The organism is Methylosinus sp. shoA (assembly GCF_059718125.1).
Map to the genome: position 1 here is coordinate 3,288,688 of NZ_AP046091.1, position 221,184 is coordinate 3,509,871.

At 65.5% G+C, this 221,184-nt stretch carries 220 protein-coding genes, 6 tRNA genes, 8 pseudogenes, 2 CRISPR repeat arrays and 2 riboswitches (2 of these 238 cut by a window edge); of the genes and pseudogenes, 149 read left to right on the plus strand and 85 right to left on the minus strand.

What is annotated here, in order from left to right; genetic code table 11:
- Window positions 1-58, plus strand: partial view of a hypothetical protein gene (locus AC6IW9_RS15070; RefSeq protein ID WP_497764763.1) — the 3' end only. Its footprint begins 98 nt before the window's first position; the window shows 58 of its 156 coding nt (coding positions 99-156); the start codon falls outside the window, past its left edge; the stop codon is at window positions 56-58.
- Between the two features lie 645 nt (window positions 59-703).
- Here AC6IW9_RS15070 and tnpC (AC6IW9_RS15075) read toward each other — a convergent pair.
- The 3 genes and pseudogenes from tnpC (AC6IW9_RS15075) to tnpA (AC6IW9_RS15085) all read right to left on the minus strand — a co-directional run bounded on the left by tnpC (AC6IW9_RS15075) (window position 704) and on the right by tnpA (AC6IW9_RS15085) (window position 3,147).
- Window positions 704-2,340: pseudogene (tnpC, locus tag AC6IW9_RS15075) on the minus strand (IS66 family transposase).
- 49 nt (window positions 2,341-2,389) lie between these two features.
- Window positions 2,390-2,743, minus strand: coding sequence for an IS66 family insertion sequence element accessory protein TnpB (gene tnpB / locus AC6IW9_RS15080; protein ID WP_497763765.1), 354 nt, complete (start codon window positions 2,741-2,743; stop codon window positions 2,390-2,392).
- Window positions 2,740-3,147: an IS66-like element accessory protein TnpA gene (gene tnpA, locus AC6IW9_RS15085; RefSeq protein WP_497763764.1), complete on the minus strand. Its 408-nt coding sequence runs from the start codon at window positions 3,145-3,147 to the stop codon at window positions 2,740-2,742. The genes tnpB (AC6IW9_RS15080) and tnpA (AC6IW9_RS15085) overlap by 4 nt, the downstream gene beginning before the upstream one ends.
- Before the next feature lie 241 nt (window positions 3,148-3,388).
- Between tnpA (AC6IW9_RS15085) and AC6IW9_RS15090 the strand changes: the two genes are divergently transcribed.
- Entirely contained in the window at window positions 3,389-3,712 is a 324-nt protein-coding gene (locus AC6IW9_RS15090) for a hypothetical protein (RefSeq protein WP_497764764.1), read from the plus strand.
- Window positions 3,713-4,297: 585 nt separating this feature from the next.
- Here AC6IW9_RS15090 and AC6IW9_RS15095 read toward each other — a convergent pair.
- The 5 genes and pseudogenes from AC6IW9_RS15095 to AC6IW9_RS15115 form a co-directional block, all read right to left on the minus strand.
- Window positions 4,298-4,600 carry a hypothetical protein gene (locus tag AC6IW9_RS15095; RefSeq protein WP_497764767.1) on the minus strand — a complete coding sequence of 101 codons (303 nt, stop codon included), beginning with the start codon at window positions 4,598-4,600 and terminating at the stop codon, window positions 4,298-4,300.
- A 99-nt stretch (window positions 4,601-4,699) separates the two neighbouring features.
- Window positions 4,700-5,035, minus strand: a pseudogene (locus AC6IW9_RS15100) (transposase); the annotation flags it as partial.
- A 17-nt stretch (window positions 5,036-5,052) separates the two neighbouring features.
- Window positions 5,053-5,349, minus strand: a pseudogene (locus AC6IW9_RS15105) (transposase); the annotation flags it as partial.
- Window positions 5,350-5,435: 86 nt separating this feature from the next.
- Window positions 5,436-5,789, minus strand: coding sequence for a single-stranded DNA-binding protein (locus AC6IW9_RS15110; protein WP_497764768.1), 354 nt, complete (start codon window positions 5,787-5,789; stop codon window positions 5,436-5,438).
- 315 nt (window positions 5,790-6,104) lie between these two features.
- Entirely contained in the window at window positions 6,105-6,968 is an 864-nt protein-coding gene (locus AC6IW9_RS15115) for a helix-turn-helix domain-containing protein (protein WP_497764770.1), read from the minus strand.
- Window positions 6,969-7,196: 228 nt separating this feature from the next.
- Between AC6IW9_RS15115 and AC6IW9_RS15120 the strand changes: the two genes are divergently transcribed.
- From AC6IW9_RS15120 to AC6IW9_RS15210, 19 genes are all read left to right on the plus strand, one after another.
- Window positions 7,197-7,436, plus strand: coding sequence for a hypothetical protein (locus AC6IW9_RS15120; RefSeq protein ID WP_497764773.1), 240 nt, complete (start codon window positions 7,197-7,199; stop codon window positions 7,434-7,436).
- Between the two features lie 7 nt (window positions 7,437-7,443).
- Entirely contained in the window at window positions 7,444-7,731 is a 288-nt protein-coding gene (locus AC6IW9_RS15125) for a hypothetical protein (protein ID WP_497764774.1), read from the plus strand.
- Between the two features lie 32 nt (window positions 7,732-7,763).
- On the plus strand, window positions 7,764-8,021 hold the full coding sequence (locus tag AC6IW9_RS15130; RefSeq protein WP_497764775.1) for a hypothetical protein: 258 nt from the start codon (window positions 7,764-7,766) through the stop codon (window positions 8,019-8,021).
- A gap of 34 nt (window positions 8,022-8,055) precedes the next feature.
- The gene (locus AC6IW9_RS15135) at window positions 8,056-8,361 is read left to right on the plus strand and encodes a hypothetical protein (RefSeq protein WP_497764777.1); all 306 of its coding nucleotides are present in this window, start codon (window positions 8,056-8,058) and stop codon (window positions 8,359-8,361) included.
- Window positions 8,348-8,704, plus strand: a complete 357-nt coding sequence (locus AC6IW9_RS15140) for a hypothetical protein (RefSeq protein WP_497764779.1) — start codon at window positions 8,348-8,350, stop codon at window positions 8,702-8,704. The genes AC6IW9_RS15135 and AC6IW9_RS15140 overlap by 14 nt, the downstream gene beginning before the upstream one ends.
- Window positions 8,705-8,717: 13 nt before the next feature.
- Window positions 8,718-9,179 carry a TrmH family RNA methyltransferase gene (locus AC6IW9_RS15145; RefSeq protein WP_497764781.1) on the plus strand — a complete coding sequence of 154 codons (462 nt, stop codon included), beginning with the start codon at window positions 8,718-8,720 and terminating at the stop codon, window positions 9,177-9,179.
- A gap of 4 nt (window positions 9,180-9,183) precedes the next feature.
- The gene (locus AC6IW9_RS15150; protein ID WP_497764782.1) at window positions 9,184-9,477 is read left to right on the plus strand and encodes a hypothetical protein; all 294 of its coding nucleotides are present in this window, start codon (window positions 9,184-9,186) and stop codon (window positions 9,475-9,477) included.
- Window positions 9,478-9,480: 3 nt separating this feature from the next.
- Complete coding sequence (locus AC6IW9_RS15155; RefSeq protein WP_497764784.1) at window positions 9,481-9,723, plus strand: hypothetical protein; 243 nt, start codon at window positions 9,481-9,483, stop codon at window positions 9,721-9,723.
- Window positions 9,720-10,040, plus strand: coding sequence for an XkdD/Y8K6 family phage-associated protein (locus AC6IW9_RS15160; protein WP_497764785.1), 321 nt, complete (start codon window positions 9,720-9,722; stop codon window positions 10,038-10,040). Before AC6IW9_RS15155 ends, AC6IW9_RS15160 begins: the two co-directional genes overlap by 4 nt.
- A 2-nt stretch (window positions 10,041-10,042) precedes the next feature.
- The gene (locus AC6IW9_RS15165) at window positions 10,043-10,357 is read left to right on the plus strand and encodes a hypothetical protein (protein ID WP_497764786.1); all 315 of its coding nucleotides are present in this window, start codon (window positions 10,043-10,045) and stop codon (window positions 10,355-10,357) included.
- The gene (locus tag AC6IW9_RS15170) at window positions 10,354-10,584 is read left to right on the plus strand and encodes a hypothetical protein (protein WP_497764789.1); all 231 of its coding nucleotides are present in this window, start codon (window positions 10,354-10,356) and stop codon (window positions 10,582-10,584) included. The genes AC6IW9_RS15165 and AC6IW9_RS15170 overlap by 4 nt, the downstream gene beginning before the upstream one ends.
- A gap of 22 nt (window positions 10,585-10,606) precedes the next feature.
- On the plus strand, window positions 10,607-10,987 hold the full coding sequence (locus tag AC6IW9_RS15175; protein WP_497764791.1) for a hypothetical protein: 381 nt from the start codon (window positions 10,607-10,609) through the stop codon (window positions 10,985-10,987).
- A 210-nt stretch (window positions 10,988-11,197) separates the two neighbouring features.
- Window positions 11,198-11,362: a hypothetical protein gene (locus AC6IW9_RS15180; protein ID WP_497764793.1), complete on the plus strand. Its 165-nt coding sequence runs from the start codon at window positions 11,198-11,200 to the stop codon at window positions 11,360-11,362.
- Window positions 11,359-11,490, plus strand: coding sequence for a hypothetical protein (locus AC6IW9_RS15185; protein WP_497764794.1), 132 nt, complete (start codon window positions 11,359-11,361; stop codon window positions 11,488-11,490). Before AC6IW9_RS15180 ends, AC6IW9_RS15185 begins: the two co-directional genes overlap by 4 nt.
- A 204-nt stretch (window positions 11,491-11,694) precedes the next feature.
- Window positions 11,695-12,201: a hypothetical protein gene (locus AC6IW9_RS15190; protein WP_497764795.1), complete on the plus strand. Its 507-nt coding sequence runs from the start codon at window positions 11,695-11,697 to the stop codon at window positions 12,199-12,201.
- A 31-nt stretch (window positions 12,202-12,232) separates the two neighbouring features.
- A complete protein-coding gene (locus tag AC6IW9_RS15195) occupies window positions 12,233-12,460 on the plus strand; it encodes a hypothetical protein (RefSeq protein ID WP_497764796.1) in 228 nt (75 codons plus the stop codon).
- A complete protein-coding gene (locus tag AC6IW9_RS15200; RefSeq protein WP_497764797.1) occupies window positions 12,457-13,443 on the plus strand; it encodes a PD-(D/E)XK nuclease-like domain-containing protein in 987 nt (328 codons plus the stop codon). The genes AC6IW9_RS15195 and AC6IW9_RS15200 overlap by 4 nt, the downstream gene beginning before the upstream one ends.
- 4 nt (window positions 13,444-13,447) lie before the next feature.
- Window positions 13,448-14,611 carry a hypothetical protein gene (locus AC6IW9_RS15205; RefSeq protein ID WP_497764798.1) on the plus strand — a complete coding sequence of 388 codons (1,164 nt, stop codon included), beginning with the start codon at window positions 13,448-13,450 and terminating at the stop codon, window positions 14,609-14,611.
- 17 nt (window positions 14,612-14,628) lie between these two features.
- Window positions 14,629-15,756, plus strand: a complete 1,128-nt coding sequence (locus tag AC6IW9_RS15210; RefSeq protein WP_497764800.1) for a hypothetical protein — start codon at window positions 14,629-14,631, stop codon at window positions 15,754-15,756.
- 196 nt (window positions 15,757-15,952) lie between these two features.
- Here the strand turns inward: AC6IW9_RS15210 and AC6IW9_RS15215 are convergent, their stop codons facing one another.
- A complete protein-coding gene (locus AC6IW9_RS15215) occupies window positions 15,953-16,228 on the minus strand; it encodes a hypothetical protein (RefSeq protein WP_497772597.1) in 276 nt (91 codons plus the stop codon).
- Here AC6IW9_RS15215 and AC6IW9_RS15220 point away from each other — a divergent pair.
- Window positions 16,115-17,107 carry an ATP-dependent DNA helicase gene (locus AC6IW9_RS15220; RefSeq protein ID WP_497772535.1) on the plus strand — a complete coding sequence of 331 codons (993 nt, stop codon included), beginning with the start codon at window positions 16,115-16,117 and terminating at the stop codon, window positions 17,105-17,107. The two genes, AC6IW9_RS15215 and AC6IW9_RS15220, sit on opposite strands and share 114 nt — an antisense overlap.
- Here AC6IW9_RS15220 and AC6IW9_RS15225 read toward each other — a convergent pair.
- A complete protein-coding gene (locus AC6IW9_RS15225; protein ID WP_497764801.1) occupies window positions 17,100-17,522 on the minus strand; it encodes a hypothetical protein in 423 nt (140 codons plus the stop codon). The two genes, AC6IW9_RS15220 and AC6IW9_RS15225, sit on opposite strands and share 8 nt — an antisense overlap.
- 610 nt (window positions 17,523-18,132) lie before the next feature.
- On the opposite strand from AC6IW9_RS15225, the gene AC6IW9_RS15230 reads away from it, so the two are divergent.
- The 19 genes from AC6IW9_RS15230 (at window position 18,133) to AC6IW9_RS15320 (ending at window position 29,268) form a co-directional block, all read left to right on the plus strand.
- Window positions 18,133-18,279, plus strand: a complete 147-nt coding sequence (locus AC6IW9_RS15230) for a hypothetical protein (protein ID WP_497764803.1) — start codon at window positions 18,133-18,135, stop codon at window positions 18,277-18,279.
- Window positions 18,273-20,072: a ParB/RepB/Spo0J family partition protein gene (locus tag AC6IW9_RS15235; RefSeq protein WP_497764805.1), complete on the plus strand. Its 1,800-nt coding sequence runs from the start codon at window positions 18,273-18,275 to the stop codon at window positions 20,070-20,072. The genes AC6IW9_RS15230 and AC6IW9_RS15235 overlap by 7 nt, the downstream gene beginning before the upstream one ends.
- A 5-nt stretch (window positions 20,073-20,077) precedes the next feature.
- Window positions 20,078-20,440: a hypothetical protein gene (locus tag AC6IW9_RS15240; RefSeq protein ID WP_497764806.1), complete on the plus strand. Its 363-nt coding sequence runs from the start codon at window positions 20,078-20,080 to the stop codon at window positions 20,438-20,440.
- A gap of 112 nt (window positions 20,441-20,552) precedes the next feature.
- Complete coding sequence (locus AC6IW9_RS15245) at window positions 20,553-22,022, plus strand: ATP-binding protein (RefSeq protein WP_497764808.1); 1,470 nt, start codon at window positions 20,553-20,555, stop codon at window positions 22,020-22,022.
- Window positions 22,022-22,864 carry a helix-turn-helix domain-containing protein gene (locus tag AC6IW9_RS15250; RefSeq protein ID WP_497764809.1) on the plus strand — a complete coding sequence of 281 codons (843 nt, stop codon included), beginning with the start codon at window positions 22,022-22,024 and terminating at the stop codon, window positions 22,862-22,864. Before AC6IW9_RS15245 ends, AC6IW9_RS15250 begins: the two co-directional genes overlap by 1 nt.
- The gene (locus AC6IW9_RS15255; protein WP_497764811.1) at window positions 22,861-23,076 is read left to right on the plus strand and encodes a hypothetical protein; all 216 of its coding nucleotides are present in this window, start codon (window positions 22,861-22,863) and stop codon (window positions 23,074-23,076) included. Before AC6IW9_RS15250 ends, AC6IW9_RS15255 begins: the two co-directional genes overlap by 4 nt.
- 2 nt (window positions 23,077-23,078) lie before the next feature.
- Window positions 23,079-23,207 (plus strand): hypothetical protein, encoded by a 129-nt coding sequence (locus AC6IW9_RS15260; RefSeq protein WP_497764812.1) that lies wholly within the window; start codon window positions 23,079-23,081, stop codon window positions 23,205-23,207.
- A gap of 285 nt (window positions 23,208-23,492) precedes the next feature.
- Window positions 23,493-25,100, plus strand: coding sequence for a hypothetical protein (locus AC6IW9_RS15265; protein ID WP_497764813.1), 1,608 nt, complete (start codon window positions 23,493-23,495; stop codon window positions 25,098-25,100).
- A gap of 195 nt (window positions 25,101-25,295) precedes the next feature.
- Window positions 25,296-25,481 carry a hypothetical protein gene (locus AC6IW9_RS15270; protein WP_497764814.1) on the plus strand — a complete coding sequence of 62 codons (186 nt, stop codon included), beginning with the start codon at window positions 25,296-25,298 and terminating at the stop codon, window positions 25,479-25,481.
- Window positions 25,474-25,887 carry an ASCH domain-containing protein gene (locus AC6IW9_RS15275; protein WP_497764816.1) on the plus strand — a complete coding sequence of 138 codons (414 nt, stop codon included), beginning with the start codon at window positions 25,474-25,476 and terminating at the stop codon, window positions 25,885-25,887. The genes AC6IW9_RS15270 and AC6IW9_RS15275 overlap by 8 nt, the downstream gene beginning before the upstream one ends.
- Before the next feature lie 109 nt (window positions 25,888-25,996).
- Complete coding sequence (locus AC6IW9_RS15280; RefSeq protein ID WP_497764819.1) at window positions 25,997-26,296, plus strand: DUF4326 domain-containing protein; 300 nt, start codon at window positions 25,997-25,999, stop codon at window positions 26,294-26,296.
- Window positions 26,293-26,574, plus strand: a complete 282-nt coding sequence (locus tag AC6IW9_RS15285) for a hypothetical protein (RefSeq protein ID WP_497764822.1) — start codon at window positions 26,293-26,295, stop codon at window positions 26,572-26,574. Before AC6IW9_RS15280 ends, AC6IW9_RS15285 begins: the two co-directional genes overlap by 4 nt.
- Window positions 26,571-26,846, plus strand: coding sequence for a hypothetical protein (locus AC6IW9_RS15290; RefSeq protein ID WP_497764824.1), 276 nt, complete (start codon window positions 26,571-26,573; stop codon window positions 26,844-26,846). The genes AC6IW9_RS15285 and AC6IW9_RS15290 overlap by 4 nt, the downstream gene beginning before the upstream one ends.
- 2 nt (window positions 26,847-26,848) lie before the next feature.
- Window positions 26,849-27,115 (plus strand): hypothetical protein, encoded by a 267-nt coding sequence (locus AC6IW9_RS15295; protein ID WP_497764825.1) that lies wholly within the window; start codon window positions 26,849-26,851, stop codon window positions 27,113-27,115.
- Window positions 27,116-27,144: 29 nt separating this feature from the next.
- Complete coding sequence (locus AC6IW9_RS15300) at window positions 27,145-27,375, plus strand: hypothetical protein (protein WP_497764827.1); 231 nt, start codon at window positions 27,145-27,147, stop codon at window positions 27,373-27,375.
- Complete coding sequence (locus AC6IW9_RS15305; RefSeq protein WP_497764829.1) at window positions 27,372-27,743, plus strand: hypothetical protein; 372 nt, start codon at window positions 27,372-27,374, stop codon at window positions 27,741-27,743. The genes AC6IW9_RS15300 and AC6IW9_RS15305 overlap by 4 nt, the downstream gene beginning before the upstream one ends.
- Window positions 27,740-28,114, plus strand: a complete 375-nt coding sequence (locus tag AC6IW9_RS15310) for a helix-turn-helix domain-containing protein (protein ID WP_497772536.1) — start codon at window positions 27,740-27,742, stop codon at window positions 28,112-28,114. Before AC6IW9_RS15305 ends, AC6IW9_RS15310 begins: the two co-directional genes overlap by 4 nt.
- 23 nt (window positions 28,115-28,137) lie before the next feature.
- A complete protein-coding gene (locus tag AC6IW9_RS15315; RefSeq protein ID WP_497764831.1) occupies window positions 28,138-29,058 on the plus strand; it encodes a tyrosine-type recombinase/integrase in 921 nt (306 codons plus the stop codon).
- 135 nt (window positions 29,059-29,193) lie between these two features.
- A tRNA-Gly gene (locus AC6IW9_RS15320) sits at window positions 29,194-29,268 on the plus strand.
- Between the two features lie 314 nt (window positions 29,269-29,582).
- On the opposite strand, the gene AC6IW9_RS15325 is transcribed toward AC6IW9_RS15320, so the two are convergent.
- The 4 genes and pseudogenes from AC6IW9_RS15325 to AC6IW9_RS15340 form a co-directional block, all read right to left on the minus strand.
- Window positions 29,583-30,083: a hypothetical protein gene (locus AC6IW9_RS15325; RefSeq protein WP_497764833.1), complete on the minus strand. Its 501-nt coding sequence runs from the start codon at window positions 30,081-30,083 to the stop codon at window positions 29,583-29,585.
- Entirely contained in the window at window positions 30,061-30,246 is a 186-nt protein-coding gene (locus tag AC6IW9_RS15330; RefSeq protein ID WP_497764835.1) for a hypothetical protein, read from the minus strand. The genes AC6IW9_RS15325 and AC6IW9_RS15330 overlap by 23 nt, the downstream gene beginning before the upstream one ends.
- 233 nt (window positions 30,247-30,479) lie before the next feature.
- Window positions 30,480-30,860: pseudogene (locus tag AC6IW9_RS15335) on the minus strand (IS5 family transposase); the annotation flags it as partial.
- Window positions 30,808-31,168 (minus strand): annotated as a pseudogene (locus tag AC6IW9_RS15340) (transposase); the annotation flags it as partial. The pseudogenes AC6IW9_RS15340 and AC6IW9_RS15335, both read right to left, overlap by 53 nt.
- A 251-nt stretch (window positions 31,169-31,419) precedes the next feature.
- Window positions 31,420-32,709: a CRISPR direct-repeat array (repeat unit 36 nt; unit sequence GTTGCGATTGGACCGCATCGTCCCCTTTGCTAGAAC).
- 191 nt (window positions 32,710-32,900) lie between these two features.
- Here AC6IW9_RS15340 and tnpA (AC6IW9_RS15345) point away from each other — a divergent pair.
- The 4 genes and pseudogenes from tnpA (AC6IW9_RS15345) (at window position 32,901) to AC6IW9_RS15360 (ending at window position 35,344) form a co-directional block, all read left to right on the plus strand.
- Window positions 32,901-33,308 carry an IS66-like element accessory protein TnpA gene (gene tnpA, locus AC6IW9_RS15345; RefSeq protein ID WP_497763764.1) on the plus strand — a complete coding sequence of 136 codons (408 nt, stop codon included), beginning with the start codon at window positions 32,901-32,903 and terminating at the stop codon, window positions 33,306-33,308.
- The gene (gene tnpB / locus AC6IW9_RS15350) at window positions 33,305-33,658 is read left to right on the plus strand and encodes an IS66 family insertion sequence element accessory protein TnpB (RefSeq protein ID WP_497763765.1); all 354 of its coding nucleotides are present in this window, start codon (window positions 33,305-33,307) and stop codon (window positions 33,656-33,658) included. The genes tnpA (AC6IW9_RS15345) and tnpB (AC6IW9_RS15350) overlap by 4 nt, the downstream gene beginning before the upstream one ends.
- A gap of 127 nt (window positions 33,659-33,785) precedes the next feature.
- Window positions 33,786-35,113, plus strand: a pseudogene (gene tnpC / locus AC6IW9_RS15355) (IS66 family transposase); the annotation flags it as partial.
- A 126-nt stretch (window positions 35,114-35,239) separates the two neighbouring features.
- Window positions 35,240-35,344, plus strand: a complete 105-nt coding sequence (locus AC6IW9_RS15360) for a transposase domain-containing protein (RefSeq protein WP_497772537.1) — start codon at window positions 35,240-35,242, stop codon at window positions 35,342-35,344.
- A gap of 136 nt (window positions 35,345-35,480) precedes the next feature.
- Window positions 35,481-38,359: a CRISPR direct-repeat array (repeat unit 36 nt; unit sequence GTTGCGATTGGACCGCATCGTCCCCTTTGCTAGAAC).
- Window positions 38,360-38,466: 107 nt separating this feature from the next.
- Here AC6IW9_RS15360 and cas2 read toward each other — a convergent pair.
- The 5 genes from cas2 to AC6IW9_RS15385 form a co-directional block, all read right to left on the minus strand.
- A complete protein-coding gene (gene cas2, locus AC6IW9_RS15365) occupies window positions 38,467-38,763 on the minus strand; it encodes a CRISPR-associated endonuclease Cas2 (protein ID WP_244613538.1) in 297 nt (98 codons plus the stop codon).
- Window positions 38,764-38,795: 32 nt separating this feature from the next.
- Complete coding sequence (gene cas1, locus AC6IW9_RS15370; RefSeq protein ID WP_497764838.1) at window positions 38,796-39,716, minus strand: type II CRISPR-associated endonuclease Cas1; 921 nt, start codon at window positions 39,714-39,716, stop codon at window positions 38,796-38,798.
- Between the two features lie 457 nt (window positions 39,717-40,173).
- Entirely contained in the window at window positions 40,174-43,422 is a 3,249-nt protein-coding gene (gene cas9, locus AC6IW9_RS15375; RefSeq protein WP_497764839.1) for a type II CRISPR RNA-guided endonuclease Cas9, read from the minus strand.
- Window positions 43,423-43,823: 401 nt separating this feature from the next.
- Window positions 43,824-43,896 (minus strand) — tRNA-Glu (locus tag AC6IW9_RS15380).
- A 60-nt stretch (window positions 43,897-43,956) separates the two neighbouring features.
- Window positions 43,957-44,265, minus strand: coding sequence for an integrase core domain-containing protein (locus tag AC6IW9_RS15385; RefSeq protein ID WP_497764841.1), 309 nt, complete (start codon window positions 44,263-44,265; stop codon window positions 43,957-43,959).
- Window positions 44,266-44,513: 248 nt separating this feature from the next.
- Here AC6IW9_RS15385 and AC6IW9_RS15390 point away from each other — a divergent pair, with 248 nt between their 5' ends.
- A complete protein-coding gene (locus tag AC6IW9_RS15390) occupies window positions 44,514-45,545 on the plus strand; it encodes an IS110 family RNA-guided transposase (RefSeq protein ID WP_497764843.1) in 1,032 nt (343 codons plus the stop codon).
- Window positions 45,546-45,891: 346 nt separating this feature from the next.
- Window positions 45,892-47,664, plus strand: a complete 1,773-nt coding sequence (locus tag AC6IW9_RS15395) for a symporter-like protein (protein WP_497764845.1) — start codon at window positions 45,892-45,894, stop codon at window positions 47,662-47,664.
- A 6-nt stretch (window positions 47,665-47,670) separates the two neighbouring features.
- On the opposite strand, the gene dgcA is transcribed toward AC6IW9_RS15395, so the two are convergent.
- Window positions 47,671-48,654: an N-acetyl-D-Glu racemase DgcA gene (gene dgcA, locus AC6IW9_RS15400; protein ID WP_497764846.1), complete on the minus strand. Its 984-nt coding sequence runs from the start codon at window positions 48,652-48,654 to the stop codon at window positions 47,671-47,673.
- 146 nt (window positions 48,655-48,800) lie between these two features.
- Here dgcA and AC6IW9_RS15405 point away from each other — a divergent pair, with 146 nt between their 5' ends.
- The 7 genes from AC6IW9_RS15405 to AC6IW9_RS15435 all read left to right on the plus strand — a co-directional run bounded on the left by AC6IW9_RS15405 (window position 48,801) and on the right by AC6IW9_RS15435 (window position 55,172).
- Window positions 48,801-49,946, plus strand: a complete 1,146-nt coding sequence (locus AC6IW9_RS15405; protein ID WP_497772538.1) for an MlaE family ABC transporter permease — start codon at window positions 48,801-48,803, stop codon at window positions 49,944-49,946.
- Window positions 49,947-49,955: 9 nt separating this feature from the next.
- Complete coding sequence (locus AC6IW9_RS15410) at window positions 49,956-50,840, plus strand: ABC transporter ATP-binding protein (RefSeq protein ID WP_497764847.1); 885 nt, start codon at window positions 49,956-49,958, stop codon at window positions 50,838-50,840.
- Window positions 50,813-51,697 (plus strand): MlaD family protein, encoded by an 885-nt coding sequence (locus AC6IW9_RS15415; RefSeq protein ID WP_497764849.1) that lies wholly within the window; start codon window positions 50,813-50,815, stop codon window positions 51,695-51,697. The genes AC6IW9_RS15410 and AC6IW9_RS15415 overlap by 28 nt, the downstream gene beginning before the upstream one ends.
- Before the next feature lie 282 nt (window positions 51,698-51,979).
- The gene (locus tag AC6IW9_RS15420; protein ID WP_497764850.1) at window positions 51,980-52,558 is read left to right on the plus strand and encodes an ABC-type transport auxiliary lipoprotein family protein; all 579 of its coding nucleotides are present in this window, start codon (window positions 51,980-51,982) and stop codon (window positions 52,556-52,558) included.
- Between the two features lie 118 nt (window positions 52,559-52,676).
- A complete protein-coding gene (locus AC6IW9_RS15425) occupies window positions 52,677-53,066 on the plus strand; it encodes a 2Fe-2S iron-sulfur cluster-binding protein (RefSeq protein ID WP_497764851.1) in 390 nt (129 codons plus the stop codon).
- Between the two features lie 365 nt (window positions 53,067-53,431).
- A complete protein-coding gene (locus tag AC6IW9_RS15430; RefSeq protein ID WP_497764852.1) occupies window positions 53,432-54,466 on the plus strand; it encodes an NAD(P)/FAD-dependent oxidoreductase in 1,035 nt (344 codons plus the stop codon).
- 40 nt (window positions 54,467-54,506) lie between these two features.
- The gene (locus AC6IW9_RS15435) at window positions 54,507-55,172 is read left to right on the plus strand and encodes an O-methyltransferase (RefSeq protein WP_497764854.1); all 666 of its coding nucleotides are present in this window, start codon (window positions 54,507-54,509) and stop codon (window positions 55,170-55,172) included.
- Between the two features lie 63 nt (window positions 55,173-55,235).
- On the opposite strand, the gene AC6IW9_RS15440 is transcribed toward AC6IW9_RS15435, so the two are convergent.
- Both AC6IW9_RS15440 and AC6IW9_RS15445 read right to left on the minus strand, forming a co-directional pair.
- Complete coding sequence (locus AC6IW9_RS15440; RefSeq protein WP_497764856.1) at window positions 55,236-55,613, minus strand: hypothetical protein; 378 nt, start codon at window positions 55,611-55,613, stop codon at window positions 55,236-55,238.
- 165 nt (window positions 55,614-55,778) lie between these two features.
- The gene (locus AC6IW9_RS15445; RefSeq protein ID WP_497764857.1) at window positions 55,779-56,171 is read right to left on the minus strand and encodes a DUF2946 family protein; all 393 of its coding nucleotides are present in this window, start codon (window positions 56,169-56,171) and stop codon (window positions 55,779-55,781) included.
- A gap of 528 nt (window positions 56,172-56,699) precedes the next feature.
- Here AC6IW9_RS15445 and AC6IW9_RS15450 point away from each other — a divergent pair.
- From AC6IW9_RS15450 to AC6IW9_RS15465, 4 genes are all read left to right on the plus strand, one after another.
- A complete protein-coding gene (locus AC6IW9_RS15450; RefSeq protein WP_497764858.1) occupies window positions 56,700-57,341 on the plus strand; it encodes a S24 family peptidase in 642 nt (213 codons plus the stop codon).
- Between the two features lie 98 nt (window positions 57,342-57,439).
- Entirely contained in the window at window positions 57,440-58,225 is a 786-nt protein-coding gene (locus AC6IW9_RS15455) for a 3-hydroxybutyrate dehydrogenase (protein WP_497764861.1), read from the plus strand.
- Window positions 58,225-59,232 carry a patatin-like phospholipase family protein gene (locus AC6IW9_RS15460; RefSeq protein ID WP_497764864.1) on the plus strand — a complete coding sequence of 336 codons (1,008 nt, stop codon included), beginning with the start codon at window positions 58,225-58,227 and terminating at the stop codon, window positions 59,230-59,232. The genes AC6IW9_RS15455 and AC6IW9_RS15460 overlap by 1 nt, the downstream gene beginning before the upstream one ends.
- A gap of 214 nt (window positions 59,233-59,446) precedes the next feature.
- Window positions 59,447-60,484 (plus strand): hypothetical protein, encoded by a 1,038-nt coding sequence (locus tag AC6IW9_RS15465; protein ID WP_497764867.1) that lies wholly within the window; start codon window positions 59,447-59,449, stop codon window positions 60,482-60,484.
- 73 nt (window positions 60,485-60,557) lie between these two features.
- On the opposite strand, the gene pqqE is transcribed toward AC6IW9_RS15465, so the two are convergent.
- The 3 genes from pqqE to pqqB are packed head-to-tail and all read right to left on the minus strand — an operon-like array spanning window position 60,558 to window position 63,728.
- Window positions 60,558-62,024 carry a pyrroloquinoline quinone biosynthesis protein PqqE gene (pqqE, locus tag AC6IW9_RS15470; RefSeq protein ID WP_497764869.1) on the minus strand — a complete coding sequence of 489 codons (1,467 nt, stop codon included), beginning with the start codon at window positions 62,022-62,024 and terminating at the stop codon, window positions 60,558-60,560.
- A 13-nt stretch (window positions 62,025-62,037) separates the two neighbouring features.
- A complete protein-coding gene (gene pqqC / locus AC6IW9_RS15475; protein WP_497764871.1) occupies window positions 62,038-62,802 on the minus strand; it encodes a pyrroloquinoline-quinone synthase PqqC in 765 nt (254 codons plus the stop codon).
- Window positions 62,799-63,728, minus strand: a complete 930-nt coding sequence (gene pqqB, locus AC6IW9_RS15480) for a pyrroloquinoline quinone biosynthesis protein PqqB (protein WP_497764873.1) — start codon at window positions 63,726-63,728, stop codon at window positions 62,799-62,801. The genes pqqC and pqqB overlap by 4 nt, the downstream gene beginning before the upstream one ends.
- Between pqqB and otsB the strand changes: the two genes are divergently transcribed.
- Together otsB and AC6IW9_RS15490 are read left to right on the plus strand one after the other, a co-directional pair.
- Window positions 63,721-64,887: a trehalose-phosphatase gene (gene otsB / locus AC6IW9_RS15485; RefSeq protein WP_497764875.1), complete on the plus strand. Its 1,167-nt coding sequence runs from the start codon at window positions 63,721-63,723 to the stop codon at window positions 64,885-64,887. The genes pqqB and otsB overlap by 8 nt on opposite strands.
- Entirely contained in the window at window positions 64,884-67,169 is a 2,286-nt protein-coding gene (locus AC6IW9_RS15490) for an alpha,alpha-trehalose-phosphate synthase (UDP-forming) (protein ID WP_497764877.1), read from the plus strand. Before otsB ends, AC6IW9_RS15490 begins: the two co-directional genes overlap by 4 nt.
- 82 nt (window positions 67,170-67,251) lie before the next feature.
- Here the strand turns inward: AC6IW9_RS15490 and pssA are convergent, their stop codons facing one another.
- Both pssA and AC6IW9_RS15500 read right to left on the minus strand, forming a co-directional pair.
- A complete protein-coding gene (pssA, locus tag AC6IW9_RS15495; protein WP_497764880.1) occupies window positions 67,252-68,082 on the minus strand; it encodes a CDP-diacylglycerol--serine O-phosphatidyltransferase in 831 nt (276 codons plus the stop codon).
- A gap of 15 nt (window positions 68,083-68,097) precedes the next feature.
- Window positions 68,098-68,796 (minus strand): phosphatidylserine decarboxylase, encoded by a 699-nt coding sequence (locus AC6IW9_RS15500; RefSeq protein WP_497764881.1) that lies wholly within the window; start codon window positions 68,794-68,796, stop codon window positions 68,098-68,100.
- A 536-nt stretch (window positions 68,797-69,332) separates the two neighbouring features.
- On the opposite strand from AC6IW9_RS15500, the gene AC6IW9_RS15505 reads away from it, so the two are divergent.
- Together AC6IW9_RS15505 and AC6IW9_RS15510 are read left to right on the plus strand one after the other, a co-directional pair.
- Window positions 69,333-70,166 (plus strand): outer membrane protein, encoded by an 834-nt coding sequence (locus AC6IW9_RS15505; protein ID WP_497764882.1) that lies wholly within the window; start codon window positions 69,333-69,335, stop codon window positions 70,164-70,166.
- 291 nt (window positions 70,167-70,457) lie between these two features.
- Entirely contained in the window at window positions 70,458-71,333 is an 876-nt protein-coding gene (locus tag AC6IW9_RS15510; protein ID WP_497764885.1) for an outer membrane protein, read from the plus strand.
- A 57-nt stretch (window positions 71,334-71,390) separates the two neighbouring features.
- Here the strand turns inward: AC6IW9_RS15510 and AC6IW9_RS15515 are convergent, their stop codons facing one another.
- Together AC6IW9_RS15515 and AC6IW9_RS15520 are read right to left on the minus strand one after the other, a co-directional pair.
- Complete coding sequence (locus AC6IW9_RS15515) at window positions 71,391-72,650, minus strand: glycosyltransferase family 4 protein (RefSeq protein ID WP_497764888.1); 1,260 nt, start codon at window positions 72,648-72,650, stop codon at window positions 71,391-71,393.
- 6 nt (window positions 72,651-72,656) lie between these two features.
- Entirely contained in the window at window positions 72,657-74,636 is a 1,980-nt protein-coding gene (locus AC6IW9_RS15520; protein ID WP_497764889.1) for a glycosyltransferase family 2 protein, read from the minus strand.
- Window positions 74,637-74,812: 176 nt separating this feature from the next.
- Here AC6IW9_RS15520 and AC6IW9_RS15525 point away from each other — a divergent pair, with 176 nt between their 5' ends.
- Window positions 74,813-77,431 (plus strand): plasma-membrane proton-efflux P-type ATPase, encoded by a 2,619-nt coding sequence (locus tag AC6IW9_RS15525; protein WP_497764891.1) that lies wholly within the window; start codon window positions 74,813-74,815, stop codon window positions 77,429-77,431.
- 11 nt (window positions 77,432-77,442) lie between these two features.
- Window positions 77,443-78,288: a polyphosphate kinase 2 family protein gene (locus AC6IW9_RS15530; RefSeq protein WP_497764893.1), complete on the plus strand. Its 846-nt coding sequence runs from the start codon at window positions 77,443-77,445 to the stop codon at window positions 78,286-78,288.
- Window positions 78,289-78,296: 8 nt separating this feature from the next.
- On the opposite strand, the gene AC6IW9_RS15535 is transcribed toward AC6IW9_RS15530, so the two are convergent.
- Window positions 78,297-78,575 (minus strand): hypothetical protein, encoded by a 279-nt coding sequence (locus tag AC6IW9_RS15535; protein WP_497764895.1) that lies wholly within the window; start codon window positions 78,573-78,575, stop codon window positions 78,297-78,299.
- Window positions 78,576-78,679: 104 nt separating this feature from the next.
- Entirely contained in the window at window positions 78,680-79,369 is a 690-nt protein-coding gene (locus tag AC6IW9_RS15540) for a hypothetical protein (protein WP_497764898.1), read from the minus strand.
- A 351-nt stretch (window positions 79,370-79,720) separates the two neighbouring features.
- On the opposite strand from AC6IW9_RS15540, the gene AC6IW9_RS15545 reads away from it, so the two are divergent.
- Complete coding sequence (locus AC6IW9_RS15545; protein ID WP_497764900.1) at window positions 79,721-79,954, plus strand: hypothetical protein; 234 nt, start codon at window positions 79,721-79,723, stop codon at window positions 79,952-79,954.
- A 58-nt stretch (window positions 79,955-80,012) separates the two neighbouring features.
- Here the strand turns inward: AC6IW9_RS15545 and AC6IW9_RS15550 are convergent, their stop codons facing one another.
- A complete protein-coding gene (locus AC6IW9_RS15550) occupies window positions 80,013-80,486 on the minus strand; it encodes a DUF1810 domain-containing protein (protein WP_497764902.1) in 474 nt (157 codons plus the stop codon).
- Between the two features lie 57 nt (window positions 80,487-80,543).
- On the opposite strand from AC6IW9_RS15550, the gene AC6IW9_RS15555 reads away from it, so the two are divergent.
- On the plus strand, window positions 80,544-80,747 hold the full coding sequence (locus tag AC6IW9_RS15555) for a DUF2905 domain-containing protein (RefSeq protein WP_497764904.1): 204 nt from the start codon (window positions 80,544-80,546) through the stop codon (window positions 80,745-80,747).
- 10 nt (window positions 80,748-80,757) lie between these two features.
- On the opposite strand, the gene AC6IW9_RS15560 is transcribed toward AC6IW9_RS15555, so the two are convergent.
- Window positions 80,758-82,413 carry a Na/Pi cotransporter family protein gene (locus AC6IW9_RS15560; RefSeq protein ID WP_497764905.1) on the minus strand — a complete coding sequence of 552 codons (1,656 nt, stop codon included), beginning with the start codon at window positions 82,411-82,413 and terminating at the stop codon, window positions 80,758-80,760.
- 184 nt (window positions 82,414-82,597) lie between these two features.
- Between AC6IW9_RS15560 and AC6IW9_RS15565 the strand changes: the two genes are divergently transcribed.
- Window positions 82,598-83,221: a nucleoside deaminase gene (locus tag AC6IW9_RS15565; RefSeq protein ID WP_497764907.1), complete on the plus strand. Its 624-nt coding sequence runs from the start codon at window positions 82,598-82,600 to the stop codon at window positions 83,219-83,221.
- Window positions 83,222-83,291: 70 nt separating this feature from the next.
- Here the strand turns inward: AC6IW9_RS15565 and AC6IW9_RS15570 are convergent, their stop codons facing one another.
- On the minus strand, window positions 83,292-84,641 hold the full coding sequence (locus AC6IW9_RS15570) for an FAD-dependent oxidoreductase (protein WP_497764909.1): 1,350 nt from the start codon (window positions 84,639-84,641) through the stop codon (window positions 83,292-83,294).
- 405 nt (window positions 84,642-85,046) lie between these two features.
- Between AC6IW9_RS15570 and AC6IW9_RS15575 the strand changes: the two genes are divergently transcribed.
- Window positions 85,047-85,619 carry a DUF6790 family protein gene (locus AC6IW9_RS15575; protein WP_497764911.1) on the plus strand — a complete coding sequence of 191 codons (573 nt, stop codon included), beginning with the start codon at window positions 85,047-85,049 and terminating at the stop codon, window positions 85,617-85,619.
- A gap of 98 nt (window positions 85,620-85,717) precedes the next feature.
- Here AC6IW9_RS15575 and AC6IW9_RS15580 read toward each other — a convergent pair.
- A tRNA-Trp gene (locus AC6IW9_RS15580) sits at window positions 85,718-85,794 on the minus strand.
- 67 nt (window positions 85,795-85,861) lie between these two features.
- Complete coding sequence (gene pal, locus AC6IW9_RS15585) at window positions 85,862-86,365, minus strand: peptidoglycan-associated lipoprotein Pal (protein WP_497764912.1); 504 nt, start codon at window positions 86,363-86,365, stop codon at window positions 85,862-85,864.
- A 296-nt stretch (window positions 86,366-86,661) separates the two neighbouring features.
- On the opposite strand from pal, the gene AC6IW9_RS15590 reads away from it, so the two are divergent.
- The 5 genes from AC6IW9_RS15590 (at window position 86,662) to hrpB (ending at window position 91,462) form a co-directional block, all read left to right on the plus strand.
- The gene (locus tag AC6IW9_RS15590) at window positions 86,662-87,303 is read left to right on the plus strand and encodes a hypothetical protein (protein ID WP_497764913.1); all 642 of its coding nucleotides are present in this window, start codon (window positions 86,662-86,664) and stop codon (window positions 87,301-87,303) included.
- A gap of 105 nt (window positions 87,304-87,408) precedes the next feature.
- Window positions 87,409-87,471: riboswitch (Fluoride riboswitch) on the plus strand.
- A gap of 60 nt (window positions 87,472-87,531) precedes the next feature.
- On the plus strand, window positions 87,532-87,978 hold the full coding sequence (locus tag AC6IW9_RS15595; RefSeq protein ID WP_497764915.1) for a hypothetical protein: 447 nt from the start codon (window positions 87,532-87,534) through the stop codon (window positions 87,976-87,978).
- Window positions 87,979-88,110: 132 nt separating this feature from the next.
- Window positions 88,111-88,560, plus strand: a complete 450-nt coding sequence (locus AC6IW9_RS15600; protein ID WP_497764917.1) for a hypothetical protein — start codon at window positions 88,111-88,113, stop codon at window positions 88,558-88,560.
- Window positions 88,561-88,627: 67 nt separating this feature from the next.
- Window positions 88,628-88,966 (plus strand): ComEA family DNA-binding protein, encoded by a 339-nt coding sequence (locus AC6IW9_RS15605; protein WP_497764918.1) that lies wholly within the window; start codon window positions 88,628-88,630, stop codon window positions 88,964-88,966.
- 18 nt (window positions 88,967-88,984) lie between these two features.
- Complete coding sequence (hrpB, locus tag AC6IW9_RS15610) at window positions 88,985-91,462, plus strand: ATP-dependent helicase HrpB (protein ID WP_497764919.1); 2,478 nt, start codon at window positions 88,985-88,987, stop codon at window positions 91,460-91,462.
- A gap of 18 nt (window positions 91,463-91,480) precedes the next feature.
- Here the strand turns inward: hrpB and AC6IW9_RS15615 are convergent, their stop codons facing one another.
- Together AC6IW9_RS15615 and AC6IW9_RS15620 are read right to left on the minus strand one after the other, a co-directional pair.
- Window positions 91,481-93,520, minus strand: a complete 2,040-nt coding sequence (locus AC6IW9_RS15615) for a thioredoxin domain-containing protein (RefSeq protein WP_497764920.1) — start codon at window positions 93,518-93,520, stop codon at window positions 91,481-91,483.
- A gap of 35 nt (window positions 93,521-93,555) precedes the next feature.
- Window positions 93,556-94,410 carry a nitroreductase family protein gene (locus tag AC6IW9_RS15620; RefSeq protein ID WP_497764922.1) on the minus strand — a complete coding sequence of 285 codons (855 nt, stop codon included), beginning with the start codon at window positions 94,408-94,410 and terminating at the stop codon, window positions 93,556-93,558.
- 283 nt (window positions 94,411-94,693) lie between these two features.
- On the opposite strand from AC6IW9_RS15620, the gene AC6IW9_RS15625 reads away from it, so the two are divergent.
- Together AC6IW9_RS15625 and glpX are read left to right on the plus strand one after the other, a co-directional pair.
- The gene (locus AC6IW9_RS15625; RefSeq protein WP_497764924.1) at window positions 94,694-96,001 is read left to right on the plus strand and encodes a homoserine dehydrogenase; all 1,308 of its coding nucleotides are present in this window, start codon (window positions 94,694-94,696) and stop codon (window positions 95,999-96,001) included.
- Window positions 96,002-96,023: 22 nt separating this feature from the next.
- On the plus strand, window positions 96,024-97,019 hold the full coding sequence (gene glpX / locus AC6IW9_RS15630) for a class II fructose-bisphosphatase (RefSeq protein WP_497764926.1): 996 nt from the start codon (window positions 96,024-96,026) through the stop codon (window positions 97,017-97,019).
- A gap of 160 nt (window positions 97,020-97,179) precedes the next feature.
- Here glpX and AC6IW9_RS15635 read toward each other — a convergent pair whose 3' ends face one another.
- Both AC6IW9_RS15635 and AC6IW9_RS15640 read right to left on the minus strand, forming a co-directional pair.
- Window positions 97,180-97,602 carry a type II toxin-antitoxin system VapC family toxin gene (locus AC6IW9_RS15635; RefSeq protein ID WP_497764927.1) on the minus strand — a complete coding sequence of 141 codons (423 nt, stop codon included), beginning with the start codon at window positions 97,600-97,602 and terminating at the stop codon, window positions 97,180-97,182.
- Window positions 97,599-97,879, minus strand: a pseudogene (locus AC6IW9_RS15640) (type II toxin-antitoxin system Phd/YefM family antitoxin). The gene AC6IW9_RS15635 and the pseudogene AC6IW9_RS15640 overlap by 4 nt, the downstream one beginning before the upstream one ends.
- Window positions 97,880-98,730: 851 nt before the next feature.
- Here AC6IW9_RS15640 and AC6IW9_RS15645 point away from each other — a divergent pair.
- The 3 genes from AC6IW9_RS15645 to AC6IW9_RS15655 all read left to right on the plus strand — a co-directional run bounded on the left by AC6IW9_RS15645 (window position 98,731) and on the right by AC6IW9_RS15655 (window position 101,721).
- Window positions 98,731-99,573 (plus strand): right-handed parallel beta-helix repeat-containing protein, encoded by an 843-nt coding sequence (locus AC6IW9_RS15645; protein ID WP_497764929.1) that lies wholly within the window; start codon window positions 98,731-98,733, stop codon window positions 99,571-99,573.
- 148 nt (window positions 99,574-99,721) lie between these two features.
- Window positions 99,722-100,588: a hypothetical protein gene (locus AC6IW9_RS15650; protein ID WP_497764931.1), complete on the plus strand. Its 867-nt coding sequence runs from the start codon at window positions 99,722-99,724 to the stop codon at window positions 100,586-100,588.
- Between the two features lie 257 nt (window positions 100,589-100,845).
- A complete protein-coding gene (locus AC6IW9_RS15655; RefSeq protein ID WP_497764932.1) occupies window positions 100,846-101,721 on the plus strand; it encodes a right-handed parallel beta-helix repeat-containing protein in 876 nt (291 codons plus the stop codon).
- 43 nt (window positions 101,722-101,764) lie between these two features.
- Here the strand turns inward: AC6IW9_RS15655 and AC6IW9_RS15660 are convergent, their stop codons facing one another.
- Window positions 101,765-101,905: a hypothetical protein gene (locus AC6IW9_RS15660; protein WP_497764936.1), complete on the minus strand. Its 141-nt coding sequence runs from the start codon at window positions 101,903-101,905 to the stop codon at window positions 101,765-101,767.
- A gap of 201 nt (window positions 101,906-102,106) precedes the next feature.
- On the opposite strand from AC6IW9_RS15660, the gene AC6IW9_RS15665 reads away from it, so the two are divergent.
- Both AC6IW9_RS15665 and AC6IW9_RS15670 read left to right on the plus strand, forming a co-directional pair.
- Window positions 102,107-103,399, plus strand: coding sequence for an RsmB/NOP family class I SAM-dependent RNA methyltransferase (locus AC6IW9_RS15665; protein ID WP_497764937.1), 1,293 nt, complete (start codon window positions 102,107-102,109; stop codon window positions 103,397-103,399).
- A gap of 85 nt (window positions 103,400-103,484) precedes the next feature.
- A tRNA-Arg gene (locus AC6IW9_RS15670) sits at window positions 103,485-103,561 on the plus strand.
- 228 nt (window positions 103,562-103,789) lie between these two features.
- On the opposite strand, the gene AC6IW9_RS15675 is transcribed toward AC6IW9_RS15670, so the two are convergent.
- The 3 genes from AC6IW9_RS15675 to metC form a co-directional block, all read right to left on the minus strand.
- Window positions 103,790-104,350 carry a coiled-coil domain-containing protein gene (locus AC6IW9_RS15675; RefSeq protein WP_497764938.1) on the minus strand — a complete coding sequence of 187 codons (561 nt, stop codon included), beginning with the start codon at window positions 104,348-104,350 and terminating at the stop codon, window positions 103,790-103,792.
- Window positions 104,351-104,492: 142 nt separating this feature from the next.
- Window positions 104,493-104,768 (minus strand): hypothetical protein, encoded by a 276-nt coding sequence (locus AC6IW9_RS15680; protein WP_497764941.1) that lies wholly within the window; start codon window positions 104,766-104,768, stop codon window positions 104,493-104,495.
- 118 nt (window positions 104,769-104,886) lie between these two features.
- Window positions 104,887-106,056: a cystathionine beta-lyase gene (gene metC, locus AC6IW9_RS15685; RefSeq protein ID WP_497764943.1), complete on the minus strand. Its 1,170-nt coding sequence runs from the start codon at window positions 106,054-106,056 to the stop codon at window positions 104,887-104,889.
- A 184-nt stretch (window positions 106,057-106,240) separates the two neighbouring features.
- Between metC and AC6IW9_RS15690 the strand changes: the two genes are divergently transcribed.
- Complete coding sequence (locus AC6IW9_RS15690) at window positions 106,241-107,281, plus strand: amino acid ABC transporter substrate-binding protein (RefSeq protein WP_497764946.1); 1,041 nt, start codon at window positions 106,241-106,243, stop codon at window positions 107,279-107,281.
- Window positions 107,282-107,290: 9 nt separating this feature from the next.
- Here the strand turns inward: AC6IW9_RS15690 and AC6IW9_RS15695 are convergent, their stop codons facing one another.
- Window positions 107,291-108,118, minus strand: coding sequence for an RNA methyltransferase (locus AC6IW9_RS15695; protein WP_497764949.1), 828 nt, complete (start codon window positions 108,116-108,118; stop codon window positions 107,291-107,293).
- A gap of 283 nt (window positions 108,119-108,401) precedes the next feature.
- On the opposite strand from AC6IW9_RS15695, the gene rpsU reads away from it, so the two are divergent.
- Complete coding sequence (gene rpsU / locus AC6IW9_RS15700; RefSeq protein WP_018267543.1) at window positions 108,402-108,641, plus strand: 30S ribosomal protein S21; 240 nt, start codon at window positions 108,402-108,404, stop codon at window positions 108,639-108,641.
- Window positions 108,642-108,706: 65 nt separating this feature from the next.
- Window positions 108,707-109,564 (plus strand): tetratricopeptide repeat protein, encoded by an 858-nt coding sequence (locus AC6IW9_RS15705; RefSeq protein WP_497764952.1) that lies wholly within the window; start codon window positions 108,707-108,709, stop codon window positions 109,562-109,564.
- 53 nt (window positions 109,565-109,617) lie between these two features.
- Here AC6IW9_RS15705 and AC6IW9_RS15710 read toward each other — a convergent pair whose 3' ends face one another.
- From AC6IW9_RS15710 to AC6IW9_RS15720, 3 genes are all read right to left on the minus strand, one after another.
- On the minus strand, window positions 109,618-110,445 hold the full coding sequence (locus tag AC6IW9_RS15710; RefSeq protein ID WP_497764953.1) for an alpha/beta hydrolase: 828 nt from the start codon (window positions 110,443-110,445) through the stop codon (window positions 109,618-109,620).
- Window positions 110,446-110,449: 4 nt separating this feature from the next.
- Window positions 110,450-111,151, minus strand: a complete 702-nt coding sequence (locus AC6IW9_RS15715; protein ID WP_497764956.1) for a TerC family protein — start codon at window positions 111,149-111,151, stop codon at window positions 110,450-110,452.
- A gap of 115 nt (window positions 111,152-111,266) precedes the next feature.
- A complete protein-coding gene (locus AC6IW9_RS15720; RefSeq protein WP_497764957.1) occupies window positions 111,267-111,965 on the minus strand; it encodes a GyrI-like domain-containing protein in 699 nt (232 codons plus the stop codon).
- A gap of 137 nt (window positions 111,966-112,102) precedes the next feature.
- Here AC6IW9_RS15720 and dapF point away from each other — a divergent pair, with 137 nt between their 5' ends.
- A complete protein-coding gene (gene dapF, locus AC6IW9_RS15725; protein WP_497764959.1) occupies window positions 112,103-112,969 on the plus strand; it encodes a diaminopimelate epimerase in 867 nt (288 codons plus the stop codon).
- Window positions 112,966-114,126 carry a MiaB/RimO family radical SAM methylthiotransferase gene (locus AC6IW9_RS15730; protein ID WP_497764962.1) on the plus strand — a complete coding sequence of 387 codons (1,161 nt, stop codon included), beginning with the start codon at window positions 112,966-112,968 and terminating at the stop codon, window positions 114,124-114,126. Before dapF ends, AC6IW9_RS15730 begins: the two co-directional genes overlap by 4 nt.
- A 66-nt stretch (window positions 114,127-114,192) precedes the next feature.
- Here AC6IW9_RS15730 and AC6IW9_RS15735 read toward each other — a convergent pair whose 3' ends face one another.
- Together AC6IW9_RS15735 and AC6IW9_RS15740 are read right to left on the minus strand one after the other, a co-directional pair.
- On the minus strand, window positions 114,193-114,909 hold the full coding sequence (locus AC6IW9_RS15735) for a hypothetical protein (RefSeq protein WP_497764963.1): 717 nt from the start codon (window positions 114,907-114,909) through the stop codon (window positions 114,193-114,195).
- Between the two features lie 48 nt (window positions 114,910-114,957).
- Window positions 114,958-115,782 carry a P-loop NTPase family protein gene (locus AC6IW9_RS15740; protein WP_497764964.1) on the minus strand — a complete coding sequence of 275 codons (825 nt, stop codon included), beginning with the start codon at window positions 115,780-115,782 and terminating at the stop codon, window positions 114,958-114,960.
- Window positions 115,783-116,035: 253 nt separating this feature from the next.
- Here AC6IW9_RS15740 and AC6IW9_RS15745 point away from each other — a divergent pair, with 253 nt between their 5' ends.
- The 7 genes from AC6IW9_RS15745 (at window position 116,036) to cysN (ending at window position 122,154) form a co-directional block, all read left to right on the plus strand.
- Window positions 116,036-116,350: a 2Fe-2S iron-sulfur cluster-binding family protein gene (locus tag AC6IW9_RS15745; RefSeq protein WP_497764965.1), complete on the plus strand. Its 315-nt coding sequence runs from the start codon at window positions 116,036-116,038 to the stop codon at window positions 116,348-116,350.
- Window positions 116,350-116,673 carry a DUF2849 domain-containing protein gene (locus AC6IW9_RS15750; RefSeq protein ID WP_497764967.1) on the plus strand — a complete coding sequence of 108 codons (324 nt, stop codon included), beginning with the start codon at window positions 116,350-116,352 and terminating at the stop codon, window positions 116,671-116,673. Before AC6IW9_RS15745 ends, AC6IW9_RS15750 begins: the two co-directional genes overlap by 1 nt.
- Window positions 116,670-118,394, plus strand: a complete 1,725-nt coding sequence (locus tag AC6IW9_RS15755; RefSeq protein WP_497764969.1) for a nitrite/sulfite reductase — start codon at window positions 116,670-116,672, stop codon at window positions 118,392-118,394. The genes AC6IW9_RS15750 and AC6IW9_RS15755 overlap by 4 nt, the downstream gene beginning before the upstream one ends.
- Window positions 118,378-118,878 (plus strand): DUF934 domain-containing protein, encoded by a 501-nt coding sequence (locus tag AC6IW9_RS15760; RefSeq protein WP_497764971.1) that lies wholly within the window; start codon window positions 118,378-118,380, stop codon window positions 118,876-118,878. The genes AC6IW9_RS15755 and AC6IW9_RS15760 overlap by 17 nt, the downstream gene beginning before the upstream one ends.
- Window positions 118,875-119,624 carry a phosphoadenylyl-sulfate reductase gene (locus AC6IW9_RS15765; protein WP_497764972.1) on the plus strand — a complete coding sequence of 250 codons (750 nt, stop codon included), beginning with the start codon at window positions 118,875-118,877 and terminating at the stop codon, window positions 119,622-119,624. Before AC6IW9_RS15760 ends, AC6IW9_RS15765 begins: the two co-directional genes overlap by 4 nt.
- Window positions 119,621-120,541, plus strand: coding sequence for a sulfate adenylyltransferase subunit CysD (gene cysD / locus AC6IW9_RS15770; RefSeq protein WP_497764973.1), 921 nt, complete (start codon window positions 119,621-119,623; stop codon window positions 120,539-120,541). The genes AC6IW9_RS15765 and cysD overlap by 4 nt, the downstream gene beginning before the upstream one ends.
- 68 nt (window positions 120,542-120,609) lie before the next feature.
- Window positions 120,610-122,154 carry a sulfate adenylyltransferase subunit CysN gene (gene cysN, locus AC6IW9_RS15775; protein WP_497764974.1) on the plus strand — a complete coding sequence of 515 codons (1,545 nt, stop codon included), beginning with the start codon at window positions 120,610-120,612 and terminating at the stop codon, window positions 122,152-122,154.
- 29 nt (window positions 122,155-122,183) lie between these two features.
- Here cysN and AC6IW9_RS15780 read toward each other — a convergent pair whose 3' ends face one another.
- Window positions 122,184-122,552 (minus strand): VOC family protein, encoded by a 369-nt coding sequence (locus AC6IW9_RS15780; protein WP_497764976.1) that lies wholly within the window; start codon window positions 122,550-122,552, stop codon window positions 122,184-122,186.
- Window positions 122,553-122,651: 99 nt separating this feature from the next.
- Between AC6IW9_RS15780 and AC6IW9_RS15785 the strand changes: the two genes are divergently transcribed.
- Window positions 122,652-124,103, plus strand: a complete 1,452-nt coding sequence (locus AC6IW9_RS15785; RefSeq protein WP_497764977.1) for an amino acid permease — start codon at window positions 122,652-122,654, stop codon at window positions 124,101-124,103.
- Between the two features lie 90 nt (window positions 124,104-124,193).
- Window positions 124,194-124,877, plus strand: a complete 684-nt coding sequence (locus AC6IW9_RS15790; RefSeq protein ID WP_497764979.1) for a sensor histidine kinase — start codon at window positions 124,194-124,196, stop codon at window positions 124,875-124,877.
- A gap of 3 nt (window positions 124,878-124,880) precedes the next feature.
- Here AC6IW9_RS15790 and AC6IW9_RS15795 read toward each other — a convergent pair whose 3' ends face one another.
- Genes AC6IW9_RS15795 through AC6IW9_RS15815 form a run of 5 tightly spaced genes read right to left on the minus strand, consistent with a single transcriptional unit; the run spans window position 124,881 to window position 130,622 of the window.
- On the minus strand, window positions 124,881-127,328 hold the full coding sequence (locus AC6IW9_RS15795) for a glycoside hydrolase family 2 protein (RefSeq protein ID WP_497764981.1): 2,448 nt from the start codon (window positions 127,326-127,328) through the stop codon (window positions 124,881-124,883).
- A 2-nt stretch (window positions 127,329-127,330) separates the two neighbouring features.
- Window positions 127,331-128,341 (minus strand): DUF1839 family protein, encoded by a 1,011-nt coding sequence (locus tag AC6IW9_RS15800; protein WP_497764982.1) that lies wholly within the window; start codon window positions 128,339-128,341, stop codon window positions 127,331-127,333.
- Window positions 128,301-129,212 carry an amino acid--[acyl-carrier-protein] ligase gene (locus AC6IW9_RS15805; protein ID WP_497764983.1) on the minus strand — a complete coding sequence of 304 codons (912 nt, stop codon included), beginning with the start codon at window positions 129,210-129,212 and terminating at the stop codon, window positions 128,301-128,303. Before AC6IW9_RS15805 ends, AC6IW9_RS15800 begins: the two co-directional genes overlap by 41 nt.
- A 4-nt stretch (window positions 129,213-129,216) precedes the next feature.
- Entirely contained in the window at window positions 129,217-130,374 is a 1,158-nt protein-coding gene (locus AC6IW9_RS15810; protein WP_497764984.1) for an acyl-CoA dehydrogenase family protein, read from the minus strand.
- On the minus strand, window positions 130,374-130,622 hold the full coding sequence (locus AC6IW9_RS15815) for an acyl carrier protein (protein ID WP_497764985.1): 249 nt from the start codon (window positions 130,620-130,622) through the stop codon (window positions 130,374-130,376). Before AC6IW9_RS15815 ends, AC6IW9_RS15810 begins: the two co-directional genes overlap by 1 nt.
- Window positions 130,623-131,042: 420 nt before the next feature.
- Between AC6IW9_RS15815 and AC6IW9_RS15820 the strand changes: the two genes are divergently transcribed.
- Both AC6IW9_RS15820 and AC6IW9_RS15825 read left to right on the plus strand, forming a co-directional pair.
- On the plus strand, window positions 131,043-132,584 hold the full coding sequence (locus AC6IW9_RS15820; RefSeq protein ID WP_497764987.1) for a GumC family protein: 1,542 nt from the start codon (window positions 131,043-131,045) through the stop codon (window positions 132,582-132,584).
- 22 nt (window positions 132,585-132,606) lie between these two features.
- The gene (locus tag AC6IW9_RS15825; protein WP_497764988.1) at window positions 132,607-133,761 is read left to right on the plus strand and encodes a glycosyltransferase; all 1,155 of its coding nucleotides are present in this window, start codon (window positions 132,607-132,609) and stop codon (window positions 133,759-133,761) included.
- Here the strand turns inward: AC6IW9_RS15825 and AC6IW9_RS15830 are convergent.
- Window positions 133,724-134,806 carry a polyamine ABC transporter substrate-binding protein gene (locus tag AC6IW9_RS15830; RefSeq protein ID WP_497764991.1) on the minus strand — a complete coding sequence of 361 codons (1,083 nt, stop codon included), beginning with the start codon at window positions 134,804-134,806 and terminating at the stop codon, window positions 133,724-133,726. The two genes, AC6IW9_RS15825 and AC6IW9_RS15830, sit on opposite strands and share 38 nt — an antisense overlap.
- A 107-nt stretch (window positions 134,807-134,913) precedes the next feature.
- On the opposite strand from AC6IW9_RS15830, the gene AC6IW9_RS15835 reads away from it, so the two are divergent.
- Window positions 134,914-135,378, plus strand: coding sequence for an MmcB family DNA repair protein (locus tag AC6IW9_RS15835; protein ID WP_497764993.1), 465 nt, complete (start codon window positions 134,914-134,916; stop codon window positions 135,376-135,378).
- A 17-nt stretch (window positions 135,379-135,395) separates the two neighbouring features.
- Here the strand turns inward: AC6IW9_RS15835 and AC6IW9_RS15840 are convergent, their stop codons facing one another.
- The 7 genes from AC6IW9_RS15840 to yajC all read right to left on the minus strand — a co-directional run bounded on the left by AC6IW9_RS15840 (window position 135,396) and on the right by yajC (window position 141,925).
- Window positions 135,396-135,977, minus strand: a complete 582-nt coding sequence (locus AC6IW9_RS15840) for an ActR/PrrA/RegA family redox response regulator transcription factor (protein ID WP_497764995.1) — start codon at window positions 135,975-135,977, stop codon at window positions 135,396-135,398.
- Window positions 135,978-136,014: 37 nt separating this feature from the next.
- Entirely contained in the window at window positions 136,015-137,385 is a 1,371-nt protein-coding gene (locus AC6IW9_RS15845) for an ActS/PrrB/RegB family redox-sensitive histidine kinase (RefSeq protein WP_497764997.1), read from the minus strand.
- A 104-nt stretch (window positions 137,386-137,489) separates the two neighbouring features.
- A complete protein-coding gene (locus AC6IW9_RS15850; protein ID WP_497764999.1) occupies window positions 137,490-138,383 on the minus strand; it encodes a phytoene/squalene synthase family protein in 894 nt (297 codons plus the stop codon).
- An 18-nt stretch (window positions 138,384-138,401) separates the two neighbouring features.
- The gene (locus AC6IW9_RS15855; RefSeq protein WP_497765002.1) at window positions 138,402-138,782 is read right to left on the minus strand and encodes an Mth938-like domain-containing protein; all 381 of its coding nucleotides are present in this window, start codon (window positions 138,780-138,782) and stop codon (window positions 138,402-138,404) included.
- 15 nt (window positions 138,783-138,797) lie between these two features.
- Window positions 138,798-139,781 (minus strand): protein translocase subunit SecF, encoded by a 984-nt coding sequence (secF, locus tag AC6IW9_RS15860; RefSeq protein ID WP_497772539.1) that lies wholly within the window; start codon window positions 139,779-139,781, stop codon window positions 138,798-138,800.
- An 11-nt stretch (window positions 139,782-139,792) separates the two neighbouring features.
- Entirely contained in the window at window positions 139,793-141,382 is a 1,590-nt protein-coding gene (gene secD, locus AC6IW9_RS15865; protein WP_497765003.1) for a protein translocase subunit SecD, read from the minus strand.
- 72 nt (window positions 141,383-141,454) lie between these two features.
- The gene (gene yajC / locus AC6IW9_RS15870; RefSeq protein ID WP_497765004.1) at window positions 141,455-141,925 is read right to left on the minus strand and encodes a preprotein translocase subunit YajC; all 471 of its coding nucleotides are present in this window, start codon (window positions 141,923-141,925) and stop codon (window positions 141,455-141,457) included.
- A gap of 258 nt (window positions 141,926-142,183) precedes the next feature.
- Here yajC and AC6IW9_RS15875 point away from each other — a divergent pair, with 258 nt between their 5' ends.
- Entirely contained in the window at window positions 142,184-142,522 is a 339-nt protein-coding gene (locus AC6IW9_RS15875) for a hypothetical protein (protein WP_497765007.1), read from the plus strand.
- A gap of 21 nt (window positions 142,523-142,543) precedes the next feature.
- Here AC6IW9_RS15875 and argE read toward each other — a convergent pair whose 3' ends face one another.
- Together argE and apaG are read right to left on the minus strand one after the other, a co-directional pair.
- Window positions 142,544-143,704: an acetylornithine deacetylase gene (gene argE / locus AC6IW9_RS15880; protein WP_497765008.1), complete on the minus strand. Its 1,161-nt coding sequence runs from the start codon at window positions 143,702-143,704 to the stop codon at window positions 142,544-142,546.
- Between the two features lie 10 nt (window positions 143,705-143,714).
- Window positions 143,715-144,107: a Co2+/Mg2+ efflux facilitator ApaG/CorD gene (apaG, locus tag AC6IW9_RS15885; RefSeq protein WP_497765010.1), complete on the minus strand. Its 393-nt coding sequence runs from the start codon at window positions 144,105-144,107 to the stop codon at window positions 143,715-143,717.
- 286 nt (window positions 144,108-144,393) lie between these two features.
- On the opposite strand from apaG, the gene AC6IW9_RS15890 reads away from it, so the two are divergent.
- Complete coding sequence (locus AC6IW9_RS15890) at window positions 144,394-144,765, plus strand: DUF2946 family protein (RefSeq protein WP_497765013.1); 372 nt, start codon at window positions 144,394-144,396, stop codon at window positions 144,763-144,765.
- 88 nt (window positions 144,766-144,853) lie between these two features.
- Entirely contained in the window at window positions 144,854-145,102 is a 249-nt protein-coding gene (locus AC6IW9_RS15895; protein WP_497765014.1) for a hypothetical protein, read from the plus strand.
- Between the two features lie 73 nt (window positions 145,103-145,175).
- Here the strand turns inward: AC6IW9_RS15895 and AC6IW9_RS15900 are convergent, their stop codons facing one another.
- Entirely contained in the window at window positions 145,176-146,375 is a 1,200-nt protein-coding gene (locus tag AC6IW9_RS15900) for an O-succinylhomoserine sulfhydrylase (protein ID WP_497765016.1), read from the minus strand.
- Between the two features lie 54 nt (window positions 146,376-146,429).
- A riboswitch (SAM riboswitch) is annotated at window positions 146,430-146,508 on the minus strand.
- Window positions 146,509-146,676: 168 nt separating this feature from the next.
- Between AC6IW9_RS15900 and AC6IW9_RS15905 the strand changes: the two genes are divergently transcribed.
- Window positions 146,677-148,116 (plus strand): MFS transporter, encoded by a 1,440-nt coding sequence (locus AC6IW9_RS15905; RefSeq protein WP_497765017.1) that lies wholly within the window; start codon window positions 146,677-146,679, stop codon window positions 148,114-148,116.
- Window positions 148,117-148,205: 89 nt separating this feature from the next.
- On the opposite strand, the pseudogene AC6IW9_RS15910 reads toward AC6IW9_RS15905, so the two are convergent.
- Window positions 148,206-149,327, minus strand: a pseudogene (locus tag AC6IW9_RS15910) (acyltransferase family protein); the annotation flags it as partial.
- A gap of 439 nt (window positions 149,328-149,766) precedes the next feature.
- Here AC6IW9_RS15910 and AC6IW9_RS15915 point away from each other — a divergent pair.
- Entirely contained in the window at window positions 149,767-150,921 is a 1,155-nt protein-coding gene (locus AC6IW9_RS15915; protein WP_497765021.1) for a PepSY-associated TM helix domain-containing protein, read from the plus strand.
- On the opposite strand, the gene AC6IW9_RS15920 is transcribed toward AC6IW9_RS15915, so the two are convergent.
- Both AC6IW9_RS15920 and AC6IW9_RS15925 read right to left on the minus strand, forming a co-directional pair.
- Complete coding sequence (locus tag AC6IW9_RS15920) at window positions 150,922-151,491, minus strand: hypothetical protein (RefSeq protein WP_497765023.1); 570 nt, start codon at window positions 151,489-151,491, stop codon at window positions 150,922-150,924. It abuts the gene before it with no gap.
- 88 nt (window positions 151,492-151,579) lie between these two features.
- Complete coding sequence (locus AC6IW9_RS15925; protein WP_497765025.1) at window positions 151,580-152,155, minus strand: copper resistance CopC family protein; 576 nt, start codon at window positions 152,153-152,155, stop codon at window positions 151,580-151,582.
- Between the two features lie 243 nt (window positions 152,156-152,398).
- Between AC6IW9_RS15925 and AC6IW9_RS15930 the strand changes: the two genes are divergently transcribed.
- The 8 genes from AC6IW9_RS15930 (at window position 152,399) to cyoD (ending at window position 161,401) form a co-directional block, all read left to right on the plus strand.
- Window positions 152,399-153,517: a HupE/UreJ family protein gene (locus tag AC6IW9_RS15930; RefSeq protein WP_497765027.1), complete on the plus strand. Its 1,119-nt coding sequence runs from the start codon at window positions 152,399-152,401 to the stop codon at window positions 153,515-153,517.
- A 199-nt stretch (window positions 153,518-153,716) separates the two neighbouring features.
- Window positions 153,717-154,229 carry a bifunctional adenosylcobinamide kinase/adenosylcobinamide-phosphate guanylyltransferase gene (gene cobU / locus AC6IW9_RS15935; RefSeq protein WP_497765028.1) on the plus strand — a complete coding sequence of 171 codons (513 nt, stop codon included), beginning with the start codon at window positions 153,717-153,719 and terminating at the stop codon, window positions 154,227-154,229.
- Window positions 154,230-154,327: 98 nt separating this feature from the next.
- Window positions 154,328-154,421 (plus strand) — tRNA-Ser (locus AC6IW9_RS15940).
- Between the two features lie 538 nt (window positions 154,422-154,959).
- The gene (locus AC6IW9_RS15945; RefSeq protein ID WP_497765030.1) at window positions 154,960-155,775 is read left to right on the plus strand and encodes a hypothetical protein; all 816 of its coding nucleotides are present in this window, start codon (window positions 154,960-154,962) and stop codon (window positions 155,773-155,775) included.
- An 889-nt stretch (window positions 155,776-156,664) separates the two neighbouring features.
- Window positions 156,665-157,591 carry a ubiquinol oxidase subunit II gene (cyoA, locus tag AC6IW9_RS15950; RefSeq protein ID WP_497765032.1) on the plus strand — a complete coding sequence of 309 codons (927 nt, stop codon included), beginning with the start codon at window positions 156,665-156,667 and terminating at the stop codon, window positions 157,589-157,591.
- Window positions 157,588-159,600, plus strand: a complete 2,013-nt coding sequence (locus tag AC6IW9_RS15955; RefSeq protein WP_497765035.1) for a cbb3-type cytochrome c oxidase subunit I — start codon at window positions 157,588-157,590, stop codon at window positions 159,598-159,600. The genes cyoA and AC6IW9_RS15955 overlap by 4 nt, the downstream gene beginning before the upstream one ends.
- A complete protein-coding gene (locus AC6IW9_RS15960) occupies window positions 159,597-160,262 on the plus strand; it encodes a cytochrome c oxidase subunit 3 (RefSeq protein WP_497765038.1) in 666 nt (221 codons plus the stop codon). The genes AC6IW9_RS15955 and AC6IW9_RS15960 overlap by 4 nt, the downstream gene beginning before the upstream one ends.
- The gene (gene cyoD, locus AC6IW9_RS15965) at window positions 160,259-161,401 is read left to right on the plus strand and encodes a cytochrome o ubiquinol oxidase subunit IV (protein WP_497765040.1); all 1,143 of its coding nucleotides are present in this window, start codon (window positions 160,259-160,261) and stop codon (window positions 161,399-161,401) included. The genes AC6IW9_RS15960 and cyoD overlap by 4 nt, the downstream gene beginning before the upstream one ends.
- 440 nt (window positions 161,402-161,841) lie before the next feature.
- On the opposite strand, the gene AC6IW9_RS15970 is transcribed toward cyoD, so the two are convergent.
- From AC6IW9_RS15970 to AC6IW9_RS15980, 3 genes are all read right to left on the minus strand, one after another.
- Entirely contained in the window at window positions 161,842-162,399 is a 558-nt protein-coding gene (locus AC6IW9_RS15970) for a hypothetical protein (RefSeq protein WP_497765042.1), read from the minus strand.
- Window positions 162,400-162,542: 143 nt separating this feature from the next.
- Window positions 162,543-163,379 carry a molybdate ABC transporter substrate-binding protein gene (gene modA, locus AC6IW9_RS15975; protein WP_497765044.1) on the minus strand — a complete coding sequence of 279 codons (837 nt, stop codon included), beginning with the start codon at window positions 163,377-163,379 and terminating at the stop codon, window positions 162,543-162,545.
- Between the two features lie 62 nt (window positions 163,380-163,441).
- Complete coding sequence (locus AC6IW9_RS15980) at window positions 163,442-164,257, minus strand: molybdate ABC transporter substrate-binding protein (RefSeq protein WP_497765047.1); 816 nt, start codon at window positions 164,255-164,257, stop codon at window positions 163,442-163,444.
- A 603-nt stretch (window positions 164,258-164,860) separates the two neighbouring features.
- On the opposite strand from AC6IW9_RS15980, the gene AC6IW9_RS15985 reads away from it, so the two are divergent.
- The 5 genes from AC6IW9_RS15985 to AC6IW9_RS16005 all read left to right on the plus strand — a co-directional run bounded on the left by AC6IW9_RS15985 (window position 164,861) and on the right by AC6IW9_RS16005 (window position 171,252).
- On the plus strand, window positions 164,861-167,911 hold the full coding sequence (locus AC6IW9_RS15985) for a two-partner secretion domain-containing protein (RefSeq protein ID WP_497772540.1): 3,051 nt from the start codon (window positions 164,861-164,863) through the stop codon (window positions 167,909-167,911).
- A 64-nt stretch (window positions 167,912-167,975) separates the two neighbouring features.
- Window positions 167,976-169,682: a ShlB/FhaC/HecB family hemolysin secretion/activation protein gene (locus tag AC6IW9_RS15990; protein ID WP_497765049.1), complete on the plus strand. Its 1,707-nt coding sequence runs from the start codon at window positions 167,976-167,978 to the stop codon at window positions 169,680-169,682.
- 27 nt (window positions 169,683-169,709) lie between these two features.
- Window positions 169,710-170,138, plus strand: coding sequence for a MotA/TolQ/ExbB proton channel family protein (locus AC6IW9_RS15995; protein WP_497772541.1), 429 nt, complete (start codon window positions 169,710-169,712; stop codon window positions 170,136-170,138).
- Window positions 170,131-170,514, plus strand: coding sequence for an ExbD/TolR family protein (locus AC6IW9_RS16000; RefSeq protein ID WP_497765052.1), 384 nt, complete (start codon window positions 170,131-170,133; stop codon window positions 170,512-170,514). Before AC6IW9_RS15995 ends, AC6IW9_RS16000 begins: the two co-directional genes overlap by 8 nt.
- Before the next feature lie 24 nt (window positions 170,515-170,538).
- Complete coding sequence (locus AC6IW9_RS16005; protein WP_497765055.1) at window positions 170,539-171,252, plus strand: TonB family protein; 714 nt, start codon at window positions 170,539-170,541, stop codon at window positions 171,250-171,252.
- A gap of 95 nt (window positions 171,253-171,347) precedes the next feature.
- On the opposite strand, the gene AC6IW9_RS16010 is transcribed toward AC6IW9_RS16005, so the two are convergent.
- Entirely contained in the window at window positions 171,348-174,578 is a 3,231-nt protein-coding gene (locus AC6IW9_RS16010; protein ID WP_497765058.1) for an alginate export family protein, read from the minus strand.
- Between the two features lie 474 nt (window positions 174,579-175,052).
- Here AC6IW9_RS16010 and AC6IW9_RS16015 point away from each other — a divergent pair, with 474 nt between their 5' ends.
- Window positions 175,053-175,508, plus strand: coding sequence for a hypothetical protein (locus AC6IW9_RS16015; RefSeq protein ID WP_497765060.1), 456 nt, complete (start codon window positions 175,053-175,055; stop codon window positions 175,506-175,508).
- Window positions 175,505-176,485, plus strand: a complete 981-nt coding sequence (locus tag AC6IW9_RS16020; protein ID WP_497765062.1) for an LLM class flavin-dependent oxidoreductase — start codon at window positions 175,505-175,507, stop codon at window positions 176,483-176,485. Before AC6IW9_RS16015 ends, AC6IW9_RS16020 begins: the two co-directional genes overlap by 4 nt.
- Window positions 176,486-176,702: 217 nt before the next feature.
- Here AC6IW9_RS16020 and modC read toward each other — a convergent pair whose 3' ends face one another.
- The 3 genes from modC to modA (AC6IW9_RS16035) are packed head-to-tail and all read right to left on the minus strand — an operon-like array spanning window position 176,703 to window position 179,252.
- Window positions 176,703-177,806 carry a molybdenum ABC transporter ATP-binding protein gene (gene modC / locus AC6IW9_RS16025; RefSeq protein ID WP_497765065.1) on the minus strand — a complete coding sequence of 368 codons (1,104 nt, stop codon included), beginning with the start codon at window positions 177,804-177,806 and terminating at the stop codon, window positions 176,703-176,705.
- On the minus strand, window positions 177,799-178,473 hold the full coding sequence (modB, locus tag AC6IW9_RS16030; RefSeq protein WP_497765067.1) for a molybdate ABC transporter permease subunit: 675 nt from the start codon (window positions 178,471-178,473) through the stop codon (window positions 177,799-177,801). Before modB ends, modC begins: the two co-directional genes overlap by 8 nt.
- 8 nt (window positions 178,474-178,481) lie before the next feature.
- Window positions 178,482-179,252, minus strand: coding sequence for a molybdate ABC transporter substrate-binding protein (gene modA / locus AC6IW9_RS16035; RefSeq protein ID WP_497765069.1), 771 nt, complete (start codon window positions 179,250-179,252; stop codon window positions 178,482-178,484).
- A gap of 365 nt (window positions 179,253-179,617) precedes the next feature.
- On the opposite strand from modA (AC6IW9_RS16035), the gene AC6IW9_RS16040 reads away from it, so the two are divergent.
- The 3 genes from AC6IW9_RS16040 (at window position 179,618) to AC6IW9_RS16050 (ending at window position 184,411) form a co-directional block, all read left to right on the plus strand.
- Window positions 179,618-182,140 (plus strand): alginate export family protein, encoded by a 2,523-nt coding sequence (locus AC6IW9_RS16040; protein WP_497765072.1) that lies wholly within the window; start codon window positions 179,618-179,620, stop codon window positions 182,138-182,140.
- Between the two features lie 205 nt (window positions 182,141-182,345).
- Window positions 182,346-182,669, plus strand: coding sequence for a YnfA family protein (locus AC6IW9_RS16045; RefSeq protein WP_497772542.1), 324 nt, complete (start codon window positions 182,346-182,348; stop codon window positions 182,667-182,669).
- A gap of 113 nt (window positions 182,670-182,782) precedes the next feature.
- Window positions 182,783-184,411 (plus strand): FMN-binding glutamate synthase family protein, encoded by a 1,629-nt coding sequence (locus tag AC6IW9_RS16050; protein WP_497765074.1) that lies wholly within the window; start codon window positions 182,783-182,785, stop codon window positions 184,409-184,411.
- A gap of 44 nt (window positions 184,412-184,455) precedes the next feature.
- Here the strand turns inward: AC6IW9_RS16050 and AC6IW9_RS16055 are convergent, their stop codons facing one another.
- Complete coding sequence (locus AC6IW9_RS16055; protein ID WP_497765077.1) at window positions 184,456-185,568, minus strand: hypothetical protein; 1,113 nt, start codon at window positions 185,566-185,568, stop codon at window positions 184,456-184,458.
- Window positions 185,569-185,818: 250 nt separating this feature from the next.
- Between AC6IW9_RS16055 and map the strand changes: the two genes are divergently transcribed.
- Together map and radC are read left to right on the plus strand one after the other, a co-directional pair.
- Window positions 185,819-186,655 (plus strand): type I methionyl aminopeptidase, encoded by an 837-nt coding sequence (map, locus tag AC6IW9_RS16060; RefSeq protein ID WP_497765079.1) that lies wholly within the window; start codon window positions 185,819-185,821, stop codon window positions 186,653-186,655.
- Window positions 186,652-187,377: a RadC family protein gene (radC, locus tag AC6IW9_RS16065; protein WP_497765082.1), complete on the plus strand. Its 726-nt coding sequence runs from the start codon at window positions 186,652-186,654 to the stop codon at window positions 187,375-187,377. The genes map and radC overlap by 4 nt, the downstream gene beginning before the upstream one ends.
- Here radC and AC6IW9_RS16070 read toward each other — a convergent pair.
- Both AC6IW9_RS16070 and AC6IW9_RS16075 read right to left on the minus strand, forming a co-directional pair.
- Window positions 187,370-187,882, minus strand: a complete 513-nt coding sequence (locus AC6IW9_RS16070; protein ID WP_497765085.1) for a GNAT family N-acetyltransferase — start codon at window positions 187,880-187,882, stop codon at window positions 187,370-187,372. The two genes, radC and AC6IW9_RS16070, sit on opposite strands and share 8 nt — an antisense overlap.
- Window positions 187,883-188,242: 360 nt before the next feature.
- A complete protein-coding gene (locus AC6IW9_RS16075) occupies window positions 188,243-188,845 on the minus strand; it encodes a pilus assembly protein PilZ (RefSeq protein ID WP_497765088.1) in 603 nt (200 codons plus the stop codon).
- 295 nt (window positions 188,846-189,140) lie between these two features.
- Between AC6IW9_RS16075 and crcB the strand changes: the two genes are divergently transcribed.
- The 27 genes from crcB to AC6IW9_RS16210 all read left to right on the plus strand — a co-directional run bounded on the left by crcB (window position 189,141) and on the right by AC6IW9_RS16210 (window position 212,758).
- Window positions 189,141-189,524 (plus strand): fluoride efflux transporter CrcB, encoded by a 384-nt coding sequence (crcB, locus tag AC6IW9_RS16080; RefSeq protein WP_497765089.1) that lies wholly within the window; start codon window positions 189,141-189,143, stop codon window positions 189,522-189,524.
- On the plus strand, window positions 189,521-190,615 hold the full coding sequence (locus AC6IW9_RS16085) for an RluA family pseudouridine synthase (protein ID WP_497765091.1): 1,095 nt from the start codon (window positions 189,521-189,523) through the stop codon (window positions 190,613-190,615). Before crcB ends, AC6IW9_RS16085 begins: the two co-directional genes overlap by 4 nt.
- A gap of 21 nt (window positions 190,616-190,636) precedes the next feature.
- Complete coding sequence (locus tag AC6IW9_RS16090) at window positions 190,637-191,452, plus strand: ATP12 family chaperone protein (protein WP_497765093.1); 816 nt, start codon at window positions 190,637-190,639, stop codon at window positions 191,450-191,452.
- A 199-nt stretch (window positions 191,453-191,651) separates the two neighbouring features.
- Complete coding sequence (locus tag AC6IW9_RS16095; RefSeq protein ID WP_497765095.1) at window positions 191,652-192,017, plus strand: NADH-quinone oxidoreductase subunit A; 366 nt, start codon at window positions 191,652-191,654, stop codon at window positions 192,015-192,017.
- Complete coding sequence (locus AC6IW9_RS16100) at window positions 192,008-192,592, plus strand: NuoB/complex I 20 kDa subunit family protein (RefSeq protein WP_018265967.1); 585 nt, start codon at window positions 192,008-192,010, stop codon at window positions 192,590-192,592. Before AC6IW9_RS16095 ends, AC6IW9_RS16100 begins: the two co-directional genes overlap by 10 nt.
- Window positions 192,593-192,690: 98 nt before the next feature.
- Window positions 192,691-193,293, plus strand: coding sequence for an NADH-quinone oxidoreductase subunit C (locus tag AC6IW9_RS16105; protein ID WP_497765098.1), 603 nt, complete (start codon window positions 192,691-192,693; stop codon window positions 193,291-193,293).
- Window positions 193,294-193,368: 75 nt separating this feature from the next.
- A complete protein-coding gene (locus tag AC6IW9_RS16110; protein WP_497765100.1) occupies window positions 193,369-194,559 on the plus strand; it encodes an NADH-quinone oxidoreductase subunit D in 1,191 nt (396 codons plus the stop codon).
- Window positions 194,560-195,186 (plus strand): NADH-quinone oxidoreductase subunit NuoE, encoded by a 627-nt coding sequence (nuoE, locus tag AC6IW9_RS16115; protein WP_497765102.1) that lies wholly within the window; start codon window positions 194,560-194,562, stop codon window positions 195,184-195,186. It begins immediately after the preceding gene.
- 7 nt (window positions 195,187-195,193) lie between these two features.
- A complete protein-coding gene (nuoF, locus tag AC6IW9_RS16120; RefSeq protein WP_497765104.1) occupies window positions 195,194-196,498 on the plus strand; it encodes an NADH-quinone oxidoreductase subunit NuoF in 1,305 nt (434 codons plus the stop codon).
- Window positions 196,499-196,504: 6 nt separating this feature from the next.
- Complete coding sequence (locus tag AC6IW9_RS16125) at window positions 196,505-196,816, plus strand: hypothetical protein (protein WP_497765106.1); 312 nt, start codon at window positions 196,505-196,507, stop codon at window positions 196,814-196,816.
- A complete protein-coding gene (gene nuoG / locus AC6IW9_RS16130) occupies window positions 196,813-198,876 on the plus strand; it encodes an NADH-quinone oxidoreductase subunit NuoG (protein ID WP_497765108.1) in 2,064 nt (687 codons plus the stop codon). Before AC6IW9_RS16125 ends, nuoG begins: the two co-directional genes overlap by 4 nt.
- Window positions 198,877-198,888: 12 nt before the next feature.
- The gene (gene nuoH / locus AC6IW9_RS16135) at window positions 198,889-199,908 is read left to right on the plus strand and encodes an NADH-quinone oxidoreductase subunit NuoH (protein ID WP_497765109.1); all 1,020 of its coding nucleotides are present in this window, start codon (window positions 198,889-198,891) and stop codon (window positions 199,906-199,908) included.
- 13 nt (window positions 199,909-199,921) lie between these two features.
- Window positions 199,922-200,410, plus strand: coding sequence for an NADH-quinone oxidoreductase subunit NuoI (nuoI, locus tag AC6IW9_RS16140; RefSeq protein ID WP_497765110.1), 489 nt, complete (start codon window positions 199,922-199,924; stop codon window positions 200,408-200,410).
- A 50-nt stretch (window positions 200,411-200,460) separates the two neighbouring features.
- Entirely contained in the window at window positions 200,461-201,063 is a 603-nt protein-coding gene (locus AC6IW9_RS16145; RefSeq protein ID WP_497765111.1) for an NADH-quinone oxidoreductase subunit J, read from the plus strand.
- A gap of 13 nt (window positions 201,064-201,076) precedes the next feature.
- Window positions 201,077-201,385, plus strand: a complete 309-nt coding sequence (gene nuoK, locus AC6IW9_RS16150) for an NADH-quinone oxidoreductase subunit NuoK (protein ID WP_497765112.1) — start codon at window positions 201,077-201,079, stop codon at window positions 201,383-201,385.
- Between the two features lie 6 nt (window positions 201,386-201,391).
- Window positions 201,392-203,428 carry an NADH-quinone oxidoreductase subunit L gene (nuoL, locus tag AC6IW9_RS16155; protein WP_497765113.1) on the plus strand — a complete coding sequence of 679 codons (2,037 nt, stop codon included), beginning with the start codon at window positions 201,392-201,394 and terminating at the stop codon, window positions 203,426-203,428.
- The gene (locus AC6IW9_RS16160; RefSeq protein ID WP_497765114.1) at window positions 203,428-204,939 is read left to right on the plus strand and encodes an NADH-quinone oxidoreductase subunit M; all 1,512 of its coding nucleotides are present in this window, start codon (window positions 203,428-203,430) and stop codon (window positions 204,937-204,939) included. The genes nuoL and AC6IW9_RS16160 overlap by 1 nt, the downstream gene beginning before the upstream one ends.
- Window positions 204,940-204,952: 13 nt before the next feature.
- Window positions 204,953-206,386, plus strand: coding sequence for an NADH-quinone oxidoreductase subunit NuoN (gene nuoN / locus AC6IW9_RS16165; RefSeq protein WP_497765115.1), 1,434 nt, complete (start codon window positions 204,953-204,955; stop codon window positions 206,384-206,386).
- A gap of 6 nt (window positions 206,387-206,392) precedes the next feature.
- Entirely contained in the window at window positions 206,393-207,199 is an 807-nt protein-coding gene (locus tag AC6IW9_RS16170) for a biotin--[acetyl-CoA-carboxylase] ligase (RefSeq protein ID WP_497765116.1), read from the plus strand.
- Window positions 207,196-208,866 (plus strand): ribonuclease J, encoded by a 1,671-nt coding sequence (locus AC6IW9_RS16175; RefSeq protein ID WP_497765117.1) that lies wholly within the window; start codon window positions 207,196-207,198, stop codon window positions 208,864-208,866. Before AC6IW9_RS16170 ends, AC6IW9_RS16175 begins: the two co-directional genes overlap by 4 nt.
- 141 nt (window positions 208,867-209,007) lie before the next feature.
- Entirely contained in the window at window positions 209,008-209,412 is a 405-nt protein-coding gene (gene mce / locus AC6IW9_RS16180) for a methylmalonyl-CoA epimerase (protein WP_497765118.1), read from the plus strand.
- A 40-nt stretch (window positions 209,413-209,452) separates the two neighbouring features.
- Window positions 209,453-209,686 carry a DUF1467 family protein gene (locus tag AC6IW9_RS16185; RefSeq protein ID WP_497765119.1) on the plus strand — a complete coding sequence of 78 codons (234 nt, stop codon included), beginning with the start codon at window positions 209,453-209,455 and terminating at the stop codon, window positions 209,684-209,686.
- Between the two features lie 113 nt (window positions 209,687-209,799).
- Window positions 209,800-209,875, plus strand: a tRNA-Lys gene (locus AC6IW9_RS16190).
- Between the two features lie 1,241 nt (window positions 209,876-211,116).
- Window positions 211,117-211,371: a type II toxin-antitoxin system HicA family toxin gene (locus tag AC6IW9_RS16195; RefSeq protein ID WP_497765120.1), complete on the plus strand. Its 255-nt coding sequence runs from the start codon at window positions 211,117-211,119 to the stop codon at window positions 211,369-211,371.
- Window positions 211,368-211,691: a type II toxin-antitoxin system HicB family antitoxin gene (locus tag AC6IW9_RS16200; RefSeq protein ID WP_497765121.1), complete on the plus strand. Its 324-nt coding sequence runs from the start codon at window positions 211,368-211,370 to the stop codon at window positions 211,689-211,691. The genes AC6IW9_RS16195 and AC6IW9_RS16200 overlap by 4 nt, the downstream gene beginning before the upstream one ends.
- Window positions 211,692-211,702: 11 nt before the next feature.
- The gene (locus AC6IW9_RS16205; RefSeq protein ID WP_497765122.1) at window positions 211,703-211,930 is read left to right on the plus strand and encodes a hypothetical protein; all 228 of its coding nucleotides are present in this window, start codon (window positions 211,703-211,705) and stop codon (window positions 211,928-211,930) included.
- 546 nt (window positions 211,931-212,476) lie between these two features.
- Window positions 212,477-212,758: a HigA family addiction module antitoxin gene (locus AC6IW9_RS16210; RefSeq protein ID WP_497765123.1), complete on the plus strand. Its 282-nt coding sequence runs from the start codon at window positions 212,477-212,479 to the stop codon at window positions 212,756-212,758.
- A 289-nt stretch (window positions 212,759-213,047) separates the two neighbouring features.
- Here AC6IW9_RS16210 and AC6IW9_RS16215 read toward each other — a convergent pair whose 3' ends face one another.
- The 5 genes from AC6IW9_RS16215 to AC6IW9_RS16235 all read right to left on the minus strand — a co-directional run.
- Window positions 213,048-217,430: a sialate O-acetylesterase gene (locus AC6IW9_RS16215; protein ID WP_497765124.1), complete on the minus strand. Its 4,383-nt coding sequence runs from the start codon at window positions 217,428-217,430 to the stop codon at window positions 213,048-213,050.
- Window positions 217,431-217,713: 283 nt separating this feature from the next.
- Window positions 217,714-218,670 carry a S49 family peptidase gene (locus AC6IW9_RS16220; RefSeq protein ID WP_497765125.1) on the minus strand — a complete coding sequence of 319 codons (957 nt, stop codon included), beginning with the start codon at window positions 218,668-218,670 and terminating at the stop codon, window positions 217,714-217,716.
- A 1-nt stretch (window position 218,671) separates the two neighbouring features.
- Window positions 218,672-218,968: a hypothetical protein gene (locus tag AC6IW9_RS16225; RefSeq protein WP_497765126.1), complete on the minus strand. Its 297-nt coding sequence runs from the start codon at window positions 218,966-218,968 to the stop codon at window positions 218,672-218,674.
- Window positions 218,965-219,582 (minus strand): hypothetical protein, encoded by a 618-nt coding sequence (locus AC6IW9_RS16230; RefSeq protein WP_497765127.1) that lies wholly within the window; start codon window positions 219,580-219,582, stop codon window positions 218,965-218,967. Before AC6IW9_RS16230 ends, AC6IW9_RS16225 begins: the two co-directional genes overlap by 4 nt.
- Window positions 219,583-220,907: 1,325 nt before the next feature.
- On the minus strand, window positions 220,908-221,184 hold the 3' portion of the coding sequence (locus AC6IW9_RS16235) for a hypothetical protein (protein WP_497765128.1). Its footprint extends 422 nt past the window's final position; only the last 277 of its 699 coding nucleotides appear in the window; its start codon lies beyond the right edge, outside the window; the stop codon is at window positions 220,908-220,910.

Consider the following 221,184-nt stretch of genomic DNA (forward strand, 5'->3'; position numbering starts at 1 on the left):
AATATGGGCCGTGACCTCTCTCCAATCGCCCAGGGCGGCGAAGGACTGCCAGATGTGAAAGGGCGTCGATGGGCTGGCGCGGGCAACATAATCGAGACGAGGACTTCGAGCGCGAATGGCGGCGGCGACCTCTTCGCGAGCGGTATGATTGGCGGGGCGCTGTCCTATGGCTCTCGCTGATCGCCGGCTGGGTCGCTGCTGCGCTCTTCCGATTTCTCTAAACTTTGAAAAGCAGATAGCTCAACAAGAGAGGAGCAGTTATTTCGCTGTGCTCTTCAGCAAGCCCGGCTACAAGGACCGGCAGATATCCGTGGTCGCTGAGACGCCCGCCGATGGCGGCGTCGCGCTTGCCCGGCATTATGTAGCAAGCGCACCTTAAGCTATCTATCTGAAGCACAACGGTTATGCGATAATTGCGCATGACCCGCTGCTTTCTCGCTATCGCTGCCATATCGACCGCGTTTCTGAGCGCCACCGACGCCCGCCAGCCTCGGAACGGTTATGCTCGCTCCGCCTTTCGCCGAGATCATCCATGCCCGTCCACGGGCCTCACGACTGGCCCTTGCCCTGGCTTCGTCGTAAGCGCCGTTGTCGTCCCATTGCCGCTGGAATGGAAGAATAGCTTGCAATTCGTTGCGACAAGGCATTGCAAGCCTTTGGCGCAAAGCTTTGTCAGCGATTGGTTCAGCGCAATGGTGAGCGATCAGGCGGCTGGCGTCGGCGACGAGGATTTGAAGGCCCAGGGCATCAGCTCGTCGATGCGCGACTGCGGATGGCCATCGGCGATCGCCTCGAGCGTCGCCTTCATCCAGGCATAGGGATCGACGCTGTTCAACTTGCATGTCGCAATGAGCGAAGCGAGACGTGACCAGGAACGTCCACCTTCATCGTGCCCCGCGAATAACGCATTCTTGCGCGTGAGAGTCAGCGGCCGAATCTGATTTTCGACGAGGTTGGTGTCCATCTCGACGCGTCCATCGTCGAGGAACAGGGTCAGCCCGGCCCAATGATTCAGAAGATAGGCGACCGCCTTGCCCATGTCGCTGCGGCCGGAGAGGCGAGCGGCCTGGCGCGCAAAAACTCTTCGAGCTCGACGACAAGAGGCCGCGACCGCTCGGCGCGAACGCTCTGCCGGATCGGCGCCTCTTTGCCCCGGATGTCCGCCTCGATCGCATAGAGCGCGGCGATGCGCGCCAGGATCGCCTCGGCGATGGGCGAGCCCGCTTTCGGCGTGGCGGCGATGATCTCGCGCCTGCCATGGCTCCAACACCAGGCGAGCCGCAGTGGGGCGCCACCTTTGCGCTCGGCGCGCGCCAGACGATGATAGCCGCCATAGCCGTCGACCTGGAGAACGCCGTCGAATCCTTCGAGCATCCGCTCGGCGTGCTCGCCGCTGCGACCCGGCGCGTAATGATAGACCACGATCGGCGGATCGGCGCCGCCGTGCCCGCGGTCGTCGCGCAGAACCGCCCAGAGATAGCCAGTTTTCGTCCGGCCGCGGCCGGGATCGAGAACCGGCGCCCGAGTCTCGTCCATGAATAGACGGCCGGACAGCTTCATCAGCGCGCTCATGCGCTCGACGATCGGCGCGAGGTGGAAGGCCGTCGTTCCCATCCAATCGGCCAGAACGGCGCGGTCGAGCATGATCCTGTGGCGCGCGAAGACCTGCGATTGACGGTAGAGCGGCATGTGCTCGCTGAACTTGGCGACCGCCACTTGCGCCAGCAGCGCCTCGGTGGGAACGCCGCCCTCGATCAGATGCGCAGGAGCCGGCGCCTGGGCGACGCCCGCGCATCCTGTCGGACAGGCGTAGCGGGGCCGCACGGTCTCGATGACGCGATATTGCGCCGGCGTCACGTCGAGGCGGCTGGAGCGGTCCTCGCCGATCCGAACCATCAGGCCGCAGCCGCAGGGACAGGCGAGGCTTTCTGGCTCGATCACGCGCTCGACGCGCGGCAGATGAGCAGGAAAGGCGCGCGCGGCGCGGGCGGCGCGCTCCCTGGTCGCCGGGCGCCCCGAGCGGCGCGCGCGATCGTCTTCCCGCTCCTGGACTTCGGCAATGGCGATCTCGATATCTTCCAGAACGAGCTGTAACTGATCGGGATCGAGTTTCTCCGAACGCTTGCCGAAACGCGCGCGTTCATATTCCTTGACGAGCAATTGCAGACGTTCGACCGTCTCCTTCGACGCTGCGAGCTCGCTCTCGGTGTGAAGGCGCGCGGCGAGCTCATGATCGGCGCGGATGCGTTCGGCTTCGAGCATGGCGCGCTGAGCTTCGAACAATGCGCGTAGTTCGGCAGGCAGCTCTGCGAGTCTGGAGGGATCGAAGCTCGGCGTCACGTCGGCGAATCTATCGCAAGCGAGGCGCCGAATGAAGCCGAAGTTGCGATCAGTTCGCCGCGGTCGGCGTCGCCACGATCCGCTCGCCGACGCGCTTCCAGTTGAGCCCGTCGAATAGAGCTTCGAATTGCACCCGGCTCAATTGCAGGACGCCGTCGCTGATCTGCGGCCAAGAAAAGCGGCTATCGCCGAGACGCTTGTAGACGAGCACGAGTCCGGTTCCGTCCCACAGCAAAATCTTCAAGCGATCCATTCGCTTCGAGCGGAACACGACGATGAGCCCGGAATGCGGATCGAGTCCGAGCTTGTTTTGCACGAGAGCGGCCAGCGCGTCATGCCCGCAGCGGAAATCGACGGGACGCACGGCGAGCACGATCCGCAACCCTTGCGACGGAATGATCACGCGCCGCGCTCCAGCGCCGTCATGATCTCGGCGATGCGCGTCGACGCGGTGTCCTGATCCAGCCGTAACACGACCTTGCCGACGACGATCTCGATCTTCGCATCGCTCTCGTTACGAACGGAGGGCTGCTCGAGCTCGATCTCCACGAACTCCGCGGGACCGTCGGTCACCAGCGCGAGCCGCCCGGTGCGCGCCTGGCGGCGCCACTGCGTCAATTGCTGCGCGCATATCCGATATTTGCGGGCCACGTCGGCGACGCGCGCTCCAGGCGCGAGACTCTCTCGTACGATCCGGCCCTTCAGCTCCTTCGACCACAGCCGATTGCCCGAACGTGAACGACGAAAATCCACACGTCCGACAAATCCTGCGCCAAAAGCCGTTTCGATCGTCGCATTCTCGTTCATCTTCGGATCCTTCCAGAGACATGGCTGTCCCTCAGAAGAATCTCACATCCGAAAATCCTTCCGAACCCGAAGAATCAATGGGGTCGCAACGGCGCTTACGCTTCGTCATCGATCATGACGAGCCGATATGCGCTGGCGGCCTGGACGCCCCAGAGAACATGCGCTGGCAAGAGGAGCGCGAAGCCGCAGAGAAGGACGCGCTGGAGCGCAACGTATGCCGGGCATTACGGGAGGGTCGACAATGAGCGTGGTCAAGCCCGCCCGAAGCGAGACCTTCGAACACATGATCTCCGGCTTGCTCGTCAAGCGCGCCGACCTCTTCAATGAAGCCGAGCGAATCAGGGATAGGCTCGCCGAGATCAAGAACGACATCGGCGCCATAGACCGGGTTCTTGGAACCCTCGGCTACTCAGGCGATCTCGACGCCGCAATGTCGCGCCAGAAGCGCCAAGTGCTCTTCGGGGGCGTGGGGAACTTATACCCGAGCCATCCTAGACGAACTGCGCACGGCCAAAGAGCCTCTTTCAAGCCGGGACATTGCCAGAGCCATCCTGAGCGTCAATGAGATGGATCCACGGGACAGGACGCTCCTAGGCGAGCATACAAAGCGGGTTTCAAAGGCGCTCCGCATCCTCAAAGGCGAGGGGCTGGTCCGCGGCACGGTCGGAGCGCGGGGGAATATCGTTTGGGCTCGCGCTGAAATATGAGCATATATACTAATGATATATATTATTAAGGTCTTCCCATCTTTGATAGGCTATTTTGAATGCCTTACGGTCGTGCGCCCTGTTCGCTTCTTCAGCCGTTTCGGATGCTATACCCCATACTGATAGGCATACGCCGCCAACAGCTATGCAGAATCCAACCCAGAACGCAGCGAAACACGCTGGCACACCTAAAGCGGCCAATGTCAATCCGCCCCATCGTATTATCTGTTTATTCTGATCCGGATCGTTCGCGGTCTTAGCCTGGATTCTATTTTCTTCCCACGCTCTGAAGAGGAGGAGATCACGCCAGTGATCGCGCTCAGCATCAATCTCCTCCATTGTCATTGAGCCAATCGGGTTGGCTATTGTGTATGCGGCAATTGCTTCGGCGCTTTTTAGATCAGGAATGTTACCCATGTTGCACTGATGTCTATGTGTGGGGATTACTGTTTAGGCTTTGATGAATTCCTGATATTCTTTTCTGCCTCAGCGACAAACTCAAGATAGTCGCGCCTATCTTTAGACCGCTTACGATCTAGTTGGGAGCCAAGCGCGGTGACAAAGGTAGCGATCACCACGGCGACGAGCGCCCCGAGGATAAGCGTTTGTGCATTGGGGCCGCCATTGCCGACAGAATACGAGACGGCGGCGCCTAAGGCTACGGCTATCACGCCGACGGCGATCACCATATAAGCAGCGGGAGGGAACCTCTTCCCGTCTGTTTCTAGCACGTTGATACTGCGCATAATATGACCCTCTTGGTGGGAAAGAGGACGGAACGGTGCCCGGCAAATATATGTTACAATTTTTAAATGTCAAGCGCGGCTGCTGGACAACACATTGATTCAATTCGCACAATTTGCACGTTGCCAATATCCTTTCCATTGTCGGGACACCGGATGAGCCAGGGCCGCCGACGTAATCATGAGATACTGCTCACCATTCGAAACGCGGCGGTGATCCTCGCGCCACGCCATCTCGCGCGAATAGCCAGCAACATACGGGCCAGCGATATGGTGGTGAGTGCCGATCTCGGCGCGACGGAGACGAGAGAAGAAGCTCCCCGCTTGATTCGTGCAAGCGCCATCCTCGGAATAGGCGTGCTCATGATTGATGCGCTTCGTCAGATAGAGCGCATGCCGCCAATCCCAATGAAGGGCCTCGTCAGCGTGAACGGTCGCGCTAGAGCGGAATCCGATCAAGCTGCATCATAGCCGGATGCGGCGAAGTAATTCGCGCATTCGCTCGGCGAGACGCTTTGCAGGGCGTGTGCGACCGCGGCGTCGAGCGCATCGACGGTGCGCGCCGCGATGCGCTGGAGAACCGACTTGATCTTCGAGAAAGATTTTTCGATCGGATTGAAGTCCGGCGAATAAGGCGGAAGATAAAGCACCTTCGCGCCTTTCGCTCCGATCGCCTCCCGCACGCCCGCGACCTTGTGGGTGCTCACATTGTCCAGCACCACGATCTCTCCTGCGCGGAGCGTCGGCGCCAGAACTCCAGAATCTGAGAGATCAGTACGCTGGTAGGCGCCAGGGCGGGCGCGTTAAGCGCGCCCGCGCGCCCTACGACCCTACTCGCCTATCCGGCATAGAGCGGCGATATGTCGGCGCCGCCGTCCTGCGCTCTGTCATGACGTCGTGCCCTACGCTTTCCTGGCCGGCGGAGCGCGACAAGCGCGCTCGCCATGATCGACAGCGAGAGCCGTGGTTCGCCCCCTCGGCCCTCGAAGATTTCGGCCTGCATTTCGCCTCGGACAGATACCGAATCGCCGTCGCCGAGGCCGTCCAGCTCGGTCTGGATCTCCTCCGGGAAGACGAACACGCGCCACCATCGTGTCGCGGTCCCGACTCGTTCTCGCACGGTCGCCGTGAGGTACGGGTTCCCGCTCTTGGAAATCGCCTTGCGGGGCTCACCGTAGAGATCGCCGGTCACCAGAACTGTTGCCATTGTCGAGGACTCGCGCGCCTGCCAACGTCGATAGCACTGTATGGCAGCCGGCGGGCTATTGGGAAGGCCTGCGGTGGCCGCTGACGCGATTCAGCCGCTCTGTGCTATCTGGGTAGCTGGCCTATCCAATAGGCGCGCGCCGCCCCGATATGATGGCCGGATTAACGGATCGTTCATTTACGAGGCCAGGGGGCGCTGAGGAGCTTTAGCGAGCTCTGCGCTACCACAAAGGGACAAAAGGGGTAGCTGAACACAGCGTAACCCCATTCAGCGGCCACCGTAGCTCGTCTGAGGGCAAGCTTACCGCCTGAGTGCGCGGCGTTGCGCCAATGCGGCGTCTCTCTCCTCCTCTCGGCGTTCTTTTTCGAGCTGGCGTTCCCGATCTTCGGGCGACAAGTCGTCCTGCTCGTCAGACAGATCGATTTCGAATGGCGCTGGAGTCCCGGAAGCTCTGTTGGCTTCAGCTTCTGGGTACGACGGCTCTCTGTCGCCCTCGTACGCTGGTCCAAGGTCCAGCGATTCGTGCCCGGTAGCTTCCGAGTCTGGGGAGGTTTCCTCTTCCGCCGGCGAGCGAGCCGGCAGGCGAGAGAGCGAGCCGGCGGATGAAGGGCGGGAATCGAACCGAGAGGGCGGTTTCTTCTCGTCGGCTTCTACTCCGAGTCTTTCCGCACCCGTGCCCTGCGACGGAGGGGCGGGCGCGCAAGCGCCCGCCTCGACGGCGCTCTCGTTAAAATGATCTCGGTACTGAATCTCGTTAGGCGGTCGTTTTTTACCGCTTCCACCGGTAATTTTTACCGGCTCTGCGGCGGTAAATTTTTCCCCTTGGTCAACCGGTATAATGCTGTAAATCTTTGAGTTATTGTGGCGCGCCCTCGACGAGATATAGCCGCAATCCTCCAGATCGCTCAACGCGCAGCGGACAGTCTTTTCCGTCAGGTGCGCTTCACGGGCGATGGTCTTCTGTTCTGGATAGGCTCCGCCGAGCGTCTTCCAGTCCACATAGGCCGTGAGGACATAAGCGACGCGAAATGCCGCAGGCTTCAATCTCCGGTCACGTGCCGCGCGATAAAGCCATGCGTCGAGCACCTTTCGGGTAGCGGCCAGTTCGTCTTTTGAGAGCCTTGCTCGCCGAGGGCGCGCACCGTTATCATCGTCACCAGCCACTCGTCCAAGCTCCTGTTGGTCGATAGGTAAGAGCCCCGCCGCGGTTGCGACCCGCGGCGGGGCTCGTTTTGTTTCTACGCCCGAATTTGATCGCGCGATATCCCGCACGCGCGCATTCCGCCCATCATAAGCTATTTTTAGCGCCTTCTGCTTGACGTGCGCTTTTTTTAGCGTAACACTCCCCTCCATCGGCCGAACGCGAGCCACTCGCCGGCGATGGAGAGGACGATGACGAAAGTCAGCTTCAACCGATCAGCGATCCTCGCCGAGGCTTGGGCCAATTACCGCGCGGCCCTGAAGCGCGGCTCCCCGCAAGCTTCCATCGCCGACGAAATGCGCCGCGCCTGGGCGAACGCGAAGTCCCATCGCTACTACGCCGAGCGGGGCTGGTGGGAGCGGTCGTGCCCGCTGCTCGTGTTTTCCGACGAAGAGACCACCACGCAAGTCTACGCCATTGCAGCGGAGTGAGGACGCCATGAAACCGAAGACTGTCTACGAAGCCGAAGACGGCAATCAGTTCGACACAGCGGAAGACTGCCGCGTCTACGAGATCGCGCTGAACTTCCGCTACGCGAGTCGCCTCTCGCCTGAGCAGGTCGATGACGTGCTGCGCGGGAACCATGAGGAACGCGCCGACGCGATCATCGCCTTTGCTGCGGAGATCGAGCGTCGAAGAGCAGAGCGCGCCGCGCTTCCGCAAGCCGAGAACGCTCACATCGAGCTCGAGACCGTCGCGAAGAAGATTCTCGACAAAGTGGCGTGAACAGCAGGGGCGCGCCCCGACGCGAACGGACAGTGGAGCGCCTGATGACCTCCCATCATCTCATCCAGGATTCGACCGTCTCGGCGATGGCGAAGACCCTGCGGCCTTTTCAAAACATCGACATTCCCGGCATCGCGAAACTCGCGGCGGTGCAGGCTGGCTTTTCGCCTCCGGAGATCGCTGCGCACTTGCCGGCCGCGATCATCTACGAGCGTCGGCGTCGTGACGCACTCGGCAACGCGATCACCGCCGTTGCGACAACAGCGCGATCGTTCACCGTGACGGCGTGACCGTTCGCACTCTGCGCTTTGCGGAGGATCAGGAATGAGCAGAGTGAAGGACGCGCTGGCGAGGTTCGATCGCCATCTCGCGACGATCGCGGACCATGCGGAGAGGGCGCGTGAGATCGAGAAGAACATCCGCGCTGTCGATCGCGCCGAGCGCCGGCTCTCGGATTGGGCGTCGTGCAACGGCAGCGATGCAACCCGCCCGACGCAGCTCTCGGCGTTCGAGCTTTCGGAACTCTCGATCGCTCTGAGCGCGAGGCTGGTCGAGGGGAGCGCGAAATGCTGCGAAGAGCGCGTCGAAGATGATGCAGGCCGCGGAGTAAACGACGATGCAATCACATGAGACATTTCGACAGCAGGTGGAACGCGAAACCGCCGAACTTGATGTCATCGATTTCCTGGCGCCCGGCCTTCCTGCCGAGATGGCGAAGGCCCGTCATAAGCTCGAGGCCGTCGTTGAGCAGTTTTACTCGACGATGCGGGAGTCGTTCTCGTGCATCGCACAGCAGCCGCAGCATCGCCTCGAGTGGGCGGCCCGCTGCGTCAATATCCCGGCTCCGATCATCAAGCGACTCGTCGCGGATCTGGGTTCGGACGACATCGAACGGTTGCTCGTCGATATCGAGCGCGGCGTCGCCGAGGTGCGCGCCGAGGCGCGCCAGGCGCTTCCTGACGCGGCGGAGTGAGAAGATGCCCGGCATGTGCGCGATCGGCTTGGTCCGCCCCAAAGACGCCGCGAATGTCGGCGGCGTCCTGCGCGCCGCGCACGCCTACGGCGCGTCGCTGGTCGCTATCGCCGGCGACCGGTGCACAGGCAAGATGATCCGTGCCGGCACGAACACGAGCAAGGCCCAGCGCATCATCCCTGTCATGCGCGGGGAGAACATGCGCGACCTTATCCCCTTCGACATGGGTCCCGTTGCTGTCGATCTCATCGATGGCGCGTGCGATCTGCGCGAATTCCCGCATCCGAAACGCGCCTTCTACGTCTTCGGCCCTGAGGACGGGACGCTGGGCCGTCCGATCACCGAATGGTGCTCGCACAGGGTCTACATCCCGACCGTGATCTGCATGAACCTCGCGGCCACGGTGAATGTCGTCCTTTACGATCGGATGGCCAAGGCGCGCCGGGGCGCTGTGGCTCAGCAGGCTGCGGAGTGACGCAATGTCTACGACAGCAGTCATTCTCGAATTCATGCCTCGCCGGCAGGTGCTGCTCGCCGCCGAAACAGAAGCGCGCGCCTATTACCATCTGTGCCGCTTCCTGTTCGACCGCGCTCTCGCCGATGGCGACCAGCGCGAAGTGATGACGGAGGTCGATGATGTGCTCGACTACCCGCTTCCGCCCTTCGCTGGCGCGCGGCTGCGAAAGGAGCGAGACGATCTTGTCGCTGTGATGGTCGGACTCGCGCATCGGCGATTCGTCTTGGCCGATCACGCCAAAGTCATGGGGGAATAGTCGATGTCGAGGCAGCACTGTCAGACTTGTCGCTACTGGTCGGAAATGATTGCCGAGGCCCGTGGCTCGGTCATCCACGCGATCTGCCTGAGTACGGAGAGCGAGCACAACGGCACGTTCTGCGTCGGCTCCAGGACATGCGCGGCATGGGCCGGCGGCGATCTCGGGTCGATCGATGATCCGTGCTGGGCGGGCGTCGAAGACGCGCTCGCCGCCTACGCGAAGTTCGATGGAGCGGCGCGATGAAGATGAAAGTGCGGCGAGCAAATTTTCCGACGCGCACGGACGGCGCGCTGCTCTGCTCGCACGTCGTATCGAACGAAGGGACCGCGATTGCGCAACTCGCGCATCACGATGACGAGATAATCCGTGCAAATGGCCTTCTGATCGCCGCGGCGCCGGAGCTTTATGAGGCGCTCGCCGAAGTTATCGAGGTTTTCAATCCGTTCACAAGCCGTCCGGTCGGCGCGCCCGGCAGCGCTGCACGCCTCGAACAGGAAGCGCAGATCGCGGCGCGCTTGAAGGCCCGCGCCGCGCTCGCGAAAGCCCGTGGGGAGGCATGACGATGGCGAAGAGCCTCATGCTGGAAAGCATCTACGCCGAGCGCGACGGTCGTCAAAGGATGCCGATCGTCGACCTCGGATACACCAAAGACGCCGCAACGAAAGAGCGCTTCGACACGCTGGTCGCGTCCGGATATCCGAAGAGAAATTTCAGGATTGAAGGATACGGGCGGCTGTTGATGTATGTGCCGCCGACGAAGCTCTGCAAGCTTCTAGCCGCGTTCCCGATCGTCGAAGGCGAGACATACTTCAGGGCGACTCACCATTGGAATGGATTGCGTCACGGAGAGGCACTTGCGAAGGCGATGGGAGAGTGACGATGTCGATGATTTGTGACCTCTGCGGCCGCGTCGGCATTCGCTGGATGGGGCCATTATCGAACCTCACCCATACCGAGTGCCCGCATTGCGGCGGGCGCAACTGCCAGCGCGTTGATCCGGTCGATGAAGAGGATGAAGCCGACGCGGAGCGTGCCGGGGAGATCGTCGAGGCTGAAAGCGTCGCGGCGAGCATCGAGCCGTTTCAGGATGATCTGATCGACTGACGCGAAGGCGAGAGGAGTAGCGATGATGTCGAATATTCAGAAGCTCGTTGAGGCCATGAAGCGGATCGGGGAGCTGACCGGGACGGATCATTATTCGCCGATCTCCAAGGCTCGCTCCTTACCGAACACCTATTCGGCCATAGCACGCAGTATCTCAGTTCCGACATCACCCTATTACACCGTGACAGACCAGCAGAAAGCACTCGCGGAGAAGCTGATCTCCAACATGGTAGATGATGAGCGCGCTCGCGGTGAGCGCGAGCGCGACGAACTTATCGCAGGATACGCCGCCGAACTTGAGGCCCTGCGCGCCATTCTGCCGGCGCTTGCCGCCTCTGCGAGCATCGAAATCGGCGTGCTTACTAGGGCGCTCGCCGCTGAGGCGAGCGATGGGAGGGCGTAACGCCATGGACATGCGCGAAGACGTAAGGGCGGCGATCGAAGCGGCGCGGACGTCGTGCCTCTCCGAACCCGGAATACACCGAGCCGAGCCGCAAAGACGGCGGAGCTTCGACAATGTGAGGGCCACCGTCCTCTCTGTCGTCCAGGAGCTGCCGTCGGAAATGACCATGCTCGAACTGGTCGACGAGCTCAATATCGCGAGTGCACAGAGATGACTCTCACCACCACCCAGCGCGCGGCGATCGCCGCCGCTGAAGCGGAGATCTTCCGCATCATCAGGACGCTCGAATCCGAGCATCGCGTCATCGTCGAGGAGATCGTCGTCGATCTCGGCTCGGTCCAGATCGATGCGGTCAATGAGGAGTGCGGGGAGTGATCGTCTGCCTCAACTTCATGGGCTTCGATTTCGTTGTCGACGTCGACTATCGCGTGGCGAGCTACGGCTCGCCCGCGCATATGGGCTCGCCGTCCTATCCTGGCGACCCCGGCGACCCGCCGGAATAGGAAATCGAGAGCATCGCGCTCTACCGCGATGTTTCGCCGCCGGAGTATCTATGCGGAATCACGTCACCGCCATTCGAAGCGACTGGCGCGCTGTTCGACTGCCTCGCGAACCTCGACGCGATCAATGACGCGATTTGCGAAGAGATCGACGCGAACGAGCCGCCGGAATTCGACGACAACTACTTCTGATCGAAAGGAACAACCATGAAAATCGAGGTCGACCTCAACGACATTCTTCGTGACGAATATGGCGATGGCGAAACGCTGGCGGAGTCCATCCGCCGCCAGATCGTCGACAAGCTTTCGAACGATCTTCACAAGCGACTGCACGATCGTCTTGATGGCGAACTCGGGCGCATCATGTCGGCTCAGATCAATAGCGTCATGGCAGAGAAAATGCCGACGCTGATCGACGACATCATGAACGCGACATTCACGCCAGTCTCGCCATACGGCCAGCGCAGCGAGCCGACGACGTTCCGCGCCGAGATCATCAAGGCTATTGCGGCGAATATGAAATATGAACCGAAGCAGTGGAGCAGCGACGAAAACGCCTTCACGCGCGCGGTGAGATCGATCGTCGAGAAGCAGACGGAAGCCGTGAAGGCGGAGATCACGAAGCAGGTCGACGAGAAGTTCAAGCAGGATGCTGTTGGCTACGCGGTGAGGCTACTCTCCGAACGGCTCGGGCTCGATAAGAAGGTTGCGTGAACGCGACGACGGCGATTTCTGAGGAGCAACCATGAGCAAGATCATCAAAGCAGTCTACGGACCGGAGCCAATGCGCGAGGGGGAAATCCCTTCGTGCGAGATCACCGGGCATAGCGGCGTGACGCACATCGAGCGTCGCGAGGAAAATCTCGGAACCTACGGCATCGTCTGGTTCGACGTGTTCAAAGGCGAGCTCCTATTCAAGAGCTACAACGCGCTCGCCGTCGCCGAAGTGATCTATGAGGAGCTGCGCTCATGACCATCTCGACCTTCTCGCAAACCTCACTGGGCTCCGCTGCGGCGGCCGTCGTCGACGGACTGGCGCCGAAGCGCGAGCCGTTCGCGCCCGGCATCTACTTCGGGCTCGACGAGGATGCCTACCATGCCGATCCGGCGCTGGGTTCGACCTCGATGAAGAAGCTCGCCGATTCGCCGCCGGACTATTGGTTCGACTCGCCACACAATACGATGCGGAAGGAGAAGCGCGACACGCCATCACGCATCTTCGGAAGCGCCGTTCACAAGTTCGTCCTCGAAGGCCGAGCGGCATTCGAGCGCGCCTATGCTGTGGCGGACTTCAACGGCTCGACGAAGGAGGGGAAGGCCGAATCCGCGCGCATCGAGGCCGCCGGCAAGATCCGCATCGTCCGCGCCGACTGGGATCGCATCATGCTCGCCGGCACGATCATTCGGGCGAACCCGACGATCGGCGAAGCGTTCTCCGGAGGCGCGCCGGAGGTCTCGATCTTCTGGGAGCGCGACGGTATGCGGCGTAAGGCGCGCTTCGACTATCTGAAGTCTCGCGCCGTCGTCGACCTCAAGAGCGACTCGAACTCTCGCGAGATCGCTTTTCCTGAGGCTTGCCGGCGCTCGATCGCACAGTACCGATACGACGTTCAGGCCGTCCATTACGACGAGGCCCGAGCCCTGATCCCGCAGCTCATTGCCGCTGGCGCGGTGCATGGCGATTACGACCCGGAATGGTTGCGCAAGGTGGCGGCAGCCACCGAGTGGGCCTTCGTCTGGATATTCTACCAATCTGAACGAGCGCCGCTGACCTGGGGGACGACGGTCTCGCACGGCAATGGGCTGTTCGATCTGGCGCGCGCGACGCTCGCGAAGGCGGAGGCGAATTACCGCGAGTTCTCGGCGCGCTTTGGATTCGACACCCCGTGGGTGCTGTCCGAGTCGCTTTCAGAGCTCGACGTGAACGACCTTCCGAATTGGGCCTTCAGGAGCTGACACCATGGACACTGCCGCCACCGAAATCGAAATCCTTCTGCCGACCGAATACGTCCGGTTCGAAGACGGGAGCGCCCTGGCGCTCACCGTCCCCGATGACCGCGCGCTCGCCTTCTTCACGACCGCCGGCGCGGTCGATCCGGTGCTCGCCGCGATCCGAACGGAGATCGACGGTTTCTCGGCCGACGTGAAGACGGTGAAGGGGCGCAAGGCGATCGCCGCGATGGCGCGCCGGGTATCGTCTTCGAAAACCTATCTCGAGGAGGTTGGAAAGGATCTGGCCGCGGCGCAGAAGGAAATCCCGAAAAAGATCGACGCCGCGCGAAAGATGATCCGCGACACGCTCGACGCTTGGCGGGACGAGGTGCGGGCTCCGCTGACGAAGTGGGAAGAGGCGGAAGAGGCGCGGGTCGCCAAACACAAGGACCGCATTGCTAAAATCGAGTCCATCGGCACATCGGCGCGTCACGATCAAAGCACCTTTGCTTCTGCGCTTCGGAAAGATTTGGAAGACGTTGAGGCCGTCGTCATCGGCCCGAGCTGCGAAGAATTCGCCGCCGAATATGCGACCGCGAAGGACGGCGCCCGCTCGCGCCTGACGGCCGCCATCGTCGCCGCTGAGAAGCGCGAGGCCGAACAGGCCGAACTAACGCGCCTGCGTCAGGAGGCGGCCGAACGCGAGGTCCGCGAACGTGACGAGCGCATTGCGCTCGAGGCTGCGGACCGCGCCCGGCAGGAAGCAGAGCACAAGGCGGCCGAAGAGATCGCGCACCGGGAAGCTGCGGCCCGCGCCGAGAAAGAGGCTATCGAGGCCAAGGCTCGCGCCGAGCGCGAAGAGGCGGCGCGCCGCGAGCGGGAGGCCGCGCTCAAAGCCGAAGAGGAGCGCCTCGCGGCCGAGCGCCGGGAGATCGCGCTGCGCCGGCAGGCCGAGGAGGCGGAGGAGCGCGCGAGAGCCGCCGGGCTATTCGCCAAGCAAGAGTTCGAAGAGAAGATGGCTCTGGCGAAGGCGGAGGTGGAAGCGCGCGAAGCCGACCGCGAGCACCGCGCCAAGATCAACAATGCCGCCCTGGACGCCTTCGTCGAGTTCGGCCTCTCGCCCGACGCTGCGAAGATGGCCGTGACGCTGATCGCCCAGCGCGTCATCCCGAACGTCCAGATCAACTATTGAATCTGAAAGGATTGCATATGAGCGATGTGACAATCACAGAGGACGGCGAGATCGTTCATGGTGGCCTTTCTGAAGGGATAGAGCCGAGCACTTCTCTGGCGGTGTCTCTTGCGCGCGCGGAGATAGACCAGCAGATCGCGACCTCACGCGCGCTCCCGAGATCAATTCAGAAGGCCGTTTCCAACATCACGACCTTGGCGACGCTCGACGAAGAGACCGCCGCCGAGTGCATCTATGCGCTGCCGCGTGGCGGCAAGACGATCCGTGGGCCGTCCATCCGCTTCGCGGAGATCATGGCAAGCCAGTGGGGGAATTGCCGCATCGGCGCGCGCGTGGTCCACGTCGATAAGGTTGAGCGCTACGTCGAAGCCGAGGGCGTCTTCCATGACCTCGAAACCAATGTCGCGCAGACAGCGCGCATCCGCCGCACGATCCAGGCGAAGCGAGGCAAGGGGATCGACGCCGATATGATCCAGCTCGCCGGCGCAGCCGCATGTTCGATCGCGCGCCGCAACGCAATCCTCGCGGGAATTCCGAAGGGTGTCGCCCGCAAGGGCTATCTCGCCGTCGAAAATGTCATTCGGGGCGACGTGAAGACTCTTGTTCAACGGCGCGATGCCGCAATCAAAGCCTTTGCCCATTACGACGTAACGCCCGACAAAGTGTTCTCCGCTCTCGGGATCGCAGGGCTTGACGATATCACGCTGGACCATCTTGCCACGCTCACAGGAATGCGCTCGGCCATCAAGAACGGCGAGTCGACCGTCGAGGAGATGTTCGGCAAGCCGGAGTCCGATCACAAGATCGTGAAAAATCCGCTGGCCGATGAGTCGGCGGACGAAACGAAGCCGGGGACGCAGGCGAGCTCCGCGCAGACGCAGCAGAACGCCGAGACCGACGCCGGAAAAGGTGGCCCGGCGCCGCAGGCCGCAGAGGAGGGGAGGGCGAATGTTGTGGGCGCCGGAACCGACTCTGCGGCCGATCCGATCTCGGAGAATCCATGGTTCGGCGTAGGCGCGAAGGCGGCGCGCGACGGCATGAGTCGAAAGGCTTTGCCGCCTGAACTGCGCGCGGTCGATCGCGCCGACGACGCCGCGGCGTGGTTCGACGGATTCGACTCCGTGAAGAACGGGGGCGCCGCGTGAACGCCGAGGAAGAGGCTCTGAGAAGTGTAGAGCGCGCGACGATCGCCGATCTGCTCGAGAAAGGGTTCCTCCATGTCCAAACCTTCACGGGAAGGGACGGCGGGGAGCGCTTGAGTAATGCCGGACGCCTCAAGTGTCAGCTCGAGGTCGATGGCCGCGAGGCGACGATCCTCCACTGCGCGAGGGTCACACGCGTCTATGCGAAGCGACCGAAACGAATGGAAAGGTATCCGGCATGACGACGTGGAGTCCGCAGCAAGACGAAGCGCTCAAGGCCGTATCGCGATGGCTGAAGGCCGGCCGCGGCGCGGCGCAGGTCTTCCGTCTCTTCGGCTATGCCGGCACCGGGAAATCGACCTTGGCGCGTGAGTTCGCCGCTGATGTCGACGGAGAGGTCTTGTTCGGCTCTTTCACCGGCAAGGCCGCGCACGTCATGCACAGGAAGGGTTGCACGGGCGCGAGCACGATCCATTCGATGATCTATCGGCTCGACGAAGAGGACAAGATGCGCGAGGAACCGCGCTTTGTCCTCAACGAAGAGTCTCCGGTCAAAGGCGCGGCGCTCGTTATCATCGACGAATGCTCGATGGTCGACGAAGCCCTCGGCCGCGACATGCTGTCATTCGGGACGCCCATTCTCGTTCTCGGCGATCCGGCGCAGCTGCCGCCGGTAAAGGGCGCCGGCTTCTTCACCGAGGCGCAACCCGACGTCATGCTGACCGAGGTCCATCGGCAGGCCGCGGAGTCGCCGATCATCAATCTGGCGACGAAGGTCCGCCAGGGCGGCCGGCTCGATGTCGGGGAATTCGGTGAGGCGCGCGTCATCACGCGCGCCGACGTGACGCCGGAAGCCGTCCTCGCCGCGGACCAAGTGCTCGTCGGGCTGAACAAGACCCGGCACGCCTATAACGCCCGTATCCGGACGCTCAAAGGGATCAGCGCGGCGGCGCCGACGCCCGGCGAAAAGCTGGTCTGCCTGCGCAACGCGAAGGAGAAGCGGCTGCTAAACGGCTCGCTGTGGTTGGTCGTCGAAGAGAGAAAGCGCGACAGGGCGATGGGCGCGACGCGGCTGACGGTCCGGCCCGATGACGAAGGCGCGCAAGAACGTCATGTCGAGGTCCTGGTGAAGAACGAGTTTTGGTCTGGCCGCGAAGCCGAGCTCAAGTGGCAGGACAAGAAAGGGACTGAAGAGTTCACGTTCGGCTACGCGCTGACCTGCCACAAGGCGCAGGGGTCGCAGTGGGACGATGTGATCGTCTTCGATGAAGCTTCGACCTTCCGAGAGGACGCGCAGCGCTGGCGCTACACCGCCATCACGCGCGCGGCCGAGCGGTTAACCGTCGTTATCTAATCAGGCGGGATCGATGATTGAGCGCGAAGATATCGGAACGACGAAGCGCAAACCGCTGACACCGACGCAGCGGTTGAAGCTGTTCGAGCGCGAAGGCGGCCGGTGCTGCATTTGCGGCGGGAAGATCTTCGGATCGTTCATCGACGAGCACAAGCGCGCGCTCGGACTCGGCGGGAGCAATGATCCCGAGAACCGCGGCGTCGCGCATCCGAAATGCGCCGGAAACAAGACGGCGAATGAAGACATCCCGCGCATCGCCAAAGCGAAGCGGCAGAAAATGGCAGCGCATGGGATCCAGGCGCCGAAGCAGAAAATCAAATCGCGCGGGTTCAGGCGGGAGCGAAAATTGCGGGCGATCGACAAGGGCGCGCTCTTCCCGCTCCCGCGGCGGGTCTGCGGCGTCTTGATAGAACAAGGGAGAGATCGGTGACCATCGCCCCGTATCCGTTGCAATGGCCGGAAGGCGTCCCGCGTGCGCGTGGTCGGTTCATCGATCTATCCGGGCAGCGGTTTGGTCATTGCCGAGCCATCGCCGTGCACGCAAAGCGCGGAACAAAATACATCTATCGGTGCGATTGCGATTGCGGACGCGCCTTCACGGCTCGGGGCGAGCACCTGAGACAGGGTCAGGTGACGTCGTGCGGATGTATGAATCCTCAACGCGCGAAAGCCATAGGTAAATCTAACGAGAGGCATGGGCAGTCGTCCAAGGGAGGAACAACAAGTCCGTCGCTGACTTATCGCTCATGGAAATCGATGAAAGAGCGATGCCTGTCGACCAAGCACAAAAGCTTCGTCCGATACGGTGGTCGTGGGATCACGATTTGCGATCGTTGGCTGAATGGCCATGGGGACTTGAGTGGGTTCGAGTGCTTCCTTGCCGACATGGGAGATCGGCCGTCGGTCAACCATACGATTGATCGCTTCCCCGACAACGATGGCAACTATGAGCCAGGGAACTGCCGCTGGGCAACATCGCAGGAACAGCATTGGACTCAACGCGGGGCTAAAGGGGAGCGAAGGGCATGAAGCGTGACCCCAAGCGGACACCCGACAGCGATGTTCCGCCTCCCGACTGGCGTGACCATCCAGAAGGCTTCGAGGACGGACTCCTCGAGGAGTGGGATGGCGAGCCGGATAGCGGCGGTTATCCAGAAGAAGAGGGATGGTGACGATTATGACGACAATGGTTGCGCTCACTCGGCTCGTTATGAGTCCGCACAATGTCCGGAAAACAGAGAAGGCGGCGAACACCGCGGCGCTCGCCGCCTCTATCCTGGCGAAGGGGCTGTTGCAGCCCTTGGCGGTGCGCCAGCACCCGGAGAACCAGGAGCTCGCCGAGATCATCGACGGCGATCGCCGATTCCTGGCCTGCAAGCTGTTGGTCGAACAAGGCAAGTTCGAAGCAGACATCGAGGTGCCGGTCTTTTTCAGATCCGATGGCGCCGTTTCCGACGACATGATGCGCGAGGCATCGCTCGCGGCAAACATCGAGCGCGAGCCGCTACATCAGGTCGACGAGTTCGAGGCATTCTCAGACCTCGCCAAGACGATGAAGCCGGGGGAGATCGCGGATCGGTTCGGAATCACCGAACGAACGGTGCAGCGGCGCATAGCGCTCGGCGCGCTGCACCCGGATATTCGAGAAGCATGGAAGCGTGGCGAGGTCCGTGATGATGCCGCGAAGGCTTTCACGCTCGCGGTCGATCAGGACCGGCAGCTGAAGGTTTTCAAGGAACTCCAGAAGAAGCATGGGCTCTATCCCGATCACATCAAGGCGGCGCTCGGCGTCAATAGCGACGTCGCCAGAGCCCTCAAAGTCATCGGCCTCGAAGCCTACCGCGCTGCCGGCGGCGCGGTGATCGAGGACCTCTTCGGTGATGAGCCTGTCGTCAGCGATCCGGAGCTCGCTAAGGCGATTCTAGCCGATTGCCTGAAGCGAGAATGCGACCGGCTCGTCGCCGATGGCTGGGCGTTTGCAGTGCTCGCCGAGACCGTCGCGAACCGCTGGAATTGGCCGCGCCTGATCCCGACCGGCAAGGCGAAGCCGACCGATGAGGAGAAGGCCCGCACCCAGGAACTCGACACCGAGATCACTCGCCTCGAACAACTCGGCGAGGATGACGACGGGCTGTCGGACGAGGACGATCGGCTGCTCGAGAACCAGAAAGCGGAGCGCGATAGGATCGGGGCCGCGGTGGAGATGCGCCGCTGGGGACCGCGCCAGAAGAAGATGGCAGGCTGTTTCGTCGGCGTCTCCTATCACGGAAGCATCGAGATCACCTATGGCGTCCAGAACCCCAAGGATGCGAAGAAAGAGAAGGAAAAGGCGTCCGCTGGCGGCGGCGCGAGCACAGCCGCAGGTGTAGCGGAGAAGCCGGCGATCAGCGACAAGCTCGCCCTGGCGCTGTCCGAGCAGCTGACGATCGCCGCTGCGAAGACACTGCAGAATGACCCGGGCCTGGCGCTGCGTGCGATCGTCGCCGCCCTGGAGAGTAGCTTCGACATTGGCCCAGTGAAGGTACGTTGTTCCGGCTACGATGCGCTGCTTTCCAACGGCGCACAGCGCGACTTCGCCGAAATTCTTGCCGATCTACAGACTCACCCCGATGATGTTGTGCTCAGCCGATTGTCAATCGCTGTATCGACGACGCTCGATCTGCGCCGGCAGTCGGCGCGGCAATCGCTCGGCGAAGGAGCGGTCGCGCTGTTGAACGCGCTCCCCGCGGACGACTTCTACCGCGCCGCACGCGAGACATTCGACCCCGAGGTCTATTTCAAGGGCGTGAACGCCGATCTGTGCAATGCCGCCCTCGACGAGATGGGATGGGCGATGGCCGGCAACCGCCCGAAAAAGAAGGGCGAGCTCGCGACGATGTGCGCCGAGGCGGCCCGCAAGCAGGGCTGGACCCCGATGGAGATGCGGCGGCCATCCACAGAACCGCAACATGAAGGCGAGGACTGACAACAATGGACGCTCAATCTGCAACTCAGAACGCCGATTCCGCAATCGAAGACGGCTTCGAGTGGAGCATCGTCGAAATTTTCGGCCATCGCCAGCATGCCGGCCGGACACGCGAAGAAGAGCGCTTCGGCGCCAAGATGCTGCGCGTCGACGTTCCGAAATTGGAATGGAGCGGCGAAGAGGACGGGAAGCGGCGCACCGTCGTGACCGGCTGGACGACGCATTACTATGGCGGCTCGGCGATCTTCTCGTTCTCGCTCACCGACGAAGCGACGGTGATGAAGGCCAACCGGCCCTACGAGCCGCCGGCGCGGCTCACCTATTCGGCGCCGGAAGACCAGGGAGACGATGACGGGGAGGAGTTCTGATGCTCCAGGAGCGCTCGATCGGCGATCTCCTCGGCGAGGCCCTGCGCCGTCACCGCCACGGCCTAATGCGTCCGCTTTGGGCCGACATGCCGGAGAGCGAGATGAAAGCGGCATGGCGTCGGCTCGGGCTGCGATGGCTCGAGGATGCAGTTGGCGCGCGCAATGCGGCACTAGAGGCCGCCGCCCATATCGTCGACGAGGCCGGTGGCGTTGGGCCCCAATGCAGCATCGTGGAACTGCGCGATGCAAGCGCGAAAATTCGGGCGCTCATCAGCAACCCTGTCCCCCTGATGTCTCAGGAGGAGGGATGACGATGCGTCTGGACCCACGCGCCGAAGCCGACTTCGCCGCCGCGATGTCGGCCGAGAAGGGAGTTCCCGCGGCGAGGCCTGCGCAGAGCGCGCAACGGCCCCGTCCGCCGATGCCGCAGCTGCGCGCCGGCGACGTCCACCTCGGCGACGCCGACACCGGGGAGCAGATCGGACTTGATCCGGGGAAGCTCGTCGACGGCCGGCTCCTGATCCAGGGAGCGTCCGGAGCCGGCAAATCGTGGACGCTGCGGCGCCTGCTCGAGCAGACCGCGGGGGCGATCCAGCAGATCATCATCGACCCCGAGGGCGAGTTCCTGTCGCTCGCCGAACGCTTCAACTATGCCGTCATCGACGCGGCGCGTCTCGACCCGGCGGCTATCGCAGTGGCCGCGCGCCGGGTCCGCGAGCATCGCCTCTCTGTCCTGCTCGACTTGTCGGAACTCGAGCGCGAAGGGCAGATGCAAATGGTGGCCTCTTTTCTCGCGGCGCTGATCGATGCTCCACGCGAGCAATGGACTCCGGCGCTCGTCGCCATCGATGAGGCTCACCTGTTCGCGCCTTTCGGCGGGCAGGCCGCGGAGTCGACGTATGTCCGCAAAGCAGCGATCGCGGCCGTCACGGATCTGATGAGCCGCGGCCGCAAGCGGGGCCTCGCCGGCGTGCTGGCGACACAGCGCCTGGCGCGTCTCGCAAAGTCTGTCGCCTCCGAAGTGCATTCCTTTTTGATCGGATTGAACACGCTCGATCTCGACATCCGCCGCGCGGCCGAGACGATCGGTTGGGATGCGCGCCGCGCGTTCGATCGCCTGCCGATGCTGGCGCCCGGCGATTTCGTCGCCGTGGGCCCCGCATTCTCGCGAAGCCCCGCCGTCGTTCGGGTCGGCCCCATCGAGACGCGCCACCGCGGCGCCGCGCCGGCGTTGCTGCGCCCGGAGACGATCGCCGCCGAGGACGCCGCGCGTCTGCTCGATATCGATGGCCTCGCGGAGGCAGCGGCCCGCGATCGTGACACCCGCGGCGAAATCACGCCCGGCGTGAAGGCGGTGCGTCAGTTCATCCGCGACCCGTCCTTTGCGCTCGCCGGCAAGGTTTTCGAGGCGCTGCGGCCGCTCTCGCCAGACGGCGCCGCATTGGGAGACCTCGCCTCTCACCTCGGCGCGACGGCCGAAGAGATCGCCGGCGCGATCGCGCTTCTCGACCAGTTCGGTGCCCTGGATATCGACGGCGACGGCGCGCAGCGTGCCGTCCGCATCGGGAAGGGCATGGCCTGATGAGCGAACTCCGCCCCGTCTCCTTCCGCAAAGGCCGCGAGCATGCGCCGCGCCTGAGCGCGCCTCGTGTGCCCGGAAAGCATTCCGATCGGTTCTGGACCGAGGAAGAGAACGAGATCCTGCGGAAATATTTTCCGACCGGCGGCCTTCCGGCGACAGGCGTGCGGCTGCCGAAGCGGACCAAGGCGTCGATCTACCGACAGGCGAGAGAGCTCGGCCTCCGACGAGAGGGTCGGCAGCGGACGAGGGCGGCCGTTCCTGTGCCGGCGAACGTCGATGACATGATCCTCGCCCGTTGGCCGGCGTTGTACGAGCGCGGCGCCGTAGCGGCGTTCGCGGCCGAACTCGATGTGCCAAGATGGTGGCTTTCGCAGCGGGCGCGCAAACTCGGACTGACGGTCGCCCATAAGAAGGAGCCGCCGTGGACGGCGGCCGAAGATGCGCTCATGCGCAAGGCGCCGCTGCACGATCTCGACCGCTGCGCCGAAATCTTCGCCGAGCACGGCTTCATGCGGTCGCCAACAGCGATCAGGGTAAGGGCAAAGCGGCTCGAGCTTTCGCGCCGAGCGACCAGGACGACATTGTCCGGCACACAGGTCGCGCGAATCCTTGGTCTCAACAACAAGACGGTCACCGCGTGGTGTGTCGCCGGCGATCTAAAGGCGGCGCGCCGCGGCAGCAAGCGTTTGCCGCAACAGGGCGGCGACGTCTGGGATATCCAGCCGGCCGATCTGCGCGCTTTCATCATCGACAATCTCGCTCGGATCGACATCCGCAAGGTCGAAAAGGTGTCGTTCGTCGACCTGCTGGTGCGATGTCCGAAGTGCAGAGGTGAAGCATGATCAAGCAACTCGACCTCTTCGCGCCGCCACCACGCGCGAAGCCGCGGAAGCTGATGCGGGTGGTCGGTGCCGATAACGATGGCGCCGGCAACGTTGTCAACTTCCGTTGCCCACACTACGGCTACGACAACGGCTGGTCACGAAGCGAAGGGCTCGCGAAAGACAAGCGCGGGCGGCCTTGCCCGCGGTGCAATGGAAAGAAGGACGTTTGATCATGAACGATGACGAACACAAAACCGGGCGTAACGATTGCGACCTGCTCAGTGAGTGGGGTTCGGGGATATTCTTTGTCGCGATCATCTTCGTGATGTCACTGCTGAAGATCATTGGGCATTGTGAGTGAGGCGATCATGACAGATGCACAACGCGCGCTGATGCGAGGAGATGTCAATGGTCTTGGACGATTCAACCATCATCCAGACCCAGCGATAGATTTCTGCGTCGAGGTTGAGTCGCTTGTCGGCGCTGAGTACGAGCGGCGCACTGGGTTCGACAAGCACCCAGACTTCGAACGCCGCATTCGAAATGCCTTGTCCTTTTGCGCTGGAGCAGATGAGGTCGCTGTGAACGCCAAACGTATCCTGAGAGACATTGCTGATCGATACTGTGCGGAGAAAGGAATAGCACGATGACGTCGATACCCACGCGCGAAGAGATCGACGAATTGATCGAGTTCGTCCAGGACGGGCGTGGTGAGCGCGCCTATGCCCTCTCGATTGCCGAGAAGATTCCGTCGCTGCTGGTGGATCCGGAGACGCTGAAAGTGCCTGAGCCGAGCGAAAAGGCAATCAAGTCGGCTCATAGCCTATGGTACGGCGGCGCTGGCATGAAATACATGGCTTATATCAAGGCTGCGTATGCGATCGATGTCGCTCCGCTGATCGCAGAGCGCGACCGTCTGAAGGAAGAGCGCGCATGTATGGATAGCTCTGTCGCGCGGGATGGAGAGCGCATCAAGGAACTCATAACTGAGCGCGATCGGCTGAATGGCGACATCAAGGCGTACGTCGTTTCGGAAAAACTGGCATGCGACGAGATCGCTGTTTTGCGAGCTGATGTAGAAAGACTGACAAAAGAGCGCGACGATCTTCGCCGGTGGCTCGACCAAGCAGGGAAAGATTATCGCGATGCCGATGCGCGAGTGAAGGTGCTGCATGAGCGATGCGAACTGCTGAAGGAGTCAACCATTCCAGCGATCGTCGAGGCTGTGAAAGCACAAGATCAGGCGCGTGTGGCGAAACGAGACCTCGCCGCGGCGCGCGAGACGATCGGGGAACTGCGGGAGGCGCTCGGAGGAATCGTCGAGGCTGCTTCCGATTGGTGTGATGCGGTTGATCGCGGAACGATGTGGGACGATTGGAGTCATCACTTCAAGACTATGAAGTGGACGGTCATTGTCCAGGCGCGCGCCGCGCTCGCGAAGCTCGACGCGTCAACCGCAATATTGTCGGAGGCAGACTCGCTGGAGCTTGAGCGGGCACACCTGCATGATGCGACGATCGAATATGACATCGAACAGAGAGGCAAGCGGGCCGATATCCGAGCACAAGCAGAAGCGTTCGACGCAGTGCGTGTGTTTGAGCGTCTAAAGGCCATGATCGATGCCCGTCCACTTAAAATAGACTACACGAACTGGAGAGGCTTCCGCAGCGTAAGAGATATCGTTCCATCGCGCATCTTCTTCGGCTCAAACAAATGGCACAAAGAACCGCAATGGTTGCTTGAGGCGGTCGACGCCAAAGATCATGGCGCGACGAAGACATTCGCCATCGCTGGCATTCACGGGTTCGTCGATTACGCCTCTGATCGCGACGCTCTCTGCGTCTCCCTGCAAGAGGAGGTAGTCGCTCTACGACGCGAGCGGAGTGCAGCCATGGACCGCTGCGTTGTGATTGGAGAAGCGCTGAGGCAAGCGATGCTTCAGTTAATTGGTGCATTTTCTGCGTATCGCAGTTTTGGAATCTCTGATCCTAGATACAGCGAACGTATTCGCGATCTTGATGAAGCATGCACCGCGGCACGTTCTGTAGTTTCGAAGTTCGATGATGGAGAGCATTTCTTTCCAGCGGACCACCTAAGGAAGGCTGAGCGCGCTCTTGCCGAGGCGGTGGATATCATCAATCGGCTCACCGATGCGGATGGTCGACGGCTTGCGTCGGAATGCTTTGCTGCAGCGGAAGAGGGGCGGGCGTTTGTCGAAACTCACATGAAGAAGGGGCCGTTCAATGACGCCTGATAAGGTCGACAAGCTCGATGAACTGATCTGCGCAATTATCGAAAGAGAACGGCCTGCGATCCGCTCGGCTTGGAAGGCGCATGCAGAACGAGTCGCCGCCGCAAAGAAGGTTCTCGTCGTGTCGAACTCCGCGCATTCCATCGACACGTCAGAGCGTCATGTCGATGCTGTCGCCGTGACAGCGAAGCCCCGCTCATGAAGGCCGCGTTTGCTCTCTGCGCCCGCTGCGGCGCCTCCCCCAACGCGATCGACCTCGGCGCCGGACGATGCCGGCGCGACGCTGAATCGTGCCTGTGGCGGCGCGCGCTACGCAAATGGCGGATGCCGCGCGCACGGCAGGTGGTGGTGAGGATCGAGGCGAGAGGGCACGGCAATGGCTGATGTCCCGCGCCTCGCTCTCTCCGTCCGCCAGCCCTGGGCCTATGCGATTGTCCATCTCGGCAAGGACATCGAGAACCGCGATTGGTCGACGCGCGTTCGCGGGCGCGTGCTGATTCACGCCTCTAAAGGAATGACGAAATACGAGTGGCGCGACGGGCTCGACACCGCGCGGCAGGTCGCGCTCTCGCGGCCTTTCGCCGAAGGGACGACGTTTCCGGCATTCGACGAGCTGCCGCGTGGCGGGATCGTTGGAGAGGTCGAGATCGTCGATTGCGTGAGTCGCTCCGACTCGCCTTGGTTCTTCGGCGCCTATGGCTTCGTGCTGCGAGACGCCCGCCCGCTTCCATTCATGCCCTGCAAAGGACGGCTCGGTTTCTTCGAGCCGAAGTTCGAGGTCGCAGCATGACAATCCGCCCTGTTCGCCTCCAGCTCTCCCGTCGCAAGGGCTTCGATTTGCAGGCGCTCTCGCGCGAGACCAACGGCCTGCAGGCGGTTAACTGCGCACGGCCGAGCAAATGGGGGGGAACCCGTTCCGGATCGGCAAGGAAAACCCGTATGGAACGATTGTGGCGGATGCTCGTCACGCGGCGGGTCTCTATCTCGGATTCGCCCCGCAACAGCGACGCCTTGTCGATGCCGCTCGCGCCGAACTTCAAAACGTCAATCTCGCCTGCTGGTGCAGGCTTTGCGAACTTCATGCGCAGACCGGACAGCCGCTCGACGGTGTGCGCTGTCCGCATTGCGCACCATGTCATTGCGACACGCTCGGCAGGATCGCAAATGGAACTATCGTCTGCGAAGAGGTGACGCCGTGACCGCGACCCTCACCCCGCGCGAACGCGAGCTGGCGCGCCACGCGCTCGGGCTCGATGGCGCCGAACAAAATCCGTCTCTGATCGGCTTCCAATGGGTCTCTCGCGAGAACAATGCCGATCTATCGGTGTGGTTGACAATGGTTCGCAATGGGGCCGCGACAATTGTCCCCGGACCGTCACCAACCGGCGGCCACGTTTGCTACCGCCTCACTCGCGCCGGCGCGCTTGCCGCGCTCGAACCGGGCGAGACGCTGGACGAGGAGGATTTCCCGAGATGACGTGCCACCACGAATTCTCATGCTCTATCGCAGTCGCGATCTTCGAAAACAAGCCGGGCAACGGTAGCATCGAGGTCAAGGGCCACTGCACGAAATGCGGAGTCTCGCTCATTTTCTACGGCCAGCGCGGCGCAGGCGGCAGCTATCCGAAGGCCTCGGTCGATCGGACCGAACTGCGCGCGCCGGTGACATTCGGATACGAGCCGAAGTTTGACCCGTCGCCCGATGTGACGATCAACGGGCCGGAGCTCCGGCCGCCGGCGAGGCATTGACGATGACAGATTTCGACGAGCTCCGCCGCAAGCGCGATGCGGCGATCGCCAAGCTGCTCGACGCCGTATGCGCCGAGCGCGGATGGGACCGCTCGAAGGTCAGCTATCACGTCTCGCCGGGCGGCTGCTACTGCGATTGCGCAGGCGGCGGCCCGTGCGAGCACGAGTTCGCCAGTTGGCGGGAATTCGAGGACGGCTCCGGCGGCGAGCAGGTCTGCCAGAAATGCGGCATGGGCGCGATGGCGCATTCGCTGAGGTGTTCGCCATGATACCGAGCGTTTCCCCGGAAATTGTCATCATGACGCGGCGCGAACTCGATGCGCTCGAGCAGGCTGCGTTCCAACGCGGCGTCGCGCGCGGAAAATTCGAGGCGTCTCCGCGCGCAAAGGTAGAGCCGATCGCCCGCAATTGCAGGCACTGGACGATCACGAGCGAGCTGTTCGGGACGTGCCAGAAATGCGGCGTCCAATGGCAATATCACGAGGTCGGCGGCGACTATAAATGCCCGCATTTCGAGGCGCGCTCATGACCTCGCGCCTCCCGTGTTGCGTCCCGTTCTGCCGGCGGACGGTCAGCGCCGAGAAGGGCTTTCGGGAATGGATTTGCCAGAAGCACTGGCGGCTCGTCTCGCGCGAGGCCCGCGCCGCCTATGTGCTCACCAGACGCCGCGCCCGGCGCATCGTCGCCCGCAAGCCGATCTACCGCGAGTATTGGAAGCTGAAGGGAGGCTCGCCGGCGCGTCTCTCCGCGGTTGCGATGTGGCGGCGCGTCGATTCCGCGTGGGAGCGCTGCAAGCGCCAAGCGATCGAGCGCGCGCTCGGGGGAGGGGCCTCTCCCACCTGTGATGATCGGGGATATCTGCAGCGCCTTCCGCGGTGGCGGGAGGGCGCGCCGTGACCCATGATTCCACGCATAATTCGGGGCCGTCCGCTGCGCTCGTCTCCACCGCCGTCGCCGCCGAACTGCTCTCGATCTCCGAGCGGCAGTTGCGCGAGCTGATCCGGGGCGGGAAAATCCCTTTCGTCAACGTCGGTCTCGCCGAGCGGCCGGCGTACCGGCTCCGGCCGGTCGACATCGAAGCGTTCATCCTGCAGCGGACGACGGTATGTCAAAGGTCCGAGGTCTCTACCAACGCGGCGGCGCCGGCGATTGGCTCTATGACGTCCAAATCCGAGGTCATCGATTTTGCGGCACGACGGGCACAACGAACCGACGGGACGCAGAAAAGTGGCTCACAGCGCTCCGCAAGGCCAAAGCGTCCGAGGTAGAGGAGTTCTCCGGCGACGCGCCGATGACATTCGCCGTGGCGTCCACCCGTTGGTGGACCGAAAAGGGTCAGCACCGCAAGGATTCCAAGGACGTTGAGCGATTCCTCGCTTGGCTGCAGACGAACATCGGGAACAAGACGCTCATCCGCGCGATCGACAACAACATCGTCGCACGGCTCGTTGCAACGCGCCGCGCGGAGGGCGTCTCGCCGGCGACCGTCAATCGTTCCGTCACAGAGCCGCTCCGTGCGATCCTGCTGCGCGCGGGCGAATTCTGGGGCCAGGGCGTCCAGAAAATCCACTGGGGGAAGCACAAGCTAGCCGAGGCCCAACAGCGCATTAGAGAGGCTAGCGCGGCGGAGGAGGCGAAGCTCTTCGCCGCGCTGCGCCCGGACTTTCATTCGATCGTGCGATTCTTGCTCATCACCGGTCTGCGGCGGGCGGAAGCCTGCGGGTTGCGCTGGGGCGATGTCGACATGGATGGCGGCAGGATCACCGTTCATGGAAAGGGGGACCGAGTCGACGCGCTGCCGATGCCGGGAGCCGCTCTCGCTATTCTTCGCGGCGAGCAAGGGCGGGACGCGGAATTCGTCTTCACCTATGTCGTCCACCACAAATGGGGCGGGAAGCTCGGCTCACGCGTCCCGATCGCTCCCGACACGCTTGGCACGGCATTCTGGCGCGCCAGGCGCGCGGCAGGGCTCGCGGCCTCCGATCTCAGGCTGCACGATATCCGCCACACCGCAGCGACGCGCCTGGTGCGCGCCACTGGCAATCTGGGGGCAGCGCAAAAAATGCTCCGTCACAGCCGGATCACGACGACCATGCGCTACGCTCACGTCACGGATGACGATCTTAGGGCCGCCATGGAGAAGGCCGCCCCGGTCGCCGCCCCCGTCGAGGCCGCTCTCGACGCTCCCGCGCCCAAGAAGAACGTGAAGTGAACGAGCAACGGGACTTTCGCGGGATTCTCCGTTCCCGAAAGCTCCGTTCGTTTCCTTTTCCTGCCGACGGTGGCCTTCACTGGCTTGCCCAGGCTGAGGAAAAATCCTATACAAACCGGGCGGTTCTCGCTGATCGCGGGCGTAGTTCAGTGGTAGAACGACAGCTTCCCAAGCTGTATGTCGAGGGTTCGATTCCCTTCGCCCGCTCCAAATTCGCGAGACGTGACAGCAGCTTATCGTCCTACCAGCGAACTCCGCGTTCCCCAAGGCGTTCCCTATTCCCGGTTCGGGCTGCGTTCCGCACGATGCGCGGCGCGCAGCCGGGCGACCTTGCGGCTCTTGCCGATCGTCCCGCGGACGTAGCGACCCGTCGTCGAGGTCTGCGAATGGGCGGCTTGGGAGCGGATGTCGTCGAGCTCCGCGCCGGCGTCGTCGGCCTCGGATATGCTGCCGGCGCGTGTTCCATTTCAGGCGTTGTAGGGGCTCGCCGGGGTTGTCTGATAAAGCCGCGCGAGCGCGATCGGTCATCGTCCCTCCTCCGGCGCCGGCGTGGGTCGGCGGATGAAATCCGGCGTGGGCGAGAGGTCGAAGCCGCGCATCGGCATGACGGCGCCGATGAAATTCGGGAGGCCTTCGATCGTGACGATCGCAGGCGATATAGCTTTGCCGAATTCGATCGCTGTCGACGGCATGACACCGACGTTCAAGCTCGCGCGAAGCTCTCGCAGCGGTTCGAAAGCCGCAAAGAGCGACGGCGAAAGAAACGCATGTGGCGTGCTCGACTTTGTGGATTCGAAGGCTTTCCTCCAATTCAGAAGAGGGTCTTCGTCGATGCGGTAATCTTCCTCGCACCAATGGTTGCCGGTTTCGATCATCACATTCGCGAGCGCGGGCGGAAAATTCGGATCATCGATCTCCGGATGATTCATCTGCGGAAAAATCAGGGCGCAGACGCTCGTGAGATAGATCTCGCCCGGCTGCGCCCATTCCGGAAGCTCGATTTCATAATGGCCCTCGAGGAACATCTGCAACGGCTCGGGCGGCGCGCATCGATCGCGGAACGTCTACGGCAGCAAGGCGCGGAACGGCTTTGTTCGCGCTGCCCTCGGGATCGTGAATGACCGTGAGCGCGCCGCCGTCGAGCGCGATGAGCAGCACGCCGCCATCGGGCGCGGGCTCGACCAGCAAGCCAATTCCTTTCCGGTAGAAACTCGCGCGACGCAATGTCCAAAACGGGACCTTCTTCAGCGCCCGAGCCGCGCGATAGGCTGGAACTGCGCGTCGAGCGCGTCGACGCCGACATGACGGCCGGGCGCGGGCGCCGCATGGGCGCGCAGGAAATCGGCGAAAGGGGACGATGCGGTCCAATCGCAACAGACACGACAATGAAGAACTATGTGCAGAAGTTCTAGAGCCTGTCATCAATTGAGCCAGATGACGGCCGCGGCGAGGTGGACGGCGGCGAGGAAATTCCGGGCCGTCTTGTCGTAGCGTGTGGCGATGGCTCGAAACTGCTTGAGCTTGCAGAAGAAAATTTCGATCAGGCTGCGAGCTTTGTAGAGGTCTTTGTCGTAGGAGCGCGGCTCCTTGCGGTTGGCCTTTGATGGAATGACGGGTTCTATTCCGGCGTCGCGCAAGGGTTGAATCACTCGTTCGTCGGCGTCGTAAGCCTTGTCGGCGAGCAGCGCCTCGACCTCAAGTCTCGGCAAAAGCGCGTCGGCGCCCAGAAGGTCATGCGCCTGTCCGGGCGACGAGCAGCTCCTTCCAGCTCTGCGCGCTCTCCCGAATGCCCGTCTGAAAGCCGACCAGCTCCTTTCTTGCCCTCCGGCGTCGCGCCGATCAGAACCAGCATGCATTCCGCCTGCGGCTCCATGCGGGCTTGCAGATAGACGCCGTCGGCCCAGAGATACACATAGCGCCTCGCCGCCAAATCCCTCGCCTGCCAGCGGCTATAGTCCTCCTCCCACTCGCCTTTCAGCCGCGAGATCACCGCCGGCGAGAGATTGGGGGCGTCCTTGCCGAGCAATGCTGTCAGCACGTCCTGAAAGTCGCCGGTGGAAACGCCGGCGAGATAGAGCGCCGGCAGCAGCGCGTCCAGGCTCTTCGTTCGGCTCAAGTCATATTCGAAGATCACTTACGTCATCGGTCTTTCGCTCAACGGGAAAGACGGTCTGCAATGGACTAACGATGCGCTGGCAATGGCGGAAGATCGACCCGAAAGTGACGCTCGCGCGACTCTTCCTGGCGATGAAGAAAACGCCGATCTCGACGAATGGCGCGAGGACATCGCCCGCGTCGGCGCGGCGAGCAATCACTCGCATTTGCTAGAACGCACCTGAACTCGACCATATCGTTCCGCTCGTTGCGATTGGACCGCATCGTCCCCTTTGCTAGAACGTTCAGCTCATGGCCTCGACATGATGGACTGTTGCGATTGGACCGCATCGTCCCCTTTGCTAGAACGAAAGGGATCTGCGTTACGAGCGTCGACTCGTTGCGATTGGACCGCATCGTCCCCTTTGCTAGAACCCGCTATGGTTCGAGTGGGCGAAACGGGTGGTTGCGATTGGACCGCATCGTCCCCTTTGCTAGAACGGACGCCACAAACCTGACGCGCTCCGCCGCGTTGCGATTGGACCGCATCGTCCCCTTTGCTAGAACTCGCGCCCTCCTCGGGCGTCGTCGCGCGTCGTTGCGATTGGACCGCATCGTCCCCTTTGCTAGAACCGATCGGGATGGCGTCCAATCGCCAGCTCGGTTGCGATTGGACCGCATCGTCCCCTTTGCTAGAACAACGCGCTCGTGGAGCTGGCGACCGGCACGGTTGCGATTGGACCGCATCGTCCCCTTTGCTAGAACTCGGTGCCCGTGCGCGTCGTCTCGCCAGTCGTTGCGATTGGACCGCATCGTCCCCTTTGCTAGAACCGATCTTGTCGCGGATCGCCTCGGCGAATGGTTGCGATTGGACCGCATCGTCCCCTTTGCTAGAACGCAAAAGAAGCGAGACGCATTCTATCTGAAGTTGCGATTGGACCGCATCGTCCCCTTTGCTAGAACAGAATCTGCAATAGCTCATGACGCGCGCCTGTTGCGATTGGACCGCATCGTCCCCTTTGCTAGAACCAGGGGCCTGCCCATTCTCACGCTGACTCAGTTGCGATTGGACCGCATCGTCCCCTTTGCTAGAACCGCCACCACCTTCATCGGCGTGTTCTTGCGGTTGCGATTGGACCGCATCGTCCCCTTTGCTAGAACCTGGCCGGGCCGCTCGCCATAGCGCGGCACGTTGCGATTGGACCGCATCGTCCCCTTTGCTAGAACGTTGCGCATAAACGTTGTATTGAGGGCACCGTTGCGATTGGACCGCATCGTCCCCTTTGCTAGAACCAGTCCTGTTTCGATAAGCCGAATGGCTCGGTTGCGATTGGACCGCATCGTCCCCTTTGCTAGAACTCGTCGATAACGTGAAGGAGGCTCAGTCGTGTTGCGATTGGACCGCATCGTCCCCTTTGCTAGAACCTCGCCGGGGATGTGGTGAGAGGCGAGACTGTTGCGATTGGACCGCATCGTCCCCTTTGCTAGAACTCTTACGTATGTCGACGCTTGTTCAATCACGTTGCGATTGGACCGCATCGTCCCCTTTGCTAGAACGACATCCCGATCGACATCCCAGACCTTGGTGTTGCGATTGGACGCATCGTCCCCTTTGCTAGAACTTCATTTTGTGGTGCATGTCTCCAAAAGTAAGCGCCGTTGCGACCCCATTGATTCTTCGGGTTCGGAAGGATTTTCGGATGTGAGATTCTTCTGAGGGACAGCCATGTCTCTGGAAGGATCCGAAGATGAACGAGAATGCGACGATCGAAACGGCTTTTGGCGCAGGATTTGTCGGACGTGTGGATTTTCGTCGTTCACGTTCGGGCAATCGGCTGTGGTCGAAGGAGCTGAAGGGCCGGATCGTACGAGAGAGTCTCGCGCCTGGAGCGCGCGTCGCCGACGTGGCCCGCAAATATCGGATATGCGCGCAGCAATTGACGCAGTGGCGCCGCCAGGCGCGCACCGGGCGGCTCGCGCTGGTGACCGACGGTCCCGCGGAGTTCGTGGAGATCGAGCTCGAGCAGCCCTCCGTTCGTAACGAGAGCGATGCGAAGATCGAGATCGTCGTCGGCAAGGTCGTGTTACGGCTGGATCAGGACACCGCGTCGACGCGCATCGCCGAGATCATGACGGCGCTGGAGCGCGGCGCGTGATCATTCCGTCGCAAGGGTTGCGGATCGTGCTCGCCGTGCGTCCCGTCGATTTCCGCTGCGGGCATGACGCGCTGGCCGCTCTCGTGCAAAACAAGCTCGGACTCGATCCGCATTCCGGGCTCATCGTCGTGTTCCGCTCGAAGCGAATGGATCGCTTGAAGATTTTGCTGTGGGACGGAACCGGACTCGTGCTCGTCTACAAGCGTCTCGGCGATAGCCGCTTTTCTTGGCCGCAGATCAGCGACGGCGTCCTGCAATTGAGCCGGGTGCAATTCGAAGCTCTATTCGACGGGCTCAACTGGAAGCGCGTCGGCGAGCGGATCGTGGCGACGCCGACCGCGGCGAACTGATCGCAACTTCGGCTTCATTCGGCGCCTCGCTTGCGATAGATTCGCCGACGTGACGCCGAGCTTCGATCCCTCCAGACTCGCAGAGCTGCCTGCCGAACTACGCGCATTGTTCGAAGCTCAGCGCGCCATGCTCGAAGCCGAACGCATCCGCGCCGATCATGAGCTCGCCGCGCGCCTTCACACCGAGAGCGAGCTCGCAGCGTCGAAGGAGACGGTCGAACGTCTGCAATTGCTCGTCAAGGAATATGAACGCGCGCGTTTCGGCAAGCGTTCGGAGAAACTCGATCCCGATCAGTTACAGCTCGTTCTGGAAGATATCGAGATCGCCATTGCCGAAGTCCAGGAGCGGGAAGACGATCGCGCGCGCCGCTCGGGGCGCCCGGCGACCAGGGAGCGCGCCGCCCGCGCCGCGCGCGCCTTTCCTGCTCATCTGCCGCGCGTCGAGCGCGTGATCGAGCCAGAAAGCCTCGCCTGTCCCTGCGGCTGCGGCCTGATGGTTCGGATCGGCGAGGACCGCTCCAGCCGCCTCGACGTGACGCCGGCGCAATATCGCGTCATCGAGACCGTGCGGCCCCGCTACGCCTGTCCGACAGGATGCGCGGGCGTCGCCCAGGCGCCGGCTCCTGCGCATCTGATCGAGGGCGGCGTTCCCACCGAGGCGCTGCTGGCGCAAGTGGCGGTCGCCAAGTTCAGCGAGCACATGCCGCTCTACCGTCAATCGCAGGTCTTCGCGCGCCACAGGATCATGCTCGACCGCGCCGTTCTGGCCGATTGGATGGGAACGACGGCCTTCCACCTCGCGCCGATCGTCGAGCGCATGAGCGCGCTGATGAAGCTGTCCGGCCGTCTATTCATGGACGAGACTCGGGCGCCGGTTCTCGATCCCGGCCGCGGCCGGACGAAAACTGGCTATCTCTGGGCGGTTCTGCGCGACGACCGCGGGCACGGCGGCGCCGATCCGCCGATCGTGGTCTATCATTACGCGCCGGGTCGCAGCGGCGAGCACGCCGAGCGGATGCTCGAAGGATTCGACGGCGTTCTCCAGGTCGACGGCTATGGCGGCTATCATCGTCTGGCGCGCGCCGAGCGCAAAGGTGGCGCCCCACTGCGGCTCGCCTGGTGTTGGAGCCATGGCAGGCGCGAGATCATCGCCGCCACGCCGAAAGCGGGCTCGCCCATCGCCGAGGCGATCCTGGCGCGCATCGCCGCGCTCTATGCGATCGAGGCGGACATCCGGGGCAAAGAGGCGCCGATCCGGCAGAGCGTTCGCGCCGAGCGGTCGCGGCCTCTTGTCGTCGAGCTCGAAGAGTTTTTGCGCGCCAGGCCGCTCGCCTCTCCGGCCGCAGCGACATGGGCAAGGCGGTCGCCTATCTTCTGAATCATTGGGCCGGGCTGACCCTGTTCCTCGACGATGGACGCGTCGAGATGGACACCAACCTCGTCGAAAATCAGATTCGGCCGCTGACTCTCACGCGCAAGAATGCGTTATTCGCGGGGCACGATGAAGGTGGACGTTCCTGGTCACGTCTCGCTTCGCTCATTGCGACATGCAAGTTGAACAGCGTCGATCCCTATGCCTGGATGAAGGCGACGCTCGAGGCGATCGCCGATGGCCATCCGCAGTCGCGCATCGACGAGCTGATGCCCTGGGCCTTCAAATCCTCGTCGCCGACGCCAGCCGCCTGATCGCTCACCATTGCGCTGAACCAATCGCTGACAAAGCTTTGCGCCAAAGGCTTGCAATGCCTTGTCGCAACGAATTGCAAGCTATTCTTCCATTCCAGCGGCAATGGGACGACAACGGCGCTTACCTCCAAAACCAGTTGCGATTGGACCGCATCGTCCCCTTTGCTAGAACGACCCCGCGGCGCCGCCGAGCGGCGTGTCGGTTGCGATTGGACCGCATCGTCCCCTTTGCTAGAACTGGAGAGGGCCAAGGGGAAGCTCGAGATGCGTTGCGATTGGACCGCATCGTCCCCTTTGCTAGAACGGAGGCGGGAGATCATGCGTCTTCGCTATCGTTGCGATTGGACCGCATCGTCCCCTTTGCTAGAACCAATCTCGTCCAGGATGGAAGCGCTGGGGCGTTGCGATTGGACCGCATCGTCCCCTTTGCTAGAACACGATCGCAAGGCCATTGGCAAGCGCGCCAGTTGCGATTGGACCGCATCGTCCCCTTTGCTAGAACAAGCAAGATTGTCGCTCACCGGCGCACCTCGTTGCGATTGGACCGCATCGTCCCCTTTGCTAGAACTCGCGCGTCGTCGCGCATCGCGAACGGGATGGTTGCGATTGGACCGCATCGTCCCCTTTGCTAGAACGAGCGGCGGCATTTACGCCAATCAGACCACGTTGCGATTGGACCGCATCGTCCCCTTTGCTAGAACGTCTGGCCCGTGTAACCAGTGTCGATGGCAGTTGCGATTGGACCGCATCGTCCCCTTTGCTAGAACTCTCGTCACCATGCGCATAACGTGCGAGGGGTTGCGATTGGACCGCATCGTCCCCTTTGCTAGAACCAAGGCTGCGCTCGAGGGATGGCCGATCTAGTTGCGATTGGACCGCATCGTCCCCTTTGCTAGAACTCGATGGATTGGTGAATGTGCTGGACCACCGGTTGCGATTGGACCGCATCGTCCCCTTTGCTAGAACGCCTTTCCAATCCCATCCGTCAGTCCATTCGTTGCGATTGGACCGCATCGTCCCCTTTGCTAGAACCGATCCCATGAAGCGTCGCGTCGCATTGCAGTTGCGATTGGACCGCATCGTCCCCTTTGCTAGAACGTGCTCGCCGGACTCCTCGTAGTCCTGCACGTTGCGATTGGACCGCATCGTCCCCTTTGCTAGAACGAGTTCCCGAGCGCTTCGCCGACCGGCTGTGTTGCGATTGGACCGCATCGTCCCCTTTGCTAGAACCGGACATTTCCCTCGACTCCTCTGCTCCAATGTTGCGATTGGACCGCATCGTCCCCTTTGCTAGAACGTCGGCTTTGACCGATGCTTCGAGTTCGTTGTTGCGATTGGACCGCATCGTCCCCTTTGCTAGAACCCAAGCGCAGCTCGGCAACATTCAAGTCCAGGTTGCGATTGGACCGCATCGTCCCCTTTGCTAGAACCCTGTGGAGGAACAGGCGTTGTCGCGTAGCGTTGCGATTGGACCGCATCGTCCCCTTTGCTAGAACAATCCAGGCGACGATTCGCACAGTGTCATGGTTGCGATTGGACCGCATCGTCCCCTTTGCTAGAACATGCCCCTATCTACCACGAGGGGTGGGAGCGTTGCGATTGGACCGCATCGTCCCCTTTGCTAGAACCCGGGCCAAGATGGCCCGTCACATAGAATTGTTGCGATTGGACCGCATCGTCCCCTTTGCTAGAACTCAAATCGCAATTTCTTGCGAGTTACGCCAGTTGCGATTGGACCGCATCGTCCCCTTTGCTAGAACGACGCGCCGGACGGATTGACGCCGCAGCTCGTTGCGATTGGACCGCATCGTCCCCTTTGCTAGAACCGAGAGCATTTCTGATGACGGCATGACGCCGTTGCGATTGGACCGCATCGTCCCCTTTGCTAGAACCCGCCGACCAAATCACAGAGGCGGCGTGCGGTTGCGATTGGACCGCATCGTCCCCTTTGCTAGAACCTCATCTGGATTTTGTGCCAGTGATGCGGCGTTGCGATTGGACCGCATCGTCCCCTTTGCTAGAACGCGGCCGAGCGCGGTTCCCGACCCGCCCTCGTTGCGATTGGACCGCATCGTCCCCTTTGCTAGAACTCGTGAGACGATACTGCGCTTCTAGATCTAGTTGCGATTGGACCGCATCGTCCCCTTTGCTAGAACCGACGGGGCGATCAATACGCCGCGAGCCTCAGTTGCGATTGGACCGCATCGTCCCCTTTGCTAGAACGGGAAGCGCGTTTTCCACAAGCAGAGATCCGTTGCGATTGGACCGCATCGTCCCCTTTGCTAGAACCCTGTCGATTTTGTCCTATGGGTGCGCGCTGTTGCGATTGGACCGCATCGTCCCCTTTGCTAGAACGAAGAGCGGAAGGATTTTCAGCTCTTCAGTGTTGCGATTGGACCGCATCGTCCCCTTTGCTAGAACGAGCCGGCCGGGCGCGATCACGCAGACGCAGTTGCGATTGGACCGCATCGTCCCCTTTGCTAGAACGAAAATCATCGGCAATGCGTTCAACGTCGAGTTGCGATTGGACCGCATCGTCCCCTTTGCTAGAACGGCGGCCTCGTCGACGACCCAGGCCGTTCCGTTGCGATTGGACCGCATCGTCCCCTTTGCTAGAACCGTCTTCGCCGGCGCGAGCGCGGCGCCGACGTTGCGATTGGACCGCATCGTCCCCTTTGCTAGAACCGGCGCTCTCGTGGATTCCGATGCGGAAGCGTTGCGATTGGACCGCATCGTCCCCTTTGCTAGAACCGGCAGCGAGCGCAAGGCCGGCGACGTCTTGTTGCGATTGGACCGCATCGTCCCCTTTGCTAGAACGACGGGGCGATCAATACGCCGCGAGCCTCAGTTGCGATTGGACCGCATCGTCCCCTTTGCTAGAACGGCATACATAATCGTTTCGACCGTCATAACGTTGCGATTGGACCGCATCGTCCCCTTTGCTAGAACCGCCAAGAATAACTACCACACGATCTTCGCGTTGCGATTGGACCGCATCGTCCCCTTTGCTAGAACAACCTTGGAAAAAGCCCTTGATTTAAAGGGCTTTTTCCTGTTTTTCTGCAGGAAAAAAAGGGCCCTCGACGAAAAATCCGTGCATGATCGCCGATTTTTGCACGCCGTCAGAACAGGGTGAGCTGGTCCGGGCGTTCCGGCTTCGGCTCGTCGCGCCGGCCCCGGAACGAGAAAATATTCTGATATTGTTTGTCGGTGAAGAACAGGACATCGACCTTACCGTTCTTGGGCACCTTCTTGCCGATGCGGTTCGTGATCGCGAGCGCTTGTTCTTTTCCGCCGGTAAAGCGAATATAAACAGATAACTGCATCATAGTGAAGCCTTCGTCGAGAAGGAATTCGCGGAATTTTGTCGCCCGCCGGCGTTCGGCTTTTGTGAGAACGGGCAAATCGAACACGGCCATGACCCACATGATTCGATACCCCGATAGAACGCTCACGGTTCGTCTCCGGCCGGCTGCTCGGGCAACGGAACCAGCGGGGCCGGAAACGAGAGCTTCTTGCGTTCGTTCGTGAAAACTTGAGCGAGCGAGATCGCGAGCCTGGCGAGGCAATTGGTCAGCGGCGCGCGCCCTTCGCTCGTCGCATAGTCGCCATACAGCACATTTACGAGTTCGCGCTTTGCGGCGGCGTCCAATTCGCCGCGTCCTCCCTGCGCGAGCGCGCGCGCCGCGAAATCGACTGCTGGCCGGAACGGCTCCATCAGATCGTCCGCGAGCCGGAGCGCGTCGCCCCGGCTACGATGAAAGAGACCGAGCGAAGGATTGAGGCCCGCGGCCACGATCGCCCGCGCCGCGGCGGCTCGCAACACCGTGTAGCCGTAGTTGAGGAAGAGATTGACCTCGCCGCCGTCCCGATCCCGCCGAAATCCACGCCCGAACATCAGAGGAAAGTATTTTTGCGCGGCGAGCGCTTCCGCATTTCCCGGGTCGCCGGAGCGGACGCCGGCCTTCAGCCGTTTCAAAGCCTCTGCCTCGACGCCGAGTTTTTCGAGCGCGAGGGCCTGTGCTTCGATCTTCGCCGCGACGATTTCCGCCCAGAGGCGTTTGCGCATCGGGCGATCCGAATCCGCCTGCGCCTCCATCCGGTCGCCCTGAGCATGGTGGCCGTCGACGGGAAGCAGCCACATGACCGGTGTGAAGCGCTCGCCGCAAATGACGACGGGCGCGCCCCGCGCCGCGAGGGCGGCGAGAAGCTGCCCGGAATAGGATATGGCCGGCGTCGCCGCGACGACCGCCTCGATATCGTCGAGCGGCACACGGCCCAAAAGGCCGTCGGCGCAGGAAACGGCGAGAAAGCCGCGTTCGAGGGAGAGCTTTCGCCCTTCGCCGGAAATTTCGACGATGCGACGTAACATAATGACGCAACTCCGCGCCGTTTGAAAACACGACGGCGAGACGCAATCGGAAGCTGCTGGAAACGCGCCAGCGGGTGCTGGCGAAATGGCCCCGCCAGGATGAGGCGACGGGGCCATCTCGCAAGGGAGACGGTGCGATCCAATCGCAACACAGACGCATCGATACGAACGAACTTCGCTCTCGAGCCGCTGTAATTACCTGGGTTGATCCGCTACGCGTACTGGACCAATATCCAGACGACTGCCTGTCCTCGGTAAGGGGGCATGCGGTTGCCCTTCGCAATGGGGGCGGTGTGTCCCAGGAATCCTTCTGGCGACCAAACCCCGGATTCCGGACACACCTCTCCCGTGTGGCTTCGTTTACCAATCGGTTTTCGCATATCCTGCTCCTATTTGACGAAACGTCTGTACAAAATGACGCAATAAAGCGTTCGCGCGTTTCTTCAATCGCGTCAAGTTACGGAATTATACGCAACTTTCCCAACTCGTCCACGCTCACCCGTCTAGCGTTGCGCGTCCGCATTCCCCCGATATTCGCGAAGTCCCAACGGAATGGGTCGTCCGGATCGTCGTGGCGCTTCTGAAGTTCGCCGGCTTCATTGTGGCCGACGAGATAGACGATCCCGTTTGACGGCGACAGGCGCACCACTTTCTTGATCCGCCGCTCGCCGTCCTTGTCGTCGATCTCCACGAGATCGCCCTTGTGCAGTCGCATGACGAGCTTGCCGCCGATGCGGTCGCGCTCCCATTGCGGCCGCCAGCCCTTTTGATTCACCTCGAAAAGCGAGGCGGCGAAGCCTTTCCACACATGGCCGCCGTTCCCGTCTTTCAACGAGACGACATCCATGCACCAATTCTCGCCGGGCACGACCGCCTTATAGGGCTCGCCGTTGCGACGATCCTCGATTTCGACATTCGCGGCCTCGGGCTTCAGCAGTCGCACATGGCGGATGGGATTGCGCGGCTTGCCCGTTCGTTCCTGTTCGGCATGCGCTTCAGCCTGCGCGAAGGCGACCAGCGCCGCTTCGAGCTTCTCGCCCGAAGCTTGAACGGCGTCGCGTAGCGCGAGCAGCTTTTTGCGCAGATCGGGGTCGCGCACGCGCTCGATCTCCTTGGGCGTCAGCGCGGTCAGCGCCTTGCGGTAGACGAGATTGCCGATCTGGCGTTCGGCCTCGTCCCGCACGAGGCCATAGGCCGTGTCCTCGTGCAGCGCGCCGCCTTTGGCATGCTCCGGCTTGTGCGAGACGATCGTCTTGCGCACCAGCTCGCGAACGTCGTCGCGGAACGTCGGATAGGGATCGGGAATGTCGTCCGCGATCCGGCCGCGCTCCTCGCTCGATTCCGACTCTCCGGCGCGTTGCGCCAGTCTGTTGAGAATACTTCGCGAGATGCAGCCGATCGCCGCCGCGTCGACGGCGTGATGGCGGTGATCGTCGCGGTTCTTGCGATTGTCGCCGAGTATGGAATCGAGTCCCCACTTATGGCGCAGCAAGGAGGTGAGACTGCCGGTGACGACCCAGACATCGGGGGAGACGCATTCGAGATATTCCTTGGCGACGCGCGCGAGATGTTTCGTCTCGTTCAACTGCCGGTCTAGAAAATCGCGCTCGCGCGTGTCGAACCGCTCCATGGCGTCCGACGCGAAACGCCAGCGCTTGTTGTAAGGCAATTTCTCGGCGTTCGCCTCGATGGCGCTCCAATTGTTCCGGTAGCCGAAGGCTTCGTACGGCGTGCGATTGCGCTTCTCGCGATTCGCCTCGCGAAAGCAGACGACTTTGTTGGCCGCGCTATCATCGAGCGTTCTGGAGAAAGGCAAAATGTGATCGATCTCGATTTCTTCGGAGAACAATTGCTCGACGGAAATCTGTGCTCCCGAATAGGGGCAGAAAGAATATGCGCCGTCGCGTTGCTCCTCCCACAGCCTCAGCAACGTGCGATTGAGCCCGTTGTCCTCGACGCCGAGCTCGGCCAATTGTTTCTTGCGTCGGTCGTTCGCCGCGCGGTTCTCCCTGTTTTTCCTGTCGGCGTCATCCTTCTGCTTTTTGTTCAGCTTCAATTCCCGCGCAAGCTCGATGACGACTTCGTCCGGCTTGCCATAGGTTGCGATCAGCTTGTTGACGATGCGCCGCAATTGATTGAGGCCGATATGCACGGTGGGATTGGCGATGCGGCCGTAGCTTTTTTCCTCCCACGCCGGTCGCCGGCGGCGCCGCTCGGAAACGCTCATCTTCTTCCATCCCGGCTGCGCCTCTTCCGGCTCGCCCGTGCCGAAGGCGACATGCCGTTCGAGCACGCGCGCGTAATAAGGCAGCCGATCCAGCTTCTTCTCGGTCGAAAAATCAGAGTGATGATAGCCGGCGTTTTCCGCCGCTTTGGCATAAGTGATCACCGCGGCCTTCAATTCCGCGAGCACCTCGGCGTTGGCGGTCTTCCCGAGACGTCCATGTCCGTCCGGCAGGCTCATGCCGGCGACATTGCTCGCGGCTTCCGCGTCCAATCCGCATTCCGCTCTCAACCAAGCGATCAACGACTCTTCGTCTTCCTCGGTCAGGAGCCGCGCGACGATCTCGTCCTTGCGCTCCAAAGAGAGATTGCGCCAGACGTTTCCGAATGCCTTTTTCTTGGTAGAGCCGACGAGTCTCCTCGCTGTCTCGCAGCCTTCGATCTTCTCGTCGATCTCCTCGCGGCTGAACAGAATTTCGGAGTCGAGCTTGAGCGCCTTTCGAATCTGATCCCATGTCAGCGATTTGCCGCCGAGCAGTGTGGTGGCGAGCGGCTCGCGCTGCTCGAGCGTCAACTGTCGGTCGAGACGAAACCGCGGACCGAAGCGCAATTCGTTCAACTGCTGATAAATCCGTCGCGCCTGCACGGACGGCAGGGCGGCGGGCAGTCGCTCCTCCTGAGGGTTCAGCGTGCAGCGACCGGGCTTCGCGTCTTTCAACGGCCGTTGGTGAAAGATGGCCTCGGCGATCTTGTCTCTGACGTCCGGCGTCAGCCGCTGAGAGTTGAACGCCGCTTGGGTCGACCATAGCTTGTCGAACTCCCGCCTGACGAGGTCGCGGGTCGGATAGAATTCGTGCTCGGCTTTCGTTCCGACGCCCGCAAGTCGAAAACGCGCGTGGTTTCCCATTTTCAAGCGCCGGTGCAGAAACTCGCCGAGCGTGCGGCTTCCATCATGCTCGAGCTGCTCGGCCAAGCGCTTGGCCGCCTCCTTCAGGACGCCGCTTTCCTTGTCTTTCGTATCCGCCTTGCGGTTCGACTGAAAACCACGTCTCTGATTGAGATGAAACAGAGCCCTGCCCAATTCGAAGGGCTCAAGCTCGCGGTCGAGTCCGGCCGCGCGCAGGGCGTGGGGATCGAGCCGCTCGAGCCTCTTGCGCTCGCCCTCCTTCGCCGGCAACAGGCCATGTTCGATCAGGAGACGGATGAGCTTACGCTGACGTTGCAGATAACGATCACGTCGCCGGCGCGCCGCTTTGGGAACGCGCCGCTGCATGGCCAGCGACGAACCTGTCTGTGCGTCTCTGCCCGCAAGAATATTCGACGACGTGATCCGCGCACCGAGCGCTTTCACGCCGAAAATTTCCGTCGCCTTCCCTTGCCGCGTTTCGCCATTCGCGAGGGTGGTGGACCCGAGAAGGACAGCCCAACCGATCGAGTTTGTGCCGATGTCGAATGCGAAACGAAGAATCGAGCGGACGGACATGCAAAATCCATGCGGTCTGGGCAGTTCCCGAGGGGATGGTTGCAAACGAGTCTAGCCGTGTTAAGCTCTGGTTGTCTAGCAAAGGAGACGGTGCGGTCTCTTCGTTAACAAGAGGACAACCTCACCAAATCGCGGGCAGGCTCCGGTCTGCCCGTTTTGCTTGAAGCGCAGCTGGATTGGCACGCCTCGGGCGTTAGGATCCCTCGGAAAGAAGGCGGCTGTATAAGTATGAACGAGCGATTTTCAACTTTGAGCCGATCTCGCAAATTTGGACAGCAACCTGCGTAGCCGAGAGGATTTCTTACGAGAATCTCTCATTAAGCCGGCGGAGCGAGCAATTGATCCCGACAATTAACAATTAATTTCAATGATATAAGTATTCGCATCTTTGTCCCGACCGGCGCGCCCAACGGGAATCGAACCCGTGTTTTCGCCGTGAAAGGGCGACGTCCTAGGCCTCTAGACGATGGGCGCTGTCGCGGGCGGGCGCAGATATAGAGGGCTGTGCTCGGGCTGACAAGCCGCTATCCGGGTTCAGGACATATGAGACGAGGAGGGGTCCCGTCGTCGTCTGATGGCCTGGAGATACTCGAAGGGGGTTTGTCCGCCAAGGGCGTCATGAGGCCTGTGATGATTGAAGCGATGAGCGAAGGCGTCGACAAAGTGCTGGAGCTTGTCGAGGCGGGCGGGCAGATCGTAGGTGGCGTAGAACTCGTATCGCCAGCTCGCTTGAGCGCGCTCGACGCATCCGTCGAGATCGGGGCCGCTTGGGCGGCGGCACGAACAGCTCGACGCCGCGGGCGCGGCATTCCTCCTCCAAGACGGCTCTGAACTCGCCGCCATCGACCTGAATGCCGCGGACGAGAAAGGGCGCCTCGCGCAGGAGCTTTCGAGCAAGGCTTTGGCGCTGCTCGCGGAGGCTTCGTCTCTTTGCTCCTTCTCGAGCTACCGTCTCATATCTTTCTCACTCCGGACAGGTTCCCCCGTCATTGCTTCGCTTCGCTCGCAATGATGGTGTGGACGGCCCCGCCTCGAGGGCATCAGAGCGCCAAAGTGTGGCCGCCGGAGCGCCACAGAGAGGGAGGCCGTCCATGAAGGAGTTTAGCAGAATCGCCGTCGACCTTGGCAAAGGCTCATTTCAGATTCATGCGATCAAGAACGAAAGCGGAGATTGCGTATGTCGGAAACTATCTCGGTCGAAGTTCCGAGAATTCATCGCCGGCGCCAAGCCTTGTCTCGTCGCCATGGAAGCCTGCGGCTCGGCGCACTACTGGGGCCGCGAGCTCGCGGCGATGGGACATGAGGTGCGGCTGATCCCGCCGGTTTACGTCAAGCCCTATGTCAAGCGCGGCAAGAACGACGCCGCCGACGCCGCGGCCATCAGCGAGGCGGCGTCGCGCCCGGATATGCGCTTCGTTCCGGTCAAGAGCGCTCAGCAGCAGGCGACGCTCATGCTGCACGGCTCGCGCGAATTGCTGGTCAAGCAGCGCACCATGCTCGTCAATTCCTTGCGCGGCCATTTGTCGGAGTTCGGGATCGTCGCCGCCAAGGGCATAAGCCGTGTCGACGAGCTGATCGAGCGGGCGAGGCAGGACGCGACGCTTCCCGAGATCGCCAAGAGCTGCGTCGATATTTTCGCCGCGCAGATCGCCTCGCTGGACACATCGATCGAGGCGATCGAGGCAAAGATCGAGCAGGCCCTGGCCCAAGACGAAGTCGCGCGCCTGCTCGACGCGATCCCCGGCGTCGGCCCCATCATCGCCACGGCCGTCCGGTCGATCGTTCCCGATGGCCGCATCTTCGCGGCGGGACGAGACTTTTCGGCCTGGATGGGGTTGACCCCGCGGCAAAACTCCACCGGCGGCAAGGAAAAACTCGGCTCGATCACCAAGCAGGGCAACCGCTACCTGCGCAAGCTGCTCGTCGTGGGCTCGACCTCGCTGATCCGGGTCGCCGAGAAATACGAGGGCGAGCTGGCCGACTGGATCAACGCCTTGCGCGCCAGAAAGCCCGAGCGCTTCGTCTCGGTGGCGCTGGCCAACAAGCTCGGCAGGATCATCTGGGCGGTCATGACGACGGGCGAGGCCTTCCGCAAGGAGAAGTTCGCCAGGGCCCGAGCATAGCCCTCCCACCAGGGAGACGATGAAGGAGCTTCACTATTTCGAGCTTGGCGAACGCGAAAGAGACGTGATGAACGATTCGGTTGCAGCCGAAAGCCGAGGACACCCCGCCGCACGTCATGAGCGCAAAGCTCGTCGCAATGATCGGGACCATGGCGATCGGACCTCATCAGGGTCAGCGGACATTCGCTCCGCGCAAAAAGGCCGGACATATGACCGAAAGCCAGCCTCGTCGTTCAGATCAGAACTTTCCGCTTGCCATCAGGGGCCGTCCACATATGACGGGGGAGCTGCTCCTGGTTTTTGCGCGGATGCTCCGCTAGGCTCGCCCATGCGAGGAGAGCGGCTCATGCGACAGACCGACGCCGAAGAGAGTTTCGAGGATCGGGCGCGGCTCGACGCGCGCATCGCCTTCGCCGTCGCCACCTTCGGCTCGGCCTATGGGCTCGTCGCTCTGCTCGATCGCGTCGGCGCGCCCGAGCGGCTCGTGGCGCTGCTGTCGCCCTATTTCACCGTTCTCGCGCTCGCCTGCCTCGGATTTCTCCTGCATTCGATGCGCGTCTCCTTCTATTACGCCGCTTCCCGCGCCGCGCCCGCCTCTTATGCGGGCTTGGCGACGACGGCCATCATGATGGGCCTCGCCGCGCCCTTCGCCGCGCGTCTTTCCGGACAGTCCTCGCCGGCCGCGGTGGTCGCCGGCTTTCTGCTCGGGCTCGCGGCGATCGCGGCGGTCGTCGGGCCGCTGCTGCGCAAGACGGGCGCCTTCTCGCTGACCGAGCTGCTCGCCGCGCGCTTTTCGAGCGTCGAGCCGCGGCTCGGCATGATCGCCGTCGCCGCGGTCTCCTCGGCCATCGTCGCGCTCGCCGGCTATCAGACGGCGGTCGACGCGCTGGTCGGCTTCACCGGCTCGGGACGGCCCTTCGCCGCCTTTTTCATCGGCGCCGCCATTCTATTGATCGCGGGACCCGGCGGGGTCGGGGGCGTCGTCTGGAGCGCCTGCGCCGCCGCCGGCGTGATGCTCGCCGGTTTCGCCCTGCCGCAGGCGGCGCTGGTCGCGCAGGACGGAGCCGTCGCGCTGCCCCTGCTCGGCGACGAGGCGCTCTGGCGCGAGGCGGCGGCGTTGATCGAAAAATGGGGGCTCGCGGGCGCGGGCTCGGCCGCGGATTATGTGACGGCGCTCGGCCTCGCGCTCGGCGTCGCCACTCTGGCGCCGGCGCTGACCCCCGCGGTCGCCACCCGGGACGTTCCCGCCGCGCGGCGGGCGGGCGTCGCCGCGCTGTTCTGGACGCTCGTCGCCGCTTGTCTCGTCGCCGCGACCATCGCCGCCTCGGCGCTCGCTCTCTCCCGCGTCGCCGTCGGCCAGCCGCCCGAGCATCTGCCGGACGCGATCTATCAGGCGAGCGGACGCGGCCTCGTTCAGATCTGCGGCGCGCGCGCCGACCGTCCGGCGGCCGCCCGCACGGCCTGCCTCTCCCGCGATCTGCCGCCCGGCGCGCCGCTGCGGCCGCAGGACATGTCCGTCCGCGCGGAATATCTGATCGGCGGCCTGCCGCAGCTCGCCAAGCTCGGCGCCGCCTTCACCGGCCTCATCGCCTCGGGGCTCATCGCCGTCGGCCTCGTGCTCGCCGCCGCGAGCCTGCACGCCTGCGCCGCGGCCGTCGGCCATGACGCGTTCTACCGGCTGCGCGCGGAATCGGCGCTGACGAGCCGCCGTCTCGCCATCACGCGGCTCGCTCTGGTCGGCGTCACAGCGCTCGGCTCGGCGACGAGCGCCGCCAACGCCATCGACGCGCGCACGCTGGTCGGCCTCGCGCTCGCCGTCTCGGCTTCGGGGCTGTTTCCGCTGCTCGGCCTCGTGTTCTTCACGCGCGCGCAGGAGAAGGACGCGATGACGGCGCAATTGATCGGCGTCGCGACCATGGCGGGGACCTTATTCGTCGATCCCGGCCCGCCGGGCGTCGGAACGTTGGCCTGGGCGGGGTTCGCCGGCGCATTGGCCGGCCTTCTGGGGGGCGTGCTGACCGCGCGGCTCTGGTCGCGGGAGACGCCGGAGAGCGCGGCCTTCGTCACGCGCCTGCTCCGGGGCGACGGCAAGGTGCTGCGCGAGGACAAGGGCGCGTGACGGCCTCTACCCCCACAACGCCGGTTCGGGCGGGCGCACGACCGATCCTTCGAAGCGCAGCCCCGGCTCGCGGTCCTTCGCCAGCAGCAGCGGCCCGTCGAGATCGACGAAAGCGGCCTGCTGCGCGACGACGAGCGCCGGCGCCATGGCGAGCGAGGTGCCGACCATGCAGCCGGCCATGATCGCAAAGCCCATCCGGCGCGCCTCGGCGGCGAGGGCGAGCGCCTCGGTGAGGCCGCCGGTCTTGTCGAGCTTGATGTTGACCGCGTCATAGAGGCCGACGAGCGCGGCGAGGCCGGTGCGGTCGTGGACGCTCTCGTCGGCGCAGACGGGAACCGGACGGACGATCCGTGAGAGCGCGCGCTCCCCGCCCGCCGGCAGCGGCTGCTCGACGAGCCGCACGCCGGCGCGGGCGCAGGCTTCGAGATTCCGCTCGAGATCGGCCTCGGCCCAGGCTTCGTTGGCGTCGACGATCAGCTGGGCGCGCGGCGCTCCTTCGCGCACGGCGGCGATGCGCTCGATATCGCCGTCGCCGGCGAGCTTGACCTTCAACAGAGGGCGGTCGGCGGCCCTCGCGGCCGCGTCGCGCATCTCGGGGGGAGAGCCGACGGAGATCGTATAAGCGGTCACGAGCGGCCGCATCTCTTCGAGCCCGGCGCGGCGGAAAGCCGGAACCCCCGTGCGCTTCGCCTCGAGGTCCCACAGCGCGCAATCGGCGGCGTTGCGTGCGGCGCCGGCCGGCAGGAGCCGCGCCAGGGCGTCGCGGTCGGCGCCGGCCTCGAGCGCGGCGCGGACGCTCTCCAGCGCCGCGACCACGCTTTCGACGCTCTCGCCATAGCGGGCGTAGGGCACGCATTCGCCGCGTCCGATCGCGTCGCCGTCGCGCAGCGTCGCGGTGACGACGACCGCCTCGGTCTTCGCCCCGCGCGAGATCACGAAGCGCCCGGCGATGGGAAAGCGCTCCACCGCGATCGTCAGCTCTGCCGCCATTTCGATTTTTCCCGTTGAAACAAGCGCGGAAGCGCAGCAATGGCGACGCTCGCGCTCGACTTCGCCTGCGCTGGAAGTTAAGACGCGCGGGGACGGGCAGAAAGGGGGAGCGGACGTCTTTCGCTCTCGGGAAGGCCGAAACCTTTATGGACGCCACGCTCGAGCTCACCGCTCACGTCTCGTCGCGACGGGCAGGCCAGGCGATCTCGTTCTCGCTCGAGGGAGACTGGGTGCTCGCCGCCGCCGTGGATATCGAGCGCGCCGCGGCGACAATGGCGGCCGAGGGGCGCGAGGCGGCGCGCGCCGCGCTCGATCTCACTCGTCTCGCGCGTCTCGACACCGCCGGGGCCTGGGTGATCGGCCGCACGCTCGACGAGCTTTCTCGCGCCGGCGTCGAGGCGAAGGTCGAGGGCGCGCGGCCCGAGCACGAGATCTTGCTGCGCGAGGCGCATTTCCGTCGTTTCGAGCCGCAGGACCGACCGCGCGGCAGCCTTCTCGTCGACATTCTCGCCGATCTCGGCCGCTCCGTCGTCTCGGCCGGCCGCGACGCCTTCGCGGGCGCCGTGTTCCTCGGCGAATTCGTCGCCGTCACCGGACGGGCGGTGGCGATCGCGCGGCGCTTCCGCTTCACCTCCTTTGTCTATCACTTGGAGAATTTCGGCCTGCGCAGCGTGCCGATCATCGCGCTCATCAATCTTCTGGTCGGAGCGATCGTCGCGCAGCAGGGCATCTTCCAGCTGCGCCGATTCGGCGCCGCGTCCTATGCGGTCGATCTCATCGGCATTCTGGTGCTGCGCGAGCTCGGCGTGCTGTTGAGCTCCATCATGATCGCCGGCCGCTCGGGCTCGGCGATCACCGCCGAGCTCGGCTCGATGAAGATGCGCGAGGAGATCGACGCGCTGCGCGTGATGGGGCTCTCGCCGATGGACGCCCTGGTCACGCCGCGCATTCTGGCGCTGGTCGCGGCGCTGCCGCTGCTCACCTTCATCGCCGATATGTCGGCGCTGTTCGGCGGATTGCTCGTCTGCTGGGGCTATGAGGGAATCAGCCCGGTCGCCTATCTCGAATGGCTGCAGGCCGCGATCGGCCGCAACACATTCATGGTCGGCATCATAAAGGCGCCTTTCATGGCCTTCATCATCGGCGTCGTCAGCGCGATGGAAGGCATGTCGACGAGAGGCTCCGCCGAATCGCTCGGGCGTCACGTCACCGCCGCGGTGGTGAAGTCGATCTTCATGGTGATCGTCGTCGACGGCCTGTTCGCGATCTTCTTCGCCTCGATCAAATATTAGAGGCGCGCAATGTCCGATCTCTCCATCGACGCGCCCGCGGAGGGCGCAAAGGAAAAGCGGGAGGCGGTCGTGCGCGTGCGCGGCCTCGTCGTCGGCTTCGGCGAGCATCTCGTGATGAAGGGCCTCGATCTCGACGTCTATCGCGGGGAAGTGCTCGGCTTCGTCGGCGGCTCGGGGCAGGGCAAATCCGTGCTGACGCGCGCGATCCTCGGGCTCGTCGAAACGCGCGCCGGCCGCATCGAGCTGTTCGGCGCCGATCGCGACAGTCTCTCCGCGGCCGAGCGGCGCCGCCTCGAGCAGCGCTGGGGCGTGCTGTTCCAGAACGGCGCTCTCTTCTCGAGCCTCACCGTCAGGCAGAACATTCAGATGCCGATGCGCGAGAGCCGCAGGATCTCGCCGCGGCTGATGGACGAGCTGGCCATGCTCAAGCTCGATCTCGTCGGCCTGCCCGCGAGCGCGGCGGACAAGTTTCCGTCGGAATTGTCGGGCGGAATGGTCAAGCGCGCGGCCCTCGCGCGCGCGCTCGCGCTCGATCCCGAGCTTCTGTTCCTCGACGAGCCGACCTCCGGGCTCGATCCGATCGGCGCCGCCGATTTCGACGAGCTGATCTCGACCTTGCAGCGCACCCTGGGGCTCACCGTGTTCATGGTCACTCATGATCTCGACAGCCTCTATTCGGTCTGCGACCGCGTCGCCGCGCTCGCGGAGGGGAGAGTGATCGCCGCCGGGACCATGGATGAGATGCTGGCCTGCGATCATCCGTGGCTGCGCGCCTATTTTCACGGCGTGCGCGGCTCCCGACTGACGGGGGCGCCGCGCCGGCCGCAAGGCGAGACGCCGGGCGGCGAAACAAAGAAAGACGAGACATGGAAACCCGCGCCAATTACGCCCTGATCGGCGCCTTCACCATCGCCGTGGTGTTCGCGGCCTTCGGATTTGTCTACTGGTTCTCCGGGCCGAGCACGACCGCGCAATACAAGACCTATCAGATCGTCTTTTCCGGCTCGGTGTCCGGCCTCACGCGCGGCGGCGCGGTCGAGTTCGACGGGTTGAAGGTCGGCGAGGTGACGCAGCTCGCCATCTCGGAGGAGGACCCGAGCCGTGTCGACGTGCTGGTGAGCATCGACAAGAGGACGCCGATCAAGATCGACACCAGGGCGCGCCTCGAGCAGACGGGCTTCACCGGCGTCAAGACGGTGGCCCTCGTCGGCGGAACGCCGCGCGCGCCCGTTCTCGTCGCCGCGCCCGGCCAGCCCTATCCGCGCATAGAGGCGGAAAGCTCCGATCTCCAGAACATCATCGACAGCGTGCAGCGCCTCTCGAAGAAGGCGACAGAGGCGTTGGACAAGATCGACAAGCTGCTCGACGCCAATTCCTCCACCATCACCGAGACGTTGAAGAACGCCGAGACCTTCAGCAAGGCGCTCGCCGATAATTCCGAGGATATCGGCTCCGTCATGCGCAACATGGCGGCGATCGGCCGCTCGCTGAAGCCCATCCCCGAACGGCTCGACAGACTGCTCGCCGCGGTCGATCCGAAAAAGCTCTCCGGCATCGCGACCGACATCGCCGGCGCCTCGGCCAATCTGAAGAATTTTTCGTCGAGCGGGCTGAAGCAATATGAGCAGCTCGCCGTCGACGCGCGAAAGACATTGGAGACGGTGGAGCGCGCGGTGCGCTCGCTCGAGAAGAATCCGCAGCAGGTGATCTTCGGCGCAACGCCTTCGCTGCCCGAATACAAGGGACGATGAGGCGGCGGAGCAATCAGGCGAAGGTTCCCTCATATTGAGAGGCTTCCGAAGGGAGCCGTCTCGAAGCACGCCGAGACGTCCGCTCCGCGATCTGGATCTCGCCCTCATGCTTTAAGACGCCCGCTTCGCGGGCTCCTCAGCATGAGGGCGGCGACCGCGGTCCTTCACCCGATCGCCCTGGGTGAGGCGGCGGCTTCGCTTTGATCCGCGGCAGCGTTCGAGTAATCTCCCGAGTCGTGGGAAGGCGCGGCGTCGCGCCCGGTTTGGAGGAAGGGTGAATTCATGACGCCGTCGAAAGCGGCGCCCGCAGCGGTTCTGCTCGCGCTCGCTGTCGCCGCCTGCTCGGGCGCGCCGCAGCGCGAGAGCTTCGATCTTTCGAGCGCGCTCGGGGAGAGCGCCGCGGCGCGGCCCTTGCGCCGCACGCTGGCCATCGCCGAGCCGCATGCGATCCAGCCGATCGACTCCGAGCGCATCATCATCCGCACGGGCCCCAACGGGCTCGCCAATCTCGCCGAGGCGCAATGGGTCGATCGCCTGCCGCGGCTGGTGCAGGCGCGCCTCATCGCCGCTTTCGACAGGGGGCGCAAGACGGGCTTCGTCGTGCGGCCGGGGCAGGCGGCCGAACGCATTCTCTCGACCGACATCCGCCGTTTCGAGATCGATGTGACGAACGGCGAGGCGATGGTCGAGATCGCCGCCGAAATTCTCGACATGCGCGGCGCCGCGCTCGGGCCGGGGCGCATCTTCACGGCGCATGCTGCGGCGCCGCATTCGACGGGCGCCGCGGCGGTTCACGCGCTGGACGAGGCGCTGACGGACGTGCTGCGGCAGATCGTGCGCTGGACGGCCGAGCAGATCTGATTCACGCCCCGCCGGAAAGACTGGCGCGCGCTTCGCGCCGATGGTAGGTGAACGGCCGATGCGATGAGCGGCGATCGGTCGAGGCTTCGACCGCGTCAACCCGAAGAGACTAGAGATCATGGTGAAGACCAGCCTCGATGAGCAAGTGACCCGCTATGGCGCAGAGCCCGGGGGCGGCGCCCCGACCAAGGCGAAGATCACCTTCATCGACTCCCATGGCCAGGCCCGCACCGTCGAAGGCGAGACGGGCTCCACCGTGATGGAGACCGCGCGCCGCAACGATATTCCGGAAATACCCGCCGAATGCGGCGGAGCCTGCGCCTGCGCCACGTGTCATGTCTATGTCGACGAGGCCTGGGCGGAGAAGACCGGGAAGCCTTCGCAGATGGAGGAGGACATGCTGGACTTCGCCTTCGAGGTGAAGCCCAATTCGCGCCTCTGCTGCCAGATCACCGTGCGTCCCGAGCTCGACGGGCTCGTGGTGACGACGCCCTCCCAGCAGGGATGACCGTCGCGCCTTGAGCGCGACATCAGGAAGCGACGCTGCGACTCCCGCGGCGTTTTTCGTCACGGCTACGCGCGTCGCCGATGCGGCTGTCATGACGCCATCCGAAAGGCTCGCACAGTCTGGAAGCTCCCCGACTTGCGGCCAAGACGGTTGCATGACGGCGTGGATGCTATAGACGATGGGCGACGACCGATCGCAGACTCTGGCCGAAAGGCGTGCTCCTCCCGGCCGGCGAGCGGATCGAGAGCTGTGGCCTGCGCGGGATCGACCGGCGCCGCGACGGCGAGCCGAACGGGCTCGCTGCGGCGTATTTTCCGTCCTCGACGCAGATCGCATTTTCTTCAGAACGCGGCGAAGGACAGAAAATGAGCGAGATTATCGAAACCGACGCGCTGATCGTCGGCGCCGGCCCGGCCGGTCTGTTCGCGGTTTTCGAACTGGGCCTGTTGGACATCAGGGCGCATGTCGTCGACATTCTGCCGCGCGCCGGCGGGCAATGCTCCGAACTCTATCCGGAAAAGCCGATCTACGACATTCCCGGCCATCCGTTCGTTACCGGCCAGGGCTTGACCGACAATTTGCTCGAGCAGATCAAGCCCTTCAATCCGACCTTCCATTTCAACGAGATGGTCGAGGCGCTCACGCCCACCGGCACGCCCGAGGCGCCGTCCTTCGACGTGACGACCGACGCCGGCACGAAATTCAAGGCCAAGGTCGTCTTCGTCGCCGCAGGCGGCGGCTCGTTCCTGCCGAAGAAGCCGCCGATCGCCGGAATCGAGGCCTATGAGAACAAATCCGTCTTCTATGCCGTGCGCCGCATGGAGGATTTCCGCGACAAGCATGTGGTCATCGTCGGCGGCGGCGATTCGGCGCTCGATTGGACGCTGAACCTTCAGCCGATCGCCAAGAGTCTGACGCTGGTCCATCGGCGCGACCAGTTCCGCGCCGCGCCGCATTCGGTCAATGCGCTGCAGGAGCTGATCGCCGCCGAGAAGGTCTTGTTCCGCCTCGGCCAGATCACCGCCGTCGAGGGCGCCGACGGAGAGCTGAGCTCGGTGACGATCCGCGGCAACGACAATGTCGACACGGTGCTCTCGGCCCATCGCCTGATGCCTTTCTTCGGGCTGACGATGAAGCTCGGCCCGGTCGCGGATTGGGGGCTCAATCTCCACGAAAATCTCGTGCCGGTCGACACGGAGAAATTCGAGACCAATCATCCGGGCATTTTCGCCATCGGCGACATCAACACCTATCCGGGCAAGCTGAAGCTGATCCTGTGCGGCTTCCACGAGGCGGCGCTCGCCGCGCAGAAGGCGCATCGCTACGTCTTCCCGGACAAGAAGCTTCTGTTCCAATATACGACATCGTCGACCAATCTGCAGAAGAAGCTCGGCGTCTGAGCCGGGCTCGTCGCGCCGGTCGAGAAGGGGGAGGGAGCCCATGTCTTCGGAAAGCTGGAGCGCGGTCGACGCCTATATCGCCGAGCGCCTCGTCAAGGCCGATACGGCGCTCGAGGGGGCGCTCGCCGCCAACGCCGCAGCGGCTCTGCCCGCGATCGACGTCTCGGCGCCGCAGGGCAAGCTGCTGCAGCTCCTCGCGCGTTCGATCGGCGCGCGCAAGATCCTCGAGGTCGGCGCGCTCGGCGGCTATAGCACGATCTTCCTGGCGCGCGCCCTCGCCGAGGGCGGCCGCCTCGTGACGCTCGAGCTCGAGCAGGCGCATGCCGACGTCGCCGCCGCCAATCTCGAGCGGGCGGGGATTCGCGATCGCGTCGACATTCGCGTCGGCCCGGCGCTCGACACTCTGCCGAAGCTGGAGGCCGAAGGGGCAGGGCCTTTCGATCTCGCCTTCATCGACGCCGACAAGCCCAACAACGCCAATTATTTCCGTTGGGCGCTGACGCTCTCGCGACCGGGGAGCCTCATCATCGTCGACAATGTCGTGCGGGAAGGGACGGTGCTGGACGCAGAGGGCGACGCCTTCGCGCGCGGCGCCCGCGATCTGTTCGACTCCATGTCGGCGGAGCCGCGCGTCACGGCGACCGCCATTCAGACGGTCGGCTCCAAGGGCTGGGACGGTTTCGCCATCGCCCTGGTGAACGGCTAAAGAGGCGAGCCTCGAGGCTCGCAGCTCCCCGGACGGACGCGCGAGCCTCGACAGACTCGCGCTTCAGGCGTCCTCGAGCGCGCGGCGCGCGGCGGCGCCCTTGTGGATCGGCTCGCCGTCGGCGCCGAAGAAGAAGGCGTCGATCTGTTTGCCGCATTCGTCATAGCGCCATGCGATACGGGCGACGCCGAGGCCCTTGCGCAGGGTCGGCTTGCCGTCCGCGCCGAAATAGGCCTCCTCGACCTTGTTGCCGCGCTCGTCATAGCGCCGCGCGACGCGCGCCGCGCCGATGCTTTTTCGCTTCACCGGACGCCCATCGGCGCCGAAATAGGTCTCCAACACCTCGACCGGCCGGGTCGCGGGGGATGGCTCCCGCGCGGTCGCCGCACGCGCGGCTCTGCGAGCGGAGCGTCGCTCCTTGGCGGAAACTTCGTAATCCATGACGCTGCTGCCTTTCGGCGAACCCTCGACGCCGATCCGCGGTCTCGCGCTATCGAAGCGCAGTTCACACCGTCCGGATCTCACGGGGTCTTCGATATGGGGATTGCGCCTTCTGCCCGAACGACGGGGGAAGAAGGCGCGCTAAGGCGCAGCCTTCGGCCGCAATCAGGCGAGCCGCGACGGCGGCGCCCGAGCCCCCAGAGGCAGAACCTCCCGGCGGGGGAGGATCGTCGTCTCGCCCGGCGGCGAGATCAGGATCGCATATTGGGCGACCGGCGTCTCATAGCCGGCGGCGGCCGCGACGGCGGCGCTGTCCAGGCCCGAGCAATGCTGCAGGCAGCAGGAGTCTGTTCCGTGCGAGGCGGGGCGCGGCGCTTGCGACCGATTGTCGACGGCGGCGCGCGCCGTCACGCAGACGGCGCTCCCCAAGGCTCCCTGACCGGCTCGCGCGCCGATCGAGACGCCCAGGGCGATGCCTTGCAGAACGAACAGATAGGCGACGAGCAGCGTCGCCGCCGTCTGTCCGTATTGCCAGGATTTGTCGCTCTGCTGGGTCACGATCCTATCAAGATAGGCGGCGGCGCGTCGGTGGTCAATGGAGCGGGCGCGCCGTTCCTCGCGGCGAGACCGGCGCGCGAGGGGTCATTTCGGACGTCTGCCCGCGACGACATAGGGCAGGACGAGCGCGGCCTCGGGGTCGGGCAGATGCAGGAGCAAGGTCTGGCAGGTCGTCAGATCGAAGGCGCTGTCGGGCAGGCAGGCGGCGGGCGTCCGCCGTCAGCGCCGCGACGCGCTCGCCGCCATGGGCGCGCCGCCGTTCGAGATAGTCGGCGACATGCCGCGGCTCGCGGTCGAATGCGGACGGGTCGTGTCGTGCATGCGGATCCCCATAACGAAACGGTCGCCCACGCGAGCGGGCGTCTCATGCGCTGTTTCGACGGGGGATCGATCACATGCGCGTTTCGATAGCACGGGCCTGCGCGGAGATCGAGCTTGCGGCGCGACGTCTCGCCGCGCGGCGATAAAACTCGAATTGCGAAGGCCGCCCGACTGTTCTATTCCTAGCGATAGGAACGAGGTCCGCCAATGGCTGAAATCCTGACCCATGCGCAGATTTGGGCGGCGCTCGACTCTCTCGGCGAGCGCTACGGCCTCACGCCGTCGGGCCTCGCGCGCAAGGCCGGGCTCGATCCGACTACGTTCAACCGCTCCAAGCGCCAGACGGCGGACGGCCATCTGCGCTGGCCCTCGACCGAATCGATCGCCAAAGTTCTGCAGGCGACCGGCGCGAGCCTCGACGAATTCATGACCCTCGTCGCCTCCAAGGGCGCGCGGACGACGCGCAGCTCGCGGCCGCTGATCGGCCTCGCCCAGGCCGGGGTCGGCGGCTTCTTCGACGACGCGGGCTTCGCCATTGGCGCGGGCTGGGAGGAGATCGACGTGCTCGCCGACGCCGACGAGCATTCCTACGCTTTGGAGATCTCCGGCGATTCGATGGCTCCGCTCTATCGCGACGGCGATATCGTCATCGTGTCGCCCTCGGCGCCGGTGCGGCGCGGCGACCGCGTGGTGGTGAAGACGGCCTCGGGCGAGATCCTCGCCAAGGAGCTGAAGCGCCAGACCGCCAAGACCGTCGAGCTCAAGTCCTTCAACCCCGCCTTTCCCGACCGCGTGCTGCAGAAGGAGGAGGTGAGCTGGATGGCGCGCATCCTCTGGGCGAGCCAATGAGCGCGCCGAAGGCGCGCGCTCGTCATTTTCCCTCGGCGCCGGCACGCTAGATTGCGTGCGACGCCGACCCCGTTTCGACAAGCGATCAAGGAGCGCCGATGTCTCTCGCCAAACGCAACGCCGTCGTCACAGGCTCGACCAGCGGCATAGGCCTCGCCTGCGCCCGCGCCCTCGCGAAGGAGGGCGCCGATGTCGTCATCAACGGCTTCGGCGATCCGGCCGAGATCGAGAAGGAGCGCGCCGAGATCGCGGAGAAGTTCGGCGTGACGGCGATCTACGACGGCGCCGACATGACGAAGCCGGAGGAGATCGGTGCGATGATTTCGCGCGCCGAGCAGACGCTCGGCTCCGTCGACATTCTCGTCAACAACGCCGGCATCCAATTCGTCTCGCCGATCGAGGAGTTTCCGATCGAGAAATGGAATCAGATCCTCGCGATCAATCTCTCGGCCTCCTTCCACACGATCCGCGCCGCGACGCCCGGCATGAAGGCGCGGCGCTGGGGACGCATCGTCAACATGGCGTCGGCGCATTCGCTCGTCGCCTCGCCGTTCAAGGCGGCCTATGTCGCCGCCAAGCACGGACTCGCCGGCCTCAACAAGGTGGTCGCGCTGGAGCTCGCGACGTTCGGCGTCACCGCCAATTGCATCTCGCCCGGCTATGTGTGGACGCCGCTCGTCGAGCGGCAGATTCCCGACACGATGAAGGCGCGCAATCTGACGCGCGAGCAGGTGATAGGCGACGTGCTGCTGCAGGCCCAGCCGACGAAGCAGTTCGTCACCGTCGAGCAGATCGCGGCGCTCGTGGTGTTCCTGTGCTCGGACGCCGCCGCGCAGATCACCGGCTCGAATATTTCCGTCGACGGCGGCTGGACGGCGGCCTGATGCGCAAGAAGGTCACGCTCGCGCTGCAGGGCGGAGGCGCGCATGGCGCCTTCACTTGGGGCGTGCTCGATTCCTTCCTGGAGGACGGGCGGCTCGAGGTCATGGGGATCAGCGGCGCGAGCGCGGGCGCGATGAACGCGATCGTCTATGCGGATGGATTGCGCGAGGGCGGGCCGGAGCGCGCCCGCGCGCAGCTCGCCGAGTTCTGGCGCACGATCAGCGTCGACGGCGAGATGAGCCAAGTGCAGCGCGATCTCTGCGACATCGTGTTCGGCTTCATCGACCCCTTCAAGCTGCGCGGCAAGCTGACGCAGAACGCGGCCGCCTATTTCTCGCCTTACGAGTTCAATCCGCTCGACATCAATCCGCTGCGCGACGTGATCGCCCAGCTCGTCGATTTCGATGGACTGCGCGCGACCGACGATCTGAAACTGTTCGTCTCGGCGACCAATGTGCGCACCGGCAAGGTGCGCATTTTCCGTCGACCGGAGCTCACCATCGACATGCTGATGGCCTCGGCCTGCCTGCCGACCCTGTTCAAGGCGGTGGAGGTCGACGGCGAGGCCTATTGGGACGGCGGCTATATGGGCAATCCCGCGCTGTTCCCGCTCTACACCGAGACGGAGTGCCGCGATATCATATTGGTGCAAATCAATCCGATCGAGCGGGACAATGTGCCGCGAACTTCGAGCGGCATCATGGACCGCCTCAACGAGATCACCTTCAACGCGTCGCTCCTGCACGAGTTCCGCGCGATCGATTTCGTCGCGCGGCTGATCGACGCCGGGCGGCTGAAGGGCACGCACTACAAGAAGGTGCTGCTGCATCTCGTCGAAGGCGGGGCGGAGATGAAGCGCTACGGCGCCGACACCAAGCTCGACGCCGATTATGATTTTCTGCGCTCTCTGTTCGACATCGGGCGAAAGGCGGGGCGGCAGTTCCTCGACGAGCATTTCGATGCGCTCGGCGTCGAAGGCACGCTGCAATTGAAGGAGGAGCTCGTCTGACGGCGTGCTTCGCTCGGCGGCGGAAAGGCGCAGGCGGCAAAGAACGGCCACAATTCTCGATTTTGTGATAGCGCGTCCGGAGGATCTGCCGGCGAGCGGAAATTGCGTCCCCGACCGTTGTTTATCGGATGTTCGAAACCGTCCTCGTCGGCTTATATCGAAACGGCTTTCGATCGACGTCGTCGGCCTTCGAACGTGAACCGGAGGTAACAGCATGAACGCGCCCAGCGAAAAGAAGCTTTTGGACGAGTTCGAAGAATTGAAGAAGATGCTGCGCAGCTCCGGCTCCGTGTCGCGAGGCGATGCGCCTCCGGTCGGTCCCGCCGCCGATTCCGCGCCGGAACGGCCCGCGCCCTCGGTGACCTTGCCGCCGCGCGATACAACGCGCCGGCCGAAGGCGGGACCCCTTCCGCCGCCGAAAGAGCCGCCTGCAGCGGCCAAGCCCGCGCCGCGCGCGACGGCCCGCCAGAGCGGAGGAGCGCGGCGTCTGATCTATCTCGCCGCCGCATTCGTCGTGCTGGCCGCCGGCGGCGTCGCGATGACCATGATGCTGTTGCGCGAGCCGGACGACGCGGCAGAGACGCCTATCGTGGACATCGAGGCTCCGGCGCAAGGCGTGGCTGCCGAGGGCAAGGAGGCGAACGACGCCATGGGCGGCGATTCGGCCACTGCTCTCGAGCCGCCGGCGCAATCGACGGCGGACGCCCCGGACGCGACGCCGGCGGACGCTCCGGACGCGGCTCCGGTGGATGTCGCTCCCGCCGCCGAAACGGACATGAGCGCGCCGCCCGCCGCGCCGAGCGAAGCGGAAGCCGCGCCGCTCGTCCCCCCGGTTCCGCCCGCCGAGGCCATCGCCGAGCCGGCTCCTATCGTCGCGCCCGTCCAGCCGTCGCCGCCGCCCGCCGCGCCGGCGGTGCCCGCCGCCGCGCATAAGCCGCCGCGCGCCGCGGGCGCCAAACCCGCCGCCGCCAAGCCGCATGAGGCGAAGTCGGGCGAGGCCAAATCCGGCGAGAAGTCGAACGACCCCCATGCGCGGGCGGCCAAGCCGGCCAAGCCCGTCAAGCGCAAGACCGACGAGAGCGGCGCCTTGGCGCCGGCTCCGGCCGCGGCTCCGCCGGCCGCCGCCGCGGCGGTCGAGCCGCCCCCGCCGCCGCCCGCGCCGGCGGAGCAGCCAAATATCGTGGAGAGAGCGGTCAATTCCGTCACCGGCGCCGTCGGCGATATCGGCCGGGCGACCGGGGTCATTCCTTGAGCCGCGTCAAAGGCGGAGACGGCGAGGCCGTCAATCGCTTCGCTTCGCTCGCGATGACGCGAGGAAACAGCCGTCAGGCCGGCTGATCTTCCAGCGTCTCGGCTTTTCGTTCGACGCCCCCCAGTCTTCGATACACGTAGAGCGGGGCTGGGAGCCGCGATTCACGCTCGCCGAGCGCGGCGAATTGCGCGTGATGGTCGGAGAGATGGCAGGCCGGATCGGTCGCCGTGACGTCGCCGGTGACGGCGAGCGCTTGGCAGCGGCAGCCGCCATGGTCGATCTCGCGCCGCGCGCAGCTGCGGCAGGGCTCCTTCATCCACTCCTCACCGCGGAAGGCGTCGAACGCCGCGCCTTTGCGCCAGATGTCGGCGAGCGGGCGCTCGCGCACATTGTCGAAAACGAGTCCCGGAATCGTCTGCGCCGCATGGCAGGGCAGCGCCTTGCCCGAAGGCGTCACCACCATGATGCTGCGGCCCCAGCCGCCTGTGCAGGCCTTGGGGCGCGAGGCGTAGTGGTCGTGGATGACGAAGTCGAAATTGAGCACGCCCTGCAGGCGCTTCTTCGCCGCGTCCACGATCGCCACCGTCTCCAGGAATTTCTCCTTCGTCGGGATCAGCGCGGCGCGATTGAGCTCGGCCCAGGCGTAATATTGAATATGAGCCACCTCGAGCCGCTGCGCGCCGACCTCGACCGCGAAGTCGATGATCTGCGGCAGATGGTCGATGTTCTGCCGATGGATCGGCGCATTGATGGTGAGGCCGAGGCCGAATTCGCGCGTCCAGCGCGCGACGTCGCGCTTCCTGGCGACGCCGCCCTCGAAGCCCGAGATGCGGTCGGCGCTGTCGGGCACGACGTCCTGCACCGACACCTGCACATGATCGAGTCCGATCTCGGCGAGGCGCGCCATCCGCTCGCGCGTCAGCAGAACCGCGGAGGTCACCAGATTGGTGTAGAGCCCGGCGTGGACCGCATGCGCCAGAATCTCCTCGAGGTCGCGGCGCACGGTCGGCTCGCCGCCCGAAAGATGCAGTTGCAGCGCGCCGATCGCGGCGGCTTGGCGGAAGGTCTCGCCCCATTCGGCCGCGGTCAGCTCCGTGTTCGCCCGCTCGAGCTCCAGCGGATTGGAGCAATAGGGGCATTGCAGAGGGCAGCGATGGGTCAGCTCGGCGAGCAGTCCCGCCGGTCCGCGCTCGAACGGCGCATAGGAGCGCGCCGTATCGGAAAGGGGAGAGGGCGCGAAAGCGTCGGGCCCGTCGCGCAGCAGCCGCTTGTCGGCGAGGCCCTGCAACATGGCGATGACGTCGCGCTGGATCACGTCGGCCGGCGCGGAATAGGCCGCGGCGAGGCTCTGCGCGACGCCGGCGACGCTGGCGACGCCGTCGAGCCGCGACAGCACGGCGACGCCGATCGCATCGAGCTCATAGGCGCGCTCGGGCGCGAGGATCACCTTGCGCCGACGCACGACATCCTCGTGCAGGCGCGAATAGCGCGTGAAGGCCGGCTTCGAGTCCGGCGTCACCACGAAACGCGCGTCGTTCATCCGTTCGATGTCCTCAAGTCTCGTCCGGCCGGAACGCCCCCGGCGGCGTGAGGCCCGGCGTTACATAGGCGTGATGCAGAGCGTCGAGCTGCGCCCACAGCACGTCGCATTTGAAGCGCACCGCGCCGACGCAGGCTTCCTGCTCCGCCCGCGTATGGGCGTGCTCTTTGATATATGACAATGCGAAGTCGGAATCGCGAGGGGCCTGCGCCAGGCGACGCTTGAAATAGGCCATCACATGATCGTCGACGAAATCGTAATTCTCGAGCATTCCGGCGATGCGCTCGCGATGGATGGCGGGCGCGAACAGCTCCGTCAGCGAGGACGCGACGGCGACGACGAGCGGCTGCTCGACGACGAAGCGCACATAGGCCTCGACCGCGAATTTCGTCGCCGGCAGCGCGCCCTCGCGCGAGATCACATAGTCGCGCGAGAGGCCGAGCCCGTCGGTCAGCACCAGCCAGCGCTCGATGCCGCCGCCTTCCTCGCCGAGGCCGTCGTGATCGTGGATGCGGTGAATCCATTCGCGGCGGAGCTCGCGGTCGTGCACGCGGCTCATGAAGGCGGCGTCCTTGCGCGGCACCGCTTCCTGATAGCAATAGCGGTTGAGCGCCCAGGCCTGCACCTGGCCCTTGTTCAGCTTGCCGCCGTGCAGAAGCTTATGGAACGGATGCTTGTCGTGATAGCGCTCCGCGCCCACGGCGCGGATCGCCGCCTCGAAAGCCTCTTTCGGCAGAGGCGGCGCGTCATGCCAATCGGCGGTCGAGAACTCGTTCATAGCGTGACCTCCATGCCGTCCTCGCCGATCTCCCATCCGGCCGCGTTCACGATCTGGCGCTCCTTCGACGACGCGTCGAGAGTCGGATTGGAGTTGTTGATGTGCACATAGATCTTGCGCGCGACGCCGAGCGCTTCGAAGGCCTTCATCGAGCCGGCCTCGCCGCTCATGTTCACATGGCCCATGCGCGAGCCGGTCTTGCCGAGCAGCCCCTGCTCGATCATCTCGTTCTCGTGGAACAGAGTGCCGTCGAAGAAGACGAGGCGCGCGCCTCTCAAACGCGCCTGCAGCGGCTCGTCGATCTTCGCGCAGCCGGGAACATAGAAGAAGGATTTGCCTGTCGCCGACTCGATGATCTCGAGGCCGAGCGTATCGCCGACCCTGGTGCCGAAATCGGCGGCGCTCTTGTCCTCGAGATAGAGCGCGATCTTGCCGTGCACGGGGAAGGCGCGCACGGAGAGTCCGAGATCGACGCCCGCGCCGCGCAGGGCGACCGGCTCGTCATAGGCGAGCTCGTTGCGCGCGACGAGCTCGGGAACGAGAATGTCGAAGATCCGGTTTCCCGCCAGCACCTCGAGCACGCGATAGGAGGCGTAGATCGAGAAGGCCTGCGCCTCGCGCAGGTTCAAGAGGCCGGCGACATGGTCGACGTCGCCGTTCGTCAGCACCACCGATTTGATCGGGCTCGCGCGCAATCCGTCGCCCGCGCCGGGCGAGAGCTGCGGCGATTGCGCGATCTGCCGGCGAAGGTCGGGCGATGCGTTGAGCAGCACGAAATTCACGCCGTCGGCGCTGACCGCGAGCGAGGATTGCGTGCGGGCCGAGAAGCCGGGCCGGCCTTCGCGCACGGCGCGGCAATTGGCGCAATTGCAGTTCCACTGTGGGAAACCGCCGCCGGCGCCCGATCCGAGTATCTTGATGAACATGCGCTTCTTGCGACGGCGCCGTGCGACGAGGCGCAGCCTCTCCTTCTTGGACCGACGTTCTAGAACGAAACCGGCGCCGATCGAAGCGCCCTTTCGTCCGCTCCCTTTGCCTTTTCCGCTTTTTCCCGAGACCTTGCGAGGAGCCCCGGCGGCGGTGTGGCGGCACTATGTCGGGGCCCACGGCCCGGCGCAAGCGCCACGTGGACGCACCCGCCCGCCGGCGCGAACGGCCGGCGGCACATTCTCGACGCTTTTCCGCCCTAGCAATGCGCGTCCCGCGCCGCGGGCAGGTCGCGGCGGCGAGCCGCGCTCGGCCATGGTCGAGACGGAGTTGTTTGGCGTCACGATGAGAGTTGCGTCGGAACATGCGCATTGGGGAGCCGCCGCGGCGAATGTGGCGGAACGGATCATGATCGCTCCACATGCTTTCGCATTGTTTCTCGATCTCGACGGGACTTTGCTGGACATCGCCGAGCGGCCCGACGAGGTCGAAGTCGCGCCGGGCCTCGCGAGCGATCTGGATCGGCTGCGCCGCGCGCTCGCGGGCGCGCTGGCGATCGTGTCGGGCCGGACCCTGGTCGACATAGACCGGTTCCTCCGCCCCGTATGTTTCGACGCGGCGGCCGAGCACGGCTCCGCGCTGCGCCTCGCAGGCGGCGACGGCGCGGCGACGCATTCGGCGGAGCTGGATGCGTCGGTCGTCGCAGCGGTCGAGGCCGCGGCCGGCGCTTTCGAAGGTGTCACGCTGGAGCGCAAGACATCCGCGCTCGCGGTGCATTATCGTTCGGCGCCGCACGCGGCGGCTCCGCTGTCGGGCGCGCTGAACCGCATCCTCGCCCGATCGAATGCGGATATCCGGCTGATCGCCGGCCGATGCGTGTTCGAGCTGACGTCGTCGCGCGCCTCCAAGGCCCGGGCGGTGGAGCGTCTGTTGTCGCTCGCGCCCTTCGCCGGGCGGCGGCCGATCGTCATCGGCGACGACGCGTCGGACGAAGAAGCCGGCGTCTTCGCCGAAACGGCGGGCGGCGTCGCGCTCGCGGTCGCCGGCGAATATTTCGTCCCCGACCGCGCCGCTTTCGACGGGCCTGCGCAGGTGCGCCGCTGGATCGCGACGCTCGCGTCCCGCCTCGATGCGGCGGATCGGGGGCGTCGCCGATGAGGCGCACGGCCGCTCTGATCGTCGCGGCGGGGCAAGGCGGCAAGCTGTTCACATCGCATGTGAAGGATGTTCTCAAATATGGCGTGCTGAGCCTCGCCGCGATCTTCGCGCTGGCGCTCGCCATCGCGCCTTTCTCCAATTCCCTGATCGAGCAGTGGTCGCGCCATGACGTCGAGCAGCGCTCGCGGCTCGTCTTCAACGCGATCCAGGGCTCCGTCCTGCGCGCCATCGCCGACAAGGCCTGGGACCGGCTCGACTCGCTCTTCGAACGAGTCGCGCAGGACGAGCGCATCCTCGCCGTCGGCGTCTGCGACGAGGCCGGCGGGCTCGTCGAGCCGACGTCGATGATGCCGCGCACCTTCTCCTGCGAGAAGGTCGCGCGTTCGGAGGCGGAGAGCTTCTCCAATATTTCGAGCGACGGCCGCCGCGTGCTCGTCGGCGCCTTTCCGATCGTCAGCCGCGACGTCAAGGCTTATCTGATCGTCCTTCACGATCTGAGCTTCATCGATGCGCGCTCGGACGAGGCGCAGGTTTTCTTCATCGCGGCGCTCGCGGGCGTGGCCCTGACGGTGATGGGCGCCGCAGGAGTTTTCGTCGTCTTCCTGCTGCGCGGATGGATGCGCACGCTGCGCCTCGCTCTCGAGGAGGTGCGGTTCGGCGCCTTCGACGCGGCCGAGACCGGACGCCAGCGCTCGGCGCTCGACAAGGAGATCCAGAAGCTCTTGCGCGAGGCCGAGGTCGGGCGCGTGCCGATCGAGACCGGGCAGGTCGAATGGTCGCCGGCCGCGCTGCAAAATCTGCTGCACGAAGCCCTGCCCGGCGCCGAAGTGCTGATCGTCTCCAATCGCGAGCCCTATATCCACAATCGCGCCGACGGCGGCGTCGTCGTGCAGACGCCGGCGAGCGGGCTCGTCTCGGCGCTGGAGCCGGTGATCCGCGCCTGCGGCGGCACATGGATCGCCCATGGCAGCGGCGACGCCGATCGCGAGACCGTCGACGAGCGCGACCGCATCGCCGTGCCGCCCGAGACGCCCGCCTATGCGCTGCGCCGCATCTGGATCAGCGAGGAGGAGCAGGACGGCTATTATTACGGCCTCGCCAACGAAGGCCTGTGGCCGCTCTGCCACATCGCCTTCGTGCGGCCGGTGTTCCGCGAGTCGGATTGGCGCGCCTATGAGAAGATCAACGAGCGCTTCGCCGAGGCGGTCGCGCACGAGGCGCATACGGATGATCCGATCGTCCTGGTGCAGGATTATCATTTCGCGCTCGCGCCGCGCATGATCCGCGAGCGGCTGCCCGCGGCGACCATCATCTCCTTCTGGCACATCCCCTGGCCGAACGCCGAGACCTTCGGCATCTGCCCGTGGAAGGAGCGCATCATCGAGGGCCTGCTCGGCAGCACCATCCTCGGATTCCATACGCGCTTCCATTGCAACAATTTCTTCGAGACGGTCGACCGCTTCGTCGAGAGCCGCATCGATCGCGAGCACGGCACGGTCACGCTCGGCGGCCACGAGACTTTCGTGCGCGCCTATCCGATCTCCATCGACTGGCCGCCGAAAGCGCTCGCCGCCCAGCCGAGCGTCGAGGACTGTCGGCTGCAGACGCGCCGCGCGCTCGGGCTCGCGGGCGATGTGAAGATCGCGGTCGGCATCGAGCGCTTCGACTATACGAAGGGCATTCTCGACCGCATGAAGGCGGTGGATCTGCTGCTGACGCTCGATCCCTCTCTCAAGGGGCGCTTCGTCTTCGTGCAGGCGGCCGCGCCGACGCGCAGCCGCTTGCCGACCTACAGCCGGCTGCAGAGCGAGGCGCAGGAGCTCGCGCGCGAGATCAACGCGCGGCACGGCGACGAATCCTATCGGCCGATCCGGCTCGTCATCCGCCACCATGAGCCGGGGGAGGTGTTCACTCTGTTCCGCGCCGCTGATCTGTGCATCGTCAGCAGCCTGCACGACGGGATGAATCTCGTCGCCAAGGAGTTCGTCGCCTCGCGCGACGACGAGCAGGGCGTGCTGGTGCTCTCGAGCTTCACCGGCGCCTCGCGCGAAATGTCCGAGGCGCTGATCGTCAATCCCTACAACATCCAGGAGATGGCCGAGGCGATCGACATGGCGCTGCGCATTCCCGCCCATGAGCAGCGCGAGCGCATGCGGCTGATGCGCCAGCGCGTTCGCGAGCGCAACGTCTATCGCTGGGCGGGCCAGATGCTGATCGACGCCGCGCGCAGCCGCCAGCGCCGGCGCATCCTCGACATCGCGGAGAAGAATCAGCGGCGCTAGAGCGCTTTCCGCTCGAACGGGATCGTTCGAGCGATCAGAATTCGCTCCAAACGAAAAAGGCTCTGACGCGCGGCGCCGCGCTTCACGCGGGCGGGGGGGGCTGCGGCTCGGCCTTGGCCAGCTCGTTGTAGCGCTTCACGCCGAAGGGAATCGCCGCGAGATAGCCGAGGCTCGCGAGGATCAGGGTCTCCATCGGATAGATGGCGAGCAGAAGCGCCGAGACGCCGATGGCGAACAGCACCAGGATCACATAGTCGCGCGGAATGCGGCCGATGCGCTTGCCGGAGAAATGCGGAATGCGGCTCGCCATCAGAAAGGCGATGGCCAGCACATAGGCGATATAAAAGGCGACGAAGGGCCGCGAGCCCGGCAGCTCGGCGACGGAGAGATGCAGATAGAGCGGCAGCAGCACGGTGACGGCGCCGGCCGGCGCCGGCATGCCGACGAAGAAGTCCGAATGCCAGGCCGGTCGGCCGGGCTGGTCGGCCGTGACGTTGAAGCGGGCGAGGCGCAGCGCGCAGGCGATGGCGAAGACGAGCGCCGCGAACCAGCCGAGGCCCTTGATCTCGTGCAGCGACCACAGCCACAGCAGCAGAGCCGGAGCGACGCCGAAATCGACGAAGTCGGCGAGCGAATCGAGCTCGGCGCCGAAGCGCGAGGTGCCCTTCAGCGCACGGGCGAGACGTCCGTCCAGCCCGTCGAGCACGGCGGCGGCGATGACCGCGGTCACGGCGGTGTCGAACTTGCCCTCGGTCGCATAGCGTATGGCCGTGAGGCCCATGGACAGCGCCAGCAGAGTGACCAGGTTGGGCAGCACCACGCGCAATGGAATGGCCCGAAAGCGCAGGCGCCGCCGCTCGGAAGGCGAGAGCTCGCCGGGGTCTTCGGGGCTGTCGTCGATAAACGCGTTCATCGATCGTCCGCTGGTTCAGCCGGCCTTGAAGCTCATCGGCGCGGCGGTGGAGTTCACATCGGCGAGGATGGTCTCGCCGGCGATGGCGCGTGAGCCGACCGCGACGCGGGGCTTGACGCCGACCGGCATATAGACGTCGACGCGCGAGCCGAAGCGGATGAGGCCGAAGCGGTCGCCGACGCCGATCGGCTCGCCCTCCTGCACGAAACAGACGATGCGTCGCGCGACGAGCCCGGCGATCTGCACGACGCCATAGCGGCCGGACGGGGCCTCGATGATGATCCCGTTGCGCTCATTGTCCTCGCTCGCCTTATCGAGATCGGCGTTGAGGAACAGGCCCGGCTTGTAGGCGACCTTGACGACGCGGCCGGAGATGGGCGCGCGGTTCACATGCACGTCGAAGACGCTCATGAAGATGGAGACGCGCTGCAGCGGCTCGGCGCCGAGGCCGAGCTCGGGCGGCGGCAGGAAAAAGCCGATGGAGCAGACGATTCCGTCCGCCGGCGCGACGACCAGCCCTTCGCGCAGAGGGGTGAGCCGCTGCGGATCGCGGAAGAAATAGACGCACCAGCCGGCGGCGATGAAGCCGATCCAGCCGAGCGTCGAGGAGATCCAATGCAGCAGCAGAGCGGCGATGGCGAAGGCGGCGATGAAAATATAGCCTTCCGGATGGACCGGGACGAGCGATTTGCGCACCGATTCGAAGATCGACATGGAAGAAAAGCTCCGATCGCTCGGCAGGATCTCGAGGAACAGCGGGCGCCGGTTCTCCGCGGACGATCCTGCGTTCGTCAGGGAAGTCCGAGAGGCCGGCCGCTCGGCGTTCCGGCGTCGCCGACGGTCAGACTTTTGGCATTTCGCCGCGGGAAAGTCACGGGGGCGGCGCCGAGCCTCGACGGCGCTCGGGAGAGGGCGAGGAGCGGCGTCGCGGGACAGAAGATCGTTTGTGCCATCGCCGGCGCGCCCGAGCGGCGCGCATGATGTGGCGGGCCCATCGGAGCTCCTCTCCGGGCGCGCGCCGCTTCGCATCGTCTCGCCTCACTGTTGCGGAAATGACACAGCTGTCGACAAGAAAGCCGTGAAGGGGGATGGATTGCTCGGACGCTGTTGACGCATCGCGTATTTATCCGTACGTCTCGACCGAAAACAACGCCTCTCTCTGGGGGAGCCGAGCGTTCGATCGTTTCGGCACCCGGTGGGTTTCGGCTGCGGCGGATCGAAGACCAGATCTAATGAACGAGGGCCTTGTCATGAGATATTCCCTGGCTGCCGCAATGCTCGCGCTGGCCGTTTCAGCCGGCTCGGCGCTCGCCGCCGACCTTCCTTCGAAGAAGGCGCCGCCTCTGCTGCCGCCTCCCCCTCCGCCGCCGCTGTGGACCGGCTTCTATGTCGGTCTCAACGCGGGTTACACTTGGGACGAGAGAGGCAATGTCCTCGTCAATTCTCCCGCCAATATCTGGGCGGTGGGCGTCAGCGGCAGCGGCGTGGCGTCGCGCTCCAGCGACGGGTTCATCGGCGGCGGCCAGATCGGCTACAACTATCAGTTCGGCCAGACCTTCGTCGTGGGCGTCGAGGCCGACATCCAGGGCATCGGCGCCGACAACGGTTCCGCAACCCTCGCCAATTTCGTGGTTCCGATCGCCTCCAGCATCTCCGCCTCCAAGCAGCTCGATTATCTCGGCACGGTGCGTGGCCGGGTGGGCTATCTCGTCACCCCGACCCTGCTCGTCTATGGCACGGGCGGTCTCGCCTATGGCCAGACCAATCTGAACGCGACCGTCGTCCAGACCGGCCTCGGCGCGGACGTCGGCTCGGCGAGCGTCGCCTTCGCAGATACGCGCGTGGGCTGGACCGCGGGCGGCGGCGTCGAATGGCTGTTCCTGCCGCAATGGAGCGCGAAGGCCGAATATCTCTATTACGATCTCGGCACGGCGAATGCGTCCGGCACACTCACCTTCGCGGGCGCCGTGGTCGGCGGCACGACCGCGTCCGCCCAGTTCAAAGGCCATGTCGTTCGCGCCGGCGTGAACTACCACTTCAATCTGTTCACGCCTCCGGCCGCTCCCGTGGTCGCCAAATATTGATCGGTGATCGAGGGGATCGACGAAGATCTCCGATCCTGATGCAGGATGAAGCCCGGCCGGGAGGCCGGGCTTTTTTCGTTCCGGCTTGCGTGGACCCGCGATGATCCGGCCGCCGCTGTGACGAATTAACGCGCGATTTACCCTGATCTTCTAAAACCCGCCCTGTGAACGCTGCGTGAAGTGTTGCGAGTCGGCGGCGTTTCTCTCGATCCCGCGTAACCGAAACGATGCTCGCGCGCGCTGCGAGATGCGGCGGGCGCTCGTATCGAATCTTGTCGAAAGGGCGATCACATGAAAACGTCATTCTTCCCCACCGCCGCACTCGCCGCCGCTTTGACCGCCGGGTCGGCGCTGGCGGCCGATCTTCCGTCGCGCGGGCTGCCGCTGCCGCCGCTCCCGCCCCCGCCGCCGCTGTGGAGCGGTTTCTATATCGGCCTCAATGCGGGCGCGACCTTCGGCGGCGGCAAGACCCACACTGCCGCCATTCCTGCTTTTGCCGCCAATACCTGGGCCACGGAGCTGGCGACCTCCGCGGCGCTGGCGAACGGAAGTTTTCCGTCCGACGACGCGCGCTTCCTCGGCGGCGGCCAGATCGGCTACAACTTCCAATTCTCGCCCTCCTGGGTGGTCGGCCTCGAGGCCGATATCCAGGGCGTCGCGGGCCCGCGCAGCACGGCGAAAGGCTCGGGCCTCGGAATTCCGGCTGGCTTTCTGGAATTCATCCTCTCCGATACGACCGTCACGAAGAGGCTCGACTATCTCGGAACCGTGCGCGGGCGCGTGGGCTTCCTCGCGACGCCGACCCTGCTGCTCTATGCGACGGGCGGTCTCGCTTATGGCGATGTCAGATCGAGCGTCACGATCGCCCAGACCAATCTTCCCTTCGCTCCGGCTTTCGCGTCCTTCGGGCGCTATTCGGACCTGCGCGTCGGCTGGACCGCCGGTGGCGGCTTGGAGTGGCTGCTCGCGCCCAAGTGGAGCGTCAAGCTCGAATATCTCTATTACGACCTCGGCAGCGTGACCTACGGCCTGTCTCCCTTGTCCTTCGTCGGTCTTTACGGGAGCGCGCCCTTCGCGAAGACGCGCTTCGACGGACATGTCGCGCGCATCGGCCTGAACTATCACTTCGACTGGGCCGCGCCGGCTCCGGTCGTGGCGAAATACTGAGCGCCGCCGTCCTCCCGAAAAAATTCCGAAGCCCGGCTGTGAGGCTGGGCTTCGTCGTCAGAGGCCGGTCAGAAAATCCTCGACGCCGGCAAAGTGGTTCGACCAGTCGGGCGCGGCGAAATCGCGCGCCGCTTCGAGCGCCGCGAGACGGCGCGGCGCGCGGCGCTCGGCGAAGGCGAGGATCGTCTCCTTCCATCCTCTGCCGTCGATAGGCGACAGGAACAGCGCGCGCCCCTGCGCGACCTCGCGAAAAGTCGCGATATCCGAGACGATGGCCGGGGTTCCGAGGCCGAGCGCCTCGACCACCGGCAGTCCGTAGCCTTCGGCGAAGCTCGGCATCAGCAGGGCGTTGGCGTCGGCGACCAGCCGGCGCAGGCTCGGCGCCGAGAGTCCATGGACATGGCGGACGTTGCGCCGCAGCGAGTCGCAGCGTCGCAGCATGTCGAGGATCTGTTCGTTCTCCCAGCCGCGGCCGCCGACCAGCACGAGCTTCGGCGTCGGCGCCCCCGATGCGGCGAGCGCGCGCCAGACATTGAGCAGCAGAAGGTGATTCTTGCGCGGCTCCAATGTCGATACGGCGACGAAATAGGAGCTCTCGGCGAGCTCTGTATCCGCGTCGGCGCCCCCGCGCCCCAGCGTCGAGGCGAGGGGCTGCACGCATATGCGCAGGGCCGGCCGTCCGCGCGAAAAAATTTCGCGCTCCAGCCGCTCGGCGACGACATGGGTCGTGGTGATCAGAGCGCAGGCATGGCGCAGGATCGTGTCGAGCCGCCGGCGAAACAGGCGCTCATAGCCGGGGCGGAAGAATTCGGGACAGTCGAGCGGCAGGAGGTCGTGCACGAAAAACACGGGCCGCACGTCCGGGCGGCGCGACAGCCAGTCGAACAGCAGCGGAAATTCGCAGGCGTGCTGCGCGATATTGAGATAGATCGCCGACTGCGGGACCGCGCCCGGCGCGTCATGGGCGAGCCGCCGGCGCGCCTGCCTCCAAAGGTCGCCGAAGCGTGAGCCGCGGGCGGTCTCCCGGCGCTCGGCGGGCGGCGCCTCGGCCGCGCCGAGAAGCCAAGCGCGCAGCGCCGGCCAGCCGTCGCCGGTCGAGGCGCCGTCTGCCGGAGCGATGTCGGCGAGCAGAGCGGCGAGCCTCTCGCGCGAAAAAATATGCGGCCGCGGATAGGCGTAATGCGCGCCGCAGGCGAGACTCGAATGGGCTGCGAAATGACGGGCATAGGCGAGATCGACGCAGCCGATGCCGGCCGAGCCGATCGCGCGCCCGCGCGAGACGAGATGCGTCGCGTCATAGACGATCGGCCGGTTCATCGGCGCCTACCAGAGCGTGACATGCCGCGCATAGAGCGACAGGCCCGGATGATGGAAGGGATCGTCGCGAATGATCTTGCGCCAGCGGTCGCGGAAATAGCCGCGCGAGCTCGCATAGACGCTCATCGGCCGGAACATGGCCGAGCCGCGCGATGCCGATTCCAGATGGACGAGCCGCGCCGCGGGGACGTAGCGGCTGATCCAGCCGCGCTCGGCGAGGCGCAGGCAGAGGTCGGCGTCGTTGAACTCGACCGGCAGATGCGCGGCGTCGAAGCCGCCGACCGCCTCGAATTTGCGGCGCTCCACCGCCATGCAGGCGGCGGTGACCGCCATCGTCTCATGAGGATGGCGCACGCGGTCGAGCCAGCAGGGCGCCTCGGGCGGAGCCAGCGCGCCGAAATGGCCGGCGTCCTGGCCGATGCCGATCACGACGCCCGCATGCTGCACGCGTCCGTCCGGGAAAGTGAGCAGAGCGCCGACCGCGCCGGCCTCCGCCTCGAGGGCGGGGCGCGTCAGATGCTCGAGCCAATCGGCGGCGAGCACGACCGTGTCGTTGTTGAGGAAGACGAGAATCTCGCCGCTGGTCTCCGCCGCCGCTTCATTGTTGAAGCGGGCGAAGTCGAACGGTCCGGGCCGTTTCAGCACGCGCACGCGCGCGTCCAGCGACGCCTTTTCCAGAATGGCGAGCGTATCGGCGCTCCGGCTGCCATTGTCGACGACGACGAGCTCGAAAGATGGATGGGTGGAGAGCCGCAGCACACTGTCGAGACAGGGACCGAGCAGCTCGGGCCGGTCGCGCGTCAGCAGAATGATCGAGGCCGAAGGCAAGGGCGCCGGCGCGGGCGCCGTGGGGGGCTCGGCCGCTTCTGGCGCTTCGTCGTCGCGGGTCAGCAGCCAGCGGCGCAGCTGGACGATGTGTCGCGCTTCGAGCCCGAGCGCGGCGGTCCGCAGGGCGCGGCCGAGAGCCGCTTCGCCGGACCATTCGCGAGCGGGCGCGAGCGCTGCCGCGGCGACGAACAGGCCGCGGCCGAGATAGGGCCGGGCGCGTTCGAACACCGGGCTCCAGCCGGGCTTGAAGCTCGGCCGGCGCCCTTCGGGCGTGCGGATGATCTCGTCTGCATAGAACAGCCGCGTCTGCGGCGCGCGCGCCGCCGCCTCGGCGAGGCAGGCGAGCGCATGGGGCGCGAGCTCGTCGCCGGCGCGCAGGCGGCAGAGGAAATCGGCGTCCGGGGGAAGCACGGCGGCGCTCGCGGCGCGAAAGCGCGCATCGTCGCGAGCGTCGATGAGTGCGCGCGTCTCCTCCTGCTCGGAGACGACGATCACTCGCAGGCGCGGGTAGAGCTGAGCGGCGATCGAATCGAGCGTGCGCGTCGGCGCGCCCGCCGCGCCGCCGTCGGCGAAGACGAGCATCGCGAAGATCGGGCCGGCGCCCCAGTCGCAGCGCGGCGCATCGATCCCGCCTGGATCGAAGGCGCGCTCGCGTCGCGCCAGAAAGGCCTCGAAGCCCCCCACCGGCTCGGAATTGGTCGCCCAGTCCAGCGCATTCTCGGCTTCGGCCGCATAGCCGAACAGCGTCGGCAGGAAATAGGACCAGAGCTTGCCCGGCTTGCGGCGCCACACGCTCGCCAGCATCTCGCCGAGGAAGACGGGACGCATCGCTTCGATTTGAAAGGCGAACGGCCCTTCGCGGTTCGTCGGGGAGATCGAGACGGCGCGCGTTCCCTTCGGCAAGGCGCCGCGCCAGACGCCCGCGCCCGCCACCGGCCCGGGCAGGATGCGATCGACGGCGCCGGAGGGCGTCGAGAAGCGCAGGACCGGCCGCACGGGATCGTCGAGCAGGCTCGCGCGAAACGTGATTTCGATGAAAGGGCTGCGGGGAAAATCGGCGTCTATCCGCAGCCAAGGCTCGTCGGACTGCGCCTCGAACCTCCCATTACGCAGGATGACGCCTGTCTCGGGAACGAGGTCGATCGCCGCACGCGTCACCAGACAGTCCTCCACGCCCTTCCACGACGGCGATTCGCACGCGTGATGGTAAACGAGCCGCGCGGCGCGTTCACCATCTCGCCGAGGCTATTTTGTGGCGTCGGCCGCGCTATCTACCCGCGACGACGCATCGTTCGATCCGCCGGCGAAGCGTTCGCGAGAAAGGGAGAGCGCCAATGCTTCGGCCGAATCGACCGCCTCGACAAGAACCGCAGGATCGGCAGACGCGCGGCATCGACCTCGAGAAGTTGCCGATCGCCGAACTGCTGCAGACGCTCGGCGTCGAGGCCGCTCACGGCCTTTCCGCCGCCGAGGCGCGCAAGCGCCTCGCGATCTTCGGACCCAATGCGCTCGTGGAGAAGCGCGTCGGCCTGTTGCGGAAGCTCCTGCGCTATTTCGCCGGCCCCATGGCCTTCATGATCGAGGCGGCCGCGCTCGTCTCGGCCATCATCGGTCATTGGGGCGATTTCGCCATCATCGTCGCGCTGCTGTTCTTCAACGCGGCGCTCGAGGCCTGGCAGGACCGCAAGGCGTCCAACGCGCTCGCGGCGCTGAAGAAGGGGCTCGCGCCCGAGGCGACGCTGCTGCGCGACGGCGAGTGGCGCACGGCGCCGGCCGCGGGACTCGTGCCCGGCGACATCGTGAAGATCAGGCTCGGCGTCGTCGTGCCCGCCGACATTCGTCTCGTCGGCGGCGACTATGTCTCGATCGATCAGGCGGCGCTCACGGGCGAGTCTCTTCCGGTCGCGAAGAAGGCCGGCGACCTCGCTTATTCCGGCAGCATCGTCAAGCAGGGCGAGATGACCGGCGTCGTCGTCGCCACGGGCGCGCGCACCTTCTTCGGCCGCACCGCGAGCCTCGTCGAAGGCGCGGGCGCCGTGAGCCACGCGCAGAAGGCCATGTTCGAGATCGGCGATTTTCTGATGGTCGTCGCGGTCGCCCTGGCTCTGATCATGGTGATCGTGCGCGTCTATCGCGACCTCGTCGTCGTGGACGATTGGGGGCTCTCCGACGCGCTCTCCATTCTGCAATTCGTGCTGGTGCTGATGGTCGCCTCCATTCCGGTGGCGATGCCGGCGGTGTTCTCGATCACCATGGCGCTCGGCGCTCTGGCGCTGTCGAAGCAGAAGGCCATCGTGTCGAAGCTCTCGGCGATCGAGGAGATGGCCGGAGTCGATGTGCTCTGCTCCGACAAGACCGGCACGCTGACCAAGAATGAGCTCACGGTGAGCGAGCCGATCCTCGTGCAGGCAAAGGATGCGCAGGACTGCATTCTCGCCGCCGCGCTCGCCTCGCGCGCCGAGGATCGCGACGCCATCGACACGGCGGTGATCGACGCGCTCGAGGACAAGGATGCGGTCAAAGCTTACAGAATCGAGAAATACACGCCTTTCGATCCGGTGACGAAGCGCACCGAGGCGCGCCTCGCCGCGCCCGGGGGCGAGACGCTCGTCGTCGCCAAGGGCGCGCCGCAGGCGATCGTCCAGCTCGCGTCGCCATCGCCGCAGATCGCCGCGCAGGTGAAGTCGATCGTCGCCGATCTCGCCGCCAAAGGCTCGCGCGCTCTCGCGGTCGCGCGCTCGTGTGACGGCGGGCAGACTTACGAAGTGCTCGGCGTGCTGCCCATGTTCGATCCGCCGCGCGACGATTCGAAGGCGACCATCGCCGCCGCGCGCGCCAAGGGGCTGCGCGTCGAGATGGTGACCGGCGACGACACGGCCATCGCCAAGGAGACCGCGCGCCGGCTCGGCCTCGGCGACAATATCATTTCCGCCGCCGACGTGTTTCCGAAGGATTTCGATCCGAACAATCTGCCGCCCGACGTCGCGCAGGCGGTGGAGCGCGCCGACGGCTTCTCCCGCGTCTTCCCCGAGCACAAATATGCGATCGTCAAGGCGCTGCAGAAGCGCGGCCATCTCGTCGCGATGACCGGCGACGGCGTCAATGACGCGCCGGCGCTGAAGCAGGCGGATTGCGGCGTCGCCGTCTCGGGCGCGACCGACGCCGCGCGCGGCGCCGCCGCGCTGATCCTCACCGCGCCGGGCCTCTCGGTCATCGACAGCGCGATCGACGAGGCGCGGCGCATCTTCGGCCGCATCGAGAGCTACACGCTCTATCGCGTCGCGCTCACCATCGACATCATGTTCGTCGTCGTCCTCTCGACCGTCTTCCTCGACTTCGCGCCGCTGACTGCGGCGATGATCGTCGTTCTGTCGCTGCTCGACGACGGGCCGATCATGACCATCGCCTATGACAATACGCCGGTGAGCCGGACGCCCATTCGCTGGCGCATGCCGCGGCTGCTCGCCGTCTCGAGCGTCCTCGGCATGTTCTGCGTGCTGGAATCCTTCGGCCTGCTGCTCATCGGCGTGCGCGCGCTATCGCATCCGTCGGCGCAGGCGCTGCTCGGAATCTCCACGCCGCAGCAATTGCAGACGATGATGTTCCTGCAACTCGTCGTCGGCGGTCATCTGCTGCTGCTGGTGACGCGCACGGAGCGCTGGTTCTTCCTGCCGCCGTTCCCGGCCGCGAAGCTGTTCTTCGCGATCGTCGTCACGCAGATCCTCGCCGTCGCGCTGTGCTATTTCGGCTGGCTCGTTCCGGCGATTCCGCTGCGGCTCATCGGCCTCGTCTGGCTCTATTGCCTCGCCTGGATGTTCGTCCTCGGCTTCGTGCGGCGAATTTGCGAACGCTTCGCCGACGGCCGCACGACGCGCGAGGCAAAGAGCGTCGAATTGGTGCAGCGGCCGCTCGCGCCGCATCCGGTCGCCACGCCCGTCAGATCGGCGTCGTGAGGGAGGAGAGAATGGACTGGAGCCGATACAGGGTTTCGCCGGGCGCCAAGGTGCGGCTCGCGGACTTCGATCCGTCCGAGACGGGCAAGCACAAATCGCACGAGGAGGCGCTGCCGAAGATCAAAGAGCATGTCGAGCGCATGGCGAAGGCGCAATATCTGCTCTACGCGGACGGCTCGCAGTCGCTGCTCATCGTGCTGCAGGCGCTCGACGCCGGCGGCAAGGACGGCACGATCCGGCATTTGTTCTCGGGGATGAATCCGCAAGGCGTGACCGTCGCCTGCTTCAAGCAGCCGACGCCGCTCGAGCATTCGCATGATTTTCTCTGGCGCGCTCATGCGCATGCGCCGCCGCGCGGCCATGTGACGATCTTCAACCGCTCGCATTACGAGGATGTGCTGGTCGTGCGCGTGCATGAGCTCGTTCCGCGCGACGTCTGGTCGAAGCGCTATGACGAGATCAACGCCTTCGAGCATCTGCTCCGCCGCGACGGCGACGTGCGCATCCTGAAGTTCTATCTCCACATCAGTCCGCAGGAGCAGCTCGCGCGCTTCGCGCAGCGGCTCGACGATCCGGCGCGCAATTGGAAGATCAGCGAGAGCGACTACACGGAGCGCGAATATTGGCCGCAATATGTGGAGGCCTATGAGGAAGCGCTGGAGCGGACCAGCACGAAGCACGCGCCCTGGTTCGTGATTCCGTCGAATCACAAATGGTATCGCGACCTCGTCATCTCGCGCGTCGTCGTCGATACGCTCGAGGATATGAAGCTGAAGCTGCCGCCGACGCGCGTCGATCTGAAGCAGATCGCCGCAAAATATCACGCGGCGGCGAAGCAGGAGAAAAAAAGCGGCTGAGACCCGGCTCAGTCCGCCTTGCGCTGCGGCGCGCCGTCGTTCTCCTCGCGGCGGCGGAAGCGCAGCACCGCGCCCGGCGCTCTGTTGCGCGCAGTGATGCGCGTGCGGCCGGTGCCGGTGAGCACATAGCGGCCGCGACTGTCGTCCCAGCGCATCAGATCGGCCTGAATGGCGCGCTGACGCAGAGCCATGGTCATGGGATCCTGCACATGGGGAGGCGCAATGTCCCCATGGACGTCGACCTTTTTCAAGGCCTCGATGAGCTTGGCTTCCTGAGAGTCGGTCATCGGGCGCAGTATATGACGCCGATTGCGGCGATGGGCAAGAAATTTACGCGAAAGCCGAGGCCGAGGTCGGCTGTCCGGTCGATCGCCGCGGCGCCGGCGTCCCGTCAGCGCCGGCGGCACGGCTGGGGCAGGCGCCGCTTCCATTTCTCGCCGGCCATCAGCTCCGTTTTCCGCACCCACCGCGCTCGAATGCGGCTGAGGCGGCGCGGCGGCGTCGTATCCTCGTCGTCCTCGACATCGATCTCGACGTGCGGCTCGCGAGTCGCGGCGACGATTTGGCGGGGCGCGACGACCGCAGGCGGCTTGCGAGGCCGGCGCGGAGCCGGCGCGGCGACGGGGCTCTCCGGCTCGACCGCAGGGGGCGGGAGTGCGGCCGCCTTGCGCGGACGTCCACGCCTTCGCGGCGGCGGCTCCGGCTCGCGCGGCGGTGTGAGTTCCACCTCGATGAGGCTCGGCAGAATGCGGCCCGTCGGCCGCAAGGCCGGAGCTTCGGCCGGCGCGGTCTCGGCGACGACCAGGACCCCGGCTTCCGCCAGAGCGGGCTCCGCCACCGGCGCGGGCGCGACCTCCGCCTGCGGAGCGGCTGGCGGGGGCTTCTTGCCGAACACGAGATCGGCGGCTCTCATCGCGGCCTCGTAGCCGTCCTCCGGATCGCGGAGGCGCGGGGGCGGGGGCGGCGCTTCGAGGAAGCGTGGCGTCGGCTCGGGGGCGGCGTCCTCGGCTCCGCCGCGCGACGCGGTCTTGGCCGAACGCGATTTATATTCCTTGACGAAGGGGCGGATCGGGCGGCGCATGGGTCTCCGGCGCTTGCAGAGTTGGGAGCCGAGGGCGGCGAGAGCGTTTGTCGGGCGAACCGAGCTCGCGAAGGGAGCCCACGTCAGGATGAACGGAATCGCCGAACGCCGCTAGAGTGCGCGGTTACTTAGAGATTGTCGAGAAGATTCGATCGTTTCGAGGATATCGATCACGCATGGCGCGCGCGTCGATGGTCTCGATTCGACGAATTCTACTTCTCGGCGCGAAAGTCGACCCGGACATGCGCCGATGCTCGAGCCTCGTCCCTGGAATCTGCGGTCGTCACACGCGAGGATTGAAGTCCGATCGCCTCCGCCTAGCTAGGTTCCAAAGGCGAAAGGGACAAAACGATGGATCCTTGCGATCAGCCGCTCGCCGAGATGGCGTTTTGCGAAGCCATGAGCTGCGTCTGGAAGAAGGGCGTCGGAGCGGTGCAATCGGTGATCCAGGCGCCCGGCTCGGCCAATATCGCGGACTGGGCGCTCGCCATATTGTCCGCGCTCTGCGCGCTGGCCGTTCTCGCCCTTCTCATCCGCGCGCTCGCGCCGCGCAGCCGCGTCAGCGAGCGCCCCTCGTCCTTTTGAGATCTTTCGTGATCCGCCGGACGGCGTCGCGCACGCTTTCCGGTTCCGACGTTCGCGATCAGGTTTCGGGCGCCGGCGCTTCGGCGTCGGGGCCGCCGGGCGTCGCGAGGCGCGCCAGCGTCGCAGGATCGGCCGCGCCGCCGCAGCGGCGCCGCAGCGCCTGCGCGAAGACGGTCTCCTTCGGCGCGGCGGCGGCGAACAAGGTCATGCAGGAGTGAAATTTCATATCGTCCGGCGAATCGAATATCTCGCCGAGCGGACGTTCCGCCGCGAGGACCAGACGGACGCCCTCGCGCAGCCGGTCCCCCAGCAGCGGATGCGCCAGATAGGCGCGCGCCTCGGCCGCCGAGCGAATGGCGTAACGCCGCGACATGGCGCTGCGGCCGAGCCCTTCGATCTGCGGGAACACGAACCACATCCAATGGCTGCGCTTGCGGCCCGCGCGCAGCTCGGCGAAGGCGCGGTCTATGGCCTCGGCCTGAGCCTCCACGAAGCGGCGCAGGTCGAACGGATCGTCGTTTTGCGTCATCATCTCCTCATTCGCGCGCCGATCGCCATTTAGACTGTGGCGCATATGCGGAGGCCCGCCATGCCCAAACTGCTGATCGGCGCCGGGATCGCGCTGATCCTCGCCGGACTCCTCTGGCTCGTCGGGGAGCGGTTCGGGCTCGGCCGGCTGCCCGGCGACATCGTCGTCGATCGCGGCGGCTTTCGCATCTACATTCCGATCGCGACATCGCTCGTCGTGAGCTTGGTTCTGAGCCTCGTCCTGTGGCTGTTCGGCCGCTGGTAGGCGCCCGCCGTCATTTCGCCGCGAGGCGGCTCGGCAGCAGTTCGCCGGCGCGCTCCAGCACCGGATAGGCCGATGAGGCGACGATATGGCTGTTGATGAGCTTCATGTCGCGCAACAGATCGAGATGCAGCGCGCTGGTGCGCGCCTCCTCGAGGCGGCCGGCGCGAAGCGTCTCGAAATGGAGCCGCATCGCCTTCGATTCCGTTTCCCGGAATGCGATCTTCTCGTCGGCGAGCAGCCGCGCCGCGCGCGGGTCCTCGGTCATGAACAGCGACGCCGCGATCCGCGAATTGGTCCCGAGCCGGTCGAGCATCGCCTTCAGCTCCGCGCGCTCGTGCTCCGCGAAGGCGCCTCCGCGCTTCAGATGCTTGACGATATGCGGCAGGAGGTTGCGGACGACGACATCGCCGGCCTGCTCCATATTGGCGGCGAAAGTCAGGATCTCGTGCAGGCGGCGATGATCGGCCGCGCTGAGCTCCTGCGTGTCGAGCGAGATGAGATAGGCCTTGATCGCGGTGTCCAGCCGATCGATGATCGAGTCGCGGCGCCGTGTCTGCACGATCGACCTGCGGTCGCCCTTCGCGAGCGCCGCGCCGGCGCCGAGCAGCATCTCCTGCAGCACGTCGGCGAGACGCAGCGCCTCCCGGGCCGCCGCGCCGAGCGCGACGATCGGCGTCTCCCTCGCCGCCGGATCGAGATAGAGCGGCTGCGAGGGATCGGCCGGATCGATGCGCTCCGGAAGCAGCCGGCGCAGCAGCGCCGCATAGGGCGTCAGCAGCGGAAAGAAGACGGCCGCCACGACGACATTGAACAAAGTGTGGAAGTCGGCGACGGCGCGGGCGTTGTCCGGCTCGATCGTCACCATGAGACGGCCGATCGGATGTAGCGCGGCGAGCGCGAGCGCGACGCCTGCGGCGCGGGTGAGCAGATTGCCGATCGGCAGCCGCCGCGCGGCCGGATCGTCGCCCGTCGGCCCCTCGATCACGGGATTGACCGCGCCTCCCAGATTGGCGCCGAGCACGAGAGCGAAGGCGGCGTCCGGCGGCACGACGCCTCTGGCGGCGAGCGACATGGCGAGCAGAACGACGGCGACGCTGGAATGCGCCGCCCATGTCAGGCCGGCGGCGAGCAGCACGTCGATCGCCGGCTCGGTCGAGACGGCGCCGAGCAGCAGCCGCAGGCTCGGCGCATCCTCATAGGCCGTCATCAGGTCCAGCAGTTGCCGCAGGGCGAGCAGCATCAGTCCGAGGCCGATGACGACGCGCCCGAGATCGCGCGTCTGCGAATTGGAGTCGCGTCGGAACATCATGACGCCGACGAGGACGAGGGCGGGAGCGGCGGCGGCGACATTGAAGGAGAGCGCCTGCACGACGAGAGTCGTGCCGACATTGGCGCCGAGCATCACGGCGAGCGCCGGGACGAGATCGACGACGCCGGACGCTGTGAAACCGGCCGTCATCAATCCCGTCGCCGTGCTGCTCTGCAGCAGCGCGGTCACGCCGATTCCGGCCGCGAACGCCCGAGGACGGCTGCGCAGGGCGCCGCCGAGGATGGAGCGCAGCCGAGGGCCGAAGGCGCGCTGAACGCCGCTCTGCACCATATGCGCGCCCCAGAGCAGAAGCGCGACGGCGCCGGCGAGGTCGAGCAGAGTGACAGGAAAAATCAAGGGCTCCACTCCTCGATCGCCATCCGGTCCGATCGGCCCGCGACTCGCCGGGTCGGATCAGTCTACGAGTTCAGTGGAAAAATCAAAGCGGCGTCGTGGCGGCATCCGTAGAATTAAACGCCGCCGGTTTGCCGGCGGTTATGATTCCGGGGCATAGAGTGCTCGTCATTCGAAGGAGGACGAGATGGATACGAAGCAGGCCGAAACCGCTCTGGACGCGCTATTTTCGTCTGCGCGCGTGATCCATCGCCGTGGCTTTCTGGCGGCGGGCGCCTCGGTCGTCGCCGCGGCGGCGGGGGGAACGCCGGCCGAGGCGGAAACGGCCGGAACCGCGACGGATGTGGACCGAGAACATATGAGGCAGGCGGTCCGCCTCATGCGGCAGGCCGGCGTGATCGACAGGACCGGCGGTCCGTTCGGCGCCGTGGTGGTGCGGGGCGGCGAGGTGCTGGCCGCCTCCGGCAACAGCGTCCTGCGGGACAACGATCCCTCCGCCCACGCCGAGGTGAACGCCATGCGGGCGGCCTGCCGCAAGATCGGCTCGCCCCATATCGACGGCGCGACCTTGTTCACCAGCTGCGAGCCTTGCCCCATGTGCTATGCGACGGCCTATTGGGCGCGGGTGGGCAAGATCTACTATTCCGCGGCCTGGAGCGATTACGCCGATCTCTTCGACGACTCCGCCATCGGCCAGGACATGGCGAAGCCCTATGCGCGGCGCGCGATCCATGTGGAGCAGATCATCCCCGAGGATGGGCGGAAGGTCTGGCTCGAATATCGCGCGATGCCGGGCAAGGTCCGCTATTGAGGCCGCGCGCCGCAGGGCGCGGCGCGAGCGCGCGGCGGCGGGCGCCGCGACCGGCGGCGATCGCGTTCGCTCAAGAGACGCGGGATCGCCGCGCGATTTTCCGCGACCGCCTCCGGATCAGGGCGCGCGCGGCGCGCTGGCCGGAGAGATAGGCGCCGTGGACCGTGGCCGGATAGTCGCTGCTCGTGTGCTCGCCGGCGAAGCAGAGCCGCCCCTGCGGCCGCGCCAGCTCTTCATACATGTCGAGCGAGCCGCCGACGGGCACGAAGGAATAGCTTCCGAGCGAGAAGGGATCGTCCTCCCATGCGGTCGCCGTCACGGCGAGGGGCGGCGCGGCTCGCGGATAGACGCTGCGCAGCGCGTCGAATGCGCTGGCCGCGATCTCCTCCCGGGACATCCGATGCAGTGTCGAGGCCGCTTCGCCGCAATGGAGCGCGACCAGCGCGGGCCGTCCGACCTCCCTCGTCACATTGATGAACTCTCTCCAATATTTGTCGCTGCGTAGAATGTCGATCGTCTGCGTGTCGTCCCAGAAGACGCGCGCGAATTCGAGAAAGGTCTTGTGCAGATTGCCCATTCGAAGCGCTTTCAGCGCTCCGCGCTTCGCCTCGGAGAGCGCCGGCGTGAATGTGATCGCGCCGCTCTTCAGCACGCCGAGCGGAACCGCGACGATCACGGCGCCGGCATGAAAATCGGCCGAGCCGGTCGAGACGACGACGCCTTCGCCCGTGTCGGCGATGGCGTGGACCGGCGAGCGCAGTCGGATGTCGAGCCCGCGCGCCAGCGGCTCGAGGAGCGCGTCATATCCGGAGGCGACGAAGAAATCGCCGCCCTCGAACTCTTCGTCCTCGTTGAACCATTCGAGCGAGAGATCGGACAGCTCCGCCCCGAACTCGGTTTCGATGTCGATCGCGATCAGCTGACGGAGAATGATTTCGCGTTTCGCCTCGAAGCGCTTACAGCGAAGATAGCATTCGAGCGTCTGCTGCAGCGACTCGTCGTCGTCGACCTTGTTCTTCCGGCGCTCGGCGAAGCGATAGAAGTCGTCGCTCGTCTCGCGTTCGCCGATTCTCCGTCCGTCGCGATAGAGCGTGCTCGAGCGGAAATCCGTCCGTCGCAGCGTCGCGCCCGCGTCGCGCAGCAGGGGACCGACGGGGTTGCCCTCGACGCCGTGCAGCCAGGAGGCGCCTATGTCGATCGGCGTCGTCGCGGCGCGGTCGGTCCAGACCCGTCCGCCGATGCGGTCGCGCGCCTCGAGCGTCAGCGTCCGCAGTCCCGCGGCGCGGAGAGTCTGCGCCGCAGCGAGGCCCGCGACGCCGGCGCCGACGACGAGCGCGTCACAGCCCGCCTCGTGCGGCCGCGCGGGGCTGTCCCCGAGCAGTGTTTCGAGAAGGATGCGAATGGATCGAGCGATTTCCATCGAATTCGTCGAGAGGCCTCGGAGACGGGAAAGGACGGGCGCGCATCACGCTTTTGCCGAGAGAACGCGCGTGGTCGTTTCGCGATCCGCCGGGCCGCGCGCCGCCGGAGGACATGATCATCCGACGAATATCAACATATGGCGCCGGTCGGCGGGGCGCGCCGCCCTGTGTAATTACGCGTAGATTGGTTTGCGCCGCCGTGGCGCGAACCCGTGGCGCTGCGATGAAAGGCGGGCGGCCCGCGCCCGCGATCTCGACATCGCCGATCGGTTCGGCGCTCCGCCGCCGCGACCGGGCGCGCGATTGCATCACCGCGGAGCTGCGTCTATCGTGTGGCCGAGCCGCCGATCGGGATCGAAGCCCGGCAGGTCGCGAGACGCGCCCAGACGACGGAGCCGGGGCGAATGACGATCCGCGAACTCATCGCCTTCCTCCTCGGCAATTTCACCCTCACCTTCTTCGTGATCGGCCTGATCTTTTCGGTCGGCGCGCTCGTCCGAAAGCCGAAGCCCGTCACCGGGCCGGTGGTCGCCGAGGCGCTGTTCAAATGGTTCCTCTTCTTCTCGATCGGCGTGTCGTATGTCTACAACGCCGTCTTTCATGTGGTCTTCCACAAGATGGCCGCGGCGTTCATCGGCTGGGCCGACAGCCCGTTCCAAATCGAGCTCGGCTTCGCCAGCCTGGGCATGGGACTGGTCGGCCTCGTCGCGCCGTGGCGGAGCTTCGACATGCGGCTCGCTGCAGTCGCCGCCCCGGCCTGCCTGCTCTGGGGCGCCGCCGGCGTTCACATCGTCTCGATGATCGCCGAGCACAATTTCGCTCCGGGCAACGCCGGCGTCATCTTCTGGAGCGACATCATCGCGCCCGTGATCGGTTTCGTCTTCCTTCGTCTGCAATATCGCTATGAGCGTGAAGGCCGATCCGCCGCGCCCTATCCGTGGCGACGGAAGGGCGTTGCTCCGGCGCCGTCCGCGTGATTGCAGAAACAGCACGCGGACAAACTATCCGACAGGTACGGACAGATGCTGTCCACCCAGTGGACAAATGGTTGATATTAGGTGGGTATTTTGACGAGTGGCAGGAGTGGAGGGACTCGAACCCCCAACCCCCGGTTTTGGAGACCGGTGCTCTAGCCGATTGAGCTACACTCCTGCAGGACGTCGCGGCGTCGGCTTCTCATGCCGCATCGAGGGGCGCGATGCAAGCGGCGGGCGCGAATTTATGAATTGCCGCCGCCGAGCACCGTCACGGCGCGGCGGTTCTGCGACCAGCAGGAGATATCGTCGCAGACCGCGACCGGGCGCTCCTTCCCATAGCTGATGGTGCGAATGCGCGCCGTCGAGAGGCCGCGCGAGACGAGATAATTCTTGGCCACCTCGGCGCGGCGCGCGCCCAGCGCGAAGTTGTATTCGCGCGTGCCGCGCTCGTCGGCGTGCCCCTCGATGGTGAAGGAATAACGGCCGTAGCGCTGCAGCCAGTCGGCCTGCTTGTCGAGCGTCGCCTGCGCCGTCGGCGTGAGCTCGCTCGAATCCGTCTCGAAATAGACGCGGTCGCCGACATTGACGACGAAATCCTGCGCGCTCCCGGGAGCCGCATAGCCGCCGCGGCCGGCGAGGGCGGCGTTCTCGTCCTCGGCGGCGTTCTTGGCGCAGGCGGCGATCGACAAGGCCGCGGTCAGGGCGGCGGCGACACGCAGGGCGCGCGCGGCGGAGGTGATGTCCATGACCTCGAAACTCCTCTGGCGACGGTCTTTCGGGCGCCAGTCCTAGCGGGGCAGGGTTAAGCGAAGGTTCCGTCAACCTTGACGGACCCTTTCTGCGCGCCGCCGCCCGCGGCGGTCGGCGATCAAGGTTAACAGAAGCTCGATGGTCTTGAGCGTTGATGGCGGCAATGAGGCGCGCTCTCCGGTTTTCCCGTCACGATCCGGCAGGATGCGGGAGATTCCGGGGCTGGACCTCCTCGCCGATCGTTGTTAGCAATCCGTCAACCATGCGGTGGGACGAGACCCGGGAGGCGAGGATGCGACAGCCGGAGGCGGGCGGACGGCGGTTCACGACCATCTGCGCCATGGCGGCGGCGGCCGCCACGCTCGGTGGATGCGTCGACACTGCGGTGGAGGTCGGAGCGCGACGGCAGGGTCTCTCGGCCGAGCGCCACAAGCCCGTTCCGCGGCCGGGCGTCAGCCCGCATGGGGCGAGCGTCGCCCTCGCCAGCCTCGAGGGCGCGCCGGAGGAGGTTCTGGCCCGCTTTCGTCCGATCTTCGCCCGCACGGCCGAGAGCCGCGACATCGCCACCGCGGGAGAGGCCGAGGCGGCCTATAAGCTGCGCGGCTATCTCACGGCATATGCCGGGCCCGAGGGCGCGACGCGCCTTTCCTATGTGTTCGACGTTTTCGAGCGCGGCGGGCATCGGGCGCGGCGGCTCACCGACGAGGTCGCGGCGAAAGGCGCGGGCGGTCTCTGGAGCGAGCTCGGCGACCAGGAGCTCGCCGAGCTCGCCGCCCGCGGCGCCGACGATCTCGCGGCCTTTCTCTCCAACACGCCCGAGGCGCTCGCCGCGGCCGGCGGCGAGTCGGGCGTGACGATCGCGACGGCGACCCGCCCCGAGCCGCCGCCGGCGCAGGGCGGGGCCAAGCCGCTGGGCTTCGCCGAGGCGAAGTGACGAAAGAGCGAGCCCTTCTGGCTCGTTCGTCTCGATGCCGCGCATTGACGCCCCGGCCGCCCTTCTATATCGCTCTTGTTACACAAGGTCGCGGTCGCTCAGCGTTCCGCGCCAGGGGATGGGGTGCCCCCTCCAACCGCCGAAGAGGCTGATGACTCCTGCATGACTTTGGCGATCGGCCCGATCGCCGAACGAGAGCGGTCGCGCTCTCGCAGCAGGAGGAACGACATGAATCAGGACCTTTCGGTTTTCATTACCCCGTTCGCGCTCATCGTCGGATGCGCGCTCATCGCCGGCGGCGGCCTCTATTTCATCGACATTCGCTTCTTGCGTTCGCAGACGCAGGCGATCGCGGCGCTCGCCGCCGGCTTCCTCGTCATCGGCGCGCTCGAGGTCGTGCTGGCCGGCTCGAGCGTCTCCTTCTTCAAAGCGCAGCAGGTGCAGACCTCGGCCTGCGAGCTCGAGGGCGAGTCCGCCCATCCCGAGGCCCGGCTCGGCGCCGACGCCGCGATCATTCAACGACACATTCGCGCCTGCATGCAGGACGCCGGCTATGAATGGTCGCCCGGACACCATAACTGCACGGATGCGCCGCTCGCCACCAATCCCTATTGCTATCTGCCGACCGGCGGTTTCGACCGCGCCATTACTGCACTGCAGCTGAGATTCGAATAGCGAAACGGCGGCGGCGCCGCTAACCTCGGTTTTTCAGCGCCGCGCTTGCCGGCCCTTCGGTCTCGCTCCACTTTATGGCGAGACAGAGAGGGAATGCGGCGCCCTTTCGGAACCAGACCGGAGAAGGCGCCGATGAACGAGGATATCGCGGCTTTTGTCGCGCCGCTCACGCTCCTCCTGGGGGGCGGGCTGTTCGCGCTCGGCGCATTGTCCTTTTTCGGGATCGATTATTTCGAGAGCAGGTTCAAGGCGCGCGTCGCCTTCGCCATCGGCCTAGCCTTCATCGTCGCGACCGAGCTGATCTTCGTCACATCGAGCAGCTCCGGCCGCTATTTCTCAGGCCTCAAGAGCGACGTCACCGATTGCGAGCTCGACGGCGAGACTCGGCTGCCCGACGAGCGCCACAAGAACAGCAGGGTGCTGCACGATTACATCGTCGGCTGCATGGCGCGGCTCGGCTATGAGTGGAACGCCGATCACGATCATTGCAAGGAGGCGCAGATCGCCACCAATTCCTTCTGCTATCTGCCGACGCGCCCGATGGCGCGGGCGATCGTGCGTTTTCAGACGACCTTCGAATAATACGCAATTGACCGGCGCCGGCCGGCGCGCGGATCCTCGAATCGTCATTGTCGCGAGAGGATTCGCCATGCGGAAATTCATTCGTTTCGCTATTGTCGCCGCCGCGCTCGGCCTCGGCTGCGGAGCCGGAGCCCTGGCGCAGGCCCTTCAGCCCGCCGCGCCCGCTCCCTCGGCCGCGCCGACGCCGGCGCCGGCGAAGCCCGCCGCCCCGGCCGAGGAATTGCTGGACATCAATTCGGCGACGGTCGAAGAGCTCGACGCTCTGCCGGGCGTCGGAGCCGCGCGCGCGGCGGCGATCGTGAAGGGCCGTCCCTACCGGGGCAAGGACGAGCTCCACCGCAAGAAGATCATTCCCAAGAGCGTCTATGAGAAGATCAAGGACAGGATCATCGCGAAGCAGAAGTGAACGCGAGCGGGGGCGCGCTTGAGCCGCGCCTTCGCCGAAACATTGCCGATCGACGACGTGCTGCCGCGGATCGAGGCGGCGCTCGAGACGGCGGCCGATCTGGTGGTGGTCGCTCCGCCCGGCGCCGGCAAGACGACGCGCGTTCCGCTCGCTTTGCTCGACGCCGATTGGGCGAAGGGCGGCAGAATCGTGCTGTTGGAGCCGCGCCGGCTCGCGGCGCGGGCGGCGGCGGCCCGCATGGCGGCGACGCTCGGCGAGGCGGTCGGCGAGACGATCGGCTTGCGCATGCGGCTCGAATCCGAGATCTCTGCGCGCACGCGTGTGGAGGTCGTCACCGAGGGCGTGTTCGCGCGCATGATCCTCGACGATCCGATGCTCGAGAGCGTCGCGGCCGTCCTGTTCGACGAATTCCACGAGCGTTCGCTCGACGCCGACGTCGGCCTCGCTCTGGCGCTCGACGCGCAGGCCGGGCTGCGCGAGGATTTGCGTATCGTCGCCATGTCGGCGACGCTGGACGGCGCGCGCGTCGCGACGCTGATGCGCGGCGCCGAGATCATCGAGAGCGAAGGCCGCGCCTTTCCGGTCGAGACGCGCTATCTCGGCCGCGGCGCCGACGAGCGCGTCGAGGAGGCGGTGGCGCGCGCCGTGCGCCGCGCCCTCGCCGAGGAGCGCGGCTCGCTGCTCGTCTTTCTGCCCGGCCAGGCGGAAATTCAGCGCGCCGCCGCTCTGCTCGCCGAGCGCGGTCTCCCGGGCGAGGTGGATGTCGCGCCGCTCTATGGGGCGATGGACCGCAAGGACCAGGACCTCGCCGTCGCGCCCGCGCCGCCGGGGCGCCGCAAGATCACGCTCGCCACGTCGATCGCCGAGACGTCCTTGACCATCGAGGGCGTGCGGATCGTGGTCGATTGCGGGCTCGCGCGCGTTGCGCGTTTCGAGCCGGATCTCGGCCTGACGCGGCTCGAGACGATCCGCGCCTCGCGCGCCTCCGTCGACCAGCGACGGGGCAGGGCGGGGCGCACCGAGCCCGGCGTCTGCTATCGCTTGTGGGACGAGGCCGCGACCGCGTCGCTGCCCGCCTTCGCGGCGCCGGAGATTCTGGCCGCCGATCTCTCCGGGCTCGCGCTCGATCTGCGCGCCTGGGGCGTCGACGATCCGGCGAAGCTACCTTTTCTCGATTCCCCGCCGCGGCCGGCCTGGTCCGAGGCGGTCGAGCTGTTGCGCGCGCTCGGGGCGCTGGACGAGGCGGGCGCGTTGACGGCCCTCGGGCGGGCGATGCGCGCCCTGCCGCTCGCGCCGCGGCTCGCGCGCATGGCGCTCGCGGCGGCGCGTCATGGCGAGGCCGAGCGCGCCGCCGATCTCGCCCTGCTGCTCTCCGAGCGCGGCCTCGGCGGCGCCTCCTGCGACCTGTCCGAGCGGATGGAGCGCTTTCGCGCCGACGGCTCGCGCCGCGCCCGCGACGCGCGGCGGCTTTCGGCCGCATGGGCGAGGCAGGCGAGCGCGGCGATCGCCTGCGACGCGCCCGCCGATCTCACGGACGGCGCGCTGACCGCCATGGCCTTTCCCGATCGCATCGCCAAGGCGCGCGGCGCCCCGGGCGAATTTCTGATGGCGAGCGGGCGCGCCGCTTTCGTCGCGCCGCACGAGCCGCTCGCCTCCGCGCCCTTTCTGGCGATCGCCGAGGTCACGGGCCGCGCGGCGCAGGCCCGCATTCTCGCCGCCTGCGCGCTCTCGGCCGAGGAGGTCGAGCGTCTCGGCGCCGAGCGGATCGAGACGCGCGACGAGACCGTCTTCGACGCTGCGAGCGGCGCCTTGCGCCGGCGGCGGTTCCGCCGGCTCGGCGCCATTCGTCTCGCCGAGCAGAATCTGCCGCCGGAGCCGAATGAGGAGAGCGCCGCGATCCTCGCGCGCGGCGCCGCGTCGGCCGGGATCGGCCGGCTGCCGTGGAGCAAGGCGCAGATGCAGATGCGCGACCGGCTCGCCTTCCTGCGCCGCGCGGAAGGCGATGTCTGGCCGGACGTCTCCGACGAGGGGCTCGTCGTGGGCGTCGAGGACTGGCTCGCGCCTTTCATCATCGGCCGCACGAGCCTCGCGGCGATCACCGCGGAAGACCTCGACGCCGCGCTCGCCGCCCTCATGCCCTATGATCTCTCGCGCCGGCTCGATCGCGAGGCGCCGCCCTTTTTCGAGACGCCGGCCGGCTCGCGCCATGCGCTCGATTACGCAGCGGCGAACGGGCCGCTTCTCTCGGTCCGGGTGCAGGAGCTGTTCGGCCTCTCGGCCCATCCGACCTTGGCCGGGGGACGCGCGCCCCTCACACTCGAGCTTCTCTCGCCCGCCCATCGTCCGATCCAGACAACGCGCGATCTCCCGGGCTTCTGGGCCGGCTCCTGGGCGGAGGTGAAGCGCGAGATGAAAGGCCGCTATCCGCGCCATCCCTGGCCGGACGATCCGGCCAACGCCGCGCCGACGACAAGGGCGAAGCCGCGTGGAACGTGAGGGGCGTCTCGCCGACAATCACATCCGCGGAGCCTCGCCGCGCAGCGCTTGCGCCAGAGCCTGCGGCTCGACGATCGGCAGAGAGCAGGTTGTTCCACGACAGACATAGGCGGTCGCCCTGCCGTCGATCTCCGTCTTGCCGGCGGCCGGATGCGACGGCGGAAGAGCGGCGCCCGGCGCGATGACCAGCAGCGAGCGGCCGGGCAGGGACGTCCCGTGCAGGACGCGCAGCAGCGCAGCCGTGTCTTCCGCGTCGCGTGCGCCGATGACGACGATCTGCAGCCCGTCGCGCAGCGTCTCGGCGCCGCAGAGCAGCGTCGAATAGCCGAGCAGGCCGCGCCGCACGGTTCCGGCGAAGGCCGAAAGAATCGACTCGGCGCGGGCGCGATAGCGATCCTCGCCGGTCAGATGATAGAGCCGCGCCAGGACCTGCAGCATCGTCCCATTGCCCGAGGGCAGGGGAGCGTCTTCGGCGATCTTGGCCCGGCGGATCAGCGCCTCCGCATCGTCGGCGGTGAAGAAATAGCTGCCGCCCCGAGCGTCCCGGTAACGCGTCTCGACGACCTCGGCCCAATCGCGGCAGCGCGCGAGATAGGCCTCGTCTCCCGTCGCCTCGTAGAGGATCAGCGCGGCGCGGCAGAGGTCGGCGTAATCGTCGAGCACGGCCATGTGCTTGGCGCGGCCGGCGCGATAGGAGTGGAGCAGTCGGCCGTCCGCCGTCGTCATTCGAGTCGTGATGAAGCCGAAGGCGGTCGTCGCCGCCGAGAGCCAGTCGGGCCGTTCGAACGCCTGCGCCGCCGTGGCGAGCGCGGCGATCATCAGCCCGTTCCAATCGGCCAGCGCCTTGTCGTCGCGGCCGGGCCGCACGCGCGTCTCGCGCAGCGCAAGCAGCTTCGCGCGATCTGCGGCGAGCGCCGCTTCCTCCTCGTCGGAGCCGAGCGCCATGCCGCGAAGGCGATTGGGAATGTTCTTTTCTTCCCAATTGCCGTCTTCGGTCACGCCATAGGCGGCGCGGAAGGCCGGCGCCCGCTCGCCCAGCGCCGCGTCGATCTCGGCCGCGGACCAGACATAGAACTTGCCTTCCTCATGCTCGCTGTCGGCGTCGAGGCTGCTCGCGAAAACGCCCTCGGGCAGGCGCATTTCGCGCAGCGCCCATTCAATGCTCTCCTCGATGCGCGCGGCGTAGAGCGGCTTGCGCTCCTCCTGCCAGACCAATGTCAGCAGCTCGACGAGCTGCGCATTGTCGTAGAGCATTTTTTCGAAATGCGGGACCAGCCAGCGCTCGTCGGTCGAATAGCGCGCGAAGCCGCCGCCGATGTGGTCGTAGATCCCGCCCTGGCAGATATGGTCGAGCGTCGTCAGCACGGCCTCGCGCAGCGAGGCGCGGCCGGTCCGCTTCCACGCGCGCCACAGAAATTCGAGGCTCGGCGGCTGCGGGAATTTCGGCGCGCCGGCGATGCCGCCCTGCTCGCGATCGATCAGCCCTTCGAGCCGCTCCGTGATCGTCTCGACGAGAGCGGGCGAGATCGGCTCGGCCGGCGCGGTTTCGGCGAGCCGGTCGAGGCCGTCGGCGATGGCCGCGACATTGCGGATGACGACGGACGGCTTCTCGCGCCAGAGCTCCGCGATCGCCTTCAGAATATCGGCGAAGCCGGGCATTCCGTAGCGCGGCTCGGGCGGAAAATAGGTGCCGCCCCAGAAAGGCTCGCCGTCCGGCGTCAGGAACATGGTCAGCGGCCAGCCGCCGCGCCGGCCGAGCATCTGCAGCGCCTGCTGATAGAGATGATCGACGTCCGGCCGCTCCTCGCGGTCGACCTTCACATTGACGAAATGATCGTTCATCAGCGCGGCTATGCCCACGTTCTCGAAGCTCTCCGCCGCCATCACATGGCACCAATGGCAGGCGGCGTAGCCGCTGGAGAGCAGGATGGGCTTGGCCCTAGCCTTGGCGAGCGCCAGCGTCTCCGCCGACCAGGCCCGCCAATGGACGGGATTGTCCCTGTGCTGGAGGAGGTAGGGGCTCGTCTCCTCGGCGAGCCGATTGCGGTCCGTCGTCATGCTCGCGCCTCCACGGGTTGCGCCCCCGTCGCCGGCTATTTCAGCCCGAATCCCAGCGCCCGCAGCGCTTCCGTCAGCCGGTCGCGGCCGCTGAGGCTCTCTGGCCCGCGCACGCGCGAGAGCGCCTGGCGAATCCAGCCCTGCTCGGGAAGGCCCGCTTCCTTCTGGAAGTCGCGGAACTTCTCGTCATAGGTCCTGATCGCCTCGCGCTGAGCCTCGCCCCACGCATATTGCTCGCGATGCAGCACGGCGCCCTGGCCGAGGCGCGGGCGAACGCCACTAGCTTTGGCCGGATCGGGCCGGCCGACGGCCATGCCGAAGACGGCGAAAATTCCGGGCGAAAGACCGAGCTCCGCGGCCACCTCCCCCGGCTTGTTGCGGATGCCGCCGATATAGACGCAGCCGTAGCCGAGCGATTCGAGCGCCACCGCGGCGTTCTGCGCGGCGAGGGCGGCGTCGACCGCCGCGGTCAGGAACATTTCGAGGAAGGGCAGAGCGGCGGCGTCGCGGCCCTGATCCTTGCCGATGTTGTCGAGCCGGGCGAGATCGGCGAGCCACAGCAGGAACAGCGGCGCGTCGCGAATGTGCTGCTGATTGCCGGCCAGATCGGCGAGGCGGCTCTTGCGCTCCACGTCCTCCACCGCGACGAGGCTCCACACCTGCAGATTGGAGGAGGTGGAGGCCGATTGCGCCGCGGCGACGAGCGTCTCCAGCACGCCGGCGGGAACGGGCTCCGGCAGAAAGGCGCGCACGGAGCGGTGGGCGAGCAGCAGGTCGAGCGTCTCGTTCCACACCGGCGGCGTCGGCGAATCCTCGCGGCGATAGCGCGCTCTGATCGCCGCGGCGCCTTCGCTCGCGCCGAGCTCTCGTTGGCTGACGGGCTTGTTCATGTCCTCTCCGGAAATTGAGATATGGGCTCGCGCCATGGTGGCGAATGCCGAGGCAAAAATCCACCCTCGGCCGATACCGCGACCTCGACCGTAATTGCGAGGAGCGCAGCGAGGAAGCAATCCTGGGGCCGCCCGGCGACTCTGGATTGCTTCGCAATGACGGGGAAGTTCCCGCTTCCGGCCGGGCCGGGGACTATCTTTGATCGGCCTGTTGGACTAAGGGACAGAGCCTCGAGCCGGGGATCCGGCGCAGCTTCGAGCACTCGTCGCGGACGTAATTCTCATGGCGGATATTCTGCGCGTCGGCGTCGCCGGCCTCGGCACGGTGGGAGCTTCGGTCGTTCGGCTCCTGCAGCGGCAGGAGCAGGCGCTCGCGGCGCGAACCGGGCGCGTGATCCGGCTCGCCGGCGTCTCGTCGCGCGACAGGTCCAAGGACCGCGGCGTCGATCTTTCGAGCGCCGCCTTCTTCGACGATCCGACAGCGCTCGCCGCCTCCGATTCGATCGATCTCTTCGTCGAGCTGATCGGTGGGGCGGAGGGCGCCGCGCGCGCCGGCGTGGAAACCGCGCTTCGCAACGGCAAGTCCGTCGTCACCGCCAATAAGGCGCTGCTCGCCGCCCATGGCGCAGAGCTCGCCGCGCTCGCCGAGGCGAAACATGCGGCGCTCGCCTTCGAAGCCTCCGTCGCCGGGGGTATTCCGATCGTCAAGACTCTTCGCGAGGGCCTCGCCGGCAATTCGATCGAGCGCGTCTACGGCGTACTCAACGGCACCTGCAACTACATCCTCTCGCGCATGGAGCTCGAGCGCCTCTCCTTCGCGGACTGCCTGAAGGAGGCGCAGCGCTTAGGGTACGCCGAGGCCGATCCGACCTTCGACATCGGCGGCTTCGACACCGCGCACAAGCTCGCCATCCTCGCCTCGCTCGCCTTCGGCACGCGCATCGCGCCCGAGGCCGTCGATGTGGAGGGCATAGAGCGCGTCACCCTCGCCGACATCGATTCCGCCGCCGAGCTCGGCTTCCGCATCAAGCTGCTCGGCGTCGCCCAGCGCACCGCGCAGGGCATAGAGCAGCGCGTGCATCCGACCATGGTGCGCAAGACCACCTCCATCGCCCAGGTGATGGGCGTGACCAACGCCGTCACCATCGACGCCGACGCCGTGCATGAACTCACTCTCGCCGGCCCCGGCGCCGGCGGCGACGCGACGGCCTCCGCCGTCGTCGCCGACATCGCCGACATCGCGCGCGGCGTGCGCTCGGCGCCCTTCGGCCTGCCGAGCGCGAGCCTGCGCGCCTGCGAGCGCACGCCCGTGCAGCGCCACGAGGGCGGCTATTACATCCGCCTTTCGGTGCCCGACGTGCCGGGCGCCTTCGCGGCGATCGCGACGCGCATGGCCGAGCGCAAGATCTCGCTCGAGAGCATCATGCAGCATGGCGCCCGCGCGGCGCGGCGCGGCGCCGACGCGCCGGTGGGCGTGATCCTCATCACCCATGCGACCACCGAGCTGCTGGTGCGCGAGGCGCTCGACGCCATCTCGAAGGATGGAACCATCGCCGAGCCGGCTCAGGTGATCCGCATCGAGCGCGAGTGACGCGCGAGCGGGAGAGCTCGACATGAACAGAATTCCTTCCGCCGACGGGAAAGGCCTCGACCGCAATCTCACATTGGAGCTCGCGCGCGTCACCGAGCGCGCCGCAGTGGCCGCTGCGCAATGGCGCGGGCGCGGCGACGAGATGGCCGCCGACCAGTCCGCCGTCGACGCCATGCGCAGCGAGCTGGATCGCCTCGCGATCCGCGGCCGGGTCGTGATCGGCGAGGGCGAGCGCGACGCCGCTCCCATGCTCTATATCGGCGAGGAGGTCGGCGCGGGAGCGGGCCCCGCTGTCGATCTCGCCGTCGCGCCGCTCGAGGGCTCGACGCTCTGCGCCAAGGACATGCCGGGCGCGATCTCCATCGTCGCCATGGCGGCGACCGGATCGCTGCTCTATGCGCCCGACGTCTATATGGACAAGATCGCCATCGGCCCCGGCTATCCGAAGGGAATCGTCGATCTCGACAATCCGCCCGGCGCCAATGTCGCGGCGCTCGCGCAGGCCAAGGGCGTCTCGCCGCGCGAAATCACCATCTGCATTCTCGACCGGCCGCGCCATACGCAGCTCGTCGCCAAATGCCGCGAGGCGGGCGCGCGCGTGCAACTCATCAGCGACGGCGATGTGGCGGGGATCATCTTCACCGCGCAGCCGGCGGAGACGGGCGTCGACATGTATCTCGGCTCCGGAGGCGCGCCGGAGGGCGTGCTGGCGGCGGGCGTTCTGCGCTGCGTCGGCGGCCAGATGCAGGGACGCCTCGTGCTCGACAGCGCCGCCAAAGTGTCGCGCGCGGCGGGCATGGGGATCGAGGATCCGAAAAAGAAATATGCGCTGGAGGAGCTGGCCTCGGGCGACGTCGTGGTCTGCGCGACGGGCGTGACCAGCGGCCCGCTGCTGGCGGGCGTGCGCTTCGACAAGGGCGTGGTCGAGACGGAGACATTGGTCTATCGCTCCTCGACCGGCACCGTCCGCCGCATCCACGCGACGCATCGCGCCCCGCCGAAATTCGAGATAGATTGAGCGGCGCGTTTTTGCGCGAGCGTCGTCCCTGCGAGGAGCGAAGGACGACGCCATCCGGACTCCGCGCGCGACTCCTGTTGGATTGCTTCACCTTCGGCTCGCAATGATCGCGCCTCGGCTCGCAGCGCTCGCGTTGCGAGATCGACGCCGCAGCCCGGCTTCATCGCCATGGGTCGACGACCGGCACACGGGCGCGCTCGAATTCCGACGTGTCGCGGGTCACGACCGTCAGGCCGTGATGCAGCGCCGTCGCCGCGATGAACAGATCCGGTTGCGAATAAGTATGACCTGCCTTGCGGCCGTCCTCGACGAGCAGCCGCCATTTCAGGATCACGTCCTCGCTCACGGGCGGAACGCGTTGCTCGAACATCGGCCGCACTTTGTGCGTGAGCCAGTCGCCGAGCTCGGCGCGCCGCGTGGCGTCTTCGACGAGCTCGATGCCGAAACGGATTTCGGCGAATGTGACGGTGCTGACGTAGAGCAGATCGAGCGCTCGCGCCGCGACGAAGGAGACCACTTTCGGCTCTGGCTTCACCCGACGCAATTCCGAAAGAATATTCGTATCGAGCAGCCAGCCCGTCACAACTCGACGTCGCGCACGGGGCTCCGCTCGCGCCTCGGCTCGATGTCGATCTCGCGATAGGGCGACGCCTGCATGGCGGCGACGAGCGCTTCGCCCGTTCGCTCGCCCTTGAGACGCTGAAACTCGTCGGCGCCGATCACCACGACTTCGTCGGCCCCCGCACGGTGACGCGCTGCGGCCCTTCGCTGCGGACGCGCCGCACCAGTTCGCTGAACCGCGCCTTGGCGTCCTGGAGGAGCCATGTGCCCGGCGGACGCGGCGGAGATGTCTTGGCCATTTTAGTCATGCTGACTAGATTATCATTTTGCGGTTCTGTTCAAGGCCGTCGCGTCCGGTTGCCGGCGCCGAACGAACATCGTTGCGAACGAAGCGAAGCTATCCAGAGGCGTGGGGGCGACGCGATCGAGATTAAGGACTATAATCCTATTTATCATGCTGAGGAGTTCGCAAAGCAGGCGTCTTCGAAGCACGAGGGCGAGCCTTCAGATTGCAGAATGTGAGGTTTCTGCGCGTTTTTCGGCATGAACGAGCTTTCACCCGATCGCCCTGAAAACCGCGGGCAGCTCCTCTTGACTTGTTCTGAAAATAATCCTACTCTCCGCCTCGCTCCCGTCCACAAAGGGGCGTTCCCCGGGTCAGGGAAACGCGGGCGGGGGGCGGCTCCATCCGGGACGGCGGCCCCCGTCCTCGGACAGGATGCGCGTCGCCGGGCGGCGTTCTTCTCCCGTCCATAGGGAGAAACAAGAACCGCTCGTGATCCCAGGCCGCCGGGCTCGATCGCGTCTTGAACGGGAAACCCCAGGATTCGCGGGTCCGGATGAAGCCTCGGGATGTCGACGAGGACGACGACCGCGTTGCGGGACGCTCTGGACCCGACGCAAACCATCACGCAACCGGCCGAACGGGGCCGGAGCGTCCCCGACCCCTCCTTTCGCCCGGGTCTCGCACGAGGCCGCGGGAGAATTGTCATTGCCCCTTTCGTCATAGCGAGAAGCAGAGCGCCGCGAGGCTTCTCGCCCGACGACGCCCGGGCCCGCCCTGTGCGCCAAGACACAAGCGCCGCCCACAGCCTCGGCTAATCTGCCTTCATCGGAGCGAACGAGCTCCGCAATTTCGAGGAGAATGAACATGCGTAATATCTTCACGTCCGCCGCGGTCGGCGCGATCGCTCTCGGCGCCGCTCCGGCAATGGCCGCCACGGCGGTCACCTTCGTCTCCGGAAAGGGCGTCGACTCGGGCGCTTGCGCCACGCCCGCCACGCCCTGCCGCACCTTCACCTATGCGCTGACGCAGACCAACCCCAATGGAGAGATCAAGACGCTCGATCCCGCCCATTACGGCTTCACGACGATCACCAAATCGGTCACCATCACCGGCGTTCCGGGCGCGGGCATTCTGATGTCGGCGGCGGGCACGGCGATCACCATCAACAATGCTTCGGCGATTGTCAGCCTGCGCGGACTCGAGATCAACGGCCGCGGCGTCGGCACGCGCGGCATCACCGTCGCCGCCGCCAAGGCGGTCAATATCGTCGATTGCATTGTTCGCCGCTTCGCCGCGGATGGCGTCTCGATCTCGCCGGGCGCAGGCGTCGTCACCGCGACGGTCTCCAACACGATTTCGTCCGACAACGGCAATTTCGGCATCGAGTTCGTCCCGGGCGGCAGCGCCTCTGTGAATGCGTCGGTCGACCATACGACGACGAACAACAACGCCTTCGCCGGCATCCTCGTGTCGCCCCGCGCGACCGTGATGATCTCCGACAGCATCGCCAACAACAACGCCATCGACGGCTTCCGCGCCTCCGGCGACGCGACGAGCAAGATGTATCTCGCCCGCTCGGTCGCCTCGGGAAACGGAACGGGCATTCACAACGTCACCTCCGCGACCGTGAAGAGCTTCGGCGACAACAAGGTCTATGGCAACGGGACCGAGGTGGACGGCGCGGTCGGGGCCGTCCTGTCCAAGTGAGCCTTGCGCGCCCGGGGGGGGGGCCCGACGCGCTCCGTCGCTCTTGCGATGGGGCGCGCGGGCCGCGCCGCGCGCGACGTGTTCTCCGACATGTTCGGGCGCGCGGCATGGGAGCGACGGCGCTCCACGTCCTCGAGGAGGAAATCCCATGTGTGATCGTTCATTGGTCTCGACGGCGTTCGTCGCCGTCTCGCTCGCCGCTTGCTTCGGCGCATCGCCCGCGGCGGCGGGCAATGCGATCTCCTTTGTCTCCGGCAAAGGAAGCGATGCGGGCGCGAACAGCTGCGCCTCTCCGGCGACGCCTTGCCGCACTTTCGGCTACGCGCTGACGCAGACCAACGCGGGCGGAGAAATCAAGGCGCTCGACCTGGCGAACTACGGCGTGCTGACGATCGACAAATCGATTGCCATCATCGGAGTTCCCGGGACGAGCATCCGAACGGTCGATGCCGGAAATGCGGTCGCCATCAACGCCGCCAAAGCCGTCGTCACTCTGCGCGGCATAGAAATCGACGGCGGCGGCGTCGGGACGGCCGGCGTCGTCGCCTATTATGCTCGCGTGTTGAACATCGTCGACTGCGTCGTGCGCCGCTTCGCCAATGAGGGCGTCGCGATCTCCGGAGGGACGGACGGAATGCTGGTCACGATCTTCGAGACGATCTCGTCCAATAACGGCAAGTTCGGCGTCGACGTCGTTCCGGGCCCGAAGCCGGTCGCGGTCTCCATCGATCATGTGACGACGAACGGCAATGGCGTCGCGGGTGTTCGCGCTTATCCCGGCGCGACGGTGACGATCGTCGACAGCCTCTCGAACAACAACGCCAGTGTCGGATATCTGGCGGTCGGCGGCCTCCCGAAGAACTCTGCGATGCGGCTCGGCCGATCCGTCGCGACGGGCAATCAGGTCGGCGTTCAGAATGTGAGCTTTGCGGCCGTGCAGAGCTTCGGCGACAATGCGGTGTTCGGCAATACGATCGACATTTCCGGCGCGGTCGCCTCCATTCCTCACAAGTGACGATGCGGCCGCGAACGCCGCGTCGTCACTCGGCGCAACGACCGGCCCCTTCTGGCTCCGCTGCTCGCGCAGCGGTCGGCGAGAACGGGCGCGCGGCGCATGGGCCTTCCTTGTCCGGCGTGGCCGTCGTCTCACGCGCGACAATGCTCGGCTCGTCTCGTGAGCCGATGTGCTTCCCCACACAGCCGAGCGCGAAGGGATCGGGCATCTTCCGCGGCACTGGAGCAAACGCGCTCACATCGTCGAGGAGGAAAAACATGCGTGACCGTTCTTACGTCCCGGCGCTCGCCGCCGCCGCTTCGCTCGCCGCCTGCTTCGCCGCTTCGCCGGCCCTGGCGCTCAACGCCGTTTCTTATGTCTCGGGCAAGGGAAGCGACGCCGGCGTCTGCGCGACTCCCGCAACGGCCTGCCGCACCTTCTCCTATGCGTTGACGCAGACGAAGTCCGCGGGCGAGATCAAGGCGCTCGACGCGGCCAACTTTGGCGCGGCCGCCGGCGGCCTCGTCATCAACAAGTCGGTGACGATCACGGGCGTTCCGGGCGCCGGCATCGACATGACGAGCCCCGACACGGCGATCAAAGTCTCCGCCGGCGGGATCGGCGTCGTCACGCTGCGCAACCTCGAGCTCAATGGACAGAGCGTCGGCGCGAACGGCGTCTTCGTCCAGAGCGCCAAGCGGGTCTATATCTCGGACATCACGGTCCGCAATTTCACGGGCGACGGAATCGCCCTCGGCAACAACGGCGGCAACGCCGCGGTGACGATCGCCGATTCGACCGTGTCCAACAACGGCTTCATCGGCGTCCGCATCGAGCCGCCGGGCGGCGCCTCGCTGCGGGCGAACATCGAGCACGTGACCTCCAACGACAACGGCCACAGCGGCTTCCTGTCGTCGTCGACCGCAAAGACGACGATCGTCGACAGCATCGCCGAGGGCAATCTCGTGGATGGCTACAGGCTGGAGGGGAATGCGACGGGCCTGATGATCCTCAGCCGCTCGGTCGCAACCGGCAATGGCGGCGGCATTCGCAATGTGTCGGCCGGGGGCGTCATTCGCAGCTATGGCGACAATCGGGTGAACGCCAATGGAACGGACACGGCCGGGACGATCACTCTCGTCGCGCCGAAGTGAGAAGGAAGCGCGCCGCCTCCGGCGGCGCGCTTCGGTCGTTTCTTCAGTGATGGCCGGACTCGAGCTGGGTCTTGGCGTCGAGCGGCCGCTTCGGGGGAGGGGTGAGGTCGGGCTGCGACTGAGCGGCGCAGGCGACGAGCGAGAACGCGAGCAGAATTGCGGCGACCGGACGAAGAGCACGCATCTGAAGTTCCTTGGGAGAGTGTCGAAACGCCGCGGGTTGCCGCAGCATGAAGCGACTTGAGCGCGGCCTTTTAGGCCAGAATGTGGCCGTGGATCGGGCTTTGCGGCAAATTGGAGACTTTCTGTTTTCTCGCTGCAAATCGGGCCGTCGTCGCGCCTTTGCGCTGGCGTCCAGCCGCCCGAGTCCTTAAGTCACCGGGCGATGACGCCCGCCGCCCATGCCTCCGCCGCCATAGAAATCCTCGCCGAGCTCGCCGCCCGCCGCCGGCCGGCGGCGGATGCGATCAAGGATTGGGGCCTCTCCCATCGCTTCGCCGGCTCCAAGGACCGGGCGGCGATCGCCGGCCTCGTCTTCGACGCGCTGCGCAAGCGCGCCTCCGCTGCGCATGTGATGGGCGACGATTTGCCCCGCGCGATCGTGATCGGCGCGCTGCGCGAGGCGCGCGGGCTCGCGCCGCAGGCGATCGCGGCGCTGTGCAGCGGCGAGGGCCATGCGCCGGCGCCGCTCTCCGAGAGTGAGCGCGAGCGCCTCGCCGGAGCGACGCTCGAGGGCGCGCCCGCGCATGTGCGCGGCGACTATCCCGAATGGCTCGCCTCCCGCTTCGACGCCGCTTTTGGCGAGGCGGCGGCGGAGGAGGGCAGGGCGCTCGCCGCGCGTGCGCCGCTCGACCTGCGCGCCAATATCTTGAAGTCCTCGCGTGAGGAGGCGCTGCGCCGGCTCGCCCATCTCCATCCCGAGCCGACGCCGCTGTCGCCGCTCGGCCTGCGCCTTGCGCCGGGGCCGCATGGCCGCGGTCCGGCGCTCGCCGCGGAGCCCGCCTATGTGAAAGGGCATGTCGAGCCGCAGGACGAGGGCTCGCAGCTCGCCGCTCTTCTCTGCGCCGCGGCGCCCGGCGAGCAGGTCCTCGACCTCTGCGCCGGCGGCGGCGGCAAGAGTTTGGCGCTCGCCGGACAGATGCACAATCGCGGGCAGATCTATGCTTTCGACGACGACGGCCGCCGGCTGACGCCGATCTATTCGCGGCTCGAGCGCGCCGGCGCCCGCAATGTGCAGGTGCGCGCGCCGCGCGGCGCGGCCGATGCGCTCGCCGATCTCGAGAGGCGCTGCGATCTCGTATTGATCGACGCGCCCTGCACCGGAACCGGAACCTGGCGGCGCCGTCCGGACGCCAAATGGCGCCTCGCGCCCGGTGCGCTCGCCGCGCGGATCGACGAGCAGCGCGCGCTGCTCGCGAAGGCGCGGCGCTATGTGCGTCCGGGCGGGCGGCTCGTCTATGTGACATGCTCCGTGCTGCGCGACGAGAACGAGGACCAGATCGCAGCCTTTCTCGAAGGAGCGAGCGATTTCTCGACCGTTCCCGCCGAAGAGGCCGCGGCCGCGGCGCAGCTGCCGGAGCTTGCGCGCTTCGCATCGCCTTTCGGCATGGGGCTTCGTCTCACTCCGCGTTCGAGCGGCACGGACGGGTTCTACGTGTGCGTGCTGACGAAAGCGTGAGGAGGACGTCACACTCGGCCGCTCGTCCCAAACTCGTCCAAGGCCGCGTGCAAAGCGCGCGGATCGTGCTAGATTGCCCCGGCGCGGCTCCGTAGCTCAGCTGGATAGAGCAACTGCCTTCGAAGCAGTAGGTCGCAGGTTCGAATCCTGCCGGGGTCGCCAGCTCCGCTGCGGCCCAGCCAACGGCGCAGCAATTTTCGGCGCCTTCCTCGGAACCGGCCGCCACGGAAAGGCGAGGCCTAGCCGACGTGCCGCGGCAACCCTCGCATAGTTACTTCGCGAAAATGCGGACGAGCGATATGAGCGCGCCGAGGATGACCACGGTCTGAAATCCGATCGCGCCGACAACCCACTTCAAAATATCGGCCTTTGTTTCGGCGATGCTGGACCTCATCTCGGCCCTGACCGTCGCCAATCCGCTTTGACGGTGGACACTTCGACTTTGACATCAGTCAATTCCGTCTTGACGCCCGCCAGATCCGCCTTGACGGCGCTCATCTCCGTCTTGACGCCCGCCAGTTCCGTCTTGACGGCGCTCATCTCCGTCTTGACGCCCGCCAGATCCGCCTTGACGGCGCTCATCTCCGTCTTGACGCCCGCCAGATCCGTCTTGACGGCGCTCATCTCCGTCTTGACGCCCGCCAGTTCCGTCTTGACGGCGCTCATCTCCGTCTTGACGCCCGCCAGATCCGCCTTGACGGCGCTCATCTCCGTCTTGACGCCCGCCAGTTCCGTCTTGACGGCGCTCATCTCCGTCTTGACGCCCGCCAGGCCCGTGACGATGACGCCCACGTCGGTCTTGACGGCCGACACATCTGCCTTTGTGGCGAGATCGCCTTGCACCGCCTCGCCCAGCGCTTCGGCGAGCGTTTCCGCCTGCTCGGAGGTGAACCGCCCCTTGTCCCGGAGCGTGCGGGAAAGACGAAGCGTGTCGAAGAGAAGGGCGTTCATGAATTAATTATGGGCGGCGACCGGATGAAAGTCCATCGCTCCGTGCGGCGCTCGACTTTCTTAAAAACACGCTCCGCCGGCTCGAATGGCCGTCGGCCGCCTCACTTCCCGACAATGCCCATCAGCGACACCATTGCGCCGATCATGCCTCCATGGCTCGCACGCCCCGCGCCGCCTCCGGATATCGCGCCAGAAAGGCGCGCAGCACGACGAGTTGGTCCGCCGCGCGACGCGTCGCGCCGAGATCGAGAAAGCCGTCGAGATCGGAGACGATCAAATCACGCACCGCCGCGGGACCGTGGCCGAGGCCGAGCAGATAGGAGGCGAGCAATGCGTCGTGGCGTTGCGAGCGCGTCACCCTCGACATGACCTCGTTCGACGTGGGCGGGCTCACGCCCGCACTGAAAGGATGAGTCATGACATAACTCCCCCGAACGCTTCCCCTATGACCCGCCGCGTTCGCCGACCAACCATTTACGGACTTTCAGCCGCAGGCGAAATCGGGGGGAACTACGTAGCGTCGGTTCAGTCGTTTTTTATGTTTTTTCTGGCCTTTCCGCTGCATGCAGCCGCGCGAATCCCGCGTCGAGATCCTCCTTCAGATCATCGATATCCTCGAGGCCGACCGAGAAGCGCAGCGCCGGCCCTTCCGGCGCCCATTGCGTCGCCGTGCGATAGCTCTTGCAGTCGAAGGGCAGCACGAGGCTCTCATAGCCGCCCCAGGAATAGCCGAGCCCGAACAGCTCGAGCCCGTCGAGCATCGCCGCCAGCGCCGGCTGCGCGACGGGCTCGAGCACGATGGAGAACAGGCCCGTCGAGCCGAGGAAGTCGCGCGTCCACAGCGCATGGTCCGGATGAGATTCGAGCGCCGGATGAATGACGCGCGCGACGTCCTGGCGCTGCGCGAGCCAGCGTGCGAGCTCGAGGCCCGCGCGCTCCGCCTCGCGCAGGCGCAGCTCCATTGTGCGCAGTCCGCGCAGGGCGAGAAAGGCGTCCTCGGGCCCCGGGCAGATGGCGAGCGCGTCATAAGTGGCGCGCAGGCGCCGCGCCCATTTCTCATTGGCCGAGACGAGGCCGAGCAGGAGATCGGAATGGCCGGAGAGATATTTGGTGCCGGCCTCGACGGCGAGATCGACGCCGCGCTCGTGCGGCGGGAAGAAGAGGGGCGTCGCCCAGGTGTTGTCGAGAATGACGCAGGCGCCGCGCTCATGCGCCGCGGCGGCGATCGCCGGCACGTCCTGCACTTCGAGGCTCTGCGAGCCGGGCGACTCCGTGAGCACCGCGGACGTGTTCGGCCGCATCAGTCCGGCGATCCCGGCGCCGATGCGCGGATCGTAATAGGTCGTCTCGACGCCGAGCCGCTTCAGCACGCCGTCGCAGAAGATGCGGGCCGGCAGATAGCAGGAATCGGTCACGAGGATGTGGTCGCCGGCCTTCGCGGCGGTGAGCAGCGCCAGATTGATCGCCGCCAGTCCCGAGGGGACGGCGACGGCGCCCGCGGCGCCGGAAATCTCGCTCCAGGCCTCCTCGAGCGCGCGAATCGTCGGCGTGCCCTTGGTGGCGTAGGTGTAGGGGCCCCGGTTAGCCAGCAGGGCCGCGGTATCCGGGAACAGCACCGTCGAACCGCGGTAGATCGGCGTGTTGACGAAGCCGAACTGCTGCGAGGGCTTGCGTCCCGCATGGGCGAGCCGGGTGCGGTTTCGCATTTTTCGCCTTGATTCCTCGTTAGTCTCGCTCATGTTCGAAAACCCGGGCCTCTCATCGTCGAGCGGATGCGACTCTATCCGCCCGCAATATAGCGGGTTTCGAGCCTTCTGCCTCGTGGGATGGGAAATCGGCCAGGGCGGAGGGGCCGCTCCGGCCGGCCAGACGATGCGAGAGACCTTCCGGATGTTTCCCCGCCTGTCCTGTTTCGTCGCCGCGACGATCGCATTGCTTCTCGTTCTCGCCTCCGCGCGCGCCTCGGGCGTGGCGCCGCGGGCGTCGACCCTGGAGCAGGCCACCGCGCGCGGGCGTCTGCTGTGCGGCGTGACCGGCGGCCAGCCGGGCTTCGCCCGACAGGACGAGACGGGCGCGTGGCGCGGACTCGACATCGATTTCTGCCGCGCCATCGCGGCGGCGATTTTCGACGATCCGGAACGGCTGGCGATCGTCGCGCTCACGCCCAAGGAGCGCCTGAAGGCGCTGCAGTCGGGCGAGGTCGATCTCCTGGCGCATGGCGCCGCCTGGACCTTGTCGCGCGACGCCGGGCAGGGCGTCTCCTACGTGGCGACCACTTTTTTCGACGGCCAGGGCTTTCTCACCAGCCGCAAGCGCGCCGCCCAATCCCGCCGCGACCTCGCGGGCCTGTCGGTCTGTGTGCAACAGGGCACGCCCTTCGAGCTCGATCTCGTCGACGAGCGCCGCGGCGGCGAGAAGCCGGTCGAGCCGCGGCTGTTCCCCAGTTTCGAGGAGGCGGCGGAAGCCTATGCGCAGGGCCAGTGTGATGCGCTGACCGCCGATCTGTCGACTCTCGCGGCGGAGCGCGCCCGGCTCGAGTCGCCGGGCAAGCACGCGATCCTTCTCGAGCTCATCGACAAGGAGCCGCTCGGTCCGGTCGTGCGCCAGGGCGACGCGCAATGGTTCGACATCGTGCGCTGGACCCTTTTCGCTATGGTCGACGCCGAGGAGCTCGGCGTCGCCTCGACCAATGTGGACGAGGCGCTGAAATCCGTCGATCCGCGCACCCGCCGCCTGCTCGGCGTCGAAGGCGGACGCATCGAGGGCTTCGGCCTCGAGCGCGACTGGGCCTATCGGATCGTCAAACATGTCGGCAATTACGGCGAGGCCTTCGAGCGTAATCTCGGCCATGGCTCGCCGCTCGATCTCGACCGGCGCCTCAATGCGCTGTGGACTGCGGGCGGGCTGATGTATGCGCCGCCCGTGCGGTGAGATCGCTCCTCAGGTCTCGGAGGGAGGCTTTCGTCGGCTCTCCTTCTTCGGCTCGCGGCGCGGGCCTTCGACGAGGCGCACCACCACGCCCCACAGGGTCCGCACGTCCTGCTCGGTCAAATTCATGCGGTGGAACATGTTGCGCAGATTGCGCGACATCACCGGCCTCTTCGTCTCGGGACGGAAGAACTGCCGCTTGTCGAGCTCTCCTTCCAGAAAATCGAAGAAGGAGAGAATCATCTCGCGGCTCGCCGGCGGCGAGCGCTCGCTCGTGTCGAAGGGGATGGCGTCTCCATGGGCCGCGCGGAACCACTCATAGCCGGTCAGCAGTACAGCTTGCGCCAGATTGAGCGAGGCATAGGCCGGATTGACCGGAAAAGTGAGAATCGCGTCGGCGAGCGCGACCTCGTCATTGTCGAGTCCGGTGCGCTCGGGACCGAACATCACGCCATGTCGCTCACCGGCGGCGATTCGCGCCGCGGTCTGCGGCAGAGCGGCGGCGGGCGTGACGACCGGCTTCATTTGCCCGCGTTCGCGCGCCGTGGCGGCGTAGACATGGGAGAGATCGGCGATCGCCTCGCGCGCCGTCTCGAAGAGCTTGGCGCCGTCGAGCAGGTGAGCGGCGCCGGCGGCGGCCGAATAGGAGGCCTCGCGATAGACCGGATCGCGCGTCGGCCAGCCCTCGCGCGGGGCGACGAGGCGCAGATCCGAGAGGCCGAAATTGGCCATGGCGCGCGCGCACATGCCGATATTGACGGCGAGCTGCGGGCGCACCAGCACGATCGTGGGGCCGCCTTCGATCTTGGGCCTGGTGTGGTCGGTTCCGGCGCCGGTCAAGGATCCTCGTTCTCCCGCGGCAACTCCCCATTCGAAGGGGAGGGCGAAGCGCCCTTTCGGCGCGCGATCGATCGTACGCCAATAACACGATCTGCGCCGGGCCTGTCACAATCGCGCGCGCATTCGGATTTTCCTCGAGCCGCATCCGGTGGACAATCCATGGCGAGTCTGTTATCCCGCTCTTCAACGGATCAGGCGCTCCGTCAGCGCCCGATCCGCTATTCTCACGAGCCGCCACGCACTCCAACCGGGGCCGCCGCGTCCCTAGACACAGGATCGCTTCGTGCAAGTTCTCGTCCGCGACAATAATGTCGACCAGGCTCTCAAGGCGCTGAAGAAGAAGATGCAGCGCGAAGGCATTTTCCGCGAGATGAAGCTTCGCGGCCATTATGAGAAGCCCTCGGAGAAGCGGGCGCGCGAGAAGGCCGAGGCGGTGCGCCGCGCCCGCAAGCTCGCACGCAAGAAGCTGCAGCGCGAAGGCCTGCTGCCTGTCAAGGCCAAGCCGGCCGTCGGCGGTCGCTGAGTTTTCGCTCGGCCGCGCCGACGCAGCGCACACTCGGGTTTCGTCTCGGCTCCGGGAGGAACGGAATGGAGTTGCCGCTCGCGCCGGCGGTTCGCCGGACGTCTCCGGGGATGTCGGGCCGCATCGGCGCGGCTCTGGCGCTGTTCCTGCTCGCCGGTTGCGAGACGGCGGGCGTGCTGCGTCCGCCCGGGCGTGGCATTGCCGAGACCGAAGTCGGCGATCCCAAGGCCGCGACCGCCAATATCGAATCGCTCTCCGAGGTCATCCGCCGCAATCCGAGCGCCGAGGCCTATAACACGCGCGGCGTCGCCCAGGCCAAGATCGGCCATTTCCAGGAGGCGATCGCCGATTTCTCTCAGGCGATCCAGCTCGATCCGAACAGCGCCGCGGCCTTCACCAATCGCGCGCTGGCTTTCCGGCAGATCGGCCGCAGCGATCAGGCGCGGCTCGATTTCGACCGCGCGGTCACCGTCAACCCCAATCACGCCCCGGCCTATATCGGCCGCGCCAATCTGCTGCGCGCGCATGGCAATCTCGATGAGGCGCTGATCGATCTCGATCAGGCGATCCGCCTCAATCCCGAGAGCGCGCAAGCCTTCCATGCGCGCGGGCTGATTCATCAGAAGCGCGGCGACAATGTCCGCGCCGTCACGGATTTCGACAACGCCATCGACCGTGATCCCTTTGCCGCCGCGCCTTATCAGGCGCGCGGCGAGAGTCTCGTCGCGCTCGGCAATTACGACAAGGCGATCGAGGATTTCAACGCGGCGCTCAATGTCGACAACAAGAGCGCGCCGGCCTGGGCTTGGCTCGGCCTCGCCTTTGACCGCAAGGGCAATCGCGCCAAGGCGAACGAATCCTATCAGCGCGCGCTGTCGATCGATCCGAACCAGCCCATCGCCAAACAGGGCGGACGGGGCTAGAAGAACTGCGAGAATCTCGACGCGCGCCCTTTTCTCAGATGTTGCGCAACGTTTTACCTCTGCGCGGTCTGAGCGGCGTCCAGCGTCGCGTCGATCCAGGCGAAGACACGCGGAAACACCTCCTCCCGGCCGAGCGCCAGATGGCCGGCGCCCGGCGCCAGCACGAAAGTCTTGGGCTCATTGGCAAGTTCGAACAGGCGTCGGCCGAGGTCGATCGGCACCACCGCGTCGCGGTCGCCATGCACGACGAGCAGCGGAACACGGACGTCGCGAATCGCGAGATCGGAGCGGAACTGATCCGCCATCAGCCAGCGCACGGGGATCAGTCCATAGCGCGCCTCGGCGACGTCGACCGCCGAAGAGAAGGGCGAATCGAGCACGAGCGCCGCAGCTTCGTGCGTCGCGGCCAAAGCCGTGGCGACGCCGGAACCGAGCGATTCGCCGATCAGCACCAGGCGTCGAATGTCGGCGCCGCGGGAAAGCGCTGCACGATAGGCCGCTTCCGAATCGCGCATCAGGCCGTCCTGAGTGGGTGAGCCGGTCGAGCCGCCATAGCCGCGGTAAGCGACGGCGAGAAAGCCGTAGCCGCGTTCGACGAAGCGGCGAAAGCGCGGAATGCGGTCGATCAGCGCGCCGGCGTTGCCGTGGAAATAGAGGAGGAACGGCCGCCCGTCGCGCGGCGCGGCGGTCCAGGCGACGAGCGTCTCGCCGTCCTCGGTCGCGAGCCGCAGCTCGTCGACGCCGTCGAGCCCGGCCTCCCGCGGCGAGATATAGCGGGCGTCGGGAAGATATTGCAGCCGGCGCTGAAATAGCGCGAGCGCCGCCGTCGCCGCGAGATAGGCCGCGACGACGAGGACCAGCGTCGACTTCAACGCAAACATGCCCTTACTGCTCCCCGCCCTGCGCCTTGCGCCGCGCCTCGGCCCGCTCCTCGAGGCGCAGGGCGATCCAGCCCGCGAGGATCACCAGCGCGGCCCCGGCGATCGACAGGGCGAGATCGAAATGCGCAGGCGGCGTCCAGCCGGAACTCTCCCAGACTGGATCCGTGGCGATCAATTCGCCCGCGATCCAGCCCAGAAGGCCGGCGCCGAGCCAGACGAGGATGGGAAAGCGCGACAGCGCCTGCATCAACAGCCCCGCGCCGAAAACGACGATCGGCACCGAGACCGCGAGGCCGAAGACGATGAGCGGCATGGAGCCGCGCGCGGCGCCGGCGATGGCGATCACATTGTCGAGCGACATCACCGCATCCGCCATCACGATGGCGGCGACGGCGCCCCACAGATCCTCCTTGGCGGCGACGTGATGCTCCGTCTCGTCGATGAGCAGCTTGGTCGCGACGCCGAGCAGCATCACGCCGCCGAGCGCTTTCAGCGCCGGCACGCCCATCAGCTGAATGACGACGAAGGCGAAGGCGATGCGCAGCAGCACGCCGCCCGCGGCGCCGAGCGCGACGCCCCAGCGGCGCTTGGCGGGCGGCAGCTTGTGACACGCGAGCGCGATCAGGACGGCGTTGTCGCCGGAGAGGAGGAGGTCGATCCAGATGATCTCGAAGATTTCGAAACCGGCGGTAAATTCGCCATTCATAGGTTCGGGTGTCCAAAAGCACACGCACGTGGAGCGCGATCGCGCGCGATCATAGACGAACGCCGGCAGCAGGCCAGCGAAAGCCGGCGTTCGACCTGCGCGGCCCGTCGATTCCTCACTTCAGGAAGACATAGATGTCGACCTCCAGGCCGTCGTCGTCGCTCGTCTTCAGATCGGTGAGATATTCCTCGACGAACAGGTTCTTGGTGTCGAGGCCCTTCTCGTCCAGGAAGGCGGTGATCGCCTCATAAGTCGAATCGATCTCGGCATAGGGCCCGCGATGCTGGAACTTCAGCGCCTTGCCGGCCGGAGAGGCGCCGATCTCGACCCCCGCGTCGAGCCTCGGCTTGCCCTCCGGCGCCTTGACGAGCGGCAGCATCGCCTCGAAATGGAAGCCGTTGTCGTCGGTCTCGGTGAAGGCGACGAGCGGGCGGCCGTCCGCCGTCAATCCCGCCTTCTCCGCCGCCGCCCGTGTCTTGGCCACCGCCTCGGCCAGCGTCTTCAGCCCGTCGGTCCAGTTCCCCTGTCCGCGCAGCCGCGCGACCGGACGCGCCGGTATGTCGATCGCCTGGCCGGCGATCGAATCGGCGGGCGATTCCACCTGGGCTTCGGGGGGGGCTCCGAGGTCCAGCTTCGGCGTCGGCGCGAGCGGACTTTCGGGCGCGGCCGGGGCCGGAGGCGCGGCGGCAGGGGCCTGCGCGGGCGCGACGATCGGCGAATCGCCGGCGAATTTTTGCGCCGCGACAACGGCCGCGACGGCGACAATCACGGCGAGCGCGGCGAGCCAGCCCCAGAGGCCTTTCAGCTTCCCCATGAAATCACACTCCTTTCGAAAAGCTTCGGCCGCGTCCTCGGGAGGAGCGCCGGGCGCCGGGCCTGTCGCGAGCGGCGGCCTTGGCGCATCGCGGTCGATTCTTCTATATACTCCTGCAACAGGAAATGAACGTCATCATGACCAGTCCTCTGGCCGATCGGCCGATCATCCGCATGAACGGCGCCGGCAATGAGATTTTGGTGCTCGATCTGCGCGGAGCGAGCCTCGAGGTCGCGCCGGCGGAGGCGCGCGCCATCGCCCGTGCGCCCGGACTGCGCTTCGACCAGCTGATGACGCTGCACGAGCCGCGCGCGTCCGGCGCCGACGCCTTCATGCGCATCTACAACAACGACGGCTCGCTCTCCGGCGCCTGCGGCAATGGAACGCGTTGCGTCGCTTTCGTCCTCGGCGAGAAAGGGGAGGGCGACGCGCTGCTGCTGGAGACGGAGGCGGGGCCGATCCGCAGCTGGCGGCGAGGAGGGACGGCGTTCGCCGTCGATATGGGGCGTCCGCGACTCGACTGGCGCGCGATTCCGCTGGCGGGCGAAGGCGCCGACACCGGCCGCGTGGCGCTGGCGCCGCCCGTCGCCGGCGCGCCCGACATCTTCTCGGCGGTGAATATGGGCAATCCGCATGCGGTGTTCTTCGTCGACGACCCGGGGGCGATCGATCTCGGCGCGCTCGGTCCGCAGATCGAAACCCATCCGCTGTTTCCCGAACGCGCGAACGTTTCCTTCGCCCGTGTCGCTGCGGCGGACGACATCCTGCTGCGCGTCTGGGAGCGGGGAACAGGCGTGACCAAGGCCTGCGGTTCGGCGGCCTGCGCGACGCTCGTCGCGGCGTCGCGCGCGGGACTTTGCGGGCGCGAGGCGTGCGTGCGCCTGCCCGGCGGCGATCTCGACATCGTCTGGGGCGCCGACGATCACGTGGTGATGACCGGCCCGGTCGAGTTCGAATTCGAGACCCGGCTCGATCCGAGCATTTTCCGAGAGCAAGAGGCGTGAGCGCGGTCGACGTCGTCACCTTCGGCTGCCGTCTCAATGTCGTCGATTCGCAGGCGCTGCTGCGCGAGGCGCGCGCGGATGCGACAGGCGACGTGACCATCGTCAACACTTGCGCGGTGACGGCCGAGGCGACGCGCCAGGCGCGCCAGTCGATCCGCCGCCTGCATCGCGAGCGGCCGCAGGCGCAGATCGTCGTCGCCGGCTGCGCGGCGCGCATCGATCCGCAGAGTTTCTCCGCCATGGCGGGGGTGACGCGCGTGCTCGGCGAGGCGCAGGAGGCGCTCGTCGCGCGGAGCGCGTCGGAAGGGCAGACGCGCGCCTTCCTCGCCGTGCAGAACGGCTGCGATCATCGCTGCACCTTCTGCGTCATTCCCATTGGACGCGGGCCCTCGCGCTCCGCCGCGCCGGACGACGTGATCGCCGAGGCGCGCCGGCTCGTCGCGAGCGGCAAGCGCGAGATCGTGCTGACCGGCGTCGATCTCACGAGCTATCGCTGCGGAGACGTCACGCTCGGCCGCCTCGCGCGCGCCATTTTGCGCGACGCGCCCGACCTCGAGCGCTTGCGCCTCTCGTCGATCGACTGCATCGAGGCGGGCGCCGATCTTCTCGATCTGATGGCCGAGGAGCCGCGGCTCGCGCCGCATCTGCATCTGTCGTTGCAATCGGGCGACGATCTGATCCTGAAGCGGATGAAGCGGCGCCATTCGCGCGCCGACGTCGTCCGCTTCTGTGAAGAGATGCGGGCCGCGCGGCCGGAGATCGTCTTCGGCGCCGATTTCATCGTCGGCTTTCCGACCGAGACCGAGGAGATGTTTTCGAGCACGCTCGCTCTCGTCGACGACTGCGGGCTCACGCATCTTCACGTCTTCCCCTTTTCGCCGCGTCCCGGAACGCCGGCGGCGCGAATGCCGCAGGTCTCGGGCGCGATGGCGAAGGAGCGCGCGGCGCGTCTGCGCGCTGCGGGAGATGTGGCGCTCATGCGTCATCTCGAGGCGCAGTGCGGTAAGAGGCTGCGCGTGTTGACCGAGCGCGGCGGTCTCGCCCGCGCGGCGGATTTCACGCCTCTGCGCACGCCGGGCGAGGCGCCGGGGCGAATGTTCGAGATGATCGTGACCGGCCATGACGGGCGCGCGCTCACGGGCGCGCCCGTCGGTTGAGGATTGTTTCAAAAAGGGCGCTCTCTTCTCCCGCTCCGTGACCACTCGTGGGAGAAGGGGACGCCCCTATTTCAGAAACTCCGCGCCGTCGAGCTGCTGGCGCAGCTCGAAGCTGCGGAACTGCGTGAAGATCGGCGCGAGCCAAGCTTTGAGCGCTGCGCGAATGACGATGGACATGTCGGACGGCGGCGTGACGAGGAAGCTGCTCAGCGACAGGTCGGGAGGAGAGTCGAGCGACCGCGCGACGGCGGCGTCGAGCGGCGCGATGACGAATTTCCGCGACACCGGATAATGGGCGAGCGTCTCATGCGCGGCCGCGCCCAGCGGCGAGGCGCCCTCATTGTTGACGACGACCATGGCCACGTCGCTCCAGGCGGCGTTGAGCGCGAGGGCGCGGGCGAGGCTCGCCTGCGACGGATCGACGTGAAAAAGAACGACGGGCTCGACGCCGTTGCGGCGCGCCTCCTCGACGAAGCCGATCTCCCGAATGGTCGCGAAGAAGCGATCGTATGAGCGCGCCCAAACGTCGATGATCTTCGGCACGTCGTCATTGACGAGCAGGCGGTCGAACAGAGATATCTGACCCTTGATCTCGGCGGCGTCGACGGCGCGCACCAGATCGGGGAACAGTTCGGCGTAGCGGGACGCATGCGGATCGGTGTCGAAGCCTTCGACCGGCGCATGGCGCGAGAGGTAGAAGTCCGTGAGCAGCCGCGCCGTCGTCGATACGCCCGTGCGGGGGTGCGGCGAACAGGCGACGAACACGAAAGTGCGTCGTCTCATCTCTCCACTCTCGTCGCGCCGCGCTTTGGCCCGCGACGCCCTTTCGCGTCAGCGCCCGTCCTTGCCGGCGATCAGCTCCAGCAGGCGGATGCGGTCGAATTCTTCGGCGATCTTGCTCTGCCAGGTGCGGACATAGCCGCGCAGGACGAAGGAGTGATCGGCAGGGTCTCCCTCCGCCGAGCGATTGGCGACGAAGGTCGAGAAGGGCGTTCCGGCGAGCTCGACCTGCTCATAGGACAGTTCGTTCAGCTTGGGGATGGTGATCTCCCCGGCGGTCGCGATCTTCTCGAAATAGCGCCGGTGCGTCACCGGGTCCCATTCGAAGAAGGTCGTGTCGTTGACATGGTTCTTGACGAGGAAATAGTCCGCGTCCTCGACATAGGGCGCGACCTCGGCGATCTCGTCGAGCGATGCGATGGACGAGCCGAGCACATGGAACAGGACGAAGGTGACCTCGCCCTCGCGCACTGCGTCGAGAAAGCCCGTGTCCTGCAGCGCCTGCAGCGCCGGCTCCAGACCGCCGGCGCGTACGTCGATCACGCTGACCCTGACCTCCGCCGTGCCGAGCGTGTCGATGATCTTCATCTGATCGGAGGTCGAGGTGAGGTCGACGATGGTCGTGAGGTCGGGATGGAAGCGGCGCAGCGTGCCACGCGGCGTTTCCGTGTCGAAGGCGCGCGTCAGCACATTGTTCGCCGCGAGATAGTCGAGCAGAGCGCGGGCGATCGTCGTCTTGCCCACGCCGCCCTTGTCGGCGCCGACCACGATGACGGCCGGCTTCACCCTCTGTCCCGCCAAGGCAGGCGGCGCCTTCTCGCGGGCGGAGAGGCCTCTATCGTCACGCTTCGTGTCTCTGGATGGTCTTTGAGCCATGGCCTAGCACCTATAGCGGCGACGCCCGGTTCCGGGCTGGAGCAACAAGACTCTCTTAGCATTTATGGTTTGTGCGCGCCGAGCCTTTTCTCGCATCGCGGCGCCGGGGATCCTGCGGACAGATATCACACAGCAGTATTGTAGTTTTGTGGCCGGCGCCTTCGACCTATAGTGAATTGACATTCGCGCGACGGCGGATAAGTAGAACGCAAATTTCTTTTGGACGGGCCGCGGCGCGGGCGCGGAGAAAAGGATGAGCGTGATCCGGGTCGAAGACACGGACGGGGTCGTTCACGACCTCGAGCCCGTGGAGGGCTGGCGATTGATGGAGATTTTGCGCGATTACGGCATGGGCATGGAGGGCTGCTGCGGCGGCGCCGTGACTTGCGCCGCGTGCCACATCGTGCTCGATCCGCAATGGGCGGACCGAGTGCCGCCGCCGCGCGACGACGAGATCGAGAAGCTCGACGAGCTGCCGTTCCTGCACGACACCTCGCGACTCTCCTGCCAGATCATCTGGTCCGACGAGTTCGACGGCCTGAAGCTCACACTGGTCAAGGAGGCGTGATGGCCGCGCCACGCCATCCGCAAATTCTCGTCGCCAGCGATCTCGCGCGAGGCGATGTGGTCGTCCTCGGCGCCTCGGGCTGGGAGCGCGACCCGCTGCGCGCGAAAATTGCTCATGACGACGCCGAGGCGGCCGCTCTGCAAGCCGCGGCGAAGGCGGAGGTCGCCGCAAATCGCGTCGTCGACGCTTATCTCGTCGACGTCGCCGTGGCGGACGGCGCGCCGACGCCGCTGCACTTTCGCGAGAAGTTCCGGCTCGCGGGTCCGAGCGTGCGGCCGGATCTCGGCAAGCAGGCCGACCGCAGACGGGGAGACGGCAGATGACCGCGCATGATCCTGCTCTGCCGCCGCGCCCCAATTCCGCGCCGATCGGCTACGCCTATGACGACTACGACCGCGCCTTCGTGCGCGAGCGCGTCGCCGAGTTCCGCGGGCAGGTCGAGCGTCGTCTCGCCGGCGCGCTGACGGAGGAGGAGTTCCGTCCTTTCCGCCTGATGAACGGGCTCTATCTGCAGCTGCACGCCTATATGCTGCGCGTCGCCATTCCCTATGGAACGCTCGGCTCCCGGCAGATGCGCCAACTGGCCCATATCGCCGACGCGTGGGACCAGGGCTACGGCCATTTCACCACGCGGCAAAATCTGCAATACAACTGGCCCAAGCTCGTCGACGTTCCCGACATTCTCGAGGCGCTGGCCGACGTCGACATGCACGCCATCCAGACCTCCGGCAATTGCATCCGCAATGTCACGGCCGATCATTTCGCCGGCGTCGCCGCCGACGAGATCGAGGATCCGCGTCCGACCGCGGAGTTTCTGCGGCAATGGTCGAGCGCGCACGCCGAGTTCAGTTTCCTGCCGCGCAAGTTCAAGATCGCCGTCACCGGCGCCGAGCATGATCGCGCCGCCGTGAAGGTCCATGACATCGGTCTGCGTATCGTGAAGGATGCGACGGGCGAGACCGGCTATGAGGTGATCGTCGGCGGCGGCCTCGGCCGCACGCCTTTCGTCGGCAAGACATTGCGCGGCTTCCTGCCGCGCGTCGATCTGCTCGCCTATCTCGAGGCGATCCTGCGCGTCTACAACCGCTTCGGCCGGCGCGACAACAAATTCAAGGCGCGCATCAAAATCCTGGTGCACGAGACGGGGATCGACGAGATCCGCGCGCAGGTGGAGGCGGAATTCGCAGCGATGGACCGCGCGCCCTTCGCCTATGACGACGAGGAGTTCGCCCGCATCGCCGCCTTTTTCTCGACGCCGCCCTATGAGGAATTGCCGGAGCGCTCCGAGGCGTTCGAGAAAGCGACGGCGGAGAGCGCCGCCTTCGCCGCTTTCGCCGCGGTCAATGTCACGCCGCATCGGCGAGCCGGCTATGCGATCGTCACCGTGTCGCTGAAACCGATCGGCGGCATTCCGGGCGACGTCACGTCCGCGCAGATGCGCGCGCTGGCCGACGCCGCCGACACATATGGTTTCGGCGAATTGCGCGTCAGCCATGAGCAGAACGTCATTCTTCCGCATGTGAAGAAGGACGATCTCTTCGCTCTGTGGCGCGACCTGGACGCCGCCGGGCTCGCGACCGCCAACGCCGGGCTCATCAGCGACATCATCTCCTGCCCGGGCCTCGATTACTGCGCGCTGGCGACGGCGCGATCCATTCCGATCGCGCAGGCGATCTCGAAGCGCTTCGCCGATCTCGAGCGCCAGCGCCTCATCGGCAAGCTCGGCATCAAGATCTCCGGCTGCATCAACGCCTGCGGCCATCATCATGTCGGGGCGATCGGCGTTCTCGGCCTCGAGAAGAAGGGCGTCGAATCCTATCAGATCACGCTCGGCGGCGACCCGACGCTCGACGCCGCGATCGGCGAATTGATCGGCCCCGGCGTCTCGGCGGAGGCAGTCCCCGACGTGATCGAGAACCTCGTCGAATTCTATCTCGCCGAGCGGCGCGAGGGCGAGTGTTTCATCGACACGGTGAGGCGTCTCGGGCACAAGCGTTTCAAGGAATCGGCGCGCCGGGAGGGCGAGGATGGCTCTGGTATCTGACGGCGCTTTCGTCGCGGACGAGTGGCGTCGTCTCGCCGATGAAGAATCTCTTCCCGCGTCGGGCAAAGTGATCGTCTCTCTGGACCGCATGGGCGCGGCGCTCGCCGACGCGCGGCTCGCCGCGGTCGGCGTCTATGTCGGCAATACGGTCGATCCGCAGGCGCTGGCGCCGTTCCTTTCGCGGCTGGCGCTGATCGACATCGCCTTTCCCGCCTTCGCCGACGGGCGCGGATTTTCTCTCGCGTTCCTTTTGCGGCGCGCGGGATTTGCGGGGCAATTGCGCGCGAGCGGCCGGCTGACGCCGGATCAATATTTGCATGCGGTCGGCAGCGGATTCGATTCGATCGAAATTCCCGACGACCTGGCCCAGCGCCATGGCGAGGCGAATTGGGCGAAGGCGCTTCACGCCCGCAGCCTCTCCTATCAGCGAGGCCGCGCCGGCGGCGCCTCGATCCTCGAGCGGCGCAGAAAGGGCGTGTCATGAAGCCGTCGATCGTGGATATCCTCGCGCCGCGGCTCGCCGCGCTCGATCTCGATCATCGCCTGAAGCTCGCGCGCGAGGTCATTCCCGGCCGCATCGTCTTCACCACGAGCTTCGGCGTCGAGGATCAGCTCGTCACCCATTCGATCTTCACGCAGGGGCTCGAGATCGACGTCGTGACGATCGACACGGGACGTCTGTTCGAGGAGACGATCGAGCTCTGGGAGCGCACGGAAGCGCGTTATGCGCGTCACATCCGCCCCGTCTATCCGCAGGCGGAGCCGCTCGCGGGTTTCGTCGCCGAGCACGGGATCAACGCCTTCTATCGCTCGGTCGAGAATCGCAAGGCCTGCTGCCATATCCGCAAGGTCGAGCCGCTCGGCCGTCTGCTCGCCGGCGCCGCCGGCTGGGTCACCGGCCTGCGCGCCGATCAATCGCAAGCGCGCGAAGGCGTGCGCCTCGTCGAGCTCGACGCCGGACACAAGCTGGTCAAGCTCAATCCGCTCGCCGATTACACGCGCGACGCCATCGTCGCCGAGACGGAAGAGTTCAGCGTTCCCGTGAACGAGCTGCATGCGAAGGGCTTTCTCTCCATCGGCTGCGCGCCCTGCACGCGCGCCATCGAGCCCGGCGAGAGCGAGCGCGCCGGCCGCTGGTGGTGGGAGGAAGACCAGAAAAAGGAATGCGGCCTGCACGTCGGTCCCGACGGACGCCTGGTGCGCGGGCCGGCGCTGGAGGTCGGGCGATGAGCGCTCCGGTCGCGGCGAAGACGCTCGGCCATCTCGACAAGCTCGAGGCGGAGAGCATCCACATCATGCGCGAGGTCGTCGCCGAATGCGAGCGGCCGGTGATGCTCTATTCGATCGGCAAGGATTCGGCGGTGATGCTGCACCTCGCCATGAAGGCCTTCTATCCGTCGAAGCCGCCGTTCCCGCTGCTGCATGTCGACACGACCTGGAAGTTCCGCGAGATGATCGCCTTCCGCGATCGCCGCGCGGCCGAGACGGGCATGGAGCTCATCGTCTACACGAACCCGCGAGGGCTCGAGATGAACATCGATCCGACCGTGCACGGGTCGCAGCTCCATACGCAGATCATGAAGACCGACGCGCTGAAGCAGGCGCTCGACAAATGGAAATTCGACGCGGCTTTCGGCGGCGCGCGCCGCGACGAAGAAAAATCCCGCGCCAAGGAGCGCGTGCTCTCCTTCCGCAACGCCCAGCATCGCTGGGACCCGAAGGCGCAGCGCCCGGAGTTCTGGCGGCTCTACAATGCGCGCAAGGGTCCGGGCGAGAGCCTGCGCGTCTTTCCGCTGTCCAATTGGACCGAGGCCGACGTATGGGACTATGTCGCGCGCGAAGGCATCGATGTCGTGCCGCTCTATTTCGCCAAGGAACGGCCCGTCATCAACCGTGACGGCATGCTGATCATGGTCGACGACGAGCGGCTGAAGCTGCGTCCCGGCGAGACGATCGAGCAGAGAAAAGTGCGCTTCCGCACGCTCGGCTGCTATCCTTTGACCGGCGCCATCGACAGCTCGGCGGCGACGCTCGACGAAATCATCGCGGAAATGCGCGCGAGCCGCTCCTCCGAGCGTCAGGGCCGGCTCATCGATCACGACAGCTCCTCCTCCATGGAGCAGAAGAAGCAGGAGGGCTATTTTTGATGCACGGCGGCCTCGCACAGCCTTCGCCGCCGCGCGCGCCCTCGGGGCCCGCGCCCGCCGAAAAACCCTTGCTGCGCTTCATTACCTGCGGCTCGGTCGACGACGGCAAATCGACGCTCATCGGCCGTCTGCTCTATGACGCCGATCTCGCGCCCGACGATCTGATCGCCGCGCTCGAGCGCGATTCGAAAAAGCACGGCACGCAGGGCGACGATCTCGATTTTGCTCTGCTCGTCGACGGCCTCGCCGCCGAGCGCGAGCAGGGCATCACCATCGACGTCGCCTATCGCTATTTCGCGACGGAAAAGCGCAAGTTCATCGTCGCCGACACGCCCGGCCACGAGCAATATACGCGCAATATGGCGACCGGCGCCTCGACGGCCGAGCTCGCCGTGCTGCTCGTCGACGCACGCAAGGGCTTGCTCGATCAGACGCGCCGCCACAGCATGATCGTCTCCATGCTGGGCGTGCGTCATGTCGTCGTCGCCGTCAACAAGATGGACCTCGTCGCTTATTCGCAGGAGGTCTTCGCGGCGATCGAGCGCGATTTTCGCGCCTTCGCCGCGCCTTTGCGCTTCCTCTCCATCGCGCTCATTCCGCTCGTCGCCAAGGACGGCGACAATCTCGTACACGCCAGCAAGAAGATGGATTGGTATGTGGGGCCGCCGCTGCTCGCCTATCTCGAGAGCGTCGCGCCGGACGACAATGCCCGCGTGCTGCCCTTTCGGCTCCCCGTGCAATGGGTGAACCGGCCGAGCCATGATTTCCGCGGCTTTTCGGGCTTCGTCGCCGGCGGCAATGTGAAGCCGGGCGACATCGTCCGCATATTGCCTGCGGGGCGCGACACGAGAATCGCGCGCATCGTCACTTATGACGGCGATCTCGCACATGCGGTCGCCGGTCAGTCGGTCACTCTGACGCTGACCGAGGAGATCGATGTCTCGCGTGGCGACATGCTGGTCTCGCCCGTCTCGCCGGCCGAGGTCGGCGACCGACTCTCGGCCATGCTGTTGTGGCTGGTGCGCGAGCCGCTCGTCGTCGACAAGAGCTATCTCTTGAAGCTCGGCACGAAGACGACGCCCGCCAGCGTGAAGACGGTTTCGTCGCATATTCGCATCGAGAGCGGGCTCGCCGAGCCGACCGAAGCCGGCGCGACGCTCGCCTTCAACGAGATCGGCGAGGCGGAGGTATGGCTCGACGCGGCCGTCGTCTGCGACCCTTATGAGGAGAATCGCGAGACCGGCGGCTTCATCCTGATCGACCGCGTGACCAATGAGACGGTCGCCGTCGGCATGGTGCGGCAATCGGCCTGGACCGATCGCGCCGCGCGCAACGGCGTCGAAGCGAGCTACGCCTCCATGGAGGGCGTGCCGACGCCGCCGCACGAGGCGGGGCCGACGCCATTGCGCAGCCTGTTCAAGGCTCTGTCCTGGCGCGTGCCCGGGAGCCTCGTGACCTTCGGCGCCGCATTCGTCTTCACGCAAGATGCGCGCGTTTCGGCGGCGATCACGGGAACGGAGGTCGTCAGCAAGATCGCGCTCTATTATCTGCACGAGCGCCTGTGGACGCGCTTTCGCGTCGGCATGAAGCCGACCGACGACGCGGGCCTGTAGTCCGCAGCGGAACGCTCATGGAGGCTCCGTCACTGCGCAACGGTCATCAGCTCCATCAGATGGCCATCGGGCGTCTCGAAATAGACGCCCTTGCCGCCGTTCCAGTCATTGAGCTTTCCATCCGTCCGGCTCCAGGGCGCGCTGCCGAACGGCCGCCCGGAGGCGCGCACGCGCGCCAGAATCGCGTCGAACTCCGACTCGGAGACATGGAACGCGTAATGTCCGGCGGAAAAGCCGTCGGCGTCGGCGAACAGAAAGGTCAGAGCGTCATTCACGAACACCGGGGCGAAGTGGTCGTCCGATTGCTCGAGCGGCAGATCGAATACGCCGGCGAACCAGCGCGCGGCGGCGGCTTTGTCGTGGGCGGGCACGATCGTATGGTTGAGGACGATGGTCATCGGCTCGTTCGCGGCGCGACTGCGCCCGTGATAACGATCGCGTCCCCGGGAGGTTCCGGCGCGAGCGGCGCCGCGCCCCACTGAACGACGAGGAGCGTCATGACGCGAGGAGACTATGATTGGGCGGCGCTGACGCGTGTCAAGCCGATCGAAAGGCTCCAGGAACAGGGGCAGAGCGGACTGCGCCGCGTGCTGGGCTTGTGGCAGCTGACCGCGATCGGCCTCGGCGGCCTGATCGGAGTGGGCATCTTCGTGCTCACCGGCGTGGTGGCGGCGACCCAGGCGGGGCCTGCGGTCTCTCTCTCCTTCATCATCGCCGGAATCGCGAGCGCGGCGGCGGCGCTCTGCTACGCCGAATTCGCCGGCATGATCCCGGCGGCCGGCAGCGCCTACACTTACTCCTATGCCGTGCTCGGCGAGCTCGCGGCCTGGATCATCGGCTGGGACCTGCTGCTCGAATATGCTCTCGTCGTCGCCGTCGTCTCGATCGGCTGGTCGGGCTATCTGCAAGCGCTGCTCGGTCAGCTCGGTCTCGCTCTGCCGGTCTGGGCGGCGGGGGCGGCGAGCACGGGCGAGGGACGCGTCGTCGATCTCGCCGCCATTCTCGGCGCGCTCGGCGTCACGGCGCTGCTCGTGCAGCGCGTCGAATGGGGCGCGCGCTTCAACGCGGCGATGGTGCTCGTCAAGATCGCCGCGGTCGTGCTGGTGGTGGCCGCCGGCCTGCCGCATGTGCGGGTGGAGAATTGGACCCCCTTCATGCCCTTCGGCTTCGGCGGCGTCGTCGAGGGCGCGGCCGTCGTGTTCTTCGCGGTGTTCGGCTATGACACGCTGACTACCGCCGCCGAAGAGGCGCGTGATCCGCAGCGCCAGATTCCCCGCGCCGTTCTTCTTTCGCTCGCCGTGGCGCTCACGCTCTATATCGCCATGTCGCTGGTGCTGACCGGCATGGCGCGTTACGACACGCTCGACAATCCCGCGCCGGTCGCCTCCGCCTTCACCGCCCTGGGCATGCCCTGGGCGACGCTGCTCGTCTCCATCGCGGCGGTTGCGGGCATCGTCAGCGTCATGCTCGCCTTTCTGCTCGGCTGCGCGCGCATCTGCTTCGCCATGAGCAGAGACGGACTGCTGCCTGCCTGGTTCTCGCAGGCGCATCCGCGCTTCCACACGCCGCATCGCCCGACGCTGGTCATCGGCGTGCTGACGGCGATCGTCGCGGGCCTCTTCCCGATCCGTGAGGTGGCTGAGCTCGTGAATATCGGCACGCTGTCCGCCTTCGTTGTGATCTGCCTCTCGGTGATCGTGATGCGTCGCACCCGGCCGGAGGTTCCGCGCGGCTTCCGCACGCCATTCTTCCCGGCGACGCCGCTCATCGGCGTCGGCTTCGCGCTGTGGCTGCTGTCCAAGCTCCCCGCCGCCGCCTGGGAGCGCTTCGCGCTTTGGATGGGTCTCGGGCTCGTCATCTATTTTTCATACGGGCGCAAGCGCAGCAGGCTCGCCGCCGCGGCGCGCGCCGACCGAAGCTGCGACGCCGTGGGCGTGAACCCCGATTGACATCGCCGGGCGGTGGCTTACTTGTTCTAGAGCAGGCCCGGACGACAGGGGCGAAGCTCGGTCCCGTGTCGTCGCGGAGGAATCCGGCTGATGAAGGAAATCGTCGCCGCCCCCTCCATTGCGGAGACGAGCGAGGCGAAGATCGCCGAACTCGAAGCGCGCCTCGCCGCGACGGAAGAGGAGCTGCGGCTGGAGCGAGAGCGCTATCACGAACTGCGCCATCGCATCCGCAATGATCTTCAGGGCCTCGCCACGCTCATCTCCGCCCAGTCCCGCCGTCTCGAGAAGCCGGAAGGCTGCGCCGGCTGCGCCATGCGCCTGCGCAGCGCCGCAGCGCTGCACAATGCGCTGGACGACGACGGCGCGTCGGAAATCCGCATGGCCGACTATTTGTGGGCGCTATCGGAGGCGCGGCGCAAGGCGTTCGACGACCGCATCGTGGGCGAGACTGTCTGCGACGACGACATTTGCCTCGATTATCGCCGCGCGCAATGCGTCGGCCTCGTCTTCGTCGAGGCGGTCACCAATGCGATGAAACACGCCTTCCCCGGCGGCGCCGAGGGCCAGATCTCCTCCCAGTTCCGCCGCTCCGGCGATCATCTGGAATTGACCGTGGTCGATTCCGGGATCGGCTTCGATCCGCCGGCCTGCTCGCGCGGCGACGGAATCGAGTTGATGCGCGGCATCGCCCGTCAGCTGCGTGGCGAGTTCGAGCTGAGACGATTGGCGGCAGGCACGATGGTGCGCCTCGCCTTTCCCGCGACAGTCGTCTGACGCTCAGCCGAATCGGATCGTTTCGCCGTTCAGCGCGGAGACTGAGCCTTCGGCGTGTCGAGCGCCGGCGTGGCGCGCGACGAGCGCAATGCTCCGCGTCGCGCCGGGCGCGAGATGCAGCCAATTGTCCGCGGGACGGAAGTCTCCCGCTTCGATCCGAAGCGATTGCGCGGCGGCCTCCGTCGACAGGGCCAACGCATGGCCGCTCTCGTCTTCCACGAGCTCGGCGCGGAGTCCGAGCATCGTCTTCGCCGCGCTGCGGCCGAGCGGAAAATGAAAGGCGTCGATCGTCGCGCCGTCGCCGTCGGCGACAAAGGTCGCGTGCGTGACGTCATGTGACGGCGACCCGAATCCATAGGCGAGCGTCGTATCGAAGAATCCGCCCCAGAACTCCACGTCGCGCAGCATGGCGACGCTGTGCGGCTCCACGCAAACGGGCCGCTTCGCGTGCATCACCTTCACCTTGCCGTCGCGATAGCAGGAGAGCGCGATCTCGCCCGCCACGCGATGCGGCGTGTCGTTGCGCAAATGAACGAACAGGCCGTTGACGCCTTCGTCGGCGAGGACGAGCGACAGCGGGCGGCAGGCGCGCTTCAAGGCGTAATAGGCCGATTTCGGCTCGCCATGCGCATCGATGACGCCCCAGCCGGGCGAGGGCCACAGATCTTTCAAGAACCAGACCAGCGCGCCATGCGTCGTCGAGCCGGCGCGCCGCCATTCGCCGATCGCCGCCTCCATCGCCTCCGCCACGGCGGCGCGGGCGATGTCGAAATAGAGCGATGGTTCGGTTTCGCGCAGTGCGTCGGGGTCGCAGCGGTACAGCGTGCGCATATAATGCTCGGTCACTTCGCCGAAGGTCTGCAGCGCGCCCATGTCGCGCGGAACGCGCGCCGCGTAGAGAGGCGACGAGAGCGGCGCCGCGCCGAAGTCGCGCGCGAGCGACGCGTTTTCGGGAACGCAGGAAAAGCCCAGGCATTCGGAGGCGAATCGCACATTCGCGAGGCGCGCGTCCTCGAGCGCGCGGCGATAGGCGCCGACTCCATAGTAGTGCGCGACGCCGCTGTCCGAATGGAACGGCAGGGCGCCGCCGGAAGGCGAATTCTCGACATAGACGACGTCCGGCCGCTCTTCGCGCGCGATGCGCGGCAGAATCTCGTCGAACAGAGGCGAGCGCCATTTGGTCTCGGCGAGGCCGAGCATGGCGGCCTGTTGATAGACCTCGCTGCCGCCGCACAGCACGCACAGCGCCGGCGACGATCGCACGCGCCGCAGGAACTGCCGCGCCTCGCTTTCGACGCTCGCGCGAAAGGCCTCGTCCTGTACGGGATAGTCGAAATTGGCGAAGGCGAAATCCTGCCACACCATGATCCCCAGTTCGTCGCAGAGATCATAGAAATCGTCGCTCTCATAGAGCGTGACGCCGGGAACGCGGACCATGTTCATGCCGGCGTCGCGCATGGCGACGAGCAGCGGCGCGCAATCTTCGCGCCGGCTGCGCAACGACACGGCGTCCGCAGCGGTCCAGCACGCGCCGCGACAGAATATCTCGACGCCGTCGACGAAAATCGCGAAATCGCGGCCGTCCGCGCCGCACTCGACGCGGATGTCGCGGAAGCCGACGCGGCCGAGATCCAAGAGATGACCGCCGACGCGCGCCTCGGCGGCGTGGAGATGCGGCTCGCCATGCGTATGCGGCCGCCACAGCGGAGCGTCCGGCAGGCGAAGCGCCGCTTCGAGACGCTGTTGCGACGCGCGAACGAATTTCGCTTCATATCCTGCGCAGAGGAGCGCCGCTTCGCCTTCGGGCGCCTGCTCGAACTCGAGCGCGACGCGCAAGGTCGGAACGCCGTTCTCGATCGACGCGCGCAATTGCGCATCGATCATGCGCAGTGGACCCGGCTCGATCAGCTCGACATCGCGCCATGGTCCGACCGGCGGCGTCGGCGGCGCGAAGCCGGGCAGGCGGCCGAGCGCGGTGGTGCGAATGGCGCGCAGGCCGGCGGGGACGATCATGCGCGGACGCCAGCGCGCGCGTCCGCTCTTCGTCGCGATCTCGCGCTCGACCGAGCGGAAGGCGATGTGCAGGCGATGGCGGCCGGGACTCGCGATCGCGATTCGATGCGCGTGAAACATGTTGTCGGAATGCAGGACGAGCGCGCCGTCGATGAAAACATCGGCGATGCTGGCGAGCCCGTGCAGCCGCAGCTCCGCCGGCGTCTCTGCGACGAAGCTCGTCTCGTACCAGACGTCGAGGGAGTCGAGCGCCGGCAAAGTGTCGAAGGTCTCGCCCGCGTCGAGCAGCGCCTGCGCCAGCGTGCCGGGAACGCGCGTCGTTCTCCATGCGACGGTCTCCGGAATGACGCCAGGCTCTCGCCAGGCTCCGCTCTCGTCGATCGCGAAGGACCAGCCTTCTTCCAGAGCGATCCGACGTTCGCCGCCGATCGTCCGCATGGTCAGCGCGCGAGCCGTTTCGCGAGCCCGTCGATCAGCGCGTCATAGGCGAGCGCCATTTCGTCGAGCGCGGGTCCCGCCTCGAGCGCACGCTTGCGCGCAGAGGCTCGCGCAGCCTGGAACTGCAAAGCCTTCGCGCCCGAGGAGAGGCGCTTGCAGGCGGCGCTCTCGGCCTCGAATGCGCCATTGGGGCGCAGCCAGTCGAGATGGCTGCCGAGCAGCTCGAAATCGGCGCCGACCTGGCGGAAGCTGTTGAAGGCGAAGCTGTGGAAGAAGGACGGCGGGCGCGCCGACAGATTCTCCCACAGAGCAGGCAGCTCGGCGGCGAAGGCGCGCAACGGATTTTTCGAAGGGCGCCGCGCGAAATGCTCCGCCAGGAGCTTCTCCGCGATCTGCCGCATATCGCCGCGCGTCTCCGCGCGATCGAAGCGCACGAATTCCGCATAGGGAAACAGCGCGGCGGGGGCGCGCTTCGCGCCCTCGGGTCCGAAGATCGCGTCGAAGTCCTCGCCGTCGAGCGCGAAAAAGCCGTCATTGTGGAAATAGTCGACACGGCGGGCGCGCAGATCGATGGCGTCGATCCCGATCGTCGTCTTGGAGTGATCGATGCGATAGGTCACGCCGCGCGTGTCGGGCAGATAATGGCCGTCGACCTCGACGAGGACGACGCGGCCGCGCGCGACCTGCCGTTCGACCTGCGCGTCGAGGCGATCATAGAGCGAGAGCTCCTCGAGCCGGACGCCATAGAGTCGCTCGAGATCGGCGATGCGCGGCTTGAAGAAGGTGAATTGGTCGCCTTCGAAATCCTGCGCGATCGTGAAGCCGAGCATCGCCCGCGGATCGAGCCCGCGCGAGGCGAGGAGCTCGATCCACAGATCGACATAGCAATTGGTCTGCGGCCAATCGCGTTCGGGATGATGCAGCGCATGAGGCTCATATGCCGGATGCGGAGCGAGCGGGCTCGCCCCCTCGTCAGAGTGTGAGCGCGGCGCGCACTGATTTCGGCCAACCATCGATATCCAATCCGTGATGCTTGAACAAAGCGAGCGTGAGGCGCTCCATGCCGAAGCCGACGCAGGCGGTGTGCGCGGTCTCCCCTGTCGCAGTCGCGATTCCCCACAGCGAACCGAAGTGGTCCTGGTGATAGTTGAAGCTCTGGCAGGCGGTCGGCTTCTCGATGCTCTCGATCGGCACGAGAAGCTCGAATTTCAGCGCCTGATCGCGCTGGCTCGACGCCATCATCTTGCCGGCGCGCCCGAAGAACGGATCATTCGCCACGTCGATATGATGGGGCAGCTCGAGCCGCTCGGCGAAGTCGCGCGCGCGGTCCAGCCAGCGCTCGCGGAAGGACGCGGCCTGCTCCGGCGCGCCGATGCGCACGAATTCCCGCATGCGGAACATCTGCATGCGCGCGGGGTCCTTGGACGGCTCGTGACGGAAGCAATAGGATTGCACGTCGAACAGCGCGCCCTCTGGCGCGAGCCGGCCGCGCCGCGCCACGATCGGATAGAGCGGATAGCAGGCCGCCGGCGTCAGCACGATGTCGGTCGCCGCCTGTCCCTTCGTCCATTGGCTTCCATTGTGGATGGCGTCGAGCAGGGCCATATGGTCCTTCTCGTTTCCGTCGAAGCTGTGGACCGTTCCCGCGAGCTGCGGAAAGTTCTTCATATAGCCGCTCTTCTCGAACAGCGCGCGATTCATGCCGGGCGGAAAGCGGATGACCTCGGCCGTGTCGCCGGTCGCGAGGCGCGAGATCAGCCGGTCCAATCCGTCGATGACCGCTTCGAAAGACGCGCCGCGTCCGTAAAGTCCGTCGACGCCCGTCGCATGCAGGACGCCCTTGGCGAACATGCGGTCGAGAAAGCCGTCGCAAGCCTCGCACATGATTTTAGTCTCCCAGTCGCGCGTCGATGCGCTGCGCGAGCAGCAGCGTCGACATATTGCCGAGGATACGGTCGTTGGAGATCATCACGCGGGCCGACAGAGCGTCGCGCATGTGGCGGCCGACGCTGAACGGCGTGCCGTTCTTGTAGCCGGCGATGCCGGCGATCAGCAGCGCGTGATTGATGATCTCGACGGCGAGCTCGGAAGAGCCGATCTTGATGTTGTTCATCGTCACGGCGAAGCTCATGGAGTTGAGATCGTCCGGCTCGCTCTGGGCGCGCGCGAAGCGCTTCAGCCCTTCGACGATATTGGCGCGCATCAGCTGCAGCTTGGTCGAGGCCTCGGCGAGGCGCAACGCGCCGGGGGAGGCGCCGTCGAAGCGCTTGCGCGCGTCCTTGCGCACGAAGGCCTGGGCGCGGGCGAGAGCGTCGCCGGCGATGCCGTACCACACCGAGCTCCACAGGAGATGCGCGGTGGCGAGCATCGAATGCGAGGCGATCTCGGCGAATTCGCCGGCGAGGATCTGCTCATAGGGCGCTTCGCCGCTCAGCGTGAAGCCTTCGCTGCAGGTGCCGCGCATGCCGAGCGCGTCCCATTCGCCGGTGCGCTCGAGGCGATATTGTCCGCGCGTCAGCACCGCCATCCGCTGATCGGAGGGCGGGGCGTCGGCGGCGCGGCGCGCGGTGACGAGGATGGCGTCGGCCTGCGCGCCATAGGAGATGAGCGCGCCCTCCTTGGCGACGCGGAACAGGTCGCCGTCGCGCTCGAAGGCGCAGATGCTGTTGCGCAGATTGCCGCCCACGCCGCCTTCCGTCGTGGCGGAGGCGAGCAGCAGCTGAGCGTCGGAGACGCGCCGCATGAAGCCGCGATGCCATTCGCTCTCGATACCGTGGGCGACGAGGCTCGACACCTTGATCTGGTGCATGGCGAAGACCATGGCCGTCGACGCGCAATGATGGCCGAGCGTCGTGCAGAGTTCCGCGACATCGGCGAGCGGCGCGCCGGCGCCGCCGAGCTCGGTCGGGATCATCAGCGACAGGAGACGCGCGTCCTTGAGCGCCTGCACGGCTTCCGCCGGGAAGCGGCCGCGGCGATCGACGTCGTCGGCGTGTAGAGCTGCGGCGGCGACGACAGTCGCTCCGCGGTCGAGCGGCGCGTTCATCAGGCGACCTCCTCCGGTTTCAGTTCGGCGATGCAGGAGGCGATGGCGGCGATCGAAGCGAAGCTGCGCCGATTGAGCATGCGCTCCGGAAATTCGACGTCGAAGGCCTCCTCCAGCGCCAGCATGAGCTGCACGGCGGCGAACGAAGTGAGTCCCGACGCATAGAGATCTGCGTCGTCGCGCAGCGCATCGGCTACGACCGAGAGGCGTCCCTGCTCCTCGACGAGGCGTCGGATCGTTTCGAGCATCATCATCTCCATCGACATGTGAGTTGCGTGTCGTCCTGCGGCTTCACCATACGTGTTTCACCGGTATTTGCAGCAAAGTTGCCGCTCGATGGTGAAGACATTGCGATCGGCGAAGGTGAATCGATCGACAATCGTCAGCGGCTGCTAATTCCGTTCCATTCGATTTGATCGATTTTGGAAAGAATGCCGTATCGAGATGCGTGAAAATGATACGCTCCGGCAGTTCCTGGGACAGGGGACGCGTCCCGATATCTCACAGCGTCGCGCAATTCCGTATTGTCGCCTGCAAATGGACTTTATTCGTCTCTAGCAGCAAATGCGGCGTGCGCGGATTTGGAGAAAATCAACCACGCCCGGAGATGGCGAAGCGCGGCGCCTCGTCGTCGCGACCGCGAGCTTCGGGCTCGCAATGGACATCGGATGATGCTGGACTATGGCGCCCGAGCGAATGACGTGACCGCGCGCGAGACGGTCGCCGTCGCCGACAAGACGCATGGCGAGCGTTCCTTCACGCCGACGGCTCTCGCGGGGCTCGCCCTGCGCGCGAAGCTGCTCATTCTGTCCGTCGCCGTCGTCGGCGCGGCGATCGGCTTCGGCCTCTCGAAAGGGTTGACGCCGCGTTACGTCGCCGCCGCGCAGATCTATCTCGATCCGCGCAGCCTTCCCGGGCTCGAAGGCGACAATCCGGGGCAGGACTCGAACGGCTTCATCAATTTCGTCGAGACGCAAACGCGCATCATCTCGTCGCAAGCGGTGCTGGAGCGCGTCGTCGGCTCCGAGCATCTGCTCGACGATCCGGAGTTCGTCGGCTCTCCGTCGCTTCTTTATCGCCTGTTCGGCGTCGGCGTGCGTCCGACCGAGGCGGAACGAATGGCGGGGGCGGTGCACGCGCTGGGTTCGCGAGTCGTCGTGCGGCGCCCCGAGCGCACCTTCATCATCGACATCGCCGCGACGAGCGACGATCCGAAGAAATCGGCGCGCATCGCCAATGCGGTGGCGCAGGCCTATATCGACGTGCGCGGGTCGATGCATGCGGACGCCGCGCGGCAGGCGGCGAGCTCCTTCACCGCTGGGCTCGACAGCCTGCGCGAGCGCGTGCTCGCGGCCGAGAAGGCCGTCGAAAATTACAAGGCGCATCACGGGCTCGTCGGCACGCGCGAGCTCTATGCGGACGAGCAGCGCCTCAAGGAGCTCAATCAGCAGCTCACTTTCGCGCGCACGCGGCTCGAGGACACGCGCTCGCGCTATGAACAGGCGCGGCGCGGCGGGCGCTCCGACGCCGATCTCGCCGACATCGCCGCGAGCATGAATCTGATGACGCTGAACAATCTGCGCAATCAGCAGGCGGAGGCGTCGCAGCGGCTCGCCGATCTCGCGGCCGATCTCGGCCCGCAGCATCCGGTCGTGCGCAACGCCAACGCGCGGCTCGCCGAGATTCGTCGTCTCGTCGCGTCCGAGCTCGGCCGCGTCGCGGGATCGCTGCGCAAGGATTACGAACGTGCGCGCAGCACGGAGGAGGCGCTGAGCCGCGACGTGCGCAAGCTCGAGACGACGGCCGCCGACGCCGCTCAGGCCTCGGTCAAGCTGCGCGATCTCGAGCGCGAAGTCGATGCGAGCCGCAGCATCTATCAGTCCTTCCTCACCCGCGCGCGTCAGACGAGCGAAGCGCGGCAGCTCGACGCCGCGAGCACCCATATCATCACAATGGCGACGCCGCCGGTCTCGCGCAGCTTCCCGCCGAGCGGCGCGCTGATGGCCGGCGCCGGGCTCGCGGCGGGTCTCGCCGCAGGCCTCGGTCTCGCCTTCCTGCGCGAGCGCGGACGCGCGCCGGAGGCGGAGAGCAGCGAAGCGGAGACGAAACCTGTCGTCGACGCGCCCGCGTCGGAGGCTTTGACGGTGACGACGCGCTTTGGTCCGCTCGGCGAAGACGAAAGCATAGCTCAGGCGCGAAAGTCGGCTTGACGCGGCCCGCGAGGGAGATCGAATGAAGTCGGAAGTCGCGCCGGCGAAAACGCTGTTCCTGCTCTCGCCGTGCGACGCGCCCTGCGGCGTCGAGGCCTTTGCACGGATGATCGCCGAGACCTGGCCGCGGATCGGAGGAGAGGCGCGCAGGCTCGCGGTCTCCGGCCGGCTCGCCGATCTCGGCGCGATCTGGATGGCGCTGGCGGAGACCAAAGCGCTCGCGATCAACGTCCCGGTGGTGGCGTGGAAGAAGATGCTGCTGACGCCGCTCGTGGCGTTGATATTCGCGCGGCTGCGCCGCCGCGCGAGCGTGCTCGTGCTGCATGAATGGGCCGATCTCGACTGGCGCCGGCGCCTCGTCGTCGGCGCCTATGTGCTGGCTGCGCAGCGTCTCGTTTTCTCTTCGCCCTATGTGCGGGCCGGCTTTCTGGCGAGCCGAGCGGCGCGCCGCTCGGCCGAGCCGATCGCGATCGCGCCGATCCCCTCGAATATTCCGCCGCTCCCGCCCTCGGCGGCGCCTCGCTTCGCTGCGCGGCTGCGTGAAGCGAAAGCGCGAGGCGCTCTCGTCATCGGCCATTTCGGCTCGATCTATCCCAAGAAGCAGAGCGGCTTCGTGCTCGACGTCGCGGAACAGGCGGCGCGCGCCGGCCTTCCGGTCTTCTGCCTGTTCATCGGCGGCTTCGTGAAGGGCGCGGATCGCGTGGAGGAGGAGTTTTGCGCCAAGGCGCGCTGGCTCGGCCTCGAGGATCACATGCTCGTCACCGGCTATGTCGACGATTTCGCCGAGCTGAACGCGCTGTTCCGCGAGGCCGATTGCTTCGTCTATCGCTTTCCCGAAGGTCTCACCTCTCGGCGCGGCAGCGTGCTCGCCTGCCTGCAATCGGGCCGGCCGGCGATCGTCAACGCGCCGTGCGATCGGAGCGAGTTCGATCATCATCGCGCCTATCGCCGGGCGCTCGCCGACGGTTCGCTGCGCCTCGTCGAGAGTGCGGCGGATGCGGCGGCCTATGTGGAAGCTCTGGCGTCGGTCGGCGGGGGAAGCGTCGCCACGCCGTCCGCGGCGCGCGCCTATGACGAGAACTGGCGCGACGCGGCGGCCGCCGTCGCCGCCGCGCTCGAGCCCTCGGAGCGCCGGCGGGTCAGCGCCCCGTCTTCACGCGCGTCCATTCGCGCGTGACGATCTTCTGGATCGCGAGATCCGGCGCCGTCACTGTGAACAGTTTCTTCATCGCCGCGGCGTCGGGATAGATGGCGGGGTTTTCCGCGATCTCTTTTTCGATGAGCGGACGCGAGGCGGCGACGCCATTGGCGAAATTCGTCGCCTTGGTGTTGCGCGCGGCGATGTCGGGACGCAGCAGGAAATCGATGAAGAGATGCGCCTCGTCGGGGTGCGGCGCGTCCTTCGGAATGGCGAGATTGTCGAGCGACATCAACGCGCCTTCCTGCGGGATCACATAAGCGATTTCGACGCCGTTGGCGGCCTCGCGCGCGCGGTTGCGCGCCTGAAAACTGTCGCCCGCCCAGCCGACGGCGAGGCAGATGTCGCCATTGGCGAGCGCATTGATATATTCGGACGAGTGGAATTTCTTGATGTGGCGGCGCAGCCCCGAGAGGAGATCGGCGGCGCGGCGAATCTCGCCCGGGTCCTTCGAGTTCGGATCGAGCTTCAGATAATTGAGCGCGGTCGAGAACAGATCCTCGGGACTGTCGAGCACATAGACGCCGCAGTCGGAGAACTTGCGCAAGTTCTCGGGCTTCAGAACCTGGTCCCAGGAAGCGATCGGCTTGTCGCCGATGCGCTCTTTGATCTTGGCGACGTTGTAGGCGATCCCGGTCGTGAACCACATATAATTGACGGCGTAGAGATTGCCCGGATCGTAGCGGGAGAGGCGCATCGCGACCTCGGGCCACGCGTTCTTCAGATTGGAAAGCTTGCTCTTGTCGAGCGGCTGGAACACGCCGGCTCTGATCTCGCGCTGCAGGAAGGTCGCCGAAGGGACGACGACGTCATAGCCGGCCGAGCCGGCGAGCAGGCGCGTCTCCAAAATCTCGTTGGAGTCGAACGTGTCGTAGACGACCTTCACGCCCGTTTCGCGGGTGAAATCCTCGAGCACGGCCGGATCGATGTAATCGCTCCAATTGAAGATGTTGACGACGCGTTCGGCGCCGTCGGCCGCGCCGGCGCCGAGGGCGAGGAGCAGAAGAGCGAAGATCGATCTCATTTTTGCGCGGTTCTCCTCGATCGCAGCGATTTCGACGCTTGCGCGCGGCGCGGCGCCGGGGCCAAGATCGCGCTCGACGCCTCTTCGGGAGGAGTGAGAGCGCTCCGATGGACCTTGCAGCTTTTCCGCCGATCGGCGCGAGCCTGCGTGAGGAGAATGCTCGCCTCGTGACGCGCGGCACGCGCCGCTATCTGCGCGCGGCGGGCTTCTCGATCCTCACGGAGCTGACGCTGCCGGGCGGACGCCGCGCCGATCTCGTCGCCCTCGCGCCCGATGGCGCGATCCGCATCGTCGAGGTCAAATCCTCGCTCGCCGATTTTCGCGCCGATCACAAATGGACGGATTATCGCATCCATTGCGACCGTTTCTATTTCGCGGTTCCCGCAGATCTGGAGCCCGACGCCTTTCCCGCCGACGCCGGCCTCATCGTCGCCGACGCTCATGGCGCCATCCTGTTGCGCGAGGCGCCCGTGCATCGTCTGGCGCCGGCGACGCGCAAGGCGATCGTGCTGCGCTTCGCCGGCGCGGCGGCGGAGCGGCTCTATTTCGCGTCGCATCGCGACGAGCGTTGAGCGCCGGCGGCGCGCGGTCATCGCGGCGCGCGTTTGGCCAGGATGCGCTGCAGCGTGCGGCGGTGCATATTGAGGCGGCGCGCCGTCTCCGACACGTTCCGGTCGCAGGACTCGTAGACGCGCTGAATATGCTCCCAGCGCACGCGGTCGGCGGACATGGGATTTTCCAGCGCGTCGGGCTTTTCGATCTGCGTCGCCATCAGCGCATGATAGATCTCGTCGGCGTCGGCGGGCTTGGCGAGATAGTCGAAGGCGCCGAGCTTCACCGCGGTCACCGCGGTGGCGATGTTTCCGTAGCCGGTCAGGATGATCCCGCGCGAATCCGGACGCTTCTCCTTCAGCCGCGAGATCACGTCTATGCCGTTGCCGTCGCCGAGCCGCATGTCGATGATCGCGAAAGCGGGGGCGGCGGCCTCGACGGCGGCGAGCCCCTCGGCCACCGTCTCCACCGCGGTGACGGTGAAACCGCGCGCCTCCATGGCCCGGGTCAGCCGCGTGAGAAAGGGCTTGTCGTCCTCGACGATCAGCAGCGAGCGCTCCTGCGGCAGCTCGGCCTCTTCCAAATCGGCGTCCTGGGCGCTGTTCTCTTCGATCGTCATTGCGTCGCCGTCCCCGATCATGATCACCCCGAATATATCACTGCCGCGCGTCCGGCGAAGCCGTTTGTTCCTCCCCCGGCCACGACTCGCTATTTGCGGCGCTGCGCTCCAGCGCCGAGCGCGGCCAGACGATCGTCACCTTCGCCCCGGTCTTCGGCGGGAGCACATTGGCCGTGGTGACGGTCGCGCCCGAGCGCTCGAGCAAAGTCTTGGCGATGAATAGGCCGAGGCCGAGGCCGGCGCCCGGCTCGGCCTTGGTGCGGCGTTCGCTCGAGCGGCTGCTCACATATGGATCGCCGAGCCGGTTGAGGATATGCTGCGAGAAGCCCGGTCCGTCGTCCTCGATGACGACGACGACGAGATTGCGCGACCAGGACGCCTCGATCCTGACTTTCGAATGGGCGAAGTCGACGGCGTTCTCGACGAGATTGCCGAGCCCGTAGACGATGGCCGGATTGCGCACGAAGGCCGGCTCGTCGGGCGGGCCGTTCTTGACTACATCGACTTCGACGCCGAAGGAGCGATGCGGCTCGACGACTTCCTGGATCAGCGTCTCGAGCGACTGCTGGTCGAGCAGGCCGCCCGTATCCTCCGAGCCGAACGAGACGAGCTTACGCAAGATCTCGCGGCAGCGCAGCGCTTCCTGCGCGAGGAGGGCGAGATCGTCGGCGAGCGCCGGCGCGTTCTCGGGCAGGGATTTCTGCAGCTCCTTGGTGACGAGCGCGATCGTCGCGAGCGGCGTGCCGAGCTCATGGGCGGCGGCGGCCGCCAGTCCATCGAGCTGCGAGAGATGCTGCTCGCGCTCCAGCACCAGCTCGGTCGCCGCGAGCGCGGTCGACAGGAGCCGCGCCTCGTCCGAGACGCGCGCGGCGTAGAGGCCGACGAAGGCGGCGCTGAGCACGAGCGAGGTCCATACGCCGGTGCGGTAGAGCAGCGGGAAATGCAGTTGCACGCCTTCGTACCAGGGCAGCGGCAGGAACTCGACGGTGAGGATCGTCGCCGCGGCGATCATCAGCAGGCCGAGCAGAATGGTGAGCTTGCGCGGCAGCGACACCGCCGAGATCATCACCGGCGCGAGAAACAGCATGGCGAAGGGATTGGCGACGCCGCCGGTGAGATAGAGCAGAGCGGAGAGCTGCAATATGTCGTAGGACAAGAGCAGCGCCGCTTCGCTGTCGTCGAGCCGAAAGGTGCGCGGCGTGCCGAGGCGCAGCGCCACATTGAGGCAGGCGGAGGTGGCGATGGCGATGAAGCTGAGGCCGATCGGGAAGTCGAAGCGGAAATAATAATAAGTGGCGAGCGTGGCGATGGTCTGGCCGATGATCGCCAGCCAGCGCAGAATGATCAGCGTGTCGACGCGAAGCTGTCTCGCCTGATGGCCGAAGTCGGCGTCGGCTGGATTGGTCATGTAGCGCGCCTCCATCTCGAGATGTCCGCCGGGTTCGGCGCGAAATTGCAGGGCGTCGTTCGATGGCGCGTTTTCCGTTCGCGGCGAATCGGTTTCGATCGCGGTCATAGTCCCCCACTGCGCGCGGCGCGCCACAGCCGCCATTGTCTGCGCCATTGCGCGGGCGGGGCGGGCGGCCGGAACGGATCATAGGCTCCGCCCTCCATCCGCCGCAGATAGAGCGGGACCAGAGCCGCGGGCAGCAGCGCCGCACGCGCCGGGCCGTCGCCGCGGATGGCGCGGCGCGCCGCCTCGTAATGGGCGAGGGCGCGCGCCCGCAATTCGGCAAAAGCTGCGCGCACGGCCGGCGTCGCGCGCGCATGGGCGAAATCCTCCTCGGCGCGATGGCGCGCCGCGAGCTCCGCAGGAAGGAATCGCTGGCCGAGCGCGAGATGGCGGGGCAGAGAGCGCAGAACCCATGCGAGGCCGGCGGCGCGGCCGGCGCACCGCAGCGCTTCGTCCTGCCGCGCGGCGTCGTCGGCGTCGATTGCGACGGCCCGCCAGCGCATGGGCGCGCCGAACACATTGTCGCAATAAGTCTCCAACGCCTCCATCGTCTCCATCGGCTCGTCATAGAGGTCGAACACCTGGGCTTCGAGCAGGCGGACGACGTCCTCCCGCGCGATGGCGCGCCGCTCCAGCGTGTCGATGAGGGCGTCGGCGACCGGATGCGCGCGCGCTCCGCCGCTCTCCTCGCCCGCTCTTCCATCGCTTGCCGCCTCGAGCGCGTCATACCACCATCGTAGGCGCATTTCGCCGAGCAGAGGCTGCGACGTCTTGGCGCGCACGCCGGCGATCTCGACGGCGAAAGCCCCGATGGCGTGGAGGTGCCGCCGCGTGGCGGCGGGCGTGAAGAGAGAGGCGAGCCACAGGTCGATGTCCTGCTCGCGGACGAGATCCTCGCAGCGCCGATAATGCTCGGCGAGCTCGGCGTCCCGGTTCGTCGGCGCGTCGTCCATCCCGATCGGCCTCGCTTCTCAAACGGCGATCAGCACCGCCGCGACGCGCCGATCCTCGTCGACCAGCATATTATAAGTGCGCACGGCGGGGCCCGTCGCCATCGCCTCGACCATGATTCCGCGGGCGCGCAAACGAGCATGAAGCGCGGCTCCGAGCGGGCGCAAATCGGCGCCGGCGCCGAAGATCAGCAATTCGACCGCCTCCGGCGGCTCTGCGAAGAGGGGGGCGAGCGCCGCCTCGTCGACTGCGGCGGCCGCGGTCGCGTCGATGGCGTGAACGCCCGAGGGCAGGGCGAGCAGCGAGCCGCGATGCGACATGTCCGCGAAGCGGAACCCCCCGCCGCCATAGGCGTCGATCCTGTGCCGGCCCGGAACGAAGCCCTGTCCCTGCTCCGCCATGGCCGCGCCGGCGCCTCAAGCGGCCTTGGGCTTGGCGCGCGAGCTCGTCTTGGCGGGCTTGGCGTCGGACTTGGTCGATGCGGGCTCGGGCGCCTTGTCCTGATCCTCGCTGCGCAGGCCGAGATAGATCAGCATCGGCGAGCAGATGAACACCGAGGAATAGGTGGCGACGAAAATGCCCCAGATCATCGCCAGCGAGAAGGAGCGGATCACATGGCCGCCGAAGATCGCGAGCGACAGCAGCGCGAGGAACACGGTCGTCGCGGTCATGATGGTGCGCGGCAGCACGGCGTTGATCGACAGGTCGATCATCTGATCCGTCGCCATTTTCTTATATTTGCGCATCATCTCGCGGATGCGGTCGAGCACCACGACGGTCTCGTTCAGCGAATAGCCGACGATGGTGAGGATCGCCGCGATCGAGGTGGTGTTGAACTCGAGCTGGGTGAGCGAGAAGAAGCCGACCGTGAGCAGCAGGTCGTGCATCGTCGCGATGACGGCGCCGATGGCGAACTGCCATTCGAAGCGGAACCAGAGATAGGTGAGAACGGCGACGATCGACAGCACGACGCCGAGCGTTCCGGACTGCACCAGCTCGCCGGAGACGCGCGGGCCGACCACCTCGACGCGGCGCAGCTCATAGTCGCCGCCGACGGCGCCGCGCACCTTCTCCACCGCCGCCTGCTGCGCGGCGTCGCCGCCGTCCTGCAGGCCGAAGCGCAAGGTCGCGTCCGACTCATTGCCGAAGGCCTGCACCTCGACGTCGCCGAGCGCCAGCGTCTCGACGGTCTTGCGCAGCGTGGCCATCTCGGCGTGGCCGGATCTGGCGCGCACCTCGATCACCGTGCCGCCGGCGAAGTCGATGCCGAAATTCATGCCGTGCAGGATGAGCAGCAGCACCGAGACGATGGAGAGGACCGCCGAGAAGGGATAGCTCACGCGGCGGAACCGCATGAACGGGAATCGGGTGTTCTCCGGGGCGAGACGCAGCAGCTTCATCGGTTTCACCCTCAGATCGGCAGGCGCGTCGGACGCGCGAAATGATACCAGACCGCGATCATCATGCGCGTCATCGTCACCGCGGTGACGATGGTCGTCAGAATGCCGAGCGCGAGCGACACGGCGAAGCCGCGCACCGGGCCGGAGCCGAGGAAGTAGAGGATCGCCGCGGCCACGAACATGGTGACATTGGAGTCGACGATGGTCGCGAAGGCGCGGTTGAAGCCCGCGTCGAGCGAGGCGAGGATCGAGCGCCCGCCATGCTGCTCCTCGCGGATGCGCTCATAGATCAGCACATTGGAGTCGACCGCCATGCCGATGGTCAGCACGATGCCGGCGATGCCGGGCAGCGTCAGCGTCGAGCCGGTCAGCACCAGGCCGGCGAAGATGAAGGCGATGTGGACGAACAGCGCCAGATTGGCGAACACGCCGAACACGCCGTAAGTGATGAGCATATAGACGACAACGAGGCCGGCGCCGACATAGGCCGCGCGCTTGCCCGCGTCGATCGAGTCCTGGCCGAGGCCGGGGCCGACCGTGCGCTCCTCGACGATGTCGAGCTTGGCGGGCAGGGCGCCCGCGCGCAGCAGGATCGATAGATTATTGGCCTGCTCGACGGTGAAATGGCCGGAGATCTGGCCCGAGCCGCCGGTGATCGGGGTCAGAATGCGCGGCGCCGAGATCACCTTGTTGTCGAGCACGATGGCGAAGAGGCGCCCGACATTCTTCGAGGTCACCTCGCCGAATTTCTGCGCGCCGCGAATGTTGAAGCGGAAGTTGACCACCGGCTCGCCGCTGCGCTGGTCGAAGCCGGGCTGGGCGTCGGTCAGATCCTCGCCCTGCACCATGACTTGGCGTTCGATGCCGATCTTGCCCTGCTGCTCGGTCTGCTCCAGCTCCTCGACCTCCGACGGGCTCGCGCCGGGCTCGGCGACGAGGCGGAATTCGAGCTTGGCCGTCTGGCCGAGAATCGTCTTCAGCTGCTCGGGATCCTGCAGGCCCGGAACCTGGACGATGATGCGGTCGTCTCCCTGGCGCTGAATGCTCGGTTCGCGCGTGCCGAGCGCGTCGACGCGGCGGCGGATGACCTCGATCGACTGATCCACCGCGCGGCGCACCTTGTCGGTGAGGCCCGTCTCGGTGACGACGATCTGGATCAGGCCGTCGTCGCCCTCGCGCACGTCGAGCGGCGGCGCGCCGCCGAGCCGCGCCGCGCCGAAGCCTTGCGCCAGCTGCCGGAACTTCGGCAGCGCCTTGGCGCGGTCGGCCGCGTCGGGGACGCGCAGCTGCACGCCGCGCGCCTGCGCGCCGATGCCGCCGGTGATCGCGATCTTCTCCTCCCGCAGGATGCGGCGCACGTCGTCGCGCAAATTCATCACCTGCGTGTGCAACACGGAGGGCTTGTCGACCTCCAGCATCACATAGGAGCCGCCCTGCAGATCGAGGCCGAGCACGATGGTGCGCGGCTGCGCCCATTCGGGCAGCGCCTTCGAGATCGCCTGCAGACTCGCCGATGAGACGAGGCTCGGAACGATGACGAGAATGGCGGAGAGGGTCAGCGCCAGAACGGCGATGATCTTCCATTTGGAGAAGCGTAGCATCGAGCGTCCGTTCGATGAAAAAGCCGCGCCGGCCGATCCGGCGCGATGCGGCGAGCGTTGCGGGCGGCGGCGTCAGCGCGCGCCGGCCTGATCCTTTACCGGCTCGCCCTTGGCGCGCACATCGGAGATTGCCTGCCGGAGAATGCGCACGCGCACGTTCTGCGCGATCTCGACTTCGACCTCCGCGTCGTCGATCGTCTTGGTCACCTTGCCGACGAGGCCGCCGCTGGTGACGATGGTGTCGCCGCGGCGCACGTTCTTCAGCGCCTCCTTCTGCTCCTTGGCGCGGCGGTTCTGCGGCCGCAGCACGATGAAATAGACGATCAGCGTGATGAACAGCAGCGGCGCGAGCTGCGTCAGCATGTCGGGAGCGGGCGGGGGCGGCGCGCCGGCGTCGGGCGCGCTCTGCACCGAGGCGGTCGGCGGAACGGGCGGCGGGGCGACCGGGGCGGGCGCCTCGGGAGCGGGAGGCGCGGGAGGGGTCGGAGGGGCGGGGGCGGGCGCCGGATCGGTCTCAGCTTGTGCGGTCTGGATCAATTTCATGTTCGATCTCTAGGAAGCGGCGGACGCGCCTGACGCCGGCTCGAAGGCCGGCCAACGGGCGCGGACTATAGCCGCCCCCTTCCCGAAATCAATGGCGGCGCCGCCTTCATGCGTCGCGCGGCGATCGGTGGGATTCGAGCGCGATCTGTGCGACAACGCACTCGGCGCGGGCGGCGTCCGAGGTAGCGTCCTCCCTCGAAGCGGCGACGCAGCGTATATTCGCCGGCTTCGCGGCCGCATAAAAGGAGGGTTTCAACGATGTCGAACAAGTTTCTCTTGGCCGTCGCCCTGGGCGCGGCGCTCGCGGCGCCGTCTGTGGCGCTCGCGCAGCATGGCGGTGGGCGCCATGGCGGAGGTGGACACGGCGGCGGCCATGGCGGCGGTTGGCATGGCGGCGGAGATCACGGCGGTGGCGGCTGGCATGGCGGCGGTGGCGGCTGGCATGGCGGCGGTGGCGGCTGGCATGGCGGTCACGGCGGTTGGCATCACGGCGGCGGAGGCGGCCGCGGCCGCTTCTGGCGCGGGCGCTGGTGGGGCTATGGCGTCGGGCCGTGCTGGCGCTGGATCGGCGGCTATTGGGCCTGGACCTGCTATTGACGCGGCAAAGGGCTCGGCGCGTCAGGCGCCGAGCTCCCTCGCGAGAGCGCGCATGAACTCCACGCAAGCGGCGAGCTGCGACACTTCTATATATTCGTCGGGCTGGTGCGCCTCGTCGATGCGCCCCGGCCCGCAGACGACGCTCGCGACGCCCGCGTGCTGGAACTGTCCGGCCTCGGAGGCGTAGGGCACGGCGATCGTATGATTGGCGCGGGCGAGCCGCAGCGCCAGAGTTTCCGCCGGCGAGCCCGGCTGCGGCGCGAGGCCCGGGACGGCCACTTCGATCTCGGTCGTGATCCCGGTTCCCGGAAAAGCCGCGAAATAGCGCTCCTGCAGCTCCTGCGTAGAGGCTGCGAGCCTTTCCTCGACGAGAGCGGCCGCGTTGGTTCCCGGCACGCCGCGCAGCTCCCAATGGAAGGAACAGTCCTTGGCGACGATGTTGCGCGCCGTGCCGCCGCGGATGGCCCCGATATGCAGAGTGGAATAGGGCGGGTCGAAGCGTCCGGTCGGATCGCCCCTGGCGACGAGCTCCTCGCCGAGACGCAGCAGTTCGCCGGCGAGGAGCAGGGCCGCATGCACCGCGCTCGCGCCGCGGTGCAGATTGGCCGAATGGATTTCGTGTCCGACGACTTTCGTCACATAGGTGGTGACGCTCTTATGTGCGTCGGCGACGCGCATCGAGGTCGGCTCGCCGATCACCGCCGCGCCGGGGCGCGGGAGCGCGCCGCCGAAGCGGGCGATGAGGTCGAGCGGCCCGAGGCAGGTCGTTTCCTCGTCATAGCTGAGGAAGATATGGATCGGCCGTTTCAGCGCCGTCGCTTTGAATTCGGGGACCATGGCGAGGCAGACGGCGTCGAAACCCTTCATATCGACGGCGCCGCGGCCGATCAGGCGATCATTTTGGCGCCGTAGCGCGAAGGGATCGCCGGTCCAACTCTGGCCCGCGACCGGCACGACGTCGGTATGGCCCGAGAGGACGACGCCCCCGTCGACATTCGGGCCGATGGTCGCGAACAGCGCCGCCTTGTCGCCGGCCGCATTGGGCGCGACGACGAAGGGAACGCCCAGTTCACGCAGATAGGCGGCCACGAAGTCGATGAGCGGCAGATTGGTCTTCGAGCTCTCGGTGTCGAAAGCGACTAGCCGCCCGGTCAGCTCGATCACTCGCTCCAGCGTCGACATGCGGCGCCCCTCAGTTGAGGGTAGGCTTGGAAAGCGGGCTGTCGAGCGAAAAGGCGGGCACTTCGATGTCGAAAGTCTCTCCGTCGTCGGTGATCATCGTGTAGGTTCCCTGCATCAGCCCCGACGGCGTCGACAGCGGACAGCCCGAAGCGTAGCGGAAGGTCTCGCCGGGCTCGAGGATCGGCTGCTCGCCGACGACGCCTGGACCTTTCACCTCCTCGCGCCGGCCGTAGGCGTCGATGATGATCCAATGTCGCGACAGAAGCTGAACTCTCTCTTTGCCGAGATTGGCGATCTCGATCGTGTAGGACCAGACGAAGCGGTCCTGAGCGGGGTCGGAGCGCTCCGGCAGAAAGTCGGGCAGCGCGGTGACCTGAATGTCGCGGGTGACGGCTATATACATAGGTCCTACTCTAGAGCGCGCCGCGCCCGAGGGGAATGAGGAATCGAGACGGCGCACGCGAGGGGCGCGGGCGGCGGCGGGGCTTTCGCGAAGACTGAAGCAAGAACCGTGACATTGTCCCACGGCGCGCGCGATGAGGCGCGCCTGCGCTCACACCTCGTCATGCTGCGCCGCATCACATCCGACTGCGCCGCACTGTGTCTAATTGCTTGCTCCGGCGTGCGGATTGCGTCAGGGTTCCCGCCGCGCCGCTCATGGCGCACTCTGCTCGTTCGAGACGGACGGAATGCGTCGCGACTTCCTCTGCGCTCTCTTGTTCCTTCTGGCGCTGGCCGTTCAGGCCGTTACGCCGGCGTGGGCGCGCGTGGCGATGGGCGCGGCCGAGCAGTCGTCCATGTGCTCGACGGCGCGCGCCGGGGCGGCGTCGGCCGACGAGGCGCAACCCGCCGGCCGACGGCATGTGGCGCCCGAGATATGCGATCTCTGCGTTCTGTGCGGCAGCGCGGGCGGCGCGTCGCCGCCCCGGGACGCCTCGCGCGCCATCGGCGCCGCGGCGGTTCCGGGGACCGCCATGACGTGGTCGGTCGCCGACGATTCGGCGAGCCCTTCGCGCCGCGATCACGCCATTCGGGCGCGAGCGCCTCCCGCCTTCTCCTGATCCGTCTTCGCTGGACAACACGTCGTATTGCGGCCGGCGGCTGGCGCAAATGGCGATCGCGCGCCGCCGCGACAGGGGAGGATAAGCCGTGTTTCTGTTATACGCCGTCGATCGCGCCGGTTTGGGCGCCTTCATTCGAGACTTCGTCCGGTCCTTTGCCGGCGCGGGCGCCGAACGCGCTGTCGCCCTGCAGGAGCCGCGCGAATCGGCCGCCGCGGCGCCGTCCGAGCCGCCGGCCGCCGTGGAGCCGCCGCCCGTTCTTCGTCCGCGGCGCAGCGGGCGCCTGATCGATCTCGAGCGGCGGGCAAAATTCGTTCGCTTCGACGCGACCCGCTGACGTCGGCTGGAAGACGCGTCCCATACGCCCGGCAGAGGGGAACACGCGAGCGCGCGACCGCCCCCGCACTGTCTCAATCGCGTCGAGACGCCGCGTATAGTCCGTATTCGAGGTCGGTGATCAGATCCTCGACGTCCTCGAGGCCGACCGAGAGGCGCAGCATTCCGTCGCCGACGCCGATCCGCGCCCGCGCCTCCGGCGTCAGGCGCTGATGCGTCGTCGTCGCGGGATGGGTGATCAGGCTCTTGGCGTCGCCGAGATTATTGGAGATTTTCACGATCTCCAGCGCGTTGGCGAAACGGAAGGCGGCCTCCTTGCCGCCGTCGACATCGAAGCTGACCAGAGTGCCGCCGCCCGACATCTGCCGGCGCGCCAGTTCCGCCTGCGGATGGTCGGCGCGAAACGGATAGAGCACGCGGGCAATTCCCTTCCGTCCGGCGAGGAAGTCCGCGATTCTGGCGGCGCTCGCCGTCTGCTGCGCGACGCGCAGCGGCAGCGTCTCGAGGCTCTTCAGCATCGTCCAGGCGTTGAAGGGCGACAGCGCCGGCCCGGTCTGGCGCAGGAAATTGTGGATGTTCTCCTCGATCAGCGCCTGCGAGGCGAGAATGATCCCGCCGAGGCACCGCCCCTGTCCGTCGATATGCTTGGTCGCCGAATAGACGACGACATCGGCGCCGAATTCGAAGGGTTTCTGCAAGAGCGGCGTGGCGAACACATTGTCGACGACGAGCCGTGCGCCCGCCTCATGCGCGATCTCGGCGATGGCGCGAATGTCATAGACCTCGAGGCCCGGATTGGTCGGGCTTTCGAGGAAGAAGAGCTTCGTCTCCTCGCGGACGGCCGCCTTCCATTGAGCGAGATCGGCGCCTTCGACGAGCGTCGAGGCGACGCCGAAACGCGGCAGCAGATCCTCCACCACATAGAGACAGGAGCCGAACAATGCGCGCGCCGACACGATGTGATCGCCGGCGCGCAATTGCGCGAGCAGAGCGGCGGTGACGGCGGCCATGCCGCTCGCCGTGGCGCGCGCGGCTTCCGCGCCTTCGAGCAGCGTCATGCGCTTCTCGAACATGGCGACGGTCGGATTGGAGAAGCGCGAATAGATGAAGCCCGGGTCCTCGCCCTTGAAACGCGCCTCGGCGGCCTCCATGGTCGGATAGGCGAAGCTCTGCGTGAGGAACAAAGACTCGGACAATTCGCCGAATTGCGATCTCATCCCGCCGCCGTGAACGAGCTGCGTCGCGGGCCGCAATGGTTTTCGTTCTCTGCTCATGGATCGTCGTCCCCCGTGCGGCGCGCGCGGGCGCCGTGGCGAAAAAAGCGGATTTCGCGAGGAAACCCGGCCTTTTAGCGCGTTGTTTTACGTGGCGGCAAGCCGGCCGGCTCAAAAAACCACGTGACCGTGGCAGGATGGCCCGAACGACGCGGCCAAGTCAACCTCGCCCTCGAAGGTCAACCTCGCCCTTTCGCCGCGAAAAAAACGCTCGCTTCGCCGTTTTTGCGCGCCAATCGTTTCTCTATCCTGCCTGCGGCGCAGCGCCTCGACTGCGCCGTGGATCGAGAGCGAGGGAGACATGCGCGACAAATCGGCAGGAGTCGTCATCGAATCGACTGTTCCCGCACGGCTGGATGCGCTGCCGTGGGGACGCTTCCACACGCTCGTCGTCGTCGCGCTCGGGGTGACCTGGATTCTCGATGGCCTCGAGGTGACGCTGGCGGGCGCGGTCGCCGGCGTGTTGAGGGAGCCGGCCGCCCTCGGCCTCTCCAGCGTCGAGGTCGGCGTCGCGAGCAGCGCCTATCTGCTCGGCGCCGTGCTCGGCGCACTGCTGTTCGGATGGATGACCGACAGGCTCGGCCGCCGCAAGCTGTTCTTCATCACTCTGGCGATCTATCTCGTCGCGACGGCGGCGACCGCGGCGTCATGGGACGCAACGAGCTTTATCGTTTTCCGTTTCTTCGTGGGCTGCGGCATCGGCGGCGAATATGCGGCCGTCAGCTCGACCATTCAGGAGCTCATTCCCGCCCGCGTTCGCGGCTGGACCGATCTCGTGATCAATGGCAGTTTCTGGATCGGCGCCGCGGCGGGCGCCGGGGGATCGGTCGTGCTTCTCCAATGGATGGATCCCGCCCTCGGCTGGCGGTCGGCGTTCCTGATCGGAGCCGTGCTCGGAACGCTGATCTTGCTCATGCGGCGATGGATCCCCGAAAGTCCGCGCTGGCTCATGCTTCACGGCTTCGAGCGGGAGGCCGAGAAGATCGTCGCGTCGATCGAGCGGCGAACCCTGGGCGACGGCGCCGTCCGCGCCGAATCGACCTGGCCCGTCGTGAAGCTTCGGGCGCGCGGCCATACGCCGATCGGCGAAATCGCGCGCGTCCTGTTTCGGCTTTATCCGCAGCGCACGCTGGTCGCGCTGAGCCTGATGGCGTCGCAGGCCTTCCTCTACAACGCCATCTTCTTCACCTACGCTCTGGTTCTCTCCGATTTCTACGGCGTCCCCGCCGAAGCGGTCGGCCTCTATCTGCTTCCGCTCGCCGCGGGCAATTTCCTCGGTCCGCTCATGCTCGGGCATTTTTTCGACAGCCTCGGACGCAAGGTGATGATCAGCGCGACCTACGCCGTCTCCGGCGCAGCGCTGCTCGTCGTCGGCTATCTGTTCGCGCAGGGGCTGCTCACCGTCGCGGGGCAGACGATCGGCTGGATGCTCGTCTTCTTCTTCGCATCGGCCGCCGCGAGCTCCGCCTATCTCACCGTGAGCGAGACGTTTCCTCTCGAGATCCGCGCGATGGTCATCGCCGTCTTCTATGCGGTCGGCACGGCTCTCGGCGGCGTCGTCAGCCCATGGCTGTTCGCGACGCTGATCGTGACCGGCCAGCGCTGGAACGTCTTCGAAGGCTATGCCTTGGGCGCGGTTCTGATGATCGGCGCCGCGCTCGTCGAATGGCGCTGGGGCGTCGCCGCCGAGCGCAAGTCGCTCGAGGAGGTCTGCCCGCCGCTCACCATGGTCGACGAGTGATCCGCGTCAATTCGGCCGTGCGCCGGCGCCGACAAAAGGCGTTTCATGGCGCGCCGCACCCTATCCGTTCGGCGCTCGAACAGGAACCACACGGCGGTCGCATAGACGAGCGCTGCAGCGATGAATGCGGCCATTTGCGCGAGCGCCGCCGGTCCCGGCTGGCTCTGCGCGGGCGCGAGCAGCGCGAACCACAGCGCCAGCATCAGCGGATAATGCACGGCGTAGAGCGTGTAGGAGATGTTCGACAGTCCCGTCGCCGCGCGGGCGTAGAGGCCGCCGATCGGAGCGAAGGTCGCGAGGTCGCGCAGCCAGACGGCGACGACGCAGCCGAGGACGATGTCGCTTGCGAGCGTGCGCGACGCATGGGCGAAACCGATCGCCGCGACCGTCGCCGCCGTGGCGAGAAGCGCTCGCATCGGCGCGCGAGTCGCCGGATGGGCGGCGGCGAAGGCGCCCGCGATCCAGGGAACGCCGAGCAGGGCCATTTCCATCGGCGCCGCGGCCAGCACGAAGAGGCCCGCGGCCGCATAACTCCAGCGCGTCCGGCCGGCGCCGCGCAGAAGGCCGAAGGCGACGAGCGGAAACGCCAAGTAATAGCAGGCTTCGTTGGCGAGGCTCCACAGCGGCCGGTTCGAGCCGAACACCGGCGTCGCCACGGTCTGCAGGAAGAGCAGATTGCCGAAGAATGTCGGAAAAGAATGATTCGCCGGCTCGGCCGGAGTCGGCCCACTCGGAATCGTCGCGGCGAGAGCGCCGTCATAGGCGCCGGGCGGACCGAGAGCGGCGCCCGCCGCATCGAGGAACGCGGTCAGGATCAGGGCCGGGACGAGCACGGTCCATAATCGCGACAGGCGCGCGGCGCCATAGGCGCCCCACGAGAAGCGGCCGTCGCGCATCGCGGCGAAAGCCGATCCGCCGACGAAATAGCCGCTCAAGGCGAAAAAGATTATCACGGATTCGTGACCGAGGCCGCCGATCGTGAAGAGAAGCAACTCGCCGAGCCCGTGCTCCCGAGCGTCGGCAAAGGGGACGATCAGCAGCGACCGCGCATGGCTGACGACCACGCCGAGCGCGCACAAGCCGCGCAGCATGTCGAGATGCTGGAGACGGTTTCGTATCCCTTCCATCGATTCTACCCTGACGCACGCGCCGCTCGCGCTTCGCGGCTCGGTTCTCACCGCCGCCGCCGAGCGCATGTGGCTTGATCGCATTCAAGAGGGGAAAAATGCGTCGGTTTCGAGGATCGCGAGCGTGGCTGTCGTCTCGCGCGGCGTACACATGGATCGCGCGGCGGGCCGAGGAGGTTCCGGAACGCCTCGACCTTGGACCAGAGGACGATCGGGTGAAGCCTCCCTCATGCTGAGGAGGCTCCGAAGGAGCCGTCTCGAAGCACGCGGGATCCTTATTCCATCTTATGGAGCTCGCCCTCGTGCTTCGAGACGCCCGCTGCGCGGGCTCCTCAGATGAGGGCGAGGACTGTGGTCCTTCATCCGATTGGCCTGCTCGGACCATGTTCAGGCTTGCGAAACGTCCGCATGTGCGCACAGCATAGGCTGCTCGTTCGCGCGCGAGTTGACAACATGCGCAGAAATCGTTCCCGTCGATCGGCGGCGCTCCACCCGCCGCACTGCCGAGACGGAGCTGGTCCCGATGCGTCGGCGCGAAGTCGTTCGTAAAGTCTTTCTGTCGATCCATCGCACGGTCGGCCTCTTCGCCGGCGCGGTCTTCGTCGTGATCGCACTGAGCGGCGGCCTTCTCGCCTTTCGCGAGGATATCGATGAATGGCTGAACGCTCCGCTGATGCGAGTCGATCCGCCGGCCGGGGCGGCGACGCGGCCGCTCGACGAGATTTTCGCGGCGGCGATGGCGGCGATGCCGCCGGACGCGAAGCCGGAGCGCCTCGCGGCGCCGCGTCATCCGCGCGCGGCGGCGGCGATCAATTACATGGTCGAGACCGATGATCTCGACACCTATTTCTATCAGATGTTCGTCGATCCCTATACGGCGAAGGTCACCGGACAGAGGCTGCTGCTGCATGGCGAGGATCAGCTCTCGCAGCCTCTCGTGCCGATCCTCATGGCCTTCCATTGGACGCTGCTGCTCGGCGTCGCCAACGCCTATCTGATCGGCGCCCTCGGCGTCGTCGTCTTCGTCTCCATTCTCGTCGGCCTTTATCTCTGGGCGCCGCTCAACGGCGATTGGCGGCTGGGACTGAAGATCAAATGGGGCGCGAGCCCGGAACGGATCGCCTATGACGCGCATCGCAGCGTCGGACTCTATTTTGCGGCCGTCCTATTGGTGATGCTGCTCACCGGCGTCGCCATGATTTTCAAGCCGGCGACGCGCGCGGCCATGAGCCTCGTCTCGCCCGTCCGCGCCGATCCGGATTTCGGCCGCTCGATTCTCGTCGCCGCCCCTTCGCCGATCGGTCTCGATGCGGCGGCCGCGGCGGCGGACGAGGCGCTTCCCGACGGACGACTCCATTGGATCTTGCTGCCGAGCGGGCCGGAGGGCGTCTATGTCGTCGGCAAGCGATCGGAGCGCGAGCCCAATCGCACGAAGACATACAGGAATGTCGGCGTCGACCAATACAGCGGCCGCGTCCTGCAGGTGCAGGACCGCGCCGATTTCAGCGCGGGGGAGAGAGTCTTGGAGTGGCTGTTCCCGCTGCACAGCGGCGAAGCGTTCGGCGATATCGGCCGTCCGCTCGCGCTGCTGATCGGGTCGACGCCGCTCGTCCTCTATGCGACGGGCTTTCTGCGATGGCGGCAGAAGCGCAGGGCGCGCAAACGCCCCGCGGCGTGATCATTGCCCGACCGAGATCGGTATTTCGATCTTGTCTTCCGCGTTCTTGCCGTCGCCGAAAGCGAGCTCGAGAAGATATCTGCCCCTGTGCGGGATCGGCGCGTCCAATGTCAAGAAACCGGCGGGATGCGGCTTGGCCGGCACGGAATTGACCATCTCACGCGCGCCCTTCTGGTCGAATTTGTAGAACGATAATCCGACGGGAAGGCTTCTCACATCCTCTTCCATCAGCGTGACGGAGAAGATCGCTCGTCCCGTTCCGGGAACGCGATCGCAATATTCGTCGTATTTGCTGAGATCGTCGATCGGTCCGCCGGCGCTGTCGGCGGAATCGGCGAGGAAATAGGTGGTCAGCCGCGCCGAATAGAAATCGCTCACCTCGAGGCAGTCGGCCATTGTGCGGTCGCCGGCCTTGACGGCGGGCCGGTAGAAATGCGCGTTCAAGAAGTCACTCCAGAACAGATTGAAGGACGGTCCCCAATAGGAGTAGGAGAACGCCGTCGCATTGGCGCCGATGAGCAGGACGACGCCGACGAGCAACATCACATTCATCCGCAGATTCGAGTTCATCGCTGGCGCTTCCTTTCCCCGCTGAGAACCTTCGGCTCTCGCTTCTTGTTTTTTTGCGAAGCATCGTTGCGTTCGCGGCGCGGACTCTCTAAGGACGCACCTCGAATTCCCAGGCGCCGCTGACGAGATGGCCGTCGGCCGACAGCGCGCGATAACGCGCGGTATATTTGCCGGGGGCCAATGGATCGACGCTCACCGAGACGTGGCTCGGATCGGATTTGTCGATCGCGGCGTCGCGCTTGTCGACGCGTTCGCCCGATGCGCCGATGACCGCGAGGGCGGCGAAGGCGTCGCGAATCCCGGCGTCGTACCACACTTCCACTTTTCCGATATTGCCGGCGGAGACGCCGTTCTGCGCGGGCGACGTGCGCACGACGATCGCATGCGCCAGCAATATGGCGGCGTCGCGCGTCTTTGTCCGCGGGGCGGGAAGGCCGAAGGACGAAGCGGTCACGCGCCGCGGCGCAGCGTCGGAGCGATCCGCATAGGCGCAGGCGCCGTCTCGCGTCCCCGCGAGCTCCAGCACGGCCGCGACCAGCAGCGAGGCGCCTGTCGCCCGTCGGGGCGCGGCGCGGCAAAATTCTGCGGCGGCCATGCGCCGCTGCTGGATGATCTCGAGTTCGAGTGAAGTCTGCGCAGCCCGCCGCTTCTCTACCCTTTTCATACTCGGGGACGCCCTGCTCGTCGTTCGATGCCGAAGTCGGTTGCTCTCGTCGATGCTATGCGGCCTCCGGGGCGCGGGCAAGATTCGGCGCAGCCAGTTCCGACCAGCCTCGCGCGCCTGCGCGCGAGGCTGGTCGGTCGCCGCTTCTTGTCTTTCCAGACTTGATATGCAGTATTTGAATTTCTTGCATACGCCGCGCGGTCGCGCCGCGTCAAGGGAGACTGCGGAATGGCGCGGCGGGCCATGAATGTTCTCGTGATTCTGATGGCGGTTTTCGGCCTCGCGACGGCGGCGGGCGCGCATACGGCGGATATTTCCAGCAGCCGCATCGTCCCGGAGGGAAACGGCGTCTATCGCATCGACGTCGGATTTTTGGGAACCGACATCGAACGAATGTTCGCCGAGAACGAGCCGACGTCCGACGTCGATCTCACCGAGCCCGGCGTGATCGAGCGGATGATCGGCGAATTCATCCGCAACCGCGTCGTTCTGCGGAACGAAGCGGGCGCTGCTTGCCCCGGCAAGGTCGTTTCGGTCGGCGTTGATCCGAATAATCCATCGGACTCGAAGGTCGTGCTGCGCATGGATTGCAGCGCCGTCGACGGACGGATTTTCTATGATCCGTTCCGGCTGCTCGAGGCGCAGGGACGGCGCGCCAAACATCTCGTCGGCATGGGGGAGGACGACGAGTCGACGCTGACCGAGGCGCAGCGCGCGGGCCGCGAGGCGGCGCCGGGTCAGGTGATGATCTTCCCCGGCGACGCCCCGATCGATCTCTCCAAGCCCTTGCCGAGCCCGTGGGAGCTCGCGCCGAAATTTTTCGCAGCCGGCGTCGAGCACATCATGACCGGCTACGATCATCTGTGCTTCCTCATCGCGGTGATGCTGTGGGCGACGCGTGTGTGGCCCGTCGTGAAGCTGGCGACGGCCTTCACCGTCTCGCATTCGGTGACGCTCACGCTCGCGGCGCTGCAGCTCGTCGATCTGCCGAGCCGCTGGGTGGAGGTCGCGATCGCTCTGTCGATCATCTATGTGGCAATGGAGAATTTCTTCACCTGCAAGGTCGACGGACGCTGGCGCGACACTTTCGTGTTCGGCTTCATTCATGGTTTCGGTTTCGCGAGCGGCTTGATCGAGCTCGGCGTCCCGCAGCGCGCTATCGTTCCGGCGCTGGCGAGCTTCAACCTCGGCGTGGAGGCGGGGCAGATCGGCGTGGTGCTGGTTTTTCTGCCTCTGCTGCTGACGTTCGACCGACTATTCACGCAAGACCTGCGCAGCCCGCGCCTCGTGCGCGTTGTTTCCGGCCTCATCGCCTGCTTCGGCGCCTATTGGCTGATCGAGCGCGTCTCGGGGACCGGGTGAGACCTTCCCCGACATCGTGGGCGCCGGTCTCCCGACTCGGGATTGTCGCGACGATCCGTCGCCCGAGGCGCTTTCGAAACGCCGCCCGATGGCCTATTACCGAGGCGCGGGGGCGCTTGCCCGAATTCCCTTTCGAATCCCGTCGCGCTGGCCGATCTATCCGCGGCCGTCGCACCGTCAACGCGGAGCCCCTGGCCTTTTGACCTCGACCCTCGTTCTCGGCGGCGCCCGCTCCGGCAAGAGCGCTCATGCGCTTCGCCTCGCCGAGGCCGGCGGGCGGCGGAGGGTGATGATCGCGACGGCGCAGGCGTTCGACGGGGAAATGGCGGAGCGCATCGCCCGTCACCGCGCCGAGCGCGGCGACGGCTGGCGCACGCTGGAGGCGCCGCTGGATCTCTTCGGCGCGCTCGCACAGGTCGGGGCGGACGAAACCGCCGTGATCGACTGCCTGACGCTGTGGGTCTCCAATCTCATCCATGCCGAGCGCGACATCGCCCGCGAGACGGAGCGGCTCGTCGAAGCGATGCGCGGAAAGGAGGTGCTGCTCGTCGCCAATGAGGTCGGCCTCGGCATCGTGCCTGATAACGCTCTGGCGCGCCGGTTCCGCGACGAGGCCGGCCGGATCAATCAGGCGATCGCCGCGGCCGCCGATCGGGTGGTGTTCATCGCCGCCGGCCTGCCGCTGAGCCTGAAGGAGCCGACCGGTTCTTGACTTCGGGAGCCCGCGCCGAGCGGCGGCCTCTTGCCAAGGATTCGACGGTTTGGCATATGTCATGGGCTTCGACAGGCGCAGCTGCCCCGTCGGAGAACGGAGACGTGGCCGAGAGGCTGAAGGCGGCGGTTTGCTAAACCGTTATAGGGTTGTAAAGCCCTATCGAGGGTTCGAATCCCTCCGTCTCCGCCATTTTGTTTTTTCCGTCGCGCATGTCGCTTAACACCTCGAATGGCATCGTGGTTTTCGGGGTCTGAAAGCCGGTTTCCGGGCGCCGAGCCAAATGGTCGGCAAAGGCCAGCCGAAGCGCCAGTTTTTGGTAGAATTTCCCTCGCTTTTCAGATCAGAAACACCTCAGCTATGACTGACGTATAGCAGGCATTTTTGATAGAAAGTGAGGAGCCGGGACATCAGGTCCACGCCGCCTATATCGCAAGCCGGCTGACGTCCTGCAAAACGACAGGCGGCAATCTTCACCACCGCCGCCCACGTGCAGTGGGCTGTGGATTTTCTGCACGGGTTCGGTTCGTCGGCAATCGCCCTTGCGCTTCCAAAACCGCATAGGACGGAAACATGAAACCCTTGCCTCGGCAGTCAGTGATGGCGCGTTTTCCTTGACGCTTGGAAGCGGCGACATTTGTCGCCAGTTACGATCAAGCTATAATTTGGATAAGGTTGGGGACGTCCAGAGAGTGCGGCGTTTAGCGCTTCGCACAATCAAAGACGTGGCGTGATGTGTGGTGCGGTTATCCGCTACGGCTCATCCGGATCAGCGGTTCAGGGGCTGGGCATGACTATGGATAAGATGGAATCTCTGAAATCTGAAGAAAAGAACGCGCTTGATGTGAAATTTAAAATTTACGACACATATCGAAATTATGTCATCCATGAAGACAATCTCACGAATAACAGAATGACATGGCTGCTGACAATACATGGTTTTCTTTACGCAACATACGGTTTTACATTGCAGAAGAAATTTGAGATCGCCCATAAAATAGCAGAGGCGGATGGGTCGATTCAAACCAGCACGTCTGCGCCGAAAATTCAAGCAAGCGTGATTGAATCTCAACAAAACTCTTTCAATTACACCGCAATCCAGGTGGATATATTTATGCTGACAATTGCCTTGATCGGAATTTGTATCAGCGCTATTGCAAGAATTTCACTTGTCGCAGCCGCAAATGCTATAAGAAATCTAGGAAATAACAGTAAAATATCCCTCCAAATGGGAGAGGATTCATCTCAACAATCATTGGAGACGTTTTCAGGAATCGGAGTGCGGTTGTCACGAGTATTCTGGTTACCACAGATTACGGGCGGTGGCGTGGATGCTAATCATATTTCTGGATTTTATGCAGCTTCACATATACCAAATATATTGATTTCAGGTTGGTCTATATCTATTTTGATGTTGCTTGTTACCGCTTATAATGATATTTTTGTAGGGGATATCGATTGTTACATATTTTTGTCATATTTCGGGGGGCCGCTCATGGTGGTGGTATTTTTGGTGTGGAAAAGTCTAAATCATCGTCGATATTAGAATCGGCATTCAAAAAATCGGCTTTTGTATACTTCGCAAATGCCGAAAGCACCGAATATCCACTATTGGACGTTGGTCATTGGGTCTGCGGCGCGCCAACGGCGCTCCTCTCTCAGATCACCCAAGTTCGCCTTTGTATGTCCCTTGTCTCCTCTTTGGGAGGCATGGATCATACTGGAGGGAGCGTACATGATGGGCAAAGTGGCGCTCGCAAGTTAAGAAGTAGAGCTTGCATGTAAACGCAATCGTGAAGGATCGGACGTGCGCGGAACAGCCGAAGCGAAGCCCCACTCGTGACCACGCCAGCAGCGCGAAATCTATATTAGAATACTCAGCTGGTTGTTCCAGTCGGCCGGGGTTTCGAACAGGAGGTTCGAACTTTCATCAAAGCTACTCAGCTAAAAAATTTACTGCCGTTTTATGCACCCTCCAAACCGTTGTGATCGATTTCGTGCGCTCGGGTTCCGGGCCGCAGCGCGTCGCTCGGCCGTGAGCCCACGCTTGCATCGAGAGATCAGGCTGCATGCGATGTTCTCGGGTTGCGCCGACGCCGCTTTTTTCGACGGGTGCCTTGTTCTTCATGGCGTCCCCATGCCGTAGAGATCGCCGGTACGACGCGAGGCTCGAGGCCAGCACGATCGAGACGATCATTCCCTCGATATGGTTGCTCTCCAGATTGAAGCCGCGGCAAGATCGCGCCCTGCGTCTTCTCCCCGACGCCACGCCAGAGGCGACGCCCGCTCGAGAATCCGGATCCGCCTGCGCTGCGACATGCCGGAACCTATCCCTCGCAAAATTGTTTTGCAGCCGGCTTGCTCGTCGAATGCCCTTCGATGACCAGCGACGTTCACGTCACGCCGTTTTTCGTGTCGACTGAGAGAGACCGTATATGCAGCCGAGCCGTTTTGCGCGGCGCCGTTCCACGCCGCTCTCGCGACGCGTCGCGACGCTTCTGCCGAATGCTTCGATGCTGCTGCTCGCGGGCTGCGCCGGCGGTGTTCTCGACCCCAAGGGAGAGATCGCCGCCGCGGAAAGCAAAATTCTCCTCAACGCCTTCGGGACAATGCTGATCATCGTCGCGCCGACCATCGTCGGCGCGCTCGTCTGCGCCTGGTGGTTCCGCGCATCCAATCGCAGAGCCCGATATCTTCCCGACTGGGTGTTCTCCGGCCGGCTCGAGCTGGTCAATTGGGGCTTTCCGCTGCTCGTCATCCTGTTTCTCGGCGGATTGATCTGGATCGGCTCGCACCGTCTCGATCCCTTCCGGCCGATCGCTTCCCCGGGCGAGCAGGTCGAGGTGCAGGTCGTTTCGCTCGATTGGAAATGGCTTTTCATCTATCCCGAACAGTCCGTCGCGAGCGTCAACGAGCTCGTTTTGCCGGTCGAGGCTCCGGTTCATTTCTCGCTCACCTCGGCCACGGTGATGAACTCGTTCTTCGTGCCGCAGCTCGGGAGCATGATCGCCGCCATGCCGGGGATGGTGACGCAGCTGCATTTGAAGGCGGATCACATCGGCGACCTCTGGGGTCTCTCGACGCAATTCAGCGGCGACGGCTTCGCCGGGATGCATTTTGCGGTGCGCATCGGGTCGCAGACGGATTTCGAGCGCTGGATCGGGGAAGCGCGCCAGAGCGCCTGTGCTCTCGACCATGCCGGCTATGCCGCGCTCCTGCGTCCGAGCCAGAATGTGCGTCCTTTTGTTTTCCGCTCGGTCGCTCCCGCGCTCTTCGACGACATCGTGACGAGGAAGCTGCCGCCGAACGTGTCGGGAGCAGAGCGAGCCTCTCCCGTTCCCTGCCCGGAGGCGATGCAATGAATTTTTTCGGCAATCTCTCGTGGGACGCGATCCCGTGGAATTCGCCGCTGCCCTTGATCGCGGGGGCCGTCGTCATCGCCATTTGCGTCGCGATCGCGGCCTGGGTCGTGCTCGCCGGCCATTTTCCCTACCTCTGGCGCGAGTGGATCACGAGCGTCGACCACAAGCGCATCGGCGTCATGTATATTCTGCTCGGCCTCGTCATGATGCTGCGCGGTTTCGCCGACGCCGTGCTGATGCGCTCGCAGCAGGCCGTCGCGTTCCGCGCGCCGGGCTATCTTCCGCCCGAGCATTTCGATCAGATCTTCACCTCGCACGGCACGATCATGATCTTCTTCGGCGCCATGCCGCTGACGATCGGGCTGATGAATTTCGTCATTCCCCTGCAGCTCGGCATGCGCGATGTCGCCTTTCCGACCTGGAACTCGACGAGCTTCTGGCTCACCGCCGCCGGCGCCCTGCTGGTCAATATCTCGCTCGTCGTCGGCGTGTTCTCGCGCGCCGGATGGCTGCCCTATCCGCCGCTCTCCGAGCTCCAATTCTCGCCCGACGTCGGCGTCGATTATTATCTCTGGGCGCTGCTCATTTCCGGCGTCGGCACGCTCGTGACGGGAATCAATTTCGTCACCACTATTCTCAAGATGCGCGCTCCCGGCATGGGCTATCTCAAAATGTCCATGTTCTGCTGGACCGCGCTCGCATCCAGTCTGCTGATCGTGGCCGCATTTCCGATTTTGACGGCGACGCTCGCCATGCTGGCGCTCGACCGCTATCTCGGCTTCCATTTCTTCACCGACGCCGGCGGCGGCAATATGATGATGTTCATCAATCTGATCTGGGCCTGGGGGCATCCGGAGGTCTACATTCTCGTCTTGCCCGCCTTCGGTATTTTTTCCGAGGTCATCTCGACCTTCTCCGGCAAGCCTTTGTTCGGCTATCGGTCGATGGTGCTCGCCACGCTCGGCATCTGCGTCATCTCCTATCTGGTCTGGCTGCATCACTTCTTCACGATGGGCGCGGGCGGCACGGTCAATGCGGCGTTCGGCATCGCCACCTCGGTGATCGCGGTCGTCACCGGAGTCAAAGTCTTCAACTGGCTGTTCACCATGTATGGCGGACGCATCCGGTTCGAGACTCCGATGCTGTGGTCGCTCGGCTTCATCGTGACCTTCGTCATCGGCGGCATGACGGGCGTCCTGCTCGCCGTTCCGCCGGCCGATTTTCTGCTGCACAACAGCCTCTTCCTCGTCGCCCATTTCCACAACACCATCATCGGCGGCGTGGTGTTCGGCGTCTTCGCCGGCATCGCCTATTGGTTTCCGAAAGCCTTCGGCTTTCGCCTGCACGAAGGCTGGGGCGTCGCCGCTTTCTGGTTCACGCTCGCGGCCTTCTACGCCGTCTTTGTTCCGCTCTACATGCTCGGCTTGCTCGGCATGCCGCGCCGCATGCAGCATTACGACATGGAGATGTGGCGTCCGTGGGCGCAGGCGGCGATGATCGGCATTGTGCTCTTTGCGATTGCGCTGATCTGCCAGCTGGTCCAGCTCGTCGTCAGCATTCGCCGGCGCGATCGATTGCGGGACGAGACGGGCGATCCCTGGAACGGCCGCTCGCTTGAATGGGCGACGCCTTCACCGCCGCCGCAATTCAACTTCGCCGTGCAGCCGAACGTGAAGGGCGAGGAGCCCTATTGGGAAATCAAGCGGCGTGCGATCGAGACTCGGCAGAGCGACGAACCCTATGAGGCGATCGCGATGCCGCGAAACAACGCCACCGGCTTCGTCATCGGCTTTTTCGCGACCGTCACCGGCTTCGCCATGGTGTGGCGCATCTGGTGGCTGGCGGCCGTCGGGCTCGCCGCGGCCTATGCCGTGTTCGTCTGGTATGCGTGGCGCGACATTTCCGAGGAGGAGATACCCGCCGAGGAGGTGGCGCGACTCGATCACGCTCACCGAAGGAGCCGTGCCGATCGGCTCGCCCGGCATTCGCAGACGAGTGAAACGGCATGACGACGATCGAAGCGCCGCCGCCTCCGCTCGGCCGGCGGATCGATCCCTACAGGCTCCGCCGCGCGGAGATGCTGGCGACCGGCCATGGTGAAGCGGGGCCGGCGTCGAAGCGCGTCGTCGTCGCCTTCGGCTTCTGGATCTTCCTGCTCAGCGACATCGTCATGTTCTCGGCCTTTTTCGCGGCGCATGCGGTGCTGCAGACCGCGACGGACGGCGGGCCGTCGGGGCGTGATTTGTTCGATCCGACGCGGGTCGCGATCCAGACCGGCGTTCTCCTCGCATCGAGCTTCACCTGCGGCCTTTCGGCGGCGGCGACCAACGCGCGCAATCATTTCTGGACACAGGCGGCGCTGCTCGTGACCGGCCTTTTCGGCTTCGCCTTCCTGTGGCTCGAGGCGCATGAATTCACTGGCATGATCACAAGCGGCGCAGGACCGCAGCGAAGCGCTTTTCTCTCCTCTTTCTTCGCGCTCGTCGGGCTGCACGGCGCCCATGTCGCCGTCGGCGTGCTCTGGCTCGGAACGATGATGGCGCAGCTCTTCGTCAAGGGATTCGGCCCCGTGCTCTATCGGCTGATCTGCTTCAATCTCTATTGGCACGTGCTCGACATCATCTGGGTCGCGATTTTCACCGTCGTCTATCTGATCGGAGAAGGCCGATGAGCGATGTCGAAGAGGACGCGGAGGATGTGGAGGCGCCCGGCTTCATGGACGAGCCGAGGCATGGCGTGCGTGAGGAGCTTCTCTCCTATTTCACGGGATTTGCGCTCGCGGCTCTGCTCACGGCGGCCTCCTTCTATTTCGTGCGCACGAATCTCATCTGGGAACCCGGGATCATCATGGCGCTCGTCGCGCTGGCGATCGCGCAGATCGGCGTGCATCTCGTCTTCTTCCTCCACCTCACCACCGCGCCGGACAACACCAATAACGCGCTCGCCCTCGCCTTCGGCGTGCTAATCGTCACGCTCGTCGTCGGCGGCTCCTTGTGGATCATGTCCCATCTCGAACGCAACATGACGCCCGGGCGAATGATGCGGATGGACCTCGAGACTCTCGCGGCCGAAGGCGCCGTGCCTCTGACGGGAGTCGTCGTTCCCGTGGAGCCGGAGCAATTCGGCGCGCGCGTCGCAGGCGTCGTCGCTTCCGTGCGGTGCGACATCGGCATGCATGTCGAGGCGGGCGAGCTCTGCGCCGAGATCGATCCGCGGCCTCATCGGACGGCCCTAGACCGGAAGACGGGCGAACTGCAGGCGGCGAAGGCCCGGCTGGAGAGCGAAAGCGCCGAGCTCGCCGCGGCGCGCGCCACTCTGGAGCGCGAAGAGGGGCGCGCGCGGCGCGGCAGGGCCATCGTTCGGATGCGTCGGTCGGTCGAGCGGCAGGAGAGCCGCGTCGGTCGCGAACAGCGTGATGTCGAACGAGCGCAGGCCGCGCTGGCCGCCGCCGAGAGGGAGCTCGCCGAGACGAGCATCGTTTCGCCGGTCGAGGGAACGATCCGCTCGCGCGATGTCGCGCCGGGCCGAGAGGTCTCGGCGAAGGCGAAAACGTCGCTGTTCGTCATCGCTCCCGATACGGCGCGTGTCGCCGCCACGATCGGCGCCGCGCAGAGCGAACGCATCGCGGTGGGCGATAAGGTCGTCTTCTCGGTCGACGCCTTCCCCGGCCGGGCGTTCCACGGAACGGTGACGAAAATCGCACCGCCGCCGCGAGAGGGCGCCCAGGCGATCGTCGACATCACGGCGCCCGATCCTCATCATGCGCTCGAGCCTGGAATGGTGGCGACGGCGCGCGTGACGCCGCACTAGCGCGAGTTTCGCCATCGGCTCCGGCGCCCGCCACTTATTTCTGATGCTCGGCATCCGCGATGCTCATTACCCGCGCCGTGTGATTCCGCGAAAGGTGAGTTTTCGACGCCTGCGTGTCGAGACCGCGAGCCGCATATGCGAGAAGCCGCGCCGTCATGCGACCGTGCGTGGCGCGCCGAGATAATAGGACGAGGCCGCCGCCGGCGCTCATGCAAAGCCTGCTAAAGCGCGTCGAGCACGAAGCCCGCATGCGCCGTGAAGAGCGCCAGCCGACGAGCCTCTGAAAAAATTCGTATAGGCGGGATCCGATCGAGGGCCGATCATCGGAAGACCTCCTGTCCGAGGGCGGGCTGCACGCCCAAATCCTCTCGGACAGGAGGTCGGTCGCTGCGGTCGGCGGTTTCGTTCGATCAGGCGCACGCTCTCGTCGTGGATCGGCGTTATTGATAAATTCGATACTGAATCGAGAAGTTGCCGAGCTTTGCGCCCGTATCCGTGTAGATGTAGGTGCGCACCGTATGGGTGCCCGCGGAGACCGCGCTCTGCTGCTGGCTGAATGTCCCGGCTTGGTAAAACGAAGGGTTGATCAATCCCAGGAAGGGACAGCTCGGGCGATCCATGAAGACGCCGTCGACCTGCGTGCAGATTGCCCAGCGGTTATTGCCCCCTGGACCGCCGGTCACTTGCACCGCCTGGTCCGCCTCGAGACGGCAGACGCCTGGGGTCGGGCATGTCAGCGTCTTGGGGTTGTCCACGGGCTGGAATCCAGGTCCGACGGCGACCACCTTGGAAGAACTCACGGAATAGGTCGTCGTGAGCAAAACATGCCCGCCGAGCCCCGGAGCGCCGGCCGCGAGGCCCGACGCCGGCGGCGTCGAAGCCGCCGGCGCCGGAGATGTCGCCTTGGCCGGCGGCAATGACGCGCTGAAGCCGACGGTCGACACGAGACCGAGGGTGGCCGTTGTCGCCATCGCCAACGCAAATCGAACAGTCTTCATTTTATTTATTCCCTATGCTCTGAACGCGGTCTCGGCGAGCGCACATCGTCGTGTGCGTGCAAGCGCCCGAGATCGGCTCCCCACTTCCAGGATCAGCGAACGGCGCGGCGTCGGCGAAACTGATCGTCGGCGCCGCGGGACGACTACGACAGCGAGTAGCAGTAGGATGTGACGATGCTCTGGCCGACCGGCGCGGTGCGCATGAACCTCACGAAATCCCTCAGAAGTGCGCTCTGCGCCGCCGAGCGCGAGAAGTTCTTGAGCATGATCGCATATTGCTCGATGCGACTATGCTTGGGCGCGACGTTGTAGGCATAGGTGTGATGGAAGCCCGAATTGAAGCGCTTCGTGCCGTTCACTACTCTACAAATCGAAGATTGTGCAATGAACCCCATCGGATAGGTGCGGTTCTTTACCGCCGTGTAGGTGAGGCTGATATTGCTCTTTGTGAAGACATGCGCGGTTCCGACGGGCGGATAGGGCGTGGAAGGCCATGGAATGTTCCACGGCTTGGACTTCAGCACTTGCGCCGCAGCGGTTCCGTAAGGAGCGGTCGCGGGATTGGCGAGGACGACATCCTGCGTGAGCTTCGTGGGAAGACCCGCGCTGATGTTCACGGTCGGCGACCAGAGCTCCAGTTCGCCGACGGCATATTTGAATGGGGCGCCCGTGATGAGCGCGGGGTAAGTGGTATAGAGCTGCTGCGGCCGGGTCTTGTCCGCCGAGAGAAACAGATCGTATTTCCGCGTGCCGTTGATGATCTGGGTCTGAAGCACGCCGGACGAGTCCGACGTGAAGGTGATGTTGGTGCCGGGATGGACAACCTTGAAGGCCGCGATCAGCGCATTCATCGTCGCCGTGAAATTCGCGGCGACCGCGACATTGATCGTCGTCGTGGCGGCATCCGCTCGCGACGCCGTCAGCGATGCTACCGCGACGGCCGATAGCGCCAGGCCTTTGAGCTTGACAGTGGACATCATGACGTTCCCTTGAACTGACTATTGCGATGATTCCGGGCGTGGATTGCGCGCGCCCGACAACTTTATTGGGCGTTCGGAAGCTTGAAGCAGTGCTGGCTGAAGTTGGCGCTGCCCGCGCCCGTCAGATAGGAGACAAAAGCTTTCAACTCGGCCTCGTCCTCCGGCGCGCGCTGACGCGCGATTTTCACGCCCGCCAGAACGATATCGATCGGCGTTCCGCTGTCGCGCAGGTCATATTCGTGATGGAAGCTGCCGGGCTCGAATTCCTCGACTCCCGTGACCGCGGAACAGATCTGCGACTTGCCGGTGAAGCCGTAAGGCGAATCGATGAACTGGACCGCCGCGTAGGAGGAAACGGCGTCGCCGACTTTGAGCAGCAGCCCACGTGTTTCGGCAAAGCGATACGTGTCCTTGAGGACCTGCGCCGCAGCGAGGCCATAGGGGTCCTTGGTCGCGGGATCGGGCAGGGAAAAGCGCTTCAGCCCACGCGGGAGGCCGGCGGTGACGTCGACATTCTTGCTCGCGCTCGAATAGAGCACCAAGACGTCCTTCGCATAGGGGAACACGTTCCCCGAAACGAGGCTCGGATATTTGCCGGCCAGCTCCAGCGGCGCGAGATAGGACTGCGCCAGGAACAGGTCGGGGATGGGTTCGACGCCGGCGATGATCGCGTCTCTCGCTTCCGCGTCGGGAATGATATTGACGGACACCGAATATCCCGCCGTCGGAAAATCCCCCAGGAAGTCGGAAACGAGGTCCGTCACCGCCCCCGCCGCCACCGGCGCGACTGCGATGGTGATCGTCGCCGCTCCCGCGGGCGAACCGAACAGCGCGAAGATCGCCGCCGCCGCGACACATTTGAGTTTGGCTACTCGCATAAATCTCCCCTTTATTAACGCTCGATTCGCGCCCCCGCACGCGCGGGGCAAATCGGAAGCGGCGAAGCCGGTCGCGGCATTCGCGCGCCAGATCGAAATGTTCGGCTGTTTTCGCGGGGCCTTGCGACGGTGAGAAGCGCCCGAGCCCCGGAGGCGACGCTGTTCGCCGACATCATGAGAACCATGGATGCGTCTGGATCGAGTGGACGCTCTCTCCTCACGACTTTATCCGCCACCACACAAAACACGCCAGCGAACACGCCGCGGCTTCCCAGACGAAGCGCAGATCGCTGTTCATTGACGCTATATAGCGGCAAAGCCGGGGTCAAGCAGCAAATTCGAGCGATTACCGCACGAGAATTCGGCAGGCCCGCTGCTATTGTAGGCTCGCGCAGGGCTTTCTATCGATAGGGAGCCGAGGTATAGAAAGAGTGTGAAATAGCTTATATAGCGAACGTTGCGTGCGTCGCGCGCCGGAGTCGGTCTGTGAAGCGGTTTGTTCTCATCCCGAGCCCGACAAGTCCGCGGATCGTTCCGAGGTCGCCTGAGAAGAGCAGCGCCGCCGAGGCTCGGACCGGAGGAGCGCTCATCGTCATTGCCGCGATGATCTTCCTCATCGCTTCCCCCTCGGTCTGCCGTGCAGGTCCTGACGGCGGGCATGTCGTTTATGGCGAGGCCGATATCGTGTCCCTCGCAAATACGACGAACATCGACCAGCGCACGTCGACGGCGATCATCGACTGGCGGAGTTTTTCGATCGCGCCTTCGGAGACGGTGAACTTCAATCAGCCTGCCGCCTCGTCTGCGACGCTCAATCGTGTGATCGGCAATGAGAGAAGCGTCATCGCCGGCGCTTTGAACGCCAATGGAAAGGTGTTCATCGTCAATTCCGCCGGGGTCCTCTTCACAAAGGACGCGCAGGTCGACGTCGGCGGACTCGTCGCCTCGACGCTCGATATTTCGAACAAGAATTTCAGCGCGGGAAAATTCGCTTTTTCGGGCAATTCCTCGGCGTCGGTGATCAATCGGGGAAACATCCATGCGCACTCGGGCGGTTATGTCGCCCTTCTCGGCGCCAATGTCGCGAACGAGGGTGCGATCACGGCGACTCTCGGTTCCGTCGCGCTGGCTTCGGGCGATAAGATCACGCTCAATTTCAACGGCGACTCGCTCCTCGACGTGACGGTCGACAAGGGCGCGCTCGACGCGCTGGCGCAGAACAAGGGTATGATCAAGGCCGACGGCGGCCGCGTGGTGATGACGGCGCGCGCCGCCGACGCCCTGCTGTCCGCTCAGGTCAACAACAAGGGCGTGATCCAGGCGCGGACCATGGCGGGGCTGATGGGCGGCGCGTCCCGCGCGGGCTCGGTGAAGCTCTCCGCCGTCGGCGGCGGCGTCCGCGTCGCGGGCCGGATCGACGCTTCGGCGCCGCGCGGCGGCAAGGGCGGGACCATCGTGACCCGCGGCAGCATGGTGACGATCGCCCGAAACGCGATCGTGACGGCGAAAGCCGCTTCGGGCGAGCATGGCGACTGGACGATCGGCTCGCATGGCTTCGTCCTCGGCGCGGGCGGCAACGTCCGAGGCGCACAGCTCGCGAATCTGCTCGGATCGAGCAATATTTCCATCCGTTCGGAAGGCCAGGGCCAGGCGGGCGACATCGACGTCAAAGGCGCGGTGACGTGGCGCGCGGATACGCGCCTCACGCTCGATGCGCGCAGGAACATCAATATCGACGCCGACATCGCGGCGACGGGATCGGCCGGCGGCCTCTCCATGGTTTTCGGCGGCGACTATGTGTTTGCGAACAACGCCCGCTCCATCTCGCTGACGGGATCGCACGCGAGCCTGACCATCAACGGGCAGAGCTACACGATCATCGACACGCTTGCCGCGCTGGCCGCGCTTTCGGATAATCCCGATGCGATCGCGTCCGGATTTTACGCGCTCGGCCGCGATATCGACGCGTCCGGCGCGTCTTTCTCCGGCCCGGTCGTCCATATGCTGGACGGGACCCTGGCGGGACTAGGACATAAGATCAGTAATCTCACCATCCACGATCCGGACGGCCTCGATCTCGACGCGATGATCGGGTCGGCGGGAGCGGGCGCGACGATCCGCGACATCGGGCTCGTCGATGCGAACATATTCGCGGGCGACTATCTCGCAGGCGCCCAGCAGGGTACGGCTGCGGCGTTGGTCAATGACAATTATGGTCGGATCGCCAACGCCTATGTCGACGGAGGCGCGATTTCCGGCGTCGGCAATGTCGGCGGTCTCGTCGCGACGAACAATGGGACGATCGTCGATTCGTTCAGCAATGTCGTCGTGAACGGGCGCAGCGCGGTGGGCGGACTCGTCGGCGTGAACGGGCTTTTCGCCTCCATCGCCGGTTCCTATGCGCGCGGCCCGATTTTCGCCGGCGCGCCATTGATTCTCAATCCAGACTTCACGATCTCGCTCGACGAAAGCCTCTATATCGGCGGACTGGTCGGTCTCAACGGCGGGAGCATCTCCCAGTCCTACGCCGATGCGGCGATCACGACTCTCAACAGTTCGAATGTCGGGGGGCTGGTCGGCAATAATGTGAATATCGGCTTCGACCTGCCGGGCGGCGATATCAGCGATTCCCATGCGATCGGATGGATGAACGCGACCTGGAACAGCCGACTGACGCTGGGCGATACGGGCATCGGCGGGCTGGTCGGCGTGAACGACGGCGGCACGATCAGCGATACGCGTTCAGAACTCGACATCAGCCTGACCAATCAGGCCGGGTTGTTCACCTCGTCGGCCGGCGCCGGCGGCTTTTTCGTGCCGATGACCGGAATCGGAGGCCTCGTCGGGGTCAACAAGACGGCCGTCGACGATACCGGCGGCGTGATCCAGCGCTCGAGATCCACGACCAACATCTACAATGACGGCTGGGTGGACGCCGTGGGCGGTCTCGTCGGCTACGCCTATGGCGGTTCGATCACCGACTCTTTCGCGGCCGGAATGGTCACATCCGGCATTTATGTCTATCCCGATGGCGCGGCCGGGCTGATCGGCAATGTCTTCGATTCGGATCTGGTCGCGCTCAGCGGCAACGGCTGGGATATCAATGGCACGGGTCAGACCGCCGGCGTCGGCTTCGGCGGAAACGGAATGAGCGGCGGGACCGGTGTCGGCGATCCGAGCCTTCCGCCGCCCTTCGGTTTCGCGACCCCCGCCGATCCGGCCGCTGGCGTCTCCCGTCAGACGCGGCTCGCCGCCGCGCAACTCGGAACCACCATCGCGACGACGAACACGCAGATCACCGCGTCGACGCCCCCGCGGGAACGGCTCGCCGCCGCCGGAGCCGCCGCGACCGCTGCTATCTCCGATCCGTCCTTCGACGAAAGGACGACCGTCGGGGAAGCGCCGCCGCGTCTCGGCGCCATGCCTTCGAGGCCCGCGAGGAGCGCCTCTCTCGGGGCCGCCTCCGGACGGCCCGGCGCACAATCCGACGACACGACGGCGCCGCGCCGCGCCGCACGACGTTCGGAGCCGAAGGCGGCCGCTCGAAAGCCGCAGGACCCGGGCTACGGCGCGACCATCCGCAGCATCGAAATCGACGGCAAGCGTTTCGATCTGCAGGAGAAGCCCGTCGGGGCGGGTAAGCCGAATCCTTAGTCGAGTAACGAGTATGGGCCTATCAGTCATGAAGCCTCGTCATGTCCGCGCATGCGTCGTCGGTGTGTCTCTCACGCTCTTCGGCCCGGCGAGCGCTGCGCGAGCGCAGACGCCGGCGCCGCCGCCGCCATACGGGCTCGGCGACGCGGTTCGCGCCGCGGAGCAAGCGCGAAGGGAAGCGCCGCCTGCTGCGCGGCCCGATGTCGCTGTTCCGCAAAGCGCCGAGCCGCGCTTCACCATGCCCGACAATGAGAAGCTGTTCGTCCGGCGCATCGAGATCGACGGCCCCGATCTCGTCGACGCCGAGGAGCTTCGCGCTGCTCTTTCCCCTCATGAGAACCGCAAGCTGACGCTCGGCGAAATCTACGACGTCGCGGACGCGGTCACGAATCTCTACAGGGCGAAGGGCTATGTCGTCGCGAAGGCCTATGTTCCCGAACAGGACGCGCGCGGCGGCCGACTGACCCTGAAGGTGATCGCGGGGAGCTACGGCTCCGTCACGCTCGACAACAAATCACTCGTCCGCAGCGACTATCTTCAGAACGTCGTCGATCGGACGCTGGCGGGATCGCCCTACATCCGCAAGGAGGAGCTCGAACGCGCCATGCTGCTCGACGCGGATCTTCCCGGCGTCGGCGCTCCGCGCATTTCGATCGCTCCTGGGCAGCGGCCGGAAACGTCCGATTTCATCTTCAGCCCGCCCGAGGCGCGGCGTATCGAAGGCTATGTGTTGGGCGACAATTTCGGCTCGCCCTACACGGGAAGGATCCGCACGAGCGGCTCCTTCACCCTGAATTCCCCGACAGGCTATGGCGATCGCTTGTCGGCCTTCGGCGTCATTTCGGAGACGAGCGGCTTGGTGAACGGCCGCATCGCTTATGCGCCGCCCCCGACCTATGGGGGATTGCGCGGCGAAGTGAGCTTCTTCGAGACCGTCTACAAGCTCGGCGGCGTCTATCGCGACTCCCGCGCAACGGGCGAAGCGAACGGCTTTTCCGTCAACCTCGTTTATCCCTGGAAGCGGCAGCGCGAGGAGAGCCTCTATCTGTTTTCGAACTTCACGCACAAATATCTCGACGACAAGGTCTTCGGCGTTTCGACCGCCATGCGCTACATCGAGGTCGGAACCGCAGGCGTGACGCGTGACACATTCGGCTCCGTTTTCGGCATGCCTCTCGTGACCGACACGAGTCTATCCGCATCGGGAGGAGTCCTCCGCTTTCCCAACCCAGCCGATCGTGCAGCCAACAAGGCCGGAATCGACACGGCCGGCGCGTTCGGCAGGGTCAATCTGAACTTTGCGTCCACGCTGGCCGTGACGCCCGACATTTCGCTGTCGCTGATCCTGCGCGCCCAAAAGGCGATCGGACGCAATCTGGACTCGAGCGAGAAGCTCGGCTCGACCGGCGTTTTCGGCGTGCGTTCTTACGACGAAGGTCTCGCGGGCGACAGCGGCGTCATCACGACGCCGGAAATCCGATATGCGTTGCCGCCCGTCGAGGGCTATCAGCATTCCTTCGGCCTCTTCTCGGACTTCGGCGCCGTATGGCTCGAACATCCAGGCTATACGCTGACGCAGCGCGCGTTTTCGCCGCTGAGCGACATCGGCGCCGGCTACTATGCGACCTATGATCTGCCGAGCTTCGAACTGTCCCCGGCGCGCACTTTGTTTTTCAAGGCGCAGGTCGCGCATTCGCTAGGCTGGCGCACGGTCGCGCCGACATACGACCAATACACCAAGGGGCTGTTCCAGCTCGGCGTCACCTATTGAAAGCGGATCGAGAAGGGAAGAATGCTTATGAAAATAGATTGGGCTGCGAATATGATCGATTTCGGCGTCCTCGGCCTGCTGCTCGCGCTGAGCGTCGTCGTGGTCGCCATCGTGCTGGAGCGACTCTTCTTTTTTCGATCCATTCGTCTCGAAGGCTTCGACAATGCGAAAGTGCTGGAACTGGCGCTGACCAAGCGGATATTCATCGTGGCGCTGGTGGCGGCGAACGCGCCGTATATCGGACTTCTCGGCACCGTCCTCGGCATCATGCTGACCTTTTACGGCATGGGAATCGACGGAACGGCGGACGCGAGCCGGATCATGAGCAGTCTCGGGCTCGCGTTGAAGGCGACGGCCGCAGGCCTCGTCGTCGCCCTCGTCGCGGTCACCGCCCACAACACTCTTCTGCGGTGGATCAAAGTGCTGACGCTGCGCTGGGAGATCGCCAATGGATGACAAGCCGTTCGACTCGATCAATGTCGTCCCGCTCGTCGACATCATGCTGGTGTTGCTGACGATCGTTTTGACCACGGCGAGTTTCATCTCTTCCGGGCGAATTCCCGTGTCGCTGCCACAGGTGACGAAGGCGGATATCGAAAAGCGCAAGGATATGGTCATCGAGATTTCGGCGGATGGGCAGATCCATTTCGAGGGCAGGGCGGTTTCCAAGGAAGCGCTCGAGCGGGAGCTGAGCGTCGCGCCGGCTCAGACCTCCGTCCTGGTCCGAGCGGATCGCTCCAGCCGATTTCAAAGCTTCGTCGACGTCGCGGACGTTCTCAAGCGGCTGAAAATATCGAAGGTCGCCGTGCAGACCGAAAGCGCGCAGAAGTAGCTGCTCGGGCTCGGGCCGATAGTGATGCGATCCTCGCATTTCACGCTCTTCCACGGGCTGTTCGTCTCCGTCGCCCTCCATATGGCCGCGGTGCTGCTGTTTCTCATTACGGTCGAATATACCGCGTCCCCTGTCGACGAGACGCTCGTCGTCGAATTTCAGGGCGTCGATTCCGACATGCAGGCGGAAGAGCAGAACCGGCAGCAGAACAAGGGCGCCGACGGAGCGAACGAGAATCAAAGCCGGCAGGCGGGCGGCGAGGCTGCCGAAGAGCGCGAAATCACCGAGCCACAGCCCGAAACGGCGGACGCAATTCCCGAGCCGACGCAACAAAAGGAAATGGGCGGCGCAAGTGCGAGCGCTCGAGCGGGCGCGCCCGGACAGGTTCGATCGCCGGGCGGCGAGCAGGAGCAGAGCGCCCAGACCATTCAGCGAAACGCCGAGCGGCAAATGGACGAGCTGCGCAGCTATGTCCGCGGGCTGTCCAAGAAGATTCAGTCCGAGCTGGTCTATCCGAAAGAGGGGCGCCGCGCGGGATTGCAGGGCGTCGCGACCGTTTCCTTCAAGATCATGCCCGATGGGAGCATGAACCCGCAGTCTCTGAAGATCGTCGTGAGCAGCGGCAAGGAGGAACTCGATGCGAGCGCGCTGAAAACCGTGCGGCTCTGCTCGCCCTTCGCGCCTCCGCCGAAGGAGATCTCGGTGACGATGGCCGTCACCTATGGCCGCAAGCGCTGAGCGAAGCGCTTCCGCCACAAACGCTCGCGCGCGCATCGAGAGATAGACGATCGTTCACGCTCACGCGATATCGGCGGGTCCTCGCGACGCTCCACTCAGTTTTTGATCGGCCAATCGAAGTGGTGATTGATGCCGGCCTGTATCAGGCTCCCGCCGAACTGCGTCTCGCCGACGGCGGCGAAACGATAGAAGGCGCTGGGATGGACAACGGCGGTTTGAACGCGAATGTCGCCGAGATTATAGTGGAGATATTCGGCCTTGGCGCTCCAGTGCGAGTCGAAGGCGTATTCGACGCCGCCGCCCGCGGTCCAGCCGAGACGCGTGTCCTGATAGAGCGGATTGCCGTACGTCGTCGTTATGCCGCCCACACGATCCGTGACGAGCGAGGCGCTGGACGTGAGGCCGGCGAAAGCCAACCCGCCGGTGGCGTAGAGCTGCAAGTTCGGCGTCAGCAGATAGCCGAGCCGCGGTCTGATCGTGCCGAGATAGTCGAGCTTCACCATGCGCTGTCCGAAGCTCAGAAACGTATTGCCGATCGACGTGCTGAGCGCATATTGCGTCCGCGTGTCGGCATTGTCCGACACGGCGTGGAGATCGGCCTCGAGGCCGGCGACGAAGCTGTCGTTGAGCTTGTAGTTGGCGCCGATCTGGACTCCGCCGATGAAGCCGTCGAGATTCATGTCGGTCGGCGGCATGCTCGACGCGGCGGCGACCGGCGCGCTCGGGGAGGCAGAGGAAATCGGAGCGGTCGAGACCGTCGAGCGGGGCGTCGCCCAGGCCGCGCCCAGATTGACGCCGACATAAATGTCGCGCCAGCTCGGCGGCGCCTTCTTCCGACCTTCCGGCTCCGACGAGAGACCCACAAATTCGAGCGCAGGATTGCCTGAAATCGGCTGACCGTCGCCGAAAGCGTTGGCGGTCAGCTCGAGGTAGAAGAAGTCGGTCGGGCGCGCGGTTATCCCGCTCGTCGTGGCGGTCTGTCCCGCATAGGTCTGCTGAAAATAAGGCTGCTGCGGAAAGTAAGGCTGCAGTTCGACCGGCGGCGCGAAGCTCGTCGTGAAGCTGCCGGGCCAAAATCGCGCATAGCTCGCCGTGAGATTGACGAATCGCGAGAGCTTGTAGCGCAGACGCACATCGACTTCCGTGCCGATGAACGTGCCGCGATTGCCAAAGGGCGCATAGAGATTCGCGCGGTCCCACGCCGCCGCGGAGCTGGCGAGCCAATAGGCGCTGAACGCCGAATCGATCTGAAGATCCTTGGCCGGCGAAAATTCGAGACGGACTTTCGGCGCTCGCACATTGTTCCAGGCGATGTAATCGTTGCGCGAGAAGGGTTGATTGAAGCCGTAGAAAGTGTCGAAGGTCTGGTTGACGCCGTCGAACGGGCTCTTGTTGCCGGTTCCGTATGCGTAGCTGGCGCTGACGCGCGGCTTCCACGGATGATCCTGCAATGTGTAGCCGGTCTCGATCGCGTAGGCGAGCGCATCCTGCCGGGCGGTGGTCAGTATGGCGCTCTGCTGCAGGCCGAAAGTCTGGGACTCGCCGATTTCGCCGAATTGCTTGTTCACGTCGAAGTCATAGTCGAAATCGCCGAGCGTCCCGTAGGCGCGAAGACCCGGCGCACGCGTCTCGCGCTGCACTCTGAGAGAGCTCGACGAGCTGAACGGATCGGCATATTGCTTGCGTCCGATAAAATAAGGCTGGATGGTCGCATATTCCGACCAGCGGCGAATGCTGACGACCGTGCCGTAAATCCAGTTTTGCCAGTCCGGACGATCGAAGCCGTAGGGCTCGCGATTGACGGGCCGCATGAGGAAGCTGTCGACGTCCCAATCGTTCTCCTTCTTGCCGATCTTGAGGCGGAAGCCGTCGAACGTGTTGGTCGTGTTGCGAAATTCATTCTCGGCGATCAGGCGCTTGTCGAGCAGCTCGAAATGGAAGCGACCCGCGCGCAGGAACAAGGGACGGGCGTTGCCGCGATCGTCCTTGCCGAACATGTCCTTGAAATGGAGCTCGCCATAACCCGAGACCAGCTCGGTCGTGTTCACGTCGTTCCCCTGCAGCAGATAGAGGCTGTCGAAGGCGCGCGAATCCTGGAACTCGAGCGCGAAGCGGAACGGGTCGAGAATGTCCTGCACGCCGAGATAGGCGCGCGTGCGCACGAGCCAGACCGAATTGGGCAGGAGACGTCGCTTGGTCGGCCGATCCGACCATGGGTCGGTCCAGGGACGGTAGTCATTCTTGCGATATTCGAATCGCACGCGCGAATCGAGACCGATATTGAGCCAGTCGATTCCCTCGAACTCGCTATAGGTCTTGCCGAGGTTGCGGACATAAGGAGGGAGATCCGGCTGCGGCTCGAGGCGATAGGCGAGCGTCGGGACGTAATAGCTCGACTTCGCATCCGGCGACGCGGCGCTCGGCGCGCGGTCGAGCGCCGGGGTCTTCGCGTCTCGAGCCGGCGGCGCCCCCAGCGCGCCCATGGATCGCGGCTCATCGGCGCCGCGAAAGCGTTGCGCGAGTGAATCCAGCTGATCGATCGGGAGAAGAAGCGACGAAGGGCTCCAGTCGAAATGATAATTGATGCCGGCGCGGACGATATGTCCGTTGAAGGGCGTCGCGGGCTTGGCGGCCGAATAGGGGTAGAGAACGATCGGATCCGCGAGGGGATCGCCGAAGGGAAACTCCATCGCGCCGCCTACGCCGAGAAGCCTGTATCCCCGCGCCGAACCGAGGTCGTAGTGCAGATATTCCGCTTTCAAGGACCATTTCGGGAGGAACATCCACTCGACGCCGGCGCCCGCCGCCCAGCCGATTTGCGTGCTGGACGTCGACGTCGCGCCAAATCCCCCGAAGACGCCTGCGCCCGGCTGGAACATCTGTGTCGTCGAAGACGGACCGCCATAGGCGACGCCGGCTGTTCCATAGACGAGCAGCGAGGGCGTCGCGAGCCAACCGAGCCTGCCGCGCACCGTGCCGAGATAGTCGAGCCGGTTGGAAGTGAGGAAAACCGTCGCGGGCGAGAGTGACGTCGAATCGCCGTGTCCCCCGACAAACCCCTGGAAATCGGCCTCGGCGCCGACGAGAAATCTCTCACCGAACGCCCAATCATAGCCGATCTGTCCGCCGCCGCCGAATCCGCCGGCGGCGCTGCGTGCGATGAATCGCGTCGCGTCGAGCGCGAAGGGGACGGCCGAAGGCACGGCGTTCGGCGGAACATAGAGAGGCGGCGACGGCGCCGGCAGCGGCTCGGCGGTGATCCGGGCGCGCGTATCGCTCGCCCAACCATACCCGCCGTTGAGCCCTGCATGAAATCCCGTCCACATCGGCGGCGGTGCTGAATCGTCCGGCGATTTTCGAGTGAAGGGTTCGGCCGCGACCGCCGAACCGACGCCGAGCGGACAGAAAAGCGAATACGCGGCCAACGACGCGACGACTCTCCTCATCCCAACTCCATATACAACTCGACCGAGACGACCTGTAATCAGCGTGTCCTGAACATAATGCCTAAGCCATAGTTTTGGATCAAGCGCTATTTAACCTGCGCATAGAGCGCGTCGCGCATGGCGAATGCGCGCGAGGCGAGGCCGTCGTCCGAGCGCGAGAAGAAGGCCGACTGCGGGGCGGGATCGCCGGATGCGGTCGAGACAGATTCGAGAGAAGCGCCGGCCGGCGGGGCGACGGCGTGTCGTCCACGGAGCGGCGAGGGCCGTCATCGTCCGCGCGTGGTTGTTCATCTTTTGTGCAGGCATACGTTATGTAGTGGATTTATACTATAGCCGTGACGGGAGGGGACGACGATGCGACGCCGAACAGAGAAACTCGCCGCAATCTCGGTGTCTGCTTCGATCTCCCTGGCGTGCGCCGGCGCCGGAGAGTCCGACAAGCGCGTCGCGCTCGCGCTTTCGGGAAACGAAAAGGCGTTCGTCCTCGGGCAGATGCGCCTCTTCGTGAACAGCCTGGAACAGATCGTCTCGGGGCTCGCGGCCGACGATCGCGCCACGGTTGCGGAAGCGGCGGCCGCGCGCGGCGCGCGGCGATTCCAGGCCGAGAACGAGATGCCGAAGACGTTATCGGCGAAATTTCCGCAAGGCTGGACCGGCTTCGGACGCCCCATGCGCGCCGGCTTCGACGAATTGGCGCGCAGCGTGGCCGAAGGAGAGGACAAGAGCCGATCGCTCGCGCGCGTCGGCGAGATCATGCGCAATTGCGTCGGCTGCCATGCCGCCTACCGCATCGTCGACGCGCGAGAATGAGGGACGCCATGCGCCTCGGCCTGTTCTGCACCTATGAGAATCCCCGCCAGGACTATCGTTCCGCCTATGCGGAGCAGACAGAGCTCGTTCAGCTCGTCGAGGCGCTCGGCTTCGACGACGCCTGGATCGCGGAGCATCACTTCAATCCCAATGCGTCGAGCCCGGCGCCGCTCGCGATCATCGCCCATCTCGCCGCGCTGACGACGCGGCTGCGTCTCGGCGCAGCCGCCGTGCTGCTGCCCTTCTGCGATCCGATCCTGATCGCGGAGCAGGCGGCGACGGTCGACATCCTTTCGAACGGGCGCTTCGATCTCGGCGTCGCCAAAGGCGGGCCCTTTCCGACTCAGTTCGCACATTTTCACGTGGCCGCCGGCGAGGCGCGCGACAAGGCCGCCGAGGCGCTCTCGCTCGTCGAGCTGCTGCTGCGGGACGAAAAGGCGTCGTTCGACGGTCGTTTCTTCCACGCCGAGGGCGTGGAGCTCGTCCCCCGTCCCGTGCAGCGGCCGCTGCCGATCTTCGTAGCGACCTCCACGATGGAGACTGTGAGACAGGCGGCGGAGCGCCGCTTCGGCGTGATGGCGGCCCCGCCATTTCCTCTCGCCAATGTCAAAGAAGCGCGCAGCGCATATCGGGACGTCGCGCCCGAGGCCGATCCGAAGCTGGTGCTGATCCGCTTCTATCATATCGCGGCCACGCGCGAGGCGGCGATTGCGGAGGCCGAAGCTCTGCTCGCTCCATTCATCGAGCGCATGCGCGTCACGACGGCGAAGGTCCAACCCGAATGGACGCCATGGATGGATATGCGGCGCATGATCGTCGATTCGCTGATCGGCGACGAAGACGATATCCGCGAGAAGATCGCGGCGATCGAATCGGAGCTCTCGCCGCGCAGCCTCGTTCTGAAGCCGCTCAGCCCGAACTTCGAGCAGCGCGAGCAGAGCCTGCGTTTGTTCGCCGAACGATTCGCATCGCGATGAGGCGTCGATCCGGCCGGCGGCGCCCGCGACGCTGCGGTCGACGGATCACGGCGGAGACGGAGACGATGCGCGCTAATTGCCCGCGGACGCCTCAAATCGAGGGCGCGCCTCGAACACGGGAGCCAGACAATGGGCGAGATTTCCGCTCGCAATGTGATCGCCGGCGCCGTCGAGGAAGTGAAGAAAAGCGCGACCACGTCGGCCGTGCGCGCGGGCGCTATCGTTCCGCGCTGAGCAGAGCCACCGCCTTCACCTGGGCCCAGAGCTGCGTTTCCTTCACGACGCCGAGCTCTTGTCGTGAACGCTCGGTGATGCGCGCGAGAAGGCCCGAGCCATCCTTCAGGGTCAATCGCACCAGGACATGGCCTTCGATCGGCGTCTGCGTGAGATCCGACACGCTCGCGGGCAGGATGTTGAGGATCGTCGTATCCTTGTGACGCGACAGCGTCAGGCTGACGTCGCGCGCATGAACCTGGCACCGTAATTTTCGTCCGGGCGGCTCGAGACGGCGCGCGACGATCAGATCTCCAGCCGGACACTCGAGCCGCGTCAGCCCGTCGGCGCTCTCGGCGACGACGACGTCGAAGACGACGCCGGCGTCCTCGCTGAAGGAGAAAGGCAGATCGATTCGCGTCAGCACATCCGAGATCGCGCCGCTCGCGACGACTCGTCCCGCGTCCAGCAGCACGATGTGATCGGCGAGCCGGGCCACCTCGTCCGGCGAATGGCTGACATAGAGGATCGGTATGTCGAGTTCGTCGCGCAACCGCTCAAGATAGGGCAGTATCTCGAGCTTGCGCTTCACGTCCAGCGCGGCGAGCGGCTCGTCCAACAACAGCAGGCGCGGATCGGTGAGCAGCGCGCGCGCGATCGCCACTCTCTGGCGCTCGCCGCCGGAGAGATTGCGCGGATAGCGGCCGAGCAGATCGCCTATGCCGAGCAGGGCGAGAATCGCGTCCGGATCGACCGAATTGCTCGTGGCGCCCGCGCGTTTCATCCCATAGCGCAGATTGCCGAACACGGTGAGGTGTGGAAAGAGCGCCGCGTCCTGAAAGACCATGCCGATCGGGCGGCGGTACGTCGGCGTGAAGACGCCGCGCTCTTCGTCCTGCCAAACATCGTCGCCGACCTGCAGCCGGCCTTTCTGCGCGCGCACGAGGCCGGCGACGCATCGCAGCGCGGTCGTCTTGCCCGAGCCGGAGGGGCCGAACAGAGCCGTCACGCCATGCCCCGGCAAGGTCACGTCCATATCGAGCCCGAAGCTGCGATAGGCGAGGAGAAATCGCGCGCGGATCGCGCTCCCGGCGGGCGCGTCACGCATCGCTCTTTCCGGCGCGGCGCGTGTAGAGGCCGAGAAGAACGAAGAAGCTGAACAGGAGCATGCCGCCCGAAAGCCAATGGGCGCGCGTGTAATCCATCGCCTCGACATGATCGTAGATCTGCACCGAGACGAGCCGCGTCTCGTTCGGAATATTGCCGCCGACCATCAGCACCACGCCGAACTCGCCGATCGTATGCGCGAAGCCTAGGATCGCCGCGGTGACGAAGCCCGGCTTGGCGAGCGGCAATGCGACCGAGAAGAAGGCGTCGAAAGGGCTCGCGCGCAGGGTAGCGGCCGCCTCCAGGGGGCGGTCTCCCATCGCCTCGAAGGCGTTCTGGATCGGCTGGATGACGAAGGGCATGGAATAGCAGAGCGAGGCGATCACAATGCCCGTGAAGGTGAAGGGCAGGGGGCCGACGCCGAGAAAATTCGTCAGCCTGCCGATCGGGCCATAGGGCCCCATGGCGAGCAGCATGTAGAAGCCGATCACCGTCGGCGGCAGCACGAGCGGCAAGGCCACCACGGCGCCGACAGGCCCCTTGAGGCGCGACTTGGTGTGCGCGAGCCACCAGGCGATCGGCGTCCCCGCGACGAGCAGCAGCGATGTGACGATCACGGCGAGCTTCAGCGTCAGCCAGATCGCCTCCATGTCTTCGGATGTCGGCATGGAGCGTCCTATTTCTGCGCGGTCTCGCCCGGCAGCGCGAAGCCGTAGCGGATCATGACGCGCCGCGCCGCGGGCGAAGCCATATAGTCGGCGAAAGCTCGCGCGAGCGGATTGTCCGCGCCGCGCTTCGTGACGACGAAGGCCTGCCGCAGCGGCGCGTAGAGATTGTCGGGAATCTCCCTGTAGCTACCCTTTCCGGCGAGTTCGGGGCTCAGCGCCAGCGACAAGGCGACGATCGCGACATCGGCCGCGCCCGAGCGCGCATATTGGGCGGTCTGCGCGACATTCTCGCCGAAGACGAGCCGGCCCCGCAGGCTGTTCCACACGTTCTCCGCCTTCAGCGCCTCTTCGGCGGCGCGGCCATAGGGCGCGTGTTTGGGATTGGCGATCGCAATGCGACGAAACTTCGGATCGACGAGATCCTCGAGGCTCGTCTCGCGTACGTCGAGCGCGCCGCTCCACAGGACGATCCGGCCGATCGCATAGAGGACGGGCTCGGACGCCGCCGAGCCGCTCTGCGCGAGCGATCGCGCATAGGCGATATCGGCCGAGAAGAAGATGTCGAAGGGCGCGCCGTTCTGTATCTGCGTGTGGAACTTGCCCGAGGAGCCGTAGATCACGCTCACCTCGTCGTTCGGATGCGCCGACCTGAAATCGGCGACGATCTCGTCCATGGCGAATTTGAGATCGGCCGCGGCCGCTATGGCGACCGTTCCCCCGGCCATGGCCGGCGCGCCGAGCAGCGTCAGCATCAGCGCTGCGACGAGCAGTCGTTTCATTTCGACCCCGAGCGATGCGAAGGCCCCATGCGTGCTTCGCTCGGGTTACATAACGCGCGTCGAGATCGTTTCCGCTCTCACGCCGAATCGATTCGTCGCGCAGCCGTCACGGTCGCGGCGCCGGCCGCGGAAGAGCGGTCGCGCCGTCGTCTCCACATATTCCCGACAGGGGCTCACCGTCAGGGCCACGGCCGCGGACGAGTGTTCGCAGCGCTATCGAAGTCTCGCCGGATTTCGCCTGTGGATCCGTTACGCCATCGTCAATCGATCTACGTGAAGATTCGTATTGAACGTGAGCTCTGGGTCGTCCTACACCGAATCCACAAAGAATATATTATTGCTATATAGCGATTCGAGGCCTATTGATGAGCGATCGCATCAAGTCTCATTGGTTGGTCACGGCGGCTATCGGCGTCCTGTTGATGGCGTTGACCGCGACAACCTTCGGCGCTCCGGCAGACGAAAAGAATTCGAACGGAAGGGTAGGGAAGAAGACCGATCCAGGCGAAAAGCAGCAGGGGGACAAGAAGGCCGATTCACTGAAAGATAAAGAGAAGGATAAGAATAAGGACAAAGACAAGGATAAGGACAAAGACAAAGAAAAAAAGAGCTATTACGTTCCGACTCGCGCCTACCGACTCGAGCCGCAGCCCGACATTCCGCCCTATGTGCGCAACCTGGGGAAAACCTACGAGGATTTCAAAGGCATCGACTGGCTCAATATCGGTCTCGATTCGCGCGTGCGCTTCGAATATCGGAAGGACGACTATCGTCCCTGGCTCGACACCTCGGTCGACCCACCGGTTTCGCGGCGAAAATATTTCCCGAACTCGCTGTGGCTCGAGCGGACGCGCGTCTATTTCGGCGTGCAGGATATCCTCGATCCGTTCCGCTTCGTGATCGAGTTCCAGGACTCGCGCGCATTCAACAGCATCTATGAATATCAGGGGCAGGAGATCAATCAGAACGATCTGATCTCCGCCTACGGCGAGCTCTATTTCAAGGACGCCTTCGGCACGGACGATCTCGGCAATGATCGCCCACTGATCCTGCGGGCCGGCCGCTTCCACCTCGAGCTGCTCGACAGGCGCCTGATCGCGGAGAACGAATTCCGCAACACGACCAACACCTTCGAGGGCTTCCGCTTGAAAATCGGCAAGCGGGAGAACGATTTCGAGATCGACAGCTTCGTCATGCGCCCGGTCGTGCGCTTTCCCTACTCGTTCGATCGGGCCGAATGGTCGAACTGGATCTACGGCTCTGTGTTCAACATTCGGCGCTGGTCGGAATATGCGACGATCCAGCCCTATTTCCTCGGCCGCAAGCAATGGGCAGATCCGAACAACATCACCGCCTCCCTGAGGGTTCACCGGCAGACTTACGCGCCGGGCCTGCGCGCCTATGGCGTGCTCGGCGATTTCGACTACGACTTCGACATCAACAAGCAATTCGGCCAGCTCGGGGAGTTCCAGACCATCCTCGGGCGCCAGAACCCGTTCGAGACCTCTGTCCAGCATGACGCGATCGCTTACGCTTTCGAGTTCGGCTACACCTTCTCGGAGCTTCCGTGGAAGCCGCGCATCAGCGCCAATTACGCCTATGGCACGGGCAACATCAGTCCGTTCGACGGCGCCAACCAGAACTTCGATATTTTCTACGGCTTCAACCAGCCGTTTTCGCGGAACGACTACATCGCCTGGAACAATGTCAAAGCGCCGAAGGCGCGCATAGAGTTCACGCCCTTTCCCGATGTGTGGGTCGACACGGCCTTCAACGCCTATTGGCTCGCGAGCGCCGCCGGCGCCTGGGACCGAGCCAATCTCTCCGCGCCGCTCGGCAACAGAGGCACGTTCCTCGGCACCGAATACGACTTTCGCATTCGTCACAAGCTCAGCCCCTTCATCAATCTGACGGCGAGTTACGCACGCTTCTGGCCGGGCTCATTTCCGGCGAGCTTCGCGCCGCCGGTGGCCTTTCAGCCGTATTTCCCTCAATCCTTTCCGGGACAGACCACGACCACCAACGGGCTGACCGCCCGACCGACCGACTTCTTCTATCTGGAAGCCCAGGCCAATGCATTCGGCGACGGCAAGCCTATCCCGTACACCACGCTCGCCGGGCTGTTCGGCGTGACCTCGCCCTTCGCGCCGCCTCCGCCGCCGCCCAGCTGGACCGACGTCTATGTCGGCTTGAACGGCGGCGGCGCGTGGTCTGCTCCTCGCACCGACGTTCCGATCTGGCCCATCGGGACTGCGCAGGCCAGCCCGTTCATTACGTCGATCGGATCGCCGATCGACAACGCCAACCACTTCGCAGGATTCATCGGCGGCCTTCAGCTCGGCGTCAACGAGAGCTACGACGGGACCTTCCTGGCCGGCGTCGAAGCAGACCTGCATGGCGTCTCGGGAAACACGGACGGGAGATGGCGGGCCGAGAGCAACGCCGGCGGCGTCACTTACGCGCAGCGCACCGCGACGCTGAACTATCTCGGCACGATCCGGGGCCGTCTGGGTTATCTCCTCACTCCGACGCTCGCGGTCTACGGCACGGGCGGTCTCGCTTATGGCGGCGTCATCTCCACCGCCGCCATCGTCACCCAGCGCGCCGGCAGGAGCGGCGTGAACTTCACACTGCCCTTTTATGAGGACAGTCTTCTCGGCTGGACGGTCGGCGGCGGCGTGGAATGGGCGTTCATGCCCGACTGGACCGTCAAGGTCGACTATCTGCATTACGACCTGGGCAGAGCGACCGCTTCGCCCTTCGCGGCGCAGACGAGCGGCGCTCTCCAATACGCCCTGTCGTCGTCGACGCGCTTCGACGGCAATCTCGTGCAGGCCGGAGTCAATCGTCACTTCGACCTGTTCCCGCCGGCGACCGTGAAGAAATGACGAGGGGCTTCGGGCGACGCTCGATCCACCGAAACCGGACATGAAGAGCGCTATCGCGTCGTCCTCCCTCGACGACCGCGGCGAGCCGCCGTCGCCGGGGCTGTTCGATCCGCTCGTTCTCGGGCAATCTGTCGCCGAGGATATGTCGACGAGAGGCCGCCGCGAACGGCGGGGCTCCGGGTTCGAGGCGGAGGAAGCGGACCAGATGACGAGCGTCGCCGCCTATGTTTGCGCCGCGCTGGCGGAAATCGCCGGGTGCTTTTCCTTTTGGGCGTGGCTCCGCCTCGGCAAGCCCGCGTGGTGGATCGCGCCGGGCATGCTGTCGCTGGCGCTGTTCGCCTTTCTGCTCACCCTCGTCGACAGCGCCGCCGCCGGCCGCGCCTATGCGGCCTATGGAGGCGTATACATCGTCGCGTCGATCGTCTGGCTCTGGGCGATCGAAGGGACGCGTCCCGATCAATGGGATCTGACAGGTGGCGCGATCTGCCTGGTCGGCGCCGGCGTCATTCTGCTCGCGGCTCGAAACTGAGCCGCCGCGTGGCGGAAACCGGCGCCTTTCGCGCGCTCTTGCCTCCCTCCGCTCGCGATGCGCATAGTATCGGGGAAGTGAGACCTCGGCCGGCGCCGGATCCTGGTGAAACGATGCGATCGACACGCCTGCTCCTTTTGCCTTTCACGCCGCGCCTCGTCATCCTCACCCTCTGCGTCATCGGCCTCGCGGGCTCGGCCGTCGCGGCGCGGGGCGAGTGGGCGGGGCCGTTCCTTCCGCCGATGCTCGTCTTCGGCGCCCTCTGCACGCTCGGGCTGCGCGACCTGCTGCAGACGGAACACGCCGTTTTGCGCGCCTATCCGATCAGCGGACATCTGCGCTTTCTGCTCGAGACCATCCGGCCCGAGGTGCGGCAATATTTCTTCGAGGACAATAAGGACGGCCGCCCCTTCAGCCGCGACCGCCGCGCCATCGTCTATCAGCGCGCCAAGATGAACGTCGACAAGCGCCCCTTCGGCGCCGAGGTCGACGTCTACGAAGACGGCTATGAATGGCTGCGCCATTCCATCGCGGCGCGGCGTGTCTCGGACGAGCATTTTCGCACGCGCGTCGGCGAAGCGCGATGCGCGCAGCCCTATGATATCTCGCTGTTGAATATTTCTGCGATGAGCTTCGGAGCGCTGAGCGCCAACGCCATTCGCGCGCTCAATCTCGGCGCGTGCAAGGGCGGCTTTGCGCAGAGCACGGGCGAAGGCGGCTTCAGCCCTTATCACCAGGAGGCGGGCGGCGACATCGTCTGGCAGATCGCCTCGGGCTATTTCGGCTGCCGCACGCGCGAGGGCGAGTTCGACGCGGAAAAATTCGCCACGGTCGCCGTGAACGAACAGATCAAGATGATCGAGGTGAAATTGAGCCAGGGCGCCAAGCCCGGCCATGGCGGCGTGCTGCCGGGCGCGAAGGTCACCGCGGAGATCGCGCGCATCCGCGGCGTGCCTCGAGGCGAGGACTGCGTGTCGCCGGCGACGCATTCGGCTTTTTCGACGCCGATCGAATTGCTCCAGTTCCTCGCGCGGCTGCGTAGGCTCTCGGGCGGCAAGCCGACCGGGTTCAAGCTCTGCGTCGGCCAGCCTTCGGAGTTTCTCGCCATCTGCAAGGCGATCGCGGAGACGGGGCTCGCGCCCGACTTCATCGTCGTCGACGGCAAGGAGGGCGGCACCGGCTCGGCGCCGATGGAGTTCATGGATCATGTCGGCATGCCGATGCGCGACGGACTCGCCTTCGTGCATCATGCGCTGATCGGGATCGGCGCGCGCGATGCGATCCGCATCGGCGTTGCCGGGCGGATCATCACGGCGTTCGATATGGCGCGTGCGCTCGCGCTCGGCGCGGATTGGTGCAACAGCGCGCGCGGATTCATGTTCGCGCTCGGCTGCATTCAATCGCAGTCCTGCCATACGGGCCGCTGTCCGACCGGCGTCGCGACGCAGGATCCGAGCCGCGCCCGCGCTCTCGTCGTCTCCGACAAAGCCGAGCGCGTCCGCAATTTTCATCGGGCAACGCTCGCGGCGCTCGGCGAGCTCGCGGCCGCCGCGGGGCTCGATCATCCGAGCGGCTTCGAGCCGGAGCATTTCTGCCGGCGCCTCTCGCCGCACGAGGTCGCGAGCTTCGCCGATCTCTATCCGGCGCCTGCGCCGGGCTCGTTCCTCGTCGGCGAGATCGACGCGCGTTTTTCCGCCGCATGGCGGCGCGCCCGCGCCGATTCGTTTCGGGCCGCCGAATGATTGAGACGGGCGCGCCACGAGGGCGCGCCCGCGATCTTCGCGGCTTATTTGCAGGACCCTTCGGGGTCGAGGCAGAAGGGCACGTTCACCCAGCTGAACAGCTTGGGCTTGCTCGGGTCGATCGTCAGCTTCACCCACTCCGCCGGCTTGGTCGTCGCGCCCTGAACCGTGATGCGCGTCAGATTGGGGACAGCCGGCGTCTTGTGGATCTTGCCCCGCAGGCTGGCCGGGTTGGCGAGCGGATGATCGGCTCCATAGACGTGGGAGTCGCCGTTGATGACCAGCACCGGCTTGTTGAAGAGCAGAGTCAGCCGGGCGAGCTCCTTGACGAAGGTCGTGTAGTGGTTGAGGCCGTCTCCGCCGGGCGCGATGGCGGTCAGATCCCACATGTCCGCCTGGAGGGCGACCACTACTCCGAGCGCGTTCAAGCTGTTGGCGAGCCTGAAAGCGGACTGGAGCCAGCGCGTGTCCGCGGCCATGCGGGCCTTGATCTCGGCCTTTCGCGCCGCCAGATTCTCGAAGGAGCCCCAGGCCAGGCCGTCATTGTTCGAGCCGGGCAGGTTGAGCGTGACGAACACGGTCTTCGCGTCCACCCAGATCAGGTTCTCGACGTAAGCGGCGTCGGCCGGATAGGCCTTCGACGCATAGTCCACCTGGCTGAAGACCTCCCTGTCGGCGAGGCCGAGGGTATGTCCCGGCCGAGCGAAGAACAGGGAGCGGATGCTGGCGAGCTCCTTGAGCGGGTCGCCGGCGGCGCCCGCCTTGGTCTTGTAACAGTCGGTCCATTCATTGTCGCCGGGCGTATAGACGACCGGCGCCTCGAATTTCTGGAAAATGGCGTAGATCTGCTGGTTCCAGCCGGGAACCGAGCTCTGGATCGGCGGCAGGATCTCGGCGCTGGTGCAGGGCGCGCTGCCCGAGTGAATATCGCCGACGTGCATCACGAGCTTCACGTCGGGGTCCGAATTGACCGAGTCGAGCAGCAGATTCGCATTGTTCAGGAGATTGGCGTTGTAGGGCCAATCGCCGAACACGGCGAGCGTGGTCTTGCCCGAATTGACGACCTGCGGCGTGATCACCTTTTCCTGCGCCGTCGCCGAGACGCCGGCGGCCAGGAAAGCCGCCGCGAGCGTGTATGAAAAGCATTTGGCGTACATTCGATATCCCCCCATTGCGCGCCGGAGGCCGCAGAGCGGCGATCCGGCGCTCCAGGATCGTGAGCGCCGGCGCGTTCGACCTAATGGCCGAGGTCCAGCCGGCCGGGCTCTAGGTCACGCGCGTGACAGGGGGATGTCGCGCCGGCGCGGCTGCGGCCGGCGCGCGGGGCGCGAAACCTTCTTGCTTTGCGCGGTCAGCAGCTTAACTTATAAGCAACGTCGACCCGAAAACCCGAGCAGAGAGACATTCATGACCTTCGTCGAGTCCCGCCTCGCGGGCTCCGGACGGCGGAGCGGCCAGATCAAGCTCCATGGATCCGAGGATTTCGAGGGCATGCGCCGCGCCGGGCGGCTCACCGCCGAGGCGCTCGACATGCTCGTTCCTCACGTGCGCCCCGGCGTCGCCACCAAGGCGCTCGACGATCTCGTCTTCGACTTCGCCATCGCCAACGGCGCCTATCCCGCCCCGCTCGATTATCGCGGCTATCGCAAGTCGATCTGCACTTCGATCAATCACGTCGTCTGCCACGGCATTCCGGACGACAAGCCGCTGCGCGAAGGCGACATCGTCAATATCGACGTCACCTTCATCGTCGACGGATGGCACGGCGATTCGAGCCGCATGTTCGCGGTCGGCGAAATTCCCCGCAGGGCCCAGCGCCTCATCGAGGTGACCTATGAATGCCTCATGCGCGGCATTGCGGTGGTGAAGCCCGGCGCCACGACGGGCGACATCGGCGCTGCGATCCAGCGCTTCGCGGAGGCCGAGCGCTGCTCCGTCGTGCGCGACTTCTGCGGCCACGGCCTCGGCCGGCTGTTCCACGACGAGCCCAACATCCTGCACTATGGCGTCGCCGGCCAGGGCGTGGAGCTGCGCCCCGGCATGTTCTTCACTATAGAGCCGATGATCAATCTCGGCCGCCCGCAAGTGAAGGTCCTCTCCGACGGCTGGACCGCCGTGACCCGCGACCGTTCGCTCTCGGCGCAATTCGAGCATTCGCTCGGCGTCACCGAGACCGGCGTCGAAATTTTCACCGCCTCGCCCGCGGGGCTCGACCTTCCGACGGCGTCCGCCCCCGCCTCATGACCGAGTCCGGCGCGCCAAAGGCCAAAGCGGCGGCCGGCCTGCGCGAGGAGGCCCCCCATTTCCACGGACACCGGCAGCGGCTGCGCGAGCGCTTCCTCGAAGCGGGCGAGGCCGCGCTCGCCGATTACGAGCTCTTGGAGCTGCTTTTGTTTCGCGCCATTGCCCGGCGCGACGTCAAGCCGCTCGCCAAGGCGCTGATCGCCCGCTTCGGCTCCTATTCGGAGGTGGTGACGGCGCGGCCCGAGCGGCTGCGCGAGATCGAGGGGCTCGGGGAGGCCGCCATCTGCGAGATCAAGCTCGTCGAGGCGGCGGCGCGCCGTCTCGCGCGCGGCGCATTGCAGAAACGGCCGGCGCTCTCTTCTTTCATGGATGTTCTGGACTATTGCCGCACGGCCATGGCCTACGCCGAGCGCGAGGAGTTTCGCATCCTCTTCCTCGACAAGCGCAATGCGCTGATCGCCGACGAGGTGCAGGGCGTCGGCACGGTCGACCATACGCCGGTCTATCCGCGCGAAGTGGTGCGCCGCGCATTGGAGCTCGGCTCCACGGCGCTGATTCTCGCGCATAATCACCCCTCCGGCGATCCGACGCCCTCGACCGCCGATGTGCGCATGACGCTCGACATCATCGCCATCGCTCAGCCTTTCGGCATCGCGGTGCACGATCATCTGATCGTCGGCCGCAACGGCCATGCGAGCCTCAAGGGGCTGAAGCTCATTTGAGCGCGCCTCGGTCGAGGCCGAGCGCCATCAGCGCTTCGTCGAGATAGTCGCCGTCCGCCGTGCGCGCGGCGCGGGGCTCGACGCCATAGGTCACAAAGCCCCATCGTTCATAGAAGCGCTGCGCGCGCGCATTGCCGTCGATGACGGTCAAAGTCACCATCTCGACGCGCCCGCGCGCTTCACCGAGCAGCGCGGACATGAGGCGGTCGCCGACGCCGGCGCCGCGATAGGCCGCGCGCAGATACATCCCCCAGAGCAGCGCCTTGTGCCGCGTCTTCGCGCCCGTGGAAAAGGCGAGGCCGGCGACGCCGACGAGAGTGTCGCCGTCGAAGGCGCCGAACACGGCGTCGCGCGAGAGCCGTGCTGCGACATCCGCGAGCGCGAGGCCGGCTTCGTCCTCGGGCGCGAAGCGGAACTCGCGGTCGTGCAGGCGAAAGCCTTCGATCCGCAGCGCGTGGAAAGACGCGGCGTCGGCGCGGCCGAGCCGCCGGATCGTGATGGACATCGAGCTGCCTCTGCCGGAGCGCGCGTTCGTCCTATCATAGCGACGCTCGGCGGAGAGCGCATGTTTCGTCAGCGCGGCCCATGACCGGCCCCGCCAGAGGCGCTTTTCGCCGAAGGCGAAAAGCCTCGAAGACGCTTCAGAGGGCGCGAGGCAGCCCACCCTTCGAGACGCCCGCTTCGCGGGCTCCTCAGGGTGAGGGGCTGTTTCTACAGGTGGTTGGATCGATCAGCCCCCTCATCCTGAGGCGCTTTTCGCCAAAGGCGAAAAGCTTCGAAGGATGCTCCAGAGGGCGCGCTGCGGCCGAGCCTTGCTCGCGTCGCGGGAAGGCGACGACCTCCGATAAAACGACGCGAAATCATATCAGAGCTCGATGTCCTCGTCGAAGCCTTCGAGCGGCAGCAGGCGGCGGAAGCGCACGGCGAAACCCTGTTCCGTCTGGCGGGCGACCTCCGCGATAGTCTTGCGGCCGAGCGTCACGGCGGCGCCGTCGGGCACCTTCACATTGGTCCGCACCGAGGCGCCGCTGCGCGAGAGATCGAGGATCTCACAGGGAAGCGTGACCCCCTGCACCGTGAAGGTGATGAAGCGCCGCCGCGGCGTCAGCCGCTCATGCGCGCGGAACGCCGCGCCGCCCGCCGCATGGCGCGACAGCCAGGCGAGCTGCATCGCCACATGGGCGCGGCCGCGGTCGGCGATCTCGAGATCGACGGTGAAGCCGCCGGCGAAGACGCGAATCACCGCGCCTTCGAATCTGCCCCATCGCTCGAGGTGAAGAACGATGCGCGCGCCGATGTCCGGGGCGTAATCGGCGCGCAGGGCGACGACCTCCGACGACATGTCGACCGCCCGGCAGAAATAATCGCGCCGGTCGGGCGCGGTGAAGCGGCCTTTGAAACGCGGCTCGGCGGCGGCGTCCAACGCGCTCCCGGGCTCCCGCCACGGGCGCAAATATGATTTTCGCACGGCCGTCGCTCCACATGCGCGGCGCACGCCGGCCCGCCGATGGGCCGGAGCGCGAAACCGATCCCGCCGGCCGGCGGGCCGACGCGATCTCCACTCAAATCCGATCATGCTCGATCCGGGCGCGGGCGGCCTTCGCTCCCGCGCCGGCGAGATCGGAACTCTATCATGGAGAGAGGCGAGTAAACCGGCCTTGAATCCGCTCGCTTCAATTTGAAGCCAATCGAAGCGAGCGCGTCCTTTTCCATCCCTTTCGCCGGCGCCGTGACGAAGCCGCGAGGCTGCGCTAAAAGGCGCTATGCGCACTGTCCTTCTCGTCTTTTTCGGCGCCGGCCTCGGCGGCGTCCTGCGACATTACGTCAATGTTTATTGCGCTCGCGCGCTCGGCTCTCAATTTCCCTGGGGCATATTCATCATCAATGTCACGGGCTCCTTCGCCATGGGGCTCGTGGCGGGCTATTTCGCCTTCAAATCCGGCCCGGGCTGGCCGCAGTCGCTGCGCCTGTTCCTGACCACCGGCATTATCGGGGGCTACACCACTTTCTCCGCCTTCTCGCTCGACGCGGCGACCATCCTCGAGCGCGGCGACATCGTCGAGGCTTGGCTCTATGTCACCGGCTCCGTCGGCCTCGCGATCCTCGCGCTGTTCCTCGGCCTTTCGATCATGAGGGCTCTCTCGTGAGCGCGACCACGCCTCGTCCCGCCGCCTCGACGTCCGTGCAGACGCTCACCGTCTCCGAGGACGAGGCGGGCCTCAGACTCGACCGCTGGTTCAAGCGGCGCTTTCCGGCGCTGGCCCTGTCACATCTCGCCAAGATCTGCCGCAAGGGCGAGGTGCGCGTCGACGGCAAGCGCGCCGACACCTCGACCCGGCTGGAGCAGGACCAGAAAATCCGCGTGCCGCCGCTGAAGATCGACAGCGCCGCCGCGCCGACGATTCTCCGCGTCGCTCCCGAGGACGCGCGCGTCCTCGCCGAGATGACGCTCTACGAGGACGCGAGCCTCATGGTGCTGAACAAGCCCTACGGTCTCGCCGTGCAGGGCGGCTCGGGCATGAAGCGCCATATCGACGGCATGCTCGGATCGCTGGCCAAGGGGGATATGCGGCCGGTGCTGGTGCATCGGCTCGACCGCGACACCTCCGGCGTGCTGCTCATCGCCAAGAATCGGCGCACTGCGGCCGAGCTCGGCGAGATTTTCCGCTCGCGCCAGGCGCAGAAAATCTATTGGGCGATGGTCGAGGGCGTGCCCAAGCCGGCCCAGGGCCGGGTCTCGCTCTATCTCGCCAAGGGCGCCGGGATGGGCGACGAACGCCCCGCGCGGCCGGACGCCGAACGCCGCGACGCCGCGGACGCGCGCGAAAAAATGCGGGTGGCGCGGCATGGCGAGGAGGGCGCGCAGCACTCGCTCACTTATTATGCGATCGTGGAGAAGGCCGCGCCGCGCTGCGCCTGGCTGTCGATGAAGCCGCTCACCGGCCGCACCCATCAGCTGCGCGCCCATGCCGAGGCGATCGGCTGCCCGATCTTCGGCGATCCGAAATACGGCCACAGGGCCGAAGACGACGTGCGCCGCCGCGATCCCCTGCGCGCCATGCCCGACGGGCTGGAGCGCAAGCTCCACCTGCTCGCCCGGCGGCTCATCCTGCCCCATCCCAAAGGCGGCGTCCTCGACGTGACCGCGCCGCTGCCGCCGCATATGCAGAAGAGCTGGGACGTCTTCGGCTTCGACCCGGGGCGCGAAGACCCCATATTGTCGGCGCCGGACGCCTGAGCCGCGCCGAAGGAGAGCCCCATGGCCGCCGACAACGACAATTTCATCGACGGTCTGTTCGTGGCGGAGCAGGAGCGCAATCCGCTCCGCGCCGCGGGGCAGGGCGCGCGCCCAGAGCTGCCGAAACGCTTCTATGAGACGGCGGAGGCGCGCGAAACCGAGGACGGCTTCGCCGTGCTGCTCGACGGCAAGGCGGTGAAAACGCCCGGCCGCCGGCCGCTGGCGACGCCCTGGCGCGAGCTGAGCGCCGCGCTCGCGGCCGAATGGGCGGCGCAGGGCGAACGCCTCGACCCCGCCGTCATGCCTTTGACGCGGCTCGTGAATACGAGCCTGGACGGGGTCGCCGGGCGCATGGCCGAGGTCGCGGCCGACATGGTCAAATACGCCGGCTCCGATCTGGTGAGCTATCGGGCCGGCGCGCCGGCCGGCCTCGCCGCGGCGCAAGCCGAGGCGTGGGACCCGCTGATCGCTTTCGCCGAGGAGCGTCTCGGCGCCCCGCTCGCCTCGACCGAGGGGATCGTGTTCGTCGCGCAGCCGCCGGAGGCCACGGAGGCCGTGGCGAAGGCCGTGCGCGATTACGTGGGAGCGGACGCCGGCGCGCCCTTCCGCCTCGCCGCCCTGCATGCGATGACGACCTTGACCGGCTCCTGCGTCATCGCTTTGGCGGTGGCGCTGTGCGAGATCGGGCTCGAGGCCGCCTGGGCCGCCGCCCATGTCGACGAGGACCATCAGATGAAGCTCTGGGGCGCGGATGCGGAGGCGTTGGAGCGGCGCGCCCGGCGCTTCGACGAGATGCGGGCGGCGGCGAAGATCGCCGCCGCGACCTCGCCCGCCTGAATTACGGGCGCCTCGGGCAAATTTTCGCCGAAGCTGCGGGCGAGCGGACGGAAAGCCGGCGCAAACCCTTCGGCGCGGACGAGCTTGTCTCTTGCTTTGATCTATACGCTTTGTTACGGAACGCGCGGCCGGACGGCGCCCCGGTTCCCGACCCCCGTAGACGCGCGCCGCCCTCCGCCGCCCAACGTCGGACTTCGCCATGCCAGGCCTTCTCGAACAATATCTGCCGCTCGTGATCTTCATCGCCCTCGCGGCGATCATCGCCGGCGCGCTGCTCGTCGCCCCCTTCCTGCTCGCCTTCAAGGCGCCCGATCCGGAGAAGCTCTCCGCCTATGAGTGCGGCTTCAACCCCTTCGGCGACGCGCGCATGAAATTCGACGTGCGCTTCTATCTGGTGGCGCTGCTGTTCATCGTCTTCGACCTCGAGGTCGCCTTTCTCTTTCCCTGGGCGGTCGCCTTCAAGGAGGCGGGGAGCTTCGGCTTCTGGTCGATGATGTTCTTCCTCGGCGTGCTGACCGTCGGCTTCGTCTATGAATGGCGCAAGGGAGCGCTCGAATGGGATTGATCACGCGCCAGAGCCCGACTCTCGTCGCGCCGTCCGCGAAGGGCCTCGTCGATCCGCGCACCGGCAAGCCGGTCGGCGCCGACGACCCGTTCTATCTCGGGCTCAACGACGAGCTCGCCGACAAGGGCTTTCTCGTCACCGCGACCGACGACCTCATCAATTGGGCGCGCACCGGCTCGCTGATGTGGATGACCTTCGGCCTCGCCTGCTGCGCGGTCGAGATGATCCAGGCGGCCATGCCGCGCTACGACCTCGAGCGATTCGGCTTCGCCCCGCGCGCCAGCCCGCGCCAGTCGGACGTCATCATCATCGCGGGCACGCTCACCAACAAGATGGCCCCGGCGCTGCGCAAGGTCTACGACCAGATGCCGGAGCCCCGCTACGTCATCTCGATGGGCTCCTGCGCCAATGGCGGCGGCTACTATCATTATTCCTATTCGGTCGTGCGCGGCTGCGACCGCATCATTCCGGTGGACATCTATGTCCCCGGCTGCCCGCCTTCGGCCGAGGCGCTCGTCTATGGCGTGCTGCTGCTGCAGAAGAAGATCCGGCGCAGCGGGACGATCGAGCGGTGACGTTCCGCGCCTCTGCCGAGGCGCGCTTGAAAAAAGCGAGGACGAAGCGAACCGACGCGCGACGAGCCGTCGGTTTCTTCTAGTGAGGTGAGCCTTTCATGAGCGCGGAACTCGAATTGCTCGGCGAGAAGGTGGCGGCCGCCCTGCCAGGGGCGGTGACCGGCTTGAAAATCGCCTATGGCGAGCTCGCCGTCGAGGTGGAGCGCTCGCGCTGGCTCGACGCCGCGCGCGTGCTGCGTGACGACCCGGACTTGCTCTTCGTGAGCTTCATCGACATCACCGCCGCGGATTATCCCGAGCGCGAGCAGCGTTTCGACGTCGTGCTGCATCTCTTGTCGCCCAAGCGCAATCAGCGCATCCGCCTGAAGACGCAGACCGACGAGGCGACGCCGGTCGCGTCGCTGACGAGCCTCTATCCCGGCGCCGACTGGTTCGAGCGCGAGACCTATGACCTCTTCGGCGTCCTGTTCGACGGCCATCCGGACCTGCGCCGCATCATGACCGACTACGGCTTCGACGGTCATCCGCTGCGCAAGGACTTTCCGATGTCCGGCTATGTCGAGGTGCGCTACGACGACGAGCGCAAGCGCGTCGTCTATGAGCCGGTGAACCTCACGCAAGAATATCGGAAGTTCGACTTCCTGTCGCCATGGGAGGGCGTTCAGTACGACCTTCCCGGCGATGAAAAAGCGAGCAAGTGAAAGAGCGCGTGAAATGAACTTCCGGCTTCCTTCCGCTGCTTACTACGCCTCTCTTCCCCGTCTGGGACTGTCTCTATGAACGACCAGAGCCTCCGCAACTTCAATCTCAACTTCGGCCCGCAGCATCCGGCGGCGCATGGCGTGCTGCGTCTGATCCTCGAGCTCGACGGCGAGGTGGTCGAGCGCTGCGATCCGCATGTCGGCTTCCTGCATCGCGGCACCGAAAAGCTGATGGAGGCGCGCACCTATTTGCAGAACGTGCCTTATTTCGATCGGCTCGACTATTGCTCGCCGATGAATCAGGAGCACGCTTTCTGCCTCGGGATCGAGCGCCTGCTGGGCGTCGAAGTTCCCCGCCGCGGCCAGCTGATCCGCGTCCTCTATGCCGAGATCGGCCGTCTGCTGTCGCATCTCCTCAATGTCACTTCGCAGGCGATGGACGTCGGCGCGCTCACGCCGCCGCTCTGGGGCTATGAAGAGCGCGAGAAGCTCATGGTCTTCTATGAGCGGGCGAGCGGCGCGCGCATGCACGCCAATTATTTCCGTCCCGGCGGCGTCGCCCGCGATCTGCCCGATAGACTCGTCGAGGACATCGGCGCTTTCTGCAAGCCCTTCCTGAAAGTCTGCGACGATCTCGAAGAGCTGTTCATCGGCAACCGCATCTTCAAGCAGCGCAACGCCGACATCGGCGTGATCTCGCTCGAGGACGCGTGGAAGTTCGGCTTCTCCGGCGTGATGGTGCGCGGCTCTGGCGCGCCATGGGATCTGCGCAAGTCGCAGCCCTATGATTGCTACGAGGAGATGGATTTCGACATTCCCGTCGGCAAGAATGGCGACTGCTACGACCGCGCGGTCATCCGCATGGAGGAGATGCGCCAGTCGACGCACATCATGCGGCAGTGCGTCGAAAAATTGCTGACGGCCGAGAATCGCGGCCCCGTGGCGACGGTGAACAACAAGATCTGCTCGCCCCCTCGCGCCGAGATGAAGCGTTCGATGGAGGCGCTCATCCATCACTTCAAGCTCTATACCGAGGGCTTCAAAGTGCCGGCCGGCGAGGTCTATGCGGCGGTCGAGGCGCCCAAGGGCGAGTTCGGCGTCTATCTCGTCTCCGACGGCGGCGACAAGCCCTATCGCTGCAAGATCCGAGCGCCGGGCTTCGCGCATCTCCAGGCCATGGATTTTCTCTGCAAGAACCATCTGCTGGCCGACGTATCGGCGATCCTCGGTTCGCTCGATATCGTCTTCGGGGAGGTCGATCGCTAAATGTCCATACGTCGTCTCGCCGAGCAGCAGCCGGACAGCTTCGAGTTCACGCCCGAGAACCTCGCGTGGCTCGCAAAGCAGATCGCCAAATATCCCGACGGGCGCCAGGCCTCCATGGTCGTGCCGGCCCTGTGGCAGGCGCAGAAGCAGAATGACTACTGGCTGCCGCAGAAGGCGATCGAAAAGGTCGCGGACACGCTCGGCATGCCCTACATCCGCGTGCTCGAGATCGCGACCTTCTACACGATGTTCAATCTCGAGCCGGTCGGAAAATTCTATGTCCAGCTCTGCGGCACGACGCCCTGCATGCTGCGCGGTTCGGACGAGCTGATCGCCGTGCTCGAGCGTCGTGTAGGCCCGCAGCGCCATGTGACGGCGGACGGCCTGTTCTCCTGGCTCGAGGTCGAATGCCTCGGCGCCTGCTGCAACGCGCCGATGGTGCAGATCAACGACGATTATTACGAAGATTTGACGGCCGAGAATTTCGAGAAGCTTCTCGACGATCTCGCCGCCGGCCGGCCGGTGAAGACCGGCTCGCAGACGGGCCGCGTCTCCTCGGAGCCCGCGGGCGGACTGACGAGCCTCGCTTCTTTCTACGGCGACGGCGCCAAAGCGCAGGCGGAGTGAACTCGATATGCTCGCCGACAAGGATCGCATCTTCACAAATCTCTACGGCTATGGCGACCGGGGCCTCGCCGGCGCCCGCGCGCGCGGCCAGTGGGACGACACCAAGGCGCTGCTCGCGCTCGGCCGCGACAAGATCATTCAGGAGGTCAAGGATTCCGGACTGCGCGGACGCGGCGGCGCCGGCTTCTCCACCGGTCTCAAATGGTCCTTCATGCCCAAGACGCCCGACCCTGCGCGTCCTTCCTATCTCGTCATCAACGCCGACGAGTCGGAGCCCGGCACCTGCAAGGACCGCGAGATCATGCGCAACGACCCGCATACGCTGGTCGAGGGCGCCCTCGTCGCCTCCTTCGCCATGGGCGCGCACGCCTGCTACGTCTATGTGCGCGGCGAGTTCATCGCCGAGCGCGTCGCGCTGCAGCGCGCCGTGGACGAGGCCTATGAGGCGAAGCTCATCGGCAAGGACAATGTCCACGGCTATCCCTTCGACCTCTATGTGCATCACGGCGCCGGCGCCTATATCTGCGGCGAGGAGACGGCGCTGATCGAGAGCCTCGAGGGCAAGAAGGGCATGCCGCGCCTGAAGCCGCCCTTCCCGGCCAATGTCGGCCTCTACGGTTGCCCGACCACGGTCAACAATGTCGAATCGATCGCGGTCGTGCCGACTATCTTGCGGCGGGGGGCGAGCTGGTTCGCCGGCATCGGCAAGCCCAACAATACGGGCACCAAGCTCTTCTCCATCTCCGGCCATGTGAACAAGCCGTGCAATGTGGAAGAGGCGATGTCGATCCCCTTCCGCGAGCTGGTCGACCGCCATTGCGGGGGCGTGCGCGGCGGCTCCGACAATCTGCTCGCCGTCATTCCGGGCGGCTCCTCGGTGCGCCTCGTGCCGGCGGATCAAATCCTCGACTGTCCGATGGATTTCGACAGCCTCGTGAAGCTCGGCTCCGGCCTCGGCACGGCGGCGGTAATCGTGATGGACAAGTCGACCGACATCATCCGCGCCATCGCCCGCATCTCTTATTTCTACAAGCATGAGAGCTGCGGCCAATGCACACCGTGCCGCGAGGGCACGGGGTGGATGTGGCGCGTCGTCACCCGCATGGCCGAGGGCCGCGCGCACAAGCGCGAAATCGACATGCTGTTCGACGTGTCGAAGCAGATCGAGGGGCATACGATCTGCGCGCTCGGCGATGCGGCGGCCTGGCCGATCCAGGGTCTCATCAATCATTTCCGCGGCGAGATCGAGAAGCGCATCGACCGCTATTCGGCCAATCCGCATCCCGAGCCGGTGCAGGTTGCGGCGGAGTAGGAACCGATGGCCGAGCCGGAGAATCTCGTTCTGGAGCTGCTTCGCGAGATGCGCGCGGATATCCGGCGCATATGTGAAGAGCTGGGCGAGCGGCAGGACGGCCAACGTGGCGTCAAGGAAGACATTCGAGGCCTGCGGGTCGTGCAGGACAGCCATAAGCTGAAGCTCGACTTTCTGGAGGAGCACGGCGAAATGCCGCGCGAGTCGACGATGACCGCCCTCGGCTTCGCGGTCGACGCGAGCGAACGGAAGAAGAAGATCGAGACGCAGCCCGCGGACTTGCGCGAGCGCGTCGAGAGGTTGGAGAAGGCCAAGTGACCAGAATTCTCGTCGATGACGTCGAGGTCGACGTTCCGGCCGAATATACGCTGCTGCAGGCCTGCGAACAGGCCGGCGCCGAGATTCCGCGCTTCTGCTTCCATGAACGCCTATCGATCGCCGGCAATTGCCGCATGTGCCTCGTCGAGGTGAAGGGCGGTCCGCCCAAGCCCGCGGCCTCCTGCGCCATGTCGGTTCGCGACCTGCGTCCCGGCCCCAATGGCGAGCCGCCACAGGTCTTCACCAAATCGCCCATGGTGAAAAAAGCGCGCGAAGGCGTGATGGAGTTCCTGCTCGTCAACCATCCGCTCGACTGTCCGATCTGCGACCAGGGCGGCGAATGCGATCTGCAGGATCAGGCGCTCGCCTTCGGCGGCGACAGCTCGCGCTACGCCGAGAACAAGCGCGCGGTCGAGGACAAGTATATCGGCCCGCTCGTCAAGACGGCGATGAACCGCTGCATCCATTGCACCCGCTGCGTGCGCTTCACGGCGGAGATCGCCGGCACCAGCGACATGGGCGCGATCGGCCGCGGCGAGGATATGGAGATCACCACTTATCTGCAGACGGCGATGACCTCCGAGCTGCAGGGCAATGTGACCGATCTCTGCCCCGTCGGCGCGCTGCTGCCCAAGCCGCAGAATTTTCGCGCGAGGCCGTGGGAGTATCAGAAGACCGAGACGATCGACGTGCAGGACGCGCTCGGCTCGGCGATCCGCGTCGACGCGCGCGGCCGCGAGGTGATCCGCATTCTTCCCCGCCTCAACGAGGCGGTGAACGAGGAGTGGATCTCCGACAAGACGCGCCAGGTCGTCGACGGGCTCAAGGTTCAGCGTCTCGATCGTCCCTATATTCGCGAGAACGGCCGCCTGCATCCCGCCTCGTGGCAGGAGGCGATCGGCGTCGTCTCCGCCAAGGCGAAGGCGACGTCCGCGGACAAGATCGGCGCGCTGGTCGGCGATCTCGCCGCGCTCGAGGAAATCTATGCGCTGAAGCTCCTCGTTCAGGGACTCGGCAGCGCGCATCTCGACGCCCGTCAGGACGGAACCAAGCTCGACCCGCGCTTCGGCCGCGCGTCCTATATCTTCAACGTGACCGTCGCGGGCATAGACGCAGCCGATTCGCTGCTGATCATCGGCTCCAATCCGCGCAAGGAAGCGCCGGTGCTCAATGCGCGCATCCGCAAGCGCTGGCTGCGCGGCAACTTCCCCGTCTCGCTCGTCGGCGAGCGCGTCGATCTCACTTACGACTACGATTATCTCGGCGCCGGACCGGACTCGCTCGCGCGTTTCCTCGAGAGCGCGCCGACCGGCTCCTCGAAGCGCATCGTGCTGATCGGCCAGGGCGCGCTGACGCGGCCGGACGGCCGCGCCATCCTGGCGCTCGCCGCGCAGATCGCGAAGAAGCACGGCGCGCTCGCAGACGGATGGAACGGCTTCAGCGTTCTGCACACGGCCGCCGCGCGCGTCGGCGCGCTCGATCTCGGCTTCACGCCGGGGCAGGGCGGGCTCGACGCCGGCGAAATCGTGAAGGCCGGCGCGCTCGACCTCGTCTTCAATCTCGGCGCGGACGAGATCGCGATCGAGCCCGGCGCCTTCGTCGTCTATATCGGCACGCATGGCGACAAGGGCGCGCATCGCGCCGACGTCATTCTGCCGGGCGCCGCCTATACGGAAAAATTCGGCCTCTATGTGAATACGGAAGGCCGCGTGCAGGAGGCGTTGCGCGCGACCTTCCCGCCGGGCGACGCGCGCGAGGATTGGGCCATTCTGCGTGCGCTCTCCGGCGCGCTCGGCGCGCCGCTTCCTTTCGATTCGCTCGCGCAATTGCGCGCCGAGCTCGCCGAGGCGCATCCGCATCTCGGCAAGCTCGACCAGATCGCACCGGGCAACGTCGCCGATCTCGAGGCGCTGGCGCTGCAGCCGGCGACGGCGTGGAAGGACGAATTCGCCTCGGCCATCGCCGATTTCTATCTCACCAATCCGATCGCCCGCGCCTCGGCCACGATGGCCGAATGTTCGGCGCTCGCGCAGGGCCGGTTCGCCCGAGCTGCGGAATAGGAGCTCAAAGACGTGATCGACGGCTGGCTGCTGACCCTTCTCATCATCATCGTCAAGAGCGTCGTTCTCACCGTCGCTCTGCTGATCTATCTCGCCTATGCGATCTATATCGACCGCAAGGTATGGGCGGCGGTGCAATTGCGCCGCGGCCCCAATGTCGTCGGACCCTGGGGACTGCTCCAGAGCTTCGCCGACATGCTCAAATTCGTGCTGAAAGAGCCGGTGATTCCGGACACGGCCAACAAAGGCGTGTTCCTCCTCGCGCCTTTCGTCACGGCCATGCTCGCCGTCGCCGCCTGGGCGGTCATCCCCGTCTCCGACGGCTGGGCCGTCGCCGACATCAATGTCGGCATTCTCTACATCTTCGCGATCTCTTCGCTCGGCGTCTATGGCATCATCATGGGCGGCTGGGCGTCGAACTCGAAATATCCCTTTCTCTCGGCGCTGCGCTCGGCTGCGCAGATGGTGTCCTACGAGGTCTCGATCGGCTTCGTCATCATCACCGTTCTGCTCTGCGCCGGCTCGCTGAACCTCACCGAGATCGTCCGCGCGCAGGACACGCAATATGGCATGCTCGGCTGGTATTGGCTGCGCCTGCTGCCGATGTTCGTGATCTTCTTCATCTCGGCGCTCGCCGAGACGAATCGCCCGCCCTTCGATCTCGTCGAGGCGGAATCGGAGCTCGTCGCGGGCTTCATGATCGAATATTCGGCGACGCCCTATATGCTGTTCATGCTGGGCGAATATGTCGCGATCCTCACGATGTGCGCGCTGCTGACGATCCTGTTCTTCGGCGGCTGGCTGCCGCCGTTCCACATCGCGCCGCTCGATCTCGTGCCGGGCGCGATCTGGTTCGTGCTCAAGGTCACTTTCTTCTTCTTCCTCTTCGCCATGGTGAAGGCCTTCGTGCCGCGCTACCGCTACGACCAGCTGATGCGGCTCGGATGGAAGGTGTTCCTGCCCATTTCTCTCGTCATGGTGATCCTCGTGGCCGCCGTGCTGCAATTCGCCGGCTCGGCGGGCGCGAACTAAGGGAGACGCCGTCATGAAGCTCGATCAAGCGGCCAAGTCGCTCTTCCTCACCGAATTCATCGCCGCCTTCTTCCTGTCGATGCGCTATTTCTTCAAGCCGAAGGCGACACTCAACTATCCGCACGAGAAGAACCCGATCTCGCCGCGCTTTCGCGGCGAGCATGCGCTGCGCCGCTATCCCAATGGCGAGGAGCGCTGCATCGCCTGCAAGCTCTGCGAGGCGATCTGCCCGGCGCAGGCCATCACCATCGAGGCCGGTCCGCGCCGCAACGACGGCACGCGGCGCACGACGCGCTACGACATCGACATGGTGAAATGCATCTATTGCGGCTTCTGCCAGGAGGCCTGCCCGGTGGACGCCATCGTCGAGGGGCCGAACCAGGAATTCGCGGTCGAGACGCGCGAGGAGCTCTACTACAACAAAGAGCGCCTGCTCGAGAACGGCGCGCGCTGGGAGCGCGAGATCGCGCGCAACATCGCGCTCGATTCGCCCTATCGCTAAACGCGAGGACAGGCCGGACGCTACGAGGCTGCGAGAAGAGGAACGACAAAGTGGCTGCAGCATTCTTCTATCTTTTCTCGGCGATGCTGATCGCATCGGCTTTCGCGGTGATCGTCGCGCGCAATCCGGTCCATTCGGTGCTCTATCTCATCCTCGCCTTCGTCAATGGCGCGGGACTGTTCCTGCTCGCGGGCGCCGAATTCCTCGCCATGATCCTCATCGTCGTTTATGTCGGCGCGGTGGCGGTGCTCTTCCTCTTCGTCGTGATGATGCTCGACGTCGACTTCGCCGAGCTGCGGCAGGGCTTCACCAAATATCTGCCCATCGGCGGCGCGGTCGGCGCGGTGGTGCTCATCGAGCTCGGTCTCGTCGCGGTCGGCTGGCAGAGCGCTCCGAGCGCGCTCGAGGCGGCGCAGACGCCGATCGCCGCCGGCGTCAGCAATACGGCGGCGCTCGGCCAAGTGCTCTACACGAAATATTTCGTGTTCTTCCAGGCCTCGGCCCTGGTGCTGCTCACCGCGATGATCGGCGCGATCGTGTTGACGCTGCATCACCGCCCCGGCGTCAAGCGACAGAACATCGAAGAGCAGAACGCGCGCACGCGCGAGAATGTCATCGAGATCAGAAAAGTGCCCTCGCGGGCGGGCGTCTGAAGGAAGCGCAGCAATGGCCGTAGGTCTCACCCATTACCTCGTCGTCGCGGCGATCCTGTTCACCCTCGGCGTCGCGGGCATCATCCTCAACCGAAAGAACATCATCATCATATTGATGTCGGTCGAGCTGATCCTGCTGTCGGTGAACATCAATCTCGTCGCCTTCTCGGCCGCGCTCGGCGATCTGACCGGACAGGTGTTCGCTCTGTTCATCCTGACGGTGGCGGCGGCGGAGGCGGCGATCGGCCTCGCCATTCTCGTCACCTATTTCCGTAACCGCGGCACCATCGCGGTCGAGGACATCAACTCTCTGAAGGGCTGAGCGCCGATGATCCAAGCTATCGTCTTCCTGCCGCTCATCGGCTTTCTCATCGCCGGCCTGTTCGGAAGGCGCATCGGCGCGCGCGCCTCCGAGCTCGTGACGACGACGCTTCTGTTCATCGCGGCCGGCTTCTCCTGGATGGTGTTCTTCGACGTGGCGCTCGGCCATGGCCATGCGAGCGCGCCCGTGCTCGCCAATTGGTTCACCTCCGGCAAGCTCAGCGTCGACTGGGCGTTGCGCGTCGACACGCTGACGGCGGTGATGCTCGTCGTCGTCAACAGCGTCTCCGCGCTCGTGCATCTCTACTCCGTCGGCTATATGTACGAGGATCCGCACCGTCCGCGCTTCTTCGCTTATCTGTCGCTCTTCACCTTCGCCATGCTGACGCTGGTGACGGCCGATAATCTCGTGCAGATGTTCTTCGGCTGGGAGGGCGTCGGCCTCGCGTCATATCTCCTCATCGGCTTCTGGTATCAAAAGCCCTCGGCCAACGCCGCGGCCATCAAAGCTTTCGTCGTCAACCGCGTCGGCGATTTCGGCTTCGCGCTCGGCATTTTCCTCGTCTTCCAGCTCACCAATTCGGTGAGCTTCGAGCAGGTGTTCGCCGCCGTCCCCGGGCTCGCCGGACAGAAGATCCATGTGTTCGGCGCCGATTTCGACGCGCTGACTTTGGCGACCTTCCTGCTCTTCACCGGCGCGATGGGCAAATCCGCGCAATTCCTGCTGCACACCTGGCTGCCCGATGCGATGGAGGGCCCGACCCCGGTCTCCGCCCTCATCCACGCCGCGACGATGGTCACCGCCGGCGTCTTCATGGTCGCGCGCCTGTCGCCGATCTTCGAATATGCGCCGGACACGCTCGCCTTCGTCACGCTGATCGGCGGCGTGACCGCTTTCTTCGCGGCGACGATCGGACTCGTGCAGAACGACATCAAGCGCGTCATCGCCTATTCGACCTGCTCGCAGCTCGGCTATATGTTCGTCGCCGAGGGCGTCGGCGCCTATTCGGTCGGCGTGTTCCATCTCTACACCCACGCCTTCTTCAAGGCGCTGCTGTTCCTCGGCGCCGGCTCGGTCATCCATGCGATGCACCACGAGCAGGATATGCGGAACATGGGCGGACTGTGGAACAAGATTCCCGTCACCTTCGCCATGATGACGATCGGCACTCTGGCCCTGACCGGCTTCCCTTACACGGCCGGCTATTTCTCCAAGGACCAGATCATCGAGGCGGCCTTCGCCGCGAGCGCCCATCATCACATCGCCTTCTTCGCTTTCATCTCGACTGTCGTCGCGGCGGGCCTCACCTCCTTCTATTCCTGGCGTCTCGTGTTCATGACCTTCTTCGGCAAGGCCGAAGAGGCGCATGGCGATGCGCACGGCCATGCGGCGCATGGTCATGACGATCACGCCCACGGCCATGATGAACATGCTCACGACGAACACGCGCATGGCGATCACGGCCATGGCCATCATGCGCCGCACGAGTCGCCGATCGTGATGCTGGTCCCGCTCATCGTGCTGTCGATCGGCGCGCTCGGCGCTGGCGCCGCATTCGAGGGCTTCTTCTCGGGCCACGCCTATGACGAGTTCTGGAAGGGCGCGATCTATACCGGCCAGGAGAACCACATCCTGCACGCGATGCACGAGATCCCGCATTGGATCTCCTATGCGCCGACGGCGATGATGGTCACGGGCTTCCTCGTCGCGCTCTATGTCTATCAGCTCGCCCCGGGAACGGCGCAGAAGATCGCGGGCGCCTTCCCGAAGCTGTACCGGTTCCTGCTCAACAAATGGTATTTCGACGAGCTCTATGATGCGATCTTCGTGCGCCCCGCCTTCGCGCTCGGCCGGATCCTATGGAAAGGCGGCGACGGCCGCATCATCGACGGCCTCGGCCCCGACGGAATTGCGGCGCGCGTCGTCGACGGGGCGCGGCTCGCCGTGCGCCTGCAAACCGGCTATGTCTATCATTACGCCTTCGCCATGCTGATCGGCGTCGCGGCGTTCGTCACCTGGTTCGTCGCAGGAGGTCTGCGCTGATGTTCGGTTTCGGCATTCTCACGGGCCTCACCTTCCTGCCGCTCGTCGGCGCGGCCTTCATCCTGACGCTGAAGGGCGAGGACGAAGCGACGCTGCGCAACGCCAAATGGGCGGCGCTGCTGACGACGATCATCGTCTTCCTGCTGTCGCTGGTCGTCTGGGGACGTTTCGACACGGCGAGCGCCGCCTTTCAGCTCGTCGAGCAGAAGGGCTGGTTCGGCTCCGGGCTCACTTATAAGATGGGGGTCGACGGCTTTTCCGTTCCCTTTGTCCTGCTGACGACATTCCTGACGCCCTTCGCGATCCTCGCCTCCTGGGAGTCGGTGAAATTCCGCCTGAAGGAATATCTCGTCGCCTTCCTCGTGCTCGAGACGCTGATGATCGGCGTGTTCTGCGCGCTCGACCTCGTGCTGTTCTACCTCTTCTTCGAGGGCGGCCTCATCCCGATGTTCCTGATCATCGGCATCTGGGGCGGCAAGAGGCGCGTCTATGCGAGCTTCAAATTCTTCCTCTACACGCTCGCCGGCTCGCTCTTGATGCTGATCGCGATCCTCGCGATCTATGCCAAGACTGGCACGACCGACATCGCCATTCTGCTCGAGACCAAGTTCCCGCCGGAGATGCAGAGCTGGCTGTGGCTCGCCTTCTTCGCCTCTTTCGCGGTGAAGATGCCGATGTGGCCGGTCCACACCTGGCTGCCGGACGCTCACGTCGAGGCGCCGACCGCGGGCTCGGTGATCCTCGCGGCGATCCTGCTCAAAATGGGCGGCTATGGCTTTATCCGCTTCTCTCTGCCCATGTTCCCCGACGCCTCGGCGCAATTCGCGCCGCTCGTCTTCGCGCTGTCGGTGATCGCGGTCGTCTACACCTCGCTGGTCGCGCTGGTGCAGGAGGACATCAAGAAGCTGATCGCCTATTCATCGGTCGCGCATATGGGTTTCGTCACCATGGGCCTGTTCACCATGACGACCCAGGGCCTGCAGGGCGCCATGTTTCTGATGATCTCCCACGGTTTCGTATCCGGCGCGCTGTTCCTCTGCGTCGGCGTCATCTACGACCGGATGCACACGCGCGAGATCGCCGCCTATGGCGGTCTCGTCAACCGCATGCCGCTCTACGCCTTCACCTTCATGGTGTTCACTCTGGCGAATGTCGGCCTGCCGGGCACGTCGGGCTTCGTCGGCGAATTCCTGACGCTCGTCGGCGCCTTCGTCGCCAACAGCTGGGTGGCGCTGTTCGCCACCACCGGCGTCATCCTGTCTGCGGCCTATGCGCTCTATCTCTATCGCCGCGTGATCTTCGGCCCGCTCGACAAGCCGAGCCTCGCCACGATCCAAGATCTCACGGCGCGCGAGCTGGTGCTCTTCGTCCCGCTGATCGCGCTCACCATCTATTACGGCGTGAAGCCGGGGCCGATCCTCGAAGCGTCGGCGGCCTCTGTCGCCAATCTCCTGCAAACCCACACGGCCCTGGCGGACGCGCTCAAAGTCGCGGCCCGGGCCGCTCAATGATCGGTCGCCGACAATGTCGTTCACAACCGCTCTCGCGCATCACTTCCTGCCCGAAACCATACTCGCGCTCGGCGTGCTCGCGCTGATCCTCGTCGGCGCCTTTCGCGGATCGCGCGCCTTCGGTCTCGTCAACGAGCTGGCGATCGGACTGCTCGGCCTCGCCATTCTGACGCTGCTGTTCGGCGGCGACACACAGGCCTCGCTGTTCGAGGGCGCCTTCGTCGACGACGCCTTCGCCCGCTTCGTGAAGATCCTCACGCTCCTGGGCTCGCTGGTGACGATCATCATGTCGCGCGACTATCTGCAGCGCGCCAAGCTCGGCAATTTCGAATTTCCGGTGCTCGTGCTGCTGTCGACGCTCGGCATGCTGCTGCTCGTTTCGGCCGATAATCTCATCGCGCTCTATCTCGGCCTCGAGCTGATGTCGCTCGCGCTCTATGTCGCCGCTGCTTTCGCTCGCGACGACGCCCGCGCGTCCGAGGCGGGCCTCAAATATTTCGTGCTGGGCGCGCTCTCCTCCGGCATGCTGCTCTACGGCTCGTCGCTGCTCTACGGCTTCGCCGGAACCATCTCCTTCGACGGCATCGCCAAGTCCATCACCGGCGCGCCGCCGCTCGGCGTCGTCTTCGGCCTCGTCTTCGTGCTCGCCGGCCTCGCCTTCAAAATGTCGGCTGCGCCGTTCCATATGTGGACGCCCGACGTCTATGAGGGCGCGCCGACTCCGGTCACTGCCTTCTTCGCCTCGGCGCCGAAGATGGCTGCTGTCGCGATCACCGCGCGCATCGTCGTCACCGCTTTTCCGGGCATCGCCGCGCAATGGCGGCAGATCGTCGTCTTCCTCGCCATCGCGTCGATGCTGCTCGGCGCCTTCGCCGCGATCGGCCAGACCAGCATCAAGCGCCTGATGGCCTATTCTTCGATCGGCCACATGGGCTTCGCCCTCGTCGGCCTCGCGGCGGGCGACGAAGAGGGCGTACGCGGCGTCGCCATCTATCTCGCCATCTATCTGGTGATGACGCTCGGCGCTTTCGCCGCCATTCTTCAGATGCGCGTCGAGGGCCGGCCGGTCGAGAGGATCGCCGATCTCTCGGGGCTGTCGCGCAACAATGGCGCGGCGGCCTTTTTCCTCGCCATGCTGATGTTCTCGCTCGCGGGCGTGCCGCCGCTCGCCGGCTTCTTCGCGAAATATTACGTGTTCCTCGCCGCCGTGGACGCCGGGCTCTATGCGCTCGCCATTCTCGGCGTGCTGGCGAGCGCGGTCTCCGCCTATTATTATCTCCGCGTCGTGAAGGTGATGTATTTCGACGAGCCTGCGCCGGCTTTCGATCACTCGCCTCTGTCGTTGCGCGCCGTTCTCGCCGTCTCGACCGTCTTCCTGCTCGGTTTCTGGCTCTATCCGGCGCCGGTGGTGGAAGCGGCGACCGCGGCCGCCAAATCCTTGTTCTGACCGCAGATGGAAAAGGTCGAGCTCGGCCGCTGCGCTCATGCGCGTGGCGTGCGCCTCGAAGTCTTCGAGACAATCGACTCGACCAATGACGAGGCGCGTCGGCGCACCGAGTCCGGCGACGCCGGTCCGCTGTGGATCATGGCGGCGCGTCAGACCAGGGGCCGTGGGCGTCTCGGCCGCAGCTGGAGCTCGCTCGACGGCAATCTGCATGCGAGCCTGCTGCTCGCCGGCTTCGGCCCGGCGTCCATCGCGCCGCAGCTCGGCTTCGTCGCGGGGCTCGCGACGATCGCCGCGCTGATCGAGACCACGGGCGCGCCGCATCGCCTTGCACTGAAATGGCCGAATGACGTGCTGCTCGACGGCGCCAAGCTCGCCGGCGTGCTGCTCGAAGGCGCACAGCCGACGCAGCGGGGAGAGCCGTTCGCCTGCATCATCGGCATCGGCGTCAATTGCGCGGCCTCGCCCGAGGGCCTTTCCTATCCCGCGAGCGATCTCTCCCGCCTCGCTTCTCCACCGAACGCCGCGGCGCTCTTCGCTCGCCTTTCGGACCAGATGGAAGAGACGCTGCGGCTCTGGGCTGGCGGCGTCGGCTTCCCGGTGTTGCGCGAGCGGTGGCTCGCGCATGCGGCGGGGCTCGGCGAGGAGATCGAGGCGCGCCTGCCCGGCGAAACGCTTCGCGGACGCTTCGAGACCATAGATTCGGAGGGCCGCCTCATTATTGCCGCCGAAGGCGGACGGCGCGTCATCGAAGCGGGAGACATTTTCCTGCCGGCCCCTTCGGCGGCCCGGCCCGAGCCGGAGCGACGCCCATGAAAGACGAAACAGAAGATTTTGTTTTCGCGCCGCTGGGCGGCCTCGGCGAGATCGGCATGAACGCCGCGCTCTACGGCTTCGGCCCGCCGCGCGCGCGCAAATGGATGATGGTCGATTGCGGCCTCGCCTTTCCCGGCCCGGAGCTCCCGGGCGTCGATCTCTTGATGCCCGACGTCTCCTTCGTCGAAAAAATCCGCCGCGATCTCGTCGGACTCGTCATCACTCACGCGCATGAGGATCATATCGGCGCGCTGTCCTTCCTGTGGCCGAAGCTGCGCTGCACGGTCTATGCGACGCGCTTCGCCGCCGGCCTGCTCGAGGCGCGGCGACTCTCCGAGGCCGGCGCGCCCAATATCAAGATCGTGACCGTCGCGACGGGCGATCGGCTCGACATCGGGCCGTTCAATGTGGAGCTCGTCGCCGTCGCCCATTCCATCCCCGAGAGCAATGCGCTCGCGATCCGCACGCCGCTCGGCCTCGCCATCCACACGGGCGACTGGAAGATCGATCCCGAGCCGCGCGTCGGCCATCGCATCAACGCGGCGCGGCTCAGCGCGCTCGGCGACGAGGGCGTCGACGCGCTGATCTGCGATTCGACCAATATTCTGCGCGAGGGCGACAGCTTCTCCGAGAGCGATGTCGCGAAGACGCTGATGCGGCTGATCGGCGAGGCGAAGCATCGCGTGATGGTGACGACCTTCGCCTCCAATGTCGCGCGCATCCGCTCGGTGGCGGAGGCGGCGCAGGCGGCCGGGCGCAGCGTCGTGATCGCCGGGCGGGCGATGGAGCGCGTGATTCAGGTGGCGCGCGAATGCGGCTTCCTCGACGGGTTGCCGCCCTTCCTCTCGCTCGACATGTTCTCCGCTCTGCCGCGCGAAAAAATCGTGGTGCTGGCGACCGGCAGCCAGGGCGAGCCGCGCGCGGCGATGGCGCGCGTCGCCGAGAAGGAGCATCCGGCGATCAAGCTCGCCGCGGGCGATCTCGTGATCTTCTCTTCGCGCGCCATTCCCGGCAACACGCGCGAGGTGAACCGCGTCGTCAACAAGCTCTGCGATCAGGGCATGGAGGTCGTCACGGATCACGATCATCTGGTGCATTGCTCCGGCCATCCGCGGCGCGGCGAAGTGGCGCAGCTCTACGACTGGGTGCGGCCGCGCGCGGCGGTGCCCGTGCATGGCGAGGGGCATCACCTCACCGTCCACGCCGCTTTCGCCGAGGCGCGCGGCGTGACACAGGTGCTCGGCGCGCGCAATGGCGACATCGTGCGTCTGATGCCGGGGGAACTCGCCGTCGTCGGCAAGACGCCGGGCGGGCGGCTCTACAAGGACGGCGACGTGCTGATCGGCGAGGGCGACGGCGCGGTGCGGGAGCGGGCCAAGCTCGGCTTCGCCGGCGTCGTCTCCCTCGCTCTCGCCATCGACAAGCGGGGCGACATGGTGGGCGACCCCGATGTGATGTTGGCGGGCCTGCCCAAGCGCGGCCAGAGCGGCGAGGACATGGCCGAAGTGGTGGACGAGGCGATCTTCCGCACCTTCGACAATCTGCCGCGGCAGAAGCGCCGGGACGTCGACGCGGCCGCGACGGCGATCGAGCGCGCCGTCCGGGCGAGCGTCAATTCGGTCTGGGGCAAGAAACCGCAAGTGCATGTATTGATCATCGAAGCGTGATGGCGCATCTAGAGCGCTTTCCGCTCGAACGGGATCGTTCGAGCGATCACAATTCGCTCCAAACGAAAAGCTGGAGCGCGGTATCGATTCAATCGGATCGGAAACCGCTCCGGGCCTCGAGAAGATTGTCAGGGACACGTCATGATCGGACGCTTGAACCATGTCGCCATCGCCGTCGGCGATCTCGCGGCGGCCGCCTCGACTTATCGGGACATACTCGGGGCGAAAGTCTCCGAGCCCGAGGCCGTTCCCGAGCACGGCGTCACGGTGGTCTTCGTCGAGCTCCCCAATACGAAGATCGAGCTGCTGCAGCCGCTGGGCGAGGGCTCGCCCATCGCTGGCTTCGTCGCGAAGAATCCGGCGGGGGGCATTCATCACCTCTGCTATGAGGTGGACGACATCATCACGGCGCGCGACACGCTGAAGGCGGCTGGGGCGCGGGTTCTGGGCGACGGCGAGCCGAAGATCGGCGCGCATGGCAAGCCGGTGCTGTTCCTGCACCCCAAGGACTTCAACGGAACGCTGGTGGAGCTCGAGCAGGCCTGAGTCCGCGACGCGGCCGGGCGAGATCGGGGAAGGGCGGACCATGCCGTTTTCGACGCCGCTCGCGATCGCGATTTATCTGACGATGTGGTGGATCGTGTTATTTGCGATCCTACCGATCGGCGTGCGTTCCTCGGAGGAGGAGGGCGAGACGCCGCCCGGCGGAGACCCGGGCGCGCCGGCAAGGCCGAAGCTGTGGATGAAGGCGGCGGCCACGACGGTAGTGTCCACGATCCTGTTCGCGCTCTTTGCGCTTTATGTGAAGTGGATGGGGTGACGATCCGGCGCGGGCGGCCGGGGTTGACCGGTCGGGCTGCAACGGTTAGGGGTCGGCGGCCCAAATCGCAACGATCCGTCGCCCGCATGTGCCGGATCGGGCGACCTTCGAGCGAGCGCGTAGCTCAGTCGGTAGAGCATCTGACTTTTAATCAGAGGGTCATGGGTTCGAGTCCCATCGCGCTCACCAAGGAAATCAAATACTTACGACGAATAGCGGGCTGTCTAAGCCAAGGCCGAAGCGGCAAAATCGCCACCATGTCGCCACCAGCGGATGCGTTGGACGCGCTGTCACGGCCGCACGCCGCGACTCCGATGCGCGCTCTGAAACGGTCGCAGGGTGCGACTGTTTTGACCGGATCAAAATCGCACGATGCGACTTTGATCGTGCGAGGCTCGCCGTCATGCAGCGAGCTGCGACGCGTCGGGAGGGCGTTCCGCCGGGAACCGCCATCCGCCGCGCTTGTCGATCGGGGGGCTTCGCCCTTTCCCGGCCGCGCGCCACCATGCCGACCATTCGGCCCACCCTGGCCCGCCGGCCGCGATCCACACGCTCGCCGGCACGGGCGCGGCTTCCGCGGCCTGCGGCGGCCCGTGGGAGCGCCAGTGGCCCCCGGATACACTCGCGCCGAGCAAATGAAACGCCCGCTCACGGCCCGCCGTCGCCGCTGCATAGGCCCTCGCTGCACGGACGAATTCGGCTTGGTCCGCGTCGACAACGACGGCCTTGCGCCAGGCGGCGAGCGCCGGTTGTCTCGGATTGTCGTCACCGCGAGACGGAAAGGCTTCGAAGAATTCGTCGAAGCGCTCATAGACCGCCGCGCCGCGCGGGACGCGCGACGAGTCTGTCTCTTCCTGTTGATCCTCTTCTATAGCGTCACGCGGCGTCACAGCCTCGTCACGCGCTGCGTCGCCGCTGGCGGCGCGCCACTCGCGCCAGCATCGCCTCGATAGTTTCGGCAGCGCCTTCGTCGCGCTCGACGATCCGCAGCTTGCCGCTCCGCTCGGCGATCAAGCCGGCCTCCCGTAACTTCGCCGGGCTCTCGAGGCAGCGGGCGTCATCTTCGTGGATGAGAACGGGGAGGGGCCGGGCGTGAGATTGAGGAAGCCCAAACCACAGGGCTCCCCAGGCGCGACGATTCCGGTCGAGAATTTGAACGCGGCGAACGACGAATAGCCGTCGCGTTCACCGCTGGCTGCAGAGCAGAGGGAAAAACCGGTGTCGCAACGCCATATGAGTAGCTATCTCAATATCTTGCTCTCAGTTGTCAATCTCGCGCTGCTTGTCGCTGGCGGCGGCGGGCGATCGATCGCCGTGGCGAGGGTGGCGAGAAGGGCCGGTAGCGCCGAGTCTCGGCTTGTCCCGGAATGTCCGTATAAGTCCGCTTGCGTTCCCTGGCGTCCGCTACCATATTCTGGTATCAGTTCGGAATGAACGCGAAGCATCTGCGAACTTTGGAGGCGATCTTCGCTCGGCCCGTCCCGTCGGACATTCGATGGTCGGAAATCGAAAGCCTCCTGGTCGCGCTGGGCGCCGAGCGTTCCGAAGGGCGCGGCTCCCGTGTCCGGTTCTTGCTCGGCGGCGCCGAGGCGGTTTTCCATCGCCCGCATCCGCAGCCGGAGACCAACAAGGGCGCGGTCGTCGCGGTTCGCCGGTTCCTCGAGAGTGCGGGAGTGAAGCCATGATCCTGAAGCATGACGGCTATATCGCCGAGGTCAGCTACGAAGATGGCGACGCGCTCATGAACGGCGTCGTCGTCAACGCGCGCGCGACGCTTCACTTCGCCGGCCGGGACATAAGCGAGCTGCGCGGCGCTTTCGCCGAGACGATCGAGGATTATCGCGACTGGTGCAAGGAGCGCGGCGTCGAGCCCGAGAAGCCCTATTCCGGGACGCTCTCTCTGCGCATTCCGCCGGAGCTTCACAAGCGCGTCGCCGAGCGGGCCGCCAAGGCCGGCGAAAGCATCAACCAATTCATCGCCGAAAGGCTTGAGGAAGTCGCGTAGGACGCAACGCCGTGTCGAACAGCGTCAAGAAGCATCCGGCCGGCGGGATATCGACCGCGCCGAGTGAGAAAGACGACAAGGTGCGAGCGCATCGCAGGACGCGCCGTGCCGCTCGCGTCGCGCTGCGGAACGGCGACGAGAGGTTGCCGGATCGCAAGCAGACGGAAAACGTCTGGACGTATTCGAAAGACGGTAAGGCGTGGTTCGGCCGAAAATATCCTGAACTCATGCGCAAATAGACCGGGGCGCCATCTTCGCTCCGGAAGGCCGTCGGACTGGAGGATTACCATGGCGATTGACACGCTCCGCCACCATGCCGTTCTTCGAGCATTGAACGTGAGGATTTCCCTCACCCCGGCGAACACGCCGGCGAAGTGATCGCCTGCGCTTCGATGTGGGCGTGGCTATTTGGTTTTTCAGGGCTCGAACCATCGGCCTTTGCTGCGCACGATCGCGCAGGAGGCGCTTGGACACTTCGTTCCTTTCGGGAACTAAGTGTGCTACGGCTCGTCCGCGCAAGAGCTTGAGGTCGGCGCCACCCCGCTCGCTTCGGCGCAAGCCCCTGGCGGCCCGAGATGCGTGTCGACCTGTACCATGCACGATATGGGCTTCGCGCGCATGGGCCGTCCCGCCGCCGTTGCGCCGCAGGCGGCGAGTTCATCGAGGAATACAGTCGCTGGCCGGGCGAATCATTCAGGAAGCTGAGACTGAAAATGGCAGGGGCGCATCGATGACGCGCTAAGAAAGGCCGCCGGGCGGTGATTACCACTGAGAGGAGCGCCCATATGACCAGGATCAGAACTCACCCCGGAGAAGTCCTCGCCGAGGAATTTATGCAGCCGTTCGATCTATCCGCCCGCGCTCTGGCGGAAGCCATCGGCGTTCCAGGCAACCGGCTCAGCGCTATCGTGCGGGGGCGCCGCGATGTGTCGGCGGACACCGCCATTCGCCTCGGCCGCTATTTCGGAACCGACCCGCGCTTCTGGCTCAACCTGCAGGCCGCTCATGATCTGTCGAAGGCCGAGGGCGAGAACGATTATTCGCGCGTGCCGATCCGCGCGGCCTGACGTCCAAACTCTCAATCGAAGGTCTTCGGGCTTTCGAAGCTGCCGGATGCGAACAGGCAGCGACGACGCGCTCCGGAAGGCCGTGGGGCTGTGTCGCTGCTGAATCGCGCGCGCGTCGACGATCAGGACTCACCCAGGCGAGGTCCTCGCCGATGAATTCATGCGGCCGCTCGACCTATCCGCCCGTACGACCGGGAGGTCTCGACGTTCCCGGCAACTGGATCAACGATATCGTGCGGGGGCGACGCGATGTGTCGGCAGACACGGCGACCGCCCCCTGCTAGCTCGCCTATGTGCCGAACCAGCGACCAATCGCACGCACCATGATCGATTTCGTGGTCGAGTTATTCAGAGATACAGGGCTGCTCGGAACCACATTGGCGCCATTATGAGAGTAGGCTCGAACACCAAAGTCGCTGGCAAAGTTGGCGCCCGGCCGCATGCTCGCTCCGGTAACGACCACAACTGAGCCGGCCAAGAACGGAACTGGAAAATCCCAAACTACGCTGCCTGCCGGCTTAAACACCGACCCCTCTGCGGTGTCCCAGGCAGTAGTTGTTTGGTCAATGACATGCCAGCATTCTTGCACGCCGTTCGCGCGACGCTCGTAGCTCCCATTGGCGTTGGAGCCATATTCGAAAATTGCCCCTTTCGGATAGCCGCCTGTCTGCGCGACCGTCCCGACGATTCCAGGGGCCCGAATGAATATCCCTCCCGCATTTACCGCCGCCGTGATATGTCCATCACTCTCGCAAAACTCCATTATCGGCGCATAGTTCGGATCATTGATCTCACTGTGGAAGCCGAAGGTCATCGTCTTTATCGCTTGTCTGTCCACCGCTCGACAGTTGCGATACGCGACACGCGACGCAGAGGTGTGCTCGATTCCACCGCTCGAGAACACGCGGAATCCGGCGATTCCGACAATCGTTTGCCCCGAGGCTCCAGTATCGAGCGCGACGCAATTATCGTAACTGATTCGATCCGTCGAGCTGCCTTCCGGCACGCCTGCCGAAGCACTAGGACCACTTGCGACATATCCGACGCCACAACGCAGCGAGGTGCAGTTCACGTGGCGAATACGAATTCCGGTGTTCGCGACTTTGAAGCCGTAGGTGTAGGCATCGATAACAACGCATCCATCGACAACGATATCTTCGTTTGTCGCCGGGCCGCCTGTGATATCTATTCCCTGATCAGCGACCTTGACAGTGGCATTGACCACGCGGATCTCTTTGCTTCCGCCGATAGGAATAGCGCGTGTGTAGCGCTTCGACTCCACACCATCGAACAGACCAGTCAGGTTCTCGACGCGCGGCCTCAGGAAGACAAAGTCTTTGCACTGATCGAGCCAGATGCCTTGAACGTGATCGTCGGTCGGCGCGCCTGTCGCGGTTGTGCGGACCCACCGTATGTCATGCACATACGGACTGATGACGACTGATGTATGATCGAGGCTGCGCAGCAGAATGCCTGTGCCACTGTCATCGCCGTAGACCTCAAGATCCTGGAGGTGGTGCCCAATGCCTCCAATGATGGAGATGCCGAATGCGCTGCTCAGCCGGCCATTCGCTGTATTCGTCCCGTTCAGAGCGCCGCCGTTGGTTCCGTCGCCGTTGCGATTGACCCGCACCTTGATCAGCTCGAGTTTGTTCACAGTGTTGGCGGACAGCGTGATTGTACTGGCCCCTGGCGCCAGCTGCTTGAACGTGATGTCTCGCAAGCGCTCATTGGCGACCAGCGTATATTGTCCGCTGTAGCCGTAGGTCTTGCCGCCACCGTCGAGCGGCACGCCGAGACTGCGCGCCACTGCGCGCGCGTCGTTGATTTTCGCCGTGTCGTCGGCCACGCCATCGCCGATCGCGTAAAACGGCGCCTGGCGCGGATCGATTTTCGGCGACGCCAAGGCGAGCCAGCCGCCGACGCCGGCGCCGACGCCGGTGAGGGCTCCCACAGGAAAGCCGACACAGTTCTCGAGATTGCCGCCGCTCGGCGTGTCGAGCGAGCCGCCGCCGACGAGTATTCCACCGGCCGAGCCGACATCTTGCACCAGCGCCGTCGCGACGCCTTCGCCGAGGTCGGGGAAGCCGGCCCCGACGATCGAGCCGACGCCGCTCGGGAGCAGATAGCTGTCGCCGATGTAATCCATCATCGCATCGGCTGCGGCGGCGCCCGCTGTGACCGATCCCGCCGCGTCGAAATGCGTGTTGTCGGGCGTCGGAAGGAGGGTCACCGCGGAGAAATCGAGACAAGTGACGCGATCGTCGGCCGCGTCGATCGCGAGCTGATCCGTGTGCACCGACGCGCTGTAATAGGCCGAGGCGGTCGGTATCGTGCCCATGACGATCGGCAGATCGGCGACGCCGGTAAAATCGCGCACGCCGGCGAACAGGGCTTCGGTGTCGACCCTGTAATAGGTCGGCGCCGCCTTGGCGTTCTCGCCCAGATGATGGAAGGCGCCGAGCACATTGCACTCGATCGCGTGCTCCGCGCAGAACGTCTTCAGCGCCAGAAATTTGTTTTTCAGCGCGTCGAACAGCGACGGCGTGCCGGCGGGGAGGGCGCTCGACGGCACATGCCAGGAGCCGTCCGGATTGGCGCCCGTGTCGACGCCGGTCCCGCCCTGCGTGACGCGGCAGACGACGAGGTTCGGGATCGTGTCGGCCATCTGCGCGCAAGCGACATCGATGAAGCCGAATTTCTGCGATGATTTTTTGTCGCCCGCCCAGGACGAGCCGCATTGCGTCGCGCCGACGGGATAGAGCCAATAGGTGTCGTCGAGCTCTCGTCCGTTCCAGTTCCAGACGTTCGGCACGATTTTCGTCGCCTGCCATCCGGCCGGCGCGCTCGGATCGGAGATTTCGGCGCGACCGTCGGCATTGCTCTGGCCGAAGACCATGATCACGAAAATCCGCGTCGGGTAGCGAACATGCGCACGCGCATTCGCGAAATCGAGCAGCCAGTCGCGCTCTTCGTCGGCAATGTCGCCGACGATCACCGTTACATCATAGATGCGCAGCGGCGCGCCTGGCGTCACATTGCCGCGCGCGGCGAGATAGAGCGCCGTATCGTCGGATGCGCCGCCGACGGTGATTGCCGCGAGATCGGCTTTCGTGCGGCCGGCGACGCCCTCGCCGGCGGTTCGGTCCCACCAGATGAAAGCGACCTTGTCGCGCAAGCCGCCGTCGGCCAGCGATGTGGTCGCGCCGCCGATGACGAATTCGTCGTTCTCGCCGAGCGCGCGCAGTCCCGCCGTGTTTCCGGCGCCCGAGATGAGGCTCGCCGTCCAGATCCAGGACGCTTGCGGCTTGACCTGCCGATAGCCGATGCAAACGCCGCCCTTCCATGTCGACAGTCCGAGCCCGTGGATCGTCGTGCAGACGAAGCGGTCGTCGATGTCCCCTTCTTCATTGGCTTCGAGCCAGCAGCGCGCGCCATCGGTGCGCCAGGTGAAGCCGGCGGTGTCGGTCACCGCCACGAAGACGGCGCGCGTGTCCGACGAGCAGGACACGCTGTCGAAATCGATCACGCCCGCGCCGCCGGCGCAGGTGAGATGCAGATAGACGGTCTCATTGGCCGAGGGCGTGTAGGTGAGCGTCACCGCGCCGCTGACGCCGGCGGCGAGCAGTTTCTGCCCGAGCGATGAGGCGTTCGCCGCCGCGCCGTTGCGCAGCACGATCGCGGCCTGAGCGGACGCGCCGGAGATCCATGCTGCCGGCGCGGTGATGCGATAGAGACGCCCGGCCAGAAGATTGAGCGGCACATAGGCGGAGACGACCGTGCCGGTGCGGGTGACGCGCAATTTGCCCGCCGCCCAGGAGATCGTCCCGCCGCTGCCCGACGCCAGCGTCCAATTGGCGATATCCGAGTCGAAGGTCGCGTTCGGGATCGCGACGATCGACAGTGCGCCGCCGAGATTGTCCTTAGCGACAAACGCATTGACCGGATCGCCGTCGCCCGTCACAGGAATCGTGCAGCCGACGTCCTGGAACATCATGCTCTTGTCGGCCGGGTCGACCCAATAGACGCCGGCGGAAAGATCGGTCGGCTTGCGATTTGAAAGAAACGCGCGCGTCGTCGGCACGCCCCAGGCGCGCGCGCCGGTGTCATACCATCCGACCGGGATATCGAGATCGATGTCGCGCAGAATTTCGACGCCCGGCGGCAGTTCCGTCGCGGCGGAAATGATCTGGGCTTGCAGGTCCGCATCCGCATTGGCGCGCGTCAGCGCCTCAGTGGCGTCGGCAAAGATACGCGCATTGGCCTCCGCCGTGTCGGCCGCCGCCCTGGCGGTCGCTTCCGCAGCGACGGCGCCTGCGGCCGAGGCGGCGGAAGAGGCGGCGTTGGTCGCGCTCGTGGCGGCGGCCGTCGCAGACGCCGCCGCAGCCGCGGCGCTCGCCGCCGCCGCCACATCGAGCGGCGGCAGGTCGACGACCGGAGAGACATAGGAGCCGAGGCTCCAGACGATCTGATAGAGATTGGCGTCGCTCGCCTTGAAGCTCACCAGCGCATTGGCGTCGGCGATCATCGGATTCGAGCGCGGCGCGCCGAGATCGTCGAGAATTGTCGCCCGGGTCGTCGTGCCGTAGAGATAGACCGTCACCGTCGCGCCGGCGAGCGGCTGATTGGTCCGCAGATCGACCACATGCTTTTGATAGCGCAGATTCGTCATCCGTTTCGATCCTTGCGAGGGCGGGCGTCATCCGACGCGCGCGGTGTCTGTTTCTGTGATGGTGACGGCGGGAGTTTTAGCCCGCCGTCACCGGAGTGCGGACGTCCTCACGACGTGCGCTTCGCGGGCGTCTCACGACGCTCGCAAACCTTGAATTGTTGTGGCCTTGCACGATTGAACGGCGCGAAATCAGCGGGAGCCCGCATCGTGCTTTTCGCTGTTCGGCTGGCCGTGTCGCCGTCAATGGCTGCTCCCGAGTCGCGAGATGCCGGAATGTGCGTAGCTATCGATGATTCAGCCGAGCGAGCCTTGCGATGTTCTCCTCGCGCTGCAATGTCGGTGGCGTCGAGATCGCGTCGGCGCCGGTGGGGCGGCCTTTGAGCTTTGCGATTTGCACCAAGCCATTCATGGCCGAGGCTTGGCTTTCGATCTTGTCGACCATTCCGGCCTTTACGGCGGTGGCGCCGATCATAACGCCCCCTTGCCCATAGTTGTTTTTGACGGCCGTTGCCGTCGTCTTGCGACCGCGAGCGACATCGCCGATGAAGATGTCTTCGAGCGCATTCAACTGCTCGCGGATGACGGCGACGCCGCCCTCGGAAGTCGGGTCTGGCCGCTTGTTCGGCGCGTTCGACGAGACGACCTCGATATCGATATAGCCGTCGCGATCCGGCTGCATTTGCTTCGGAACGGCGGCAACCACGCCAATCGAGCCGACGACGGCCGTCCGGTCTGCCGAAATCATGCTGGTCTGAGTCGCGATCCAATATGCGGCCGAGGCGGCGCTCCCCATGACAAAGGCCCGCGTCGGTTTACGATTCGCACCGGACGCGACGCGTGTGGCGAAGTCGGCTATGCCGGAGACGGCCCCGCCGGGCGAATCGATCAGCAGCATGATCGCGGCGATGGACGGAGTGGAAAGGGCGACGATGTGATCCGCGCGCAGCACGGCAACGGAGGTCGCGCCCGACATTTCCGTCAGCATGTTCGCGCGCGGGAAGATCGGCCCTGTGATCGGAAGAACCGCAATATCGTTGACGACATAAGCGCGCGATGCGCCCGGAAGGATCCGGGCGCCTGGGCCGGCCATCGCGAGGTAATCGCGTTTGATCCATTCCCGCGCCGCGTCGAGCGTCGGTGACGAAGTATCCCGTTGCGCAACGGCGGAAAGAATTGGGAGCCAGCTCGGTTCGATCGCCCAAAATTCGCCGAGCAGCGCGCGGGTCGCATAACTGGTCATGTCAGCTTTTCCCTTTCGCGGTCGATGCGGCGAGTCCGGCTCGAAATCGATCGAACGTTTCGCAAATTGCACTGCCGGCGGCGTTGCCGAATGATCGGACGGCCGTCTCCGATACGCTGCTCCGCAGCAGATCGACTTCGGCGGCGCGCAGCTCGGCGGCCATGCTGCGTCCGACGCCGCGCCAGTCGAATCGGCTCGGATCGATCACGCCGTTGAGAGCCTGAATCGTTCGCTTCGCGATGTTTTCGCCGAAGGCGGCGCCATGGGCGCGGAAATCGAGAAGAGGGGCAGCACTCATAGCGGGAACCTCCGGTGCCATGCCTCGGCGCCATGCACATCGCGGCCAAAGTGATTCAGAAGGCTTGACCATTCTTTGAGGCTGCCGAGCTTCTTGCGAAGCTGCGCCGCCCAGCATAACCACCCAGGCGGCGTCGATAGCGACATGATGATGCCTTCCCGCACCAGACCAATTCGCAGCTCCTCTTCGGCGCGCAGCGCGGCGTCGAGCGCCAGCGTCGCATCGAGGATCGAGCGCATGTGATTTTCGAAGATCGGCTTCGTCTTCGTCAGGATGTCGAAGGCGCGGCGTCCCTTCACCTTTTGGAAGCGATCGGTCTGCAACTCGAGGGCGCGCCGCAGAACATCGACTTTCGCTTGCAACTCGTCGCACCGATCTGTGATCCTCGCGAGTGAGGGGAGTTGCTTGCTTTCGATGCGGGCCTTCGCTGCATCGTTGATTTGCTTATCGCGCGCCTTTCTGAAGTTGGCGATGGTCGCCACGAGGTCGGCGAGCTCGGCGCTCACCTCGTTGAACTCCGCCGCGATCTCGCGGAGCTTGTCGCGCTCTGCGATGAAGTCGGGAAACTCATCGAGCCGCGGAATCTCTGTTCGCTTCTCGTCCACCTTCGCCATCGGGCGCATGTCTCTCGTCGGTTTCGATCGATGAACGATAGCTCTCGGACGCGAGCGGCGCTTGGGACAAATTGGGACAAAATTCGAAGTTGGCGGAGAGCATCAGCGTTGAACGATGGCGACGAAATTTTCGGCGCAGACGGTCCTCGAGCGCGCCCGGTTCGATGTATCTACAGTGAAGCCCAAGCGCACGAATGGCCTCTCGGGCCGCGTGTCTCTCGTTCGGTTGCTCGCCCCGTCTCGCGGCCAGCACGATGAATCTGGCCATCATCGCAAGCGCTGCGTCGTCGTTCATCGGGCGACGACCGCGGCGCGATGGTGAGAGTGCTTCTCGATCAGGATCCTTTGTCACGATCTCGCCCGCTCCAAAAAAAAATTGGAGAGTTCGCGCGGCAAAATCCGCGCGTGAGAGAGGCTCCGGTTGCTTTCCCGTGCGGCCTTGAGGATTTCGTCCCCCGCCCCGGGTCGGTGCGACCGCGCCGGCGCGCGCCAACACCGCCATGGGGGAGCCGGCGCCGCGCTCGCGACAGGCTTGCGCGCGCCGGACGTGGCGCCAGTCAGCTCGACGCATGGTCGTCATCGAACAGGCCAAGCGCTTCGGTCGCCTCGGGGCCGATCGGCTCAGCGCGCAAGAGGGCCAGGAGCGCCGTGCGCTCGGCGGCGATCTCCGCTTCCCGCGCTCATAGGCAACTCCCGATCCGAAGCGACGGCTTCGAGCCAGCGAAACTTGAATGCGGCGAAGGAGGTCCATTGCGCCGGCGCGTCATTCGCGGCCACATAGCTCCCCCGTGAGTTCGCCGAGAAACCGCAGGCGCGCCTTGGCTCCAGCGGCACGCCAAGCGCATTTCAGGGCAGCGACCTCGGCGCTTACGACGGCCTCGGCCGCCGCCATGCCGCGGCGAGTTCTAGCGCGACCGCGCTCGCGAACGTCGGGCGCAGCCATCGCCTCCCGAGTGCGTCTGGAAATCAGCTCGCACTGCTCTTGGGTAAGGGGTTTTCTCGCCATCGGCTCACGCGACCTCGCGACGGTCGGAGGTGGAGGCCATCGGTGCGCTGAGACGCGACGCGGCCCATGCGTCGAGGTCCGACGGCGCATAGACGACGAGCCGACCGATCTTGCGGAACATCGGGCCGCCGCCGACCGTGCGATACTTCGCGAGGGTTCGATAGGAGCCGAAGCCGACTCGTTCTCGGAGATATTCGACGGCCTCATTCGGCCGCAGGAACTTTTCTGACATACAGTCACCCCGTTTGATGCGTGGTGACCGTCTATAGATATCGAATTTTCCGACGTGTCCCTTCCCGAGTAATCGGGAAGGGTTTTTTTAGGAGTTGGTTGTCGGGACGAATTGAAGGTCGGCCGGCTCGACCTTCAGCTCGGACGGAAACCGAACGGTGTGTTTCGGGTCGAGAATGGTCGCAGACGCCTGTTTGGGACGGGTGGATTCGCCAGCGATACGATAGGCCTCGACGGAAGAAAGAAACTCCCCGATTTCGCTGACACGGCAAGGAAATACGGTGTCATGATAACGAGGCTCATTGAGAAGGACGGAAGCAGCCCAAAAATGAGCGACGCTGCGAAACTCCGGCCACATGTCGTTA

Bases quoted from the DNA above. Each gene is read 5' to 3' on its own strand.
- AC6IW9_RS15845 (WP_497764997.1), bottom strand. From the start codon at position 137,385: ATGACCAATCCAGCCGACGCCGACTTCGGCCATCAGGCGAGACAGCTT.
- AC6IW9_RS16055 (WP_497765077.1), bottom strand. From the start codon at position 185,568: ATGTACGCCAAATGCTTTTCATACACGCTCGCGGCGGCTTTCCTGGCC.
- AC6IW9_RS16175 (WP_497765117.1), top strand. From the start codon at position 207,196: ATGAAAGACGAAACAGAAGATTTTGTTTTCGCGCCGCTGGGCGGCCTC.
- AC6IW9_RS16040 (WP_497765072.1), top strand. From the start codon at position 179,618: ATGAGCGATCGCATCAAGTCTCATTGGTTGGTCACGGCGGCTATCGGC.
- AC6IW9_RS15215 (WP_497772597.1), bottom strand. From the start codon at position 16,228: ATGGATCGTGCTCGCGCCCGTGCAACCCTTCCTGTGCATGACGTGCGC.
- AC6IW9_RS15850 (WP_497764999.1), bottom strand. From the start codon at position 138,383: ATGGACGACGCGCCGACGAACCGGGACGCCGAGCTCGCCGAGCATTAT.
- AC6IW9_RS15590 (WP_497764913.1), top strand. From the start codon at position 86,662: ATGCGACAGCCGGAGGCGGGCGGACGGCGGTTCACGACCATCTGCGCC.
- cas1 (WP_497764838.1), bottom strand. From the start codon at position 39,716: ATGTTACGTCGCATCGTCGAAATTTCCGGCGAAGGGCGAAAGCTCTCC.
- AC6IW9_RS15755 (WP_497764969.1), top strand. From the start codon at position 116,670: ATGACCGCGCATGATCCTGCTCTGCCGCCGCGCCCCAATTCCGCGCCG.
- AC6IW9_RS16170 (WP_497765116.1), top strand. From the start codon at position 206,393: ATGGAAAAGGTCGAGCTCGGCCGCTGCGCTCATGCGCGTGGCGTGCGC.
- AC6IW9_RS15900 (WP_497765016.1), bottom strand. From the start codon at position 146,375: ATGAGCAGAGAACGAAAACCATTGCGGCCCGCGACGCAGCTCGTTCAC.
- AC6IW9_RS15905 (WP_497765017.1), top strand. From the start codon at position 146,677: ATGCGCGACAAATCGGCAGGAGTCGTCATCGAATCGACTGTTCCCGCA.
- pal (WP_497764912.1), bottom strand. From the start codon at position 86,365: ATGGACATCACCTCCGCCGCGCGCGCCCTGCGTGTCGCCGCCGCCCTG.
- tnpA (WP_497763764.1), bottom strand. From the start codon at position 3,147: ATGAACGAGAATGCGACGATCGAAACGGCTTTTGGCGCAGGATTTGTC.
- AC6IW9_RS15790 (WP_497764979.1), top strand. From the start codon at position 124,194: ATGAAGGAAATCGTCGCCGCCCCCTCCATTGCGGAGACGAGCGAGGCG.
- AC6IW9_RS15785 (WP_497764977.1), top strand. From the start codon at position 122,652: ATGACGCGAGGAGACTATGATTGGGCGGCGCTGACGCGTGTCAAGCCG.
- AC6IW9_RS15255 (WP_497764811.1), top strand. From the start codon at position 22,861: ATGATCAAGCAACTCGACCTCTTCGCGCCGCCACCACGCGCGAAGCCG.
- cas9 (WP_497764839.1), bottom strand. From the start codon at position 43,422: ATGTCCGTCCGCTCGATTCTTCGTTTCGCATTCGACATCGGCACAAAC.
- AC6IW9_RS15425 (WP_497764851.1), top strand. From the start codon at position 52,677: ATGGTGAAGACCAGCCTCGATGAGCAAGTGACCCGCTATGGCGCAGAG.
- AC6IW9_RS16095 (WP_497765095.1), top strand. From the start codon at position 191,652: ATGCCAGGCCTTCTCGAACAATATCTGCCGCTCGTGATCTTCATCGCC.
- AC6IW9_RS15735 (WP_497764963.1), bottom strand. From the start codon at position 114,909: ATGAGACGACGCACTTTCGTGTTCGTCGCCTGTTCGCCGCACCCCCGC.
- AC6IW9_RS15490 (WP_497764877.1), top strand. From the start codon at position 64,884: ATGAGGCGCACGGCCGCTCTGATCGTCGCGGCGGGGCAAGGCGGCAAG.
- AC6IW9_RS16110 (WP_497765100.1), top strand. From the start codon at position 193,369: ATGAACGACCAGAGCCTCCGCAACTTCAATCTCAACTTCGGCCCGCAG.
- AC6IW9_RS15390 (WP_497764843.1), top strand. From the start codon at position 44,514: ATGAAGGAGTTTAGCAGAATCGCCGTCGACCTTGGCAAAGGCTCATTT.
- dgcA (WP_497764846.1), bottom strand. From the start codon at position 48,654: ATGGCGGCAGAGCTGACGATCGCGGTGGAGCGCTTTCCCATCGCCGGG.
- pssA (WP_497764880.1), bottom strand. From the start codon at position 68,082: ATGAACGCGTTTATCGACGACAGCCCCGAAGACCCCGGCGAGCTCTCG.
- AC6IW9_RS15615 (WP_497764920.1), bottom strand. From the start codon at position 93,520: ATGACGACGGACCGCAATCGGCTCGCCGAGGAGACGAGCCCCTACCTC.
- secD (WP_497765003.1), bottom strand. From the start codon at position 141,382: ATGCTACGCTTCTCCAAATGGAAGATCATCGCCGTTCTGGCGCTGACC.
- AC6IW9_RS15825 (WP_497764988.1), top strand. From the start codon at position 132,607: ATGAAGTCGGAAGTCGCGCCGGCGAAAACGCTGTTCCTGCTCTCGCCG.
- nuoE (WP_497765102.1), top strand. From the start codon at position 194,560: ATGTCCATACGTCGTCTCGCCGAGCAGCAGCCGGACAGCTTCGAGTTC.
- AC6IW9_RS16015 (WP_497765060.1), top strand. From the start codon at position 175,053: ATGCGACGCCGAACAGAGAAACTCGCCGCAATCTCGGTGTCTGCTTCG.
- AC6IW9_RS15660 (WP_497764936.1), bottom strand. From the start codon at position 101,905: ATGCGTGCTCTTCGTCCGGTCGCCGCAATTCTGCTCGCGTTCTCGCTC.
- AC6IW9_RS15805 (WP_497764983.1), bottom strand. From the start codon at position 129,212: ATGTGCGAGGCTTGCGACGGCTTTCTCGACCGCATGTTCGCCAAGGGC.
- AC6IW9_RS16195 (WP_497765120.1), top strand. From the start codon at position 211,117: ATGAACGCGAAGCATCTGCGAACTTTGGAGGCGATCTTCGCTCGGCCC.
- pqqB (WP_497764873.1), bottom strand. From the start codon at position 63,728: ATGTTCATCAAGATACTCGGATCGGGCGCCGGCGGCGGTTTCCCACAG.
- AC6IW9_RS15800 (WP_497764982.1), bottom strand. From the start codon at position 128,341: ATGGTTGGCCGAAATCAGTGCGCGCCGCGCTCACACTCTGACGAGGGG.
- AC6IW9_RS15200 (WP_497764797.1), top strand. From the start codon at position 12,457: ATGACCATCTCGACCTTCTCGCAAACCTCACTGGGCTCCGCTGCGGCG.
- AC6IW9_RS15540 (WP_497764898.1), bottom strand. From the start codon at position 79,369: ATGCGCCGCCCGATCCGCCCCTTCGTCAAGGAATATAAATCGCGTTCG.
- yajC (WP_497765004.1), bottom strand. From the start codon at position 141,925: ATGAAATTGATCCAGACCGCACAAGCTGAGACCGATCCGGCGCCCGCC.
- AC6IW9_RS15230 (WP_497764803.1), top strand. From the start codon at position 18,133: ATGAAGCGTGACCCCAAGCGGACACCCGACAGCGATGTTCCGCCTCCC.
- AC6IW9_RS15765 (WP_497764972.1), top strand. From the start codon at position 118,875: ATGAAGCCGTCGATCGTGGATATCCTCGCGCCGCGGCTCGCCGCGCTC.
- AC6IW9_RS15315 (WP_497764831.1), top strand. From the start codon at position 28,138: ATGACATTCGCCGTGGCGTCCACCCGTTGGTGGACCGAAAAGGGTCAG.
- mce (WP_497765118.1), top strand. From the start codon at position 209,008: ATGATCGGACGCTTGAACCATGTCGCCATCGCCGTCGGCGATCTCGCG.
- AC6IW9_RS15970 (WP_497765042.1), bottom strand. From the start codon at position 162,399: ATGAAGACTGTTCGATTTGCGTTGGCGATGGCGACAACGGCCACCCTC.
- AC6IW9_RS15125 (WP_497764774.1), top strand. From the start codon at position 7,444: ATGAAACCGAAGACTGTCTACGAAGCCGAAGACGGCAATCAGTTCGAC.
- AC6IW9_RS15875 (WP_497765007.1), top strand. From the start codon at position 142,184: ATGTCGAACAAGTTTCTCTTGGCCGTCGCCCTGGGCGCGGCGCTCGCG.
- AC6IW9_RS15675 (WP_497764938.1), bottom strand. From the start codon at position 104,350: ATGAACGCCCTTCTCTTCGACACGCTTCGTCTTTCCCGCACGCTCCGG.
- AC6IW9_RS15740 (WP_497764964.1), bottom strand. From the start codon at position 115,782: ATGGCTCAAAGACCATCCAGAGACACGAAGCGTGACGATAGAGGCCTC.
- AC6IW9_RS15830 (WP_497764991.1), bottom strand. From the start codon at position 134,806: ATGAGATCGATCTTCGCTCTTCTGCTCCTCGCCCTCGGCGCCGGCGCG.
- AC6IW9_RS15280 (WP_497764819.1), top strand. From the start codon at position 25,997: ATGGGGGGGAACCCGTTCCGGATCGGCAAGGAAAACCCGTATGGAACG.
- AC6IW9_RS16090 (WP_497765093.1), top strand. From the start codon at position 190,637: ATGGCCGCCGACAACGACAATTTCATCGACGGTCTGTTCGTGGCGGAG.
- AC6IW9_RS15155 (WP_497764784.1), top strand. From the start codon at position 9,481: ATGTCGAGGCAGCACTGTCAGACTTGTCGCTACTGGTCGGAAATGATT.
- AC6IW9_RS16125 (WP_497765106.1), top strand. From the start codon at position 196,505: ATGGCCGAGCCGGAGAATCTCGTTCTGGAGCTGCTTCGCGAGATGCGC.
- AC6IW9_RS15305 (WP_497764829.1), top strand. From the start codon at position 27,372: ATGACCTCGCGCCTCCCGTGTTGCGTCCCGTTCTGCCGGCGGACGGTC.
- AC6IW9_RS15625 (WP_497764924.1), top strand. From the start codon at position 94,694: ATGGCGGATATTCTGCGCGTCGGCGTCGCCGGCCTCGGCACGGTGGGA.
- AC6IW9_RS15325 (WP_497764833.1), bottom strand. From the start codon at position 30,083: ATGTTCCTCGAGGGCCATTATGAAATCGAGCTTCCGGAATGGGCGCAG.
- AC6IW9_RS15210 (WP_497764800.1), top strand. From the start codon at position 14,629: ATGAGCGATGTGACAATCACAGAGGACGGCGAGATCGTTCATGGTGGC.
- AC6IW9_RS15205 (WP_497764798.1), top strand. From the start codon at position 13,448: ATGGACACTGCCGCCACCGAAATCGAAATCCTTCTGCCGACCGAATAC.
- AC6IW9_RS15535 (WP_497764895.1), bottom strand. From the start codon at position 78,575: ATGACCGACTCTCAGGAAGCCAAGCTCATCGAGGCCTTGAAAAAGGTC.
- AC6IW9_RS15275 (WP_497764816.1), top strand. From the start codon at position 25,474: ATGGCTGATGTCCCGCGCCTCGCTCTCTCCGTCCGCCAGCCCTGGGCC.
- AC6IW9_RS15780 (WP_497764976.1), bottom strand. From the start codon at position 122,552: ATGACCATCGTCCTCAACCATACGATCGTGCCCGCCCACGACAAAGCC.
- AC6IW9_RS15720 (WP_497764957.1), bottom strand. From the start codon at position 111,965: ATGGGGAAGCTGAAAGGCCTCTGGGGCTGGCTCGCCGCGCTCGCCGTG.
- AC6IW9_RS15575 (WP_497764911.1), top strand. From the start codon at position 85,047: ATGACGATCCGCGAACTCATCGCCTTCCTCCTCGGCAATTTCACCCTC.
- modC (WP_497765065.1), bottom strand. From the start codon at position 177,806: ATGCGTGACGCGCCCGCCGGGAGCGCGATCCGCGCGCGATTTCTCCTC.
- AC6IW9_RS15680 (WP_497764941.1), bottom strand. From the start codon at position 104,768: ATGACTCATCCTTTCAGTGCGGGCGTGAGCCCGCCCACGTCGAACGAG.
- AC6IW9_RS15715 (WP_497764956.1), bottom strand. From the start codon at position 111,151: ATGAATGGCGAATTTACCGCCGGTTTCGAAATCTTCGAGATCATCTGG.
- AC6IW9_RS16000 (WP_497765052.1), top strand. From the start codon at position 170,131: ATGGATGACAAGCCGTTCGACTCGATCAATGTCGTCCCGCTCGTCGAC.
- AC6IW9_RS16070 (WP_497765085.1), bottom strand. From the start codon at position 187,882: ATGTCCATCACGATCCGGCGGCTCGGCCGCGCCGACGCCGCGTCTTTC.
- AC6IW9_RS15120 (WP_497764773.1), top strand. From the start codon at position 7,197: ATGACGAAAGTCAGCTTCAACCGATCAGCGATCCTCGCCGAGGCTTGG.
- nuoF (WP_497765104.1), top strand. From the start codon at position 195,194: ATGCTCGCCGACAAGGATCGCATCTTCACAAATCTCTACGGCTATGGC.
- AC6IW9_RS15705 (WP_497764952.1), top strand. From the start codon at position 108,707: ATGGAGTTGCCGCTCGCGCCGGCGGTTCGCCGGACGTCTCCGGGGATG.
- nuoK (WP_497765112.1), top strand. From the start codon at position 201,077: ATGGCCGTAGGTCTCACCCATTACCTCGTCGTCGCGGCGATCCTGTTC.
- cysD (WP_497764973.1), top strand. From the start codon at position 119,621: ATGAGCGCTCCGGTCGCGGCGAAGACGCTCGGCCATCTCGACAAGCTC.
- apaG (WP_497765010.1), bottom strand. From the start codon at position 144,107: ATGTATATAGCCGTCACCCGCGACATTCAGGTCACCGCGCTGCCCGAC.
- radC (WP_497765082.1), top strand. From the start codon at position 186,652: ATGACCGAGTCCGGCGCGCCAAAGGCCAAAGCGGCGGCCGGCCTGCGC.
- AC6IW9_RS15235 (WP_497764805.1), top strand. From the start codon at position 18,273: ATGGTGACGATTATGACGACAATGGTTGCGCTCACTCGGCTCGTTATG.
- pqqE (WP_497764869.1), bottom strand. From the start codon at position 62,024: ATGAACGACGCGCGTTTCGTGGTGACGCCGGACTCGAAGCCGGCCTTC.
- AC6IW9_RS15545 (WP_497764900.1), top strand. From the start codon at position 79,721: ATGGATCCTTGCGATCAGCCGCTCGCCGAGATGGCGTTTTGCGAAGCC.
- AC6IW9_RS15165 (WP_497764786.1), top strand. From the start codon at position 10,043: ATGGCGAAGAGCCTCATGCTGGAAAGCATCTACGCCGAGCGCGACGGT.
- modA (WP_497765069.1), bottom strand. From the start codon at position 179,252: ATGAAACGACTGCTCGTCGCAGCGCTGATGCTGACGCTGCTCGGCGCG.
- AC6IW9_RS15415 (WP_497764849.1), top strand. From the start codon at position 50,813: ATGGAAACCCGCGCCAATTACGCCCTGATCGGCGCCTTCACCATCGCC.
- AC6IW9_RS15385 (WP_497764841.1), bottom strand. From the start codon at position 44,265: ATGGCGGCGAGTTCAGAGCCGTCTTGGAGGAGGAATGCCGCGCCCGCG.
- AC6IW9_RS15815 (WP_497764985.1), bottom strand. From the start codon at position 130,622: ATGCTCGAAACGATCCGACGCCTCGTCGAGGAGCAGGGACGCCTCTCG.
- AC6IW9_RS15890 (WP_497765013.1), top strand. From the start codon at position 144,394: ATGCGTCGCGACTTCCTCTGCGCTCTCTTGTTCCTTCTGGCGCTGGCC.
- otsB (WP_497764875.1), top strand. From the start codon at position 63,721: ATGAACATGCGCTTCTTGCGACGGCGCCGTGCGACGAGGCGCAGCCTC.
- AC6IW9_RS15605 (WP_497764918.1), top strand. From the start codon at position 88,628: ATGCGGAAATTCATTCGTTTCGCTATTGTCGCCGCCGCGCTCGGCCTC.
- AC6IW9_RS15295 (WP_497764825.1), top strand. From the start codon at position 26,849: ATGACAGATTTCGACGAGCTCCGCCGCAAGCGCGATGCGGCGATCGCC.
- AC6IW9_RS16200 (WP_497765121.1), top strand. From the start codon at position 211,368: ATGATCCTGAAGCATGACGGCTATATCGCCGAGGTCAGCTACGAAGAT.
- AC6IW9_RS15505 (WP_497764882.1), top strand. From the start codon at position 69,333: ATGAGATATTCCCTGGCTGCCGCAATGCTCGCGCTGGCCGTTTCAGCC.
- pqqC (WP_497764871.1), bottom strand. From the start codon at position 62,802: ATGAACGAGTTCTCGACCGCCGATTGGCATGACGCGCCGCCTCTGCCG.
- AC6IW9_RS15300 (WP_497764827.1), top strand. From the start codon at position 27,145: ATGACGCGGCGCGAACTCGATGCGCTCGAGCAGGCTGCGTTCCAACGC.
- AC6IW9_RS15840 (WP_497764995.1), bottom strand. From the start codon at position 135,977: ATGACGATCGAAGAGAACAGCGCCCAGGACGCCGATTTGGAAGAGGCC.
- crcB (WP_497765089.1), top strand. From the start codon at position 189,141: ATGCGCACTGTCCTTCTCGTCTTTTTCGGCGCCGGCCTCGGCGGCGTC.
- AC6IW9_RS15925 (WP_497765025.1), bottom strand. From the start codon at position 152,155: ATGAAAAGGGTAGAGAAGCGGCGGGCTGCGCAGACTTCACTCGAACTC.
- AC6IW9_RS15440 (WP_497764856.1), bottom strand. From the start codon at position 55,613: ATGGATTACGAAGTTTCCGCCAAGGAGCGACGCTCCGCTCGCAGAGCC.
- AC6IW9_RS15250 (WP_497764809.1), top strand. From the start codon at position 22,022: ATGAGCGAACTCCGCCCCGTCTCCTTCCGCAAAGGCCGCGAGCATGCG.
- AC6IW9_RS15460 (WP_497764864.1), top strand. From the start codon at position 58,225: ATGCGCAAGAAGGTCACGCTCGCGCTGCAGGGCGGAGGCGCGCATGGC.
- AC6IW9_RS15985 (WP_497772540.1), top strand. From the start codon at position 164,861: ATGATCTTCCTCATCGCTTCCCCCTCGGTCTGCCGTGCAGGTCCTGAC.
- secF (WP_497772539.1), bottom strand. From the start codon at position 139,781: ATGAAGCTGCTGCGTCTCGCCCCGGAGAACACCCGATTCCCGTTCATG.
- AC6IW9_RS15195 (WP_497764796.1), top strand. From the start codon at position 12,233: ATGAGCAAGATCATCAAAGCAGTCTACGGACCGGAGCCAATGCGCGAG.
- modB (WP_497765067.1), bottom strand. From the start codon at position 178,473: ATGCCGACATCCGAAGACATGGAGGCGATCTGGCTGACGCTGAAGCTC.
- AC6IW9_RS15090 (WP_497764764.1), top strand. From the start codon at position 3,389: ATGAGCGTGGTCAAGCCCGCCCGAAGCGAGACCTTCGAACACATGATC.
- cyoA (WP_497765032.1), top strand. From the start codon at position 156,665: ATGCAGCCGAGCCGTTTTGCGCGGCGCCGTTCCACGCCGCTCTCGCGA.
- AC6IW9_RS16225 (WP_497765126.1), bottom strand. From the start codon at position 218,968: ATGAGTGCTGCCCCTCTTCTCGATTTCCGCGCCCATGGCGCCGCCTTC.
- AC6IW9_RS16215 (WP_497765124.1), bottom strand. From the start codon at position 217,430: ATGACGAATCTGCGCTATCAAAAGCATGTGGTCGATCTGCGGACCAAT.
- AC6IW9_RS15525 (WP_497764891.1), top strand. From the start codon at position 74,813: ATGCTTCGGCCGAATCGACCGCCTCGACAAGAACCGCAGGATCGGCAG.
- AC6IW9_RS15565 (WP_497764907.1), top strand. From the start codon at position 82,598: ATGGATACGAAGCAGGCCGAAACCGCTCTGGACGCGCTATTTTCGTCT.
- AC6IW9_RS16105 (WP_497765098.1), top strand. From the start codon at position 192,691: ATGAGCGCGGAACTCGAATTGCTCGGCGAGAAGGTGGCGGCCGCCCTG.
- AC6IW9_RS15135 (WP_497764777.1), top strand. From the start codon at position 8,056: ATGAGCAGAGTGAAGGACGCGCTGGCGAGGTTCGATCGCCATCTCGCG.
- AC6IW9_RS15960 (WP_497765038.1), top strand. From the start codon at position 159,597: ATGACGACGATCGAAGCGCCGCCGCCTCCGCTCGGCCGGCGGATCGAT.
- AC6IW9_RS15465 (WP_497764867.1), top strand. From the start codon at position 59,447: ATGAACGCGCCCAGCGAAAAGAAGCTTTTGGACGAGTTCGAAGAATTG.
- AC6IW9_RS15140 (WP_497764779.1), top strand. From the start codon at position 8,348: ATGCAATCACATGAGACATTTCGACAGCAGGTGGAACGCGAAACCGCC.
- AC6IW9_RS15160 (WP_497764785.1), top strand. From the start codon at position 9,720: ATGAAGATGAAAGTGCGGCGAGCAAATTTTCCGACGCGCACGGACGGC.
- AC6IW9_RS15450 (WP_497764858.1), top strand. From the start codon at position 56,700: ATGGCTGAAATCCTGACCCATGCGCAGATTTGGGCGGCGCTCGACTCT.
- nuoN (WP_497765115.1), top strand. From the start codon at position 204,953: ATGTCGTTCACAACCGCTCTCGCGCATCACTTCCTGCCCGAAACCATA.
- AC6IW9_RS15510 (WP_497764885.1), top strand. From the start codon at position 70,458: ATGAAAACGTCATTCTTCCCCACCGCCGCACTCGCCGCCGCTTTGACC.
- AC6IW9_RS15855 (WP_497765002.1), bottom strand. From the start codon at position 138,782: ATGGCGGAGCAGGGACAGGGCTTCGTTCCGGGCCGGCACAGGATCGAC.
- AC6IW9_RS15245 (WP_497764808.1), top strand. From the start codon at position 20,553: ATGGCGTCGGCTCGGGCTGCGATGGCTCGAGGATGCAGTTGGCGCGCG.
- AC6IW9_RS15655 (WP_497764932.1), top strand. From the start codon at position 100,846: ATGCGTGACCGTTCTTACGTCCCGGCGCTCGCCGCCGCCGCTTCGCTC.
- AC6IW9_RS15650 (WP_497764931.1), top strand. From the start codon at position 99,722: ATGTGTGATCGTTCATTGGTCTCGACGGCGTTCGTCGCCGTCTCGCTC.
- AC6IW9_RS15750 (WP_497764967.1), top strand. From the start codon at position 116,350: ATGGCCGCGCCACGCCATCCGCAAATTCTCGTCGCCAGCGATCTCGCG.
- AC6IW9_RS15915 (WP_497765021.1), top strand. From the start codon at position 149,767: ATGCGTCGGCGCGAAGTCGTTCGTAAAGTCTTTCTGTCGATCCATCGC.
- tnpA (WP_497763764.1), top strand. From the start codon at position 32,901: ATGAACGAGAATGCGACGATCGAAACGGCTTTTGGCGCAGGATTTGTC.
- AC6IW9_RS15570 (WP_497764909.1), bottom strand. From the start codon at position 84,641: ATGGAAATCGCTCGATCCATTCGCATCCTTCTCGAAACACTGCTCGGG.
- AC6IW9_RS16230 (WP_497765127.1), bottom strand. From the start codon at position 219,582: ATGGCGAAGGTGGACGAGAAGCGAACAGAGATTCCGCGGCTCGATGAG.
- AC6IW9_RS15145 (WP_497764781.1), top strand. From the start codon at position 8,718: ATGTGCGCGATCGGCTTGGTCCGCCCCAAAGACGCCGCGAATGTCGGC.
- AC6IW9_RS16050 (WP_497765074.1), top strand. From the start codon at position 182,783: ATGCGATCGACACGCCTGCTCCTTTTGCCTTTCACGCCGCGCCTCGTC.
- AC6IW9_RS15595 (WP_497764915.1), top strand. From the start codon at position 87,532: ATGAATCAGGACCTTTCGGTTTTCATTACCCCGTTCGCGCTCATCGTC.
- AC6IW9_RS16005 (WP_497765055.1), top strand. From the start codon at position 170,539: ATGCGATCCTCGCATTTCACGCTCTTCCACGGGCTGTTCGTCTCCGTC.
- AC6IW9_RS15810 (WP_497764984.1), bottom strand. From the start codon at position 130,374: ATGAACGCGCCGCTCGACCGCGGAGCGACTGTCGTCGCCGCCGCAGCT.
- AC6IW9_RS15930 (WP_497765027.1), top strand. From the start codon at position 152,399: ATGAATGTTCTCGTGATTCTGATGGCGGTTTTCGGCCTCGCGACGGCG.
- modA (WP_497765044.1), bottom strand. From the start codon at position 163,379: ATGATGTCCACTGTCAAGCTCAAAGGCCTGGCGCTATCGGCCGTCGCG.
- AC6IW9_RS15820 (WP_497764987.1), top strand. From the start codon at position 131,043: ATGATGCTGGACTATGGCGCCCGAGCGAATGACGTGACCGCGCGCGAG.
- AC6IW9_RS15795 (WP_497764981.1), bottom strand. From the start codon at position 127,328: ATGCGGACGATCGGCGGCGAACGTCGGATCGCTCTGGAAGAAGGCTGG.
- AC6IW9_RS15150 (WP_497764782.1), top strand. From the start codon at position 9,184: ATGTCTACGACAGCAGTCATTCTCGAATTCATGCCTCGCCGGCAGGTG.
- AC6IW9_RS15455 (WP_497764861.1), top strand. From the start codon at position 57,440: ATGTCTCTCGCCAAACGCAACGCCGTCGTCACAGGCTCGACCAGCGGC.
- AC6IW9_RS15265 (WP_497764813.1), top strand. From the start codon at position 23,493: ATGACGTCGATACCCACGCGCGAAGAGATCGACGAATTGATCGAGTTC.
- AC6IW9_RS15710 (WP_497764953.1), bottom strand. From the start codon at position 110,445: ATGTTTGCGTTGAAGTCGACGCTGGTCCTCGTCGTCGCGGCCTATCTC.
- dapF (WP_497764959.1), top strand. From the start codon at position 112,103: ATGACCAGTCCTCTGGCCGATCGGCCGATCATCCGCATGAACGGCGCC.
- AC6IW9_RS15240 (WP_497764806.1), top strand. From the start codon at position 20,078: ATGGACGCTCAATCTGCAACTCAGAACGCCGATTCCGCAATCGAAGAC.
- AC6IW9_RS15190 (WP_497764795.1), top strand. From the start codon at position 11,695: ATGAAAATCGAGGTCGACCTCAACGACATTCTTCGTGACGAATATGGC.
- AC6IW9_RS16220 (WP_497765125.1), bottom strand. From the start codon at position 218,670: ATGACCAGTTATGCGACCCGCGCGCTGCTCGGCGAATTTTGGGCGATC.
- AC6IW9_RS15980 (WP_497765047.1), bottom strand. From the start codon at position 164,257: ATGCGAGTAGCCAAACTCAAATGTGTCGCGGCGGCGGCGATCTTCGCG.
- cyoD (WP_497765040.1), top strand. From the start codon at position 160,259: ATGAGCGATGTCGAAGAGGACGCGGAGGATGTGGAGGCGCCCGGCTTC.
- AC6IW9_RS15260 (WP_497764812.1), top strand. From the start codon at position 23,079: ATGAACGATGACGAACACAAAACCGGGCGTAACGATTGCGACCTGCTC.
- map (WP_497765079.1), top strand. From the start codon at position 185,819: ATGACCTTCGTCGAGTCCCGCCTCGCGGGCTCCGGACGGCGGAGCGGC.
- AC6IW9_RS15290 (WP_497764824.1), top strand. From the start codon at position 26,571: ATGACGTGCCACCACGAATTCTCATGCTCTATCGCAGTCGCGATCTTC.
- AC6IW9_RS15095 (WP_497764767.1), bottom strand. From the start codon at position 4,600: ATGCGCAGTATCAACGTGCTAGAAACAGACGGGAAGAGGTTCCCTCCC.
- AC6IW9_RS16100 (WP_018265967.1), top strand. From the start codon at position 192,008: ATGGGATTGATCACGCGCCAGAGCCCGACTCTCGTCGCGCCGTCCGCG.
- AC6IW9_RS15995 (WP_497772541.1), top strand. From the start codon at position 169,710: ATGAAAATAGATTGGGCTGCGAATATGATCGATTTCGGCGTCCTCGGC.
- AC6IW9_RS15645 (WP_497764929.1), top strand. From the start codon at position 98,731: ATGCGTAATATCTTCACGTCCGCCGCGGTCGGCGCGATCGCTCTCGGC.
- nuoI (WP_497765110.1), top strand. From the start codon at position 199,922: ATGAAGCTCGATCAAGCGGCCAAGTCGCTCTTCCTCACCGAATTCATC.
- AC6IW9_RS15500 (WP_497764881.1), bottom strand. From the start codon at position 68,796: ATGTCGATCTTCGAATCGGTGCGCAAATCGCTCGTCCCGGTCCATCCG.
- AC6IW9_RS16160 (WP_497765114.1), top strand. From the start codon at position 203,428: ATGTTCGGTTTCGGCATTCTCACGGGCCTCACCTTCCTGCCGCTCGTC.
- AC6IW9_RS16020 (WP_497765062.1), top strand. From the start codon at position 175,505: ATGAGGGACGCCATGCGCCTCGGCCTGTTCTGCACCTATGAGAATCCC.
- AC6IW9_RS16185 (WP_497765119.1), top strand. From the start codon at position 209,453: ATGCCGTTTTCGACGCCGCTCGCGATCGCGATTTATCTGACGATGTGG.
- metC (WP_497764943.1), bottom strand. From the start codon at position 106,056: ATGCGAAACCGCACCCGGCTCGCCCATGCGGGACGCAAGCCCTCGCAG.
- argE (WP_497765008.1), bottom strand. From the start codon at position 143,704: ATGTCGACGCTGGAGCGAGTGATCGAGCTGACCGGGCGGCTAGTCGCT.
- AC6IW9_RS15760 (WP_497764971.1), top strand. From the start codon at position 118,378: ATGGCTCTGGTATCTGACGGCGCTTTCGTCGCGGACGAGTGGCGTCGT.
- AC6IW9_RS15745 (WP_497764965.1), top strand. From the start codon at position 116,036: ATGAGCGTGATCCGGGTCGAAGACACGGACGGGGTCGTTCACGACCTC.
- AC6IW9_RS15515 (WP_497764888.1), bottom strand. From the start codon at position 72,650: ATGAACCGGCCGATCGTCTATGACGCGACGCATCTCGTCTCGCGCGGG.
- AC6IW9_RS15550 (WP_497764902.1), bottom strand. From the start codon at position 80,486: ATGATGACGCAAAACGACGATCCGTTCGACCTGCGCCGCTTCGTGGAG.
- nuoL (WP_497765113.1), top strand. From the start codon at position 201,392: ATGATCCAAGCTATCGTCTTCCTGCCGCTCATCGGCTTTCTCATCGCC.
- AC6IW9_RS16045 (WP_497772542.1), top strand. From the start codon at position 182,346: ATGACGAGCGTCGCCGCCTATGTTTGCGCCGCGCTGGCGGAAATCGCC.
- AC6IW9_RS15955 (WP_497765035.1), top strand. From the start codon at position 157,588: ATGAATTTTTTCGGCAATCTCTCGTGGGACGCGATCCCGTGGAATTCG.
- AC6IW9_RS15410 (WP_497764847.1), top strand. From the start codon at position 49,956: ATGTCCGATCTCTCCATCGACGCGCCCGCGGAGGGCGCAAAGGAAAAG.
- AC6IW9_RS15690 (WP_497764946.1), top strand. From the start codon at position 106,241: ATGTTTCCCCGCCTGTCCTGTTTCGTCGCCGCGACGATCGCATTGCTT.
- glpX (WP_497764926.1), top strand. From the start codon at position 96,024: ATGAACAGAATTCCTTCCGCCGACGGGAAAGGCCTCGACCGCAATCTC.
- AC6IW9_RS15420 (WP_497764850.1), top strand. From the start codon at position 51,980: ATGACGCCGTCGAAAGCGGCGCCCGCAGCGGTTCTGCTCGCGCTCGCT.
- AC6IW9_RS15665 (WP_497764937.1), top strand. From the start codon at position 102,107: ATGACGCCCGCCGCCCATGCCTCCGCCGCCATAGAAATCCTCGCCGAG.
- AC6IW9_RS15555 (WP_497764904.1), top strand. From the start codon at position 80,544: ATGCCCAAACTGCTGATCGGCGCCGGGATCGCGCTGATCCTCGCCGGA.
- AC6IW9_RS15835 (WP_497764993.1), top strand. From the start codon at position 134,914: ATGGACCTTGCAGCTTTTCCGCCGATCGGCGCGAGCCTGCGTGAGGAG.
- AC6IW9_RS15405 (WP_497772538.1), top strand. From the start codon at position 48,801: ATGGACGCCACGCTCGAGCTCACCGCTCACGTCTCGTCGCGACGGGCA.
- AC6IW9_RS15530 (WP_497764893.1), top strand. From the start codon at position 77,443: ATGGACTGGAGCCGATACAGGGTTTCGCCGGGCGCCAAGGTGCGGCTC.
- cas2 (WP_244613538.1), bottom strand. From the start codon at position 38,763: ATGGCCGTGTTCGATTTGCCCGTTCTCACAAAAGCCGAACGCCGGCGG.
- AC6IW9_RS15620 (WP_497764922.1), bottom strand. From the start codon at position 94,410: ATGAACAAGCCCGTCAGCCAACGAGAGCTCGGCGCGAGCGAAGGCGCC.
- AC6IW9_RS16210 (WP_497765123.1), top strand. From the start codon at position 212,477: ATGACCAGGATCAGAACTCACCCCGGAGAAGTCCTCGCCGAGGAATTT.
- AC6IW9_RS15270 (WP_497764814.1), top strand. From the start codon at position 25,296: ATGAAGGCCGCGTTTGCTCTCTGCGCCCGCTGCGGCGCCTCCCCCAAC.
- AC6IW9_RS15600 (WP_497764917.1), top strand. From the start codon at position 88,111: ATGAACGAGGATATCGCGGCTTTTGTCGCGCCGCTCACGCTCCTCCTG.
- AC6IW9_RS16010 (WP_497765058.1), bottom strand. From the start codon at position 174,578: ATGTGGACGGGATTTCATGCAGGGCTCAACGGCGGGTATGGTTGGGCG.
- AC6IW9_RS15180 (WP_497764793.1), top strand. From the start codon at position 11,198: ATGACTCTCACCACCACCCAGCGCGCGGCGATCGCCGCCGCTGAAGCG.
- AC6IW9_RS15395 (WP_497764845.1), top strand. From the start codon at position 45,892: ATGCGACAGACCGACGCCGAAGAGAGTTTCGAGGATCGGGCGCGGCTC.
- AC6IW9_RS15920 (WP_497765023.1), bottom strand. From the start codon at position 151,491: ATGAACTCGAATCTGCGGATGAATGTGATGTTGCTCGTCGGCGTCGTC.
- AC6IW9_RS15175 (WP_497764791.1), top strand. From the start codon at position 10,607: ATGATGTCGAATATTCAGAAGCTCGTTGAGGCCATGAAGCGGATCGGG.
- AC6IW9_RS15435 (WP_497764854.1), top strand. From the start codon at position 54,507: ATGTCTTCGGAAAGCTGGAGCGCGGTCGACGCCTATATCGCCGAGCGC.
- AC6IW9_RS15360 (WP_497772537.1), top strand. From the start codon at position 35,240: ATGAAGGCGACGCTCGAGGCGATCGCCGATGGCCATCCGCAGTCGCGC.
- AC6IW9_RS15430 (WP_497764852.1), top strand. From the start codon at position 53,432: ATGAGCGAGATTATCGAAACCGACGCGCTGATCGTCGGCGCCGGCCCG.